The 229,802-nt window shown below is 49.7% G+C and carries 199 protein-coding genes and 3 tRNA genes; 99 read left to right on the forward strand and 103 right to left on the reverse strand.

Going from position 1 to position 229,802, the window contains the following annotated elements:
• Positions 1 to 79 precede the first annotated feature (79 nt).
• From ACXAG2_RS14025 to ACXAG2_RS14040, 4 genes are all read right to left on the reverse strand, one after another.
• Positions 80 to 394, reverse strand: a complete 315-nt coding sequence (locus ACXAG2_RS14025; RefSeq protein ID WP_474867917.1) for a hypothetical protein — start codon at positions 392 to 394, stop codon at positions 80 to 82.
• Between the two features lie 21 nt (positions 395 to 415).
• A complete protein-coding gene (locus tag ACXAG2_RS14030; protein ID WP_474867919.1) occupies positions 416 to 1,435 on the reverse strand; it encodes a hypothetical protein in 1,020 nt (339 codons plus the stop codon).
• A 116-nt stretch (positions 1,436 to 1,551) separates the two neighbouring features.
• On the reverse strand, positions 1,552 to 2,841 hold the full coding sequence (locus tag ACXAG2_RS14035) for a tyrosine-type recombinase/integrase (RefSeq protein ID WP_474867921.1): 1,290 nt from the start codon (positions 2,839 to 2,841) through the stop codon (positions 1,552 to 1,554).
• A gap of 213 nt (positions 2,842 to 3,054) precedes the next feature.
• Positions 3,055 to 3,315 (reverse strand): hypothetical protein, encoded by a 261-nt coding sequence (locus ACXAG2_RS14040; RefSeq protein ID WP_474867923.1) that lies wholly within the window; start codon positions 3,313 to 3,315, stop codon positions 3,055 to 3,057.
• On the opposite strand from ACXAG2_RS14040, the gene ACXAG2_RS14045 reads away from it, so the two are divergent.
• Positions 3,307 to 3,549 carry a DUF2798 domain-containing protein gene (locus ACXAG2_RS14045; protein ID WP_474867925.1) on the forward strand — a complete coding sequence of 81 codons (243 nt, stop codon included), beginning with the start codon at positions 3,307 to 3,309 and terminating at the stop codon, positions 3,547 to 3,549. The two genes, ACXAG2_RS14040 and ACXAG2_RS14045, sit on opposite strands and share 9 nt — an antisense overlap.
• Positions 3,550 to 3,553: 4 nt before the next feature.
• Here ACXAG2_RS14045 and ACXAG2_RS14050 read toward each other — a convergent pair whose 3' ends face one another.
• Positions 3,554 to 4,297: a sulfite exporter TauE/SafE family protein gene (locus ACXAG2_RS14050; RefSeq protein ID WP_474867926.1), complete on the reverse strand. Its 744-nt coding sequence runs from the start codon at positions 4,295 to 4,297 to the stop codon at positions 3,554 to 3,556.
• Between the two features lie 113 nt (positions 4,298 to 4,410).
• Between ACXAG2_RS14050 and ACXAG2_RS14055 the strand changes: the two genes are divergently transcribed.
• The 10 genes from ACXAG2_RS14055 to ACXAG2_RS14100 all read left to right on the forward strand — a co-directional run bounded on the left by ACXAG2_RS14055 (position 4,411) and on the right by ACXAG2_RS14100 (position 17,668).
• Positions 4,411 to 7,701, forward strand: coding sequence for a S41 family peptidase (locus ACXAG2_RS14055; RefSeq protein WP_474868226.1), 3,291 nt, complete (start codon positions 4,411 to 4,413; stop codon positions 7,699 to 7,701).
• A gap of 183 nt (positions 7,702 to 7,884) precedes the next feature.
• Positions 7,885 to 8,172 (forward strand): hypothetical protein, encoded by a 288-nt coding sequence (locus tag ACXAG2_RS14060; RefSeq protein ID WP_474867929.1) that lies wholly within the window; start codon positions 7,885 to 7,887, stop codon positions 8,170 to 8,172.
• 92 nt (positions 8,173 to 8,264) lie between these two features.
• Positions 8,265 to 8,561 (forward strand): hypothetical protein, encoded by a 297-nt coding sequence (locus tag ACXAG2_RS14065; RefSeq protein ID WP_474867931.1) that lies wholly within the window; start codon positions 8,265 to 8,267, stop codon positions 8,559 to 8,561.
• A 394-nt stretch (positions 8,562 to 8,955) separates the two neighbouring features.
• The gene (locus tag ACXAG2_RS14070) at positions 8,956 to 9,321 is read left to right on the forward strand and encodes a response regulator (protein WP_119502839.1); all 366 of its coding nucleotides are present in this window, start codon (positions 8,956 to 8,958) and stop codon (positions 9,319 to 9,321) included.
• A gap of 24 nt (positions 9,322 to 9,345) precedes the next feature.
• On the forward strand, positions 9,346 to 11,175 hold the full coding sequence (locus tag ACXAG2_RS14075) for a chemotaxis protein CheA (protein WP_474867933.1): 1,830 nt from the start codon (positions 9,346 to 9,348) through the stop codon (positions 11,173 to 11,175).
• A complete protein-coding gene (locus tag ACXAG2_RS14080; RefSeq protein WP_474867935.1) occupies positions 11,172 to 11,675 on the forward strand; it encodes a chemotaxis protein CheW in 504 nt (167 codons plus the stop codon). The genes ACXAG2_RS14075 and ACXAG2_RS14080 overlap by 4 nt, the downstream gene beginning before the upstream one ends.
• A gap of 3 nt (positions 11,676 to 11,678) precedes the next feature.
• Positions 11,679 to 13,970, forward strand: coding sequence for a methyl-accepting chemotaxis protein (locus ACXAG2_RS14085; protein ID WP_474867937.1), 2,292 nt, complete (start codon positions 11,679 to 11,681; stop codon positions 13,968 to 13,970).
• Complete coding sequence (locus tag ACXAG2_RS14090; RefSeq protein ID WP_474867939.1) at positions 13,971 to 14,801, forward strand: CheR family methyltransferase; 831 nt, start codon at positions 13,971 to 13,973, stop codon at positions 14,799 to 14,801.
• Between the two features lie 11 nt (positions 14,802 to 14,812).
• A complete protein-coding gene (gene cheD, locus ACXAG2_RS14095; RefSeq protein WP_474867941.1) occupies positions 14,813 to 15,421 on the forward strand; it encodes a chemoreceptor glutamine deamidase CheD in 609 nt (202 codons plus the stop codon).
• 132 nt (positions 15,422 to 15,553) lie between these two features.
• The gene (locus ACXAG2_RS14100) at positions 15,554 to 17,668 is read left to right on the forward strand and encodes a TonB-dependent siderophore receptor (protein ID WP_474867943.1); all 2,115 of its coding nucleotides are present in this window, start codon (positions 15,554 to 15,556) and stop codon (positions 17,666 to 17,668) included.
• A gap of 87 nt (positions 17,669 to 17,755) precedes the next feature.
• Here ACXAG2_RS14100 and ACXAG2_RS14105 read toward each other — a convergent pair whose 3' ends face one another.
• The 3 genes from ACXAG2_RS14105 to xylB all read right to left on the reverse strand — a co-directional run bounded on the left by ACXAG2_RS14105 (position 17,756) and on the right by xylB (position 21,861).
• Positions 17,756 to 18,916: a pyridoxal phosphate-dependent aminotransferase gene (locus tag ACXAG2_RS14105; protein WP_474868228.1), complete on the reverse strand. Its 1,161-nt coding sequence runs from the start codon at positions 18,914 to 18,916 to the stop codon at positions 17,756 to 17,758.
• Positions 18,917 to 18,979: 63 nt separating this feature from the next.
• A complete protein-coding gene (gene xylA, locus ACXAG2_RS14110) occupies positions 18,980 to 20,299 on the reverse strand; it encodes a xylose isomerase (protein WP_474867945.1) in 1,320 nt (439 codons plus the stop codon).
• Positions 20,300 to 20,370: 71 nt separating this feature from the next.
• The gene (gene xylB, locus ACXAG2_RS14115) at positions 20,371 to 21,861 is read right to left on the reverse strand and encodes a xylulokinase (RefSeq protein WP_474867946.1); all 1,491 of its coding nucleotides are present in this window, start codon (positions 21,859 to 21,861) and stop codon (positions 20,371 to 20,373) included.
• 169 nt (positions 21,862 to 22,030) lie between these two features.
• Between xylB and ACXAG2_RS14120 the strand changes: the two genes are divergently transcribed.
• The 3 genes from ACXAG2_RS14120 to ACXAG2_RS14130 all read left to right on the forward strand — a co-directional run bounded on the left by ACXAG2_RS14120 (position 22,031) and on the right by ACXAG2_RS14130 (position 26,074).
• On the forward strand, positions 22,031 to 23,251 hold the full coding sequence (locus tag ACXAG2_RS14120) for a XylR family transcriptional regulator (protein ID WP_474867948.1): 1,221 nt from the start codon (positions 22,031 to 22,033) through the stop codon (positions 23,249 to 23,251).
• Between the two features lie 55 nt (positions 23,252 to 23,306).
• Positions 23,307 to 24,725: a sugar porter family MFS transporter gene (locus ACXAG2_RS14125; protein ID WP_474867951.1), complete on the forward strand. Its 1,419-nt coding sequence runs from the start codon at positions 23,307 to 23,309 to the stop codon at positions 24,723 to 24,725.
• A 131-nt stretch (positions 24,726 to 24,856) separates the two neighbouring features.
• A complete protein-coding gene (locus ACXAG2_RS14130; protein ID WP_303572105.1) occupies positions 24,857 to 26,074 on the forward strand; it encodes an MFS transporter in 1,218 nt (405 codons plus the stop codon).
• Positions 26,075 to 26,109: 35 nt separating this feature from the next.
• Here the strand turns inward: ACXAG2_RS14130 and ACXAG2_RS14135 are convergent, their stop codons facing one another.
• A complete protein-coding gene (locus ACXAG2_RS14135) occupies positions 26,110 to 26,583 on the reverse strand; it encodes a cupin domain-containing protein (RefSeq protein ID WP_119502826.1) in 474 nt (157 codons plus the stop codon).
• Positions 26,584 to 26,728: 145 nt separating this feature from the next.
• On the opposite strand from ACXAG2_RS14135, the gene acnA reads away from it, so the two are divergent.
• Positions 26,729 to 29,524 (forward strand): aconitate hydratase AcnA, encoded by a 2,796-nt coding sequence (gene acnA, locus ACXAG2_RS14140; RefSeq protein ID WP_474867953.1) that lies wholly within the window; start codon positions 26,729 to 26,731, stop codon positions 29,522 to 29,524.
• Here the strand turns inward: acnA and ACXAG2_RS14145 are convergent.
• The 3 genes from ACXAG2_RS14145 to ACXAG2_RS14155 all read right to left on the reverse strand — a co-directional run bounded on the left by ACXAG2_RS14145 (position 29,521) and on the right by ACXAG2_RS14155 (position 31,924).
• Positions 29,521 to 29,844, reverse strand: a complete 324-nt coding sequence (locus tag ACXAG2_RS14145) for a DUF3392 family protein (RefSeq protein WP_119502824.1) — start codon at positions 29,842 to 29,844, stop codon at positions 29,521 to 29,523. The two genes, acnA and ACXAG2_RS14145, sit on opposite strands and share 4 nt — an antisense overlap.
• A gap of 108 nt (positions 29,845 to 29,952) precedes the next feature.
• Positions 29,953 to 30,846, reverse strand: a complete 894-nt coding sequence (locus ACXAG2_RS14150; protein ID WP_303572102.1) for a sugar phosphate isomerase/epimerase family protein — start codon at positions 30,844 to 30,846, stop codon at positions 29,953 to 29,955.
• Positions 30,847 to 30,919: 73 nt separating this feature from the next.
• Entirely contained in the window at positions 30,920 to 31,924 is a 1,005-nt protein-coding gene (locus tag ACXAG2_RS14155; RefSeq protein ID WP_474841594.1) for a LacI family DNA-binding transcriptional regulator, read from the reverse strand.
• A 295-nt stretch (positions 31,925 to 32,219) separates the two neighbouring features.
• Here ACXAG2_RS14155 and ACXAG2_RS14160 point away from each other — a divergent pair, with 295 nt between their 5' ends.
• The 10 genes from ACXAG2_RS14160 to rplI all read left to right on the forward strand — a co-directional run bounded on the left by ACXAG2_RS14160 (position 32,220) and on the right by rplI (position 41,066).
• Entirely contained in the window at positions 32,220 to 33,377 is a 1,158-nt protein-coding gene (locus ACXAG2_RS14160) for a Gfo/Idh/MocA family protein (protein ID WP_474848285.1), read from the forward strand.
• A 31-nt stretch (positions 33,378 to 33,408) separates the two neighbouring features.
• On the forward strand, positions 33,409 to 34,464 hold the full coding sequence (locus tag ACXAG2_RS14165; RefSeq protein ID WP_119502820.1) for a sugar phosphate isomerase/epimerase family protein: 1,056 nt from the start codon (positions 33,409 to 33,411) through the stop codon (positions 34,462 to 34,464).
• Between the two features lie 49 nt (positions 34,465 to 34,513).
• A complete protein-coding gene (locus ACXAG2_RS14170) occupies positions 34,514 to 35,731 on the forward strand; it encodes a nucleoside permease (protein WP_181013638.1) in 1,218 nt (405 codons plus the stop codon).
• Entirely contained in the window at positions 35,724 to 36,611 is an 888-nt protein-coding gene (locus tag ACXAG2_RS14175; protein ID WP_119502818.1) for a hydroxypyruvate isomerase family protein, read from the forward strand. Before ACXAG2_RS14170 ends, ACXAG2_RS14175 begins: the two co-directional genes overlap by 8 nt.
• Before the next feature lie 43 nt (positions 36,612 to 36,654).
• On the forward strand, positions 36,655 to 38,337 hold the full coding sequence (locus tag ACXAG2_RS14180) for a GMC oxidoreductase (protein ID WP_474867956.1): 1,683 nt from the start codon (positions 36,655 to 36,657) through the stop codon (positions 38,335 to 38,337).
• 2 nt (positions 38,338 to 38,339) lie between these two features.
• Entirely contained in the window at positions 38,340 to 38,957 is a 618-nt protein-coding gene (locus ACXAG2_RS14185) for a gluconate 2-dehydrogenase subunit 3 family protein (RefSeq protein WP_474867957.1), read from the forward strand.
• 55 nt (positions 38,958 to 39,012) lie between these two features.
• Complete coding sequence (locus tag ACXAG2_RS14190) at positions 39,013 to 39,783, forward strand: 3-keto-disaccharide hydrolase (RefSeq protein WP_119503512.1); 771 nt, start codon at positions 39,013 to 39,015, stop codon at positions 39,781 to 39,783.
• Positions 39,784 to 39,952: 169 nt separating this feature from the next.
• Positions 39,953 to 40,351 carry a 30S ribosomal protein S6 gene (gene rpsF, locus ACXAG2_RS14195; protein ID WP_119502814.1) on the forward strand — a complete coding sequence of 133 codons (399 nt, stop codon included), beginning with the start codon at positions 39,953 to 39,955 and terminating at the stop codon, positions 40,349 to 40,351.
• Positions 40,352 to 40,362: 11 nt separating this feature from the next.
• Positions 40,363 to 40,593, forward strand: coding sequence for a 30S ribosomal protein S18 (gene rpsR / locus ACXAG2_RS14200; RefSeq protein WP_070126454.1), 231 nt, complete (start codon positions 40,363 to 40,365; stop codon positions 40,591 to 40,593).
• A 20-nt stretch (positions 40,594 to 40,613) separates the two neighbouring features.
• On the forward strand, positions 40,614 to 41,066 hold the full coding sequence (gene rplI, locus ACXAG2_RS14205; RefSeq protein ID WP_119502813.1) for a 50S ribosomal protein L9: 453 nt from the start codon (positions 40,614 to 40,616) through the stop codon (positions 41,064 to 41,066).
• An 82-nt stretch (positions 41,067 to 41,148) separates the two neighbouring features.
• Here the strand turns inward: rplI and ACXAG2_RS14210 are convergent, their stop codons facing one another.
• The 3 genes from ACXAG2_RS14210 to ACXAG2_RS14220 form a co-directional block, all read right to left on the reverse strand.
• Positions 41,149 to 42,090, reverse strand: a complete 942-nt coding sequence (locus tag ACXAG2_RS14210) for a bifunctional helix-turn-helix transcriptional regulator/GNAT family N-acetyltransferase (RefSeq protein ID WP_474867959.1) — start codon at positions 42,088 to 42,090, stop codon at positions 41,149 to 41,151.
• Between the two features lie 95 nt (positions 42,091 to 42,185).
• On the reverse strand, positions 42,186 to 43,280 hold the full coding sequence (locus ACXAG2_RS14215; protein ID WP_474867961.1) for a glycosyltransferase family 4 protein: 1,095 nt from the start codon (positions 43,278 to 43,280) through the stop codon (positions 42,186 to 42,188).
• On the reverse strand, positions 43,259 to 44,293 hold the full coding sequence (locus ACXAG2_RS14220) for a glycosyltransferase family 9 protein (RefSeq protein WP_474867964.1): 1,035 nt from the start codon (positions 44,291 to 44,293) through the stop codon (positions 43,259 to 43,261). Before ACXAG2_RS14220 ends, ACXAG2_RS14215 begins: the two co-directional genes overlap by 22 nt.
• 81 nt (positions 44,294 to 44,374) lie before the next feature.
• On the opposite strand from ACXAG2_RS14220, the gene waaA reads away from it, so the two are divergent.
• Positions 44,375 to 45,682, forward strand: a complete 1,308-nt coding sequence (waaA, locus tag ACXAG2_RS14225) for a lipid IV(A) 3-deoxy-D-manno-octulosonic acid transferase (protein ID WP_474867966.1) — start codon at positions 44,375 to 44,377, stop codon at positions 45,680 to 45,682.
• 273 nt (positions 45,683 to 45,955) lie between these two features.
• Here waaA and ACXAG2_RS14230 read toward each other — a convergent pair whose 3' ends face one another.
• Positions 45,956 to 47,755, reverse strand: a complete 1,800-nt coding sequence (locus ACXAG2_RS14230) for a cation:proton antiporter (RefSeq protein WP_474867969.1) — start codon at positions 47,753 to 47,755, stop codon at positions 45,956 to 45,958.
• Positions 47,756 to 47,961: 206 nt separating this feature from the next.
• Here ACXAG2_RS14230 and ACXAG2_RS14235 point away from each other — a divergent pair, with 206 nt between their 5' ends.
• Entirely contained in the window at positions 47,962 to 48,801 is an 840-nt protein-coding gene (locus tag ACXAG2_RS14235; RefSeq protein ID WP_474867971.1) for an NHL repeat-containing protein, read from the forward strand.
• A 152-nt stretch (positions 48,802 to 48,953) separates the two neighbouring features.
• A complete protein-coding gene (locus ACXAG2_RS14240; RefSeq protein WP_474841571.1) occupies positions 48,954 to 49,535 on the forward strand; it encodes a hypothetical protein in 582 nt (193 codons plus the stop codon).
• Positions 49,536 to 49,603: 68 nt separating this feature from the next.
• Here ACXAG2_RS14240 and ACXAG2_RS14245 read toward each other — a convergent pair whose 3' ends face one another.
• The 4 genes from ACXAG2_RS14245 to ACXAG2_RS14260 form a co-directional block, all read right to left on the reverse strand.
• Positions 49,604 to 51,787, reverse strand: a complete 2,184-nt coding sequence (locus ACXAG2_RS14245) for a M3 family metallopeptidase (protein WP_474867974.1) — start codon at positions 51,785 to 51,787, stop codon at positions 49,604 to 49,606.
• Between the two features lie 107 nt (positions 51,788 to 51,894).
• Complete coding sequence (gene purU, locus ACXAG2_RS14250; RefSeq protein ID WP_119502805.1) at positions 51,895 to 52,749, reverse strand: formyltetrahydrofolate deformylase; 855 nt, start codon at positions 52,747 to 52,749, stop codon at positions 51,895 to 51,897.
• 91 nt (positions 52,750 to 52,840) lie between these two features.
• Entirely contained in the window at positions 52,841 to 53,443 is a 603-nt protein-coding gene (thpR, locus tag ACXAG2_RS14255; protein WP_474867976.1) for an RNA 2',3'-cyclic phosphodiesterase, read from the reverse strand.
• Between the two features lie 46 nt (positions 53,444 to 53,489).
• Positions 53,490 to 54,482, reverse strand: coding sequence for a GGDEF domain-containing protein (locus ACXAG2_RS14260; RefSeq protein ID WP_474868230.1), 993 nt, complete (start codon positions 54,480 to 54,482; stop codon positions 53,490 to 53,492).
• 404 nt (positions 54,483 to 54,886) lie between these two features.
• On the opposite strand from ACXAG2_RS14260, the gene hrpB reads away from it, so the two are divergent.
• Both hrpB and phbB read left to right on the forward strand, forming a co-directional pair.
• Positions 54,887 to 57,370, forward strand: coding sequence for an ATP-dependent helicase HrpB (gene hrpB, locus ACXAG2_RS14265; RefSeq protein ID WP_474867978.1), 2,484 nt, complete (start codon positions 54,887 to 54,889; stop codon positions 57,368 to 57,370).
• 322 nt (positions 57,371 to 57,692) lie between these two features.
• Entirely contained in the window at positions 57,693 to 58,415 is a 723-nt protein-coding gene (gene phbB / locus ACXAG2_RS14270) for an acetoacetyl-CoA reductase (RefSeq protein WP_349589921.1), read from the forward strand.
• A gap of 65 nt (positions 58,416 to 58,480) precedes the next feature.
• Here phbB and ACXAG2_RS14275 read toward each other — a convergent pair whose 3' ends face one another.
• From ACXAG2_RS14275 to phaR, 5 genes are all read right to left on the reverse strand, one after another.
• A complete protein-coding gene (locus tag ACXAG2_RS14275; protein WP_474867980.1) occupies positions 58,481 to 59,719 on the reverse strand; it encodes a lytic murein transglycosylase in 1,239 nt (412 codons plus the stop codon).
• Between the two features lie 139 nt (positions 59,720 to 59,858).
• A complete protein-coding gene (locus ACXAG2_RS14280) occupies positions 59,859 to 61,076 on the reverse strand; it encodes a polyhydroxyalkanoate depolymerase (protein ID WP_474867983.1) in 1,218 nt (405 codons plus the stop codon).
• A 107-nt stretch (positions 61,077 to 61,183) separates the two neighbouring features.
• Positions 61,184 to 61,531: a phasin family protein gene (locus ACXAG2_RS14285; RefSeq protein WP_119502799.1), complete on the reverse strand. Its 348-nt coding sequence runs from the start codon at positions 61,529 to 61,531 to the stop codon at positions 61,184 to 61,186.
• A 26-nt stretch (positions 61,532 to 61,557) separates the two neighbouring features.
• Complete coding sequence (locus ACXAG2_RS14290; protein ID WP_474841557.1) at positions 61,558 to 62,175, reverse strand: phasin family protein; 618 nt, start codon at positions 62,173 to 62,175, stop codon at positions 61,558 to 61,560.
• 235 nt (positions 62,176 to 62,410) lie between these two features.
• Complete coding sequence (phaR, locus tag ACXAG2_RS14295) at positions 62,411 to 62,827, reverse strand: polyhydroxyalkanoate synthesis repressor PhaR (RefSeq protein ID WP_119502797.1); 417 nt, start codon at positions 62,825 to 62,827, stop codon at positions 62,411 to 62,413.
• 275 nt (positions 62,828 to 63,102) lie between these two features.
• Between phaR and ACXAG2_RS14300 the strand changes: the two genes are divergently transcribed.
• On the forward strand, positions 63,103 to 63,501 hold the full coding sequence (locus ACXAG2_RS14300; RefSeq protein ID WP_474841554.1) for a DUF4168 domain-containing protein: 399 nt from the start codon (positions 63,103 to 63,105) through the stop codon (positions 63,499 to 63,501).
• A gap of 67 nt (positions 63,502 to 63,568) precedes the next feature.
• Here ACXAG2_RS14300 and ACXAG2_RS14305 read toward each other — a convergent pair whose 3' ends face one another.
• A complete protein-coding gene (locus ACXAG2_RS14305; protein ID WP_474867986.1) occupies positions 63,569 to 65,344 on the reverse strand; it encodes a PHA/PHB synthase family protein in 1,776 nt (591 codons plus the stop codon).
• A gap of 15 nt (positions 65,345 to 65,359) precedes the next feature.
• On the reverse strand, positions 65,360 to 65,599 hold the full coding sequence (locus ACXAG2_RS14310; RefSeq protein WP_474867988.1) for a DUF6489 family protein: 240 nt from the start codon (positions 65,597 to 65,599) through the stop codon (positions 65,360 to 65,362).
• 165 nt (positions 65,600 to 65,764) lie between these two features.
• Between ACXAG2_RS14310 and mrcB the strand changes: the two genes are divergently transcribed.
• On the forward strand, positions 65,765 to 68,095 hold the full coding sequence (mrcB, locus tag ACXAG2_RS14315; protein ID WP_474867991.1) for a penicillin-binding protein 1B: 2,331 nt from the start codon (positions 65,765 to 65,767) through the stop codon (positions 68,093 to 68,095).
• Between the two features lie 230 nt (positions 68,096 to 68,325).
• On the opposite strand, the gene ACXAG2_RS14320 is transcribed toward mrcB, so the two are convergent.
• The 3 genes from ACXAG2_RS14320 to ACXAG2_RS14330 all read right to left on the reverse strand — a co-directional run bounded on the left by ACXAG2_RS14320 (position 68,326) and on the right by ACXAG2_RS14330 (position 70,651).
• Complete coding sequence (locus ACXAG2_RS14320; RefSeq protein ID WP_474848262.1) at positions 68,326 to 68,625, reverse strand: hypothetical protein; 300 nt, start codon at positions 68,623 to 68,625, stop codon at positions 68,326 to 68,328.
• 319 nt (positions 68,626 to 68,944) lie between these two features.
• On the reverse strand, positions 68,945 to 69,862 hold the full coding sequence (locus ACXAG2_RS14325) for a DUF808 domain-containing protein (protein ID WP_349589908.1): 918 nt from the start codon (positions 69,860 to 69,862) through the stop codon (positions 68,945 to 68,947).
• Between the two features lie 63 nt (positions 69,863 to 69,925).
• Positions 69,926 to 70,651 carry a hypothetical protein gene (locus ACXAG2_RS14330; protein WP_474867994.1) on the reverse strand — a complete coding sequence of 242 codons (726 nt, stop codon included), beginning with the start codon at positions 70,649 to 70,651 and terminating at the stop codon, positions 69,926 to 69,928.
• Positions 70,652 to 70,984: 333 nt separating this feature from the next.
• Here ACXAG2_RS14330 and glnK point away from each other — a divergent pair, with 333 nt between their 5' ends.
• The 3 genes from glnK to ACXAG2_RS14345 all read left to right on the forward strand — a co-directional run bounded on the left by glnK (position 70,985) and on the right by ACXAG2_RS14345 (position 74,306).
• Entirely contained in the window at positions 70,985 to 71,323 is a 339-nt protein-coding gene (glnK, locus tag ACXAG2_RS14335; protein ID WP_119502789.1) for a P-II family nitrogen regulator, read from the forward strand.
• A 31-nt stretch (positions 71,324 to 71,354) separates the two neighbouring features.
• Positions 71,355 to 72,599: an ammonium transporter gene (locus ACXAG2_RS14340; protein WP_474867997.1), complete on the forward strand. Its 1,245-nt coding sequence runs from the start codon at positions 71,355 to 71,357 to the stop codon at positions 72,597 to 72,599.
• A gap of 204 nt (positions 72,600 to 72,803) precedes the next feature.
• Positions 72,804 to 74,306, forward strand: a complete 1,503-nt coding sequence (locus tag ACXAG2_RS14345; protein WP_349589900.1) for a catalase — start codon at positions 72,804 to 72,806, stop codon at positions 74,304 to 74,306.
• A gap of 113 nt (positions 74,307 to 74,419) precedes the next feature.
• On the opposite strand, the gene ACXAG2_RS14350 is transcribed toward ACXAG2_RS14345, so the two are convergent.
• Positions 74,420 to 75,343 carry a glycosyltransferase family 2 protein gene (locus ACXAG2_RS14350; protein WP_474868000.1) on the reverse strand — a complete coding sequence of 308 codons (924 nt, stop codon included), beginning with the start codon at positions 75,341 to 75,343 and terminating at the stop codon, positions 74,420 to 74,422.
• A 304-nt stretch (positions 75,344 to 75,647) separates the two neighbouring features.
• On the opposite strand from ACXAG2_RS14350, the gene ggt (ACXAG2_RS14355) reads away from it, so the two are divergent.
• Positions 75,648 to 77,312 carry a gamma-glutamyltransferase gene (gene ggt, locus ACXAG2_RS14355; RefSeq protein ID WP_474868233.1) on the forward strand — a complete coding sequence of 555 codons (1,665 nt, stop codon included), beginning with the start codon at positions 75,648 to 75,650 and terminating at the stop codon, positions 77,310 to 77,312.
• A 71-nt stretch (positions 77,313 to 77,383) separates the two neighbouring features.
• Positions 77,384 to 78,301 (forward strand): Dyp-type peroxidase, encoded by a 918-nt coding sequence (locus tag ACXAG2_RS14360; RefSeq protein WP_474868003.1) that lies wholly within the window; start codon positions 77,384 to 77,386, stop codon positions 78,299 to 78,301.
• A gap of 5 nt (positions 78,302 to 78,306) precedes the next feature.
• Here ACXAG2_RS14360 and ACXAG2_RS14365 read toward each other — a convergent pair whose 3' ends face one another.
• The 3 genes from ACXAG2_RS14365 to ACXAG2_RS14375 are packed head-to-tail and all read right to left on the reverse strand — an operon-like array spanning position 78,307 to position 81,716.
• Entirely contained in the window at positions 78,307 to 79,395 is a 1,089-nt protein-coding gene (locus ACXAG2_RS14365) for an adenylate/guanylate cyclase domain-containing protein (protein WP_474841539.1), read from the reverse strand.
• Positions 79,396 to 79,416: 21 nt separating this feature from the next.
• Entirely contained in the window at positions 79,417 to 80,697 is a 1,281-nt protein-coding gene (gene hemL / locus ACXAG2_RS14370) for a glutamate-1-semialdehyde 2,1-aminomutase (RefSeq protein ID WP_474841537.1), read from the reverse strand.
• A 5-nt stretch (positions 80,698 to 80,702) separates the two neighbouring features.
• Positions 80,703 to 81,716, reverse strand: coding sequence for an aspartate carbamoyltransferase (locus tag ACXAG2_RS14375; RefSeq protein WP_474841535.1), 1,014 nt, complete (start codon positions 81,714 to 81,716; stop codon positions 80,703 to 80,705).
• A gap of 265 nt (positions 81,717 to 81,981) precedes the next feature.
• Between ACXAG2_RS14375 and ACXAG2_RS14380 the strand changes: the two genes are divergently transcribed.
• A complete protein-coding gene (locus ACXAG2_RS14380; RefSeq protein WP_119502779.1) occupies positions 81,982 to 82,689 on the forward strand; it encodes a DUF2982 domain-containing protein in 708 nt (235 codons plus the stop codon).
• Positions 82,690 to 82,717: 28 nt separating this feature from the next.
• Here ACXAG2_RS14380 and ACXAG2_RS14385 read toward each other — a convergent pair whose 3' ends face one another.
• The 5 genes from ACXAG2_RS14385 to hutI all read right to left on the reverse strand — a co-directional run bounded on the left by ACXAG2_RS14385 (position 82,718) and on the right by hutI (position 91,211).
• Positions 82,718 to 85,825 carry a hybrid sensor histidine kinase/response regulator gene (locus ACXAG2_RS14385; protein ID WP_474868235.1) on the reverse strand — a complete coding sequence of 1,036 codons (3,108 nt, stop codon included), beginning with the start codon at positions 85,823 to 85,825 and terminating at the stop codon, positions 82,718 to 82,720.
• A 162-nt stretch (positions 85,826 to 85,987) separates the two neighbouring features.
• Entirely contained in the window at positions 85,988 to 87,643 is a 1,656-nt protein-coding gene (hutU, locus tag ACXAG2_RS14390) for a urocanate hydratase (RefSeq protein ID WP_474868004.1), read from the reverse strand.
• A gap of 9 nt (positions 87,644 to 87,652) precedes the next feature.
• The gene (hutG, locus tag ACXAG2_RS14395; RefSeq protein WP_474868006.1) at positions 87,653 to 88,453 is read right to left on the reverse strand and encodes an N-formylglutamate deformylase; all 801 of its coding nucleotides are present in this window, start codon (positions 88,451 to 88,453) and stop codon (positions 87,653 to 87,655) included.
• Positions 88,450 to 89,994: a histidine ammonia-lyase gene (hutH, locus tag ACXAG2_RS14400; RefSeq protein WP_474868008.1), complete on the reverse strand. Its 1,545-nt coding sequence runs from the start codon at positions 89,992 to 89,994 to the stop codon at positions 88,450 to 88,452. Before hutH ends, hutG begins: the two co-directional genes overlap by 4 nt.
• The gene (gene hutI, locus ACXAG2_RS14405; protein ID WP_474868010.1) at positions 89,991 to 91,211 is read right to left on the reverse strand and encodes an imidazolonepropionase; all 1,221 of its coding nucleotides are present in this window, start codon (positions 91,209 to 91,211) and stop codon (positions 89,991 to 89,993) included. Before hutI ends, hutH begins: the two co-directional genes overlap by 4 nt.
• 202 nt (positions 91,212 to 91,413) lie before the next feature.
• Here hutI and ACXAG2_RS14410 point away from each other — a divergent pair, with 202 nt between their 5' ends.
• Entirely contained in the window at positions 91,414 to 92,742 is a 1,329-nt protein-coding gene (locus ACXAG2_RS14410; RefSeq protein ID WP_474868013.1) for a Na+/H+ antiporter family protein, read from the forward strand.
• Positions 92,743 to 92,778: 36 nt separating this feature from the next.
• Here ACXAG2_RS14410 and hutC read toward each other — a convergent pair whose 3' ends face one another.
• The 11 genes from hutC to ACXAG2_RS14465 all read right to left on the reverse strand — a co-directional run bounded on the left by hutC (position 92,779) and on the right by ACXAG2_RS14465 (position 108,576).
• Entirely contained in the window at positions 92,779 to 93,516 is a 738-nt protein-coding gene (gene hutC / locus ACXAG2_RS14415; protein WP_474841522.1) for a histidine utilization repressor, read from the reverse strand.
• A complete protein-coding gene (locus ACXAG2_RS14420; protein WP_474868016.1) occupies positions 93,516 to 94,892 on the reverse strand; it encodes a formimidoylglutamate deiminase in 1,377 nt (458 codons plus the stop codon). Before ACXAG2_RS14420 ends, hutC begins: the two co-directional genes overlap by 1 nt.
• A 115-nt stretch (positions 94,893 to 95,007) precedes the next feature.
• Positions 95,008 to 97,629 (reverse strand): M14 family metallopeptidase, encoded by a 2,622-nt coding sequence (locus ACXAG2_RS14425; protein ID WP_474868019.1) that lies wholly within the window; start codon positions 97,627 to 97,629, stop codon positions 95,008 to 95,010.
• Positions 97,630 to 98,111: 482 nt separating this feature from the next.
• Positions 98,112 to 98,900, reverse strand: coding sequence for a DeoR/GlpR family DNA-binding transcription regulator (locus tag ACXAG2_RS14430; RefSeq protein ID WP_474868022.1), 789 nt, complete (start codon positions 98,898 to 98,900; stop codon positions 98,112 to 98,114).
• 50 nt (positions 98,901 to 98,950) lie between these two features.
• A complete protein-coding gene (locus tag ACXAG2_RS14435; protein WP_474868025.1) occupies positions 98,951 to 99,958 on the reverse strand; it encodes a sugar kinase in 1,008 nt (335 codons plus the stop codon).
• A gap of 10 nt (positions 99,959 to 99,968) precedes the next feature.
• Positions 99,969 to 100,742, reverse strand: a complete 774-nt coding sequence (locus tag ACXAG2_RS14440) for an IclR family transcriptional regulator (RefSeq protein WP_119502766.1) — start codon at positions 100,740 to 100,742, stop codon at positions 99,969 to 99,971.
• Positions 100,743 to 100,818: 76 nt separating this feature from the next.
• Entirely contained in the window at positions 100,819 to 101,580 is a 762-nt protein-coding gene (locus tag ACXAG2_RS14445; RefSeq protein ID WP_474868028.1) for a glucose 1-dehydrogenase, read from the reverse strand.
• Positions 101,581 to 101,591: 11 nt separating this feature from the next.
• On the reverse strand, positions 101,592 to 102,941 hold the full coding sequence (locus ACXAG2_RS14450) for an oligogalacturonate lyase family protein (protein WP_474868031.1): 1,350 nt from the start codon (positions 102,939 to 102,941) through the stop codon (positions 101,592 to 101,594).
• The gene (locus ACXAG2_RS14455; protein WP_474868033.1) at positions 102,922 to 104,469 is read right to left on the reverse strand and encodes an MFS transporter; all 1,548 of its coding nucleotides are present in this window, start codon (positions 104,467 to 104,469) and stop codon (positions 102,922 to 102,924) included. The genes ACXAG2_RS14450 and ACXAG2_RS14455 overlap by 20 nt, the downstream gene beginning before the upstream one ends.
• Before the next feature lie 26 nt (positions 104,470 to 104,495).
• Positions 104,496 to 105,602 (reverse strand): beta-galactosidase BglB, encoded by a 1,107-nt coding sequence (bglB, locus tag ACXAG2_RS14460; RefSeq protein ID WP_474868036.1) that lies wholly within the window; start codon positions 105,600 to 105,602, stop codon positions 104,496 to 104,498.
• Positions 105,603 to 105,870: 268 nt separating this feature from the next.
• Positions 105,871 to 108,576, reverse strand: a complete 2,706-nt coding sequence (locus ACXAG2_RS14465) for an exo-rhamnogalacturonan lyase family protein (protein WP_474868039.1) — start codon at positions 108,574 to 108,576, stop codon at positions 105,871 to 105,873.
• Positions 108,577 to 108,747: 171 nt separating this feature from the next.
• On the opposite strand from ACXAG2_RS14465, the gene ACXAG2_RS14470 reads away from it, so the two are divergent.
• A complete protein-coding gene (locus ACXAG2_RS14470) occupies positions 108,748 to 109,527 on the forward strand; it encodes a DUF1961 family protein (protein ID WP_474868042.1) in 780 nt (259 codons plus the stop codon).
• 130 nt (positions 109,528 to 109,657) lie between these two features.
• Here ACXAG2_RS14470 and ACXAG2_RS14475 read toward each other — a convergent pair whose 3' ends face one another.
• The gene (locus tag ACXAG2_RS14475; protein WP_474868044.1) at positions 109,658 to 110,713 is read right to left on the reverse strand and encodes an aromatic ring-hydroxylating oxygenase subunit alpha; all 1,056 of its coding nucleotides are present in this window, start codon (positions 110,711 to 110,713) and stop codon (positions 109,658 to 109,660) included.
• A 239-nt stretch (positions 110,714 to 110,952) separates the two neighbouring features.
• Between ACXAG2_RS14475 and ACXAG2_RS14480 the strand changes: the two genes are divergently transcribed.
• Positions 110,953 to 111,429, forward strand: coding sequence for an acyl-CoA thioesterase (locus ACXAG2_RS14480; RefSeq protein WP_474868047.1), 477 nt, complete (start codon positions 110,953 to 110,955; stop codon positions 111,427 to 111,429).
• Positions 111,430 to 111,436: 7 nt separating this feature from the next.
• On the opposite strand, the gene rhaM is transcribed toward ACXAG2_RS14480, so the two are convergent.
• From rhaM to ACXAG2_RS14510, 6 genes are all read right to left on the reverse strand, one after another.
• Positions 111,437 to 111,751 carry an L-rhamnose mutarotase gene (gene rhaM, locus ACXAG2_RS14485; protein WP_474868050.1) on the reverse strand — a complete coding sequence of 105 codons (315 nt, stop codon included), beginning with the start codon at positions 111,749 to 111,751 and terminating at the stop codon, positions 111,437 to 111,439.
• A 76-nt stretch (positions 111,752 to 111,827) separates the two neighbouring features.
• Positions 111,828 to 114,854 carry a TonB-dependent receptor gene (locus ACXAG2_RS14490; RefSeq protein WP_474868052.1) on the reverse strand — a complete coding sequence of 1,009 codons (3,027 nt, stop codon included), beginning with the start codon at positions 114,852 to 114,854 and terminating at the stop codon, positions 111,828 to 111,830.
• A 531-nt stretch (positions 114,855 to 115,385) separates the two neighbouring features.
• Positions 115,386 to 116,228, reverse strand: coding sequence for a sugar phosphate isomerase/epimerase family protein (locus ACXAG2_RS14495; protein ID WP_474868054.1), 843 nt, complete (start codon positions 116,226 to 116,228; stop codon positions 115,386 to 115,388).
• 2 nt (positions 116,229 to 116,230) lie between these two features.
• The gene (locus ACXAG2_RS14500; protein WP_474868057.1) at positions 116,231 to 117,790 is read right to left on the reverse strand and encodes a rhamnogalacturonan acetylesterase; all 1,560 of its coding nucleotides are present in this window, start codon (positions 117,788 to 117,790) and stop codon (positions 116,231 to 116,233) included.
• 1 nt (position 117,791) lies between these two features.
• The gene (locus ACXAG2_RS14505; protein WP_474868059.1) at positions 117,792 to 119,795 is read right to left on the reverse strand and encodes a GDSL-type esterase/lipase family protein; all 2,004 of its coding nucleotides are present in this window, start codon (positions 119,793 to 119,795) and stop codon (positions 117,792 to 117,794) included.
• A gap of 103 nt (positions 119,796 to 119,898) precedes the next feature.
• Positions 119,899 to 120,933 carry a family 43 glycosylhydrolase gene (locus tag ACXAG2_RS14510; protein ID WP_474868062.1) on the reverse strand — a complete coding sequence of 345 codons (1,035 nt, stop codon included), beginning with the start codon at positions 120,931 to 120,933 and terminating at the stop codon, positions 119,899 to 119,901.
• A 200-nt stretch (positions 120,934 to 121,133) separates the two neighbouring features.
• Here ACXAG2_RS14510 and parC point away from each other — a divergent pair, with 200 nt between their 5' ends.
• From parC to ACXAG2_RS14525, 3 genes are all read left to right on the forward strand, one after another.
• Positions 121,134 to 123,434, forward strand: a complete 2,301-nt coding sequence (gene parC, locus ACXAG2_RS14515; RefSeq protein ID WP_474868064.1) for a DNA topoisomerase IV subunit A — start codon at positions 121,134 to 121,136, stop codon at positions 123,432 to 123,434.
• A gap of 109 nt (positions 123,435 to 123,543) precedes the next feature.
• Positions 123,544 to 124,083, forward strand: a complete 540-nt coding sequence (locus tag ACXAG2_RS14520; protein ID WP_474868067.1) for a heme NO-binding domain-containing protein — start codon at positions 123,544 to 123,546, stop codon at positions 124,081 to 124,083.
• Positions 124,055 to 126,235 (forward strand): putative bifunctional diguanylate cyclase/phosphodiesterase, encoded by a 2,181-nt coding sequence (locus tag ACXAG2_RS14525; RefSeq protein ID WP_474868070.1) that lies wholly within the window; start codon positions 124,055 to 124,057, stop codon positions 126,233 to 126,235. The genes ACXAG2_RS14520 and ACXAG2_RS14525 overlap by 29 nt, the downstream gene beginning before the upstream one ends.
• A 97-nt stretch (positions 126,236 to 126,332) precedes the next feature.
• Here the strand turns inward: ACXAG2_RS14525 and ACXAG2_RS14530 are convergent, their stop codons facing one another.
• The 8 genes from ACXAG2_RS14530 to rpe all read right to left on the reverse strand — a co-directional run bounded on the left by ACXAG2_RS14530 (position 126,333) and on the right by rpe (position 134,902).
• A complete protein-coding gene (locus ACXAG2_RS14530; protein WP_474868073.1) occupies positions 126,333 to 127,139 on the reverse strand; it encodes a 2-oxoadipate dioxygenase/decarboxylase family protein in 807 nt (268 codons plus the stop codon).
• An 18-nt stretch (positions 127,140 to 127,157) separates the two neighbouring features.
• Positions 127,158 to 128,627 (reverse strand): succinylglutamate-semialdehyde dehydrogenase, encoded by a 1,470-nt coding sequence (gene astD, locus ACXAG2_RS14535; RefSeq protein ID WP_474868076.1) that lies wholly within the window; start codon positions 128,625 to 128,627, stop codon positions 127,158 to 127,160.
• A gap of 15 nt (positions 128,628 to 128,642) precedes the next feature.
• Entirely contained in the window at positions 128,643 to 129,680 is a 1,038-nt protein-coding gene (gene astA / locus ACXAG2_RS14540) for an arginine N-succinyltransferase (RefSeq protein WP_474841477.1), read from the reverse strand.
• Positions 129,681 to 129,706: 26 nt separating this feature from the next.
• A complete protein-coding gene (locus tag ACXAG2_RS14545; protein ID WP_119502751.1) occupies positions 129,707 to 130,912 on the reverse strand; it encodes an aspartate aminotransferase family protein in 1,206 nt (401 codons plus the stop codon).
• A gap of 361 nt (positions 130,913 to 131,273) precedes the next feature.
• A complete protein-coding gene (locus tag ACXAG2_RS14550) occupies positions 131,274 to 132,503 on the reverse strand; it encodes an HDOD domain-containing protein (protein WP_474868079.1) in 1,230 nt (409 codons plus the stop codon).
• Positions 132,504 to 132,576: 73 nt separating this feature from the next.
• A complete protein-coding gene (locus ACXAG2_RS14555; RefSeq protein ID WP_474868082.1) occupies positions 132,577 to 133,161 on the reverse strand; it encodes an anthranilate synthase component II in 585 nt (194 codons plus the stop codon).
• 26 nt (positions 133,162 to 133,187) lie between these two features.
• The gene (gene trpS / locus ACXAG2_RS14560) at positions 133,188 to 134,198 is read right to left on the reverse strand and encodes a tryptophan--tRNA ligase (RefSeq protein ID WP_474841469.1); all 1,011 of its coding nucleotides are present in this window, start codon (positions 134,196 to 134,198) and stop codon (positions 133,188 to 133,190) included.
• Between the two features lie 26 nt (positions 134,199 to 134,224).
• Positions 134,225 to 134,902 (reverse strand): ribulose-phosphate 3-epimerase, encoded by a 678-nt coding sequence (gene rpe, locus ACXAG2_RS14565; protein ID WP_474841467.1) that lies wholly within the window; start codon positions 134,900 to 134,902, stop codon positions 134,225 to 134,227.
• 403 nt (positions 134,903 to 135,305) lie between these two features.
• Here rpe and ACXAG2_RS14570 point away from each other — a divergent pair, with 403 nt between their 5' ends.
• The 3 genes from ACXAG2_RS14570 to ACXAG2_RS14580 all read left to right on the forward strand — a co-directional run bounded on the left by ACXAG2_RS14570 (position 135,306) and on the right by ACXAG2_RS14580 (position 136,766).
• On the forward strand, positions 135,306 to 136,028 hold the full coding sequence (locus tag ACXAG2_RS14570) for a TorF family putative porin (protein WP_119502746.1): 723 nt from the start codon (positions 135,306 to 135,308) through the stop codon (positions 136,026 to 136,028).
• Positions 136,029 to 136,275: 247 nt separating this feature from the next.
• Positions 136,276 to 136,560 carry a hypothetical protein gene (locus tag ACXAG2_RS14575; RefSeq protein WP_474841464.1) on the forward strand — a complete coding sequence of 95 codons (285 nt, stop codon included), beginning with the start codon at positions 136,276 to 136,278 and terminating at the stop codon, positions 136,558 to 136,560.
• Positions 136,557 to 136,766: a DUF2970 domain-containing protein gene (locus tag ACXAG2_RS14580; RefSeq protein WP_474868085.1), complete on the forward strand. Its 210-nt coding sequence runs from the start codon at positions 136,557 to 136,559 to the stop codon at positions 136,764 to 136,766. The genes ACXAG2_RS14575 and ACXAG2_RS14580 overlap by 4 nt, the downstream gene beginning before the upstream one ends.
• 3 nt (positions 136,767 to 136,769) lie before the next feature.
• Here the strand turns inward: ACXAG2_RS14580 and ACXAG2_RS14585 are convergent, their stop codons facing one another.
• The 10 genes from ACXAG2_RS14585 to pilM form a co-directional block, all read right to left on the reverse strand.
• Positions 136,770 to 137,672, reverse strand: coding sequence for a Dam family site-specific DNA-(adenine-N6)-methyltransferase (locus tag ACXAG2_RS14585; protein WP_349589796.1), 903 nt, complete (start codon positions 137,670 to 137,672; stop codon positions 136,770 to 136,772).
• 238 nt (positions 137,673 to 137,910) lie between these two features.
• Positions 137,911 to 138,357 (reverse strand): YaiI/YqxD family protein, encoded by a 447-nt coding sequence (locus ACXAG2_RS14590; RefSeq protein WP_202980730.1) that lies wholly within the window; start codon positions 138,355 to 138,357, stop codon positions 137,911 to 137,913.
• 5 nt (positions 138,358 to 138,362) lie between these two features.
• Complete coding sequence (locus ACXAG2_RS14595) at positions 138,363 to 140,246, reverse strand: hypothetical protein (protein ID WP_474868088.1); 1,884 nt, start codon at positions 140,244 to 140,246, stop codon at positions 138,363 to 138,365.
• A gap of 77 nt (positions 140,247 to 140,323) precedes the next feature.
• The gene (gene aroB / locus ACXAG2_RS14600; RefSeq protein ID WP_474868091.1) at positions 140,324 to 141,391 is read right to left on the reverse strand and encodes a 3-dehydroquinate synthase; all 1,068 of its coding nucleotides are present in this window, start codon (positions 141,389 to 141,391) and stop codon (positions 140,324 to 140,326) included.
• A 29-nt stretch (positions 141,392 to 141,420) separates the two neighbouring features.
• The gene (gene aroK / locus ACXAG2_RS14605; protein WP_119502739.1) at positions 141,421 to 141,936 is read right to left on the reverse strand and encodes a shikimate kinase AroK; all 516 of its coding nucleotides are present in this window, start codon (positions 141,934 to 141,936) and stop codon (positions 141,421 to 141,423) included.
• Between the two features lie 283 nt (positions 141,937 to 142,219).
• Positions 142,220 to 143,998: a type IV pilus secretin PilQ gene (locus ACXAG2_RS14610; RefSeq protein WP_474868093.1), complete on the reverse strand. Its 1,779-nt coding sequence runs from the start codon at positions 143,996 to 143,998 to the stop codon at positions 142,220 to 142,222.
• Positions 143,991 to 144,542: a pilus assembly protein PilP gene (locus ACXAG2_RS14615; RefSeq protein ID WP_474868095.1), complete on the reverse strand. Its 552-nt coding sequence runs from the start codon at positions 144,540 to 144,542 to the stop codon at positions 143,991 to 143,993. The genes ACXAG2_RS14610 and ACXAG2_RS14615 overlap by 8 nt, the downstream gene beginning before the upstream one ends.
• On the reverse strand, positions 144,539 to 145,150 hold the full coding sequence (locus tag ACXAG2_RS14620; RefSeq protein WP_119502737.1) for a type IV pilus inner membrane component PilO: 612 nt from the start codon (positions 145,148 to 145,150) through the stop codon (positions 144,539 to 144,541). The genes ACXAG2_RS14615 and ACXAG2_RS14620 overlap by 4 nt, the downstream gene beginning before the upstream one ends.
• Entirely contained in the window at positions 145,147 to 145,734 is a 588-nt protein-coding gene (locus ACXAG2_RS14625) for a PilN domain-containing protein (RefSeq protein WP_119502736.1), read from the reverse strand. Before ACXAG2_RS14625 ends, ACXAG2_RS14620 begins: the two co-directional genes overlap by 4 nt.
• The gene (gene pilM / locus ACXAG2_RS14630) at positions 145,722 to 146,789 is read right to left on the reverse strand and encodes a type IV pilus assembly protein PilM (RefSeq protein WP_119502735.1); all 1,068 of its coding nucleotides are present in this window, start codon (positions 146,787 to 146,789) and stop codon (positions 145,722 to 145,724) included. Before pilM ends, ACXAG2_RS14625 begins: the two co-directional genes overlap by 13 nt.
• Before the next feature lie 141 nt (positions 146,790 to 146,930).
• Here pilM and ACXAG2_RS14635 point away from each other — a divergent pair, with 141 nt between their 5' ends.
• From ACXAG2_RS14635 to ACXAG2_RS14660, 6 genes are all read left to right on the forward strand, one after another.
• Complete coding sequence (locus ACXAG2_RS14635; protein ID WP_474868098.1) at positions 146,931 to 149,618, forward strand: penicillin-binding protein 1A; 2,688 nt, start codon at positions 146,931 to 146,933, stop codon at positions 149,616 to 149,618.
• A 50-nt stretch (positions 149,619 to 149,668) separates the two neighbouring features.
• Entirely contained in the window at positions 149,669 to 151,360 is a 1,692-nt protein-coding gene (locus ACXAG2_RS14640) for an NAD-dependent malic enzyme (RefSeq protein ID WP_349589781.1), read from the forward strand.
• A gap of 601 nt (positions 151,361 to 151,961) precedes the next feature.
• The gene (locus tag ACXAG2_RS14645) at positions 151,962 to 152,966 is read left to right on the forward strand and encodes a DUF4382 domain-containing protein (RefSeq protein WP_474868100.1); all 1,005 of its coding nucleotides are present in this window, start codon (positions 151,962 to 151,964) and stop codon (positions 152,964 to 152,966) included.
• A gap of 189 nt (positions 152,967 to 153,155) precedes the next feature.
• Complete coding sequence (locus tag ACXAG2_RS14650) at positions 153,156 to 153,686, forward strand: YgjV family protein (protein WP_474868103.1); 531 nt, start codon at positions 153,156 to 153,158, stop codon at positions 153,684 to 153,686.
• The gene (locus tag ACXAG2_RS14655; protein WP_474868105.1) at positions 153,686 to 154,291 is read left to right on the forward strand and encodes an FMN-binding negative transcriptional regulator; all 606 of its coding nucleotides are present in this window, start codon (positions 153,686 to 153,688) and stop codon (positions 154,289 to 154,291) included. Before ACXAG2_RS14650 ends, ACXAG2_RS14655 begins: the two co-directional genes overlap by 1 nt.
• Positions 154,292 to 154,365: 74 nt before the next feature.
• Positions 154,366 to 155,265 carry a hypothetical protein gene (locus ACXAG2_RS14660; RefSeq protein ID WP_119502730.1) on the forward strand — a complete coding sequence of 300 codons (900 nt, stop codon included), beginning with the start codon at positions 154,366 to 154,368 and terminating at the stop codon, positions 155,263 to 155,265.
• Positions 155,266 to 155,322: 57 nt separating this feature from the next.
• On the opposite strand, the gene ACXAG2_RS14665 is transcribed toward ACXAG2_RS14660, so the two are convergent.
• From ACXAG2_RS14665 to argC, 7 genes are all read right to left on the reverse strand, one after another.
• Complete coding sequence (locus tag ACXAG2_RS14665) at positions 155,323 to 156,180, reverse strand: alpha/beta hydrolase (protein WP_474868108.1); 858 nt, start codon at positions 156,178 to 156,180, stop codon at positions 155,323 to 155,325.
• 292 nt (positions 156,181 to 156,472) lie between these two features.
• Positions 156,473 to 157,783, reverse strand: a complete 1,311-nt coding sequence (argA, locus tag ACXAG2_RS14670) for an amino-acid N-acetyltransferase (RefSeq protein WP_474841440.1) — start codon at positions 157,781 to 157,783, stop codon at positions 156,473 to 156,475.
• An 8-nt stretch (positions 157,784 to 157,791) separates the two neighbouring features.
• Complete coding sequence (argH, locus tag ACXAG2_RS14675; protein WP_474868110.1) at positions 157,792 to 159,174, reverse strand: argininosuccinate lyase; 1,383 nt, start codon at positions 159,172 to 159,174, stop codon at positions 157,792 to 157,794.
• Between the two features lie 12 nt (positions 159,175 to 159,186).
• Entirely contained in the window at positions 159,187 to 160,395 is a 1,209-nt protein-coding gene (locus tag ACXAG2_RS14680) for an argininosuccinate synthase (protein ID WP_474841436.1), read from the reverse strand.
• A gap of 13 nt (positions 160,396 to 160,408) precedes the next feature.
• Positions 160,409 to 161,320 (reverse strand): ornithine carbamoyltransferase, encoded by a 912-nt coding sequence (locus ACXAG2_RS14685; RefSeq protein WP_474841434.1) that lies wholly within the window; start codon positions 161,318 to 161,320, stop codon positions 160,409 to 160,411.
• A 20-nt stretch (positions 161,321 to 161,340) separates the two neighbouring features.
• The gene (gene argB, locus ACXAG2_RS14690; RefSeq protein WP_474868112.1) at positions 161,341 to 162,105 is read right to left on the reverse strand and encodes an acetylglutamate kinase; all 765 of its coding nucleotides are present in this window, start codon (positions 162,103 to 162,105) and stop codon (positions 161,341 to 161,343) included.
• Positions 162,105 to 163,121 (reverse strand): N-acetyl-gamma-glutamyl-phosphate reductase, encoded by a 1,017-nt coding sequence (gene argC / locus ACXAG2_RS14695; RefSeq protein WP_349589754.1) that lies wholly within the window; start codon positions 163,119 to 163,121, stop codon positions 162,105 to 162,107. The genes argB and argC overlap by 1 nt, the downstream gene beginning before the upstream one ends.
• A 512-nt stretch (positions 163,122 to 163,633) precedes the next feature.
• Between argC and ACXAG2_RS14700 the strand changes: the two genes are divergently transcribed.
• The 9 genes from ACXAG2_RS14700 (at position 163,634) to ACXAG2_RS14740 (ending at position 173,049) form a co-directional block, all read left to right on the forward strand.
• Entirely contained in the window at positions 163,634 to 164,044 is a 411-nt protein-coding gene (locus ACXAG2_RS14700) for a methylglyoxal synthase (RefSeq protein ID WP_303572012.1), read from the forward strand.
• Positions 164,045 to 164,354: 310 nt separating this feature from the next.
• Complete coding sequence (locus ACXAG2_RS14705; protein WP_119503501.1) at positions 164,355 to 165,062, forward strand: response regulator; 708 nt, start codon at positions 164,355 to 164,357, stop codon at positions 165,060 to 165,062.
• Entirely contained in the window at positions 165,059 to 166,465 is a 1,407-nt protein-coding gene (locus tag ACXAG2_RS14710; RefSeq protein WP_474868115.1) for an ATP-binding protein, read from the forward strand. Before ACXAG2_RS14705 ends, ACXAG2_RS14710 begins: the two co-directional genes overlap by 4 nt.
• On the forward strand, positions 166,432 to 167,394 hold the full coding sequence (locus tag ACXAG2_RS14715) for an alpha/beta fold hydrolase (RefSeq protein ID WP_474868117.1): 963 nt from the start codon (positions 166,432 to 166,434) through the stop codon (positions 167,392 to 167,394). The genes ACXAG2_RS14710 and ACXAG2_RS14715 overlap by 34 nt, the downstream gene beginning before the upstream one ends.
• Before the next feature lie 258 nt (positions 167,395 to 167,652).
• A complete protein-coding gene (locus tag ACXAG2_RS14720; RefSeq protein WP_474848172.1) occupies positions 167,653 to 167,856 on the forward strand; it encodes a hypothetical protein in 204 nt (67 codons plus the stop codon).
• A 111-nt stretch (positions 167,857 to 167,967) separates the two neighbouring features.
• On the forward strand, positions 167,968 to 168,432 hold the full coding sequence (trmL, locus tag ACXAG2_RS14725; protein WP_474848802.1) for a tRNA (uridine(34)/cytosine(34)/5-carboxymethylaminomethyluridine(34)-2'-O)-methyltransferase TrmL: 465 nt from the start codon (positions 167,968 to 167,970) through the stop codon (positions 168,430 to 168,432).
• Between the two features lie 131 nt (positions 168,433 to 168,563).
• On the forward strand, positions 168,564 to 169,751 hold the full coding sequence (locus tag ACXAG2_RS14730; RefSeq protein ID WP_474868120.1) for an efflux RND transporter periplasmic adaptor subunit: 1,188 nt from the start codon (positions 168,564 to 168,566) through the stop codon (positions 169,749 to 169,751).
• Positions 169,744 to 171,678, forward strand: coding sequence for a MacB family efflux pump subunit (locus tag ACXAG2_RS14735; RefSeq protein WP_474868123.1), 1,935 nt, complete (start codon positions 169,744 to 169,746; stop codon positions 171,676 to 171,678). The genes ACXAG2_RS14730 and ACXAG2_RS14735 overlap by 8 nt, the downstream gene beginning before the upstream one ends.
• A gap of 3 nt (positions 171,679 to 171,681) precedes the next feature.
• Complete coding sequence (locus ACXAG2_RS14740; RefSeq protein ID WP_474868126.1) at positions 171,682 to 173,049, forward strand: TolC family protein; 1,368 nt, start codon at positions 171,682 to 171,684, stop codon at positions 173,047 to 173,049.
• Positions 173,050 to 173,143: 94 nt separating this feature from the next.
• Here ACXAG2_RS14740 and ACXAG2_RS14745 read toward each other — a convergent pair whose 3' ends face one another.
• From ACXAG2_RS14745 to ACXAG2_RS14765, 5 genes are all read right to left on the reverse strand, one after another.
• The gene (locus ACXAG2_RS14745; RefSeq protein WP_474868129.1) at positions 173,144 to 173,575 is read right to left on the reverse strand and encodes a hypothetical protein; all 432 of its coding nucleotides are present in this window, start codon (positions 173,573 to 173,575) and stop codon (positions 173,144 to 173,146) included.
• Between the two features lie 140 nt (positions 173,576 to 173,715).
• Positions 173,716 to 174,717: an NAD(P)H-dependent glycerol-3-phosphate dehydrogenase gene (gene gpsA / locus ACXAG2_RS14750; protein WP_474868132.1), complete on the reverse strand. Its 1,002-nt coding sequence runs from the start codon at positions 174,715 to 174,717 to the stop codon at positions 173,716 to 173,718.
• 11 nt (positions 174,718 to 174,728) lie between these two features.
• On the reverse strand, positions 174,729 to 175,238 hold the full coding sequence (gene secB, locus ACXAG2_RS14755) for a protein-export chaperone SecB (protein ID WP_474868135.1): 510 nt from the start codon (positions 175,236 to 175,238) through the stop codon (positions 174,729 to 174,731).
• A gap of 39 nt (positions 175,239 to 175,277) precedes the next feature.
• Positions 175,278 to 175,535, reverse strand: a complete 258-nt coding sequence (gene grxC / locus ACXAG2_RS14760; RefSeq protein ID WP_474868138.1) for a glutaredoxin 3 — start codon at positions 175,533 to 175,535, stop codon at positions 175,278 to 175,280.
• A 24-nt stretch (positions 175,536 to 175,559) separates the two neighbouring features.
• Positions 175,560 to 175,985 carry a rhodanese-like domain-containing protein gene (locus ACXAG2_RS14765; RefSeq protein WP_474868141.1) on the reverse strand — a complete coding sequence of 142 codons (426 nt, stop codon included), beginning with the start codon at positions 175,983 to 175,985 and terminating at the stop codon, positions 175,560 to 175,562.
• Positions 175,986 to 176,250: 265 nt separating this feature from the next.
• On the opposite strand from ACXAG2_RS14765, the gene ACXAG2_RS14770 reads away from it, so the two are divergent.
• From ACXAG2_RS14770 to ACXAG2_RS14780, 3 genes are all read left to right on the forward strand, one after another.
• Positions 176,251 to 177,345, forward strand: coding sequence for a murein hydrolase activator EnvC family protein (locus ACXAG2_RS14770; protein ID WP_474868239.1), 1,095 nt, complete (start codon positions 176,251 to 176,253; stop codon positions 177,343 to 177,345).
• 239 nt (positions 177,346 to 177,584) lie between these two features.
• On the forward strand, positions 177,585 to 178,382 hold the full coding sequence (locus tag ACXAG2_RS14775; RefSeq protein WP_474868143.1) for a divergent polysaccharide deacetylase family protein: 798 nt from the start codon (positions 177,585 to 177,587) through the stop codon (positions 178,380 to 178,382).
• Between the two features lie 78 nt (positions 178,383 to 178,460).
• Positions 178,461 to 178,886, forward strand: a complete 426-nt coding sequence (locus tag ACXAG2_RS14780) for a MerC domain-containing protein (protein WP_119502713.1) — start codon at positions 178,461 to 178,463, stop codon at positions 178,884 to 178,886.
• Between the two features lie 5 nt (positions 178,887 to 178,891).
• Here ACXAG2_RS14780 and ACXAG2_RS14785 read toward each other — a convergent pair whose 3' ends face one another.
• The 4 genes from ACXAG2_RS14785 to rsgA all read right to left on the reverse strand — a co-directional run bounded on the left by ACXAG2_RS14785 (position 178,892) and on the right by rsgA (position 182,726).
• Complete coding sequence (locus tag ACXAG2_RS14785; RefSeq protein ID WP_474868145.1) at positions 178,892 to 179,599, reverse strand: glycerophosphodiester phosphodiesterase; 708 nt, start codon at positions 179,597 to 179,599, stop codon at positions 178,892 to 178,894.
• Positions 179,600 to 180,472 carry a DMT family transporter gene (locus ACXAG2_RS14790; protein WP_303572001.1) on the reverse strand — a complete coding sequence of 291 codons (873 nt, stop codon included), beginning with the start codon at positions 180,470 to 180,472 and terminating at the stop codon, positions 179,600 to 179,602.
• 2 nt (positions 180,473 to 180,474) lie between these two features.
• The gene (gene asd / locus ACXAG2_RS14795; protein ID WP_474868148.1) at positions 180,475 to 181,347 is read right to left on the reverse strand and encodes an archaetidylserine decarboxylase; all 873 of its coding nucleotides are present in this window, start codon (positions 181,345 to 181,347) and stop codon (positions 180,475 to 180,477) included.
• A gap of 344 nt (positions 181,348 to 181,691) precedes the next feature.
• A complete protein-coding gene (gene rsgA / locus ACXAG2_RS14800) occupies positions 181,692 to 182,726 on the reverse strand; it encodes a small ribosomal subunit biogenesis GTPase RsgA (RefSeq protein WP_474868150.1) in 1,035 nt (344 codons plus the stop codon).
• Positions 182,727 to 182,809: 83 nt separating this feature from the next.
• On the opposite strand from rsgA, the gene orn reads away from it, so the two are divergent.
• The 3 genes from orn to ACXAG2_RS14815 all read left to right on the forward strand — a co-directional run bounded on the left by orn (position 182,810) and on the right by ACXAG2_RS14815 (position 183,654).
• Positions 182,810 to 183,355 carry an oligoribonuclease gene (orn, locus tag ACXAG2_RS14805; protein WP_119502708.1) on the forward strand — a complete coding sequence of 182 codons (546 nt, stop codon included), beginning with the start codon at positions 182,810 to 182,812 and terminating at the stop codon, positions 183,353 to 183,355.
• A 118-nt stretch (positions 183,356 to 183,473) separates the two neighbouring features.
• A tRNA-Gly gene (locus ACXAG2_RS14810) sits at positions 183,474 to 183,549 on the forward strand.
• A 29-nt stretch (positions 183,550 to 183,578) separates the two neighbouring features.
• Positions 183,579 to 183,654: transfer RNA gene (locus ACXAG2_RS14815), tRNA-Gly, on the forward strand.
• A 9-nt stretch (positions 183,655 to 183,663) separates the two neighbouring features.
• Here ACXAG2_RS14815 and add read toward each other — a convergent pair.
• On the reverse strand, positions 183,664 to 184,683 hold the full coding sequence (gene add, locus ACXAG2_RS14820) for an adenosine deaminase (protein WP_474868153.1): 1,020 nt from the start codon (positions 184,681 to 184,683) through the stop codon (positions 183,664 to 183,666).
• A 336-nt stretch (positions 184,684 to 185,019) separates the two neighbouring features.
• On the opposite strand from add, the gene ACXAG2_RS14825 reads away from it, so the two are divergent.
• The 5 genes from ACXAG2_RS14825 (at position 185,020) to ilvN (ending at position 189,850) form a co-directional block, all read left to right on the forward strand.
• On the forward strand, positions 185,020 to 186,267 hold the full coding sequence (locus ACXAG2_RS14825; RefSeq protein ID WP_474868155.1) for a sulfotransferase family protein: 1,248 nt from the start codon (positions 185,020 to 185,022) through the stop codon (positions 186,265 to 186,267).
• A 102-nt stretch (positions 186,268 to 186,369) separates the two neighbouring features.
• The gene (locus ACXAG2_RS14830; RefSeq protein ID WP_474868158.1) at positions 186,370 to 186,861 is read left to right on the forward strand and encodes a DUF4442 domain-containing protein; all 492 of its coding nucleotides are present in this window, start codon (positions 186,370 to 186,372) and stop codon (positions 186,859 to 186,861) included.
• Between the two features lie 176 nt (positions 186,862 to 187,037).
• Complete coding sequence (locus ACXAG2_RS14835; protein ID WP_474868160.1) at positions 187,038 to 187,412, forward strand: MaoP family protein; 375 nt, start codon at positions 187,038 to 187,040, stop codon at positions 187,410 to 187,412.
• A 222-nt stretch (positions 187,413 to 187,634) separates the two neighbouring features.
• Positions 187,635 to 189,353 carry an acetolactate synthase 3 large subunit gene (locus ACXAG2_RS14840; protein WP_119502703.1) on the forward strand — a complete coding sequence of 573 codons (1,719 nt, stop codon included), beginning with the start codon at positions 187,635 to 187,637 and terminating at the stop codon, positions 189,351 to 189,353.
• The gene (ilvN, locus tag ACXAG2_RS14845; RefSeq protein ID WP_119502702.1) at positions 189,353 to 189,850 is read left to right on the forward strand and encodes an acetolactate synthase small subunit; all 498 of its coding nucleotides are present in this window, start codon (positions 189,353 to 189,355) and stop codon (positions 189,848 to 189,850) included. Before ACXAG2_RS14840 ends, ilvN begins: the two co-directional genes overlap by 1 nt.
• A gap of 56 nt (positions 189,851 to 189,906) precedes the next feature.
• Here ilvN and ACXAG2_RS14850 read toward each other — a convergent pair whose 3' ends face one another.
• A complete protein-coding gene (locus ACXAG2_RS14850) occupies positions 189,907 to 190,863 on the reverse strand; it encodes a hypothetical protein (protein ID WP_474868162.1) in 957 nt (318 codons plus the stop codon).
• Between the two features lie 195 nt (positions 190,864 to 191,058).
• On the opposite strand from ACXAG2_RS14850, the gene tatA reads away from it, so the two are divergent.
• The 7 genes from tatA to hemB are packed head-to-tail and all read left to right on the forward strand — an operon-like array spanning position 191,059 to position 196,611.
• Positions 191,059 to 191,298, forward strand: coding sequence for a Sec-independent protein translocase subunit TatA (tatA, locus tag ACXAG2_RS14855; RefSeq protein ID WP_119502700.1), 240 nt, complete (start codon positions 191,059 to 191,061; stop codon positions 191,296 to 191,298).
• Complete coding sequence (gene tatB, locus ACXAG2_RS14860) at positions 191,298 to 191,597, forward strand: Sec-independent protein translocase protein TatB (RefSeq protein WP_119502699.1); 300 nt, start codon at positions 191,298 to 191,300, stop codon at positions 191,595 to 191,597. The genes tatA and tatB overlap by 1 nt, the downstream gene beginning before the upstream one ends.
• Positions 191,598 to 192,356, forward strand: coding sequence for a twin-arginine translocase subunit TatC (gene tatC, locus ACXAG2_RS14865; RefSeq protein WP_474841388.1), 759 nt, complete (start codon positions 191,598 to 191,600; stop codon positions 192,354 to 192,356).
• A gap of 50 nt (positions 192,357 to 192,406) precedes the next feature.
• Positions 192,407 to 192,928, forward strand: coding sequence for a hypothetical protein (locus ACXAG2_RS14870; RefSeq protein ID WP_474868165.1), 522 nt, complete (start codon positions 192,407 to 192,409; stop codon positions 192,926 to 192,928).
• A gap of 1 nt (position 192,929) precedes the next feature.
• Positions 192,930 to 193,709, forward strand: coding sequence for a TatD family hydrolase (locus ACXAG2_RS14875; RefSeq protein ID WP_474868167.1), 780 nt, complete (start codon positions 192,930 to 192,932; stop codon positions 193,707 to 193,709).
• Between the two features lie 8 nt (positions 193,710 to 193,717).
• The gene (locus ACXAG2_RS14880) at positions 193,718 to 195,616 is read left to right on the forward strand and encodes a diguanylate cyclase (protein ID WP_474868170.1); all 1,899 of its coding nucleotides are present in this window, start codon (positions 193,718 to 193,720) and stop codon (positions 195,614 to 195,616) included.
• Positions 195,613 to 196,611 (forward strand): porphobilinogen synthase, encoded by a 999-nt coding sequence (gene hemB, locus ACXAG2_RS14885; RefSeq protein ID WP_474868172.1) that lies wholly within the window; start codon positions 195,613 to 195,615, stop codon positions 196,609 to 196,611. Before ACXAG2_RS14880 ends, hemB begins: the two co-directional genes overlap by 4 nt.
• A gap of 77 nt (positions 196,612 to 196,688) precedes the next feature.
• Here the strand turns inward: hemB and ACXAG2_RS14890 are convergent, their stop codons facing one another.
• Complete coding sequence (locus ACXAG2_RS14890) at positions 196,689 to 198,197, reverse strand: Ppx/GppA phosphatase family protein (RefSeq protein WP_474868175.1); 1,509 nt, start codon at positions 198,195 to 198,197, stop codon at positions 196,689 to 196,691.
• Positions 198,198 to 198,202: 5 nt separating this feature from the next.
• On the reverse strand, positions 198,203 to 199,486 hold the full coding sequence (rhlB, locus tag ACXAG2_RS14895) for an ATP-dependent RNA helicase RhlB (RefSeq protein WP_474868177.1): 1,284 nt from the start codon (positions 199,484 to 199,486) through the stop codon (positions 198,203 to 198,205).
• 100 nt (positions 199,487 to 199,586) lie between these two features.
• Here rhlB and trxA point away from each other — a divergent pair, with 100 nt between their 5' ends.
• From trxA to ACXAG2_RS14915, 4 genes are all read left to right on the forward strand, one after another.
• A complete protein-coding gene (trxA, locus tag ACXAG2_RS14900; RefSeq protein WP_119502691.1) occupies positions 199,587 to 199,913 on the forward strand; it encodes a thioredoxin TrxA in 327 nt (108 codons plus the stop codon).
• A gap of 422 nt (positions 199,914 to 200,335) precedes the next feature.
• A complete protein-coding gene (rho, locus tag ACXAG2_RS14905; protein WP_119502690.1) occupies positions 200,336 to 201,601 on the forward strand; it encodes a transcription termination factor Rho in 1,266 nt (421 codons plus the stop codon).
• Between the two features lie 166 nt (positions 201,602 to 201,767).
• Positions 201,768 to 203,063, forward strand: a complete 1,296-nt coding sequence (locus ACXAG2_RS14910; RefSeq protein WP_474868179.1) for an amidohydrolase — start codon at positions 201,768 to 201,770, stop codon at positions 203,061 to 203,063.
• Between the two features lie 38 nt (positions 203,064 to 203,101).
• Positions 203,102 to 205,903 (forward strand): ATP-binding protein, encoded by a 2,802-nt coding sequence (locus ACXAG2_RS14915; RefSeq protein ID WP_474868182.1) that lies wholly within the window; start codon positions 203,102 to 203,104, stop codon positions 205,901 to 205,903.
• Here the strand turns inward: ACXAG2_RS14915 and nhaA are convergent.
• Both nhaA and ACXAG2_RS14925 read right to left on the reverse strand, forming a co-directional pair.
• Positions 205,882 to 207,120, reverse strand: coding sequence for a Na+/H+ antiporter NhaA (nhaA, locus tag ACXAG2_RS14920; RefSeq protein ID WP_474868184.1), 1,239 nt, complete (start codon positions 207,118 to 207,120; stop codon positions 205,882 to 205,884). The genes ACXAG2_RS14915 and nhaA overlap by 22 nt on opposite strands.
• Before the next feature lie 4 nt (positions 207,121 to 207,124).
• Entirely contained in the window at positions 207,125 to 208,003 is an 879-nt protein-coding gene (locus tag ACXAG2_RS14925; RefSeq protein WP_474868187.1) for a LysR family transcriptional regulator, read from the reverse strand.
• Between the two features lie 209 nt (positions 208,004 to 208,212).
• Between ACXAG2_RS14925 and purE the strand changes: the two genes are divergently transcribed.
• From purE to ACXAG2_RS14955, 6 genes are all read left to right on the forward strand, one after another.
• The gene (purE, locus tag ACXAG2_RS14930; RefSeq protein ID WP_119502685.1) at positions 208,213 to 208,704 is read left to right on the forward strand and encodes a 5-(carboxyamino)imidazole ribonucleotide mutase; all 492 of its coding nucleotides are present in this window, start codon (positions 208,213 to 208,215) and stop codon (positions 208,702 to 208,704) included.
• Complete coding sequence (locus ACXAG2_RS14935) at positions 208,701 to 209,846, forward strand: 5-(carboxyamino)imidazole ribonucleotide synthase (protein ID WP_474868190.1); 1,146 nt, start codon at positions 208,701 to 208,703, stop codon at positions 209,844 to 209,846. The genes purE and ACXAG2_RS14935 overlap by 4 nt, the downstream gene beginning before the upstream one ends.
• 60 nt (positions 209,847 to 209,906) lie before the next feature.
• Positions 209,907 to 209,982, forward strand: a tRNA-Thr gene (locus ACXAG2_RS14940).
• Positions 209,983 to 210,103: 121 nt separating this feature from the next.
• On the forward strand, positions 210,104 to 210,583 hold the full coding sequence (locus tag ACXAG2_RS14945) for a copper chaperone PCu(A)C (RefSeq protein ID WP_474868193.1): 480 nt from the start codon (positions 210,104 to 210,106) through the stop codon (positions 210,581 to 210,583).
• Positions 210,584 to 210,708: 125 nt separating this feature from the next.
• Entirely contained in the window at positions 210,709 to 211,182 is a 474-nt protein-coding gene (locus ACXAG2_RS14950) for a Dps family protein (RefSeq protein WP_119502683.1), read from the forward strand.
• Positions 211,183 to 211,196: 14 nt separating this feature from the next.
• A complete protein-coding gene (locus tag ACXAG2_RS14955; protein ID WP_474868196.1) occupies positions 211,197 to 212,291 on the forward strand; it encodes a PQQ-dependent sugar dehydrogenase in 1,095 nt (364 codons plus the stop codon).
• Between the two features lie 77 nt (positions 212,292 to 212,368).
• Here ACXAG2_RS14955 and ACXAG2_RS14960 read toward each other — a convergent pair whose 3' ends face one another.
• The gene (locus ACXAG2_RS14960; RefSeq protein ID WP_119502681.1) at positions 212,369 to 214,294 is read right to left on the reverse strand and encodes an aminotransferase class V-fold PLP-dependent enzyme; all 1,926 of its coding nucleotides are present in this window, start codon (positions 214,292 to 214,294) and stop codon (positions 212,369 to 212,371) included.
• 129 nt (positions 214,295 to 214,423) lie between these two features.
• Between ACXAG2_RS14960 and ACXAG2_RS14965 the strand changes: the two genes are divergently transcribed.
• On the forward strand, positions 214,424 to 215,284 hold the full coding sequence (locus ACXAG2_RS14965; protein ID WP_474868198.1) for a tetratricopeptide repeat protein: 861 nt from the start codon (positions 214,424 to 214,426) through the stop codon (positions 215,282 to 215,284).
• Here ACXAG2_RS14965 and ACXAG2_RS14970 read toward each other — a convergent pair.
• Complete coding sequence (locus tag ACXAG2_RS14970; RefSeq protein ID WP_474868201.1) at positions 215,281 to 215,727, reverse strand: hypothetical protein; 447 nt, start codon at positions 215,725 to 215,727, stop codon at positions 215,281 to 215,283. The two genes, ACXAG2_RS14965 and ACXAG2_RS14970, sit on opposite strands and share 4 nt — an antisense overlap.
• Before the next feature lie 165 nt (positions 215,728 to 215,892).
• Here ACXAG2_RS14970 and ACXAG2_RS14975 point away from each other — a divergent pair, with 165 nt between their 5' ends.
• The 4 genes from ACXAG2_RS14975 (at position 215,893) to ACXAG2_RS14990 (ending at position 219,437) form a co-directional block, all read left to right on the forward strand.
• On the forward strand, positions 215,893 to 216,078 hold the full coding sequence (locus ACXAG2_RS14975) for a DUF2065 domain-containing protein (RefSeq protein ID WP_119502678.1): 186 nt from the start codon (positions 215,893 to 215,895) through the stop codon (positions 216,076 to 216,078).
• A gap of 129 nt (positions 216,079 to 216,207) precedes the next feature.
• Positions 216,208 to 217,506: an adenylosuccinate synthase gene (locus ACXAG2_RS14980; protein WP_119502677.1), complete on the forward strand. Its 1,299-nt coding sequence runs from the start codon at positions 216,208 to 216,210 to the stop codon at positions 217,504 to 217,506.
• 91 nt (positions 217,507 to 217,597) lie between these two features.
• Positions 217,598 to 219,010, forward strand: coding sequence for an aldehyde dehydrogenase family protein (locus tag ACXAG2_RS14985; RefSeq protein WP_474868204.1), 1,413 nt, complete (start codon positions 217,598 to 217,600; stop codon positions 219,008 to 219,010).
• Positions 219,011 to 219,020: 10 nt separating this feature from the next.
• Positions 219,021 to 219,437, forward strand: coding sequence for a VOC family protein (locus tag ACXAG2_RS14990; protein ID WP_474868207.1), 417 nt, complete (start codon positions 219,021 to 219,023; stop codon positions 219,435 to 219,437).
• A gap of 67 nt (positions 219,438 to 219,504) precedes the next feature.
• On the opposite strand, the gene ggt (ACXAG2_RS14995) is transcribed toward ACXAG2_RS14990, so the two are convergent.
• The 3 genes from ggt (ACXAG2_RS14995) to pbp4b form a co-directional block, all read right to left on the reverse strand.
• Positions 219,505 to 221,202: a gamma-glutamyltransferase gene (ggt, locus tag ACXAG2_RS14995; protein WP_474868209.1), complete on the reverse strand. Its 1,698-nt coding sequence runs from the start codon at positions 221,200 to 221,202 to the stop codon at positions 219,505 to 219,507.
• A 5-nt stretch (positions 221,203 to 221,207) separates the two neighbouring features.
• A complete protein-coding gene (locus ACXAG2_RS15000) occupies positions 221,208 to 222,584 on the reverse strand; it encodes a Na+/H+ antiporter NhaC family protein (RefSeq protein ID WP_474848143.1) in 1,377 nt (458 codons plus the stop codon).
• Between the two features lie 150 nt (positions 222,585 to 222,734).
• On the reverse strand, positions 222,735 to 225,188 hold the full coding sequence (pbp4b, locus tag ACXAG2_RS15005) for a penicillin binding protein PBP4B (protein ID WP_474868212.1): 2,454 nt from the start codon (positions 225,186 to 225,188) through the stop codon (positions 222,735 to 222,737).
• Between the two features lie 119 nt (positions 225,189 to 225,307).
• On the opposite strand from pbp4b, the gene ACXAG2_RS15010 reads away from it, so the two are divergent.
• Together ACXAG2_RS15010 and ACXAG2_RS15015 are read left to right on the forward strand one after the other, a co-directional pair.
• Entirely contained in the window at positions 225,308 to 226,444 is a 1,137-nt protein-coding gene (locus ACXAG2_RS15010) for an acyltransferase family protein (RefSeq protein ID WP_474868214.1), read from the forward strand.
• Between the two features lie 111 nt (positions 226,445 to 226,555).
• Positions 226,556 to 227,443: a dioxygenase family protein gene (locus ACXAG2_RS15015; RefSeq protein WP_474868217.1), complete on the forward strand. Its 888-nt coding sequence runs from the start codon at positions 226,556 to 226,558 to the stop codon at positions 227,441 to 227,443.
• A 42-nt stretch (positions 227,444 to 227,485) separates the two neighbouring features.
• Here ACXAG2_RS15015 and ACXAG2_RS15020 read toward each other — a convergent pair whose 3' ends face one another.
• Positions 227,486 to 228,454 carry an integron integrase gene (locus tag ACXAG2_RS15020; protein ID WP_474868220.1) on the reverse strand — a complete coding sequence of 323 codons (969 nt, stop codon included), beginning with the start codon at positions 228,452 to 228,454 and terminating at the stop codon, positions 227,486 to 227,488.
• Between the two features lie 307 nt (positions 228,455 to 228,761).
• Here ACXAG2_RS15020 and ACXAG2_RS15025 point away from each other — a divergent pair, with 307 nt between their 5' ends.
• Together ACXAG2_RS15025 and ACXAG2_RS15030 are read left to right on the forward strand one after the other, a co-directional pair.
• Entirely contained in the window at positions 228,762 to 228,974 is a 213-nt protein-coding gene (locus ACXAG2_RS15025; protein ID WP_474846669.1) for a Sec-independent protein translocase family protein, read from the forward strand.
• Between the two features lie 113 nt (positions 228,975 to 229,087).
• Positions 229,088 to 229,627: a hypothetical protein gene (locus ACXAG2_RS15030; protein WP_474868223.1), complete on the forward strand. Its 540-nt coding sequence runs from the start codon at positions 229,088 to 229,090 to the stop codon at positions 229,625 to 229,627.
• Positions 229,628 to 229,802 lie beyond the last annotated feature (175 nt).

Consider the following 229,802-nt stretch of genomic DNA (forward strand, 5'->3'; position numbering starts at 1 on the left):
GAGTACGGCGGTTTATGGAGACCACATCACCATTCCCCGGCAATGCCCACGGAATGGCAAAGGTGTAGCAGACATAGGATCAGTTATTTAGTACAGCCATGAGTACGACAGCCGATACCAGCACAATTTCAACAAGCTCGCTTAAGTAGCCTGCGTCTTGTTGAGCGTCAGTTAGTTTAGCCGCGATAATACTCTTATCGCCGAAAACTCTCCCAATAGCTCTTGGATAAATTATTGCAATCCATGCTCCAATAATTGCAAAGATGATTGACGAGATACTTAACAAGGCGCTAAGCACTTCTTTGTAGTTCTCATATTGGGGAGCAGGTAGTGAATCCTTAACTAGACAAGTCACTAAAAAAGCTATAGCTACAACCAAAATATACTTAATCATTTAAACAATTCCTTGGTAAAGCTAACTTAATATACTTAATAGTTGACCTCTATTAGCAGTAATTGCGTTAAGAAGGGCTCTCGGCTCAACTATTTGATTCTCGAATCTGTTCAAGTCTAGCTCAATACTCATACTAACGTTTATTCCATTCAACATAACAACTTTACCGTCGTTGTACACGAAGCCAGCATTTCGCAAAGATGTGTCTGAGTCACGTTCATTGTAGTTACGTATGATGCCGCGCAATTGAGCTTCAGTTGGCTGGAACTGAATTTCATGAGTAATAATCCTGCTATCGCTAAGATCTGGGGCGTTGTCTAGGAGTTGTGAAAAAACACGTTCTACTAAGTTTCTATCGTCAGGAACTTGATACGAAAGAGTCTCTCTCTTAATAAGTTTTCGGATTTTATGCATATTTGCTAATAGCTCAGCTTCTAATTCTTCTTGCTTCGATGCTTTTGATACAAATTTGCTGTAATAATTTGGAAGCTCTTCGCTAGCTTGACCATCAGGAGCGAAGCCAATAACTCTGCCATCAGTGTCGATTATTCGGTATGGCGATTTATTGGCGAGATAGCCATTCAGGTAATAGTCTAGGTTCGCTTTGCCTGAGATGGAATGCTCAAATCTGATTGAGGCAAGCACCTTTTTCTCTGGTACAAACCAGAAATAACTTGGTGCCCCTGGAATCGCAGGCATGCCTCCAAAATCAGTTGCTAACATCTCTGTAGTGGACCCAGGTGTATCCAAAGGGTTTATGCCATAAAGGACACCGTTATCATTTGGTGATTCATTCCATAAAACTAAGACACTATCGTTATTGCTAGAGTTCTTACTTGCAGAATAAAAATAAGTGTTTAGTAGATCGTTGTCAGGGTTAGATTCATATGTGGTGGTGTTAACAAATTCACGACCGTCTGTAGCCCAATCAGTCAACTTATCCAAAGCGTCGTTTATGCCACTAAAGTCAGGTGTATCTGCCGCCCGTTGATAAAAGCCACACCTTTTAATGTCAAAAAACCGAAGTTTCGCTTCTAACATCCGTGTTCCTATTTATACTTTAAAAAATATCAGTAAGTGTCTAATTTATTTGGTCAATTTACAACTACTAAGGCGTCGATTTCTTGTAGCAACTGCGATAGATGAGCCTGCTATAACTAAATACATCCGCGCCTTTTATACTCTTCAGCCCATTCCTTGAAGCGTTTTTCGTCGCGCTCTGCGGTCTTTGCGCGTCTATTTAATGTCTTTCGAGATAGTGCTTTAGGCTCTTCTTTATCAAAAGTAACGCCAGATAAAGCGTCGGCAAACATTTCAGGCTTTACGTGACTATAGTGCTGCTCGATCATTTCTGTACTGGTTCCACATTGGTTCGTAATTACGTCCATGCTGGTTCCGTTGAGAAGCTGCCACGTAATGTAGGTATGTCGAAGAGAGTATAGCGTTCGCGGTCCTCTGGGTGACTCTTTTAATCCCGAACTTTGGAGAGCTTTCTCAAATGCCTTACCTAATTGCCTTGTGGGCTCGCCATTTGCTAGCAAAAATAGCTTTTGATTGGGTGTGCGCAATGGAAAGCGTTCTCGTAGGTTCGTTAGGGCTCCTATCACATCACGTTTGCAAACTACTTTACGCGGTCCCGTATATTTTGTTGTTTTACCCTTGGAGACATTGATGAAAAACTGAGCCTTTGAACCTTGAGTTTTAATCTCAATATCTTTCCAAGTTAGGTGTTCCATCTCCGTGCCGGGCCTAATTCCGGTATTAACTGCTATTTCACAGTAATCGTATAGTAACTCACGAATTTGACGGGTCTTTTCACTATGAGCGTTTTGCTCACCTTCATATATTTCGTTGAGGATAACATCATACTCTTCTTCAGAAAAAGCCGCACGACGTGTGCCTGTTCCACCTTTCGAGGAAAGAACAGGTACTTGAGCGGCGATCATCCATTTTTGCTCAATAGCTTCTTTAAAAACGAGCTGAAGAGCAGCATTGTGAGTTAATAATGTAGAGGAGGCTGGAGACTTCTTCATTCGTCCCTTACGCCACTCATCAAACTTAGATATTTCTTCTTGGTCAATTGAGGTGATAAACGTTCGCGAAAAGTACGGGATGTGGTAGTTTTCTAACGCTCGAATATAGTCTTTATAGGTGCGTTTACCGCCCCCGTGTTCTAGTTGCTCTTCAAGCCTTTCGATGACGCGGTCAGCTACGTCTTTGAATCGCTTACTTTGGACTAGTGTGTTATTTTCGTGTCTAATTTGGTGGTCTAAGAAGATTCGATGTGCCATGGCGATAGCTTCGTCTTTATCTTTCTTCTTAGTTGATTTACAGAGCCATTTTTTGTGATTGGTTAGTATAAATCGCGCATACCAGCGCTCACTGTTATCTTGTTTAAAGATATACAGCTCGTCGTTTATGTCGTGTCTTTCAGTCTGTTTTGCCATAGCGCCAGTAAAACAGAAAAGAGCTATCTTTGCAAAGAATTTGCAAAGAAAATAAAAGTCATTTATTTTCAGTGACTTAAAAGTTAGATTTGCATTGAAAATCCGCGTGTCGGTGGTTCGATCCCGCCTCTGGGCACCATTCTTAGAAGCCTCGCGTAAGCGGGGCTTTTTTGATTCCGGAACCTGAAAATACCATCCGTTCCGGTGTCTTACCTAAAAAATGAAAAGTACGGCAATGATCGGAAAAATAACCGCTGTCACTGCCAGAGCCAAAATCCACTCCCGTCTTTCATCAGCTGCCATTTGCTTTTTATGATCTTCCCAGGTTTTCATTTCCGTCTCCGGTGGTGTTATTACTTTTAAATTAGCATACTTTTTAATCACAAAGTGATATCGCGACAGCCCCTGTGCTACAGTGTGCATCGCATCACGTATCTCTTCATTTTTTATTTCAAAGGTTCTTCTATGATTCATCCCCGTTATGCACCGGTGGTTTTTGCATTATTCATGGCTTTCTTTATGTCCGGCATTATGTCACTGGTAGTAACCACAATTAATATCGGTTTTACAGACGTGCTGATTGTTAGTTGGCTGAATTCCTGGCCGCTGACGTTTGCCATAGCTTTTCCTGTGATTATGGTGGTGTCGCCGGTGGTAAAGCGCATTGTTATACGCCTTGTGGCAACAGAGGCGACCGCGCAGAGGTGAAGGGTTAACCCGGCAGTAACGCCACTGCCGCGAGTAAGGTCATGATGATAACCAGCCAGCGGTAGTGAGCTTCACTGATACGTTTTACCAGCCAGATCCCGCAATATACCCCTGCAATGATGAGTGGCAGTGCGAGCAAATTCAATTTCAGGCTTTCCCGGCTGATTGTCTCCCACACAAAAACATGAAAAGGGACTTTAAACAGGTTTATGACAAGGAAAAACCAGGCAGCAGTACCAATAAATACATTTTTAGGTAACCGCATACTCAGCAGGTAAACAGCCATCACAGAGCCGGCCAGATTGCCTACCATAGTGGTAAATCCCCCCATGACACCGGTCAGCACAGCAAACGTTGTATTATCAGGCACGTCGGCCTTTCGCTTTTCCAACCAAAGCATTAACGCCACACTGGCGAAAATAATCACTGCCATGACCCGCATGAACATACCGTCGTCGATGTGGTCGCCCAGCCACGTGCCAAGCAATACTCCGGCAATCGCAGGAGGAAACAGTTTCATCAGAAACTGCCAGTTTGCGTGTCTGTGATAGTGATAGACTGCAAAAATATCAGCGGCAATCAGCATTGGCAGCATGATGCCTGAGGAACCTTTTCCGCCGAACAGTATGGCAAGTAAGGGAACTGAAAGCAGAGATGTACCATGGATGCCGGCCTTGGCCAGACCGACCATAAAGCCAATTGCCAGCACGATACCGATGTCTGAAAACGAAAGTTGTTCGATAAACAAAAAGAAGCTCCTCAGATTGACTTCTCTGACGAAGAATAAAAGCGTCAGCGTTGAGGCGGGGATGGAAAAATAAATTATAAAGCACTTACAACAGGGAACAAACCATGAAACGAATGAAGAGCAAACGACTCGCGTGCGGCATAGCAGTGCTGCTTGCCCTCTCCGTATCGCAGGCCATGGCGGCTCCGGGGTATTACCGTGAACCGGTTTTGCATAATGACCAGCTGATATTCAACGCTGAAGGCGATCTCTGGTCTGTAGATTTGAACAATAAGAATGGCGGTCAGTCCGGAGCGACACGGTTAACTACCCAACGGGCAGAAGAAACCCAGCCGGTTATTTCTCCTGATGGCACACAACTGGCGTTTGTTGCTAACTATGAAGGCACGACAGAAGTTTACATAAAACCTGTGAGTGGTGGTGTAGCAAAGCGTGCCACATTCGAAAATGCGGCAGTTAAACTACACCAGTGGACGACATCCGGCGCGCTCCTTTACAGCACGAACAGCCATACAGGACCAGCCAATAATTATGTTCTTAAACTGCTGGAGTCAGATTCTGGCAAGGTCACTACTTTACCTCTCGCTGATGCAGTAGAGGGGGTCATTGATGACAAAGGTGAGTGGCTCTACTTTGTTCGTTTTGGCTTACAGGTTTCCGGCGACAATGCAAACTATTACCAGGGTGGCGCGAAAGGTGAACTCTGGCGCTGGAAACTGCATTCCGGGCAGGAGGCTGAGCGGTTAACAGCAGACCATAACGGTTCTGTACGCACGCCAATGCTGGCAGGCAAGCGCATTTATTTTATCAGTAACCAGGATGGCCCGGACAGCCTCTGGTCGATGACCCCCGACGGTAAATCTCTGCGAAAAGAATCCGGAACAGCAGACTGGACGGTACGCGGCGCCAGTGCAGACAGCAACCGGATTGTGTACCAGCAGGGTGCGGATTTAGTGTTGAAAGACTTGTCATCAGGCAGCAGCGATATTGTGCCGGTTCAGCTCATTTCAGATTTTCCCTACCTGCGGGAGTACTGGGACAATGCGCCTCTTGAGTTCCTTACCAATACGACCTTCGCGCAATCCGGTGATGCCGTTGTGCTGACCGCCAGAGGCCGCATTGCTATTGCCAGAACAGATGGTTCAAGACTGGTTGAAGTGGATACGCCGGAAGATTCACGCAGCCGGAAAGCCCTGCTCAGTCATGACGGGAAGTGGGTTTATGCATTAAATGACGCCAGCGGTGAAACGGAGATCTGGCGTTTTGCAGCAGATGGTTCTGGTCAGGCTGAGCAACTCACAAAAAATGGTGATGCCTTTCGCTGGCAGTTATCCCTTTCACCTGACGGCAAGTGGCTTGCCTTCGACGATAATGAGGGAAAGGTTCAGGTTCTCAATACTTCCGATAGCACGGTGTCCACGGTACTGGACGACAGTGACGGATTGTTTGCCACCCCGGACCTGGTGTGGTCTGCAGACAGTAAACTGCTGGCTGTCAGCCGTAATATTTTAGGCAACGAGCGCAACAGTATTTATCTGTATGCCATGGCTGAAAAACGGGGGATGGAAGTGACATCGGATAAATACCAGTCTTACTCTCCGGCGTTCAGTGCAGACAGTCAGTGGCTTTATTTTCTGTCTGACCGGCATTTTGTTGCTTCACCGTCGAATCCCTGGGGCGACCGTGCCATGGGGACCGCCTTTGACAAACCGACACAAATTTTTGCTCTTGATCTTACCGGTAACGGTGATTTCAGTTTTGCCGCGCCAACCGAGCTGAACCGTAAAATTAAAGGCTCGGAAAAAGATGAAACGGGGTCAGAGCAGGAAGGTGAGCAGTCCGGTTCCGTTGTGACATGGGATGGCCTGACTTCGAGACTCTGGCAGGTACCAGTCAGTCCGGCTAACTATGGTCATCTGACTATGACTGACTCAACCTTATTTGTAACGGAACAAAGTGGCAGTGCAGCCGTGCTGAAAGGGATGGCAATTAAGCACGACGGTAAGCTGAAGGCGGTGACCTCCGGTGTGGCCGGTTACGCTTTATCCGCAGACGGAAAGTCCCTGTTTGTACACAAACAGGGTAAGGGCAATAAGCACATGTATATCGTGCCTGCCAGTACCAGTTTTCCGAAAGACTTGTCAGGTAAGCAACTCGATACAGCAGGCTGGCAAATGCGCATTACGCCGCAGCAGGAATGGGCGCAAATGTTCCATGATGCCTGGCTGATGCACAGGGAGTCACTGTTCGATCCGGCGATGCGGGGGCTCGACTGGAAACAGGTAGAAAAAAAATACGCTCCGCTGCTTGCACGTGTAACACACCGGAGTGAACTGAATGACGTTTTTGCCCAGATGATGGGAGAGCTCAATGCGTTACACAGTCAGGTGCGGGGCGGTGAAATGCCGGCTGATAAAAATGCGGCCAAGGCGGCCATGCTGGGCGGAATTATTGAAGACACCGCTGATGGTGTACTGCTTTCCCACATTTACCGTTACGACAGTGAAATTCCGGCAGAGGCTCCACCTCTGGCAAAGCCGGGTACCGATGCGAAAGAAGGCGACATAATCCTTGCGGTGAATGGCCATGAAACACAAACCCGTGCAGACGTAGTACGGGCGCTCATGAACACCGCCGGCAAGCAGGTGTTGCTGACACTGAAACGGGATGAGGAAGTAGTGAAAACCGTTGTTACCCCGACAGATGTGAATACAGATTTTGCACAGCGCTACCGTGACTGGGTACTGGCGAACAGCGAAAAAGTGAATCAGGAAGATGCTGATATTGGCTATCTGCACCTCTATGCAATGGGGGGTAATGACGTGGCGTCGTTTGCGCGGGAGTTCTATGCCCAATATAAAAAGGATGGCTTAATCATTGATGTCAGGCGTAATCGTGGTGGTAACGTAGACAGCATGATCCTGGAGAAGCTGCTCCGGCGGGTATGGATGTTCTGGCAGTATCCTACCGGTAGCGTGGGCACAAACATGCAGCAAACATTCCGTGGTCACTTTGTGGTACTGGCCGATCAGTTTACCTATTCAGATGGCGAAACTTTCACTGCCGGAGTAAAAGCAATGCGCCTGGCTCCGGTTATCGGCAAGCAGACCGCAGGTGCCGGTGTATGGCTTACCGGACGCAACCGCGTTGCCGATAATGGTATGGCGCGGGTGGCTGAGTTTCCTGTATTTGCTGCAGACGGACGCTGGATAACTGAAGGGCGGGGGATCAGTCCGGACAGGGAAGTCGATAACCTTCCTTATGCAACATTCAATGGAAAAGACGCTCAGCTGGACGCTGCAATCCGCTATTTAAAAGAGCAGATAAAACTGAATCCTGTAAACCCGCTGGAAGGGGAGACACTGCCGGATGTCCGCACACCGGCGCATGATATCCGGCCGTGACGGAGCCACGTCAAGTTTATATTTTAGTTTGTTTTTTTGCCAGTTAGTGTTGTTATATTTGTCGTACAAACATGGAGAGTGTCATGAAAATAAAGACTTTCGTAGCAACATTTCTGGCCTTATTGACAGGGAGTTTGTCTGTCAATGCTACCGGCCAGGAGCCGGCAATCCGGAAAAGGATATGTGCTGATAAACCCGTGGACGCTGGTGGAAGTTGTAGGACGGAATGTCAGCAAGGTCAACGTCAGCCCTGATTTCATTCAAAGTGAATATACAGACTCTCACAACTGGCATTTCGCACAATTTTACAAAGGGCAACCGAAAGCTGACGCTCTGTCCGCCGCCGGTGAAAATAGCTTCGTTATGTATGATGTTATCGAAGTGGAAGCGCCTGATTATCTGTATAAAGTCTATATGTCAGAAATAAACGGCAGGGAGCAGGTGTACAGTATGGAAATGCGTATTTTTTAACTTATCCCCTGCTTGATTGGTATAGTAGCTTTTGAGTTCTTTTTGCAGATCCATTATCGTGCTTAATCGCAAACGATGAAAAAGGTACGCTGATGACACACGATGAATTTATGGAGTATTGCCGGGAGCAACTTATTCTGAGTTTCCGCAATACCTTGTCAGGCAAGCCGGACAACGTGCAAAAGCACCGGACCGAAGGCCTTATTCAGGCAGCAAAACTGCTTGGTATTACCAGCCATTCTGATATTTCGCAACTCATCGAAGAAGAGCATCTGGCTGTTTTTGGTAAAACAGTCAGCGAGCGGACCGCCCGAAAAAAATCCCTCACTGAGCTGAAAGAGCAGTCTCCGGATATTTACTACGACATCCCTGCAATCGAACGCCTGTAAAACGCGCTGCGGCCTCTACTCAGGACGCAGTTGAATACACGGGCGTGACAACAGCTGGTCGTATACGCCTTCAATATTCAGTGGCATCTACTTACTTTTCAGTTATATAAATGTATAACCATGTATGTTTGTCGCTGATTTCATTGACAATTTCAGTATCTTCTTTCATGCGACTCATTCTTATTTCAATGTTAAGTGATTAATTTATAGTCAAAATTTAATGCTTACACTATCTTTGTCTCAAATGTCGTTAAAGTTCACTATTGTCGCTAAATAACCAAAAGTATAATTTCGCGAATTTGGATCTTGTTCATACTGTGTACTACGTTTATTGGCATCACCGATCACTTTCTGTCCGGTTTAATGCCAACACCGAATAGTGAGGAGTAATCAGGTGAGTACACGGGTTTTAGTTGTAGATGATTCCGTTTCGATCAGACAAATGGTGGAAATGACATTGCGTGCGGCTAACTTCGAAGTGACATTAGCCGAAGACGGTCAGCATGCACTGGATATGTGTTCCGGTTCCGCATTTGATGTTGTGCTTACAGACCAGAACATGCCACGCATGGACGGTCTGACACTGATTAAAGCGCTCAGAGGCAAACCGGCATTCCAGCGCGTTCCTATCGTCATGTTAACCACCGAAGCCGGTGATGACATGAAAGCAAAAGGGCGCGCAGCCGGTGCCACCGGCTGGATGGTTAAGCCCTTTGACCCCAATAAACTTGTGACAGTTATCAATAAGTTGGCCAGCTGATTCTATGCTTCACGGGAGCGTAAAATGTCCATTGATGTTGGGCAGTTTCATACTGTCTTTTTCGACGAAAGCGAGGAACATTTGCAGGAAATGGAACGCATCTTACTGGAAATTGATGTGTCTGCCCCTGATGATGAAGAACTGAACAGCATATTTCGCGCCGCCCACTCCATTAAAGGCGGCAGCGGTATTTTTGGTTTCGACGCACTTACCCGTCTGACCCATGTCATGGAAAACCTGCTCGACCAGGCCCGCAAACACCTCATGCCACTCACCACGGAATCCGTGGACTTACTGCTTTCCTCCACAGATGTGCTGAAGGAAACCCTCGAAGCTTATAAAGCGGGAACTGATACTCCCGACGACAATATTTCTGCCCGTATTGCTGAACTGGAAACCGTCCTTGGGAGCGGGAGTCAGGGAGAGAATAGCGGTCAGGACAGCCAGCCGGCGGCATCCTCTGAATCCGTTGATGATGGTGAGGGATTCGATTTCGGCTTTTTTGATGATGAAGAAGAATTCCCTGTTGTTGCAGAAAGCGCAGGTGAAATCCCTTCCGCGAATACGACAGATGTTACGGCGGATGCCAAAGCGGCCGGGCAATCTGAACCTGCTCCGGCGGCCGTCGCAGTGAAACCGAAAGTACCGGCGAAAGCCTCACCGGCCAAAGAGAACGCCTCTATCCGCGTAGATACTACCAAGATCGACGGGTTAGTGAATCTGGTGGGAGAGCTTGTGATCACCCAGTCAATGCTCTCGATGGTGGGCAGTGAAGTGGACGGACAGGCAAGCGACCGGTTGCAACATGCAATCACTGAGTTGCAACGCAATACAAGGGAAATTCAGGAATCGGTGATGTCCATGCGGATGTTGCCTGTAAATATGACCTTCAGCCGTTTCCCCCGGGTTGTCCGTGACTTGTCTAAAAAGTTAGGTAAGCAGGTCAATCTGGTGATGGAAGGTGAGCATACCGAAATTGACAAAAGTTTGATTGAAAAGCTGGTGGATCCGCTCACCCACCTGGTGCGCAACAGTATTGATCACGGTGTGGAATCCCCGGAGGTCCGTAAGGCTGCCGGTAAACCAGAGGCGGGTACGGTGACACTGAGTGCGGAGCAAAAAGGCGGCAATATCGTCATCGGTATTACAGACGACGGTGCGGGTCTTAACCGTGAGCGCATTCTGGACAAAGCACGACAAAATGGTCTGCCATTCAGTGACGACATACCAGACAGTGATGTGTGGAATCTGATTTTCGAACCCGGCTTTTCCACAGCTGCGGAAGTGACTGATGTCAGTGGCCGGGGAGTCGGTATGGACGTGGTCAGACGAAATATTGAGTCGATTGGCGGAAGAATTGAGATAGTTTCAAAAACTGGTGAAGGATCAGGGTTTTACATCCAGTTACCCCTCACTTTAGCCATTCTTGATGGCATGTGTGTGAAAGTTGGAAGTCGCATTTTTGTGATTCCTCTACTAAATATAATTGAGTCATTCCAACCAAAACATAACGAACTGAAAAATATCCGGAATGAAAAACTGCTGTGGATCAGAGAACAGTACTGGCCAATGGTGGCACTGCACCAAATGATGGATATCGATGATGCCGTCACGTCGGCTACTCAAGGCATTGTTGTACTGGTGGAAAGTAGCAAAAAACGCTACGGCATTCAGGTTGACTCCATTTTAGGTCAGCAGCAGGTGGTAATTAAGAGTCTGGAACGCCATTACCGGAAAATCCCCGGTCTGGCAGGAGCAACAATTATGGGAGATGGCACCGTTGCCATGATACTGGATGCAGACGCCGTGGCAGAACATTGTCAACTGCCCGCAGAAGAGGAGTTATGTGTATGAGCGAAGCCGCCGTACAACAGTCGGTGATGGCCGGAGATGATCGTGAATTTCTCAGTTTTGTTTTAGGTGAGGAGCACTACGCGCTGGACATCACCACCGTGAAGGAAATCAGAGGTTACGAGCAGGTAACAAAAATCGCCAATGCTCCGGACTTTATAAAAGGGGTCATGAACCTGCGGGGCGATATTGTGCCTGTGGTTGACCTGCGCATTAAGTTCAATGTGGGCGAAGCCACTTACAACGAATTTACCATAGTCATTATGTTGAATGTGGATGAGCGCATAGTGGGTATTGTGGTTGACGGAGTATCTGATGTTATCCGTTTAAGTGAAGAAGAAATGTTGCCACCTCCGGAGTTTGGCGTGGCGTTTGATAGTCGGTATTTACATGGCTTGGCGGATGTGGACGAAACCATGGTCATTCTTGTCAATATTGAAAGTTTAATTAACAGCAATGAACTTGGGCTGGTGGAAGTCGGCCAGGCGAGTGTAGGAGAGTAATCGATGGGTGTTTTTAAATGGTTAAGTGGTGAGGACAATGCCGTAGTAGGATCGCTGGAAAGCATCCAGGCCCTTGAAGCATCTTCTGCATGTCTGCTGATTCTGGATGGCCAGTGCAACATAGTGGTCGCAAACAAAGCGGCAAAGGCGCTGCTGGGGCAACTGGAAAGTAGTATTAAAGCCCAGAATAGCGGTTTTTCGGTCATGACCCTTATTGGCAGTAACATCAGTGCCCTGGGCTTACAGGCCAGCAGTCTTCAGCAGGCCGCGGCGCAATCGCCGGGCGGTGGCGAGGTGTTACTGGAACTGAAGGACCGGAATATTAAGGTTACGGTGGCCGGGCTGAAAAACGTGCGTGGCGAGACAACCGCCTACGGCGTCGAACTGATTGATAATCAGAACGCCATTTTAACCAATGCTATTACTGACGCATTGAATCGCGTTCAGGCAGTTATTCAGTTCTATCCGGATGGTACTATCATTACGGCTAATGAAAACTTTTGTGGCGCAGTGGGTTATGACCTGGAGGAAATTCAGGGTCAACACCACCGTATGTTCTGCAAAGGTGACTACACGTCAAGCCAGGAATACAAAGATTTCTGGCGCAACCTGGCCCGTGGTCAGGTGTTCTCAGGTGAGTTCTGCCGTATTCGTAAAGACGGCAGTGAAATTTGGATTAATGCATCTTACAACCCGGTATACGATGAAAACGGTAAAGTGATCCGGGTTGTTAAATTTGCCACAGACATCACTGACGAGAAAATTAAAAATGCTTATTACGGTGGTCAAATTAAAGCATTGAACCGTGCTCAGGCGGTTATCGAATTTAATCTGGACGGTACTATTATCAACGCCAATGAGAATTTCCTTGGCGCTATGGGTTATTCACTGGAAGAAATTCAGGGTAAACATCACAGCATGTTTGTGGATGCGGAATATAAGAAAAGTCCGGAGTACCGGTCTTTCTGGGAGCAACTGGGTAAAGGTATTTACTTCGCCGATGAGTTTAAACGCATCAATAAAGCCGGTGACGATGTGTGGATCCAGGCTTCCTACAATCCGATTTTCGACCAGAATGGTAAACCCTACCGCGTGGTTAAATACGCCGTAGATATTACTGCGCGGGTCAAGGCGGTTCAGGCTATCCGCGCCACTATGCAGCGTCTGGTGGTGGGCGATCTGGATACCGACCCGTTACGACTTGATGGTGACTTCGCTGAGCTGGGTAACTCAATTAACCAGTTCGTTCAGGATAATAAACGCATCATCGGTACTATCAGCGATGTTATGTCTTCAATGTCAGCCGGTGACTTAACACAGCGGGTAGATGACGACTTCCAGGGTGAATTCCAGGTGCTGGCCAACGCCATCAACTCATTTGCCGAAGAAATCTCAGGGACTATCCTCTCGATTAACGAAGCGGTAGACACCATTAATACGGCTTCGTCGGAAATTGCCACAGGTAACGCCGACTTATCCAGCCGTACTGAACAGCAGGCGTCCAGTCTGGAAGAAACGGCTTCCGCTATGGAAGAACTGACCGGCACCGTGCGTCTGAATGCCGAGAACGCAGAGCAGGCAAACATGCTGGCTTCACAGGCTTCAAAAGTTGCAAATGAAGGCGGGGACCTTATTCGTCAGGTGGTCGATACCATGGGCGATATTAATGCATCAGCTCAGGAAATCTCAGACATCATCGGCGTCATTGACGGTATTGCCTTCCAGACTAACATCCTTGCCCTGAATGCGGCTGTAGAGGCAGCCAGAGCCGGTGAGCAGGGCCGCGGTTTTGCGGTGGTAGCATCGGAAGTGCGTACGCTGGCACAACGTTCAGCGGAAGCTGCGAAGGAAATTAAAGAATTAATTTCTGACTCTGTGGGCAAAATCAACGGCGGTAACCAGCTGGTTAACAAATCCGGCGATACCATGGCTGAAGTGGTTAATGCGATTCAGCGCGTGAACGACATCATGTCTGAAATCTCTGCAGCGTCTTCTGAGCAGGCTACCAGCATCGAAGAAGTGGGCAAAGCCGTGAACAGCATGGACGAAATGACGCAACAAAACGCGGCACTGGTTGAAGAGGCTGCTGCTGCGGCTGACAGCTTGCAACAACAAGCCATTGGCCTGACAGAACGGGTTGCGATGTTCAAACTGGATGGCGGCAGTTTGCTTGCGCCACCGCCAGCTAAGAGAATGAACGGCTCTGCAAAGCCGGCCGCACGTATGACAGCCGTGAGTACGCCTAAAGCTCTGAAGCCAGGCTCGCCAAGCGAAAGTGAGTGGGAGACATTCTAAATGACCGCCGCAACCGCTGAGCAAGTCGACAGAGAATATGCTTATAGTCAGGACGACTTCGAACGGGTGCGCGCCACCGTGTTTAAGATTGCAGGCATTCGTCTGGCAGACTCTAAAGTTACCATGGTGTACAGCCGGTTATCCCGGCGCCTCAGGGCGCTGGGGCTGAAAACCTTTAGTGACTATTTAAAAGTGGTAGAGCGCAGTGACATTGAACAACAGGAATTTGTTAATGCGCTGACTACTAACCTTACGTCGTTTTTCCGTGAGCCTCATCATTTCACCGCACTGGAAAAGTACCTTCGTAATCATTCCCATGTGACCGCGATTTGGTGCGCGGCGAGCAGTACAGGAGAAGAACCTTACTCTATTGCTATGACGGTTGCTGAAACCTTTGGCTCATTCCGGCCGGGTATCAAAATCTACGCATCGGACATTGACAGCAAGGTGCTGGCAACCGCAAAAAATGGTGTATACAAAGCGTCGTCCATCGAGAAAATGTCACCGGAAAGACAAAAGCAGTTTTTCTACCGGGGCAAAGGCTCGAAATCCGGCATGGTGCGGGTGGTCGATGAAGTGCGGGAGATGGTGGAATTCAGGCAAATCAATCTGTTACATAAAGATTATGGCTTCAAAGAGAAAATGGACGTCATTTTTTGCCGTAACGTAATGATTTATTTTGATAAACCAACTCAATATCAGATCCTGAACAGGCTTGTCGGGCATCTCAAGCATGACAGCTTGTACATCGCCGGACACTCTGAGCATTTTGCTGATGCGTCGGATATTCTCAGACCGGTCGGTAAAACAATTTATGCGCCGGTCAGGTAGTTACACATAACGTGACCGCCCATGATTTTAGTCAGCCTCCCACCTATTACGACAGTCGTTTTGGCCGTGATGCGGTAAAAATTTTACCCGGCCAATACTATGTCACTGCGGCAGACAAACTCATTGTGACGGTACTCGGCTCCTGCGTGGCAGTATGCCTGTATGATCCCATCACTGAAGTTGGCGGCATGAACCATTTCATGCTGCCAAATAATAAGCAAATCGACAAAATGTCTTTTGAAGCAAACCGCTACGGTGTGCATGCCATGGAAGTGCTGTTAAATGATTGCCTTCATCTGGGCGGAGAAAAGAAACGTTTGGTTGCTAAGGTATTCGGCGGTGCCAGAGTGTTGCCCGGATATGTGCAAAATGATATCGGCGCAACCAATTCTGAATTTGCCATCGACTTCTTAAGAACCGAGAATATTCCCGTCCTGGCCAGCGATTTGATGGCTAATTACGCCCGCAAAATTTACTTCACGCCATCTACCGGTTCGGTGCTGATGAAGCGCATTTACGACATGAACAACAACACTATTCATGACCGTGAGGCGGAACTCGCCATGCGTGTTAACGAGGAAACAAAAGCGACCGGTTCCATTGATATGTTTGGGAATTAAGCGCTCTGCCAGCGCCCTTATATAGTCCGGGGCCTTTAATCTTCATAAAAGCTTCAACAAAACCGGTTTGCTCACTGGGATGATATGATATAACATCCTGCGCCATTTGGTTCCCCCCTTACAAAAGATTTTATGAAAAAGCAGTTTTTATATTCATTACTCGCACTATCCACCAGCGCAGCAGCACAAGAGAGTGTTATTGCCGCGCAGGAAAAGAAGGATGACGTGGAACACATTGAAGTGAAGCGACACTTCCAGCCTTACCGTGGCAATGTTCCGTTAATTCAAACGCCTCAGGCAGTTGATCGTATCAGTGCAGATCAGTTAGCCAATGAAGGCATTACCCGTTTCATTGATGCGCTGGATTTTTCTCCTGCTGTCGTCAGACAGAATAACTCCGGAGGCATGTTCGACAGTTTTGCCATTCGTGGTTTCTCAGGCGATGAAAACAACGCCACTGGCTACCTCATTAACGGCTTTAATGTTCGCGGTTACAGCGGGAACCGCGGCACAGTAAATATTCAGTCCGTTGAAGTGATGAAAGGCCCCGGTTCTGCCTTGTACGGACAGGGAGAACCCGGCGGTACCATCAATATCATTACTAAAAAGCCGCAATTTGAAGAACAGGGCTACGTTCAGGGCACACTGGGTAATTACAGTAAGAAACAGGTTGAATTCGATTACACGAATGGTCTGAATGATGACATGGCTTACCGGCTCAATGGTTCATATGAAGACTCTGACACTTACAGAGATACCGTTTTCTTTAAAAACCTGAATATCAACCCTTCGTTCATCTGGAACCTGTCTGATGTCACCAGTGTGAGTTATCAGATGGAAATTCTTGATCAGGAAAAACCGCTGGACCGTGGCGTCTATGTGCTGGACAACGATTTTGATGCGGTGAACCCGGAGGACTTTTACGGTGATATCCGGGACGGTGCACATAAAGTGAAAACCTTCGGTCATCAACTGGTGCTGAACCACGAACTGACTCATAGCTGGCACCTGCTTACAGGTATGGCGTACCGCGATTCATCCATGAAAGGACAATCTTCAGATACTGAGCTGTCGGCTGGTCGTCAGTTATTGCTGGCTGATTCGGATATTCTGTCGCGCCAGCGAAGAACCCGTAATTATGAAGCGCAGGATTTATCCTTACGTGCAGAACTAAGCGGTGAAGCAGAGGTTGCCGGTTTAACCAATAACCTGCTTATTGGTCTGGATTACTACAATTATCATATCGATACGGACTATAGTCGCTGGCGTACAGCCTGGGGCGCGGGTGACACCACTTACAGTATCGATCCGGCCAATCCTGATTACACCATAGCCCGTCCTGATGTCTCGCCTGTTACCCTTACTGCAGAAAAGCAACAGGGTCTGGGTTTTTATGCGCAGGATCTCATCGAGTTGAATGAAGCCACTAAACTGCTGCTGGGTTTCCGTGTAGACAATTTCGAGCAGGAAATTTATGACCATCTGGCAGGTGCCGGTCAGAGCCAGGATCAAACAGTGGTCACGCCCCGTCTCGGCCTGACTTACGCTGTAAACGAAAAGGTGAGCCTGTATACCAGCTATGCTGAAGGATTCAGACCCAACCCAGGGCTTGACTCCGACCGCAACGCGTTTGACCCGGAAGAAACTACCTCGTTTGAGGTGGGGGCTAAGTGGGAAAATCTGGCTGAGCGGTTCTCCGGTAGCATTGCCATCTTTGACGCTGAAAAAACCAATATGCTGACAGCAGAGCCCAACACCGGGTTGTCGGCGACATTAGGTACAGTGGAGAGTCAGGGCATTGAGTTTCAGTTGACCACAGACTTAACAGCCAATACCCGTCTGGATTTCTCGTATGCTTACACGGATGCGCAAACTGCCAATGAAGTGAACAACCTCGATTGGGGCGTGACCATTCCGAAAGGTTCCCGCCTGATCAATGTGGCGAAACATGCAGGTTTTATCTCGCTGAATCACTACACGCAACTGATGGAAAAAGAGGCCTTCTTCGGCGCTACGGTGCGTTACGTGGGCGACCGGTTGGGGGAAACCACTGACGCAGGATTTATACTGCCGTCTTATACGCTGGTGAACCTGTCGGCTTCGCTGGCATTAAATGAGAAGCTGAGTGTGAAGTTCGACGTCAACAACCTGTTTGATGAAGTGTACTTTGAAAACTCATACCACAAGCTTTGGGTAATGCCGGGCTCGCCGGTGAATTACACTGCCAGTGTGAAATATCAGTTTTAAATAAATATACTCACAAAGCCGGTTCCGCTGCCTTCAGGGGCCGCTGACCGGCTTTTCTATATTTAAGCCTCTACCAGTCCTGATAAATCACAGTGACGCCAGGAAATTACCGATGCGCTTTATACCTTCATCCAATGCAGTTTCTGAAGCCGCGAAGGACAAACGCACATAATCATTACCGGTAGCCTCGCCAAAATCATTGCCCGGTGTCAGGGCAACGTGCTGTTCTTCCAGTAACCGCTCACAGAAAGTCATGGCATTCAGACCGGTAGAGGTGACGTTGATATATACATAGAACGCGCCGTCCGGCTCCACATCCACGGATAATCCAGCCTGCTTTAAGCCATCAATAACCCGCTTACGCCGGTGCAGCAGAATATCTCTGCGTCCTTCGCAAACGTTCAGGGTTTCCGGGGTGAAACAGGCCAGCGCCGCATATTGCGCGGGGGTCGACGGACAAATGTATAAGTTTTGCGCCAGACGCTCCATCACCGGCACCATGTCATCCGGCACTACACACCAGCCTAAACGCCAGCCGGTCATACCGAAGTACTTTGAAAAGCTGTTGATCACAATGGCATCGGGGTCGACCGCCAGTACGGTCTGGGCGTGACCATGATGGCTGAGATTCAGGTAAATTTCGTCAACAATACGCCAGCCACCGCGGGATTTTACAAAATCGCATATTGCCGCCAGATCACTTTCAGGCACCGATGTGCCCGTGGGATTAGACGGTGATGCCAGCATCACACCTTTGGTATCGCTCTGCCAGTTTGCCTGCACGCTTTGTGGTGTCAGTTGAAAGCGCTGTTCAGCGCCGGCGGAAATGCTTTGCAACTGCCCGCCAAAGCTTCGGATAAACTGGCGGTTACACGGGTAGGCCGGGTCGGCCAGCATCACTTTGTCGCCGTGATTGACCAGTGCGGCACTCACCAGAAGCAGCGCGGCTGATGCTCCTGCAGTAACCACAACATTGTCTGGATTGACAGCAACACCGTGTCGCTGTCGATAGAAACCGGCAATGGCTTCCCGCAGGGCCGGTAAACCTAAGGCTGAAGTGTAGGGCAGTTCTGCCTTTTCCATGACGTCCTGCATGGCCTGCACAACCGGACCCGGAGCACCGAAATCCGGTTCGCCAATATTGAGTCTGACGACATGGTGCCCTTTTGCTTCAAGGGCACTGGCTTTCTCTGAAAAAGCCATGGCATAGAAGGGTGTAATGGCGTTGGCACGATCTGAAAACTTCAACAAAACAGGCTCCCCGTAAAAACGAGGAGCCATGATACCGCAAACCGGTCAGCGCCAGCCAGCTTACTTGTAGATCACCTGGTTTACGATGTTTTCCAGGCCTTCCTGTTTGCCGGATACCGGCTTAGGATCCAGTGCGTTATCGCTGGCGAACTTAGCTACGTCTTCCAGCGACATTTTACCGTTTAATACCTGTTGGCCGAAATCTTCTGACCAGCCGGCATAGCGTTTCTCAACGGCGTTACCCAGTGCTTCAGACTCCAGCAGGGCAGCGGCTTTTTTCAGGCCCAGCGCACAGGTATCCATGCCGCCGATGTGGCCCAGGAATAAGTCCTCCGGCTCGGTGCTCTGACGGCGTAATTTGGTGTCAAAGTTAAAGCCACCTGAGGTGTAGCCACCATTTTTCAGAATTTCGTAACAAATCAGTGTCATTTCTTCTACTGAATTAGGGAACTGGTCAGTATCCCAGCCTAATTGCGGGTCGCCGCGGTTGGCATCAATAGAACCGAAGATCCCCAGTGCAAACGCAGTGGCAATTTCGTGATGGAAAGAGTGGCCGGACAAGGTGGCGTGGTTAGCTTCAATGTTGACGGCAAACTCTTTCTCTAAACCAAATTCAGACAGGAAGCCGTGTACGGTTGCTGTGTCGTAATCGTACTGATGCTTCGTCGGCTCCTGTGGCTTAGGTTCAATCAGCAACAGGCCGTCAAAGCCGATTTTGTGCTTGTGCTCAACCACCATGTTCATGAAGCGCCCCAGTTGCTGACGTTCACGTTTTAAATCGGTGTTCAGCAGGGTTTCGTAACCTTCACGGCCGCCCCACAGCACGTAGTTTTCACCGCCAAGTTGCTTTGTTGCGTTCATGGCATGAAACACCTGAGTGGCTGCGCGGGCAAACACGGCCGGATCCGGATTGGTCGCTGCGCCTGACATGTAACGTGGATGGCTGAATACATTTGCCGTGCCCCACAGCAGTTTCATGCCGGTTTCTTCCTGCTTGTGCGCCAGCACTTCAGTCATGGTGGAAAAGTTGTGCACGTATTCTTTCAGAGACTGACCTTCCGGTGCCACATCAACATCGTGAAAGCAGTAATAAGGTGCGCCGAGCTTTTCCAGAAACGAAAAAGCCGCATCCGCCTTCGCTTTGGCTTGTGTCATGGCGTCACCCTGAGTCAGCCAGGGACGATTAAATGTGCCGGCACCGAATACATCAGCACCGTCCCAACAGAAGTTGTGCCAGTAGCAGGCTGCAAAGCGCAGGTGCGCTTCCATGGTTTTACCCATGATCACTTCTTCCGGGTTGTAGTGTTTAAAAGCCAGCGGATTGGTTGATTCCGGACCTTCGTATTTGATCTTTGGAATTGCGTCGAAATAGTTGCTCATATTCTTTTTCCTGTTCAGGCAGGGTTCTGGTGGTGCCAGTGTGAAAGACCCTGCGCAGTTCAACAATTATGTTAATTCGTGAAAGTTTTCTGTTTTTTCGGTGACGACCAGAAAGGTTCTATGGCGTAGTAAAGCTCACGGAACTGCTGACGTTTTGCTAAATAGGCTTCGTTAACTTTGGGGGCTGGTTTATATTCCGCTTCGGCTTCAGGCTGGAAACAAATGTCAGATAAGGATTTGTCAGGATTCACCGCCAGTTGCGCAAGCCTTGCAGCTCCGAGCGCAGGGCCAACATCGCCGCCTTTGCGGTAGGTCAGGGTCTGACCGCTGATATCGCTGAGTAACTGTCGCCAGAAAGGACTTTTCGCTCCGCCGCCTATCAGACTGATTGACGATACACTGACGCCACTTTGATGCACTGCGTCCATGCCGTCTGCCAGTGCCATGGAAACACCTTCAATGACAGCTCTGGCCATATGTGCGCGGGTAGTGCTGGCTGTGACCCCGAAAAAGGCTGCTTTCGCATAAGGATTATTATGCGGTGTCCGCTCACCGGTCAGGTAAGGCAAAAACAACGGCGTTGCTTCATCAGAATAAGAGACTGACTGCTCAACATCATCAAGCATCGCGCCTACATCCTCATAGCCACTCTGACCTGCGTACCATTGTAAACAGCTTGCAGCGCTCAGCATTACCGACATCATATGCCAGCGGGATGGGAGGGCGTGACAGAAGCTGTGTACAGCCTGCTCTGTGTTAATGCGAAAGGTATCGGTGACGGCAAAGTAAACCCCGGATGTGCCCAGTGACAGCATGGCCTGACCCGGAGCAACAATACCGCAGCCAATAGCGCCGGCAGCGTTATCGCCACCGCCGCCGGCAACAGGGACGGATTTCATGCCCCAGCGTTCGGCAAGGCTGTCCGTCAGCTCTCCGGTGATCGCGTTCCCCTCGAAAAGTGCCGGCATATGAGATTCATTCAGCCCTGTGGCAGCAAGCAATGTGCTGTCCCATTTACGGGATTCCGTATTCAGCCAGATAGTGCCGGCTGCATCTGACATTTCACTGGCAAACTCACCGGTAAGTTTGTAACGCAGGTAATCTTTGGGCAGCAGTACTTTGTGAATGCGTCCGTAGACGTCAGGTTCATGGTGCTTGACCCACAGGATTTTAGGCGCGGTAAAGCCTGCCATCACAATATTGCCGCTGCGCTGACGTGCGTCGCTCACAGCCGCTTCAATTTCATGACATTCATCGTCGCAGCGGCCGTCGTTCCACAAAATGGCAGGGCGCAATACGTCACCGTTTACATCCAGCAAGGTTGCGCCGTGCATTTGTCCGCTTAGTCCGATGGCCTTCACGTTGCTTAAATCCTGCGATGCTTTCAGCGCATCCAGACACTGACAGGTTGCTTCCCACCAGTCTGCCGGGTCCTGCTCTGACCATAAGGCCCTTGGCATCGACACATTCAGAGACGCATGAGTGGTTCTTACCACCGCGCCCTGTTCGTCTGTTAACACCACCTTTACCCCTGAGGTGCCTAGATCAATGCCTATATACATGTTGTTTCCACTTCTGATAATCCGCTATTTCTCTATGTTGATTATCAAAAGCGCTCAGAGCAATTATGAAATTTTGTAATCTTTTTGTTAATTGCAGTGCACTGGTTTAGGATGCGTAAAAACAATATTCATAAACCGCTTTACGGAATTTAATTAGTCAGGGCCAGCTATGTTTGAAAAATCGCACAGTATCACGCTGCTATTTAATGCCAGTAAGGTGTACGACCGCCAGATCATTGAAGGGATTGGCAGCTATTTACAAACTTCCGGGGCCGACTGGGATTTGTATCTTGAAGAAGACTTTATGACCCGTCTGGAGCATCTGGACGAGTGGATCGGCAACGGGATTATTGCGGATTTCGATAATCCGGCCATCGAAAAAGCGCTGACAAAAGCGAAAGTGCCGGTAGTGGCGGTAGGCGGTTCCTATCAAAATCAAGCTGACTATCCGCAAGTGCCCTACGTCGCCACAGACAATTTCGCGCTGGTTGAAGCCGCTTTTGAACATTTAAAGCAAAAGGGGATAGAGCGCTTTGCTTTCTACGGTGCGCCACTTAACCCGCAACACCGCTGGGCGCAGGAACGTGAGCGGGCTATGCTGGAACTGACACGGCGGGAAGGGTACGAGTGTTATGTTTACCGCGGACATGCTGTGCGCCCGGAAACCTGGCAATATTCTTTAAAACGGCTCACTGACTGGCTGAAAAGTCTACCCGCCCCGGCAGGTATTGTGGCAGTCACCGATGCCCGCGCCCGTCACCTTCTGCAAGCCTGTGATCATCTCGGATTACTCATTCCTGAACGTTTCTCGGTCATCGGTATCGATGATGATGAACTGGCCCGTTATTTAAGCCGTGTCAGCCTTACATCAGTGAAGCAGGGCTGTTTTGATATGGGGTTTCAGGCCGCCAGAATGTTGCACCGTCAGTTGCAGGGCATGCCTGTCAGCAAAGCGCCGGTACTGGTACCACCTGAGCGCGTAGCAGAGCGGCAGTCTACCGATTACAAAGCGATTAAAGATCCGCTGGTGATGCAGGCCATGCATTTCATACGACATAACGCCTGTCGCGGCATTAAAGTTGACCAGGTGCTGGACTACGTAGGTATATCCCGCTCAAACCTGGAGGGCCGCTTTAAAGAGGAGCGGGGACACAGCATTCATACTGAAATTCACAACGAAAAACTCAGCCGCGCCTGCAAAATGCTGAAGGAAACCGACGAAGCCGCTGTGGAAATTGCCGGCGTGTGCGGATACCCCTCTATTCAGTACATGTACGCCATTTTCCGTAAGCACTTTGATCAGACGCCAGTGGAGTACCGTCAGGCACACCGGCCGCAAAGTCTGGATGACTTGCCCGTGGAAGGTTTATCAAAGTTTGCCGCCATCTAGAGAGCAATGAAACTTAAATAACGCAGAATTATTAATACCGGAGAATCAGTACCCTATGGACACCGTGTTATCAGCAAGTACAGACAAGCCCTCTGAAAACAGGCGTTTTATCCTCTTCATCAGTGTTGTTGCCACTATAGGTGGTTTCTTATTCGGGTTCGACAGTGGCGTTATTAACGGTACTGTTGACGGTTTACAGGCCGCCTTTCAGTCAGAAAGTGTGGGGACCGGATTTAATGTTTCCAGTATGCTTTTAGGGTGTGCCGTCGGTGCTTTTTTTGCCGGGCGGCTGGCAGACAAGTATGGCAGAAGAGCATTGCTGCTGGTGGCAGCTGTGTTCTTTATCATCAGTGCCTGGGGCTCCGGCGTTTCTACCAGCGGTGGTGAGTTTGTTTTTTATCGTATCCTGGGTGGGCTTGCGGTAGGCGCTGCCTCTGTTATGGCTCCGGCTTATATTGCCGAAGTCTCGCCTGCCAGATACCGTGGCATGCTCACGTCGATCCAGCAAATCGCTATTATCAGCGGGTTATTTGCGGCTTTTCTCAGTAACTACATTCTTGCCGATTTCGCCTCGGGTTCTACGCAGGCTCTGTGGATGGATTATGCAGCCTGGCGCTGGATGTTCTGGATGGAGCTGATCCCGGCGTCGTTGTTCTTAGTGATGCTGTTATTTATACCTGAAAGTCCCCGTTTCCTTGTAGTTAAAGGAGATAAAGTCAAGGCGCAGCAGGTTCTGAGTAAGCTTTATGGCGATGCTGGAGCGGGCAAGCTGACTGACATTGAATCCACACTGGCAAATGATCATCGGCCGCGCCTGAGCGACCTGAAACAACCGGATACCGGAAAGGTCAGACCTATCGTGTGGATTGGTCTGGGACTTGCCACCTTGCAGCAACTGGTGGGTATTAACGTGGTGTTCTATTACGGCGCGGTGTTATGGCAAGCCGTCGGCTTCTCAGAAAGTGACGCCCTTCTGATCAACGTGATAAGCGGAGCCATCAGTATTGCTGCCTGTCTGGTTACCCTGACAATCATCGATAAAGTAGGCCGCAAACCGCTGTTGAAGTGGGGGGCTGCCGGTATGTCTGTCACGCTTATCGCGCTGGTTGTCGCGTTTGGCAACGCGGAGCAGGGGATGGATGGAAAATTGATAATGGGTGCCTGGGGACCAGTAGCACTGATTGCCGCCAATCTGTATGTGTTCTGCTTTAACTTTTCCTGGGGCCCGGTAATGTGGGTGATGCTGGGGGAAATGTTCCCCAATCAAATCCGTGGCTCCGGTCTGGCGGTGAGCGGATTGATCCAGTGGCTGACAAACTTCGCTATTACATGGACTTTCCCGATGATGCTGGCCGGTATTGGTCTGGCAGGCGCGTACGGCTTCTATGCATTGTGTGCAGTGCTGTCAGTGATTTTTGTCAGTAAGTACGTGTATGAAACCCGTGGTCGTGAACTGGAAGCTATGAAAGGCTGAGGCGGCGGGAAAAACCTTACATCCACTGAGTATTAATGGCATACGAAAAGCGGTAGTATGCCTTTTTACGTTTCAGCCTTTTACCGCAAGCAAATACCGGAATGTAAAGGGCTGCATCACAAGGATGCCTCATGTCACAGCCGGTCAGACTCCTCAGTTTTTCCATCGCTTTTGCCTGCATATTGTTATCGCTCAATTTTGGGTTGCGCTCTTCCATGGGCTTCTTCATGGAGCCTGTTTCTTCAGAGTTTGGCTACGGCCGTGAGGTGTTTGCTTTTGCGCTGGCGATGCAAAATTTATGGTGGGGACTCTTTCAGCCTGTTGCCGGGGCGATGGCAGACCGTTTCGGTACCGTAAAAACCGTTATTCTGGGCGCCTTCCTGTATGCCGGTGGTTTAGCGGTTACTGCCTTCAGTGACAGCGCCGGCAGCCTGAACGCGGGAGCCGGCTTGCTGATGGGGATGGGCATCGCCGCCTCCGGTCTGGGCGTGGTATTGCCTGCGATGGCAAGAATGGTGTCTCCGGAAAAACGCTCATTTGCCTTAGGTCTTGGCAGTGCAGCCGGCTCCGCCGGACAGTTGCTGGTAGTACCCGTTGCACAGCATTTTATTGCCGCTTATGGCTGGAGCAATGCGTTGTTACTGATGGCGGGAAGTGCGCTGATGATGAGCCTGATGGCCGGTTCATTAACCGGCAGCGGCGGGCAGCAGGCGGCGCAGGGCAACACACAGGTGCGTCAGACTGTGAAAGAGGCGCTGAAAGAGGCTTGTACCTACCCCCATTACTGGCTGATTGTGGTGGGGTTTTATGTGTGCGGTTTCCAGCTGGCATTCATTACCGTGCATATGCCTGCATTTCTTGCTGACAGGGGCTTTACCGCTGACATCGCGGTCATGAGCCTGGCGCTTATCGGGTTGTTTAACATCTTTGGCTGCCTGTTGTCCGGCTCATGGGCGGGTAAATATTCCAAGAAAAATCTGCTCACCCTCATTTACGCACTGCGGGCTGTTGCCATTGCCGGCTTCATGTATTTTCCCATGTCATCAACATCGGTCTACATATTCTCTATTGTGACTGGTTTGTTGTGGCTGGCCACGGTGCCGCCTACATCCGGGCTGGTGGCGCAGTTATTCGGTCTGCCGCACATGGGGCTGCTGTACGGGATTGTGTTTTTAAGCCACCAGTTGGGTTCATTCAGCGGAGTCTGGCTGGGTGGTTATCTGTACGATACCACCGGTTCTTACGATGTAGTCTGGTGGAGTGCCTGCGTGATTGCCGGTATCACAGCGCTGATCCACATTTTCATTGATGAGCGCCCGGTTTTAAGATTGCGAACGGCACAGGCATAGTGAAGACGGGCGTGATGTCACGCCTGTCTGTTGATTCAGATAAAACGTGACATATCCGGATGGGCGATCTCAATCCATTGTTTCAGTGACGGTTCCTCAATGAAGCTGAAGTCGGCGAAGTCAAAGCCCGGCGCTACGCTGCAGCCCACGAGAGTGTATTCTCCGGTGGTTTCAGCGGCCTGAAAGTTGCCGGCCGGAATGACAGCTGCATAGCCATGTTCCCTGCCACCAATCCGCTGTTCTCTCAGCTGTTGCTGATGAATGTGGTACAGACGCAATGGCGCTCCCTCGTAATGGTTCCAGACTTCATCATGTAAAACGCGGTGGAAGCGGCTTACCTGACCTTCAAGCAACAGAAAGTAGATATGCGTCATGGCGGGGCGGCCCAGACCGTGTGCAGGTGAATTAACCTGTTTATCAGACTTGAATATCTGCCTGTAAAATCCGCCTTCCGGGTGGGGTTCCAGTTGCAGTTGATCGATTAATTCGTGATGTCGCGTTTTGCCCATGTTTTTATAATTCTTCTTTTGTGTGTTTACCCTGTACAAATAGCATACCGCGCCCGTTAATCGAAAACATCATCTTTATTAACCAATTCTAAACAAATCCGATGTGGTAAACGGGTGAACTTTTTTTCACAACATCACCGTATGAATGAGAAATTCTCCGGCGCTTTTTTGTCTGTTCAGGCCATACAGAACCGCGCACTCATTCAATTTGAAAGGTGAAAACGTGAAATATCAGAAGTTTACGACCGTTAATGTTGGCGATAATGCATTCAAAGCAATCAGTTTCGATTCCATTGGGCAGCAATTCGACCTCGACCGTCTGCCTTTCTGCATAAAGATCCTGCTGGAAAACTTAATCCGCCACGAAGACAAGGAATTCGTAAGCAGCGAAGATATTGAGAAAGTGGCGAAGTGGGATATCAAAGATGACAGTCAGCATGAAATTTCCTTTGTACCGGCCAGGGTAATTCTGCAGGATTTTACCGGCGTCCCGGCCATTGTTGACCTCGCCGCCATGCGTGATGCGGTTAATAATTTAGGAGGGGATGCACAAACCATTAACCCTCTGAACCCTGTAGAGCTGGTTATCGACCACTCTGTTATGGTGGATTATTTTGCCTCAGAGGATGCTTTCGAGAAAAACACCGGTGTTGAAGTTCAGCGAAACCGTGAGCGCTATCAGTTTCTGAAATGGGGACAGTCTTCTTTCGACAACTTCAAAGTGGTGCCGCCGGGTCGGGGTATCGTGCACCAGGTGAACCTGGAATATCTCGCACGTTGTGCGTTTACCAAACAGGAAGGAGACGACACACTGGTGTATCCGGACACGCTGGTAGGCACAGACTCTCATACCACAATGATTAACGGTCTTGGCGTACTTGGCTGGGGCGTGGGTGGTATTGAAGCCGAAGCGGCCATGCTGGGACAACCCGTTACCATGCTGCGCCCGGACGTTGTAGGCTTCCGTTTAACCGGTAAGTTAAATCCCGGCGTAACTGCAACTGACATGGTTCTGACGATCACTGAAAAACTGCGAGAGCATGGTGTAGTAGGCAAGTTCGTTGAGTTCTACGGCCCGGGCATTAAATACCTTACCACTGCAGACCGCGCGACCATTGCGAACATGGCACCTGAATACGGTGCCACCTGCGGTATCTTCCCGGTAGACAGTGTGGCACTGGATTACCTGAAACTGACCGGTCGTCCTGACGAACAGATTGAACTGGTGGAAGCCTACGCAAAATCAGCCGGTCTGTGGCACGACGATCACACGAAAGATGCCATTTATCATGAAACGCTGGAATTGGACCTGGCTGATGTGGTGCCTTCTATTGCAGGACCCAAACGTCCGCAGGACCGTATTGCTCTTGATACTGCCGCGAGTGCCTTCACTGACTGGTATCAGTCTCAGATTGATATAAAAGTCGAAGGTGAAGAAGCTAAATTTGTTGCTGAAGGCGGCGACATGGCAGAGGTGGATGAAGAGCAGGATTCTTTCGTCGACTTCAATGGTGAGAAATTTAATCTGGAAGACGGTGCAATCGTTATTGCCGCCATTACCAGCTGTACGAATACGTCTAATCCGTCAGTGCTTATCGGTGCCGGTTTGCTGGCGAAGAAAGCCGTGGAGCTGGGTCTGACCCGTAAGCCCTGGGTGAAAACTTCACTGGCGCCGGGTTCACAGGTGGTCACACAGTATCTGGAAGATGCAGGACTGATGGAGCCCCTTGAGCAACTTGGCTTTAACCTGGTGGGATACGGCTGTACGACTTGTATCGGAAACTCCGGTCCGCTGCCTGAAGAAATTTCCCGTGCAATTAACGATGCGAAACTCACCGTTACCTCGGTATTGTCCGGTAACCGTAACTTTGAAGGTCGTATCCATCCGGATGTAGCGGCTAACTACCTGGCTTCACCACCGCTGGTGGTGGCGTACGCGCTGGCTGGCAACATGAAAGTGGATATTACCCGTGAGCCAATCGGTACAGATAAGAACGGAAAACCGGTTTATCTGAAAGATCTGTGGCCATCAGAACAGGAAATTCAGGCGAAAATTAACGACTATGTATCGGGCGATCTGTTTAAGCAGAAATACGCGGATGTATTTAAAGGCAATGACATCTGGAACGAACTGAATGTGTCTTCAAGCTCTGTGTATGACTGGCCGGATTCCTCTTACATCAAACATCCGCCGTTCTTCGCTGACATGGGCAGTGAGCCTGCGGCACTGAGTGCCATTGAAGGTGCGCGTTGTCTGGTGAAGGTGGGTGACTCCATCACTACCGACCATATTTCTCCTGCCGGCGCCATTGCCCCGGACAGCCCCGCGGGACAATATCTGCAGGAGCAGGATATTAAGCCGGAAGACTTTAATTCTCTGGGATCACGCCGTGGTAACCACGAGGTGATGATGCGGGGTACGTTTGCCAATGTGAGACTGAAAAATCAGTTAGCACCCGGCACCACCGGCAGCGCAACCACCCATTATCCCAGCGGTGATGCTATGTCTATCTTCCATGCGGCCATGCGCTACCGTGAAGACGGTGTGCCGGCTGTGGTTATCGGAGGCAAAGAGTATGGTACAGGCTCAAGCCGGGACTGGGCAGCCAAAGGGCCGTCATTATTAGGTGTCAAAGCCGTAATGGTAGAGAGTTATGAGCGTATTCACCGTTCTAACCTCATTGGTATGGGTATTCTGCCGTTGCAGTTTAAAGAGGGCGACAGCGCGTCATCACTGTCATTGCGTGGTGACGAAACCTACAGCATTGCACCGGTTGAACGTGGTCAGAAGGAAGTGCAGGTAACTGTCACGACTGACGATGGTGAGGCCCGTCAATTTATGATGGACGTACGGATTGATACCGCCAATGAGTTTACCTACTTCGAAAACGGCGGCATCCTGCACTATGTTATCCGCGAGTATCTGAAGAAAGGCGCTTAAATATAGCGCCGTCTTTCGGCAAGTACGCCCAGAATGATGAATGCACTGATAAAGCCCGCGCCCTGTAAATACCAGGGCAGGTATTTTATCAGGTAGAGCAGGAACGGCGCACCGTGAATAGTGAGCAGCCCGTATCCGAAAGCACACAGCAACACGAACAGTGTGGTGCGGATAAGAAAATGATACGGCGCCAGCATGCGTTTGATATGTTTATTGATGATATCGCCGTACACCACCAGAATGGTGGCCATCAGCATGATACTCAATTGGGTGTAATAGGGAGATAGCCACTGGCTTAACTGGCCAAATAGTTCTGTCATAAATTCACTGCAAAAATGCCCGCTTTGATAGCGGGCATTTTACGTTTTGCGGCAAAGAAAACCTACGTCTGAATTAAGGTTCAGCGTATGTGCATGACCACTCAGGTATTAGCCGGCCAGCAAGGTGGATACGGCTTTGTAACCCTGCTGAATGGTTTGCAGTTTATCCGGTGTCTGGTCGCGTTCAACGAAGCGGTGCTCTACGCCTGCCTGCTTCGATGCGGCAAAGATTTTGGCAAAGTTAATTGTACCGGTACCTACGTCAGCGAACTGGCCCTGCTTGTCCATGTCTTTGACGTGCCACAGCTTGAAGCGGCCGGGATGTTTGGCAAAATAGGCCAGCGGATCTTTATTGGCTTTGAACATCCAGAACAAATCCATTTCCATCGCCATTTTGTCGGCATCCACTTCATTCAGTAACACATCGTACGGCTCGACACCGTCAGTAACGTGGAATTCGAAATCATGATTGTGGTAGGCCAGTTTCAGTCCCTGACGGTTACAGGCATCGCCCCACTTATTGCATTCTTCTGCCAGCTTTTTGTACACATCGATGGTTGTACCGCGCTGTTCTTCAGTCAGATAGGGGATAACCACATATTTGTGGCCTACTTCGAGGGCGGTTTCGATAACTTTATTAATGCCTTCTTTGCGGAACATATCCAGAGGAATGTGTGCAGAAGGAGCTGAAAGGCCTTCACCATCAACAATTTTGCGGATTTCTTTCGGGCTGTGACCAAAATAACCGGCGAATTCCAGTTCTTTGTAGCCTACCGCTGAAACCAGTTTCAGCACGGCTGGCACACTGACGGCCATCATATCGCGCAGTGTATACAGCTGTAGTCCTACGCGGGTTTCCGCTTTAGCCTGACCAAATGCAAATCCCGGTGCCATCAGCAGGCCTGCTCCGGCTGCGCCCAGTTTTACGAATTGACGACGGTCCAGTGAAGACTGGCCGATCTTGCTGGCAATATGACTTGCCTTATTGTTTCTGCCTGACATGTTATTCTCCTTCGTCATTTGCACTTGCTCACGAAGTTACAGCGTACGCAGCAAGTAAATATCATCGTTCTGTTTAATCCGGAGCCTTTCCGGTGCTGCCCCGTAAAATGAGTTTGAACGGCATAATTACTTTAGGTGCCGTTGTCAGTTTGCCTTCCAGTACGTCCACTAACAAGTTTACAGCAGTGCGGCCGAAGGCTTCTGCCGGCTGTGCAATGGTGGTCAGAGGGGGATCGCAATAGGCGGCAAAGTCGATATTATCAAAGCCGGCAACCGAGATATCCTGAGGTACCCGCAAACCTGCGTTTTTAAAGCCCTGAAGTGCACCCAGAGCGGTTTCATCGTTCTCACAAAATACCGCAGTAGGGCGGTTATCCAGTGCCAGCATCCGGCCGGCAGCTTCATATCCAGCCTGCAACGTAAAATCGCCGGCGAAAAGCAAAGATTGATCGTAAGGAATATCGGCGGCCTGTAACGCGTCACGGTAACCGGCAAGCCGCTCCTGTGTGAGGGGACTGTCTGCAGGCCCCTTAAAAAGCGCAATACGTTTGTGACCAAGAGAGAGCAGATGCTCCGTCATGGCTCTGGCCGCGGCGCGGTTATCCAGTGTCACGGTCGGGCAAATATTCGAACTGAGCACCTCACAGGCATTCACCATGGGCAGCATGCTGTCGTTCTTGCCGGTATCTTCAGAAAACGGGTTGTGTGCGCGAAGCTGAATAAGTCCGTCAGCTTGTGATGTTTGTACCATCTTGGCGTAATTTGCCTCGATGTCTGCATTACCAAGCGTGTTGCCCAGTAACAGTGAATAGCCGGATTCGGCTGCAGCTTCCTGCATGCCACTGATCACCCGGGCAAAAAATACGTTTGCCACCGTCGGAACCAGTACTACCAGACTGTGCGTTTTACCGGAGCGGAATTTTACCGCCATCAGATTAGGCTTATATCCTACTTCACTTACTGCTGACATGACCTTAGCCCGTGTTTTCGGAGAAACACGTTCAGGCTGTTGCAAAGCACGCGACACAGTTGCCACGGAAACTCCGGCTAAATCAGCGACATCTCGGATATTTGGCATTACCTTTTTCTCAAACCACTTTTTTATTCTTTGCAGTGCGAAGTGAGGTATTCACTTCTGTGCATATGTAACGGATTACATTTTGTCGCGACAGGATTACCCAAATGTAAGCATAAATCCAGTTTTAAATGTGAAATATAAACAAAAAATATACAAAATTTCCGTGTATTCATTACATTTGGTCGTTCGAACTACGACGATGGTAGAAAATTCGTTGACATCAATTTATGTAATCCGTTACATTTTTACAGTAATTACATATTTGTAACAACGATGTGCACAATTGGGGGAATACATGGCGAAGTTGCAGCGGGTTCGCATGGGTATGGTCGGTGGTGGTGAAGGTGCTTTTATCGGCGCCGTACATCGTCACGCAGCAGGCCTGGACGGTCAGTACGATTTAGTTTGCGGGGCATTCAGCCGCGATACTGGGAATAATCAGCGTACCGGTGACAGTTTGGGTTTAAGCAGCGACCGCGTTTATGCGTCGTGGCAGGAAATGCTGGAAGCAGAAAATAAATTACCTGCTGACGAGCGTATGGAAGTGGTTGTGGTTGTTACGCCGAACCATCTTCACGTGCCGGTCACCATAGCCGCGCTCGAAGCTGGCTATCATGTATTCTGCGAAAAGCCTGCCGGTCTGAATCTGGCAGAAACCAAAGAGCTGGCGAAAGTCGTTAACAGTTCTGACCGTCTGTATGGACTGGCACACACCTACCTGGGGTATCCCATGGTGTGGCAGGCTAAAGCCATGGTTGAAGATGGCAAACTGGGCAACATCCGTAAAATTCTCGTTGAGTACCCGCAGGGCTGGTTAAGCGGCGAAGACGATCCTGATAACAAACAGGCTGCATGGCGCACAGATCCGGCATTGTCGGGCGGTGCAGGGTGTATGGGCGATATCGGTACCCATGCCTTTGGTCTGGCCGAATTTATCAGCGGCCACACGGTAACTGAACTGTGTGCAGACATGAACATCATTGTGCCGAACCGCCGTTTAGACGATGACGGGGCAGCATTCTTCCGCACTGCCGAAGGCGCTAAGGGCGTGCTAATCGCCAGCCAGGTGTGTGCCGGTGAAGAGAACGCGCTGAAAATTAAAGTGTACGGTGATAAAGGCGGACTGGAATGGCATCAGATGGAGCCTAACTCCGTTATTTTCCGCACACTGGATGCACCTTACTGCGTATACCGTGCCGGTTCCGGCCAGCCGGGTTTGTATCCTGAAGCGTCCGATCGCTGCCGTACTCCGTCAGGTCATCCTGAAGGCTATCTCGAAGCTTTTGCTAACCTCTACCGTTACTTTGCCATCGCTGTACGCGAAGGTCAGACAGGTAAAGCTGAAGGCGTGCCCGGTCTGAAGTCCGGTTTACGCGGAATGGCATTTATTGAAGCAATGGTTGCCTCCGGCGCCAGCGACGTGAAGTGGCATCCGATCCCGGATACCGAGTAACAGACCCGTTTACAGAATTTAGGAGATTACCATGGCAGCAATTAAAGGCCCTGCGATTTTTTTAGCGCAATTTGCAGGTGACAAAGCGCCGTTCGATACCCTGGAAGGGATGGCAAAGTGGGCCGCTTCACTGGGCTACAAGGGCATTCAGGTGCCAACTGACCCCAAATTATTTGATTTAGAAATTGCCGCAGAAAGTCAGGAATACTGCGACAAAGTAAAAGCCATGTGTGCTGAAGCCGGTGTTGAAATTACCGAGCTGTCTACACATTTGCAGGGACAACTGGTGGCTGTTCACCCTGCTTACGATGAGTTATTCGATAACTTCGCGCCTGAGCATTTACACGGTAAGCCGAAAGAGCGTACTGAATGGGCAATCAATCAGCTGATGCTGGCAGCAAAAGCCAGTAAACGTCTTGGCCTGAAAGCACACGTGACTTTCTCCGGTGCACTGATGTGGCATCTGGTCTACCCGTGGCCGCAACGTCCTGCCGGTCTTGTTGACGAAGGCTTCAAAGAACTGGGTAACCGCTGGAGACCTATTCTGGATGCATTCGAAGAAGCTGGTGTTGATTTGTGCTACGAAATCCACCCGGGTGAAGACTTACACGACGGTGCAACATTTGAGCGTTTCCTGCAGGAAGTTGACGATCACCCCCGCGCAAACATTCTGTTCGATCCCAGCCACTTCGTGCTGCAACAACTGGATTACCTGGACTTTATCGACCGTTACCACGACCGCATCAAAATGTTCCATGTAAAAGATGCTGAGTTCCTGCCAAATGGCAGAAGCGGCGTATACGGTGGTTACCAGGGTTGGGTAGACCGTCCGGGACGCTTCCGTTCACTGGGCGACGGCCAGGTAGATTTCAAGAGCATCTTTACTAAGCTTACCCAGTACGGTTTTGAAGGCTGGGCAGTGCTTGAGTGGGAATGCTGTCTGAAAGATTCTGCGCAGGGTGCAGCTGAAGGTGCACCATTTATCGCATCTCACATTATTGAGCCAACTAAAGTTGCGTTCGATGACTTTGCCGGTGCTGGCAGCAGCACAGAAAGAAACCGCCGGATCCTGGGTCTGGACAAATAATAATAATGCCCGGGGCCAAAAGGCCCCGAAGTAGTAAGAGGATATAAAAATGATAATGACCCGCCTGAGCATTATGATGTTTCTCCAGTTTTTTATCTGGGGTGGCTGGTTTGTGACCTTAGGTACCTTCATGGGGCAAACACTGGGCGCTTCCGGTAGTGAAATCGGTATGGCGTTTTCTACCCAGTCCTGGGGTGCGATTATTGCGCCTTTCATCGTTGGCTTAATCGCTGACCGTTTCTTTAATGCAGAACGTATTCTGGGTGTGCTTCACCTGATTGGCGCAGCACTGATGTACATGATGTACGTCTCGACTGACTTTGCATCATTTTATCCCTATGTACTGGGTTACATGATTGCTTATATGCCGACGCTGGCGCTGGTTAACTCGGTATCATTCGGCCAGATGACTGACCCGTCAAAACAATTCGGTAAAGTACGTGTTTGGGGAACCATAGGTTGGATTTTAGCCGGTCTGGTGATCAGCTATGTGTTCTCATGGGATTCTGCCAGCGGCATTTCTGAAGGCGCACTGCGTAACACCTTTGCGCTTTCTGCCATTGGCTCATTAATTCTGGGTATCTTCAGCTTCACGTTACCTGCAACACCACCTAAAGCGAAAGGTACAGCTTCGGCAAGTCTGGGTGAAATGCTGGGTCTGGATGCACTGACACTGCTTAAAAGCCGCAGCTTCCTGGTGTTCTTCCTGTCTTCGGTACTGATTTGTATTCCGCTGGCGTTCTACTATCAGAATGCGAACCCATTCCTGGCCGGCATCGGCGTGGAAAATCCGACGGGTAAAATGGCGCTGGGTCAGGTTTCAGAAGCATTGTTCATTCTGGCACTGCCGGTATTCCTGAACCGTTTCGGCATCAAGGCAACGTTATTGCTGGGTATGCTGGCGTGGGTACTGCGTTATGTGATGTTCGCTTACGGTGATGCTGACGGCGGTATGTTCTTATTATTAATCGGTATTGCACTGCACGGTATTTGTTACGATTTCTTCTTCGTATCCGGACAGATTTATACCGATGCTAAAGCCGGTGAAAAAATCAAAAGTGCGGCGCAGGGCCTCATCACATTAGCCACCTATGGTGTGGGTATGCTGATTGGTTTCTGGGTTGCAGGTAAGATCACCGACACTTACACATCAGAAGCCGGAGCGGACTGGAGCAGCATCTGGTTGTTCCCTGCAGGGTTCGCGGCTGTCGTACTGGTACTTTTCTTCATCCTGTTCAAAGACGAGAAGGTTTCCACCGATGCGTAATTCGCGTAGAGCGGTGCTTAAAGGGCTGGCGCTGTCAGGGGTTGGGCTGACAGCGACCAGTGCTTTATCTCTTCATGCGCATGCTGGCACAAGCCAGCATGCCGCCCTCAAAGGAAATATCAAACACGCAGTGGCGCGTTGGACATTTCCGGATCTTTCTTTAGAGGAGCTATGCCTTGCCATTAAAGATATGGGCTTTTCAGCAATCGACTTAGTGGGTCCTGATGAGTGGCATATCCTTAAGAAACATGGCGTGCATTGCTCTATGTGTAATGGTGCTGAACTGAACCTTGAAGACGGTTGGTGTGATGACCGTTTTCATGAAGCGCTCATCGAACGTTACATTCCGCATATAGAGAAAGTGGCGGCAGCCGGTTACACCAACCTCATTTGTTTTAGTGGTAACAAACGGGGTATGGACAACGAAACCGGACTGAAAAATGCCGTTAAAGGGCTATCACAAATTCTGCCTCATGCTGAAAAGCACGGGGTAGTGCTGCAAATGGAACTGTTTAACAGCAAGGTCAATCATCCTGATTACATGGCCGACAATTCAGCCTGGGGTATCGAGCTGTGTCGCCGGCTGGGATCAGCGCATTTTAAATTGCTGTACGACATCTACCATATGCAGATAAGCGAGGGTGACATCATTCGCACCATACGTGACAACCATCAGTATTTCGGGCATTACCACACAGCGGGTGTGCCGGGGCGTCACGAGATTGATGACTCTCAGGAACTGTATTATCCGGCCATTGCGAAAGCGATTAAGGATTTACCGTTTGACGGGTATCTGGCCCAGGAATTTATTCCAACTCCAGACAGTAAGGCAGGCAAACTGAAGTCGCTTAACCAGGCGATCCGCATTTGTGATGTCTGATCAGTAGAAACGCTTTTGCCGGACGTGTTTAAGGGGACAAAACATGGCAAGTAATAACTATGATGCGATCGTTGTCGGATCGGGGATCAGTGGCGGCTGGGCTGCCAAAGAACTGACCGAGAAAGGCCTTAAAGTACTCATGCTGGAACGTGGCCGAAATATTGAGCACGTTAAAGATTATATTAATGCGCATAAAGAAAGCTGGGACTATCCTCACCGGGGCCTGGCTACGCAGGACATGAAAGAAGTTTATCCTGCACTTTCCCGCGATTACCCGCTGAATGAAATGACGCTTGGCATGTGGGCTAATGAGCAGGAAGCGCCATACATTGAAAAAGAACGCTTTGACTGGTACCGCGCCTACCAAATGGGCGGACGTTCACTGTTATGGGGACGTCAGAGCTACCGTCTGAATCCGGAAGATTTCATGGCTAACGGCAAAGAAGGTATCGCCGTTGACTGGCCAATTCGTTATGAAGACCTGTCGCCATGGTATGACTACGTTGAAAAATATGCGGGTATCAGTGGTACCCGTGAAGGCCTGAGCGTACTGCCTGACGGTCACTTCATGCCTCCTATTCCGCTGAATGCGGTTGAGAAAGACGTTGCTGCCCGCGTTAAGAAAGCGTTTGGTGGTTCACGTCATTTCATCCACTCACGTTCTGCAAACATTACCCAGGGGATTAATGATATCCGTGTGGGTTGTCAGTTCCGTAACAAGTGCTGGTTAGGCTGTCCGTTTGGCGGCTATTTCTCAACGCAGTCTTCTACGCTGCCGGCAGCAATGGCAACCGGTAACCTGACAGTGCGTCCTTTCTCCATCGTAAAAGAAATCAAATACGACAAAGATAAGAAGCGTGCAACCGGTGTTGAAATCATTGATGCTGAAACTAACGAGACTTACGAGTTCAACAGTAAAATTGTATTCGTAAACGCCTCTGCCTTTAACTCTGCATGGCTGCTGATGAACTCAGCAACGGATGTGTGGGAAGGCGGTCTGGGCAGCAGCTCCGGCGAACTGGGTCACAACGTCATGGACCACCACTTCCGCGTAGGCGCAAGCGCCAGTGTTGAAGGGTACGAAGACAGCTATTACTTCGGCCGTCGTCCGGCTGGTTTCTATGTGCCCCGTTTCCGTAACTGGGACGGCGACAAGCGTGATTACGTACGTGGCTTCGGTTATCAGGGTTCTGCAAGTCGTGGTGGCTGGCGTAAAGACATCGCCGAACTTGGTCTGGGGTCTAACCTGAAAGATGCGATGTCTGAGCCGGGTGACTGGACTATTGGTATGACAGCGTTCGGTGAAATGCTGCCGCATCACGACAACCGTATCTTCCTTGATAAGAACAAGAAAGATAAATGGGGTCTGCCGGTACTGACCATGGACGTTAAAATTCGTGAGAACGAATACAAAATGCGTAAAGACATGCAACAGGATGCGGTTGAGATGTTTGAAGCGGCGGGCCTTAAGAACGTTCAAGGCTACGACGTGGACTACGCACCAGGTATGGGTATTCACGAAATGGGTACTGCACGTATGGGTCGCGATCCGAAGAGTTCAGTACTTAACAAGCACAACCAGGTTTGGGATGCACCAAACGTATTTGTGACCGATGGTGCAGCAATGACTTCAGCATCGTGTGTTAACCCGTCTCTGACCTACATGGCAATGACTGCCCGTGCCGCAGACTTTGCAGTAGACGAACTGAAAAAAGGAAACCTGTAGCCATGAACCGTCGTGATTTATTAAAATTCATCACTGCTGCCACAGGTGTTGCATTTGTCGGTGGCAAAGCGCTGGCTTACGAAAACCTGCCAGTGGTGCCGCTGTCTGACACCGGTTTCAGCAAGGAAGATGTTGCCTTCTTCAACGAATTAGGCGAAGTCATCATTCCCCGTACCGACACACCGGGAGCAAAAGACGCCGACGTAGGTAGCTGTATGGCCGTACTGGTAGCAGACTGCTATCACCCGACTATGCAGAAAACCTTCAAAGAAGGCCTGGTAACCCTGAAGAAACGCGCTGAAAAAGAATACGGCAAAGATTTCCTGCTGTTGTCTGCTGAGCAGAAAATGGAATTGTTGTCTGCCCTCGATGAAGAAGCCAAAGCTTACAATGCTAAAAAAGGCATTTATGGTGATGTGGCCATGAGCAATCCGAATGCAGGTGCGCCATGGGATGAAGAGCTGGTTGCTCCTCATTACTTCTCGCTGATCAAGCAACTGGTGCTGTTCTCGTTCTTCACGTCAGAAGTTGGCTCGACGAAAGTACTGCGTTACGTTGCCATTCCGACAAAATATGAAGATATCCCTTATAAGAAAGGTGACAGAGCCTGGGCTACCTGAGGTAGCCTTTTCACCAACACCATCATTTCAATATTAAGGGCACATAATGAAAAAGATGACAAAAACAACATTGCTTTCCGGCTTAGCACTGTCACTGGCGTCAACAGCGTCAATGGCGAAGGAACTGAGTCCGGAAGAGCAAGCTGCTAAATCCGAAGTGTGGGAACCTGTTCCTGCTATGGTTGAAACCGCGCCGGGTAAAGCACCTTCTGATGCGGTGGTACTGTTTGACGGTACTGACTTATCCGCTTTTGAATCACTGAAAGGTGGTGAAGCGAAGTGGACGGTAGAAGACGGCACGCTAACTGTAAAACCGGGAACCGGTGACATTGTCAGCAAGCAGTCTTTCTGCAGCGTGCAACTGCATGCCGAGTGGAAAACGCCTGAGGATGTTGAGGGGTTGGAAAGCCAGCAGCGCAACAACTCAGGTATTTTCCTGCAGCAGCGTTATGAAGTTCAGGTTCTGGACTCTTATAACAATAAAACTTACCCCAACGGTCAGGCAGGCAGTATCTACAAGCAGGCTATCCCGTTGGTTAACCCGGTGAATCCGCCGGGTGAGTGGCAGAGTTACGACATCATTTTTAATGCGCCTGAGTTTGATGGTGATGAACTGGTGAAACCGGGTTACCTGACCGTTTTAATTAACGGTGTGCTGGTACAAAACCACACTGAAATCTTAGGTAAGACCGAATGGATTGGCGGACCTTCTTATGAGGCGCATGGTTGTGCACCTATTCAGTTACAGGACCACAGTAACCCTGTGAGCTTCCGTAATATCTGGGTACGAGAAATCGGCCAGAATACTCTGACGGACTTCCGTTAAGCTTTACGGTGTTAACCTTTCAAAGCCGCGAATTATCGCGGCTTTTTTGCTTGTCTGGTGAACAATTGATCTATATAATGCGCGCCCTTACAGCCATCAAACCTATCTAGTTCCTTGTCTCTATACAGTTTGGCTGTACTGTCGAGGCTACAACCGTAAGGAGCGTGTAATGCGTCATTACGAAATCGTATTTATGGTTCACCCTGATCAGAGTGAACAAGTACCTGGTATGATCGAGCGTTATACCACTATCCTGAAGCAAGAAGGTGGTCAAATCCATCGTCTGGAAGACTGGGGCCGTCGTCAACTGGCTTACCCAATCGAAAAGCTTCACAAAGCACACTACGTTTTGATCAACGCTGAAGCAACTGCAGAAGCTGTTGACGAGCTGGAAAATGCTTTCCGCTTTAACGATGTGATCCTGCGTAACCTGGTTATGCGCACGAAGAACGCTGTGACTGAACCTTCTCCAATGATGAAGGAAGAACGTCGTGAGCGTCGTGACGATTCTGCTCCACGCGGTGAGCGCGCGGAAAAGAAAACTGAAACCACTGAAGACAACGCGTAAGGAGATCTATCATGGCTCGTTTTTTCAGACGTCGTAAGTTCTGCCGTTTTTCTGCAGAAGGTGTTGAGCAAATCGATTATAAAGATATTGCTACACTGAAAAACTACATCACTGAGAGCGGTAAAATCGTTCCTAGCCGTATCACTGGTACCAGTGCAAAGTATCAGCGTCAGCTGTCTACTGCTATTAAACGTGCGCGTTTCTTAGCACTGCTGCCGTACACAGATTCACACAACAAGTAATTGGCGAAGGAGTAACTTAGATGGAAATCATCTTATTAGACAAAATCGCTAACCTTGGTGGTCTGGGCGATACAGTTAACGTTAAAGCTGGTTTTGCGCGTAACTTCCTGTTCCCACAGGGTAAAGCAGTTCCTGCAACTAAAGCTAACGTTGAAAAGTTTGAAGCTCGCCGCGCAGAGCTGGAAGCGAAAATCGCTGACCAGTTGTCTGCTGCTGAAGCTCGTGCTGCTAAAGTTGCTGAACTGGGTGAAGTGACTATCGCTGCTCCTGCTGGTGACGAAGGCAAACTGTTCGGTTCAATCGGTACACGTGACATCGCTGAAGCAATCACTGCTGCCGGCGTTGAAGTATCTAAAGCAGAAGTTAAACTGCCTACCGGTACACTGCGTGAAACTGGCGAATACGACATCGACCTGCAGTTACACTCTGAAGTAATGACATCTGTTAAGGTTGTTATTGTTGCAGAAGCTTAATTGCCAGTTGATTAAGTAATACTGAAAACCGCTGCACTTGCAGCGGTTTTTTTATGCCCGTTAAAATGTTTCCCGTATCAACTTACAGCATTAGCTGCATTTGTATATCGCACCGCGCGTAGGGTGAAGGTGTGGGTTTATCCACTTCTTTGAACCCCAGTTTGCGGTAAAGGCTGATGGCCGGTGCCAGTTTCCTGTTACTTTCCAGGTAAAGCTTCTTCGCTCCGGCATCCCGGGCCTTTTGTATGGCAGCTTCCCCGAGGAGTGCTCCCAAACCTTTGCCCTGTTCGCTGTCTGCCACAGCCATTTTAGCCAGTTCATAGCAGTCATCATCCATGGCTATCAGTGCTACCGTTCCGCAAATATCACCAGCAGGATTTTGCACCAGCAAAACATGGCCCCCTTTTTTCTGAATATAATTTTCGGGGTCCCCCAGCGAGGCATGATCAGAGCTTTCCATGGTGAAATAGCGTTCTATCCAGTGCTTATTGAGCTGGTAAAACGCATCACGATGCTCAGGGGAATAGTCAATCACACGGAATCCCCGTGTTGCCTTTTGTTTTATCAGGCCCAGCAAAGACGTTTGTGACAGCAGGGTTTCTACGGCACCCAGCTGTTCAAGGAAGTTCGGCGCCACGTCGTTCAGTGCTGAATTAAGGGCATTGCCGATGTCGGCTATCTGCTTTTCAAGCACCGGTAGCATCGTCAGAGCTTTATCTGACAATGAAAGCAATTGCACCCGCTTATCCTGCTCAGAAGGACGGGTGACAAGTAATCCTGCGCTTTTCATCTGAGCGGTGGTTTTACTGACAAACGGGTGAGACTGGCCGGTAACTTCTGCAATGGTACTTACACTTAACGGCGATTCCTGCATCAGACTATACATGACAGGGAACCAGCTTGGTTCCATGGAAACGTTATACGCTCTATAGACTTCACTGGCCTGCGCAACCAGCTTTTCAGACAATCTTCTGAACCTGCTGCCCAGTGCAGCTGCACCTGCCAGTTGTAAAACATCACCCATTCCCTAAACCCCACAATATACGTAACTAGTTACGTATATTAGATCTCAACGGATAATGTGACAAGGGGAAATGATGTAATTTGCAAGAGAACTCTCTATACGAGACTTTTATAAAGGTCCGTGTAAGCATCCGCCATGGCGGCGATACTGAAATGCTGCTGCACATGATGAAACGCGTTTTCACCCAGAACCCGGGCTTCTGCCGGGTTATCCAGCAGACGAAGAATTTCCCGCGCCAGTGCGGGCGGGTCTCCCGGCTCAACCAGTAAGCCGGTTTTTTCGTTGTGAATAATTTCCGGAATGCCGCCAACAGGGCAGCTTATCATGGGGACTTTACAGGCCCCGGCCTGAAGAAGGATTATGCCAAGGCCTTCTGCATAAGCAGGGTGAACCATCACATCAATATTTGGCAAAATACGCGGAACATCTGATGTGAACCCGCACAGCCTGATATTTTTACCGGCTCCGGAGTCATCTGCCAGTTGCTGATACGCAGCCTGTTGTTTACCTTTACCGAACAGTAAGCAGGTCACATCCTGTCTGCGGGCAATTACAGCTTGCATGGCCATGATGAGATCTTTCTGACCTTTCCTCGGGATAAGCTGGGCAAAGTTTGCGATGACCTTATGGTTTGCAGGGATGTCATACTTTTCCCGAAACCACTCAGCGTCCCTGCTGTAGCGGAAGTCATTCAGATCGACTGCCGAGTGGATCACAGGCTGCAGGATCTGTTTGCAATGCCGTGACACCACATCATGTACACCTTGCGAGATACTGACGACAGCTTTGTAGTGCCGGTACTTCAATGCAGCCAGTGCAGACTCTTTATTATCTACTCTGCGGGTACATACAGCCGGAATGCCGAACAGTGCACTCACCAGGCCGCCCCACACATCAGCACCCCGGCGGCTGTGAATGTGCAGAATATCCGGTTTAGACCTTTTTATAAGCCGGTAAAGGCGGAAAGGGAACCTGAGATCCGCATCGCCGGAGTAAGGGACCGGATGCTTGATACAGCCGGGCGCCGGGATGTGAGAAATGGCACTGTCTGATGCGCACACCAGGTGGCTGGTAATGGTGTCTTCAGGCAATGCATTGATAAGATATTCAACCTGTTTGGCACCGCCATACAACTGTCTGCCAAGTTCCACATGCATCACCTTTATCGTCACAGCCACTTCTCCAGCCATGCGGTGACTTTTTGTGGCGTGATAGCCCGCATGCAGTCATAGGCTCCGTTGCAAACCGGCTTACGCTTACAGGGGGCGCAAGGTAAGTTTTCGTACAATACTGTGGCATCCGGATTATCTGTTTTCGTATACGGACAGGTGGAACCGAACAGGGCCAGAACAGGTCGCTGATGACAAATCGCCAGGTGAGTCAAACCGGTATCCACACCAACCACAACACGTGCATTTGCCAGTATGGCCCCGCTGGCAGCAAGAGACAGTTGTCCCGCCAAAGAGAATATATGTTCTTTGTCTGAAGCCAGTTCTGACGCTGTATCCGTATCGCCAGGCCCTCCGGCAATAATCACCGGAAGACTGTCATGATTGTTTAACCACGTTATGACATCTTTCCAGTGCTGTACCGGCCAGTGTTTCTGAGGACGGGTAGTGAAGGGACACAGAACGATATAGTCGTCACCGATACCGCTGGCAGCAAGGGCATCCTGCGCCTGGCGCACAGCCGGCGGGGAGGCGGGCAGTGTCATGGTGAAGTCATTTGCACCAAGATAGCGCCCCAGTGCTTTGTACTCCGAGCTGATGTCACAAGAGTCCGGTTTATTCAGTGATTCTGTCAGTAGTAAGTGACTGTGCTCTTTGCTTTTAAACCCTATGCGGCGGCCTGCGCCGGACAACCAGCAAAAAAAGGCGCTTTTAAGCAGTCCCTGAGCATCTATAGCGATATCGAAGTGATGTAATGACAGTTCTGTCTTAAATGCTCTTACAGCACGACAGAGGCTCAACCAGCGCTTTTTTTTTGCCAGTGCTGACCATTCTTTCTTCGGCCAGGGAATAACCTGGTCAACATCAGGATGAGCAGCAATAAAATTGGCATAGGGTGCTTCGGTAAGCCATACAATGCGTGAAGCATTTAGTGAGGATTTTATGTTGGATGGCAAACCCGAGGCCATTACAATGTCACCGATGGCGCTTAGTTTAACCAGAAGTACAGCAGGCTTGTGACTCTTGTCCGGCATAACAAACACAATAATTGAAAACTGATTTTTAGTTAAACAAAGCTTCACGACAGTTTAATGACGAAAGGACGCAGAGTACGTATGACTGCCCGCAAAAACCAATACCGGCCCGGCCTCAGTGAGACGTTGTTTCGCTGGTTTTATTCACTAGTTCTGGCGCTGATCGTTCCGTTCGCTTTTCTGAATCTCATCATTCGCGGGCAGAGAAGAAATAAAGAATATAACCATCGCCGGTTTGAGCGGTTTGGTTTTGTACGTCCGCCGGCCGCACCGGGAGGATACCTTTTTCACTGTGTGTCGGTAGGCGAGGTGGTTGCGGCGTCTGTGCTGATTAAGCAGTTAATGAAAGAAGAACCGGAAACACCGGTGACGATAACCACCACCACGCCCACCGGTTCGGCGCGGGTCAGATCCATATTCAAAGATACTGTTCACCACTTCTATTTACCGTACGATTTACACATGGCTATGGCGGGTATGCTGCGGCGGGTGAAGCCCAAAATGGTGCTGATCACTGAGGTGGAGCTGTGGCCTAATCTGATCCACAGCTGCTGGCGTCGTGACATTCCGGTTGTAGTGATTAACGCCCGCATGACAGATCGCTCCGCCAGACGATATAAGAAACTGAAAATACTGTTTGAGCCCATGCTTCACAAGCTTTCCCATGTATGTGCCCAGGGTTTGAGAGACTTTAAAAATTATCAGTTTCTCGGTATCAAACAAGAAAAGTTAACACTTACTAACAATATAAAGTTCGACCAGGCAATGTCTGCACCGGATGCCGGTGATTCATTTTACGGTCTTGAGAAAAATTCCCGCCGGGTACTGGTTGGTGGTAGTACTCATGAAGGTGAGGAAAGTGCCTTACTTGATGTTTATCAGAGCCTGAAGCCCGGATTTCCGGATTTATTACTCATTCTTGTACCCAGGCACCCGGAGCGGTTTGCCCGTGTAGCGGATCTGCTGGAACAAACAGGGTTGCACTACCACCGCACAGCTTCACCGGGCGGACAGATGAGCAGTGAGACTGATGTCATGCTGGTAGATGAAATGGGCAAGCTTAATACGGTGTACACATTCGGCACCATTGCCTTTGTCGGTGGCAGTCTCGCGGATAAAGGTGGTCACAACGCCCTGGAGCCGGCTGCACAGAAATTACCTGTAATCATGGGCCCCAACGTTTATAACAATCCGCTTATTTGCCAGTACCTGCAAGAATGTGGTGCGCTCAGCATAGTGGAAGATGCAACGCAACTCGCCGCCTGTTGTAAAACGTTGCTTGACTCTCCCGATGCTGCCCGTGTGGCGGGTGAGGCCGGATTTGCAGTGATCAGTGCAAACCGCGGCGCGACCGGGAAGACACTGGAAGTCATCCGTTCATCCCTTTGAGCCTTTTTGGTGCATGTGAATTGAAATGGTGCGTGCTGTTGGTGCGTCAACAGTGGGCAATGGTTGGTAAATGCCCTGTAAAAAGCATAAAGTACTGATAACTATGTCATTTCAAAAATTGGTCTGTCTATTGCTTTCATAAGCGCCGACGGTGTAGCTCAAGTAAAAAATAAACAACAACGCATCCAATAATAATAATAGAGGGGAGCGCTTGAATACACGTTATTTCCAGGGAGAGGCACCCTGCCCCAAGGGTAGGGTGCCGTTCTGGCCTCAAACCGGTTCACTCTCCGGTATAATCAAGCTGATTAATTTCCATCCTGCTTTCGGCGCAATATCTTTACCATTCAAAAATGCATGAGAACGTCCGTTCTCGTCCAGAGCAATAAGCGGAATAGCTCTGTCGCCGTATCTTGCGGAATAATCTTCGAAAGTAAATTCTTCGCTCAGCCGCGTGGTTTTCACGGATGCATCATGAGAGACAGCAGAAGCCAGGTATCCGTATGTGACTCCCTCAGCAAACAGTGTCAATTTCTGCGCATACTGGGTGCTAACCTGATGCGATGGCCGTGCACTTTGTTCGTTGTTGGTTAAGCCCCACACTTTATCTTTACCCATGGTGTACTCAAAATGATAAGCAATCATAGGGTTAAGTTGTTTGTAGGGGGACATGATCAGTACAGTACCGAATAAACCTAAATCCAGGCTTCGCGCTGCGTGATCCGACATGGGGTTCCCGAAATAGGCCGGAATATCCATCATTCTGGTTTCTTTAATGGCATCCCAGTTGGTATCGGCAATACAAACCGGTAAATCATGTGCTTTCAGTTCCTTTGCCAGCATCCGGCTGAACTTACTGCCGCCGAAAATTAAAAAGCCGTTTGGCGCAGGGGAACGAACCTTCAGAAGTTTGGCCACAGATTTAGATGACAGACTCTGCACAACGACGGTGGTAATAATGACCACAAAGACGATGGGAACAATAACCCCTGCGCCCTCATAGCCAATTTCCTCCAGCTTCAGAGAAAACAGTGCGGATACGGCTGCTGCGACAATCCCTCTGGGCGCTATCCAGCTGATCAGTGCCAGTTCACGCCAGTTTAGTCCGGTGCCCACAGAGGAAGCCAGTACGGAAAGGGGTCTGGCGATAAACATAATGGCCACCAGAACCACAATGACGCCGGAGCCGACCTCGAACACAGAGTCGAGATTCAACCGTGACGCAAGAATAATAAACAGGCCGGAAATCAGAAGAACACTTAAGGTTTCTTTAAACTCCAGGATGTCTTCCACGTCCACATTTTTCATATTTGCCAGTACCATACCGGCAATGGTCACCGCCAGCAGGCCTGACTCATGGGCTACATGATTAGAGATAGCAAAAACACCCAGTATCAGGGTGAGAACGGCGGTGTTTTGCAGATAGTGGGGGATCAGTTCTTTACGTAGCGACAGACCAAGCAGGTAGCCGGCGGCCAGACCAAGGGCGGTGCCCATACCTACCGTCTTACCAAACGCCATCAGGGTATGTACCAGCGCCGTGTCCTGAGAGGCCACAATGTACTCGTAAACCAGCACCGCCAGAAGCGCACCGATAGGGTCAATGACAATGCCTTCCCAGCGCAATATGTTAGCGATGTTACTTTTCGGTCTGACGGTTCTGATCATCGGCACAATGACCGTCGGGCCTGTTACGGTCACGATGGCACCGAACAGGGCTGCAAGCTGCCAGGATAAATCCAGGCTCAGATGGGCAGCGATGGTTGCAACCACCCAGGTGACCAGCACGCCAACGCTGCACAGGTTTCTCACCATATTGCCGTGACCCGCAATATCACTGAATTTCAGTGTCAGCGAACCTTCAAACAGGATGATGGCCACCGACAGGGACACTACAGGGAACAAAAGATCCCCGAACAGTGCGTCTGCGTCGAGCACGCCAAATACCGGGCCAACGATAATACCGGTTATCAGCAAAGGTAAAATGGCTGGCAGGCGTATTTTATAAGCCAGAAACTGACAGAATATAGACAGCAGGCCGACACTGACCAGGCTTAATAACGGGTCTGACACGTGGTGTTCCTTCTTAAAGTTGAAGCTATGCCGCTGATGCCCGGCATATTTATTATTTTCCGGCTTTTATACTGACCTCAGGTCAAAGCAGATTTATCGTTAGCCATTGCAAAAAATAATCGTCACAATGGTATAGTAGTCTGAACTTGTGCATATCACATTGTTTTATTTAGATTAACCTTATTTACAGCAGAAAGAGAATATCAGTGAACCGTATTGTTTTCATTTTAAGCCCGTTATTGTTACTGGCAGGTTGCAGTGTGTCAGCAGATCCACAACATGGTGTTGAGGTGCTGTCCACCTATACGCTGGATAACGCGCTGAAGGAAACATCGGGTCTGTTTTGCGACAGCAACAGTATTTACACCATCAATGACTCTGGCAATGAGCCGGAATTGTTCACCCTTAGTCAGGATGGGTCGCTGACCGCAAGGGTGACGCTGGATGCAAAAAACCGTGACTGGGAAGCCATTACCGGTGACGATGAATATTTCTATATTGGTGACATCGGAAATAATGCCGGTAAGCATAAATCACTCACCGTCTATAAAATTAACCGTACAGACCCCGCGCAGGAAGCAGTAAAGCGCCGTTTTACTTACGCAGGTAATACGCCGCAGGAAAATGCTCCCTACGCTCACGATTATGATGGTGAAGCCATGACAATGCGGGATGGAAAACTGATCCTGTTTTCAAAAAGCTGGGCTACGGAGCAGTCACACGTCTACGTCTTACAGGATATAGAAGCTAAGCAAGCACTTACTCCATTTGCGTCAGTAGACGGGCTTCCCGGCGTTGTCACCGGCGCAGACTGGAACAGTGATACACAGGAATTTGTTCTCGTCGGTTACCGTAGTAATGCCCTGGGCATGTTTAAACCTTTCATCGCCACTGTCAGTGGTGACTATCACCTGAAAACAGTCGACTTTCTCTCACAATTCGCGCAGGTCGAAGGTGTTTGCTACGGTCCTGACGGTAACGTGTGGATTTCACAGGAAAGCACGCCTTATACCTCTGCAAAACTCGCAAAGCTAAAATTTCATTAATGGCTATAAAATCAACACACTGATATTTTTTTGGGTATAGTTAGACTAATTGAGGATGGTTTTATATACCCAAAAAGCTGCCCGTTTGCTTATACTTTAATCACTCGCTGAGGTAAGCCCTTTGCAGAATGATAATAAAGCGGAGCAGAACCATGTTGAAACAGGTAACCACATTAGCACTTTGTGCCCTGCTGACACCTCAGGTATGTCTGGCCAGTTCTTCTATTGGTGACCAGGCTGAAGCCTGGCTGGAAGAAAAACTCGATTACTCCGGTGATATCTCCGTTTCCCTGTCGAAAAATAAAATCAGATTCAATGGTTGCCGCCAGAAAGATTACAAACTGAGTCTGGCAACCAGAATCAGCGATACAGTTAATCTTGAAGCGGTAGCGTCTTACGGTCGCGCTGTAATGGACTTTGGTGTGTTCAGTCAACGGGTGACGTCGAGAGCGTATGAACTGATTACCTGGTGGGAACAACCAGCTTACCGGGTTGGGGTAGCGTCCGGCGTGCGTCCTGCTCATGATATTGATTTACCGGTAAGCGGCTCTTTCGCTCTGCCTGACAGCAACACCGTATCAGTGTATCTGGAAACGGAAGGTGCTGAAGAAAATCACACCATGTCGTTTGCTGTTCGCAGAGAAACCTGGCACGGCGATACATCAGATATCACTTTGTCTCAGGACAAGAGTTACGACAATCAGGTGCAGTTGGGTTACCGCGTAAGCTTTTAATTCAGTGTTGAGAGGCTGATAAAAAAGGGGCGATTATCATAATCGCCCCTTTTTCGTTATTAAGTGGTTTACTCAGGTACCGGGAAACCACGTGCACGCATCAGTGCATCTGTTTGCGCATCGCGACCACGGAACAGACGGTAAGCTTCGGCCGGATCCATTGCATTGCGGACAGCAAAGAGATATTTCACCAGCTTTGCCGATAATTCTTTATCGTAAAAGCCGCCCGGGGCTTCTGCGAATGCTTCCGCTGCATCTGCAGAGAGAACGTCTGCCCACATGTAGCCATAGTACGCTGCTGCATAACCTTCACCGGAGAATACATGTCCGAACTGTGTGCTGCGGTGACGCATCACAATCTCTTCAGGCATATCCAGCGCCTTCAGTTGATCCCGTTCAAAGGCATCAGGCTCAATCTTCTCAGGATCGGTGGTGTGATACAGCAAATCCATGATTGCCGAAGCCATGTATTCGGTTGTCCCGAAACCGGAATTAAAGGTGGATGCATTCTTAATTTTTTCTACCAGTTCAGCGGGAATCGGCTCGCCGGTTTTGTAATGCACCAGGTAGTTATTGATGACTTCATCAGTGGTAAGCCAGCGCTCCAGCAATTGTGACTGGAACTCGGTATAGTCACGGACACCGGAGTGGGACGTGGGGTATTCCACATCTGAAGACAGGAAATGCAGGGCATGACCAAATTCGTGGAAATAGGTATTGGCGTCATCCCAGGAAATTAGCGTGGGTTCGCCCTCAGGGCCTTTAACGAAGTTAGAATTGTTAGAAGCCAGCACAGTGGTTTCACCGTCAAAGGTGGTGTAACTGCGATATGTGGTTGCCCATGCTCCCGAGCGTTTGCCCTGACGTGCGAACGGATCGAGATACCAGAGACCAATCAGTTTGCCGCTGTCCTTGTCTTTTACTTCCCATACCTTCACATCAGGGTGAAAAACCGGTACCGAACCTTCAGGAACCGGTGTGAAGTCAAAGTTAAACAGACGACCGGCGACATAGAACATCGCTTCACGGAGTTTATCCAGTTGCAGATATTGTTTTACTTCGTTTGAGTCCAGGTCGTATTTAGCTTTACGTACTTTTTCGGCATAAAAACGGTAATCCCAGGGCTTGATAGTAATGTCTGCGCCTTCTTCATCAGCGATAGCCTGCATGTCTGCCACTTCTTCGTCTACCCTGGCAATGGCTGCCGGCCAGACTTTCATCATCAGATCCATGGCATTCTCAGGTGTTTTTGCCATACGGTCTTCTAAACGCCACTGGGCGTAATTGTCATACCCCAACAATTCGACCCGTTCGTCACGTAACGTCAGGATTTGCTTGATGATGTCATTGTTATCATATTCATCGCCGTTATCACCACGGTTGTAGTAGGTGTTCCACACCTGCTCACGAAGCGCCCGATCTGTGCTGTAAGTGAGGAAAGGATCCATAGATGAGCGCGTGTTAGTAATTGCATACTTACCTTCCTGACCACGTTCTTTTGCAGCAGCGGCTGCACCTTTTACAAATGATTCCGGCAGGCCGCCCAGCTGCTCCGCGGTGATGTAAGTCACGTAGTTTTCTTCGTCGGCCAGCACATTCGTTGAGAACTGGTTGTACAGCGTAGCCAGCTCTTTGTTGATTTCGGCATAGCGTGCTTTTGCGTCACCATCCAGGGTAGCGCCGTTTCGGGCGAAGCTGTTGTAGGTGATCCACGTAATACGTTGTTCTTCGGGCGTAAGCGATTTCAGTTCTTCACTTTCGTAAACCGCTTTAATACGCTCAAACAGCGCTTCATTTTGGGTGATTTTTGTTGAGAATGCGGAAAGTTCCGGAGACATTTCTGCCCGCACATCCCGAAATTCAGGGCTGGATTTGTTCGAGCTGAAAATACCGTAGTAACGGAATACACGGTCCAGTGCACTGCCGGCACGTTCCATGGCGACAATCGTATTGTCGAACGTAGGCGGTTCAGGGTTATTTGCAATGGCGTCTATTTCCTCCAGGTTAAGTGCCATTCCTTTTCTCAGGGCTGGCTTAACATCTTCAACCTTCATTTTGTCGAACTGGGGAACGCCGCCGTAAGGCCCGGGGAAGGGTTGCAGTAACACATTGTCAAATTCCGGAGACTGTTGCTGCGTTTGTGCACTTGCATCCGGTGAGGTCGTTGCAGCCTGGTTGGCTGCCTGGTCAGAACATGCGCCGAGGGTAAGCGCAACAGCCAGCGCTGTCAGCGAGGCGGTAAATTTTTTCATTATAGAGTTCCATCGTCGTTATTATCAGCGGTTCAGTGTATAAGAATGCGGCGCTGAGGGCCATATAACGACGACGGGTTCCGGACAGGTACGGTGGACTGTGGTCTTTACGCGAAGACCACAGTTTTGTTGCGGTGAATAATGACCCGGTCTTCCAGGTGATAACGCACACCGTGGGCCAGCGCTGTCACTTCGCAATCTTTTCCTTTGCGGACCATGTCTGCGGCTGAATCGCTGTGACTGATACGCTTTACGCTCTGCTCAATGATAGGACCTTCATCGAGATCCTTCGTCACGTAGTGGCACGTGGCTCCAATCAGCTTAACACCGCGATCATAGGCCTGCTGATAAGGTCTTGCACCGGCAAAAGACGGCAGGAAGCTGTGATGAATATTAATCGCTTTTCCCTGCAACTTTGTGCACAACGTATCCGGCAGAATTTGCATGAATCGGGCAAGGACTGTGAGGTCAATTTTGTATTCGCTGATCAGCGTTTCTATCTGCGAGAACGCCTGTTCTTTACCCAGAGCTTTAAAATCCACCCAATGGAACGGTACTTTGTACCAGTCAGCAAACTGTTTCATCTGCGGGTGATTACCGATGATCACCGGAATGTCGCAGTGCAGTTCGCCGGTGTGCCAGCGGTGCAGCAAATCTACCAGACAGTGGGATTCAAGGCTGGCCAGCAGAGCAACACGCTGTTTTACGCGGGAGTCGGTTAGTTTCCAGTTCATCCGGAATTCATCTGCAACCGGTGTAAACGCTTTTACAAACCCGTCATAGTCCAGTTTGATTGAGTCAGCCCCGATTTCATGGCGCATAAAAAAGCGGCCGGTTTGCAGGTCGGTATGGTGATTAGCCTCGACGATAGTGGCTCCGTGACCGGCAAGAAACTGGGAAACTCTGGCGACAAGGCCAATCTGGTCCGGACAATCAATTACAAGACGAAAAGTTTGTTGCATGAGATGTAAAGGCTCTGACAAATAGGTTGTTGAATTCAGTGTGTTGTTTTACCCATGCAATTGGCATCTGTAAAGCCTCAATTGATATATCTCATACCAGACCCCGCCGCAATCGCTCGCGAACGGAGATATCAGGCTCCAGAGACCAGGAGTGCCGCACGGGGTAGCGGACACCTGATGACGTAGAGACAGACTCAAAAAAGTGAAAGTCACGGAATTGCAGTTTGATATCCGGAGGCAACAGAGGGGCAGGCTGGTCGCTGCCGGCCTTCCTGACAACAGTGACATGAGGTTTGTATTCACGGTTTTCCAGCGGTATTCCCGCTTCACGGGCGGCTTTACGTACACACTTAGCTAACTGCATCAATGGCGGGCACGGCTCATCAGGGCCCGCATATAAAATTTTAGGTCCGTCCCACACGCCGGTGGTGTTGAGGGTCACAGAAAAAGGTTCTGCAGCGACGTCGTCCAGTGCGTGCAACAGTGCTTCATGCTGTCTCTGGTTGATGTCGCCAAGAAATGCCAGCGTGAGGTGATAGTTCTCCGGTGGCACCGCAGCAGGCGGGGCTTTCTGACCGTGAGCGACAATGGCACCTGTTTTCCTGAGCGCTACAGCCGGAAGAGCCCGTTCCCGCCAGCCGGAAAGCGCGAGCTTCTCCTGCAAAGAAAGATCAAGACCGATAAATGAACGCATCGCAGTAACCCGTGTTTTTCTGTGAAGAGCGTACAGTAAACCAGGCTTACTGGGGATTCAAAGTAAACCGGGTTAATTTACTGCCATGCTTCAGCGGCATGCTCCGGTTCGGAAATGCTGACCGTATTCCGGCCTTCTGCTTTTGACTGGTAAAGTGCTTTGTCAGCACGGTCAAACAGCGCTTGCCAGCCTGAATCATCTTGATGATTAACGCACTGCCTATGCTGATTGTAATATTCATTGGCTTATCGTTCATCATCACCGGCCGGCTTGCCACAGACTGCCGCAATCGTTCACTCACCCGCTGCAATTGTTCTGCATTACAACGTGTCAGAATAATCAGAAATTCTTCGCCGCCGATCCTGAAACAGTTGTCTTCGTCTCTGACAATATCTTTTCCCCGCGATGTAATTTGCTGCAGAGCAACGTCACCGGCATGGTGACCCCATTTATCGTTAATCGCTTTAAAGTGATCAACGTCGAATATGATTATGCCGAAAGTATGTTCTGTCCGCTGCGCTGTTTCCAAGCATGAAAGTGCGCAGGGCTCAAGTGCTTTTCTGTTCAGCCAGCCGGTGAGAAAATCCGTGTCCGAGAGCCTTTTCAGCATTTGCTGATGTTCGCCGTTAATGACGTAATTTAATGTCACTGCCAGCATTGAAATAAAAGTAATAACGGCCAGCGAGCCTGCAATCTGAAATATGTCGTTACCGGTAAATGCCAGTGCGTCGTGAGAAGTGAGTAACGCCACAGTGCGTATTAACATCTGGAGGGCGAAAATGGTGATTGTGATTAGCAGTGGCCACAGGAATCTCCCCTTTTTACGCATGGCGGTGTGCCACAACATGGTAATGGATGCGCCACTGAGCATCACAACTACAGGAGTCAGGATAATAAATCTGGCATCAACCGGCCCTCTGAAATCCGGACTCAGATGGAGCAGAAGGGTGAAAAGCGCCACACCGGTTGCCAGATAAGGCGGTGTTTTACCGTATATGTACAGGGCAATACCTGAGGTGATAAAGGCATGGCCTGCCATGTATAACACATTCGCTATTCCCGGGTGGAGCAGGCCTTGTACGTCGAGTTTAATGCAGACAAAAGCAGTAAGGTTGGAGACGAGAAAGCAGGCGCCGGCACACATCCAGTGGAAGATATAGTTTGATGCCTTATGACTTTGCTAGGCCATGCCCATAGTAAAACATAACGTCATACTGGCAATAGCCGTACAAATAATGATGGTCTGTAATTCCATTTACTCACTTCATTTATCTGATACGTAATTTGAATGTATGAAAGCAAAACTGTATGCGGAAAATAAAAACAGTTCACTTACAGTCTAAAATTTATACGGAAGTGGCTGACATATCAATGACTTTATGTATTTCTTCCGGGGCACAGGTATATACTTGCCAGATTACCTTTTGAACCTGTTTTCTTGTTATGCAAAGTAAATTACCTGCAGAAGGCCTGATCCCCGATCTGATAACTGCTGTTGCCGCCGGCAATGTCATTGTTGGTGCACCGCCCGGGGCGGGCAAATCTACCGTACTGCCTTTGGCACTGCTGGAGCATGTTCCGGGGCGCATTGTCATGTTGCAACCACGGCGGGTTGTGGTACGCAATCTGGCTGCCTACCTTGCTTCATTGCTCGGAGAGGAAACCGGACAGACTGTGGGTTACCGCATCCGCGGTGAAAGTAAGGTCAGTAAGCAAACGCGTCTGGAGATTGTCACAGAAGGTGTGTTGTCTGCCCGTATCCAGAGGGACCCGGAATTAGCAGGTGTTGACTTAATCATCTTTGACGAATTTCACGAACGCAGTATTCACAGTGACTTTGGTCTTGCGCTGGCGCTGGAAGTACAGGAAGGGTTGCGGGAAGATTTATCTCTGGTGGTGATGTCTGCCACTCTCGATGTGGATGAATTACTGACGCTGATGCCCGAAGCCATGGTGCTGAAATCTGCCGGCAGGCAGTTTGAGGTAGAGGAAATCTATACCGGTCAGGTACAAAGCCATACTTTGCATGAGCAGGTTACCAGGCAAATTCAGTTCAGCCTTGCACAGGATGACGGCGATATTCTCGTTTTTTTACCGGGCGCCGGCGCGATTAACAAAGTTGCCACCTTGCTGGAGCAGCGACTGAATGCATCTGAATATGTGGTGCATCCTCTGTATGGCGCGTTGAGTAAACAACGGCAAACTGCCGCTATTTTACCGGATAGCCGGGGAATGAGAAAAATCATTCTTGCTACTAATATTGCCGAAACCAGCCTGACGATTGAAGGCATTAAAGTAGTCATAGATGCCGGTCTTGAAAACGTCGCTAATTACCATCCTCCCACCGGATTTACCCGCCTGAATACGCAGATGATTTCACAGGCATCGGCTATTCAGCGCAAGGGACGGGCAGGGCGCCTGGGGCCCGGGAAAGTGTATCGCATGTGGCCGAAAGAGCAGCATGACAGACTGGCAAAATACCCGCTGCCACAAATTTTGCGTGAAGATATCTCCCCGCTTACTCTGGATGCGCTGGCCTGGGGAACTGAATTGCATAATATGCGCATGTTGACGCCTCCTTCTCAGGCGCAATCTGCAGCAGCATTACACCGCCTGCAACAAGCCGGTGCCGTAGACCGCGATGGTACGTTAACAGCACATGGTCGCGGACTTAACAAATTATCGGTGCCCCCGGCTCTGGCAAATATGTTAGTGAAGGCAAAAGAAGCCGGAGCGCAGACGCGTTTGCCTGAACTGGAGGATGTTGCCTGTTATGTGGCGGCTGCCTGTGAAGAGCATTCAGCTTCTGAGCGGCAATTTCACGTATCAGCCTGGCTTGAACAACTGGCAGAACCCCAGTTATCCGGTTTGAAAGCCAGGGCCTCGCGGTTTGCATCTGCACTTGGCATCTCACTGAAAGCAAAGCCCCGGAAGTTAAATGGTGAAGCTGTTGCAGTGTGTCTCGCGCTGGCTTTTCCTGAGCGGGTTGCGAAACGTAAGCAGGGTAGTGATTATAAGCTGGCCAATGGCCGGGGTGCTGCTCTGCCTGAAGGCATGATTGAAAAGTCTGACTGGCTGGTGGTTAAGGAAGGGCAGGTTAACGGCTCTGACGTGATCATTCGTCAGGCCGAACCTGTTAATGAAACCTTATTAAGACAGTTATATTCGCAGGCTTTCAAACTTAAAGATACGGTGACGTACAACAGTCAGAAGAAGCAAATGGAAGCGCGCAAAACCGAAGGTTTCCATGAAATAGTGTTAAGCAGTGAACCGGCAACTAACGTGCCGGCCCGCATTCGCGGTGAGGCCTGGGTATCGTTGCTGGAAGGATTGCCGTTATCCGCGTGGCCTTTCAGTGAAAAAGACTGGCAATGGTGGTACCGGTATCAAATGGCCTGCGGGTGTGACTTACATCAACCGCAAGCTTTCGACAGCCCGCCGGTATGGAAAGACCCTGAGTCACCATTGTCGCTTCTGGACCGTAGTGATATTTCCGCACGATTATCTTCGTTTAAAAGTTGGGAGCAACTTGCCGGCCTGTCCTGGGCGACACTGCTACACCAGTCACTCCCCTGGAGCCAGCAACACGCCATGGACAATGCTTTGCCACTGAGCATCACCGTGCCTTCCGGTGAAAAAAGGAAACTGGTCTACCGGTCAAACGGCGAAGTCGTGCTTCCGGTCAGACTGCAGGAAATGTTTGGTTGTGCAGATACGTTCACTGTTGCAGACGGCGCAAAAGTCATTACGCTGGAGTTGCTGTCTCCTGCGGGAAGACCAGTACAAACGACATCGGATCTAGCCGGCTTCTGGCAGGGTAGTTATCTTGCTGTGCAGAAAGAAATGAAAGGACGATATCCGAAACACCGGTGGCCTGATAATCCGATGGAAGCTGAAGCCGGACGTTCAATGAAGCCGAGAAAATAAACGGGTGGTTGCTCCTGAACTATTGTACCCGTCTTACAACTTTAATCATGTTTGAACGGTGTATACAACTAATTTACGTGCTGCAATTATTATGCAAGTATTTGTTATTAAAAGAGATCCTCTGACCAGTTAATAGCTAAATACTTGTTCATTTTTTCAACTGCATGATAAGTAAGAAGTTTCTTATTCACTATAGTCATTCATCTGGACACGGGCATTGACCCCGCGCAAAAAGTCTTCAGGTTTCCGTTGTCAACATCTCATCAAGCATGCTTATATAGAATTGTTGTACAAATATGAGTCAACATTTGAGGGAGACGAAATGAGCAAAGTTGCACTGGTCACAGGTGGCACCCGGGGAATAGGTGAAGCAATTTGTGTAGCGTTGAAAGATGCGGGTTACACTGTTGTGGCAAATTATGGTGGTAACGATGAAGCGGCTAAGGCGTTTACTGAACGCACTGGCATACCTTCATTTAAGTTCGATGTCTCGAATTTTGAGAAAACGAAAGAAGCAATTGACCAAATCGCGACAGATTATGGTCCGGTGGATATTCTAATCAACAATGCCGGGATCACCCGGGACGGCACCATGCACAGAATGAATTTTGAGCAATGGGATGCCGTTATTCAAACTAACCTCGCTTCCTGTTTTAACACGTGTCGCTCAGTGATTGATTCAATGCGCGCCCGTGGTTTTGGTCGCATTGTTAATATTGGTTCGGTTAACGGTCAGGCTGGTCAGTATGGCCAGGTTAACTATGCGGCAGCTAAGTCCGGTATTCATGGTTTTACTAAAGCGCTGGCACTTGAGGGTGCAGGTAAAGGTGTAACCGTAAACGCTATTGCGCCGGGTTATGTTGATACTGACATGGTGCGTGCGGTACCGGAAGAAGTATTGAAGAAGATCATTGCAACAATTCCGGTGGGTCGTTTGGGGAAACCTGAAGACATCGCCCGCAGTGTTATGTTCTTAATAGGCGATGAAGCCGGATTTATTACCGGTTCTACATTGTCCATTAACGGCGGACAGCACATGTACTAAGCTGTACGGTTACAATGTTCACAGAGCACGCCCGTGCTCTGTGAACTGACCGTATCCGGATCCAGCTACTCGCTTTCTTTATTGCCGTCGCTCTCTTTGAGTACATCCGGCAACACACCAATCGCTTTCATCACATCCAGTCCCGGAAAACCATCAGCAATCAGGTTGCTGGCCAACTGATATTCGCGGAGCCCTGCACGGGTTGCCGGTCCGATAATACCGTCGGGTTTACCTACATTGTAACCGGAAGCATTCAGCGCTGTTTGCAGTTTCAAAATGTCATCCCTGGTATAAGCCGGTAATTCCGGTAACGCTTTATCAATACCGGCTTCACCGGCAATCTGGTCAGCCAGCTTACCTACGGCGATGGCGTAGAATTCAGAATTGTTCCAGCGCATAATAATTCGGAAGTTGTGATAGGCAATGAACGCCGGACCGTTATGACCGGCAGGTACAACGACATATCCTTTCTCATCACTGTTACCCAGCGCACTGCCGTCTGCTTTTTTGATCCCGCTTTCGTTCCACTCAGTAATACTGCGCCGGTTTTTATATCCCGTTTCGCGATAATCGAAATTATCCGGTAACTGAATTTCCCTTCCCCAACGGAATCCGGGTTGCCAGCCTAATTGGGACAAGAAGTTAGCCGCCGAAGCGAGGGCATCTTCTTCACTGTCCCACAGATTAATCTGGCCATCGCCGTCGCCGTCAATCGCATAGTTCATATACGCTGAGGGCATAAATTGTGTATGGCCCATGGCGCCTGCCCAGGAACCTACCATTTTGGTCTGATCTAAAGATTCTCTTTCAAGAAGCTTAACCGCAGTGACTAATTCTTTGGAAAAATAGCTGCTACGTCTTTCATCACAGGCAAGAGTCGCCAGTGAATTCAGTACATTCATCTTACCTTTGTAACCACCAAAATTGGTTTCCAGCCCCCAAAATGCCACCAGATAATGGGCGGGCACACCGTATTTATGGCTTAAGCTATTTAACAGTTCTTTATGTTTAGCGTACATTTCCCGGCCTTTGCCGATACGCCATGCCGTAACGCGTTTGCTGTAGTAGCCCGGAAAGGTTTGTACAAATTCAGGCTGGCTGCGGTCCAGCGAGATCACGCGGGGCTGATATTGAATGTTGGCGAACACGGCCTTTGCCGTTTCTTCTTTCACGCCCTGTTCTACGGCTTGCTGAGATAACTGTGTTTTACACTGTTCAAAATCTGTATTGGCATAAGCTGAAGAAGTCGCTGTCAGCAGTGACAGTATTGAAAAACCAAGCTTACGCGGCATCCATTTAGACATTGCATATTACCTTTGTTGATGAGGCGTTCATGCTACCTTATCTGAGCCCCCGGGAGCGAGGGAAACATGGGGAAAATACGGCGCGCTCCGCCGGTGAGATCAGGAGCGCTGCAGGAAAGAGTTATTTGTATGGGAGGGCTTATGCGTACTTGTGGATGAAATCAGTAATAACCGGGCGTACCGATTTGCGGAACTTAGATCCACTGAAAATACCGTAATGACCGGCTCCCTGTTGTACGTGATGTTTACGCATATTTTTCGGAATATTTTTACAAATATCCTGTGCCGCTTCTGTTTGTCCTAAGCCGCAAATATCATCATCAGCACCCTCTACGGTAAGCAGAGCAGTATTGTCGATAGTTTCAAAATCTACAGGATTACCCTGATAAGTAATCGCACCGCGGGCAATCTCGTTATTCTTGAATACCCGTTCAATGGTTTCAAGATAGAACTCGGCGGGCATGTCCAGTACTGCCAGATATTCATCGTAAAAGGCGCGGAAACGATCAGCATCTTCTTCTTCACCAAAGACCAGATTTTGGAAGAAACTCTGATACTTTTTCATGTGAGTTTGCTGGTTCATACTGATAAAACCGCCCAGCTGCATGAAACCGGGATACACCTGACGACCTTCGCCCGGATAACCATAAGGTACCGACATAATCGCCACATTACGGAACCAGTTCATCGGATGTTCCTGAGCGAACTCGTTCACCCGTGTAGGATTCTTGGAGCAGTCAATGGGGCCCGCCATGAGAGTGAGCGACTTGGGCACACAGGCATTTTTCTGTCCGGCCATCACTGCGGTGGCGATTAAAGCCTGAACAGTAGGCTGACATATCGCCATTAAGTGCGTGCCCGGCCCTAAGAACTCAAGAAACTCGATAAGATAACCCACATAGCAATCAAAACTGAACGGACCGTCTTCCAGCGGTACTTCTCTGGCATCAGCCCAGTCAGTCACATAAATCTCGTGATCCGGAAGCAGCGCTTCCACCGTGCCTTTCAACAAGGTAGCAAAATGGCCGGATAAAGGCGCAACAAGCAAGACCTTATGATCATCTTTCACACCGATCCGGTTGAAATGAATGAGATCACAAAACGGCTTGCTCATTACGATTTCTTCTTTCACCTTGTGGCGTTTATCGTCGATTTTGATTTCGTCGATATTAAACCCCAGCTTCTCGTAGCGTTGTGTCAGCCGCATGGCAGTTTCCAGCGAAGCGCGGGTTATGCGGCCGGGTAAGGTCTGTGCGAAAAGATTGGAAGGATGGTTCGCAATATCATTAAGCAGACTGAAACCCTCGTGCATAATGTATGCGCCGCGCGTCAAATAATCGTAAGCCTGATAATTCATTACGTCTCTCCTCAAATACTGGCTGGGGCTAAGACCTTTTGGGGGATGAAAAGGTTCACTTGATGTGGGGTAACCTGAGCGGCCTCTGAAGGCCGCTCAGGAGGGACTTATGCTTTAGCTGCGCTTTGGAATTTCGCAGTCATTTCGTCGCTTAAACCTTTGAACATCTCGCCAGCTTTCTGCTGTGCATCAGAAATTACTGCATATGAGCTTTTCGCTGCATCAGTAACAGTTTCCTGAATAGTTTCAACATATGCCTTGTTCATCTCAGCCAGACCAGACAGATCTTTCTGCTGAGAAGCTTTTTCAAAATAAGACATATTTTCAGATAACAGAGATGAATACAGGGCGTTCTGTTTTTCTGCCAGATCCTGCATTGTACTCATGTTCAATGTCGCAAGGTCAGTCATCGGCTTCATTGCGCTTTTCATTTGCTCGTTCATTTGCTCAAACATTACTAGTCTCCAGTTTCCGGGGTAAGTTAGCTAGTTGATTTAGTCGTTGTCGCAGTCTTCTTAGCAGTCGTGCGACGGGTACGTGTTGCTGGTTTCTTTGCTGCTGCGGCAGGTTTTGCCTCAGCAGTCGCTTCCTTTGCTTCTTCAGCAACGGCTTTTGTCTCTTCAGCGGCCTTCTCAACAGTTTCCTTTGTTGCTTCAGCCACTTTTTCTGCTGCCTCTACCGGCGCTTTCGCGGCTTCAGGCGCAGCTTTTTTCGGTGCGGCAGCTTTTGTGGTTTTCTTCACGGCTGCTGTCGCTTTTTCAACTGTTTCTTTGGTTTCTTCAGTAGCGGTGGCCAAACTGGCCGCCATCACTTCGGTCATTTCTTCACGCATAGCGTTAAGGGTGGAGTAGGTGTCTTTTGACGCGCTGGTCATGCGTTCACGCACTGACTCAGCCAGTTCAGAATTCGCTGTCATTACACCTTTAAACTCTGTTTGTTTCGTTACCGCTTCAATGTAACGAACACTGTCGCTCAACAAACCCGTGAATAACGTGGTTTGGTGTTGAGACAGACTTTCCAGCGTTTTTGTATTCACAGCAAACAGCGTATGTACCGGTTTAGTGGTACTTTTCAGCTGTTCTGAAAACTTGCCAAACATACTCTTCTCCCGACCAGTTGATAAAGTCCTTCTGCTGCGTTGCAGCAAGATTTGATTAGATATTAACCAGGGTATTTGCAGAGATCAACAAAAATGTTGCGGTGCAGCAAGAATGTTTAGACGAATATTTAATAAGCAAATAGCTTTTTATGCTGCTCTGCAGCATTGAAGAGGAAATGTGGCAGGTCTGTCCGTTCCGGGGCAGGAGAATTGCTCCCCTGCCAGTATGTGATACTTACTTCTGGTTCTTCTTCCAGGCATCCATATTTTGTTCGATGATTTTGTTAAACATACCGAAGGGCGTGTTATCCATCATATTTTTCATCATACCCTGCACCTGATCCTGTTGCTCTATAAAGGTAACAAGAGATTGTTCAAGGTACTGTCGCAGAAAGTCCTGCATGTCAGTGTCGTAATAACGGATTAGTTGTTTGAGTAACGAATTTGTCAACAGTGACTGATTTTCGTTGGCTTCGGATTCACTGATAATTTGCAGCAATAATGACTTGGTAATGTCATCTTCACTTTTGGAATCAATCACCTTAAATTCCTGACGTTCATTGATTAACGCCTTTATATAATCGAGGTTAACGTACTGACTCTGAGATGTGTCGTACAATCTGCGATTAGGATATTTTTTAATGATGATCATAATGTTACCTCCGGCGATGCTGAAATGAGAGTAACGCACAAAATGCCGCTGCGGCAACCTAAAAGGTGTGAAAATAAGCGACACTCTGACTACCTTTTTCACTGATAAGAAAATCTGATTTTTGTTAACTTTCTGAAATTATTGATTAAATCGTGATTGGCATAGTTATCGCTGTATCACTGTTGAGAGCCTGAATAGCCGGATTATCTTTCTTTTAATCACATTCATTTGAAGATAACGCATTTCAGGCAATTCAAATGAAACCGGAGATTATTATGACTAAACTTGTCAAATCACTTGTGATGAGCCTCGCTGTTGCTTGCACGTTAAATTTCGCTGCACAGGCAGCTCAGGAAACCAGAGAGGCTGCCCCGTCAAGTGCGCCGATGACACAGTCGAAGGATTTCGATGATGCAACTCTTGAGAAATTTACAGTCGCGATGAATGCGGTCAGTGATGTTGCAGATAAATATCAGTCTGAACTGAAAGGTGACGAAACACCTGAGAAGATGCAGCAAATTCAGCAGGCTGCACAAACTGAAATGGTAACAGAAATTGAAAAAACAGGTCTTGAGGTGCAAACCTACACGACCATTGCACAACTGGTACAAACGGATGAAAAACTAAGATCCCGCGTACTGGACATCGCTAAAACACAGAACAGCGAATCGTAATACTGAATCCTCATGTAGACAGAAGTAAAGCGGGGCGTTGAACGCCCCCTTTTTTTTGTCTGCCGGTTTATCCCAGCTGTTTTTTCACGTAACTGCCCGGGGCTGCTTCGATGGCCTGATATTTTTCACTTTCACCGGGCTGCGGGGCATTCACTTTTGTTTTCCGGTGACCCTGCAACCATGCATGCCAGTCTGGCCACCATGAGCCTTCCTGCTTCACAGCACCATCAAACCATTCGCTGGCACTTGCCGGTAAATTGTCGTTAATCCAGTGCGGATATTTCCCGGGATCTGGCGGGTTAATTACCCCTGCAAGGTGTCCCGACCCGGCGAGTACAAAGCGTGTATCGCCTGATACCAGCTGTGTACCTTTGTACGCGCCCTGCCACAGCACAATGTGGTCTGCCAGAGTAGTCAGGAAATACACCGGCACATCGATATTTCCAAGGTCGATGGGAATGCCGTCAATTTCTACTGCCCCCGGCACTTTCAGTTTATCTTCCCAGTACATGGTGCGGATATATTGCTTAAAGCAGGCCGCGGTGATGTTGGTGGCGTCGCTGTTCCAGAATAAAATATCAAACGCAGCAGGGTCTTTGCCCTTAAGGTAGTTATTAATAAAATACGACCAGAAAAGGTTATTTTCCCGCAGCAAACTAAAGCTCAGGCCCAGTATGCGGCCGTCGTAAATACCCTTAATATCTGCGTTCTGCTCCATCACAGGTAATGCATCTTCGGTAAGGTAATTACCAATTTCGCCGGGTTCACTGAAGTCCAGCAAGGTGGTCAGTAAAGTGAGTGACTCAATGCGGGTGTCTTTTTTCGCACGCAGATAGGCCGTTGCTGTACTCAGCAATGTGCCGCCTACACAAAAGCCCGCCATATTCACTTTCTTCTTACCGGTGATATCACAAACCACATCAAGGGCTTCCACCGGGCCTTTCTTCATATAATCGAAGAAATCCTGGTCCGCCAGTTTTGCATCCGGGTTAACCCATGAAATCATAAATACAGAAAAACCGGCATCAAGCAGGCCTTTTACCACGGACTTATGTTCGTCGAGGTCAAGAATGTAGTATTTGTTTATGAAAGGAGGCACAAACAGTATTGGCGTTGCAAAGGTTTTCTCATGCTTCGGTGTGTAATGAATTAACTGCATCAACTCGTTCTGATAAACGATCTGGCCTTCTGTGGTTGCCAGATTGACACCTGGCTCGAAGGCATCCATATCGGTCTGTGTGATTTTGAACGCTTCCAGAGGACTCTTTTCCAGATCCCGCATGAAATTCTCAATACCTTTCACCATGTTCTGGCCTTTGGTTTTCAGAATTTCTTCACATACTTCCGGATTAGACAGCAAGTAGTTAGTTGGTGATACCGAGTTGATATATTGGCGTGTGTAGAATTTTACCTGTTCTTCCGACTTAGGATCTTTGAAATGCATGGATGAAATCATGCCTTGCAGCATCTTAGAATTAATCAGGTAAGCCTGTTTCATGTAGCTGAAAATGGGATTGTCCTGCCAGTCTGTATGAGAAAAACGACGGTCGCCTTTCTCTTCCTGCATAACAGGATGGGCATTCTCTCCCAACATGGCCTTAGTGGCCTGCTGCCACAATTCAGTTTGTTGACGCATGAAATCCATTTGCGTCTGGATAAGCTTTGCCGAATCTACCTCTACCGTGTCGTTTGACAGCAGCGAACCTAACTTTTCCGGGTCGAACATAGCGGATGTCTCCTCACTGCTATTTTTCTTCGTCAGAATGTTATGAACCATGGCGTTAAACTGCTGTGCGTATTGATTCAATGTGTCCAGAATATGATCTTTGTCCTGCTCGTGCACAAAAAACCTCCGTGCTTATTTTTTGCTGGTTCCTGTGGTTGCCATGCTTTCCAGCACCTTTTGATAGAATGAGAATGCTTGCTGACTGCCGTCCAGGTAGGGCTTCAGCATGGACATCATGGCTTCCTGATTTCCGCTTTTGATTTGCTCGCTGAGTTGTGAGATGGTGGCCTCATGAAGTTTGCTCATATCCGGCCATCCCATGAGTTCTCTTGCTTCCTTGGGTGAAAGGTCGATATCGATGGAAATTTTCATGTTTCACTCCTTTCTGGCGCCTTCCGGGCCATCCGGATTGATTGTTCTGGCGTAATCATAAGATTACTGCAAGATGACAATGATTTGCACGGTTAGTTTCAGGCTGGAAATTCAGCCGCGAAAACCGCAAAATCCCCTTTGACGTTTTCTATATTGGCATGATAAGTGGCTAAAAAACAGACGAAAGTTAATAAACCAAAGAAAATTGGCAGCAAGCCCCGCCGTCGCTGGCCCGGGCTGTTGTTCAAGTTATGTATTGTCGGGTTCGTGGTGCTGGCAGGGTACATGGTGTATCTGGATGCCCAGATTAAGCACACCTTTACAGGCAATAAATGGGAAGTCCCGGCGCAAATATTTGCCCGGCCACTAATGTTATCTGAAGCGCTGGAAATCACGCCAAAAGAAGTGTTGGATGAACTGAAACTGCTTGGTTACCGGAAGGTCACGAGTCCCGATAGTAGCGGAGAATATCGTTATACCGGCAATAAGCTGGTGGTTCAGCGACGGGCTTTCAGTTTTCCTGACGGCGATGAGCCTTTACGCCAGATCACCATTACCTGGCAGGGCAGCCGCATCAGCAGTATCCGGGATGACAGTGCCGGTATTTCACTGCCGAAAATTCGCCTGGAGCCCTGGCTTGTCACGCGGATGGTAAGTGGCACCCGCGAAGACCGTATGCTGGTGAAGCTGAATGAAATTTCACCTTTATTGCCGAAAGCCCTGATCCTTGTAGAAGATAAAGATTTCTACAAGCACCACGGGGTCGCACCACTTTCTATTCTCCGCGCGCTGGTTGCCAACATTCAGGCCGGGAGAACCGTGCAGGGTGGCAGTACTTTAACGCAGCAGCTGGTGAAAAACCTGTACCTCACCAGAGAAAAAGCGCTGACGAGGAAAATAAAAGAAGCATTGATGGCACTCATCATCGATGCCCGTTACAGCAAAGATGAAATTTTACAGGCCTATCTGAACGAAGTTTTTCTGGGTCAGAACGGTGACATGGCTGTGCACGGGTTTGGCCTTGCCAGTTATTTCTATTTCGACCGGCCGGCCAATGAACTCAGCGTACCTGAAATCGCCACGCTGGTGGCCATGATAAAAGGGCCATCCTATTACAATCCGAGACGCTACGAGGAACGGGTTATTGAGCGGCGTAATCTGGTGTTGCGCATTTTATTTGAAGCCAACGAACTAGACCGTAAGCAATACGAATTTGCTGTTAACTCTCCTGTAGGTCTGGCGTCCGGCGCGAGCTTAGCCAGCGGGAAACATCCTGCTTTTATGGATAAGGTGCGCCGTGAACTGAACACCATTCTTGCCGATCCTTCCCTGCGTGACTCCGGGGTGAAGGTATTTACCACGCTGGATATATACGCCCAGCGCAGGGCTGAAAAAGCGGTTGAAAACACACTGAAAGGTTTGCAGTCAGATCGCAAAGCTGAGTTACAGGCAGCGATGATTGTGACGGATATCGCCAGTGGTGAAATTCGTGCCATTGTGGGCAGCAAAGATACCAGCTTCAAAGGGTTTAACCGTGCGTTGGATGCCAAACGTCAGGTGGGCTCACTCATTAAGCCGGCAGTATATCTCACTGCTCTGGAAGACCCGGTAATGTTTAATCTGGCCACTCCTTTACAGGACGAACCCATTACCCTTGAAAATGGCAACGGACAAACCTGGTCACCCCTGAACGCGGATAAGAAATTCCGTGGACAAGTACCTCTGATTGAAGGTCTGACAGAATCGTTAAATGTGCCTACAGTGAATCTCGGTATGCAAGTGGGGCTCGACAATGTGACAGAAACCATTCACCGGCTGGGAGTAGAGAGTGACTTCCGCGAAGTGCCGGCTATGACACTCGGGGCCATGTCGTTATCGCCGCTGGAAACTAACCAGATGTATCAGACCATTTCGAACAATGGCCGTTATATTCCGCTGCATACTGTGACATCGGTTGTTTCTTCGAATAACCGGCTGGTATGGCAGAATGCCGATTACTATTCACAGCGGGTAGATGAGGCCGCCACATACCTGCTGAACTACGCGTTGTATAAAGTGACCACGGAAGGTACAGCGAAACGTGTGGGCAGTAACTTCCCGAATATCAACATGGGCGGTAAAACCGGCACCACAGATGATTACCGCGACAGCTGGTTTACCGGCTTTGACCGGAATAATGTGGCAACTGTATGGGTAGGGAATGATGATAACCAGCCAGTGCTGTTAACCGGTGCCGGCGGGGCCTTACCTGTGTTTGTAAACTATCAGAAAAGTCAGTCGCCCAAGTCACTGTCACGACGTTTTCCGGAAGGGTTAGGTATTGCTCATTTCGACAGTCAGACGGGGGCACTGACCATTGCCGGCTGTCCTGACTCCATGAGTGTGCCGGCTATTCTTGATGTACTGCCGCCGCCGGCGCAGGATTGCTACGGTAAGCCTGTCGCGCCTCTGGGCAAAGAAAAGAAAAGCTGGTGGGAACGTTTGTTTGGAAACTAAGGCTTTTTCTTATCGAAAAAGCCCTGTAGTCAGAACTGGCAGCGACATACGGCTCAGTAAAAATCTGTCCCGCTACCAGATCTGACTCAGGGAAGGCCCTACGGGAGCTCGTTGGGATTAGTGAAAGCGGTCTGCAATGTGTTGCACACCGCTGAATAACACTGCGCTGGCGAGATACGCGACAACCGGTCCCAGCGCAAGCAACAACAACGCACCTGATGTCATCATCATTACTCTCCTTTGATGTCTTCAAAAGAAATAGCATCTTCCTGTTTAAGATCACGGATCTTGATGTCAGCAACCAGTGTTTCTTCAGCTACTTCAGGTTCGGCCTGATACGTGGTGTTGGCCACTAGCTGAGTCACTTCAGACAGGATTTCTGTGCGCACATTATCGATTTGTTGCTCAACCATCTCAGATAAATAGCCCTGAAGCTGGCTTTGCAATGATGTTTCAGCCATTGCCGGTATAGACAGAACAGAAGTAGCAACAAGTGCAAGTGCAGTGAATTGACGACGTAAAGTAAACATAATTTCTCCAAAGTTAAGGTTAATAAACTGCACTCTTACTGACTTCCCGGCAGTTAATTGTTAAGTCGCATTAACTTTAGCGATAGTTGTGCCAACACGAATAAAAATTTTAAGGTGTTGATTTTAAATGTTTTGTTTTGTCGGTGTGGAAAAGCTTAGATAAGTGTAAATAGTATAAATACTAAGAATTAGTAATTTTGAAAACTCTATTTGGCGAATTTGACCAGGTATGATGTACGGGGCTGACAGGTGAGTCAGCCCGCGATGATTTTGGTAATGGCCAGCGCAAAGCTTGCCGCCCCGACAGCATCAGAACAGCTTAATGCGCGTCTTTCTTTTTAGAAAACAGCGAAACAATACCCACAATTACCGAGCCGGCAATCAAACCAGCCACACCATCGGTGATAAGGGAAATGACAAAGCTGAGTTGCTCCACACTGTGATTAATGGATTCAGCGAGGTGGTGCATAAACGGAATATTGTGAGTAAGGATGCCGCCGCCAACGAGGAACATAGCAATGGTGCCGACAAAAGCGAGGGTTTTCATTAACAGAGGCGCAGCAACGAGCAGGGCACGGCCAGTGACACGCTGAAAACCGTTGTAGCCGCCGGTGAGTGACTTTCTGAGGAGATACAGACCGACATCGTCCATTTTCACAATGCCGGCAACCAGACCATACACACCGGCGGTGATCCCCACACTTAACGCGCACAACACACCTACCTGAGTAACAAAATCAGCCTGCTGTACGCTACCCAGTGCAATGACGATAATCTCTGCGGACAAAATAAAATCAGTCCGGATGGCGCCTTTAATCTTGTCTTTCTCAAGCGCCACAAGATCAATATTTTCCTGTGAGAGTTTTTCAATTCTGGCTTCACGCTCTGCTTCATCTTCTTTATGGAAAAGCCGGTGCAATACTTTTTCAGCCCCTTCGAAACACAGGTACAGACCACCAATGACCAGCATGACGGTGATCAGAACCGGAATAAAAGCAGAAATAAGCAGCGCTGCAGGTACCAGGAACACTTTGTTGAGCAGCGAGCCTTTTGCCACAGCCCAGACCACAGGCAGTTCTCTTTCGGCACGCACTCCCTGAACCTGGTTGGCATTTAATGCAAGATCATCACCCAGAACCCCGGCAGTTTTCTGCGCAGCCACTTTAGACATGGCGGAAATGTCATCCAGCAAAGTAGCGATATCATCAATCAGGGCGAGTAAGTTAGCGGCTGCCATAGGTTTTCCTCAATAAGAATCGGGGCATAGGTTATCTGTAGAAGCCCTTATACGCAATACAGACTAATTTTGATTCTCTTCTTCTTTGACCCCTTTATTTATCCGCGCATCAATGAATTTCTCAAACCCTTTGCCCCTGTCTGAACAGGTCGCCCGCCCACCGGTAAAACGTGAAATAAATGCCAGGGTTTGGGTGGTTTTACTACTGCAATCCACTTCAACGGCAGGGGGCGGGGCAAGAGGAGCTTCTTTTTCTGCGCCTTTGCGGGGATCGCTGATATCCGGTGACGTTTTTGCCCGCCTGAGTTCTTTGGCTACCTGCTCAGCATCCTGCTGTGTACTGGCAGCCTGTTGCCGGCTGAAAAAAGCATCCAGAGCACGGCGCGATGTTAATGACGGTCTGGTTGAAACCGTGCCTGAATCTGTTGGCGCAGCCGGCTGCGCAATAACAGAAGACACAGGCGGTTGAACCGGCTCTGACGTCTCAGGCTGCACAGGTTGTTGCGGCAACGGCACTTTTACTGCCGGCGGTGTTTTGATGTCAGGCGGGGCTGCCTGTTCCGGAGCTGGTTTGGACTCCGGTGCGGCCAGTTCAGGTTCAGGCTTGTCGGTAGCCGGTGCTTCCGGAATGGTTTCCGGTAGTGTGTCCGGTTCCCGGGCAGCCTGAGGTTGTGGCAGACGGATTAACGTCGCCGTGATGGGTTTACTGACCACGGGCTCCGGAATATCGCGCTTACTTTCCATCAGCGCCAGTGCGGCAAGCAATATAAGGTGAATAATAACAGACACGACAAAGACCCCGCTTTTCTTTCCTGAGCGGGGTGGATCAAAAGTTGGCCTTTGAGGGGCAAAGAAAGCGGTGTCCGTGGTTTCCATACGCGACAGAAGACCGCTGAAATAAGATGAAGTTCCCAGTCTTTACACAAGCACGATTTTGGCTGCCCAATTATGGTGCGCTATTTTGCCTTCGCACGATCATGGTGCGTAATTTTTAAGCTCTTCATTCGTTTTAATGCATAAATATCTGTTTTTTATAGATTAAAATTTGTGGCATAGGACTTGGTTTACTTCAGCAACCCCCGCTAAAAGCGAAAACAAACAACCATTATTTGGGAGCAACACATGAAACTAGTCACAGCTATCATCAAGCCATTCAAGCTGGATGATGTTCGTGAAGCCATTTCAGAGATCGGTATCGACGGTCTTACCGTTACCGAAGTGAAAGGGTTTGGACGTCAAAAAGGACACACTGAATTATATCGCGGCGCCGAATATCAGGTGGATTTCTTACCAAAAGTAAAACTGGAAGTTGCTGTTCAGGCAGACCAGGTTGATCGTCTGGTAGAAGCCATCGTTGGCGCAGCAAAAACGGGCAAGATCGGTGACGGTAAAGTATTCGTCTACGACCTTGAACATGCTGTTCGTATTCGTACCGGCGAAGCTGACGCAGACGCGCTGTAAAACAACACAATAAGAAATTGCGGAGAAAACAATGGAAATCACATTTGAACTCGGGTATGCATTAGATACCTTCTATTTCCTTATTTGCGGTGCGTTAGTCATGTGGATGGCTGCCGGCTTTGCCATGCTTGAGGCGGGTCTGGTTCGTGCTAAAAACACCACTGAAATTCTGACCAAGAACGTGGCGCTGTATGCCATTGCCTGTACTATGTATATGATCTGCGGTTACAGCATCATGTACGGCGGTGGTGACTTCACATTATTCCTTTCTGGTATTGTTGGTGACGGTGCAACAGGTGTTGCAGAAGAACCGGCTACCTACGCACCTTCAGCTGACTTCTTCTTCCAGGTAGTATTCGTTGCCACTGCAATGTCTATCGTATCCGGTGCGGTTGCTGAGCGTATGAAACTGTGGGCCTTCCTGGCATTCGCAGTTGTGATGACTGGTTTCATCTATCCAATGGAAGGTGCATGGACATGGGGCGGTGAGTCTGTATTCGGTATGTACGTGCTGGGCGACAACGGTTTCTCTGACTTTGCAGGTTCCGGTATTGTTCACATGGCAGGTGCTGCTGCAGCCTTAGCCGGTGTACTGGTACTTGGCGCACGTAAGGGTAAATACACTGCAGATGGCAAAGTAAATGCTATCCCGGGTGCTAACCTGCCTCTGGCGACTTTAGGTACATTCATTCTGTGGATGGGTTGGTTCGGCTTCAACGGTGGTTCTGTTCTTGCAACAGCTACTGTAGAAAGTGCTAACTCTGTTGCGGTTGTATTCATGAACACCAATGCCGCCGCTGCCGGCGGTGCAATTGCTGCTCTGCTGCTGGCCCGCGTAATGTTCGGTAAAGCTGACCTGACTATGGTTCTTAACGGTGCACTGGCTGGTCTGGTAGCTATTACTGCTGAACCTTCAACGCCAACGCCTCTGATGGCAACACTGTTCGGTGCCTTAGGTGGTCTGCTGGTTGTTCTGAGCATCGTGTTCCTGGACAAACTGAAAATCGATGATCCTGTAGGTGCTATCTCTGTTCACGGTGTAGTCGGTCTGTTAGGTCTGTTACTGGTGCCTGTAACTAACGATGGTTCTACTTTCGGTGGTCAGCTGTTAGGTGCTGCTACAATCTTTGTATGGGTATTCGTAACCAGTCTGATTGTTTGGGTAATCCTGAAAGCTGTAATGGGCATCCGGGTTTCTGAAGAAGAAGAATTTGAAGGTGTTGACGTTGCTGAATGTGGTCTGGAAGCATATCCTGACTTTACTTCAGGTCGTTAATCTTCAACACGGAGACTTGATTGGGCAACCTATAACAAAAGCATAATGCTCAACTCACCAAAATTTGAACCCCGCATCTGCGGGGTTTTTTCTGTTTAATAGAAATAAATAATTAACATCTATTAAAAAATAGATTGGTCGTTTTCCGGCTCTCTGTTGTACGCATAGTTACACCAACTATCGTGCTTTTCCCAGGAGACCGTTATGAGTAAAAAACCAACTCTCACCACCAGCGCGGGCGCGCCCGTCGAATCTAACGAAACCAGCAAAACAGCGGGCGCAAGAGGTCCGGTTCTGCTGACAGATTATCAACTTGTTGAAAAGCTGGCACACCAGAACAGGGAGCGTATTCCTGAGCGTACGGTGCATGCCAAAGGCTGGGGTTTGCAGGGTACATTTACAGTGACCCACGACATTACCCGGTACACCTGTGCCGACCTGTTCTCTGAGATTGGCAAAAAGACCGAAGTGCTGAGTCGCTGGTCTACCGTTGCCGGCGAATCAGGCGCTGCTGACACCGAGCGTGATGTACGCGGTTTCAGTCTTAAGTTTTATACCGAAGAAGGTAACTGGGATATGGTGGGTAACAATACCCCAATCTTCTTTATCCGCGATGCGTTTAAGTTTCCGGATTTTATCCGAACTCAGAAGCGCCATCCGAAAACGAATCTTCGCAGCCCGGAAGCGATGTTTGATTTCTGGGCCGGACAACCTGAGTCTGTGCATCAGGTCACCATTCTGATGTCTGACCGTGGTATTCCTAAGAACCCTATGTATATGAACGGCTACGGCTCACACACTTTCAGTATGTGGAATGCCAAAGGCGAGCGTTTCTGGGTGAAATTCCACTTTAAAACACAGCAGGGGCATGAGCATTACACCAATGATGAGGCTGAAGAGATCATAGGTAAAACCCGTGAGTCTTATCAGGAAGACTTAATCAATGCCATCGAAGACGGCAAATATCCTAAATGGACTCTGTACATTCAGGTGATGCCTGAAGAAGAGGCAGGGAAGCAGGCTTATAACCCTTTCGACCTCACCAAAGTGTGGCCTCATGGTGATTTCCCTCTGATTGAAGTGGGCGAACTGGAAATGCACACCGTGCCTGAAAACTACTTCCAGATGATTGAGAATGCAGCCTACAGCCCGTCAAACGTGGTGCCCGGTATCGGCTTCAGTCCTGATAAAATGCTGCAGGCCCGGGTGTTCTCCTATGCAGATGCTCACCGTTATCGTTTGGGAACACACTATGAAGCCTTACCGGCTAATGCGCCGAAGAAAGCGGAATTGAACCATTATCATAAAGACGGTGCGATGCGCTTCTTTACCAATGATTTTGGTAATCCTGACGCCTATTACGAGCCAAACCAGCACAACGGTCCGGTGGCTCAAATTAAGAACCCGGAACCACCGCTGCGCATCGATGGCGATGCTGACCGCTACTATCAGGAAGAATCGGACATTGATTACGTACAGCCACGAGCCCTTTACAACATGTTCTCTGACGAGCAGAAAGAAAGGTTGTACAAGAACTATGCTGCCGCGATGGGGCCATGTTCAGACGGCGTAAAAGAGCGCTGGTATGCTGTTCTTGAAAAAGTACATCCTGACTACGCTGCAGGTGTCCGAAAAGCGGTGGAAGCGTTGGATACAGACGTTAACGCGGTGCCCATCACCGAAGACACGCCTCTGGAAGATAAGTAACAGTTGCCCGGTCACGGGCAATTAAACTGAAAAACATAACACCCGGCAGATGCCGGGTGTTTTCGTTGTGAAGAACCAATCGCGGGGAACCGGACCCCGCGTAATTTCTTACATCAGGCCGTTTGCTTCAATGTACCTGCACGGGTTAACGTACCAGCCGGAGCTGATGTGCCTTCTGACGCCACACTATCCGGTTCTTTTACCAGGTAAGTCGCCAGCTCTTCATCTGTAACCAGGCGCACTACGCGCATACCGGACTCTTCGTAATCTGCGTTAATAAGCCCGAGTTCAGCGAAGCGGGCGAACAAATCACAGGACGGATACGCGCCCCATTTCTGTTTGAACACTTCAGCGTTCGATACGATATCGCATAAGTGATTTACCGGCGGGTTGTAGTGAGCGTGGAATTGCTTGAATACATGACGGCCGGTGTTAACCAGATAAAGGCCTGCCTGACTGCAACGAGCAGCAAAATCCAAATCGCCGATACCAAAACCGTGATAGTCGAGATCGAATCCGCCTACACGCTCATAATCCTTCCGGGTGATACCGAAGATATTAGTATCGAACTGCACAAACGGGACTTTTTCTGCGGCACTGGCCTGAGGAAGGGCAAGCTGCTGCACATAGCTTTCGTTGATATCTTCCGCTTTTTTATCCAACTGGCATACATTGGCGGTGACAACCTTTCCGATGGCGAGTGAACGGACTAAGTCTTCCAGTAGAGATTCAGGGCAGATGCAGTCCACATCCAGGTAAATAAATTTATCGGTTTTGCAGGTATCGAAACCACGGTTACGGGCTTTCGGGATCGGAAGCTCATCACTTGCTGCAAAACGGTGCACGATAGGGAAGTTTTCGCTACTTAATAGTGATTCGTCACTTGGCGGAGCCATCCACACAATCACCATTTCTTTAGGTAAAAGTGTAGAGCGTTCTATGCTGCTAATCAGGTTAGACAACTGCTGGGTACGTCGCTTAACAATAGTAACAATACTAAAATCAGTGCTCATGGCGTCGTCTCTCTGTCGGTTCATGTCCCTGCGGGACGGGTTAATTTCCAACCACAGATACGGCTCGTGGTGAGTCTGTTAGAAAAACAGTGAATAAATCCGCAAAATTACTGCAAACTTAGTTCCACCTTTAAACTAAAGTATAGTGAACGGGCTAACTTCTCGTTAATTCGTCATTTTTTGTTTTCTGGCATGCCCGGATGAATTGCAGGGCGGAGTGTGTTAAATATGAATTTACAGAAAGCCGGTAATTTTTACAGTGGTTAGACAGAGCGGGGAAATGCATTTGCGACTGATAAAAAAGAGTCTGAAGCCGGTTATCACCGGTATGGTATTACTGGGCGTGTCTGCCGTCGCCGGGGCATACGACCGGATCACCGGTGAAATGTTTGCAAGCCGTTCTGAGGTTATCGCACAGCACGGGATGGTAGCCACCAGCCAGCCTCTGGCGACCCAGGTGGGGCTGGATATTCTTAAGCAGGGTGGCAATGCTATCGACGCGGCGATTGCAGCGAATGCTATGCTTGGTCTGGTGGAGCCCACCGGAAGCGGTATCGGCGGTGATCTGTTTGCCATCGTGTGGAGTGCAGAAGAGAAGAAACTCTATGGTCTGAATGCGTCCGGCCGCTCACCCCGTACCCTGACCAAAGCCGTGTTTGCAGAAAAAGGGCTTAATAAAGTGCCCTCATTTGGTCCGTTGCCGGTATCGGTTCCCGGTGCCGTGGATGGCTGGTTTGAGCTGCACAGCAAGTTCGGTTCTCTACCTGTGACAGCCATTTTAACCCCGTCTATTGAATATGCCCGTAATGGCTTTCCGGTGTCTGAACTCATTGCGTATTACCTGCAAATGAATGCAGACCGGATTGGTCAATATGACGGATTTGCTGAAACCTTTATGCCCGGCGGTAAAGTACCGCAAAAAGGGGATGTGTTTAAGAACCCCGGACTGGCGGCCACCTACGAAAAAATTGCCACCGGCGGCAGAGATGCTTTTTATAAAGGCGATATCGCGCGGACAATCGCTGCCTACATGAAAGAGCAGGGCGGATACCTTACCTTAGATGATTTGGCCAGCCATACGTCGGAGTGGGTCGAACCGGTATCCGCGAATTACCGGGGGTACGATGTATGGGAATTACCCCCTAACGGACAGGGCATTGCTGCTCTGCAAATCCTGAATATTCTTGAGCGTTACGATATTGAAGGGATGGGGTTCGGCTCTGCAGACTACATTCACACTTTCGTTGAAGCGAAAAAGCTGGCATTTGAAGACCGCGCAAAATTCTATGCAGATATGGCATTTACTTCAGTGCCCGTAGACTGGCTGGTTTCTAAAGACTACGCCGCAGACCGGCAGCAACTTATCAATCAGGAAAAAGCGGCCAAACGCTATGATGCCGGTGTGTACGAAGGTGATACCGTGTACCTGACCGTCGCCGATAAAGACGGCAACATGGTGTCTCTGATCCAGAGTAACTACCGTGGTATGGGCTCAGGCATGACGCCACCGGAACTGGGCTTTGTGCTGCAGAATCGGGGGGAGCTGTTCACCATGCAGGAAGGACACGCGAATGAGTATGCGCCGGGCAAGCGTCCTTTCCACACGATTATTCCTGCCTTCGTTACCCGCAATGGTAAGCCGTGGTTAAGCTTTGGTGTAATGGGCGGTGCCACCCAGCCACAAATGCATGCACAAATCATCGTCGATCTGATTGATTTTGGCATGAACTTACAGGAAGCCGGTGACGCGCCCCGTATATTACATTCCGGTTCCAGCAGCCCTACCGGACATCTCATGCTGGATGGCGGTCAGGTACATCTTGAATCAGGCTTCAGTGAAACGGTTAAACGTGAACTGATGGAGAAAGGTCACACTCTGCAACCTGCCGTCGGGATCTTCGGCGGTTATCAGGCAATTATGCTGGATAGTCAGCGGGGCGTGTATTTCGGTGCCTCTGAAAGCCGAAAAGATGGACAAGCCGCGGGGTATTGAGCCACACTATTACTTACTGGCCCGGGAAAATGCCCATAAATCAATAATCAGCGGGCAAACGGAAGGATGTCATGAGTCAACCTCAAAAAGGGGTGTGCGCCGAACCGAATCTGCATGCGCAATATTTATTGCTGAATGTCGTGGATGACGATGCAGAAACGGTGAGGGGAAAGCTTGCCCGCGTGTTGGATATATTCGATTTTTACGAAAACGAGCACTATGAAGCCATGCTCACCGGCATGATTGCCATCGGTGCCGGTTTCTGGTCTGAATTGTATCCGGGCTTTATTCCCACTGAACTGGCTCCGTTTCCGGATATGCAGTGTGAAGATCGCACAGCCCCTTCCACGCCCTGCGACCTGTTTATTCAAATACGTGCTGACCGTGCTGATATTTGTCATGCGGTAGGTATGGAAGTGATGGAATTGCTCAGACTGCATGTTGAGCTGGTGGAACAGGTAAGAGGCTTTCGTTATCTCGATGGCCGTGACTTGAATGGTTTTATCTATGCGCCGGATAATCCGCGTGGAATGCAGCGACGCAAAACCGGTATTATCGATAACGACGAACTGGCTTTTAACGGCGGCAGTTACGTGCATGTGCAACGTTACCGTCACGATTTGCGACGCTGGGAAAGTCTTACTGCCCGTCAGCAGGAACAAATTATCGGTCTGACCCGGGAACACAACCTGGTGAGTCAGGAGCAAAACCCCATGTCTCATTGTGTCCGCGCGTCGGCGAAAGGGCCTGATGATGATTTACCCGGGTTAATTAAACAGGGAATGCCTTACGGAGACCTGACAACCCAGGGGCTCTTCTTTGTAAGCTGCTCAGCCAGTGCCCGGCCTTTCAAGTCTATGCTGCATAGTCAGGTTTTCGGTACCGGAGACGGTGATTATGACCGCTGGCTGGATTACACCAGTGCGGAAACCGGGGCATCTTTCTTTGCGCCGCCGGTTAACTTTATCCGCGAGCACGCAAAAAAATAACCAGGCTAGTGGTGCAGTTTCAATGCACCGTCCCAGTCTTCACTGAGCGTTAAATTGCGGTATTGCAGGCACACATCAATGTGATGCTGAGGCAGTTGATCCTGCGGATTGATATCTCTGGCTTTCATGAAGTGAGCAATGGCGTCGTCCCATTCCCTGCGCATACGGCAGGCCAGTCCGGCGGTGATTTGTGTTTGCACAGAGAGCCTGGCTTTCTGTTCTTCCTCACTCAGATGATCGAGCACTTCATACACTTCAATGGCACTTTGCCGGCCTTTCACTTTAACCCAGTCAAGTAAACGGGTTTTAACCGGATAGCCCGCGCCTACCGTTTCCAGGGTTTGTGCGCTGACAATAATGTCAGCATTGTATTTTTTAGTCAGTGACTCAAGTCTGTAAGCAATATTCACACTGTCGCCGAGTACCGTGGTGTCCATACGGTCATCTGAACCGATAGTACCAATGATCACCGGTCCGAAATGAATACCGATCCCGATATTAATGGGCAGATATTCACAGTTATCCCTGTGAGAGTTGTACATCACCAGTGCTTTTCGTAAATCGATAGCAGCCTGAAGGGCATCGCGGGCTTTATCTTTAGCGGTGCCGCCCGGGTGGTCGAACAGCGCCATAATGGCATCGCCAATAAATTTGTCGATAAATCCACGGTTCTGATGAATAGGATCATTCATGCGCAGGAAATAGGAATTCAGGAAGCCCATGAGTTCCTGCGGGCTGAGATGCTCTGACAAGCCGGTGAAGCCGCGGATATCACAAAACAGGATAGCCACTTCGTCTTCGTCTGCATGTCCCAGTTCCAGCGTGGCTCCGCTGCCATGTTTGGCAAAGTGTTCAACGAACTGACGGGGGACGAATTTCTGGAAGGTTTTACTCAGTTGCATCGCCTCATTGGCTTTTTCGACGTAACTGGCTTCACGGCCGTCAGGGGTATCAGAAACAGGCGTTTTCTTCGGATGTGTTCTGTCGAGTTCAGCCTTCAGTTCGCGGATTTGTGCAGACTGTCTGAACAGGAAATATGCGGCAACACCGCCCACAGCGATAAGACTATAAATGAGTAGCCAGCTTAACGTCATGGTGTCACCACATATCCAACACTACAGAGAGCCTAACACTTTATCAGCAATGCTGAGTGTTTTATCAATTACGTCTGCAGTGTGCATTTTTGACACAAACCCTGCTTCATAAGACGCCGGAGCCAGGTAAGCACCGTTGTCCAGCATGCCGTGATAGAACACACGGAATTGCTCCTGGTTGCAGTTGATGGCCTGCTGGTAGTTCGTCACGCGGTCAATGCCGGTAAAGAACAAGCCGAACATGCTGCCGGCAACGTTGGTGGTCATAGGGATGCCGTGTTTATCCGCCAGAGCCTGAAAACCGTCTGCCAGTGCCTGAGTTTGAGCGAAAATCCCTTCATACATGGCGTCATCATCAAGTTGAGCCAGTGCGGCAAGGCCGGCTGCCATGGCTACCGGATTACCTGATAAAGTCCCTGCCTGATAAACCGGGCCGGTAGGGGCGATATGTTCAATAATGTCGCGGCGGCCACCGAATGCACCCACCGGCATACCGCCACCAATCACTTTACCCAAACAGGTAAGGTCCGGCCTGATGTTGTATCTTGCCTGTGCACCGCCTTTGGCGACACGGAAGCCTGTCATCACTTCATCGAAAATCAATACACTGCCGTGGTCATCACAGATCTTACGTAAGCCTTCAAGGAATCCTTCTACAGGCGGAATACAGTTCATGTTGCCGGCAACCGGTTCAACGATGATGCAGGCGATGTCATCGCCGTGTTCACGGAAGACTTCTTCAACGCTTTCAAGGTTGTTGTATTCCACCGTCAGCGTATGCTGCGCCACATCCGCAGGTACACCCGGTGAACTTGGTACGCCCAGTGTCAGTGCGCCGGAACCGGCTTTTACAAGCAGTGAATCGGCATGACCGTGGTAACAGCCTTCAAATTTAACCAGCTTGTTGCGGCCGGTATAGCCACGGGCCAGCCGGATTGCCGACATGGTTGCTTCGGTCCCTGAATTTACCATGCGTACCATTTCCATTGACGGCACCATGCTGCTGACCATTTCGGCCATGATAATTTCTGATTCTGTAGGCGCACCAAAACTCAATCCGTTTTGTGCGGCATTGATAACAGCTTCACGGATTTTATCGTTGTTATGACCCAGTACCATGGGGCCCCAGGACTGCACGTAATCAATGTACTGATTGTCGTCAGCATCCCAGATGTAAGCGCCGTCTGCTTTAGTGATGAAACGGGGTGTGCCGCCTACCGCTTTAAAGGCACGGACCGGGGAGTTCACGCCACCGGGAATCGTTTTTTGCGCGCGGGCAAAGAGGACTTCAGATTTTGACATAATGCTTATTGGCTCTTGTTAGTGTACCAAACCACGTCGCGTTCATATTTCGCGACCAGATCTTCAACGCCCAGTGTCAGCGCGAAGAGTGCCATTCTTACCAGCACGCCGTTATCGGTCTGCCGGAAGATGGCCAGGTTCGGGTTGGTATTCAAATCGTTATCCAGCTCATTAGCTTCCATACGGGAATCCCGCGGAAGTGGATGCATGATCACCGTTTTTGACTGGAAATGCTTAGTGTAAATAGACTGGTTGAGGCGGAAGCGGCCACGGTATTTATTGGCTTCTTCCTGAGAAGGAAAGCGTTCTTCCTGAATGCGTGTCTGATAACAGATGTCCGCATCTACCGTGCCGTCGATATGCTCAGAGATAGTCAGTTTGTGACCGGCATCTTCAATGGCAGAGACAATGTAGTCCGGCATGGCCAGCTCTGCTGGTGCGATAAGTGTAAAGTGGATATCCTTATACAAACACAGCAGTTTCGACAAAGAATGTACGGTACGGCCATATCGCAAATCACCAATCATGGCGATGTGGAGTCCGTCGATGCCTTTACCATTGTATTCCAGCTCACGCTTTATGGTAAATAAGTCCAGTAATGCCTGCGTCGGGTGTTCGTTTGCGCCGTCGCCGCCGTTGATGACCGGTACACGGCTGCCGTCAGCAAATTCGCTTACTGAACCCGCGTGCGGATGACGCATGGCAATAATATCGGAATAGCCACTTAATACACGGGCTGTGTCGTAAAGCGATTCACCTTTCGCAAGCGCAGAGTTGCTCATGCCGGTGGTTTCCCGTACTTCCCCGCCAAGCAGGTTAAAGGCAGTCCCGAAACTTACCCGTGTACGTGTGCTGGGTTCGAAAAATAAGTTACCCAGGATGGCGCCGTCCAGCACCGTGGTGCGCTTCTGACGCTTTGCATAAGGCTCCATGGAATGGGCCACAGAAAAGACTTTCTCGATGGCATCACGATCGAATTGATTGACCGAAAGGATATGGTTGCCGGTAAACTGTGACATAGTGCTCTCAACAAACAAAATAAACCTGAACAGTTTATCAAAAAGCCGGCGATGTGTAGAGATAAGAACCTTAAATAGGTTTATGAGTTTTTCTGCGCAGGCCGGGGTAAAATCAAACTTTCTTCAGATAATCACCGGATGAATGTGACAAAGCGACCGCAGGCAAACAAACCATCCCGTTCATGGTGGCGGACTGACTGTCCGCAATGCCGGCGTCTGCGTATGATATTCATCTGGGCGGTTATCGTATTTGTGGTGTATTTTTATGTCTGGAACTGATTCTGACCCTATTTATGTCAGGGCAACGTCAAAGGGTAACGGCATCACTGCATTGGTGCTGGGTGTGGCCGGACTGATAATGTCGGCAATATGGATGAAATTTCTGCCGGACTGGCTGTTTCTGGCTGCTATTTTCCTGACCAGTGCGTCGATTGTATCGCTGCTCATCGGCTGGTTCAAAGTAAGAGAGCCTCAGTTCAGTATCGAAATTTCTCCGCAGGAAATCCGTTATCATCACCGGTTGGGCAACTGGCTGTTACAGTGGGATAACGTGCAGCGTATAGACTGCCCGCGGGTGCAGCAGGGTTTGGAACAGGTGGAGCTTGAAGCGGTAGGTTTCCGGATTAAAGACTACGGTGCGTTCTTAAATCATGTTTCCCCCCGGCTGGCCACCCATTTACTGATGGAGCAACGTCCGTTGCTGCTTCACAGAGATGAACAAAACTGTAAAACCGGTGCCTGTTTTGAGCAGGAAATGTTTGATGATAAACATTACACCACTGCAGACAATCAAACTTTTACCGGCGTTAAAGCCATGCTGGCGAACAGAATGTCTCAGCTTCGTCAGTCGCTGGGCTATGATGTGTTTATTGCCGCCTCTGATATTGATCGTGAACCTGCTGACTTTGCCCGCTTTATGCGCCAGTGCCAGCAAGCCCGTCAGGACAGACTGATGGATACTCAGGCAGGTTGATGCCTGCACATTCCCCTGAGTCTCCGGCTCAGGGGAAGGTGTAATTCATTTCTTCCAGGAAGCGTCTGGCTTCTGTCATTAATATTTCGCACTCATTCAGCAGGGCAGGCAGATGCTCAGCAATCAGGAAGTTTTGCTCAAGTTTCAGCGCGATTTCCAATTCTGAAGCCAGTTCCTGTAACTTCGGTACACCGGTGTAGCAGCAGGCTCCGTGAAGTTTGTGCACTTCCGCCTTCAGGCCGTCGAAGTCTTTTTCTTTCCACATCGATTTTAATGTGGAAATGGTGGGCGGCAGCAACACCACAAAATCCCCCAGTAACGAGCGTGCAGCTTCCGGGTTCTGGTGGGTGCGTTTAACCGCCAGTTGCCAGTCCAGAGTAGGTAAAGCCATGGCTGTCGGGGTGGCGTTCTGACACCAGCGCTTAATCAAATCGAGAAGGGCGCCCATTTCGATAGGCTTGGGCAGATAATCGTCCATACCTGATGCCAGCAACCTTTCCTGTTCCTCTTTGAAAGCATGGGCGGTGACTGAAATGATAGGGGTACCCATATTCAGAGCCGTTTTGCGGATCAGTCTTGATGCCTGCAAACCGTCCATACCCGGCATCTGAACATCCATCAGGATGAGATCATATTCCGTGCTCTGACAACGGTTAACGGCATCCTGGCCGCTCATGGACGTGGTCAGACTGACCGGTGAGTGATCCAGCCAGGTATGCAGCAGCTTAAGGTTCATTTCCATGTCATCAACAGCCAGAATACGTGCCTTGGGCAGGTTATTCATCTTATCCTGCATCGGATTACGGCGACGGGCTGTTTTCTGATGCAGCAGGCTTTCCAGTTTGGTGAGTGTGACAGGCATTCTTACCTGTTCATGGAAGTGCTGGGTCAGGCTGGGATACTGGTTGAACGGTTCCGGACCGGAGTACCACAGGATGCGTTTTTTCGCCGGAAACTCCACCAGTTCACTGAGGTACGTGTTCCGCTTCTCCAGATGGGAAACCGGTACAGTAGCAAACAGTAAATCAGGATGTATATCCAGCATGTTCAGAAAGGCTACGGAATCTGCTGATGTCACCCTGGCTCCCAGTGCGGTGAGCATGGAGGCAGTGGCTCTGCGGGTGTCCGGCACAGGGTCGAATACCACAACCCGTTTTCCAATCCATTCGGCGTTCGGTGTCAGACTGTATTTCTGACTAAGCTGATTCGCCCGCAGACGGATGTCAAAGACACTGCCAAGCCCGGGAACACTATTTAAATCCAATGTGCCGCGCATCAGTTTAATCAGCTCCCGGCAGATAACCAGGCCAAGCCCTGTGCCCTGATAGCTACGGTTCAACGCATCATCAATCTGGGAGAAAGCATTAAACAGCTTTTTCTTATCCTGGCGGCTGATACCAATACCGGTATCTTCAATCCGGAAGTGTAATTCATGGATGCCGTGGGGCAGGGACGTGCCTCTCACTGTGAGGGTGATGGTGCCGGAAGAGGTGAACTTCAGTGCGTTACTGAGGAGGTTGTTCAGTACCTGCTTAATTCTGAATACATCGCCGATGAGTTTTTCCGGTAACGGGCCGGTATCAAAAACAAATTCCAGCCGCTTGGAGTGGGCAGACTTAGACATCAGCGTCACCATGTCTTCCAGTAACTGGTTCGGTGAGAATGGCTGATTGTTAATTTGCAGCTTACCGGCCTCAATTTTAGAGAAATCGAGTACGTCATTGACGATACCCAGCAGGTTATCCGCCGCTGTGTTGATGATTCGAACCTGCTCCTGTTGTTCCACCGGCAGGGCAACATGGGTGAGCTCTTTACTGAATCCGAGAATGGCATTGAGTGGTGTACGGATTTCATGGCTCATATTGGCCAGGAACTGAGATTTTACGTTACTGGCTTTAATAGCGTCTTTGCGGGCAATGTCCAGACGGGCATTCTGCTCTTCAATGAGTTCCATATTATTGCGAAGCTCATTGGTTGCCTGGCTAACCTCAGAGGCCAGTTGGTTGCGACTCTTTTCCATGAGGGCGAAGGAGAACAACCCGGCTTCGATAAACACGCCGACCTGGAAGCAGTATGTGGTGTAGTCATTGGAAGGTAAAACATTCAGTAAGCTCAGAATGCCCACAATTGCGCCGCTGGCCAGCATGCCCCAGGCGAAGATGAAATAGAGGGCGGGTTTGAACTTATTAACGTAAGCCTCAAAGCCGGCATAGATGTAACTGCAAATCGCAATCATACCCACGCCATACACCAGGTTATTCTTCCAGATGTGAGACAGCAAATCGATGAGACAGCCTGCGCCGATAACGCCCTGCAAAACCAGCAGAGACATGATCACCGGATGGGCATTCGGGGCATGTTTTCTGGTTTCCAGAAAGGTAACCGTGAACAGCCCGGAGCTGATCCCGATGATGACGAAAATCATCTCTGTATGCGCAGCAAACCACGGGTCAAAGCCGTCGCGGAATATCAGGTGAAGATGGCCGCCCCAGACAAATTGCCATAGCAATACCGCCACAATGTAGCCCACGTAAGCGACCAGGCTTGGCTCTCTGGAACCGAAGAACAGCGCGAAGTTGTATATTGCCAGAATGATCAGGCCGCCGTAGAACAATCCCCACAGCAGACTGTCCAGTTGTACGCCGAAACTATGGCGGGTTTCCGGCTCCACAGATAACGGTACAATCAGGCTGGAAGAGGCACTTTCGACCCGCAGGTATAACTCCAGCGGGGCGTCCACCGGCAGCTCAGCCCGCATGGTGGGAACACGGAATATCTGCTCGGTTTGCAGCTTACCCTGATGACTTTGCTTTAAGACTTCATCGCCTCTGACGAGATAAAAATCGACTTTATCTAACTGGCTGAAATCGATATTGAATACCCAGTCACGGGTATTACTGGTGTTGTTGAATTTGGTAACCAGCCACAATGCGCGGGACTGAAAACCGAAATTAGGATTCGGGTCGGTGTAAAAACGGAAATCAGGACGACGCTTGATTGCTTCACTGATAGTCAGCTGCGTGTCTGTCTCGAAGTAAAATTCAAAATTGTCCGTCAGGCTGGTTTCAATATTTTCATTGATGAGCTGATGGGTAGTCTGAGCCTGAGCCGGCGCAGTGCACACCCCAAAAAACATCAAGATGCTGAACCAGGACCACAGTACTGCGCGCATTTTTGATAAGCTGGTTGGAAAAACGTGCGCCTATTAAACCACCAACAGGCGCGCTTGTACAAAAAACAGGGTGTAAATTGCTGCTATCTGTAAAATTATCCTTCCGCATTACGGAAGGCTTGACGGTTATTTAAGCATGGGCAGATTCAGGTCGTGTTTCTGCGCACATTTCTGTGCCAGTTCGTAACCTGCATCAGCATGACGCATCACGCCGGTGGCCGGGTCATTCCAGAGTACACGGCCAATGCGCTTGTCAGCTTCTTCAGTACCGTCACACACAATTACAACACCTGAATGCTGGCTGAAGCCCATGCCCACACCACCACCATGGTGCAGTGATACCCAGGTGGCACCGCCGGCGGTATTCAGCATAGCATTGAGCAGGGGCCAGTCGGAGACCGCATCCGAACCGTCCATCATGGCTTCGGTTTCACGGTTCGGGCTCGACACAGAACCGCTGTCCAGGTGGTCGCGGCCAATAACCACCGGCGCTTTCAGTTCACCGTTACGGTACATTTCGTTGAACGCCAGTCCGAGACGGTGACGGTCGCCCAGTCCCACCCAGCAAATGCGTGCCGGTAAACCCTGGAAGCTGATCCGTTCCTGCGCCATATCCAGCCAGTTGTGCAATGAAGCGTCATCAGGCAGCAGCTCTTTTACTTTGGCATCGGTTTTGTAAATATCTTCCGGGTCGCCTGAAAGGGCAACCCAGCGGAATGGTCCTACACCTTCACAAAAGCGCGGACGAATATAAGCGGGTACAAATCCCGGGAAGTTAAAGGCATTGGTTACACCTTCCTGCAAAGCCACCTGACGGATGTTATTACCGTAATCAAAGGTAGGGATACCCATATCATCAAAGGCCAGCATCGCTTTTACATGTTCCGCCATAGACACTTTCGCTGCTGCAGTCACTGCTGCCGTGTCGCTCACCTGTTTCTCACGCCATTCTTCCAGCGTCCATCCCGCAGGCAGGTAGCCGTTAACCGGGTCGTGGGCTGATGTCTGGTCGGTAACCATATCCGGCTTAATGCCACGCTTAACCATTTCCGGCAGTACTTCCGCTGCATTTCCTAACAGGCCTACCGATACCGGTTTACCGTTTTCTTTTGCCCGCTCAAGGATGGCCAGAGCTTCATCCAGTGTCTCTGCCTTTTCGTCCAGATAGCGGGTGCGCAGGCGCATATCAATGCGGGTAGCATCGCACTCAATAGCGAGCATAGAGGCACCGGCCATGGTGGCCGCTAAAGGCTGTGCACCGCCCATACCGCCCAGTCCGGCAGTCAGGATCCAGCGTCCTGCCAGATCGCCGTTGAAATGCTGGCGGCCGGCTTCGACGAAGGTTTCATAGGTGCCCTGAACAATGCCCTGAGAGCCGATGTAAATCCATGAGCCGGCAGTCATCTGGCCGTACATCATGAGGCCTTTTTTATCGAGCTCGTTAAACGTGTCCCAGTTCGCCCAGTGGGGAACAAGATTGGAATTGGCAATCAGTACACGCGGCGCATTTTCGTGGGTGGGGAACACTCCCACCGGCTTCCCTGATTGCACCAGCAGGGTTTCATCGTCATTCAGGTTTTTAAGCGTATCGACAATCTTGTCGAAACATTCCCAGTTTCTGGCTGCTTTACCTATACCGCCGTAAACCACCAGATCTTCGGGACGCTCTGCCACTTCCGGGTCCAGGTTGTTCATCAACATACGCAGGGGCGCTTCGGTCAGCCAGCTTTTAGCGTTCAGTTCACTGCCTCTCGGGGCACGGATTACTCGGGATGTTGTCATGATCTTTCCTCAGGATTTTGCCCGGTCAATCAGCCGGGAGAGTAACTGTTTTAATTCGTTTTGTAGCGGAGCAGCATAAGCCGCATCGTATTGCGGGCGGCCGGGCTCTGCCGGCTCGCGCAGGTAGCAGCGCTGGGCAATTTCCAGTTGCAGCGCATGAATACCTTGTCCCGGATTACCGTAGTGACGGGTGATCCAGCCGCCTTTGAAGCGACCATTGCTTACCGCAGAATGGGGACTGCTTTGCAGCGCAGAAAAAGCAATGGTGGCGTAGTCGCTGTGACAACTTTTATCTGTGTTTGTACCCAGATTCAGGCCCGGTAATTCACCTTCAAATAAACGGGGGCACAGCGAGCGGATGGAATGGGCATCAAACAGGACGACCTGCCCGTGCTGACGCTTAAGCCGGTTCAGCTGGTGGGACAGTGCGTTGTGATAGGGCATAAACCACGTGGCTTTACGGTATTCCGTCTCTTCTTCAGAAAGCGGTGCGGCATAAAACGGTACGCCGTCGAAACGTTCCTGCGGGCAAAGTTGTGTGGTGGTCTGGCCCGGATAAAGCGATACGCCGGACGGGTCCCGGTTTAAATCGATGACCGTGCGGGAAATATGGCTGCGCACCACGGTAATACCGAGTTCAGGCGCGAAACTGTACAGCTTGTCTACCCACCAGTCGGTATCAGCCAGTGCCGTTTCTTTATCGCATTGCAGCTGTTGTACTATTTCATCCGGTATGGTCAGCCCGGTATGAGGGATACTCAGCACAAGGGGCGCATTGCCCTCGCTGATTTCCAGCCAGTTACTACTCATGCTGACGCTCCGCCGGACTGCGCCGGGTTAAAAATCTCTGCGACCGGTCCTGTAAGGCCTGACCCTGATATAAGCGCAAAGGCGGCTGCCATGTCTTTTGCCATGTAGCGGTCATCCTGCAACATGGGGACTTCACTGCGCAGGGTTTGTCTGACGGTTTCCAGATGAGGACTGGTTTTCATGTCACTGTGCAAATCGATGCCTTGCACGGCAATCAACAATTCTATGGCCAGAATATGCTGCAGATTGGTGTTCATACCAGCCAGTCTGCGTGCACCGTGCGCGGCCATTGAAACGTGGTCTTCCTGATTTGCGCTGGTGGGAATGGAGTCCACACTGGCCGGGAATGCCTGTTGTTTGTTTTCAGATACCAGGGCAGCTGCCGTAACCTGCGGGATCATAAAGCCTGAATTCAGGCCCGGACGGGGCGTTAAAAATGCCGGCAGACCTGACAGCGCAGGGTCAACCAGCATGGCAATACGCCGCTCGCTCAGTGAACCGGTTTCGCACACGGCCATGGCAATCATATCGGCTGCAAAGGCAACCGGTTCGGCGTGAAAGTTTCCTCCTGACAGGGCTTCATCCGTATCACTGAAAATGAGGGGGTTATCTGACACACCATTGGCTTCAGTAAGCAGGGTGGTGGCGGCCTGATTCAGTAAGTCAAAAGCGGCACCCATGACCTGGGGCTGACAGCGAAGACAGTAAGGGTCCTGCACTTTCTCGCATTGCAGATGAGAGTCACGGATTGTACTGCCTTCCAGAAGCTCACGCAGCGCTGCAGCTACGGTGATTTGGCCCTGGTGACCACGCAAGGCGTGAATGCGTGGATCCATCGGGGCGGTTGAGCCTTTGGCCGCATCGGTAGACATGGCACCGGTAACAAGTGCGCTGGCGAAGCCATGTTGTGCGGCGAACAACCCAGCAAGGGCCTGAGCTGTAGAGTATTGGGTTCCGTTAAGGAGCGCCAGACCTTCCTTCGGTCCGAGGCTGAGCGGAGTGAGTGAAGCTTTAGCTATGGCGTCAGCGGCAGGCATTTGTTTGCCGTCGACCAGCACATCGCCCAGTCCGATGAGCGCCATAGTCATATGAGATAAAGGCGCAAGATCGCCGGATGCCCCGACTGAGCCTTTTTCCGGCACAACCGGTGTGATGCCCTTATTCAGGAAAGCTTCCAGCAGTTTAACCGTTTCCAGCTTCACACCGGATGCGCCATGTCCAAGGCTGGCCAGTTTGAGCGCTATCATCAAACGGATAACGTTAACCGGAGCCGGCTCACCCACACCGGCAGCATGAGAAATGACGATGTTGTGCTGTAGTTGTGCCAGCTGATTATCAGGAATACGCACATTCGCCAGTTTTCCGAAGCCGGTATTAATACCGTAAACCGGTTTGTTGCGGGCGATAATACGCTGAACGGCCTGCTCTGAAGCAATCACCCGGGGTAAAGCATCTTCGTGCAGAACAGCCGGTGCACCTTCGTAAATCGTACGCCAGTCTTTAAGTGATACCTGACCAGGTTGCATTATTATTGTTGTCATTTTTCCAGTCCTCTGAAGATTCGGCGACGTAAGGCATTAAGTCCGATTTGATAAATAAGGTGTGCCGGTGACGGTGCGTCCCAGCAGGCAAGGTCGCAGTACTTTCCGGCTTCCAGACTGCCGGTCTGAGATTGCTGACCCAACGCAGCGGCGGCATGAAGTGTCATACCACTGAATGCTTCCGCAACAGTAAGCCCGAAAAGGGTACAAGCCATGTTCATGATAAGAAGTGGAGACGTTACCGGCGACGTACCGGGATTGGCATCTGTAGCAACAGCCATCGGAACATTATGTTGTCTGAGTAATTCAACCGGTGGCTTCTGCGTTTCTCTCAAACAGTAAAAGGCGCCCGGCAGCAGCACAGCTACGGTGCCGGAAGCGGCCATGGCTTCCACGTCTTTCGCGGTGGCAAATTCAATGTGGTCGGCAGACAGTGCCTGATAGTTTGCTGCCAGCGACACGCTGCCATTATCTGACAGTTGTCCGGCATGAAGTTTTACCTTGATCCCGGCCTGTTTGGCAGTGTCGAAAATCCGGCTGGTTTGCTGTGGCGTAAAGGCAATGTGCTCACAAAATGCGTCTACTGCATCAATGTTGCCATCTGCCAGTGCAGCCGGGATCAGCTGTTCACATACATACGACACATAATCGTCAGCGCGGCCTTTAAATTCCGGCGGTACCACATGTGCGGCCAGCAGTGTGGGGGAGACTGACACTGCACGATGCTGCGCCAGTGACCGTGCAACCCGTAACTGCTTAAGTTCAGACTCAATATCCTGTCCGTAACCGGATTTTATCTCTACCGTCGTCACACCCTGTGCGAGCAGACTGTCGAGCCGGGGCAGGGTTTCATCCAGCAGGGTTTGTTCTGATGCGGCGCGGGTTGAGGTAAGCGTAGACATAATGCCGCCACCTTGTGCGGCGATGTCAGCGTAACTGGTCCCTTTCAGCCTGGCTTCAAATTCATTGGCACGGCTGCCTGCATACACCAGATGGGTATGACAGTCGATGAGACCGGGTGTTACCAGCAGGCCCTGTAAGTCAATAACCTGATCAGAATGATACTTCGCAGTGACGGCGGCAGCAGGACCGGCGGCCAGAATTTTGCCATCAGCCATCGCGACCGCACCGTCTTCTGTTATCGCCAGAGGGGCGGCGGGATCGGCCATGGTTACCAGCCTTGCATTCACCCAAATCTTTTCAGCTTGTTGCTTCATGCGCTTGTCTCTGTGGACGCTATTTCAATTTAATATAGCCAACAATTTTTAATATGTATAGTCATATAAATCCAAATATTTATCCATTTCATCGCAATATCTATGTTGCGTCTTGTATTTATTGCCAGCCCCCGATATAACAGAACAATAAAAATAAAATTGCCTGTCACCATTATCATAAGTATAGACATAAGAGGTAAGCATGAATTCAGTGTTGATTGCGGTGTGCATAATGCTGGCGCTAAGTCTGGCGCGGGTGCACGTAGTTATAGCGCTTATTATCGCGACGTTTGCAGGTGGCCTGCTCAGTGGCTTGGGTACCTTAGGCACGCTGAATAACTTCAACAGCGGACTGGGTGCAGGCGCGACGGTAGCACTGTCGTATGCTTTTCTGGGGGCCTTTGCGGTGGCAATTTCCCGCTCGGGTATTCCTGATCTGCTGTCCGGGCAGGTACTGAAAAAACTTGATAAGAAGCAGGGGGAAAATCCCGCGCTGGCACGGAATATCCGTTATGGCGTAATGGCTGCTTTGTTAGTGATGGCGGTATGCTCGCAAAACCTCATTCCTATTCATATTGCCTTTATTCCTTTGCTGGTACCGCCTCTGCTGCTGGTCACGCAAAAGCTGAAGCTGGACCGGCGCGCCATAGCCTGCGTGCTGACGTTTGGTTTGATCACTCCGTACATGTTTCTGCCGGTGGGGTTCGGTTCCATTTATCTGAATGACATTCTGCTGGTAAATCTGCAGGAAAGCGGCGCTGATGTGTCCGGTGTATCTGTCATCCGGGCCATGGCGATGCCTGCTCTTGGCATGCTGGCCGGTTTACTGGTTGCTGTGTTTATCAGCTACCGGAAGCCGCGGGAGTACAGTGATAAAAAGCTGAAGCGGGCTGAGCATACAGAGGTGAAATACAGCGGCCGTTCACTGGCGGTGTCAGGTGTTGCCGTGATTACTGCATTTGTGGTGCAACTGATGTTTGACTCTATGGTGCTTGGTGCACTGGTGGGCTTTGTGATCTTCAGTATCAGCGGGGTTATCCGCTGGAAGCAGGCCGATGATGTTTTTGTTGAAGGCATGAAGATGATGGCCAACGTGGGCTTTATCATGATCACAGCGTCCGGGTTCGCGGCAGTGATGCGTGCAACCGGAGATATTCAGTCTCTGGTTGATACCAGTGCGGCGTTGATTGACAACAGCAAGGCGTTAGGCGCGCTGATGATGTTAGTGGTGGGTCTGGTGATCACCCTTGGCGTGGGCTCTTCTTTTTCCACTGTCCCGATTATCGCCGCGATTTTTGTGCCGCTGGCCTTGCAACTGGGTTTTAGTCCGCTGGCCATTGTCACGCTGGTGGGCACGGCAGGTGCACTGGGCGATGCGGGCTCTCCGGCTTCAGATTCCACTTTGGGACCCACTGCCGGACTAAATGCAGACGGTCAGCACAACCATATCTGGGACACGGTTGTACCTACCTTCTTACACTACAATTTACCCTTGCTGGCAGGCGGTTGGGTTGCTGCCATGTTGCTATAGCAGGAAGCCGAAGCCTTTATAAAAGCGTGGCTGCGGTTAACCGAAAGCGGGTGAGAAACGGGCGAGAAGATTATAGGCATCGCCCGGAAATAACTGTCTTACGTAGGTGATCCCTTCGCCGCCACGCCAAGTCTGACGCTCCAGCAACAGGCATGCTGTACCTTCTTCAATACCCAGCGCTTCAGCCTGTTCTGCATTGGCTGAAATGGCAGAGATACGGTGCTGGGCTTTACTCCAGGCTACATGCTCAAGCAGCCAGTGACCCGGCGACACATCCTCAAACGTGATGCCTTCAGCCTCAGGGACGGCATTCAGGTTGATGAGACGCATTTCCAGTGCAAAGGGCCGGTTACTTGCCAGATGAAGACAGCGTAATTCCAGTAACGGATTGTCAGCACCCAGTTCCAGTTCTTCCGCTTTCCGTTTCTGCGCGGTGCGTTTTCGCCGTGATAACAGAGAGAAACCGTATGGTTGCCCACGGTTCGCAATTTCAGTTTGTATATCGGGAATATCCACAATGACAGACTGAATTTTCGGACGCGCCACAAAAGAGCCGGCGCGACGGCGGCGATGAATCAATCCTTCATCTACCAGAGAGGTAATGGCTTTGTTTACCGTCATACGGGAGCACCCGTAGTTCTCAACAAGCTCATGCTCAAAAGGGATTTTGTAACCCGGAGGCCAGGTGCCCGAGAGGATCTGCTGACGAATGTCGTTGCAGATTGTCTGGTGCAGCGTATCTTTGACCCCTTTTTCCTGCGGTTCTGGCGGCATTACTGAAATACTCTGTTAATGGTCTTAATGAAGGCGCGTTGCGCGTGTTCTCTGCCGGCATGGCGGCCTTCTTTTACTGTAAGCCGGCCATTTACCCACACACAGTCAATCAGGTCTTTATTGTGACAGAAAACCAGTTGCTCGATAATATTATCGTGAGACCTTAGCATATCGGGTAACCCGCTGATTTTCAAAGAAACCATATCGGCACAGGCGCCGGGTTGCAATCCGGGGGCCGTGCCCAGTGCCTGAGCGCCGCCGGCAACGCTTTGTTGCCACAAAGACTGACCACAGCGTTCGCCTGCATGACGCTGGCTTACATTCCGGTTTTGCAGTTGCAGGCGCTGACCATATTCGAGCAGGCGTAACTCTTCCGGTGCATCAATTTTCACGTTGGAGTCTGAACCCACACCAATGCGGCCGCCGGCTTCCAGAAACGGGGTAAGCGGAAACAGGCCGTCACCCAGATTGGCTTCGGTAACGGGGCACAACCCGGCGACAGCCTGTGAACGGGCAATACCGGAAATTTCGGCTTCATCCAGGTGAGTAGCATGCACCAGACACCAGCGCGCATTAACGGGCTGATTGTCCAGCAACCACTGAACGGGACGCGCGCCGTAATGGGCCAGACAACTGTTCACCTCTTTCATTTGCTCTGCAATGTGAATGTGAACCGGTCCGTTTCCCAGCGACGTTAAAAACTGCAGCTCTTCTCCGGTCACTGCCCGTAAACTGTGAGGGGCTACGCCGGTTACGGCACCGTCTGTAGTCAGCAGCCGGCGTTCAATATGCTCATAGAGTTTACCGAAGTCGTCGGTGCTGTGAATGAACCGTTGCTGTGCAGCTTCCGGTGCCTGACCGCCGAAACCACTGTGCGCATAGAAAACCGGAAGCATTGTGAGGTTGATGCCGGTATCGGTGGCAGCATCGATGATGGCATCACTCATGGCGGCAGGCTGGCCGTACGGTTTACCATCAGGCGCATGGTGAAGGTAATGAAATTCGCCAACACGGGTAAACCCGCTCTCCAGCATTTCAATGTATGCAAGGGTGGCAATTGCAGTAAGGTCGTCCGGTGTGAGTTTTTCCAGAAAGCGGTACATTACCTGCCGCCAGGTCCAGAACGAATCTGCGCCCGGTCCTTTCACTTCTGCAAGCCCTGCCATCCCTCTTTGAAAGGCGTGACTGTGCAGGTTTGGCATGCCGGGAAGCAGCGCATCAATCACAAGATCTGAAGGTTCAGGGCTTGCCGGTGTGATATGACTTATTTTCCCGCCGGCAATACTGATGCGCTGATCCTGATGCCAGCCGTCAGTGAGCAATACATGACGGGCAAAAAGGGTATAGTCAGAAAGCGATGCAGTATGTGATGTCATGGTAGCTACCATTCGGAAGATGATAGATTTATTGTATAGACATAATTCGGGAAAGGAAACAAAAATACCGGCTCAGTCGTCGACAGAGCCGGTTGCATAGTTATGCGTTGTGGCGTTACTTGTACAGGTTGTTGAAGATAAACTTGTACGTGCCGTGTGACTGGGCGCGCCATTGAGGCTGGAAGCCCAGCAGGTACACCTCGCCGTTACCGTAATTCACTTCCATAGCAGCCGCTTTGCCATTTATCGCTTCAGGGTGCAGCAACACACCGCTCAGCAATACATCACCTTCTTCAGGGTAGGAAGACAATATGGTGCCGTCAAAGCCGGGTAACGTATCAAAGGCAGGACCGTGTGAGAACATCACCACCGGGGCATCCGGCAGGCCCTGTGTGGCGGCACTGTCAGCTTCTTTGTTCAGTTCGGTTTGTACCAGTGCACCGGCACAGTAGAAAACGTCACTGCCCACACCGGCGAGGACATTTTTTACCGGCAGTCCCAGTAAGCTGATAGCGGCATCAGACGCCTGGTTGAAGGCAATGAGTTTACCGCCACGGGCAACAAAATCCCGTAATGCCTGTGCACCTTCTGAACCAATGCCTCCGGCATATTTTGCCGGTACAGGATCTTCTGTGGCACCACCGGTACGGTTATACCAGCTGTCGCTCTTGGGTGCACTGAAGCCTTCGGTGATCCAGCTTAAATCGATGTCCGGCAGTACCAGTACATCAATTTTCGACAGTAAATCTCCGGCTTTCATATCGTCGTTGTACAGGGTGACCGGGTTATAACCGTACTGCTCGAATATCCAGCGGGTCCAGCCTTCGTCCATAGACGGTTTCCACGGACGGTAGAGTCCAACTCTCGCTGTTTCTACTGCCTGCGCATTTTCAGGTGCGCGGGAAGTGCCTTGCAGAGTAACATCGTGGGCTGTGGCCAGCGCTTCAGCGCTGTCTTTGTCTATCCCTGAAATAAAGAATGCGGGTTGCTCGTCATGCATTCCGCGGCTTACCGAAGCACCTTTTGCAAGGGCTGCATTAATCAGGGCGAAGCTGGCATTCTGATTCTGAGGAGCAACAAAAACATTACCGCGGCCTTCAATACCGGAGGGCAGATCTACGGTTGTAACAGCTTTCAGTTTCTTCTTGTCGCGGTCAGACAGTTTGGATGTCAGCGCTACTGTATCCACACCCATTTGCAGGGGTAAAGTCCAGCCTGTGGCATCGTAGGGCAGATTTTCCGGAAGGCCGTCTTTATCAACAAAGGTAGCGGGATACGTTTGACGTTCAAACAACTCCTGTACCAGTCCGGCGAACGGCTGATCCATGGGGATAACCCAGCTGCCTGCAGCGACTTTGGTGTCGCCAAATGTAGCGGATTTGCTTACCTGATACACTTCAATCTGCTGGCGCAGCATGACTTCAACCAGTTCACCGGCCTCTGATAAATCGTGTTGCTGAGCCGGAATTATCCAGGCAAAAGGCCCTTCTTCTTTAAAACGGGCGACGGTATCGCGACCTGACTGATAGCGGTCATACAAGATTTGCTCGCGGTAGCGTGATGCAGTATCCAGCGTAGAAAGTGAGGCCACTTCCATATAGTGTACGGCATCATCCAGCGTCCATTTGCCGCCTTTCCACGGAGACGGATACATCACCTGAGGCTTCAGATCTTTGCGGTTATCCGGAAAGTCTTTGGCATCGTATTCCCAGGGCGTGGCGTAAAGGTGAAGAGCCGTTTCCGTGAAATAGGAAATAGTGTGGCGGAAGGCGTGGGTGTAATCCAGAAAGCCCGGGAACCAGTTATCAAACCGGGCCTGCGCGATAGCTCCCGGTAACTGCTGGTGCTCGAACTCGCCAATCATGTGCATGCCAATCAGGCTGGTCCAGTGTCGTACCAGCGGGTCGATATTTTCTGAAATAGGATCTGAAAACGGCGGTACCCAAATCCGGGCTGGGAAGGGCGCTTTCTGGTGCTGGGAATAGAAAATCGCCGGCGCATTCTCCTGAACCTGAGCGGTGACAGAGCGGCTTTCTGTCATATTCAGCATATAGCCGTCACGGTTGTTGTCGTGGCCGACGTACTCCTGATAAAGCCACGGCATGGGGCTGGTTTCGTGCTCTGTTCCGGTGTTCTGACGATACCAGTCAACCACCATATCTTGTCCGTCCGGGTTCAGTGTCGGCCATAAAACCAGAATCACATCGTCAAGGATGCGGCTGATTTTCGGGTCGTACGAGGTCACCATGGTATGAGCCAGTTTGATAGGAAGCTGATGGTCAGCCACTTCAGAGGCGTGCATGCCGCCATCAATATGAACGATAATTTTTGAGGTGGCAGCCAGTTTCCGGGCTTCCTCATCCGTCAGATCCCTGGAATCAGCCAGCCTGCGGGAAATGGCTTTATACTCTTCCCACTTCGCCAGGTTGTCCGGTGTGGAGATGATGGCGTATTCGAAGGTTTTACCTTGCGTGGTTTTACCCGCCGTGAACATCTGCATTTTATCCGTGCTGTCTGCCAGCGCATGAAAATACTTCAGTGAATCTTCGTAATTCGCCAGATAAAAATCATCACCCGGCGCGTGCCCCAGTACATCAACCGGAGCCGGTATGGCATCGTTTTGTGCCAGTACCGGCGCAGACGTGCCAAGCAGGCCACTGATCATCAAGCCCAAAGCCAGCTTTCTAAAGGATTTAACGGGCTTTGCTGTAAAAAACGCTCCGTTGGAAATAGTCATATTTGTTCCTTTTTTAATGTTGTTATCCGGCAACCGCACTGTAGTGCCATTGCCTGAGTGTCCGTCAGAAGAAGTCTTTACGTACGGTTATACCAACTGTTCCGGGTTGAGCGCTACTGGCAAACACATTGGGATATGATGAACTGCCGCTGATATACATGTGTGGCTTTAATTATCGCATCCTTATGCAGGTAGTATTTTAATAGGTCTATACATTTAAGGGTTGTGGGTGCTATAAGTCTGCCTTTGATACTTTTATATAGTGTGAGTATCCTATTTATCACGTTGAATTTCGTATTTGTGAGGATAGCTTGACTAATATTTCAGTTAAAGTGCAGCGGGGTTTTCAGTTTTTATAGATATATACAAGATAATTTCTGGTGAATAAATATGCTATTTAGCTGAATGTTGAACGTGGAGAGTGCAACTTGCACTAATGTTGGGCGGAGGGGCTTACGGCGGGAAAACACTGAGGCGCGGTACTAACCACACGCCTCAACAATCATGACATCCACGCCATGCTGCCTGATACGTTGCACGGCTTCAGGGTTGGCCTGGCTGTCGGTGATCACAATGTCTACTTCCTCCAGGCCACAGAAAAGCAGGTTGCCTTTCACACCGATTTTGGTGCTGTCAGCCAGTACCACCAGCTTGTCAGCCCGTTTGCGAAGTTTCTGTTCTGCTAGAATTAGCAGCGGGTCGGTTTCCATGATGCCAAATTCGCTGACCCCGGGTGATCCCATGAACATCATGCTGCCCCGGTATTTTTGCGTCGTATCGTTTTCAAACGAGCTGAGAATAATGCTCTGGTGGCGGTAAACCTGTCCGCCGGGCAGGGCAACCTGATTCTGGCTGCTTTCCAGCAGTTCGTGGGCAAGAATGAATGAGTTAGTCAGGATGTTCAGTTTTCTGTCGGCCAGGAACTCGGCCATCATAAACGTCGATGTACCGCCATTTATAATGATGGCGTCACCGTCCTGAACGAGCTGGGTGGCCGCTTTGGCAATCATCCGCTTAGTGTTCGCATTACGGCTTCTGTCCTGTGCAAAAATGCTGGCAGACAGCCCGGGTTTGCTGTCCCGTACCGCATTCTCTTTTACCTGCGCACCGCCACGAATTTTGCGAATTTTATCCAGTGCCGCCAGCTTGACTAAATCCCGGCGGATGGTGGCTTCTGACGATTTTAACTGTGAGCAGAGATCTTTCACGCTGAGAAATTCGGTTTCATCCAGAGCGCTGATGATCAGTTGATGCCGTTGTTTTTCAAGCATGTGCGGTCTTCTTATTTTTCCGTAAATAACAAGGGGCAACGAACCCCGGTTTATCCTGCCGTTTCCGGACGGGCAGTAGTTTCTGTGTCGCGGAGCCGGTTTAAAGCCTCTGTGAAAGCGGGTTCCGGCACAATGGCTCCCGGAAACCGGATAATGGTGGACGCCACATCAGCCCCCTGCTGCGCGGCCTGACGGACGCTTTTTCCGTCGAGGCGGGCTGCCAGATAGCCGCCGGTAAATCCGTCACCCGCCGAGGTGGTATCGACAACATGGGCTACCGGTGTCACGGGAATGGTGACCATGGTTTCATTACACAGCACGCGTATCTGGTCGGTTCCGTTCTTCGCAACAACTTCCTTTACGCCCCAGCCAGCCACAATATCCATCACATCAAAACAGTCTTTGTGGCCGAAAAGCAGTTTGTGTTCATCCATGCCGGGAAAGGCGATATCAGCAATATGGTAAGCCCGTCGGGTCCATACTGCGGCTTCATCAACAGATGCCCACAGCTGCGGCCGGTAGTTAGGATCAAACGCTACTCTGATACCGTTTTCTCTTGCCTGATGCAGCCAGTCGAACAATAAAGCCCGTTGGGTTTCATCCAGTACCGCCAGTGTAATTCCGCTCAGGTAAATTAAATCTGCCTGTGGTAAAGGTGTTGGTTCTGAGCCGGTGAGGGTTTGCTGCCACAGCGTTACCCATTCCCTTGCTGCCGCGTCATTGCGCCAGTACTGAAAGCTTCTTTCTCCGCTGGCGTCGGTATGAATGGCATAGAGTCCCGGCCCCTTTTCGGGGTGGGTAAGTATGAAGCCGGTGTTGATGCGTTCCTCATTCATGGCCTGTTTCATTGCTACACTAAAGGGATCCTGCCCCACAGCGGTGAGCATGCTCACCTCGCAGTCGGGCAGGCAGCGCTTGAGATATACCGCCGTATTGTAAACATCGCCGGCAAAACTCTGCCTGAATAATCCGGGTTCCGCGCGGGATAATTCCACCATCACTTCGCCGGCAAGCAGGCAGCGTGGTATGGTTGTATTAAAAAGCGAATCTGCTGTCACAGGCACCGACCTAATTACTTACCCGTTCAAGCTGATAGGCATCTTTATAGATGCCTCTGGCTGCTTCTTTAACCATTTCAGCTACTTTAGGCACGGCTGTTTTAGGGAATACAGCGGCCGGTGCGGTGATACCCACCGATGCCACCACGGTGCCGAGGCTATTGCGCACAGGTACTGCAACACAACGTACGTCCTTGTTATATTCTCTTTCGTCAACGGCATAGCCTAATGCCCGGACCCGGTTAAGCTCTTTGCGCAAATCGGCGATGTTAGTGATGGTAAACGGCGTATGCTGTTCCATAGGATGTTCGGCCAGCAACAGTTCCAGATTGTCGTAATACAAAAACGCCAGAAACACCTTTCCTGTTGAAGAACAGTGCATTTGGGCTTCTACGCCAGGGCGTTTGGATACCATTAACGGATTCGGGCTGTCGAACACTTCGACGATCAGCGCTTTACCGTGATTCGGTACAGCCAGATGCGCAGTATGACCGGTGCGCAGGGCCAGACGCTGAATATGGGGAATGGCCATTTGCTGCATGCGATCTGAGTGAATGATTTGCAGACCTAACTGCATCAGGTTGGCACCACAGAAGTAAATTTTGCCGCGTTTTTCCAGCATCTCTTCAGCAACCAGCGTACGCAGTAAACGGAAAACCGTGGTTCTTGGCAGATCCAGTGCAGCTTCCAGTTCCTGCATGGTCATGCCGCGATCTCTGCTGGCCAGCAAGCGGAAAACTTCGCAGGCATGCACCACACTGGGTATCAAATATCGTTCTGTCATAACTGTGTCCTTTTTTGCTATGTAGCTAACCTTTATTCGCTGCCGGAAGGGAACTGCCAATCCCGCCCGGTACGGGTTACCGGGCTAAGAATCCGCCATCGACGGCCAGAATGTGTCCGTTGATGTAATTGCTTGCTGCGCTGGCAAGAAAAACGGCTGCCCCCTGTAAGTCCTGCGCCTCGCCCCAGCGGTTAGCAGGAATACGCTTGAGAATTTCAGTGCTGCGGTTTTCATCATCCTGCAGGGCCTGAGTATTGTCGGTACGGATGTAGCCCGGTGCGATGGCATTAACCTGCACATTATGCGCGCCCCATTCATTGGCCAGCGCTTTGGTTAAACCGGCAATGGCGTGCTTGCTGGCGGTATAGGCAGGAACCGTTATGCCTCCGCTGTAGCTCAGCATCGATGCAATATTGATAATTTTCCCCGACTGGCGCTCTACCATGGTTTTGCCGATGGCTTGCGACAAAATAAATGCAGAATCAATATTCACCCGCATCACTTCCTGCCACTTCTCCCGCGGAAAATCAGTTGCCGGTGCCCGGAAAATCGTTCCGCCGTTATTGAGCAGAATATCCACGCCCCCATACACAGATAACGCTTCTTCAGCGAGGGCTTGTGTTGCATCAGCGTCACTTAAATTGGCTGACAATGCGGTGGCTTCGCCACCGTTATCGCGGATTTGGGCAACAGTATCGTCACACCCGCCGGCGCGGCTGCTGGCACAGATCACTCTGGCGCCTGCACTGGCAAGCCCGGTGGCGAGGGCCTGACCTATTCCACGGCTCGCGCCTGTCACCAGGGCTGTTTTGTTCGTTAGATCAAATGAAACAGACATAACCGGTTTCCTTAAGGTTGTTGTGCTCTGGCCACTTCTACGGCGTAAACGTGCACCGGGCCATGCATATTGGAACGGAAGACCACCCACTTGTTATCAGGGGTAAAGGTAACGTTAGGTTCAAGGCGGTAGTCGTGGTCAGCCATATTGACCAGACGCTCTGCCTGCAAGGTTGCCGGTTTAATCAATGACGCTGCATCAGGGGCACTGATCCCGGCCACATCGTTTATTGGTTCATCCCTGAACAGATAAATCCATTTACCGTCTTTGGCTCTGGCAACCATTTCTCCATCGCCACCGTCACCGGCAAACAGCTTGCCGTCGGGGGAAATGTTGAAATGCACTGACCAGTAATCGCGGGGCATGTGCCGCCAGATACGCTCTCCTGAGGAAAGATCGACACTGGCTAACCAGAACACTTCCCCGCGGGGCGTTTGTAAGTCGTAGAAAATACGGCTGCCGCTGTGGTCAAAGAACTCATGACCGGCAATTTCCATGTTCATGCTGCGGGTGTGCATTTTTTGAATATGGCTGCCATCCACATTCATCGTCCAGATGCGATCCACTTTATGCCAGGGGCCTTCATGGCAGAACATGATTTTGTCCGGGTCAGCGGGGGAGAACTGAATGTGATTCAGCCAGTCAGTGGCTTTATGTATGGTTCGTTGTTCGCCGGTTTGGGTATCCACCACAAACATTTCCATGGGAATACGTGCTTCCAGCCGCCCGTTAATGCGCACTTCTTTGGCTTCTGCAAAGGTCAGCGGTTTGCCATCTTTACCGGTCGCTTCATAGCGTGCTTCGAAACGGGCGTGGCGGGGACCGGATTCAATGCTGTATTCGCGCTCTGCAAATGCACCAATGAGCAGGCTTTCATCCTTATTGATGGAATGAATTTTTCCCCGCGGTACGGTGGCAACATGCCGTACCTGGCCATTGTCTATATTGATAGCCAGAACTTCTGTGGGCTGTTGCAGCTCATTTTTTGCAACGACTTCACCACTTCCTGCGCCTTCTATACGGGTCACATATACATCACGGCTGGCAGGGCCCATGAACAATATGCCCGCGTCAGGGTCTTCAAACAGTCGCTTAACAGTCCCGTCTTTCAGATTAACAACGGCGATTCCTTTGGGGTTATCCACCGAAATAACCATGCTGTTGCCATCTGCGCTGTAGGCATTTTGATGAAAGTACAGCGAGCGGGACCCGGGTTCTTCTGACAGACGTATTACCCGGTGGCCGGTGTCTTTATCAATCCATGATTTAGGAATGTCTTCAGCATTGACTGCCGGAGACAAAGCCCCGGCCATCAGGGCAACCGCTGCGGTGAGCAATGTTTTACACATTGGCATTTTCATGACGACTCCCCGCTGATGAACTGTTGTCTTGTGCAATACCAACCGTGTTATTACCCCACAAGTCGCGGTAAGCGAAGCCTGATAAGTCTTCGACTATGGCTTTGTTTTCTTCGCTTGTCGGTGTGGTTGCTCCGCGCTTTAAGTGCTCAATTTCGTTCATCAGCACTTCATGGGTTTCTTTGGATAACTTAAATTTAGTCGAGACCCAAAAGCCGAAAATGAGTACCAACACCGGACCAATGGCGAGCATCAGGACGATGGTGGAAATGGCCTGGTTGCTTTGGGTTTCTGCACCGGAAATAAAGCCGCCGGCTTCCAGAATAATACCCACTGACATCACTGCAACGGCTTGGGTTGCTTTACGGATAAAGGTCATCACGCCGGCAAAACTGCCCTCACGGCGTCGGGCGGTCACAATCTGGTCCACATCAGCCATGTAATTGTATGTGTTCCAGGGAATGTAGTTCAGTGCTCCCCGGCCTAGTCCGGCAACAATGACGCCCAGCATTAGCCACATGAAGTTGAAGTTATCGGTGGTGATATACATGGCAACCAGAGACACAATGGCAATGATGTAAAGCAAAATGGCAACCCGGTAACTGGGGGCGGGACCAAATTTCATCACCATGGGGATTGCGACTGCGACGGCAAAGAGCTGTGCAACATAGGTTACGGCCATCATTTCTGATGCAATGACCACAGAGCCGCCTATAGCGAAAACTACGAAATACGTGAACACGGCATTAAATACGTCCTGACTGATGTAACCACCCAGATACATCCCCAGGTGGAGCCTGAAGGCACGGATTTTCATAGTGGAGGTAAGGTTGGTGTACAGCGCTTTAAGCGTGCCGGAAACCGTCCAGCCTTTGCCTTTGGTCAGCTCCTGCTCCCCGACTTCTTTGACGTCCCGTTCCCAGGTGAAAAGCCATACGGTGAACACAACCACCATAAACAGCACGGAGAAAATGACACCCATGATTAAGAAGGTGGAGGCTGACTCTTTGCCGCCCACTGCACTGACTATCCAGCTTGGCAGAATGCCGGCCAGGATGGCTGACACCTGACCCGTCAGAATGCGGGCACCGGCCAGTTTAGCTTTTTTCTTATAGTCGTCAGTCATTTCTGCTGCAAGGGTTTCATAAGGAATGATGACCGCCGCGTAGACCAGCTCGAAAAAGACATACGTCACGAGGTAGTACAGATAATGCTGACCACTCACCCACATCAATGCAAAGCTGGGTAACAGAGGAATAGAGAAGATAAGAAATACCCGACGTCGTCCGAAACGACGTCCCAGTTTAGTATTGCCTAATCCATCAGAAATATGACCAATAAGCGGGCTTGCCACTGCATCGAGTATACGGGCGATGGCGAAAATACTGGCGGCCTGAACGGCTGACAAGCCGCAGAATGTGGTATAGAAAAATAATATCCAGCCACTGATCACGGCCATGGAGCCGGCCCCGAGAATATCATTGAGGCCGTATGCTACGTAGTTTACCGGTTTGAGCTCGCGTCGTGCCATGGTGCGCTCCTCCTTGATTAAATCAATCAGATGTATGCGTTCATGTACTCAACGAGTGCCAGAATCGCCATGGACTGGCCGTAAGGCATCGACGTCAGCGGAATATCCTTGTAGCCCTGCAAGGTGTCAAACACCGGCGTACCAAAAGAGACCTGCTGTAACTCGCCGGTTTCATCGATGTTTTCAAGCACAGCTTTAATGGCTTTTTCTGCACAAGGACGGTATTCATCGCTGATGTAGCCTTTGCGTACCGCTTTTAAGATGCCGTATGCGAAACCGGCTGCGGCAGACGCTTCAAGGTAAGAAGTAGGATCATCCAGCAGTGTGTGCCACAAACCGCTTTCATGCTGCGTTTCAACCAGCGCTTTGACCTGAGCCTCGAGGGTTTCAATCAAAAACAATCGCAGTGCGTCGGTTTCAGGGAGATCCAACAGCTCTATAAACTCAGGAATGGCAATGGTGACCCAGCAATTACCACGGGCCCACAGTGCGTCAGCGAAGTTGTGACGGCCGTCGAATGTCCAGCCGTGGAACCATAGTCCGGTTTTACGATCAGCCAGGTATTTGGTGTGTACCATAAACTGGCGCTTAGCTTCTTCAACATAGTGAGGTCGGTCGAGTAGCAAGCCGATTTTTGCCAGCGGCATAACACTCATCATCAGCGTGTCATCCCACATTTGCTGGTAGTTTACCGAGTTGAAAACAATATGCTGAATACCGTTTTCTTCAGTACGTGGAATACCATCCATGATCCATTCGGCCCACACATCCAGATACGGCAGGTAGCTTCGGTTGCCAGTACGTTCATGCATGTACGCCAGTGTCAGAAACGGCGACATGGTGTTAACGTTTTTCGTGGGAGTACCTTCTGCAAAGCGGTTAGCAAACCAGTCTTCTATAATTTCACGGGCCTTATCGTCGCCGGTGATATCCCAATATTTAAGCAAGCCATATAAACCAATGCCGTGGGTCCATTCCCAGTCATTCCAGCCTTTGGTGTCTATCACTCTGCCGTCTTCCAGCTTTAGCAAGAATTCTCCGGTTTCATCGGTGATGTTCACCAGATTATCGATGAGTTTGTCTATGTTCTGCCGGACGGTGGAATACGCGATGTCGTTAACTAATGCAGGCATGATAAGTCCTTCTTTAAAACCAAACGGGTAACGGCGTTACCGAAATAATCAATTTCAATCACGTTACCTCGATTTACATTGGCTTAACATCGAAATGTTAAAATATGTGACATTAATTTCACATTTGAAACAGAGGGTTCAGCGAAGTGAAATCAAAAAAGGAAGGACGTTGAAAAAAGGGCGGCAAAACTGCCGCCCGAAGGGTAGGTTTGACTGACACAAACCTTTTCCACACACTGTTGCGCTTTACCGGTGAAAGCGCGTCATTCTATGAAAGTGCTGACTTCACCAGCGCCAGATTCTGAATAGCGGCCAGGCCCCACTGGGCGGCATCATTTGTCGATACCCAGGCGGCTTCATCAACGGGGTTTAGCACATCAGGACCCGTTACCCGGGTTGTGCCAATGGATTTCTCTCCTCCCCATTCCTGCCTGAATTCTTTCCAGGCGCGTCTGGCCAGTTCAGGATCATTTTCCTGCGCAGCCACATAGGCGGTTAACCGCGAGTGAGCCACGGTAAGACTGTTGCCGCGCATCACTTTCCCCAGCGCTGCCTCCTGCTCTTCATCCGGCGCGCTGTAAAGCCGGCCGTATTTAAGCCAGGCTTCCCGGTAAGCCGGAATATCGATGAGCTGATTTAGTTCTGTGGACATTTCGATGAGGCCGAACACTGAACTTAAATGAGACAGGGTTGGGTCAGCTTCAGGGTAAGGTACTAACGCCTGTTTCTCAGGATCATACCCAAATGCACCGGCGAAAAAGCCCTGAGGGTGATTGCCGATGATTGTCATGGCATCCGCAAGACGTGCTCTGTACTTATCGTCGCCAGTACGCTCCCAGGCAGTCAGCCAGTTTGCAGCGGCAGAGCCCCAGTCTGTACCGGCTCCCATTTTCGCCAGGCCGGGGATCGGATTGGTTCTTTCTACCTTCCGGGTAGGGTTGAGCACGGCCAGCGCTTTATCCGCATCCGTCACTTCGCTGAGCACATCACCTGTGCGGTCATCGCCGGTAATAAAATAATGAAAACGGCGATAAGACGCTGTGCTTATCCGCATTTGCTTGGCACTGCATCCCCAGTGCTGCACATTGTGACGGGTGCCTAATCCTTTAAAGCGGCCTGTGTGATAAATGTCCACATCACGGTTATGGCGGGTCATTCTTTCAGCCAGATGGAAGGTGGTGGGATCGCCGGTGCGCAGGAAGGAGTACCAGAGCCACAGGTCCGGCGAGAGCTCTGAGTTATCCCAGGCATATCCGCCTATGTCATAGCGCCACACGTGCCGGTCGCTGTCGTAGGTATGCATAATGTCGCCGTAGTTCCAGAATCCGTACCAGTGACGTTGCTCCACTTGCCCGGCATAATATTCCACTTGCCAGGCCAGGCGATCTTCAATTTTCTTCATGGCAGGGGTTGATGAGTCCGGTAGGCTCCAGGAGCCGCCGAATACGTTGGCTGCCAGGTAGTCCTGCGGTGCGGCAATCAGTCTGGCCGGTTCGCGAATTGCCGCTGCCATATCAATAGTTTGCTGGCGGGATGGCGTACTGCCGGTTACGGCCAGAGTAAACTCTGTGGTGCGCGCAATACCATGAGCATCGCCGAATCCGGGCTCATAGTCTTCGTAAATAATATTCAGTGCATCGAGTTGTTTGTCGTAGGTATCCTGACCCATGCCGTCATGGTAAAAACGTAAATCCATCGCGGGGGCTTCAGGAGAGTAGAACCAGATTGTGGCAGAGGATTCATCCTGACCGGTGCCCCGCAAATCAATTTGCACTGGGTGTAATTGCCAGAAATCCCGCATGCCAAACAGGATCCCGCCGGACACGCCTCCCAGGTAGCCGACGCCGCTGGCACGATGCCCCTGATCTGAACCAATCCAGCCATGACCGGCTTTGGTACGTTTGCGGATTTCGAAACCGTTGGCCGTTGTCTGGGTGAGGGTGACATCGTTCCATACGGGAATGTAATGCAAACGGCTGGTTACCCGTTCATCCCACTCTGACTCAGGTGGCAGAGCTATACCTTCAATTTGCGCTTTCCGGACCGCTTCACCCGGGTCACGGCGCAGCCCGGTGATGCCTCTTACTGCCTCGCCCCATAAACCGTTGTCTGCGCCCACTAAGCGAACGTGGCGGTTGTAAAGCTCGTCTCTTTGCACCACGTTAAACCTGAGACCTAAACCACTGATAAAGTCGGATTCTGCATCTCCGTCGAAGACAAATGAATGGGTGAGTTGTACGGTTTCACCGCCTGCATAAGCGTACATGCGTAACGTGAAAGGTAGCCAGTCACGTTGTGATGCAGTGCGGTTTATGCCGGTTACTTTAATTACCGCCCGCACCGGACCGTTTTGTTCCACAACGACCTGTTGAATTTGAGATTCAAAATGCTCATTGGTGGCGTCGTTATCAGGCGACGCTTTTCGCATTCCCACCAGTTTGGCGTCTTTCCCCGTTACTTTGCCATCGCGGGAGAGCGTGCTGATTAACGACGAACCTTTTTTGGGAACAGAAAACTGTATGACACCGGTGTTTACATTGATGTGCTGATTCGATTCATCAACGGATACCGCCTTAGCTGGCGTGACGGGTTTACTTTTCACTATTTTACACGCATCACCGCATCGGGCGTCTGCCGGAATAGCATGCGCAGTCCACTTAACCGAGCCATCGGGCCAGTAAGCCGTGGGCCAGGACTGCAGCGGGATCTGCGTGCCTGATTCATGAACCAGCGACAATGGCGTTTCAGCTTGTAATTCGCCGCGGGGCCAGGGATAGCCAAATGTGGTGCCCGGTTGATAAGCAGGTTGCTCACCCTCCAGCCAGCTCAGTGCACCGGGCAGTCGTGTTACCGGCTTTATTGCCTGTTGCCCTGCTGCCTGCCCCGCTACCGTTGAAGCACAACCTGTTGCTGACAATGCAAACGGTACGGACGCCGCCATACTGCTGTTAACGATGAATTGCCGTCTGTCCATGAGATTCCTTTAATACCAAATCTGAAACTAAAAATATTAACCGCTTGTTAATCTTTGTTTAACTTCTATCATACGAGAACGAAAATAACACTATTTGACCGGTTGTGATTGCCTGTGAATCGTCAAAGAGTTTCACATTTGAAAAATAGTGTTGTGGCACAAGGAGGGAGTATGGTTTCAGTCAGAACGTATTTTGCTGCAGGCGCTTTATTTTTACTGGTCTGTGGCTGTAGTGGTAGTGCATCACCGGGGATGACTGCCAGTGCGCAGGTGGTGGAAGAAAAATGGACAAAAGGCGACATTATTTATCAAAACCCGTTATCCCGGGAGGCGGATATGGCGGGCTGGCGCATGGAAGGCCCGGGCCAGACAACCTTTCAAAACGGTTGGATGCAAATGTGGTCGCCCGACGAAGCGGGCCATCATGTATTCTGGATGCCTGAGGCGTTGCCTGACAGTTTCATTGCAGAGTGGAATGCGCAGGCGCTGAAAACCGATGCGGGACTGGTTATCGTGTTTTTTGCCGCAAAAGGTATACATGGTGAAGATATTTTTGATGCAAGCCTTACTCCGAGGGATGGCACATTCACCCAATATACCAACGGGGATATTCGCAGTTACCATATTTCTTATTACGCGAACGCTGCGCACAATCCGGCAAGGGGACACGCTAACCTGCGCAAAAACAACACATTCTCGTTACTGCAACAAGGTGAGCCCGGCATAGCGGCAACAGATACCCGCATCAATCATATTCGCTTAGTGAAGCACGAGAATCATATTCAGCTTTCAATCAACGGGCGCACCGTTATCGATTACACCGACGATATGCCCGTGGTGGACGGCATCGACACCGGCCCGCCGTTACAGGACGGAAAGTTAGGCTTCCGGCAAATGCAGTGGACAAAGTTTCAGTACCGCGATTTGAAAATTTGGGCGCTGGAGGAATAGGATGGAAAAATTCGTCATCAGGCTCTTTATGACAAAGTAGGTTATCTGTGTAAGATAGAAGGCCAGGCAGAAATGCCGGTCAGCAACGTTACATTCAGTAATGGTAGCAGGAAAACTACTGCCACCATGTCTATTCAGCCGGCGTCAAAAACTCATAAAAACCGGCAACACCGGCTTCTAGAAAACTGTCTACCGGGCCGAATTCTTCTTCACCTGAAAGGTAAAGCGCTTCACGACCTTTTTCCAGCAGTGTGCAGGCTACTTCATCTTCTTCAGCGGTTTCCATGTAGGCGTTTTTCTCTGCCGTGAAGTATTCTGGCGATTTTGCGTGGAATGCTTTCGGATAATAAAACTCTACATGGTTGGTACAGTGCCGCGGACCGTCCGGATACACGGTGCTGACAACCAGTACCTCGGGATACCACTCAATCATGATGTTGGGATAGATAAAGCACCAGATCGCACCGTACCGGGGGAGGTTGCCGGCGAAGCGCTCAGCCAGCGCATCCTGGAAATGGCGGTAGTGAGGTGTTGTCGCTTTCAGTAAATCCTGTCCCAGTCCCACTTTCTGAACTGAGAAATCATTGCCAAATTCCCATTCCAGGTCATCGGCTTTCACGTACTGTTTTAAACCCGGGTGCATAGAGAATACGTGGTAATTTTCCAGGTAAATCTCGATGAATGTCTTCCAGTTAAAGTTATATCTGGCCGTTTCCAGATCAGCGAAAAAATAGTCATCGAAGTTAATGCAACTGCTAAGACCCAGTGCTTCTAAGTCCATGTCCGGCGCGCGGTCGCGGAAGAGTAAGCCGTGCCAGTTTACCAGTGACTCTTTTTTCAGTACTCCGGTTTGCTTTTCGCCAAATTGCGGTGTGCCACGCAGCGTGCCCAGGTTGTCATATCCCCAGCAATGTAACTTACAGATGATGTTTCGTGTGCGCCCTGCGCCTTCAAGCAGTTTTGCCTGTCTGTGCAGACAAACATTCGACACGATGTCGTAACCATCACCCTGATTAAAAAGCACATAGCGATCATGCAGGTGAGGCAGGGTAAAGTAGCTGAACTTTTCGGGTACCATAAGCGTGTGGCCTGCATAACGCAGCCCTTTTTCGAAGGCAAACTTAACCTCAGCATCGCATGATGCAGCGTCGAAATAGCTCTTCACCGGCGGATATTGAAATGCCATTGAGTTCTCCGGCAATGACAAAAAAGTAAGCTGCAAGACTGGCTGGCAGAGTAGGATCCGGCTTACCCGAATTTGGCGCATTTTTACTCTGTAAATGAGTTCGCGTAAAGAATAATTTTAAATAAAAGGATGCATGGCTAACCGTGATCTCAACAATTAGTCGACTTCAGGCTTTTAAATCTGACTTGTCTGTTTTTTGAACTATATTTAATGGTGACAGAATGAAATGAGGGTTTGCTATGTCGTCTTCCCAAATGACATTTCAATTTTTGGCCGAGCCTACTGATGTAAACTTCGGTGGTAAGGTGCACGGCGGTATGATCATGAAGTGGATTGATCAGGCTGCTTACGCATGTGCTGCACAGTGGAGCGGGCAATATTGCGTGACGGTTTCAGCGAATGGTATCCGCTTTATACGCCCTGTCCATGTAGGGCAGGTGGTATCTATTCAGGCAAATATCGTTCATACGGGCCATTCAAGCATGCACATGTATGTGACGGTATCCGCCTGTAATCCTCACGATGGCAAGTTTGCTATTGCAAACCGGTGTTTTATAACGTTCATGGCGGTGGATGACGAAGGACAACCTTCCGGCGTGCCGCAGTATATCCCGGAATCTGAAGAAGCATTTCAACTGGAGCTTGTTGCCATGCACGCAAAAGATTTTGCCAAAGAGTTAGATCAGGACTTTCAAAGCTCAACGGGCCATCATTAGCTTCCTGTTATCTGAGATAAAAAACCGGCTTCAGTGGCACGCTGACGGGGCTGTTATCGGGATTGTGGTCCATGATGTCACCCATATATGCCCACCATTTTTGCATTATTGGCTGCTCTGGCAGGATGTCCATTTTGTGATTTTCCGGGCGCTTAAGTGTGGCAAAGAGTTGCAGCGTTTGCGGATGCAGGAAAATGGAATAGTCTTCTATTCCGGCTTCTTTCAATAGCGTCACCAACTCCGGCCATATTTCATCATGGCGTTTTTCATATTCCGCTTCAAAACCGGGGCGTAATTGCATTACAAATGCGATGGTTTCCACAGGTTGCTCCTGGTGAGTAAACAAAGAAAGGCTTCCTGTCAGGAAGCCTTATGTAACAAAGTTAACTATGTCGGTATCAGAACTGGTAAGTCACACCTACAGCGTACTCACGTCCGGACCACTGCAGATCTGATAAACGGTGCGGGCCTGCAGTGTCAGTTTTCACTTCACCGGTTAAGTTACGACCGTCAGCGTATAAGCGCAGGTTTTCTGTGACGTTGTATACAATTTTTGCGTCCAGATACCCGGAATCATCAACGAAGACGGGGTTCCCGGAACGGTCTGCCGGCGATGCCAGGTATTCGTCGCGATAGTTGTATGCAAGGCGAACACTCCACATATCCGTTTCATAGAACGCAGTCAGGTTATAGCTGTTTTCAGATTGTGACGGGAAGGGCAGTTCCTCACCGTTTAACTGGTTGAACAAACCAACATCATCAGCAGACATGCGGGTGTAGTTCACACTACCGCCGAAGCCGTCGAAGGGCGCCGGCAACCAGGTGAATACAGTGGAAGCCTGAAGCTCGATACCCTTGGTGGTTACACCTGAGCCATTGATTTTCTGGCGCACATCAAACAGACGGCCGTCGCCGAAGAAGTCCACGTCAAAACGGGTTTCTGCATCAATGATCCAACTGGTGATATCTTTGATGAAGTAAGCACCGGAGATGACTGAGTTCTCATCGGGATACCAGTTCAGTGAAATATCAAACTGATTCGCACGATACGGATTCAGAGCGGGGTTACCGGCAGTACAGTAATCGTGAATATCATCTTCGACAGAGCGTCGTGTTTTATAAATGGTACAGTCAGCGTTCACGTTCAGGTCGGTGGTTTTTGGCCGTGACATGACTTTTGCTGCACCCATGTAAAGCACCAGCTCATTAGGAATGATACCGAGGTTCACGTTAATGCTTGGCAGCGTGTCGCTGTATTCACCGTCAACAGTTTTACGGCCCTCGAAATCCTCCGGATGATCCGGATCTTCCACACCTGCTAAGTCTTCGCCGGTGATTGGGTCAGTGAGAACATCACCATTCTCATCAACCTGGTCAACAATAATCCGTTCCCAAACGTTACCGTTTGCAGCCGTTTTCGTTTTAACGTAACGCACACCGGCATTACCCCAAAGACGCATCTCACCTACGTAAGTCTCGAAGTTACCCTGCAGATAGATGGCCTGGGTTTCTACCGATACGTCGTAGTTGCCCGAACGCACATCGAGATCTTCACGGGTTGTGTTGTCGTCCGAAATGGCCTGAATTGCATCGATGAAAGGCTGGGTATCAACGGCCTGATAAGAGCCTACGGTACTTACCGGTAAATCATAGCCGTCAAACAACTCATCTGACTGGAAAGTATTGCCGCTGATCAGCGCAATCTGGTCATCAACGGTCCACTCAACACCATTATATACCTGACCCACATCACGAATGATGTTGTACTGATAATCGGCGTTGATCTGCTCCTGTTTCGTGTACTGCACACCGGAGCGCACCATAGTGATGAAATCTGAATCCGGCACATAAGTGAAATCCAGTTTTGCCATGGTTTCGTCTGATTCATCGGTATGCGGTGCATATTTATAGCGTGAGCGTGAGCGGTAGCTGCCCGGGTCGTTTACATCAAAACGGTCGGAGGTATCGGTAGGGTCATCGGCATTATAAAAATACCCGTCGTTGAAATCCCATTCCGGCATGCCTTCATCATTCAGCGTAACAGCAATGCCTGCAAGACCTTCGGCAGTAATGTGTGTATCCCGGGAATCAATGTCCTGCTTAGAGTCTGATTTGGAGAGCAAGCCTTCTACGCTCCACACATCGGCATCATATTCGAAACCTGTTTCGAAGATAGACGTTGTCTGATCCCAGGCGAAATTCAGCGTACGGTTGGTTACACCGGCGGCAATGGTCTCAAAATAGGTCACATTGTGCTGGTCATCAACCACTACAGATGCCGGATCGACACGGGCGGCGGAACCTGATTCCAGGTGCAGGTTCAGGTCAGTTGCGGTCTTATCACGGTCGTTATAGGTGTAACCCACATGTGTCTGGAAACGATCATTGAAACGGTACTGTACCATCAGGTTGGCGCTGATCCGGTCTTCCTCACGACCCCAGATACCGTAGCGGGGAATACGGGGAGAGAAGTCATACCATTGTTGCTCACACATGTCCTGATCACTGGATGTGGCACAGTCTGCTTTGTCAGTAATATCTGCAAAATCCTGATTCACGAACGTCTTTTCTGCGGTGTTGTCGTAATCATCGAACAGCATCCACTCGGTATTCCGGATAGCATGGATCATGGTGTTCTTTTTCTCACTGGTTACGTTCGCCAGTACACCGAAATCTTCATTAAATTTGTATACGCCAACGAAGTTAAAGCGGTTATTGGGCTCCCCGGTAAGGTCGTTGTACTGGCCTTCGGCGTTCACAGACAGGAAGTTCTCAGTAAACTCGTTAGGTTTACGGGTGTTAACCTGCACGGTACCACCGATACCCCCTTCAGTTAGCCGGGCTTCTGAACCTTTAATTACATCCAGTGAGCGGATGAGTTCTGACGCCATGGCGCGGAAGTCGACACCACGGTCGCCGCCGAAGCCCTGGGCTGATACATTATTCACTTCTACACGGAGCAAACCGGGTTCAACACCGCGGATACTGATTGACGCACCTTCACCAAAATCACGGTCAAGTTGAACGCCGGGAATACGTTGCAGGGCTTCACCCACGTTTTTGTCGGGGAACTGGCCGACATCTTCAGCTACAAGGGAGTCCATAATGGTGCCTGCCATCTTCTTACGATCGATAGCGCCACGCTGACTGAAACGGATACCTTTGACTTCAATAACTTCTGTTTCGTCATCTGCATTTTCTGCTTCTGCAGTTTCAGCGTTATTGGCATTAGCAGTAGCGGACACCTTAATGGCGTCTTCCTGCTGCGTAGCGGTATTCTGCTGTGCAAATGCCGGCACTGCTGCCAGTGAAAGGGACGCACAGGATCCTGCAATCAGTATGTTTGAAATAAGTGTGGCAAGTGGCTTGCGGGCAAGGGTAGGGTTTTGCCCGGTGTTTCTTCTGTTGTCCTTGAAGTTTTTCATTTTAACCTCGATTTGCTGTTATCGGCCAAGTTCGATGTAAGTCTTCCGTACATGTTTTTAATATTTTGTTTACATCGAAAATGATGGTAATCCCGGCCCAAAAAGTCGTCAACACAGCCCAATCATTTCCAATCAAGCGTTTTCATCCACAATCAGCCGTCAAGGGATAAATAAGCTTTTAACTATAAAGTTCCATAATTGAAATGAGAGCTGTCGGTGTGTGTTTAAGGTTATGATTAATAATGTTTTTTAAGATAATAAAATAAGCAGTTTTGATGTCGTTTACCGGTGTGTCAGGTCAGTCATCGTGCTTTTCGGGGTCAAAATTACCGGTCAATAGTGGCCAAAACTATTTTCGGAAAAGTACAAAAAATTCAATATATGAAACTAACAGGTTTTTAAATCTGTTTTGACGGCTGGTTTATAATTGTTTCGCGGGAATTGCCGGTGTAAAAATAGCAGGATAAATTGCGTGTTTGCCCGGAGGGTTGGGTACAGAGGATTGAGCAAACACGCTTGAAAAGGGTTGAACTACAATTGATTATCCAGAAAGGAAAGTACCTTGTCGATGTTGCCGGCAGATGTATTTTCTAGGATGATCTGAATATCCGGTTTAAATCTGGCCAGCCAGGCAAAAAGATAGCGGTGATTCATCTCACCTGTGCCGGAAGGTAAATCCCCGAATTTTTTGTGGTCTTTAGTGATGAAGTCTTTACAGTGCACTGCGACGATTTGCTGTCCAAGCTTTGCAAACATCTCATCCATGGCAGCCTCCTGAGAGACAGGCATGTTTACCGGATAGAAATTTACCGGGTCATAGATCACTTTTACATTGGAGGAGCCCACCGCCTCCAGCAACTGACACAAACGTTCCGGTGTATTAATAATGTGGTGATGGGCCACACCTTCAATACCGACGATTACCCCGAAGTTCTCTGCGGTCAGGGCAAGCCTTTTCACTGAGGTAACCAGTTCATTGAACGCTTTCTCTGAATGATTATCAGGATGCCAGAGGCAATCTGCATTAATACTGCCGGTTTCCGTTCCCACGATTTTGCAACCGAAGTCACTGGCAAACTGCAAATGCTCTTCAAACCATTGCAACGACACTTCACGGACTTGCTTATCCGGATGCACGGGGTTGATGTAGCAACCCAGCACGGCAATATCGATATTGTGTGCAGCGAAGGCGTTTTTCACTTTGCTGGCAAAGCCCGGCGTGATGCGCCCGGCGTCCGGTCCCATAAAAGGAAAGGACTTGGGCAAAGCCAGTTGCACGCAGGACACATCATACTGGCCAATGCGGTTGCAGACTTCCTCAATACTGCCCTGACCAAAATCATGGGCGCGTACGCCGATATTTAATGCATTCATGTTTACATACCCAGCATAGGTTTTAAACGCTCAGCGACTATTGCTGCAGTGACTTCTGCGCCTACTTTGCTGGTGTGGGTATGAGCATCACCAAAATAGCTGTCGATTAACTCATGGGATTTACCGTCGTAAGCGCTTGCAACCAACTCGTGTAAATCGATAAAAGCCGTGTTGCCAGTGCGGGCCACCGCCTCTGCCCATTGGGGATAACTGTCACGGGCGCGGGCAGTACGAAAGCCGTTGTCTTCCCATTTTTTACGGGGAACAGGAGAGCAAATTACCGGGGTGACGCCCTGCGCTTTGGCCTCTCCAATCATCTTACGTAAATACCAGCCATAGGTGTGAACAACTTCAGGTTCGCCGGTAAGCATGTTCTCAATACGTTTTTGCTCCATGCCTGTGCCCTTAATGGTACCGCGGGCTCTGGAGTCATCGTTAAGCGCGCTGGCATCATTATGGCCAAATTGTAACAGCACAATATCGCCGGGCTTCATCATATTCAGTGCCCGTTGCCAGTGTCCGCCGGTGACGAAAGTCCGGCTGCTCAGGCCTCCTACGGCGCGGTTAACAAAGTTCACATTGGCATCAGGTAACGCGGCGGCAATAAAATCACCCCAACCCCATTGACCGCCGGCACCATCCCCACGACCGTTTCTGACGGTGGAATCGCCCACCATGAACACACTGCGCAGTCCCTGATTTTGCACCACGGGTAAATTAACGAAGGTCCAGTTGTTCGCAGTAACCGCATTACCGGCTTCTGAATACAGTGCCGGTGAAAGAGAAGGGCGCATACCTTTTAGGGCAGCGACAACGACTTCAGCGTGAAGCTTTGCCCCCTGCGTATGAAAGTGAGTATGATCCTTTGGATAAAGCGCAGCGGTGTCTTCCTTGCCCAGTGCTTCTAACTGATCAGCCGCAGCGTTGGTCACGTCAATAAAAGGTGTGTGCAATTCCATGGCCAGACTGTGCATCCAGCCACCATATTCACCGGAGCCCCGTTCAATACGATCGCCATGCCAGATATTTCTGGCCGTCAGCGACAGTAAAACCGGGGAGGCTTTTTTCTGTCGGACATCTGCTACCATCTGACGTATATAGTGGCCGAAAGAAAATACCCGCTCGTCTTTGTCAGTCAGCAAATTGTGTATGTCGCGGTATTCTTCAGTCAGAGACTTTAATGTCCCTCTGGCTCTGGAGTCGTCATTAACGGGGCTGGCATCATTGTGACCGAACTGGATAAGCACGATATCCCCCGGCTTCACATCGTTAAGTAATTTGTCCCACCAACCTTCAGCAATAAAGGTTCGCGTGCTGCGACCACCTTTGGCACGGTTATCAACGGTGACTTTCTTGTCGTCGAAGTATTGTTGAAAAACCGCTCCCCAGCCCTGGTGATCAGCATTGTTATAAGTGGCCGCAGTGGAATCGCCGGCGATAAAAATGGTGGCTGGTGTCAGATGCTTTTCGTCATCTGCCAGTGCGGTAAGGGAAAACACCACACAAACACTGGTAACGAAGAACGCGAAAAAGGGGCGTAAGAAGCGTGGTAGATAAGGCATATTATTTCTCTGCTTTGTCATGTTGCGATACACGTAGGTAACTGGCCAGGTCTGATTGCTGACGGCTGATTTCATCCACTATAAATTGAGCGAATATCCCTGCGCCGTGTTCGTTTGAATGAGTCTGATCGTCATCCACAAAATAGGTTTGTGCTTCAGCCTGTCCCAACCGGGTGGCCCAGTCGTGGGAAAGCGACATTAAATCAATGTAGGGGACATTTGCGGAGGTGGTGATCTCCGGCAGCACGTCCCGCAAAACCAGATCGCCGTATATGTGCTGTTGCGTGAGAGAAATATTGTGATTGCGGATCATGGGGGAAATCACAACAGGATGTGCTCCTTTACCCTGAATGGTTTCAAGTAACCCGGTCAATCGTGACACGTAAACGGACTTTGGGGTTTTCTTATCATTGTGTCCGAGCTGGATCAGTACCCAGTCATCAGGCTGGATCTGTCCCGCCATTTTCTGCCAGAGCACGCCATCAGGCACAGCGAATGCTTCGGTGCCTTCTCCGCTGTCTGCATAGTTAATGACAGTCATTGACGGCGCAAACCATGCTGGCAGCAACTGTCCCCAACCGGTATAGCGATCTTCGCTGGCCTTTGACCATTGCGGTGTTTGATCGCACACCGTTGAATCACCGATGATAAACAAAGAGCGACTGTTCCTCATTGGTGTAACTTCAATACTGCTGATGGTATTAAGGGGCTGCACAAAGGTAAGGTTCAGTCCGTCCGTTGACGGCTCGCTGACATCCTGAATGGGCTGGCCTTCCGGTTCGCGCACATTAACCGCGAAGTAAGCGGTGGAAGGACCGGGGTTAGCAGCCATATCGCTGGCGACCGCCGGAGTGAACATTTTTCTGCGGCTCTCCGCGTAGATATCTGATGACAGGCTGCCGGAAATTGCGACCCGGTAATTGCCCGTGCCGCCACCTAGTTTGCACGTTAACGGTACACCACTGCACACTGATTTCAGTGAATCTGCTGACCAGTGCGTTGTGTCATCACCCCGGGCGTTAAGCAGTGTCTGCAGCTCTTCTTCGGTAATGGGAATAGCACTGCCATGACGGGTGCCGGCAGGCAAATTAAGCTGAGGCGTTCTGTCTTCAAAGTGAATGAAGTCTCTGGTGAACATAGCACCAAACCGGTGTGTCATATAGGCATCGTAATACACCAGGAAGCCGTCTTTTACCTTCAGCGTCGTCGGGCCTTCTACCCACAAACTATCCGGAGAAAAAGACGATTCAGTGAACCTCCATGGCCCGTTGATGTTATCACTGAAAGCCGTATGTAAGCGTTTGGCGGCAGGATAGCGGGTCTCGTCTTTTACCAGCATCACGTATCCTGAATCCAGCGCCGTAATGTTGGCATCAATGACATTAAAGTCTGGCTGATAGAAGAGGGTGGTCGGGGCAAATCCGGCGAAATCCTTCGTGCGTGTTGCATAGATGCGATGATCCCAGCCTTTATCTGCCTGAGCCTCTGTTTGAGGATATTTTCCGGCCAGGGTTGATGCCCAGAAGATGACAAACTCCTGCTCAGTTTCGTCATAATAAATTTCCGGCGCCCAGGCATTTTTAGCGGCAGGATAGGACGACATCACTGGGACAAACTGCTGGTCGCTCCAGGTGACCAAATCATCACTGTGAGCTATACCAATACCTTTGTCTTCCCAGCCGGTGGTCCACACCATGTGAAAAGATTCCGGTCCTCTTATTAACGTGGGATCCCGCATCAGCTTCGTGCCGGCGTCCGGTGTTAAAACGGCATAATCGTTATTCAACGCAGTCCAATTCAGACCGTCTCTGCTGTATGCCAGATGCAAGCCGTCTTCACCATTACCTCTGAACGACGCAAACAGGTAAGCGGTATAGTCAGGTTTGGATTGGGGGGGAGGGGATTTGGCACAACCTGCCAGGAAAAAAGCTGTGAAGGTAATGATGCTTGCTAAAACAGCGGTGCGGCCGGCAAGCCTCGCGGCAAATGGATTGGTTAGTTTCACTGTGATTCATCCTGAAAAGTACAGTCAAATTCAATCACAAGGATTCACAATGCGTAAACAGGTATGTAGAAATAATTTCACATTTGAACCGGCGGGTTCAAAATTATTTTGCCGGTAAGGAGATAAGCGCTGGTGCGTTTCTGTCAGTAGTCAGCCAGTTACCTTCAAACTGCAACTCAGTGACCTGAATGACACTGCGTCTGGACTCTGCATTGTCTTTCCCTGCATTCTCTCCCACTCTGCCGCCATGGGTGAAATAGAAAAGCCAGGCGCGATCATTCTCAACCACTACGTCGGGATGGCCGCCGTTAATACCGTCGTCTTTTCCTGTTCCGGGGTCCGCCAGTAAATAGCCGGTTTGTTGTTCCCAGCGGGTTAAATCATTCGAGCGGTAAACCGCCAGCCCTCGCCATGCGTCAACAATCAGCCACCAGTAACCTTGCCACTTAAAAGCAACCGGACCTTCCCCGCGACTGGCCAGTTGAGCTTTGCCTTTGTCCTGCCAGTGATACAAATCGTCGCTGTCAGCATAGTACACAGACTTCCCGTCAGGCTCATTGTTGTAAAACATGCGCCAGCCACCATCCGGCAGGGCGATGACATCGGCATCAATGACTTTCTCATTGGCCAGCTTCAATGTTGACTCATAATGCCATGACAGCATGTCAGTACTGGTGAAATGCGCGATGGTGCGGGGATGAGCCCAGTCTGTAAATACGCCGGGCACAATGGTGAGATACATGTGCCAGGTTTCTTCATGAAAAAACACATCTGGTGCCCAGTAGGTAATACTGTTATCACCGGAGTGGGGATAGTTGATGACAGCATTGCGCTTATAGCGCCATGTCACACCACCATCCGTTGATTCTGCGATACTGATGGGCGTTCCATGAACCCATTCAACACCTTCGGGGTCTGGCATATTGGCACGCCGGTTTGTGTAGAACATGAACCAGCTGGAAGTTTGAGGATTCCACATAACTGTAGGATCAGCGGCGCCGTCATAAACGGGGTCACGGTAAAGTGGTTTCGGGGCTGCCTTACCTTGCAAAGACTGTATTTCAGATACGCTTCTGACACCGGCACAAGCTGTCATCAAAGAAACAGCAAGGCATAGAATAATTGCTTCAGGCTTCATCCCTGTCCACGTTAATAAGTCGTCACTGAGTGAAGCGAGTGTAGAGCGGGCGGTGTTCCGCAGGCAAGGCTGAACAGGCGGCTTCAACGTTTTGTTCCAATAATGAAATTACCGCCCGGTTTGTCAGCTTATTGCGTATCGGCGGGGATTGGCTCACAATGGCTAAAAAGCAGTGAACCACATCATAACGAAAATAACGCATGAGCGACGAAATCATTATCAACCGGGATGGGGTTGAGCAACTTCCTCTACGCCGGTTTACCGAAGATGCCTATTTAAATTACTCCATGTACGTAATCATGGACCGGGCATTACCTCATATCGCAGATGGCTTAAAGCCCGTTCAACGCCGCATTATATATGCGATGTCTGATCTTGGTTTAAGTGCAACGGCAAAATATAAGAAGTCGGCCAGAACCGTGGGTGACGTATTAGGTAAATTCCACCCTCACGGTGATTCTGCCTGTTACGAAGCCATGGTATTGATGGCCCAGCCGTTTTCATACCGCTATCCACTGGTAGACGGACAAGGAAACTGGGGGGCACCGGACGACCCCAAATCCTTTGCTGCCATGCGTTATACCGAAGCCCGTTTATCCCGTTTCAGTGAAGTGTTGCTGAACGAGCTGGGGCAGGGCACCGTAGACTGGATGCCTAACTTCGACGGTACGCTGAAAGAACCTAAAGTTTTACCTGCACGTTTGCCGCATATTTTGCTAAACGGCGTGACAGGGATTGCGGTAGGGATGGCCACGGACATTCCTCCTCACAACGTGCGTGAAGTCGCCAATGCCTGTGCCATGCTGCTGGATGACAGCAAAGCCGAATTAAATGACGTACTGGAGCATGTTCAGGGACCGGATTTCCCAACCGATGCAGAAATCATTACCCCGCGGGCAGACATCCGGAGAATTTACGAAACCGGACGCGGTTCAATAAAAATGCGTGCTGTGTACACTGAAGAAAGTGGCGACATTGTTATTACGGCGCTGCCTCACCAGGCCTCCGGCGGCAAAGTGTTAGAGCAAATTGCTGCGCAGATGCAGGCGAAAAAGCTGCCTATGGTAAGTGATTTACGTGACGAATCTGACCACGAAAATCCAACCCGCCTCGTTATCACGCCGCGTTCTAACCGTGTGGACAGTGAACAGCTCATGCTGCATTTGTTCGCGACTACAGATTTAGAGAAAAGTTACCGCGTAAACCTGAATATGATTGGTCTTGACGGCCGTCCTCAGGTGAAAGATTTGCGCACTATTCTGGCGGAATGGCTGGTTTACCGTAAAGACACCGTAACCCGCCGTCTTCAGTACCGCCTGGATAAAGTGCTGGCGCGTTTGCATATTTTAGAAGGTTTAATGATTGCCTTCTTAAATATCGATGAAGTGATTGAGATCATCCGCACCTTTGATGAGCCGAAAGCAGAGCTTATGCGCCGGTTCTCACTGTCTGATAAGCAGGCAGAAGCCATTCTGGAACTGAAATTACGTCACCTTGCGAAGTTAGAAGAGATGAAAATTAAAGGTGAGCAGGATGAGCTGGAAGAGGAGCGCAAGAAACTGGAAACCTTACTGGGCTCTGATCGCCGCTTAAAGACGCTGATTAAGAAAGAAATTCTGGCTGATGCTGAGAAGTACGGTGATGATCGCCGTTCGCCGCTGGTAGAGCGTGGCGAAGCCAAAGCCCTGTCTGAAAAAGAGCTTATCCCGTCCGAAGCGGTAACAGTAGTTCTGTCGGAAAAAGGCTGGGCACGATGCGCCAAAGGTCATGACGTAGACGCAGAAGGGCTAAGCTACAAAGCCGGTGACGGATTTCTGGCGAGCGCGAAAGGCCGGAGCAATCAGCCGGCAGTGTTTTTAGATACCTCGGGCCGCGCATTCTCCTGTGACGCCCATGGTCTGCCTTCTGCCCGCAGCCAGGGTGAACCGCTGACCGGGCGCTTCAGCGTAGTGGGAGGCGAACAGTTTACTGATGTACTCATGGGTGATGATGAGCAGCGATATCTCATTGCATCCGATGCCGGTTACGGGTTCGTCGGCAAATTTGCGGATATGATCAGTAAAAATAAAGCCGGTAAGGCTTTCTTAAGTTTACCCACCGCAGCCAAAGTGATTACGCCGCAACGGGTAAATGATATTCAATCCGACTGGTGCTTAGCCATTTCAAATGAAGGGCGTATGTTGCTGTTCCCGTTACGGGATTTACCCAGCCTTGCGAAAGGAAAAGGTAATAAAATCATTAATATCCCATCAGCGAAAGCACAAACCCGTGAAGAGTTTGTGTGCTGTTTAACCGTTGTACCTGACGGCGCATCGGTGAAAGTGGTTGCTGGTAAACGCAGCATGACGCTGTCACCGGCTGACCTTGAGCATTACCAGGGTGAGCGGGGACGCCGGGGCAACAAACTTCCCCGTGGTCTGCAGCGGGTAGACGACCTCATTGTTGAACTCCCCAAAGCTGCTGCGCCTGAAACAGACAGCGAAGGCAACGACGACGCCTAAGTCTCTGACTGCAATCAGCTTACCTGCTGCGGTTTAGACCAATTATTGACTTGTGGCCCGGTATTACCGGGCTACACTTAATAAGATTGGATAAAACAGGAATGTCCGTATGCTGGGGATTGTGTTCACAACGCTGGTTGAAATGCTGGAAGAAAAGGTCTCACCGGAATTTGCTGATGAGGTGATTATCGCGGCGAACCTTGAAAATGATGGTGCCTACACATCAGTAGGTTACTACCCCTTCTCTGAAATGCAGAAACTGGTTGGTGTGCTGGTAGAAAAAACCGGTAAGCCTGCAGAAGAACTGCTGCATGATTTCGGCTACTATTTGTTTGGCCGCCTTGCAACCTCCCATGGCCAGGTGATGGCAGGGCGCAGCGGCATTCTTGATGCCCTCAGTGTGCTGGACAACGATATTCATGTTCAGGTACGCAAGCTCTATCCTGATGCTGATTTACCGACTTTCAAAGTGTTGTCAAAAACGGATAACGCCATGCTGTTAGAATATTACTCAACCAGGGAATTGCATTCTCTGGCAGAAGGTCTGATGGACGGTGCAGCCGATTACTTCGGGCAAACTATCCGGCGCACAAAAGCAAAATCAGATAAGCCCCATACCTATGAATTCAATATCACCGTTGAAAGCTGATGTGGACATGGACAAAAACAGCAAGGCGATTGCAGCGCTGGAGCGCCGTTTAGCCAGGGAAAAGCGTGCCCGTGAACAGGCGGAAGCCCTGTTGACTGAACGTAGCGTAGCTTTGTATGACGCTCTGCAGCAGAGTCAGGCAACGGAAACCCGGTTGCGTCTTGCCATGTGGGCTGCCCAGGAGTCTTACTGGGAATGGCGGGCGATCGACGACAGGATTACTGTCCGTTCATTTTCACTCCGTTCCGCCAAAGAGTCGTTGCGGGAAAGTAGTCCGATTGATTTGCTGCGAAACATACATGAAGAAGACATTTCCAACCTGGAGTTTCAGTGGGCTATCGTGCTGCACGGCGGCGAAGACCGGCTTGAGGTGTCCTTCCGTTACCGGTTCCGCGAAATGTTTCTCTGGATGCGTTTACGGGGCAGAGTGCTGGAACGGGACGAATTTGGTTCTGCAGTGCGGATTGTGGGCACCACCCGCGACATCACTTACGAACGTGAAGCAGAGCAGACCTTTCATCTGATGGCATCCGCCTTCGCAAGCTCCCGCGAAGCAATGCTGGTGTTGTCAGACGACTATTCCATCACTGAGTGTAACGAGGCATTCGTTTCTCTTATCAAAGTGCAGGATAAAAACATGACCCTCGGCTGGTCGTTAAAGGATTTGATTGTTGATGCAGACAAACATTTGTCAAAGCACGGACATCAGCAAATACGGTTTGAAACGGTACTGGTAACACTTGATGAGCGGGAATTGCCGGTAGATATATCGCTGGCACGGTTTGAAAGCCAGTATCAAAAAAAGCCTTATCTGATTGCCACTGTCCGTGACATTTCCGAGCGTAAATTTAATGAAACCCGCTTACGTCAGATGGCTATGCATGATGATCTGACCGGTTTGAGCAACCGCAACGGGCTGAATGAAGCTTTGGAAAACGCACTGGAATCCGGTCAGAACTTCAAGCTCTTGTTTATCGACCTGGACGGGTTTAAACAAATCAATGACGGTGCCGGTCATGAAACCGGTGACCGCTGTTTACAGGAAGTGGCCCGCGTCCTTTCCCGCATACATTACAACAGTAAAACTGTCACCCGCTGGGGGGGCGATGAGTTTGTGGTGGTATTGCCGGATTGTGATGAAGATCGTGCCAGCGCCATAGGTGAATCTGTCATTAAGGGGATAGAAAACCTTAAAATCGAGGCGCAGAGTACGGAGTTGCATCTGTCCGCGAGTATCGGCATTGCCAGCCATCCGTTTGATGGCGGCAGCGTTGAACGCTTAATCCAGAATGCCGACGCAGCCATGTATCAGGCGAAGATTGGCGGTAAAGGGCGGGTGAGCGTTTACCAGCAGGGGTTATGGGAGAGTATGAAGGCGCAGGTCAGCATGCTGTCTGATTTACGTAAAACCATCGAGCAGGACAGCCTGGATTTCTACATTCAGGGTAAATACGATGTACAGGGCGTGCTGAAGTCCGGCGAGGTATTGTGCAGGTGGCAGTCTGCTATGCACGGTAACGTCTCTCCGGGCATTTTCATTCCGCTGGCTGAGGCGAATCATCTGGATTTACAAATAGGCTTGCAGGCTTTGTCCCGCGCCTGTGACTACCTCACCGTTATGGCACAGCAGCATCAGGTTGTGCCTCTCGCCGTTAACATTAGTGCAAACCAGTTATTAGATCCTCACTTTCCCGCTCAGGCGAAAGCCATTTGTGCGGAAAAAAAAGTGTCGGAGTCATTAATTGAAATAGAACTGACCGAGTCTATTTTTATGCAGGATGAGCAGCGGGCAATTAGTGCACTTCAGGCGTTAAGGGATGCCGGTTTCGACTTGGCGCTGGATGATTTCGGCAGCGGATTCTCTGCGTTAAGTTACCTCAGAATGTTTGAATTCAGTACGGTAAAGCTGGATCGCAGCCTGTTAAAAGACATCCATCATGACGCGAAAGCACTGGCGTTGTTTCAGGGCATTATTGTTATGTTGCAACGGTTAGAAATTCATACTGTAGTGGAAGGGGTGGAGTTGACTGAATACCTGCCGTTACTTCGTGAAGCCCGGGTGGATTTATTGCAGGGCTTTTATTTTGATAAGCCATCCCAGTTCAGTGAATTCCTTGCAAGATTACCGGAACAGAGTACGGTAACAGGCTGACCATTGCAAAAATAGCTGGCGTAAATAAAAAAGGCTGCTTCACCTGTGGTGAAGGAGCCTTTTGCCAATGAAAGTACGGCAGATTTCTGCTGTGTAATTACTTAGCGTTTGTGCTTTCGAAAATTTTGTCAGCCGATGCAGCAACAAAGCCCTGGTACAGTTTGCCGTCAGGCAGTTCGTAGCGCTGTGCGAACTCGTAGAAGCAGGAAGGGATCTGAACCGTTTCTTCGTTCATTTCAACACCGGCTTTGTCGGCCATAGTCGATGACTGGGCTAGAAATACGTTTTCGCCACCTTTGATTTCGCCACCTGAGGTGTTAAGAACAAAACCTGCTTCCTTAAGCAGCGTGTTCACGTCAACCAGAGACTGTGTCTGACTGAGATGGTTAACACTCACGGTGAAGTGGTTAGCCTGAAAGCCCCATGCCGCCATCCAGGCTGCATATTCAGATTCATTCAGCAGCGTATCGTAGTCTTCTTTAGACAGTGACCATTGAGGCCCTGAATAAAGAAACGTTTCGCTGGTGGTGATGCTTTCATCCATTTGCTCTACCAGCTTATGGATGATCGCCTGAGAGGCTTCTGACAGCTCTTCTACACGGAGTTCACTGATAAACACTTTAGGTTTAGTCAGGTCGGCGTGTTCGAAATGCTTCGCGGTCAGCTTTTTGGCTTCAAAGTCGTAATCGCCTTTCGCCTCGTAGCCCAGCGCCAGAAAATGCGCAGCGAGCTTATCCAGCCGGCATTTGTCGAGATTGAAAGTACGGAACGCCACATGATCGTTCACGATACTGTTACTGTTTTCCTCACCCACCAGCAGCGCATGAATTTTATGGGCTGAAGGTGTGATAGCCACATATTTGTCCCACAGGCGGTCAAATAAGGTATCTACATTTGTATGCATGTTAACTGCGTCCTTTTGCTACAGCGTTAAACCCGGGCTTAATGTACCCGGCAGGGTAACTTTTTCCAGCTCAACAGATGCCACAGGGTATGCGCAATAGTCGGCTGCGTAGTACGCGCTGGCGCGGTGGTTGCCACTTTCGCCTACTCCACCAAAGGGGGCTGCACTGCTGGCTCCGGTGATCGGGCGGTTCCAGTTAACAATACCGGCACGGATACGCTGGAAGAAATAACGGTAATCTTCTTCGCTGTCGCCCAGGAAACCTGCAGATAAACCGTAACGGGTATTGTTTGCTTCTTGGATAGCTGCATCAAAATCGGTATAGCGGATGACTTTCAGTAACGGTCCGAAATGTTCTTCGTCCGGCAAGGCATCAAGCATGTCTGTCACGTCAATAATGCCCGGTGTCGCAAAGCCCTTGTTTGCTTCCGGCTGAGTCAGTTCCACAATCACTTTGCCGCCAAGAGAGACCAGTTCCGCTTGAGCATCGACCATCATTCTGGCCGCTTTGGCAGAAATCATCGCACCCATGAACGGCTGCTCCTGTGCGTCGTAGTCGCCAACTTTAATGTTTTTGGTGACTTCTACCAGGCGGTTCAGGATGGCATCTCCTGCTGCACCTGATGGCAGGAATAAACGGCGGGAGCAGGTACAACGCTGCCCAGAGGTCACAAAGGCTGATTGCACGATGTCGTGAACGGCGGCATCGGTGTCGGCCACGTCTTTCACGATCAGCGGGTTATTTCCACCCATTTCCAGAGCCAGAATTTTGCCCGGATGCCCTGCAAACTGCTCGTGAAGAATTTTACCGGTACGGGAACTACCGGTGAAGAACAGACCGTCAATACCAGCATGCGTGGCAAGCGCTTTACCGGTTTCAACTTCACCTTGTACCAGGTTCAGTACACCTGCTGGTAAACCGGCTTTTTCCCACAGCTTCACCATGAATTCAGCCACAGCCGGGGTTAAATCGCTGGGTTTAAACACAATGGTGTTGCCCGCCATCAGCGCAGGTACAATGTGGCCATTTGGTAAGTGGCCCGGGAAATTATACGGACCAAATACAGCTACCACGCCATGGGGCTTATGGCGGATGAACGCCTGGCCTGTGGGCATAGGGTTTTCAACAGTACCGGTACGTTCATGATAGGCCTTTTCGGAAATACCTATTTTACCTGTCATGGCGCCCACTTCTGTTGCCGTTTCCCATTCAGGTTTACCTGTTTCACGGGCAATGATTTTAGCCAGTTCAGGCTTGCTGTCTGCCAGCAGTTCACCGTATTTTTTGATGACTGTCAGGCGCTCGTCAAAGCTTTGAAATGACCAGTCTGTTAACGCATTACGTGCGGCAGCGATGGCCTCGTCAACCTGTGCTGCGGTGGCAGCTTGTCCTTCCCAGATAACCTGGTCTTTTGCCGGATCAACCGACTGAATAGTGTGTCCTTGTCCAGCGACCCACTCACCATTGATAAAGTGTGTAGTTTGCATGAATCAATCCTGTCGTTAGTCCCGAAAGCTGACTGGCGCAAAACGTACCATGTCGCCTTCGTTTATATTTAGTGCCGTTGCAGCCTGGCGGGAAATGGCAGCAACATTGTTTTCTTCGCTGACCGCCAAATCAGTGGCAACGGCGCGAAAATCCGCTACAGAGGTATTAATGATGTAACAGGTCTGTCCGCCTTGTGCTGCCGTCTGGTCGTCAATGACCACCGGTAGCTTGCGGCTTGCCTGTGCTGTGCGGATATGGCTCAGATTCGCTTCTACAGTCGGGCCGGCGTCGAAAATATCTACGTAGCCACGGCAGCTGAAGCCTTCTTCCTGAAGCAGAAGCAGGGCAGGGCGGGTTTTATCATGAACCTGACCAATCACTGCTTGCGCTTCTTTACTCAATAAATTGACGTAAATGGGGTATTTGGGCATCAATTCCGCGATAAAGCGTTTATTGCCAATACCGGTAAGGTAGTCCGCAGTGGGGAAGTCCAGCGAAAAGAAATGCTCTTCCAGCCAGGCCCAGAACGGTGATTTACCTTCTTCGTCACTCACACCGCGCATTTCGGCAATGATGGTTTCTGAGAACCGTTCACGGTGCTCCATCATAAACAAAAATCGCACTTTAGACAGGAAGCGGCCGTTAATACCGCCCCTTGCCTGTTCACGCAGAAACAGCGTGCAGATTTCGGTGACGCCGGTGTAGTCGTTACACACAGAGAGAATATCCACAGTATTGTGAATATTCAGCTCACGGGAGGCATGTACAACTTTGCCCATGTGATAATGGTAGAACGCATCATCCAGACCTACAGCGGCCTCAATACCTGTGGTGCCTACCACAGTGCCGGTGGTGGTATCTTCCATAACAAAAAGATAAGACTGATTGCCGGGTTGAACCACCTGTTCGGAAAAAGCGCTTTCTGCACGACTGATTTTTTTGCGCAGCAGCGTTTCATTTACCGGTAATGACGTAAAGCCAATACCGGACTCCACTGCGATGTTGTTCAGTGCGTCGTAGTCACCAGTGTTAATAGGGCGAATAATATACATAACCGCGTTTCCGGAGCCGTTGTTTATCAGGCGTTAACTACGCTGGCTACAGCGCGCTCAAAGCGTGCCATACCATCGCGGATTTCTTCTTCTGAAATGATCAGAGAAGGAGCGAAGCGCACTACATTGGCACCGGCCACAAGGCACATCAGTTTTTCGTTTGCCGAAGCAACCAGGAAGTCACGGGCGCGGCCTTCGTAATCTTTGTTCAGGGCAGCGCCCAGTAACAGACCTTGTCCACGGATTTCTTCGAACACATTGTACTTAGCGTTGATTTCACCCAGCAGTTCACGGAACAGGTTTTCTTTTTCGATTACGCCGTTTAACACTTCCGGCGTATTCACTACGTCAAGAGCGGCTTCGGCTACTGCACATGCCAGCGGGTTACCGCCGTAAGTACTGCCGTGAGTACCGGCTTTCAGGTGAGCGGCAATTTCAGCGGTAGTCAGCATGGCACCAATCGGGAAGCCGCCGCCTAACGATTTCGCTGTGGTCAGAATATCCGGCGTCACACCCAGACCCATGTACGCGTACAGTTTGCCGGTACGGCCAACACCCGATTGCACTTCATCAAAGATCAGCAGTGCATTGTGCTTATCACACAGTTCACGCACGCCTTTTACGAAGTCAGGATCAGGAGAGATAATGCCGCCTTCACCTTGCAGAGGCTCCATCATAACCGCACAGGTTTTATCTGAAATAAGCTTTTCAAATGCTGCAAGATCGTTGTAGTCACAGTGAACAACAGCGCCGGGCTTAGGGCCAAAGCCATCAGAATACGCGGCTTGTCCGCCTACTGTTACAGTAAAGAAAGTACGACCGTGGAATCCTTTGTTAAAGGCGATGATTTCGTTTTTCTCTTCACCGAATTTTTCCAGTGCATAGCGACGTGCCAGTTTCAGTGCCGCTTCATTAGATTCAGCACCTGAGTTAGCAAAGTAAACGCGCTCGGCAAATGTGGCTTCAGTCAGCTTCTTTGCCAGACGCAGTGCAGGTTCGTTAGTGAAAACGTTACTTAAGTGCCACAACTTGCTGCCCTGTTCGGTTAATGCTTTAACCAGTGCAGGGTGGCTGTGACCCAGTACGTTTACGGCAATACCACCTGCGAAATCGATGTATTCAGCACCATCCTGATCCCAAACGCGGGAACCTTCACCACGTACCGGTACCATATTGGCCGGATTGTAGTTAGGGACCATGACCTCATCAAAGGTTGCGCGAGTTACGTTCATTATAGTTACCTCTTTTATCGGGCATCCGCTGTGCAAATGTGAAATTGTGCAGATGATGTTGGATGCGAAAAGTACGAATTAGCTATACAGTATGCCAGTTAATCGCCACTTTGTAACCTTGGGAATCCCGCTGCAGGCCTTGTTTTTAGAGGGTTTTAGCTTGTTTTGCATAAAAAGTGCATAAGCATTCAGCTTATTTGTCTAAGCTTATGCAATTTGTTAATAAGTTGAGTCAGGGCAAGTGGCGGCGGGGCGAAGGACGTACCGTGATTTTTAGCGGTATGAATGATTATCCAGTCAAAATTTTTGATTAAATTTTGTGGAAGTGCACGAAAAACGGCGATTTCGTGCACAAAAGACGTTAATCCAGAGGCGGATTCTCAATCAGAGGAAGCTGAAAAATGTCAGTGGATTTCAAAATGTCACGTTCGCTTCTGACAAAGCCCGTTTTATGCAGTGCCAGCGGGATTTCGTCTTTGTTCAGAAATTTACTCTGGTGCAACATACGTACAGCGGCATAAGCTTTGGCTTTCTTGTAAAGCTCTGTGAGATCGTGAGGGTGTTGATCATTCTCTGTGATTTCAATAAACGGCAGCGCAAGGCGCAGACGTTTAAATTGCAGTATCTCTAACAGCCTTGCTGTCAGCGGCTCAGAAAATTCCTGCTGCATAGCAATAAGGTAATTTGCCGATGGCTGTACTTTCGCCATCGCTCCGTGCTGTTCAGTGTCCTTTGCAATTTCAGCTTCTCTTAACAATGCAATCTGCGCCTGCTCAAAAGCTTTAAAATACAACCGCGACACCGCACACCGTCCCAGCTGGGACAGAATCCCTGCGGTGAAGGCTTCATGGGGCGGTAAATCATAATCATCAGCCAGTGCGCGCATAGTCAGACCCGTTGACTGAGCGAATTGCATGATACGATTTTTAATGTCCGGATACGGATCGGTAATTTTCGGCAGAGCCCGGCGCAGAATCATGGCCGGCAGCAATAAACGGAGGTTTTCAATACCGATAAAGCTCAGCGCCGTGCGTAAGGTTTCCACCGGAATCACTTTTCCCTTAGAGTCCTTACGACGAAACTTAGGTGCATTTACCACGGTCATGAGGTCATCGTAGAGCCATGGTAGTGCCGCAGCATGAGGTTCAATGCGGGAAATAGATGTGGCCCTGACTGACAGAATATCCAGCAGCGGTGCAACTTCATGACTCAGGTTAAGTACAGAGGTAAGGACCACCTCTGTATTGTCTATTTCATCTTTCAGCAACTCAAAAACGTACTGATGAAGTTCGGCGTTAACACGGTCTAACAGACTGGCTTCTGACTGTGCCAGAAGCTGTTTGTTTTTAATGGCGACTTTTTCAACATGCAGCAAACGGCGACGGGCATCGCCCTGTTCCGACTGGGCAAACGCCACTTCCCCCGGACTGCGGCGGCCCATCATCTGAGACACCCGCGCAGGCGCAATCAGCAGGTTATCAAACCTCTCATTGATTGGGGGTAAGTTGTCAGGGGTATGCTCCACTACCGGGCGGCTCCTGCGTACGTCATTTTTATTCGGGGTGCTGTCGGGTACAGAAAACGAAAGCATATCGGGCTACCGGAAAAATCATAGTAACCTGTTATCGGCCGGAGTATGATTTTTTTTGAATACTTTCTGAATATTATGCATCTGCCAGCGTAATAAACCGCTGCAAAATAGCGTGGCCATGCTCTGTCAGCAGTGACTCCGGGTGAAATTGGACACCCCACAGAGGCAGCGTTCTGTGGGCAATCGCCATAATTTCCCGCTGACCACTTTCGTTAATACACCAGGCTTCCACTGACAAACTGTCCGGCAAGGTTTCAGGTTCAAGTACCAGTGAGTGATACCGGGTGACAGTGTATCCGTCGGGTAAGTCGCTGAACATTCCCGTATTATTGTGAAAAAGGGCAGAGTTTTTACCGTGTCTGACCTTATCTGCCCGCGTGACTTTACCGCCGAATACCTGACCAATAGACTGGTGCCCCAGGCAAACTCCCAGCATAGGAATTTTACCGGCAAAGTGGTCAATGGCGCTGAGGGTAATACCGGCTTCATCCGGCGTGCAGGGACCCGGTGACAACACCAGGTATTGCGGTGCCAGCGCGGCGATTTGCTCAAGGGAGATTTCGTCGTTACGCACCACTTTTACCTGCTGGCCCAGCTCAGTGAAGTAGCGGGCCAGGTTATGGGTAAAGGAATCGAAGTTATCAATTAATAACAACACAAACTGACTCCGTATATTGTGCCGGCTTAGCGTGGACGGGGAATGAAGCCCAGTGTGTCGTAAACCTTATCCAGTGTGTTAGCTGCACGGGCTGAGGCTTTTTCTGCCCCTTTTTTCATGACTTCATCAAGATAAGCACGATCTTCCCGTAACGCTTTGAAGCGCGTTTGTACTGGCTCAAGCAGTGCAACGACAGCAGAAGCCACATCGCCTTTAAGGTGACCATACATTTTATCTTCGTATTCAGGAACCAGTTCATCAATGGAACGGCCTGTAGACAGAGACAATAATGTCAGCAGGTTAGATACACCCGGCTTTTCTTCAGTGTCGAAATAAATGCGTGCCTGTTCATCAGAATCAGTTACCGCACTTTTGATTTTCTTTGTGAGCTTCTTTGGATCTTCGAGCAAGCCGATGAAGTTTTTCGGATTGTCGTCAGATTTAGACATCTTCTTGCCGGGATCCTGCAGGCTCATAATGCGTGCGCCGAATTCAGGGATGAACGGATCCGGGATAGCAAACATATCGCCGTAGATGTTGTTCATACGTGTGGCAACATCACGGGCCAGTTCCAGGTGTTGCTTCTGGTCGTCACCTACCGGTACCTGATTTGCCTGGTATAACAGAATATCTGCGGCCATCAGTGCCGGGTAGGTGAAAAGGCCGGCATTGATATTGGTTACATTCTTCGCAGACTTGTCTTTAAACTGAGTCATGCGGTTCAGCTCACCCATTTGGGTATAGCAGTTCAGGATCCAGGCCAACTGGGCATGTTCGGGTACATGGGACTGCACGAACAAGGTGCTCTTTTCGGGGTCAATGCCGCAGGCCAGGTATAAGGCCAGACCGTCAAGGCAGGCTTCCCGTAACGCCGCGGGCTCCTGACGCACCGTAATGGCATGTAAATCTACCAGCATATACAGGCAATCGTGATCATCCTGCATGGCAACCCACTGTTTGAGGGCTCCCATGTAATTACCGATAGTAAGTTGTCCTGAGGGCTGACAGCCACTTAATACAATGGGTTTGTTACTCATTTCCTGATTACCTGTACCTGCTGAATTCAGACGTTGTTTGCGGCGGCTAATTCCCGTCGCATGTCGTCAATTACATTTTTATAGTCGGGGGCATTAAATATTGCCGAGCCGGCAACGAACATATCTGCGCCAGCTTCTGCGATGGCACGAATGTTATCGGTTTTTACCCCTCCGTCAATTTCAATACGGATATTTTTACCACTTTCTTCTACCCGCTGTTTAACTGCACGGAGTTTATCAAGTGTTGAAGGGATAAATGACTGTCCTCCGAAACCCGGGTTCACCGACATGATCAATATGTGATGCAGTTTGTCGATGACATGGTCAAGGTAATGAAGCGGGGTGGCCGGATTAAAAACCAGTCCGGGCTGGCAGCCGTTATCAATGATCAATTGCAGCGAACGGTCGACGTGCTGACTCGCCTCAGGATGAAAACTGATATAGCTGGCGCCGGCTTTGGCAAATTGTTCGATAAGGTCGTCCACCGGTGACACCATCAGATGCACGTCGATGGGAGCGGTAATGCCATATTTCCGCAATGCTTCGCAAATCATCGGACCAAATGAAAGGTTGGGGACATAGTGGTTGTCCATCACATCAAAGTGAACCACATCAGCACCTGCTGCCAGCACTGCCTCCACATCTTCCCCCAATCTGGCGAAATCAGCAGACAATATAGAAGGGGCGATTAAAAACTCTTTCATAGCTTCATACCTTATATGTTCTTAAGAACGCACCGGATGATAGCGCGGCAGGCCGCGTTTGTCTTGTCTGCGGCCAGCATAAGCAGGGCCGGATACCGCAAATAAGTGCGAATTATAGTGTCGCAATGACATTTCTCACTAAATGTCATGAAATAGGATGAATGACTGCACCAAAATAGTGATGTTGTTCAAATTCAGTGCGAACCATAATGGTGCTGTTTGGTTTTATTTAATGTCACTTTTAAATTCTGTGAATAAAAATTCATTGTTATCAGTTGGTTATTCATAAATTTATGATTTTAATCAGATGGGCATTAGTTTTGCCTTATACGAGAAAGCTGAATAAAAACAATAAGACAGAAATCGTTCAATACGTACATAAATAAAATCCAACGGAGAACACATGAAAACTTCCATTCAAAAAACGTTGCTGGCTGTTGCCGTATCATCTGCAGCTTTACTGACTTCTGCGCCTTCTTTTGCAGAATTGAGTGCGAACGTAAGTGTCACAAATAACTATATCTGGCGTGGTCTGACTCAGACTACTAACGAACCTGCTGTTCAGGGTGGTATCGATTACGCTGACGAAAGCGGTTTCTATGCCGGTACATGGGTATCTAACGTTCAGTATGCGTCAGATGATGTCTACTCATACGAGCACGATTTATACTTCGGTTTCTCAGGTGAGTCTGGTGACTTCACTTATGATGTCGGTTACCTGTACTACAACTACGATGAAGAAGCTGAATTCGATTTCGGGGAAATCTACGGTACTGTAGGTTACGGCGGTTTCAGTGCTACCCTTTACTTACTGGCTAACACTGAAGCTGATGAAGGCGAAGGCCAGGACTTCGGTTTTGCTCAGGCTTCTTACGTGTCTTTGGACTACGGCATGCCGGTAGCTTCCGGTGCAGAGCTGGGTCTGCACGTTGGTTATCACCAGGGTGACTTTGCAGAAGCTTTCAACGGTGTTGAAGGTTATGCGGACTGGGCAGTATCTATCGCGAAAGACGGTTTTACTTTCGCTATTACCGGTACAGATTTAGATGATGAATATCCGGGAGACGCTCTGGATAACGATTCAATCAAGTATGTTATTTCTTACGGTGTAGATTTCGAACTGTAAGTTCAACAGACCTCTTTTTTAACGTTGAGAGTAAAAGCCCGGAGCAACTGTCTCCGGGTTTTTTATTTGTAATTCAGGCATTCATTTACTTTGCTTCCCGCTGTTTTCAGAAGATGAAAAAAATGCCACTTTTCCTGTGCTAACTTCAGCTTGTTAGAATTCTTATTGTCGCTATAATAAGGTTACTTTTTAGCCGGCGAAGACAATCATGGAAAAGATAAGTTTCTTTCGTAAATCACGCTTCTGCATGAAAAAACCAGCAGGCGCTCTCGTTGCGATAGTGGTCATGCTGTCTGCTGCATTTTGCGACCCGGCCACCGTGACAAAAGCTGTATGCGACTTTCAGGATGAAGCGCAAACGGTATCTCAGGCAGCAGCCTTGCCCCGTGAGTGTTCAGCGCTGATGATGACTGAAGTCAGCTGGCTGGAATGGGCGTCCGGTAAGTCTACATCGTATCAGTTTCATTTCTTCGACCTGTTAGAACTGCTCTATGGCAATTCAGACAGAGATTTCCAACCCGCAGGCAAATGATGCTTATCAGCGGTAAACCTAAATCTCCCGGCTTTTTTGCCATGATTTTGAGCGTACTCGCCAGTGCATTTGGTGTGCAAAGCCAGCAAAATTATGAGCGGGATTTTAATCAGGGTAAGCTGGCCGGATACATTGTAACCGGTGTGATATTCGTTGCGTTACTGGTGTTGGGTTTGGCGAGTCTGGTAAACGCCATCATTAACTGAGTATTACTTTAAGCCTGTGTGCTTCAGCACCGGTTTTACCGGCTTCTTTCTGCGTTTGCGGGGTTTAGGGGGCGGTAAATCTGTCGCCGGAGCAAAATACGCCAGCAACTCAGCCGCCGGTTTGCGGTTTTCACCCTTCTGACTGATAGAGCGCTTTACCGACAATTCCGAAATTTCAGCACCGGCATACAGCTTCCTGGTCAGCGGAAGATCATGATTGGATATCAATACCGGTATACCCCGTTTCTTTGAGGCACGAATGGCCAGCTCTGCCAGCTTATGCTGTGAATCAAGGCCAAAACTTTTGGATGCATAACTGGTGAAAGCCGCTGTTTTGCTCAGGGGAGCATAAGGAGGATCACAATAAATTACATTGCCCCGTCTGGCACGACTGAACACCTTCTCAAACGGTAAGCAGGTGAACACTGCCTTTTGGGAGCGCTCGGCAAATACCATCATTTCTTCTTCAGGGAAGTAAGGCTTTTTGTAACGACCGAAAGGAACGTTAAATTTGCCGGCAAGGCTGTAGCGGCAAAGGCCATTGTAGCCATGACGGTTCAGGTACAGAAACAGGATAGCGCGGTAATATTCATCTGCTGTGTGATTAAACTCTTCCCGCAGCGCGTAGTAAGTGGCTTCAACGTTATGTTTGTCTGAAAAAAAGCGGGACGCATCATGTACAACGGCATCCGGTTGGGCTTTCAGAAAGTTGTACAGATTAATGAGATCGGGGTTAATGTCGTTAAGCAAATAACGCTTGAAGTCGGTATTTAAAAATACAGAGCCAGCACCAACAAAAGGCTCAATCAACCGATTGCCCGAAGGAAGTTTGGCATTGATGTTTTCTACCAGGCTGTACTTACCGCCAGCCCACTTCAGGAAGGCCCGGTTCTTCTTCTGCATCATGCTTTTTGAATGTTACCCACGCGCACATCACGTTTTTAACGTGTTATAGGATGTTATTTGCTATTTGTCCCGGGCGAGCCGGATATTCAGTGACTATCAAAGCCATAATCGATTGTATCTGTCATCGGTGATCCCCACAACCTGCAATCGAATAACCGGTGCATTTAACGGCGAATTAAAGCGGGAACGATCAGATTTGCAGCAAAGTTGCAGGTGATAACGACAAATACGTTGAAGGTTAGCGGGCAGATGCTAAAAAGCGGTCGAGCACATTAGCAAAGGCCTGCCTTTCCCGCTGAGACAATGGCGGTGGACCGGAGGTTTGCACGCCACTTGCCCGCATGGTGTCCATAAAATCACGGATATTCAGCCTTGAGCGGATATTTTCGCGGGTAAGCTCTTCACCCCTTGGTGTGACGACACAAGCCTGTTTACTGATGACTTCGTCTGCCAGGGGGATGTCTGAGGTAACGACCAGGTCGCCCGCTGATACCCGCTGTACGATTTCGTTATCGGCAATATCGAATCCTTTCTCCACCTGCAGGCGTGTAAGCCACGGGGAAGGCGGAACCCTGATCCCATGGTTTGCCACGAAGGTCACCATGGTTTTAGTGCGCGGCCCGGCTTTGAACAGGATTTCTTTAATGGCAACCGGGCAGGCATCGGCGTCTACCCAGATGCTCACAGCCATTATTGGCTTACCTTTTCAATTTCTTCCAGAACATTGCGGCCCCGCTTGATGAAGATTTTTTCACGGCCCTGGAAGGGCGGGATGGTGGCCACAGCATTGTTAGCTTCTGAAAAAGCGTCGAATTTGTCATTGTATAAAATAACAAACCAGTCACCGCCGTAACGCTGAGTGCGGTAAATCCAGATGAAGCTTTCCATGTTGTTGTCTTTGATGAACTCTTTCATCAGGGTCTCATCTTTCAGGCCGGCTAGCTGAACGATGTAATCATCTGCCTGAATACTGTTAAACAGTTGTGCATTGTCATAGTTGCCACTGCCACTGAATACCGGTTCTGCTCTGGCCGGTGTTTCAGGTACAGACGGCGCCGGACTGGTACGGGATTCGGTGACCCTAGCCGCACGGGGGCTTACAGAAGGTGTGGCAGGAGGTGTCACTCTGGCGACCTCACGGACAGGCTGTGACGTTTCAGTTGCAGGTACTTGCGTACGGGTAGCAATGCGGGCTGGTTCTTCAGCCGGGGGCGGTGATACCTGAGCCGGTTCTTCCGGAATATCACGGATTTGTCCTTTAGGACGGCTCTCCAGCACCATAGGTTTGCGACCCACTTTGGCTTCGGTGATCAGCGGCTTCTCCGGTTCAGAACGTCTTTGAGGTTCTGGCTGAGTTGGCTGCACCTTGCGCCCAGATACGAATTCATCAAAACCTGCTGATGCCATAGGCTCACGGGGAATGCTTGTTCTGACTGGTGTCACTTCCTGCACTTGTGCCGGCGCTTCTTCAATCTCTTCACTGGTATCAGTAATAGATGCGATTAATTCGTCTGCGGATGCGTTTTCAGCGGTTGTATCGGAGAAATCGTTTTCGGTACTGAATGATGAGGCTTCAGATCCAGTATCAGTCTCCGGTTCTGCAGGGGTATCCTGCGATACCGGTACTTCCACTTTCTCAGCCGTCACATCTTCGATAAAGCTGAGTAAGTCTTCCGGCTGGGCATTGTCTTCAGCAGTTGGTTGATACTGGTCTTTTTCATCGATAGCGGCAACAGCCTTGTCCCAGGAGACGACGGGTTTATCTTCCTGCACGGCTTTTTGTGCAGGATCTTTCAGTTCATCAAACGCTGAGCCCGGTTCAACGGAGGATACTGGCGGGAACTGGTCATCAATAGGGCCAAACAGGGCCTTGATATCATCGCCATACTGCATGTAAATCAGGCCACCGAAAACGGCAACAAATATCACTGCGACAAGTGAAATGAAGAGAGGGGAAGCCAGTACACTGGTACTTCTTGTTTGCAGATGTTCCTCCTGACCATTGCGTTTAGCCAGGTGCTCGTGAAAAGCCTTACGTCGGTTCTCAATCATAGTATCTAACTCTGAGCCAGGTTGTTGAGTCGCCACTGACTGACTGCTTATAAGCAGAGGCGTATCGGTGTTTTTTGCCGGTAGCCATTTCCGGGCTCTCTCCGCCCAGGTTGACTCACCGAACAGTAATACATTCAAATGTTGCTTATTGCCTGCAAAACGGCTTTGCAGTACCAGATCCCACAGCTCCTGAAGCAGTTCGTCCGGTACATGCTCCGCCTGGGTAATGGTTATGAGAATGGGACCAACATGCTCGTTAAGCCCTGCAAGCAACTCATTCAGCGGCCGTATATAGCTGCCAACCAGTGTACCCAGTAATTGTCTGCAAAGTTGACGACGATAATCTGACAGCTCCATAGTAGGATCGGCTGTCACGTAGGCGATTTCTGTCTCGTCGTGTTGCTGGAACACAAAAGATTCCAGCGTCTTTTTTTGCTGAGCAGCGGAATCCCCGCTTACAAAAATTAGTTGTGAAGAATAGTTGACCAGATATTCCAGTCTTTCATGCAATTCAGATTGCACCTGATTACCCTCAGCTGATTACTGGTGTTACGCACTTACCATTGAATGTCTGGCGATACTGATGCGCAGGTTGCCGGTCAGCGAAGAAGTTGCGTTAAAATTTCGTCGCTGACGTCTTTAGTCACAACCGCATGTCCGATACCTTGCGGAATAACAAAACGGATATTACCCGCTTCGACTTTTTTATCCCGGCGCATATGCTTCATGTAGGCATCTTTGTTCATGCTGTCGGGACCCGCTACCGGAAGGTCGAACGCTGCCATCAGGGCAATAACCCGACGACTTTCTGACGCATCCATCCAATTCAGTGCTTCTGCAGCCTGACACGCAATTACTGTACCAGCTGCTACGGCTTCACCGTGCAACCAATTTCCATATCCCTGTTCTGCTTCGATAGCATGACCAAATGTGTGACCGAGGTTAAGTATGGCACGTAATCCGCCTTCCCGCTCATCCTTGGCTACCACGTCTGCTTTTATCTCACAGCAACGGTAGATGGCGTCTGCCAGTGTTTTAGTTTCCAGTGTTTTAAGCTTATCGGCATGATCTTCCAACCACTTGAAGAAATTTTTGTCATAAATTATGCCGTACTTAATGACTTCAGCCATGCCGGCCGCAAATTCTCTGGCCGGAAGGGTTGATTGGGTATCAGTATCGATGGCGACAAAAACCGGCTGGTAGAACGCGCCAATCATGTTTTTCCCAAGTCGATGATTAACCGCGGTTTTACCGCCAACGGATGAATCAACCTGAGAGAGCAGGGTGGTGGGAACCTGTATAAACGGAACGCCACGCTGGTAAGACGCGGCAGCAAATCCGCATAAATCACCGATTACCCCACCGCCCAACGCAATAAGGGTGGTATCTCTGGCAGCATTCATCTCCAGCAGACGTGTCATGATAACGCCGAATTGTTCCAGAGATTTATGTTGCTCACCATCGGGGATAATGATGGTTTCAATATGCACATCGCCACAGGCTGCTTTTGCTTTTTCAAGATAAAGCGGTGCCACTACATCATTAGTAATAATGACAGCCAGCGGGCCTTTGATATAAGGAGAGAGAACAGCAGGCTTTGAGAGTAAGCCCGCTTCTATGTGAATCGGGTAGCTACGATCTCCGAGTTCTACAGTTAACATCGACATCACGCAGCGCCCCTATTCCTGAATGTTACTTATAATCCGATTTTGCTGATGATTTGGTTAGCTACCGCACGGGCAGACTGATCATCAGTATCAACAATGTAATCCGCCACTTCTTCGTAAAGCGGGTTACGTTCCTCAGCAAGGTTACGCAGGATTTGCTCCGGTTCACCCTTTTGCAGCAGAGGACGACGCTTGTCACGTTGAGTACGGGCGACTTGCTTGTCGATAGTAGTTTGCAGGTATACAACGATACCCCGGGCAGATAAACGGTTACGCACAGCTTTATTGGTTACTGAACCGCCACCTGTCGCCAACACGATACCTTGCTTGTCCGTAAGATCGTTTATGACGTTTTCTTCGCGCTTGCGGAAACCTTCTTCACCTTCCAGGTCAAAAATCCATGTAATATCAGCACCGGTACGGCGCTCAATTTCCTGGTCGGAATCAAAAAAATCTAGGTGAAGTTCGTCTGCAAGGTGTCTGCCGATGGTGCTTTTGCCAGCACCCATGGGGCCAATTAAAAAGATATTACGTTTTTCAGCCATATTTGCTTATATCACAACTTTTATTCTGTTAGGGGTAGTGGTCTTGCCTTCGGGACTACCCATTCACTTGCGCCCGTTCACTTCAACAACAGGCACAACGCTTAAAACCTCGCTTTATTTTCGAGAGCGGGATTATCTCAGTTTCACGGGCAGCGATGCAAGTTTTGTTGTACTTTTAATCGATAGACTTTGAAATCAGCACGTTAGCGCTATAAATAACAACGACAGACCGGTTAACTGGTCTGCCGTTCGGGGTTATTTTGACGTTACGTTGTGAAAAGTCTTACAAAGATTCTGCTACGATCTTCGGTGTGACGAAAATGAGCAGCTCCCGTTTCTGATACACAGAGGCGTTTCTTTTAAATAAATTTCCAACTACCGGTAAATCGCCGAATAACGGCACTTTGGATACATCTGAGGTACTGGTTTGCTGGAAAATACCACCCAGCACCACAGTTTCGCCATTATCTACCAGCACTTGTGTCTGGATTTCCTGCGTATCAATGGCAACCGCCGGGCCGGTAGATGTATCAACCGTTTCACCACGGGTATCCTGAGTAACTACCAAATCAAGAATGATCCGGTTATCAGGGGTAATGTGTGGTGTCACTTTCAGGCTCAGTACCGCTTTCTTAAACTCTACTGACGTAGCGCCGCTGGACGTCGCCTGTACATAAGGAATTTCTGTACCCTGCTCAATATAAGCTTCATGCTGGTTGGCGACTGTAATACGGGGACTGGCAATGATTTCACCTTTATTCTCCGACTCCAGTGCTGACAGCTCCAAATCCAGGATGTTACCGTCTATTAAATCGGCAATCTGAAAACCAATGCGGGCGACACCTGTGGTGGTTACCGGCAGGTTCACATTCAGCCGGTCAGAAATGTCCGGTACGCTGCCAGAGGACGCAGAATCCGCACCTTCCAGTGAACCTGAAATCGCACCGTTGCTTTGGGTATCTGTGATACCCCAGCGTACGCCGAGTTCTTCATCAACATTGTCACGTACCGTGACCATACGGGATTCTATGAGTACCTGCTTGACCGGAATATCCAGCGCATCAATAACAGCGCGGGCTTCATCGATAGACTCCTGAGTATCTTTCAGCAACAGCGTGTTGGTACGTTCATCTACTGTGACTGAACCACGGTCTGACAAAATGCCGCCATCCTGCGATTTCAGGATTTGCGCAATGGCATCCGCTTTTGCGTAATTCACCGTGATATTCGATGTAGTCAGCGGTGCCAGATCTGACACCTGCTTTTTCGATTGTAACTGGGCAGTTTCCCGCGCGGTCAACTCTTCTGCAGGAGCAACCAGCAGAATATTGCCTTCCATGCGCTTATCCAGCCCTTTGATTTTAAGAATCATCGCCAGTGCCTGATCCCAGGGCACCCCTTCAAGGCGAATAGTTACGTTGCCAGTAACCGTGTCTGTGGTTACCAGGTTGAAGCCATTGGTTTGAGCAATGATTTGCAGCACCTGGCGAACCGGTACGTCCTGGAAGTCCAGTGAAATAGGCTTGCCTGAGTATTCCGGATCTTTATCAAGTTCAGCCAGTTCTTCTTTACTCATCGGCTGTAGTTCAATACGCAGAGTATTGCCCTGCTTGCGGTGGCGGGCCAGCACGGTGCCTTTGTAATTGATAATAAGGCTGGCACTTTCTTCGTTCTGGAAAGTCTCAATAGACTGCACCTCTGTGCCGAACTGAACCACATCGAGTTCAACCAGCTGGTCATCTCCGAGTTCAGTTTTGGGCAGAGTGATGGTGAGTTTTCCCTGTGCCTCAATGAGTTGCGGAGAAAAGTTGTCGTTATCAAATTCGATAACGGTGACAGCCATATTGTCGGCTTCACGGGAAAAATCGATATTGGTCAGGGTTGAGTTGAAGATCTTATCGACTTCAGCGTAAGGATCCAGCAGTACGGTTTCCTGTTCCTGGGCAATAGCCGGCGCAGCCAGGACATTAAAAATCACCAGCGCAGCCACAGAGCCACCCACCCAAAGCCATCTGCGGCTCCGGTTGTGCAGCTTTTTATTGAAAAGGTATCGCTCAGACATTGTTATTATCTCCTGCCGCTGCATTCATCGACAGCGTGGTTTGTTCCCGTTGCCAGCATCCCGCTCCGTCGGGTAGCAATTGTTCAATAATAATGGATTCGGTGCCAATTGACTTAATTTTTCCGTAAAACAAACCGACATGACTTCCTTCCCGGGCTTTTAACAGGCTGCCCTCGTTGGTCTTGAACAATACCCAGCGTACACCCTGCGTTCTAAATGTGCCAGATAACGTCAGAGAATCAAGACCATACTTCTCAAGTTCTTCTTTTCTGCGGTCAAAATCAGGCTGTAAACAATTGTTGTTTGTGGCGACGGCCACTGGAGAGGTGCGATCCACCGGACGGGCGAAGGGGCTTCTGAAAGAAGAGGCTTCATATTCAAAAGCAGGTTGGGATTTGAACTCAGGGTACGGGTCAACCTGTACCTGCGTTGTAGCTTTCACCTGCTGAATGTACGACACCAGGTCGTCCACCCGTGCGCCACAGGCGGAAAGTACAGAAGCCACTACTGCCAGGAGAACAAAACGTGACGATTTTAACATCATGGCTGTTTTGCTCCCTGTTGAGAATTCATGGAAGTACGGTAGGTTTTCGCTTGCATCTGCAGATTCAGACGGTCCGCTTCGTGCACAATTTCAAAATCGTGAAGAGTAACGATCCTTGGTAAATCAGCTATTTCAGACACAAATTCACCAAAATTGTGATAGCCGCCTGATACCTCAATTTCGATAGGTAATTCAGTATAGAATTCCTTCGGCACTTCCTGTTGCCAGTTCAGTAACTTAAAAGTCAGGCCTGACGTAGTACCTACGTAGGTAATGTCGTCCAGTAGTCCCGGCGTTTCGTTACTGGTGGGCAGTGAACGTAGCATGGTAGAGAAATCGGCTTCAATTTGCTTTAACTGTTCCATGTAAGCATTGAGGTTCACCGCGATACGGTATTTGGCCTGGAACTGCATTTTCAGTTCCTGTTCTTCAATTTCTGCCTGTTCAAGCACCGGGAGCTTAGGTTTTACAATGAACCAGTAGCTCAATGCACCAACCACGATAATCACGAACAGCATAACCACCAGTTTTACTTCTTTCGACCAGATGGCGACTTGTTCGAAGTCCAGTTCGTTGAGTTCTTTCAGCTTACTAAAATCAAAACTCATTTTTTATTACCTCCCGCAGAAGGTTGTTCAATGCGTGGTGCAACTTCCGGGCTGATATTAAATTTAAGTGTGAAGTCGCTTACTGCGTCACTGGCCGATGTGTCTGCTTTAATAGATGACAATTCACCGCCTGAAAATACCGGAGAGTTATCAAGCCGGCGCATAAAATCTGACAGGCGGTTATTGGAATCACTCAGCCCCTGTATTTCAATACTGTTCCCCAGTCTTCTCATGGAAGTAAAAGACACACCGGCTGGCAGGATTCTGGCCAGCTCATCAAACACCGAGGGAGCAACGTTCCGGCTGACCTGAAGCTGTTCAATCAGTGCCATGCGCTGTTCAATCGCTTTTTTCGCTTCTTTAATTTTCTGGATTTCCGCGATTTGCTTATTCAGAACAGCAATTTCTTGTTTGAGGTAATTATTGCGGGAATTCTGATTACGGATTTGGGCATCAATGACCTGACCCACAGCCCAGAAAATTGCACCGACAAAAATGGCGATGCCAAGAATAAGGATCAGATACTGTTGTTTTTGTTGCTGGCGTTGCTTTTCCCGCCACGGAAGCAGGTTTACATGTGCCATTCGCTAAAGCTCCGGCTGGCCAGACCCGCGGCAAGGGCAAGCTGGGGTGCCAGCGCCGCCAGTTTTTCCTGATCGAGTTTGGGATTAACGGTCATACCTTCAAAAGGATTAAATACTTCTATTTCCATACCCAGGTCCTGTCTCAATGACTCGACAAGTTCCGGTATGGTGGCACCGCCGCCGGCGAAGACAATTTTCTCCGGGCGATCACCGTGTAATGTAGACACGTACATCTGAATGGCCCGCTGGATCTGTTGCTGCAGATTGGCAGCAAAAATAGGCAGGGTGTCCTGTTGCCAGTTACCCGGCAGCGTGCCCAGCAGGATTTGTTTTTCTACCTCGTCGGGCTCCATCATATTGATGGCCGCGAGATCCTGAATCAGCATATTCATGCCAAAAGCATGTTCTTTGGTGTAAATCACTTCACCGTTTTGCCATACACAAATTTGCAGCAGTGAAGCACCCAGGTTGATACAGCAAATTTTCTCGTCCTCATTTTCCAGAGGATGGAAGTAAAACAGCGCATTACCCAGCGCATAACCTTCCATATCAACCACTTTAGGCTCGAAGGGAACTTCTCTTACCAGAGTGATACGGCTGTCGACCAGGTCTTTGTGGGCAGCAGAGAGGAGCACGTTGTCTTTGCCGGGGTAGGTTTTACTGGGGCCGAGTACTTCGAAGTCCAGATACACTTCCTCGAGAGGATAGGGGATCAGGCTGTCTGCTTCGATTTCAATCTGACCTTCCAGTTCGAAATCAGACTGTTCCGGGTCCATGTGTACCACTTTACTGATCACAGACGAGCCCGCTACGGCAATATTGACCGCTTTAACCTTCGTTTTCAGTACTTTCTTAATTTTCTTCAGCGTAATACTGATGGCGTCGAAATCTTTGATTTCACGTTCGGAAAACGCACGTTTCGAGATGGGCTCGCATGCGAACGCCTGCAGCACAAAGCCTTTGGCATTGCGTTCAATCAACACTGCTTTTATTTGACGAGTGCCTATGTCAAGGCCCACAATAGGTGGCAGCTTTTTCTTAAACAGCGATTTCATTTGCTGGCGTCCGGAATTTCAGAATTAATACTCTAAGGTAGAATGTAACGCAAAATATTTAAACTGTATGGTTATGATACAGGTACATAGGTATAAATTTCTGACACTAACCGGCGTAACACTCTTGGTAATGAAAATTTCGTGAAGTACATAAAATCCCTTTTTCTGATTACAATTATTGGCGGCACGCTAGGCGTAGCGGCACTTGCCGGTATTTATTTTTATATCAAACCAGACCTGCCAAGTGTTACTGTCCTGAAGGATGTACGCTTACAAACACCCATGAGAATTTATACCTATGATGGAAAATTAATTTCTCAATATGGAGTTAAACGGCGGATCCCGGTAAAACTTGAGGACGTACCTGAAAAATTGATTCAGGCGGTAATTGCTACCGAAGACAGCCGTTTTTATGAGCATTATGGTATCGATCCTATTGGTGTGGCCCGGGCGGCTTTCAATTTAATTATCACCGGTGAAAAGCAGCAGGGCGCCAGTACGCTCACCATGCAGCTCGCCCGCGGATTCTTCCTGACCCGCGATAAAACCTTCATCCGTAAGATCAAAGAAATTTTCATTGCGATTCACATGGAGCAGGTGCTGAGTAAGCAGGAAATCCTCGAGCTATACCTTAACAAGGTTGAACTTGGTCACCGTGCATTTGGCTTCGGTGCCGCTGCACAGGTGTATTACGGAAAGAATTTAAAAGAACTGAACCTTGCTCAGCTCGCTACGATTGCCGGTTTACCGCAGGCGCCATCGGTGCTGAATCCTGTAAGCCGGCCGGAACGTTCGGTTGAGCGCCGGCGTATTGTGTTATTACGTATGCTGGATGAGGGCTTTATCACGAAGGCTGAGTTTAATGAAGCCGCCGGTGCGCCGGTAACAGCACGTAAACACGGCGCTGAAATAGATCTCGACGCCCCGTACCTTGCTGATTTGATCTACAACGAGATGGTTGAAATCTACGGGAAGGAAGAAGCTGAAACCGGGGGATATCAGGTATACGCCACTGCGCCGTCTGATATTCAACAAGCGGCACAGGATGCAGTTGTACTTAACTTACACGACTATGATGAACGTCATGGTTACAGAGGCCCGGTGACCTGGTTGTGGAACCAGCCTGCGAAAGATGAGGATGATGAGCCGGAAGAAAATTCTCTGGCCCTGACCGATCAAAACAAACAATGGACGCCGGATGAAGTGCGAACTGCGCTGGATGCGGTGCCGCATTTCCATCCGCTGGTGCCTGCGGTGGTCACGCAGGTCTTTGATCCTGCCACGCCGGAAGAAGAGCCGTCGATAACAGTGACTGACCTGAATGGCGTGGAGCGTGTGATTAAATGGGAAGGTCTCGACTGGGCCCGTCCTTACATTACCGATTCCCGTCAGGGAGATGAACCTGAAACCGCATCGGATATTGTTTCTCCCGGTGCTGTGATTTATATCCGCATGCAGGACGAGCAGTGGCGGCTGGCACAAATTCCGGCGGTCAGCGGTGCTCTCATTGCACTCAATCCTCATAACGGTGCGGCTGAGGCTGTGGTTGGCGGCTACAGCTTCTATCAGAGCCAGTTTAACCGTGCTACCCAGGCCAAGCGTCAGGTAGGTTCAAATATTAAACCCTTTATCTATTCCGCTGCGCTGGAAAATGGCTATACCCTGGCATCCGTCATTAATGATGCGCCGATTAATCAGTGGGATGCCACCACCGGCGTGGCCTGGCGTCCGCAGAACTCACCTCCGGAATACGACGGACCAATCCGTATGCGTGTGGCACTGGGTAAATCGAAGAACGTGGTCTCAGTGCGTTTGCTACGGGGTGTGGGATTACAAAAAGCCAGAGAGCATCTGGCAAAATTTGGCTTCGATAAAGACGAAGTGCCTAACGATGAAACCGTGTCACTGGGTTCCGGCGCGCACACGCCGCTGGAAGTCGTAAGGGCCATGTCTGTTATCGCCAACGGCGGTTACCTGATTACTCCATACTTTATAGACCGTGTGCTCAATGAGCAGGGAGAGCAATTGTGGCAAGCTTCTCCGGCGTGGGCGTGCAACCCGTGCTCTGAAAGCGGTGAGCAAATAGCGGGCGCGGCTGCTCAGGACTACAGTGAAGACAATGTAGAGGCTATGCTGGAAGCCCAGCTGAATGCTGAGGGCGGTCTGGGCAAAGGCTTGCCGGTCACAACTGACGATTCAGCAGAAAAGCGCTCAGCACCAAGAGTGATCAGTGCACAAAATGCCTTCCTGGTAGCTGATATGATGCGAACCGGTGTACGTGCCAATGGCAGCTGGAGCAAGAAAACCTACTGGATGGGCACTGGCTGGCGGGCGAGAAATATTCTACAGCGGGATGACCTGTCGGGCAAAACAGGTACAACCAATGATGCGCGGGATACGTGGTTCAGCGGATTTCATCGGGACATTATCGCAACAGCCTGGGTAGGATTTGACGATATGAACCGTAATCTTGGCCGCTCTACCCGTAATCAGAATCTGATCAACCGTAATCCTGAGAAGTTTAACTGGCTGGGTAATGCCATGATTGGTGGTGAAGATGGCGCGAAAGCGGCGCAACCTGCCTGGATCCGGTTTATGCAGAAAATACTCGATGGTGTGCCGGAAGAACCGATGGCCATTCCGGAAGGAGTGGTACGAGTTCGTATCGACAGGGGCACAGGAAAGTTGACCAGACGAACAGACCATACGACACTATTTGAATACTTTGCGCAAGGCACCGAACCGAAGGTGTTCGTGCTTGACGATGAAATCGTCGATCCTGCACAAGGTGACGAAAACGCAGCGCCCGAGCCAGAGGAAATCTTTTAGGCGAGAAGGTTTTGGCCGGGCTACATTCCCAACAATAAATCGGATAAACAATGTCAGACGAGTCAAACCGATATTTATATATACCCCACGCTGGACCCTCACTGTTAGAAACGCCCTTGTTGAACAAGGGCAGTGCTTTTACGGCCCGTGAACGGGCCTCTTTCAACCTGACCGGATTACTTCCGCCAAGGTATGAGTCAATCGAAGAACAGGTTGAACGTGCGTTCATGCAATACAGTTCTTTTGATGATGCTCTGAATAAGCACATCTATCTGCGGGCCATTCAGGATAATAACGAAACCCTGTTCTATCGCCTTATCCAGTCACATATTGAAGAAATGATGCCCATCATCTACACCCCTACAGTAGGTGATGCCTGTGAGCAGTTTTCTGACATCTATCGCAGTTCCCGCGGACTTTTTGTTTCCTGGGAAGAACGTCATCAACTGGATGATATCGTCAGGAACGCAACAAAACGTAAAGTAAAAGTGATTGTTGTGACTGACGGTGAGCGGATCCTGGGTCTCGGTGACCAGGGGATCGGCGGCATGGGTATTCCAATCGGTAAACTGTCGCTGTATACCGCTTGTGGTGGTATCAGCCCGGCATACACGTTACCTGTCATGCTTGACGTGGGTACCAACAACGAAAAACTGTTAAACGACCCGATGTACATGGGCGCGCGCCATCCGCGTATCGGTCAGGAAGAATATGACGAATTTGTCGACATGTTCATTAAAGCGGTTAAACGCCGCTGGCCGGAAGTAATGATTCAGTTCGAAGATTTTGCTCAGCCAAATGCGATGCCTTTATTGCAACGCTACCGCAACGAAATCTGCTGTTTCAATGATGACATTCAGGGCACCGCAGCGGTGACTCTGGGTACCATTCTGGCAGCCTGCCGGACCACTCAGCGTAAATTGTCTGAGATGAAAGTGGTCTTTGTCGGTGCCGGCTCAGCAGGTTGCGGTATTGCAGAAATGCTGATCCAGCAAATGGTGTCGGAAGGACTGACTGATGCGCAGGCGCGCAAGCAGGTCTTTATGATTGACCGTTTTGGCTTGCTGACCGAAGGTATGGAAGGCTTACGTGACTTCCAGGCGAAGCTGCAGCACAGTCAGGAAGACATTGCAGGCTGGACGTTCTCCGGTAAATTCCCGTCGTTGCTGGATGTGATGCATTGTGCTCAGCCTGATGTGTTGATAGGTGTGTCCGGTCAGCCGGGTCTGTTCACTGAGCAGGTTATCCGGGCAATGAAGAGTCATTGCGAACTGCCCATTATCTTCCCGTTGAGTAATCCATCACGTCAGGTTGAAGCCCGGCCTGAGCAGGTTATTGAGTGGACAGACGGTGAAGTTGTCATTGCTACCGGCAGCCCGTTCAAACCTGTTGAGTACAACGGTAAGGTGTATCCTGTTGCCCAGTGTAACAACAGTTATATCTTCCCGGGGATTGGCCTGGGCGTTATTGCGGGTAAGGCAAAGCTGATCAGTGATGAAATGTTGATGGCAGCCAGTAATGCGCTAGCGTCAGCATCACCTATGGCTAATACCGGTGAAGGCTGCTTACTGCCGCCACTTACTGAAATTGCGACTCTGAGCAAAGACATCGCCTTTGCCGTGGCGAAAGTGGCTATGGAGCAGGATCTGGCACTGGAAATGACAGACGAGGCCCTGAAAGCGAGTATTGAGAAAAACTTCTGGCAGGCTGAATACCGCCCCTATAAGCGGGTAAGTATTTAAGTACAATAAAGCCGTGGTCGCTAATACCGGTATAAAGCATACCGGCATTATTCAGCGCCGGCCCGCATTGACTGCGAATAAAAAAAGACCGTGCAACGCAAGTTGTACGGTCTTTTATTTACGCAGGATTAATCTGCTTTTGGGCATTCAACAAATTAGTGATTTCACCGGGGGCAATTGGAACAAGAAAAGTGCTCAAAAATCAATCACCGTATGGGATAAGCAACAATACCTGACAGAATGAACAGGAATTTATCTTCGTGCACGTATCGCTAACTTATTGATCTGTAGTTTTGCGTGAACGGCTTAACCCACACGTTGAAGAAAAACTGTACGCTCTGCGGGTAAAAAGTAAACGAACGCATACGTAAACTAAAAAACCGCCTGCACTGGCCTTAAAGTGTCGGTACTTCGCTACGTTTTCACTTCAAAAATGACTAAGTCACCCACTGTGTTGTTAGTTAATTTTCTGTTTTGTATGCTCTTTTTTTCTTTGGCACACTGCTTGATATGACCATGGCACAGGAACAAATTCTGGTTAACGCCTATATAGAATTTAAGTGATATTGAAACAGCAATACATATAAAACGGAGAATAATAATGAAAACAGGAGCTGGTGCAGTAATGAAGCGCTATACAAGGAAAATTAGTCGTGCTCTGAAGCAGGCAGGCCCTGCGGCTCTTATTATTTCTTCTGTTTCGTTACTGACTGCCTGTGGTGGTGGCAGTGGTAGTGAAATGACTCAGGCCGAAGATACAGAAACGTTTTTCTCTAATTTCACATTGAATATCTCAGATGCGCCGGTGGATAACGCCAGTGAAGTGGTCGTATTTTTCAGCACCGTTGAGTTACGCGGGAATGGTGATGCCATCACTATCGATGTCACAGACAGTAACGGCGATCCCCGCGAGATAGATTTGCTAACCCTTCAGGGAAATGCATTTGCATCGTTGATAGAAGATTTTGATTTGCCCGCCGGTGAATACACGCAAATTCGAATTCCTGTGTCTGAAGCGTCTTACGTGGTCATGGATGATGGCACCTGGCCTTTGTCCGTACCTTCCGGTGAAGTGAAGTTAGACGGTTTTACTGCGCTGGCCGGAGAGGAGCAGACATTTACCGTCGAATTTGATTTACGTAAAAGCCTGGTGGATCCGCAAGGTCAGGATGAGGTGTTCCTGAAACCCCGGGGAATACGGCTGGTCGATAACAGCGAAGCCGGCGGCATTGAAGGCCGTGTCGGGGAGTCATTGCTGACTCAGGCAGCTTGTTCTGTGAAGTCTGACTTTACTTACGGTAATGCTGTTTATGTATTTGAAGGCACGGGTCTGGATGTGGCCTCCTTAGGGGAAGACGCAGACACCAGTGCCACAGATACTGAGTTTCGCCCGGTCGCGATAGCAACGGTCAATACCGATGCCAGTTCTGACCAGTCATCCTACGGGCTGGGTTATCTGGAAGCTGGTGATTACACGCTGGCACTGACCTGTCTGGGTCATCTGGACGAGCCTGAAACCGACGATGATAACGAATTTTCTTTTTTAACTGTCAAAGAAGTCACGGTTGCTGCTAACGAAGTAACAATAGCCAACTTTGACAATTGAGCCTGTTTGCGGGCAATGGACTGTCCGCTCTTTTATTCTAATCTGTTGTGAAAGCATCTCAGAGTTATCTGAGATTTCACACCAGAGGTTTACATTTGAACCGGCCAGCCAGGCGACTCCGGACAATCATTGCGCGGTGTCTGCTTAGTTGATACTTTAACGGTATCAACGCGTTTACCCTCATCATACATGAACCTCCCTGAGATAGACTTTGCCCAGGCAGTGGGGCTGCTAAGCTTTGTGCTTGGCATACTGTGCTTTTACCAGAAAGACGACCGGCATCTGAAATTGATGATGGTGGTGATGAACCTTAATCATGCCTTCCACTTTTTCCTTCTGAATGCCATTACTGCAGCCGTAAGCGCGCAGCTGGCCGTTTTGCGAACCGGGCTATCGCTGAAAACCAGTTCGCCGGTGGTGGCTTTCTGGTTTATCGCTTTTACGATGGTGTGGGGGATCTGGCTGGCAGATAGCTGGAAAGACTTGTTCCCCATTCTCGGCAGTTGTGTAGGCACCTATGCGGTTTTTTGTCTCACCGGCATTTCTATGCGCATTGGCTTCATAATTGGTGCATTGTGCTGGCTGACTAATAATATACTGGTGGGGTCTATTGGCACCACGCTGCTGGAACTTACCCTGATTGCGGTGAATTTAAATACCATCCGCCGGCTCTGGCTGCATAAAAAACTTAATGAAGATATCCATGAGGCCGGAACCTGATGTTTATTCCTAAAAATATGCGTATGCCTGCGGGCGGACAAACATGGTCGTTCATTAAAGCGCACAGCTTCGGTGTGATGATTACATCTGATCTCACCGCCACACATTTACCTTTTGTGGTTCGTGAACAGGAAGGGCAACTGCTGGGTCATATGGCGAAGGCGAATCCTCAGTGGCGGGACACAGATGGTCAGCGGGTGCTGGTGATTTTTTCCGGCCCTCACAGCTATATTTCTCCCCGCTGGTATGCCAGTAAGCCAAACGTCCCCACATGGAATTATGCTGCTGTACATGCTTACGGGACGCTGGAACTTGTTGAGGATGAGGCAAACCTTGCCGCCATGATGACACTGGTGGAAACCTACGATCCGGGACTCACCGGGGATAAAAGTATTATGTCTGACGACTATGTGAATAAGTTATCCGGTGCAACCACCGGATTTCGTATTCAGGTGGACACGCTGGAAGGTAAAGAGAAACTGAATCAGCACAAGTCACAGGCTGATCAGCAAGGCGTTTATCAGGCTTTGCAGCAATCACAAGATACAGACGCACTGGCGCTGGCGAACTACATGAAATCACGGCATTTGGGGACCGGGGAATAATTTCCGGCCCCTGACTTTAATCTGCTATTATCCATTTCCATCTTTAGCGTGACAAAATTCCCCCATAATCCATCATGGTAAAAATCCTGTTTGCTTTTATTGGCCTTGCTGCGTCCGTGGCTGGCATTATTACGCTCACTGCTGTGCACGATCTTTACAGTAAAAAGCGCGTTAATCTTGATCCCCACCTGCGGGAGATTTCCGGTATCGAGTTCGATAAAAAAGACCGGTTATGGGCGATTAATGATGGTGGCGATGACCCGGTGCTCTATCAACTGGATGACGACGGTAGTATTGTTCGCAAAATACATGTGACCAACGCGAAAAATATCGACTGGGAAGATATGACTCAGGATGCCTTCGGGCATTTTTTCTTAGGGGATTTCGGCAATAACGATCAGTCCAGAAAATGGCTGACGGTATACAAAATAGAAAATCCAATCGATATTAAAACCGATACGACGGAAGCTGAAATCATCAAATTTACTTATCCGGAAATGGACGGTTCTCCAATCCCGCCGGAACACCGTAATTTTGATTTGGAAGCATTCGTGGAATTTGACCACAATCTGTATCTGTTTACCAAAAACCGTACTATTCCTTTTGACGGTCTGACCAACCTGTACCGTATCGGTGACTATGCCGCGAATTTTGAAGCTGAATTACTGGGCTCATTTCAAACCTGCACCACACTGGAAAAACTCTGTTGGATCACGTCGGCTGCCTTAAACCCTGAAAGGGATATGCTGGTTCTGCTGGACTCCACCAGCTTATGGTTGTTTGAGAACTTTGAAGGAGATAATTTCTTTTCCGGCGATGTCTCACGGATTGATTTAGGTATCGTGACTCAAAAGGAAGCGGTGGCGTTTTATAACAGCAATACCATTGTACTAACCGATGAGGAGTTCAATGGCATTGGTGGGAATGCCTATGTCATCAAGCTGGATGAAGCTGAGATTAAGCGCATCCGCTGATGCCGCTGTCCCTGAGACAGAACAGCGGCTGATAATATATCTGTCAGTGAGAAGTGTTTATCTGGCGAACTGTCTGAATACGTAGGGTAATGACGCTCCCAGCGTTTCTCCGTGAGAGAGGCCCTGAAGCGTAGTCATTTCAGCATCAACACCGGCTGCTTTTAAACGTTCAACCATTCTGGCGGTTTCACCGGCAGGAACCGATTCTCTGGCTTTGTACACGGCAGCCAGTGTTGCGGCATCCCGATCTCCCCGCGGGCGGCGTTTTGCCTCACCGCCAGAACCCGTGAGTACTAACAGGCTTTTGTCTTTAATGTCAGCGGGGCTTTCTTTTAGCAGGTCATGCTCCTCAGATAAAATATAGCCTTCTCCCCACCACAGTGACGGATCGACAGGGGCATAGAACGCGAAGCTGTCTGGCCGGGTAAACAGGGCGTGCAAAACGAAGATACCACCATAGGAATGACCCCATAATCCCGTCTTCTCAGGGTTAACCGGGGTATTGTCTGAGATGGCAGGAATGACCTTACCGGTGATAAAAGACAAGTATCCGTCTGCGCCACCATACTCTCTGCCGGGACGTTGCTCTTTAGCGCTCAATGCAGATTCATTGAGGGCCGGAGTGTAGTCATAGGCGCGGGCATCGCCGTCAATGCGCAGATCGTTGTCATGAGCGAGGAATGCCAGTACCGGCGGTGCAGCGCTTTGCGACAGCTCAGTAAGCAAGTCTGCAGACACGTCCATCAGTGCAGCATTACCATCGAGCATGATGAGTAAAGGAAAGCCCTCTTCCGGCGCCGGTGCTTCCGGTATCGCCAGGTTCACCCGGTACGCCTTCTGCGTATCGTGTTTTGCGTCGTGTCTGGTGAATTGTAAACGGGTGAAGCGGTAGCCCGGGGCGCCGGTATCAGCCACGGTTTTACCGGTTGTTATAGTAAGATCCGGTTGAGCGTTTACGGGTGAGACGTGACTAAGAGAAAAACTGAAAAGTGAAAAAATCAAAACTCTGATAAACATATTGATAGCCTGAATAACGAAAAACGTGAGTGCGACTGCAAATTGATGCCTGATAACGAGTCAGGTAAATGCAACGACCGATTTTACCACTAATGAGAATGATTATCTTTTGCTATTTGATGTGCTCAGGGGATGAGGACAGTGTCTTAAAAAACAACCTGCCGGATGGCAGGTTGTGATACAAAGTAAATTACAGCCCGAGGGTGAAAATCTTCGAGTTACGCTGGAAGTTATACAGTTCTTTTTTCGCCTGCGGCAGTTCGCCGAGATCTGAAGGACGGAAACCGTGTTCCAGAAACCAGTGTGCTGTCAGCGTAGTCAGAACAAACAAGGTGTGAATGCCTGAATCCAGTGCACGACGTTTCACTTCTTCCAGAATGCGCTCTGCCCGGTTTTTGCCACGGTAGTCCGGGTGTGTTGCCACACAAGCCAGCTCCGCTTTGCCTTCTTCCGGATAGAGATACAGCGCCGCACAGGCGATGATCATGCCGTCACGCACAATAATAATGAACTGATTGATTTCATTCTCAAGGCGTTCACGGGAGCGTTTCACCAGCGCGCCACTTTCTTCCAGCGGCTTGATGAGGTTAATGATACCGCCCACATCTTCGATGGTGGCACCACGTAACTGCTCGTAATGGTGCTCCATCACCAGCGAACCGGCACCGTCACGGGTGAACAATTCCTGCAACAATGCACCGTCAGTTTCATAGCTGATACAGTGAGCACGGGGGATGCCGGCTGCCACACTGGTGGTCAGTGCACTTAACACCGTTTGCTCAGTCTGAATTTGCTCTTCAAAAATGAGCTCTTCCAGTTGCGGACGTTCAATGGTGCGCAGTAATTTGCCGTCGTTATGACGAATACCGTCGTCTTTGGAGAAAACGATAATTTTATCTGCTTTTAGTGCAATCGCAGCCTGCGTCGCCACATCTTCATGGGATAAGTTGAACACTTCTCCGGTGGTGGAATACCCCATCGGAGAAAGCAGAACAATCGAGCCGTCATTCAGATGATCGTTGATACCTGTGGTATCAATCCGGCGCACCAGGCCGGTGTTTTCATAATCGATGCCGCTGCGTACACCCATAGGTTTAGCGACGACCAGATTACCTGTACACACGCGAATTTGTGCGCCGTGCATAGGTGAGTTGGGCAGTCCCATGGTCAGCAGTGCTTCTACGTGGCTACGCACTGAACCGGCGGCATCTTTGACGCATTCCAGGGTTTGCTTGTCGGTAATGCGGACACCGTCGAGAAAACGACCTTCGATGCCCCGCATGCTAACCCGTTCGTCAATTTGCGGACGGGCACCGTGCACCAGCACCAGACGTACACCTAAGCTGGCGAGCAGGGCGATATCGTGAATAATGTTGGCAAAGTTACTCTGTTCGATGGCCTCACCACCGAACATCAGCACAAAGGTTTTTCCTCTGTGCGCGTTGATGTACGGCAGCGAGCTGCGAAAGAGTTTTATGCCATCATGATGAGCTAACACCATTTTTCGTGTTACCCCAGCTTATCCAGATTTTCCAGCTCCTGATACAGTGCTTTGGTCACTGTTTCCTGGCTGGTGCCGCCCAGAATATTGCGTTGGTTAACGCCGTATTCCAGTTGCAGTACCGGATACACATCGTCTTCGATTTTATCGCAGATGGCCTGTAAATCAGCCAGCGGTAAATCTTCGATGGCACAGCCTTTGTCGATGGCTGCCAGCACCACTTTACCTGCAATATCATGGCCGGTACGGAACGGAATGCCCTTACCTACCAGATAATCGGCCAGTTCGGTGGCGTTAGCATAGCCCTGCTGGGCGGCTTCACGGCAACGCTCTTCATTCAGCGACAGTGAGTCGAGCACTTCAACAGCAATACACAGACAAATATGCCATTGGTTTACGGTATCAATGGCACCTTCTTTGTCTTCCTGCATGTCTTTGTTGTATGCCAGTGGCAAACCTTTCATGGTAACCAGCAGGCCTTGCAGGCTGCCGAAAACACGTCCGCATTTACCACGCATCAGTTCCAGTGCATCAGGGTTTTTCTTCTGCGGCATCAGTGACGAGCCGGAAGTTACCGCATCACCCAGTTGCAGGAAGCCCGCTTCACCTGAATTATAGAAAATCAGATCTTCAGCCATACGGGAAATATGCATCATACTGGTGGACGCACAGAACAGCAGTTCCAGCACGAAGTCACGGTCTGATACTGCATCCAGGCTGTTCAGGCACGGTGAATCAAAGCCCAGTTCTTCCGCCAGTTCATGACGGTCAACCGGATAGGTGGTACCTGCAAGCGCACCAGAGCCCAGCGGGCACTGATTCATACGCTTTTTCAGATCTTTCATCCGTGTCAGGTCACGCTTGAACATTTCCACATAGGCTAAACACCAGTGTGCAAAATGAATGGGCTGGGCACGTTGTAAGTGGGTGTACCCCGGAATAATGGCCTGCTGGTGGCGGCTGGCGGTATTCAGCAGTGAGCGGATCAGCGTTTTTAAGTCAGCTTTCAACGAGTCAACGTGTTCACGGACCCACAAACGAAAATCTGTCGCGACCTGATCGTTACGGCTGCGACCTGTGTGCAGTTTACGACCAATGTCACCCAGCTTATCGATAAGTGCCGCTTCCACGAAACTGTGAATGTCTTCTTCCGGACTGGCGTCGAAATCCAACTCGCCTTTCTCCGCCAGTACTTTCAGTTCAGACAGGGCAGACTCTAACTGCGCCTGTTCATCTTCAGTCAGTACACCTGCTTTCTTAAGACCGCGTGACCAGATAATGGAGCCCTGGATATCCTGTGCTGCCATCACTCTGTCGAACGGCAGGGAATCATTCACCTGCCGGAACATGTTGCTACTGCCTGCCGCAAAACGGCCGCCCCACAATGCCATGATATTCTCCTGTTACTGCTGCTTTTTCAGTGCTTCGATACGGCTGGACAGGCTGAACAGGCGGATAAAGCCTTCAGCATGACTCTGGTCATATACATCATCAGCACCGAAGGTTGCGAAATCTTCAGAATACAGGCTGTTTGGTGAGCGACGTTGCGTCACGGTTGCCTGACCTTTGTAAAGCTTCACAACGATGTCACCGGTTACGCGCTTAGCGAAAGACGCAGCGCCGGCCAGAAGGGCATCATTCAGCGGAGTGAACCAGCGGCCGTCGTACATCACGTGGGAGTATTCCAGACCAATCTGTTCACGGTATTTAAGCGAGGCTTTATCCAGTACCATGGTTTCCAGCGCCTTGTACGCTGCTACCATTACTGTGCCTCCCGGCGTTTCATAACAACCGCGTGACTTCATACCTACCAGACGGTTCTCTACGATGTCGATGCGGCCAACGCCATGTGCAGCAGCAATGGTGTTCAGCTTAACCAGTGCCTGGTATGGCGACAGGGCTTCATCATTCACTTTCGTCAGACGACCTTCTTCGAAAGACAGCGTGACACGTTCCGCCTGGTCAGGTGCATCTTCCGGATCAACAGTCATTGTCCAGATTTGTTTGGTAGGTTCCTGCCATGGATCTTCCAGCTCACCACCTTCGTGGGAGATGTGCCATGCGTTTGCATCACGGCTATAGATTTTGGTCGCAGAAGCAGTCGTTTTGATATTACGTTCTGCCAGGTACGCCAGCAGATCTTCACGGGAAACCATGTCCCACTCACGCCATGGCGCGATAACGTGCAGATCAGGTGCCAGAGAAGCGAAAGTACCTTCAAAGCGAACCTGGTCGTTACCTTTACCGGTACAACCGTGACACAGCGCATCTGCGCCAACTTTACGGGCAATTTCTACCTGTGCTTTTGCAATCACAGGGCGGGCCATAGAAGTACCCAGCAGATATTCACCTTCGTAAATAGCACCGGTAGTGATAGTCGGATAAATGTATTCGCTGACGAACTCTTCCTTCAGATCAACGATATGACATTCACTGGCACCGGAAGCGATAGCTTTTTCTTTCAGGCCAACCAGTTCTTCATCACCCTGACCGACATCAGCGGCAAATGCCACCACTTCACAGTCATAGTTTTCTTTCAGCCATGGAATGATGGCTGAGGTATCTAACCCGCCGGAATAGGCGAGTACGACTTTATTCACGTTCTTTTTCATTAAACCTGTCCTCTCAGGAACCTAGTAGTTTGGTCAGTATTGCGTTTTGGGCATGCATTCTGTTTTCTGCTTCCTGCATCAGCAGTGATTTGTCACTGTCGATAAGCGAACCGGTGATTTCCAGGTCGCGGTGAGCAGGCTGACAATGCATGACATATTGTGCGCCGGTTTTTTCCATCAGGGCTTCGTTGACCTGATAAGGCATAAATTTATCTTTAATGGCTTCAAGGGGCGTATCATCGCCCATTGATAACCAGGTATCAGCATAAAGCACATCAGCGCCGACAGCGGCATCAATATCGTTGCTTTGTACTATTTTAACGCCGGTTTTAGCGGCAATGTCTTGTGCTTGCGCAACAATTTCCGGATCGGCTTCGTGTCCTGGCGGTGTAACCACAACCTGGTTGCAGCCCAGCAGTGCGCCAACAATCAGTAATGAATGGGTTACGTTGTTGCCGTCACCGATATAAGCCATAGTCAGGCCTTCGGTTTTTCCGAACGCTTCGTACATGGTGAGGTAATCAGCCAGACCCTGACACGGGTGATACTTATCGCAAAGCGCATTGATCACCGGTACTTTTGCCGCTTTCGCGTAGTCTTCCAGCGTGCTGTGTGAGAACACACGGGCAACAATAGCGTCTGCCCAGCACGCCAAATTGGCAGCGGTATCTACGTTATCTTCACGGCCGGCCAGTTTGCCGCCCTGTACGTCCAGGTAAACCATATGGCCACCTAGTTTATTAATGCCGATATCGAAACTTACGCGGGTACGCAGAGAAGGCTTTTCAAACAGTGCTGCAACAGATTTACCTGCCAGCACCTGGCTGTACTTCGCCGGGTTTTGTTTGATGGTTACGGCTAAATCTAACAGCGCCTTCGTGTCTTCGGGTGTCCAGTTAGCAAAGGACAATAAATCCTGTTTCATGGTCAATATCCTCAATACGGCTATGGCGCGATGCGCGTACCGGTATTCTTATTTAAAATGTCACTGATGCTGGCATCCCAGCTGGCGATGGTGACCGGACGTCCCAGGGACGAAGCTGCCAGCAGAGCCGCATCTGTTTTTACTTTCATGCCGTCTGTGATTACACCACCGGCAACCAGGCTGTCTATTTGTTGTTGGTTTAATGAGCTTAACAGCGCTTTATCTGCATCAAGCACGCCTTTGACGTTAGACAATAGCAGTAACTCGCCGTCAAGCAACTGGGCGATTACGGTGGCTGCCTGGTCGGCATTAATGTTCAGCAAACGGCCCTGCGCACTGGCACCGATGGAGCTGACTACCGGTAACAGATCTTTGCCGGTTAATGCTTTAAGCAGTTCCGGGCTGTTTGCCGAAGGCACGCCAACGGCACCGTATTTCTCATCCAGCGGCTCGCAGCTTACCATGTTGCCATCTAATAAGGACAAGCCAACAGGTGTTAATCCGCTACGGATTGCCAGTGCACACAGTGCTTTGTTCGCACTGCCGGCCAGAGTGCCGCAGATGTACGGCATATGTTCGTCCGGTGTTACCCGCAGACCATCAATTTTCTGGCTGGGCAGATTCAGTGCGGCCATCAGTGTTTCAACCAGCGGACCGCCACCATGTACGATGACCACAGGACGGGTCTTCATGACTTCACCGACAGAAGTCAGTAATGACAACGCCGCATTTTCATCTTCAAGCAGCGCACCGCCCACTTTAATAACAATAGGAGACAATTTCATTATGCAATCAGTCCCTGAGCGTCGGGCAGGCCACTGACCAGGTTTGCACATTGCATTGCCTGCGAGGCTGCACCTTTCATTGTATTATCGATGGCGCTGGTAATAACGGCGTAGCCTGACTGAGCATCCAGTTTCCAGTGCAAATCAACAAACGGCGTATTCACTACATCATCAATTTTCGGGAAGGTATCGCGAATGCGGACAACAGGTTTGCCTTCATAAGCGGTGTGATAGGCAGATGACAGTTGCTCAGCGCTGGCGCCCGGCTTCAATTTCACAGTAATCGTGGCCAGAATGCCCCGCTTAAAGTTACCCAGGTGCGGGGTGAAAATCACTCCGGTGCCAAGCCATGCCTCGATTTCCGGGGTGTGTCTGTGACCCAGCACGCCGTAAGCCTGCAGGCTTACTTCGCAGAAGCTGTTATTCAATGCGGCTTTACGACCAGCACCGCTGACGCCTGACACCGCGTTTATAACCGGGCGCACGGCACTGTCTAACAAACCATTTTCCAGCAGAGGTTTTAACGCTGTCAGTGAAGCTGTGGGGTAACAACCCGGTACGGCAACGATTTTCGCTGCCGCAATATCCTTGGCATACCATTCAGCAAGGCCATACACCGCTTTATCCAGACATGCTTCTGAGGTGTGTTTGAAACCGTAGAACTGTTCAAATACTTCAGTGTTCTTAATGCGGAATGCGCCGGATAAATCCAGCACTTTGGCTTTGCCTTTACTCAGTGCAGCCATCCAGTCGTGACTGGCTTCGTGAGGCGTGGCCAGGAAAACCAGATCCATGGTATCTGCGAGTGTGTCTAACGTGCTGTCATTCATCGGCGTAAGCATGTACTGGCTCAGGTGTGCATACTGACCGTGGATCGCAGCAATGGATTTATTGCCGTCGGCACTGTTTTCAGAAACATAGGTGCCCAGCAAATCCATAGCAGGGTGACGATGAACTAAATCAACGAGTTGTGCGCCAGTGTAACCACTGGCTCCGATAACTGATACTTTTAACATAATAGGTTTAATTAATTCTGTAGAGGGATAAAAAATCACTTTCTACCTTTGTACGCGAATGAAAGGGATACTGTTTTCATTCGCCCGCGTACAAAGGTAAAAAGTGCGCTACCGCAAAAGCAAATTCACACCGGATCGTCGGTGTACATAATGCAATGTGTAGCCAGCCAGGGGAGAGCTAAACTGTTTTACCTTGTCAACCTGCTGGTCGGGCCTGCTGGTTGGTTGAATCATGAGATTGTCCTGTCATTTTCTCTGTCTTCACGATAAAACGTTGCCATGGCTGACTTAGAGCGCCTATCGAATGCTGCAGAGATTACTAAACCGTCGCCTATGATACTCATTGCGAATAAATATGCAATAAATATGTATAAATATTTCTCTGTGCCGGGCGCGGTGAATTTTGTAATATAAATGGTATGTATGAAGATTATTTGACAGTCCGGCGGCACACCGTTTTGTCACGATACGCACATATTTACTGCCTGTGGTAAGAAAGAAAGGACACAAAAATGAACAAAAAAACCGTTGCACTGGTTGCCCATGACCATAAAAAAGCAGAACTCCTTGCGTGGGTGAATAAACATTTAGACAGTATGCAAAAATGCGAACTGGTGGCAACGGGTACCACCGGTGGTCTGATTGCAGACGATACCGGACTGAGTATCAAACGTTTTAAGAGTGGTCCGCTCGGGGGCGACCAGCAAATTGGAGCGCTCATTGCCGAAGGAAAACTGGATGCATTGATTTTCTTCTGGGATCCACTTAATCCTGCCCCTCACGATCCTGATGTAAAAGCGCTGCTGCGCCTGTGTTCGGTATGGAATGTGCCGGTGGCGTGTTCTTCGGCGACTGCTGACCTTATTATCACATCGCCGTTATTTTTCGCTGAAGATTACTTGCCGCTGAAACCGCAGTATTAAGAGAAAAAGCCGGACCGGTTTACGCCGGTCCGGCGGTTGGCATTGAAGTGTGTGCCAACGTCGGTGGACTCGTGCTTATTGTTAAGTCAGTGTAGGCGGGATTTCTGCAAAGTTGTTTAGTGGTACTGTAAAGCTTCTGTAAAGTTGGTGACATCGCGTCTTTACGGTGGTCGGAGTCAGGTAAACTTACTATCAGCAGGACAGGAGCCATGCCATGACACAGACCGTTTTCTCCATGTCAGTATTACGTTCAATGTCATCAACGCACACCCAACGTTTTTTTAAGCCGCAGAATTTTGGAGGCAATGAGATGGTCGCCACAGCGACAAAGCAGTCTATTTTGATCATTGATGATGACCGTGAACTGACGGACATGCTGAAAACTTATCTTGAGGCAACCGGTTACAGTGTAACCGTGGCCAATGACGGATACAGTGGTCTGGCGGCGGCAACTTCCGGTGAGTCTGTTGACCTGATCCTGCTGGACGTCATGATGCCTCAACTGGATGGCTTTGAAGTGCTTAAAAAATTGCGTATTAGCCATTTAACCCCGGTACTGATGCTAACCGCCCGGGGCGATGATTATGATCGCATCCTCGGACTTGAGCTCGGGGCTGATGATTATTTACCCAAGCCATTTAATCACCGTGAACTGGTGGCGCGGGTGAAGGCCATTTTCCGCCGTCTGGAAATGTCTACCCAGTCCAGGCAGCAACAGGATTTGTCTGTAAACCATATATCACTGAGCATGAGCCGGCAGACAGTGGCAAGTCATAATGTGGCGCTGACACTCACTAACACCGAATTTGCTATACTGCATTTACTCATGATCAATGCCGGTCAGCTGGTCACGAAAGATGACATCAGCCAGAAAGTACTGGGTAAGAAGTTACAGGCATTTGACCGCAGTATTGATATGCATGTCAGTAATCTGCGAAAGAAGATTGCTGAAACCACGAATGATGAAAAGATAAAAACCATTCGCGGGTCGGGATATTTACTAAGACTGGCTTCATGAATTCACTTGCACGTTTCAATCCGGCCCGGCGTTTAGTCGGGCGTTTGTTTTTATGGTTCTGGGTAACCTTTATTTTTACCGCAGTTGTGACTTTTTATGCGGTGAGCTTTTTCAATGAACACGCAGAAGTCCGTGCACCGGATGCGCGTGAGCTAGAAGCCCTGAACCGTGCTGTTGCTGCTATTAATCGTGTAATTCAGGAAGACGGCGCTAAACCCGCCCGCCGCATTCTGGAAGAAGCTGACCGGATAAGCCGGCACAGACTTATCGCTGTAGGCATTGATGACGGCGCGATGGTGCAGGGAGGAGGGCCACCAGTCAGGCGCAGTGAAGAGGATGATCTGACCAGGCTGGCTAAGCAGGTTTCACCGTTGTCGCTGGTGCGGGGGAGTTTTGAGACGATCGGGCCTGCCAGAGTCGCTATTAACGGTAAAGATTTTGCCATTTATGTTTCTCTGATGAACGGGCCTCCTGACAGTCAGCAACCACTCATATATTTTCTTTGTATCGCGTTGGTGATAACCATTGTCTTGTCCTATCTTTTCGCCCGATCTCTGGTGCGTCCGATCACTATTTTGCAGGAAACCAGTCGTGAACTGGCGGGTGGTAACTGGAAAGCCAGGGTGAAGGAAGCCGATGGCCGCCGTGACGAATTAGGGAGTTTATCCCGCGATTTTAACGCCATGGCATCACAGCTCGAACAAATGTGGTTAGGGCAGCAGCGGCTACTGGCGGATATCTCTCACGAATTACGTTCTCCTCTCGCCCGTTTGCAAATGGCCGTAGGTCTGGCGCATCAACAGAACGTAGATCCGGCCGCACTTGCCCGGATAGAGCGGGAAGCTGAACGAATGGACTCGATGATCGGGCAGTTGCTCACGCTGACACGGGCAGAGTCCGGCAAACCTGAAATCTCTCCGGTGATGATCAACGTGCTGTTTGACCGTACCTTTGCCGACGCCAGATTTGAAGCGTCTAACCAGAACATCAGGTTTGAGGTTGCAGCATTGCCACAGCAAACCGTTAACGTGAACAGTATGCTTTTATGCAGCGCCGTTGAAAACGTAGTGAGAAATGCCATTCGCTACGCGGAGTCTTCCGTATCGGTAACCGTTTCTGTGAAAGAGTCGCAGTGGTTTGTTGTAGTTAAGGATGACGGCCCGGGGCTATCTGAAGAGGAATGCAGCTCTGTATTTGCACCGTTCTACCGTGCGAGTCTCGCCAGAGATCGTGAGTCCGGCGGGGTTGGTTTGGGACTTGCCATTGCAAAAGCCGCAGTGGAAATGCATCATGGCGACATTAAAGCAACCCGAAATGCGTCCGGTGGACTGGCTGTCACCATTTCTCTGCCACTGGACGGGCGTGATACATGGTCCGGACAATCTCCACAGAACACTCATTAATTCATAATAGCGATGCCATTCCTGCGTTCTGGCAGCAGCATGTCACCTCAGGTGTACTGACTGCCAGAGACGGCGTGAAGCTGGCTTATGCGCTTTGTATCCCTGCACAGCCTGCCGCTACCATTGTTATCAGCAGCGGCCGTATTGAAGCGTACCTGAAGTATCAGGAAGTGCTGTTTGACCTGTACAATCAGGGCTTTGCTGTTTTCATTATGGATCACCGGGGGCAGGGGCTGTCGGACAGAATGACCGCTAATCCGCATCAGGGCTTCGTCCGGGATTTTGCAGATTATGTCAGTGACCTTCACCTCTTCATTACAGAGGTGGTATCGGCCAGACAACCTGACGGAGAGCGTTACCTGCTTGCCCACAGCATGGGGTGTGCGATTGGGGCACTCACGACTCTGGCCCATCCGTCATTGTTTCAGAAACTTGTTTTTTGTTCTCCCATGTTTGGTATACGTCCCGCGTTACCGGGCTGGATTGCCAATTCCTTGCTCAATATGGTGGAGCGCCGGTATCAGAAAGCCGGGCAGCAGGAAGGCTATTTTATCGGGCAAAAAGATTACTCGCCGGTTACCTTCGATGCCAATCATCTCACACACAGCGAACTGCGATACCGTTTGTTCCGTGATACTTACGCAAACACGCCAGAGGTCCAGCTTGGCGGTGTAACCGTTCACTGGCTGAGAGCGGCCATGAAAGCCATGGATTTTATTGAGAATAATGCCGGTGATATTAAGCAACCTGTGTTAATTCTCAGTGCCGGCGACGATACAGTGGTGGATAACCGCAGGCAGCGAAGGGTGGCCGGACTCATGCCGGAAGCTGTTCTGCATTCCTGTGAGGGGGCGTATCACGAAATTCTCATTGAAGCAGACCGGATCCGCGAACCTGCCATGAACAGGATCCTCGATTTTCTCGCCTGATTTACAAAAGTGTCTCTATTTTACACACACTGACGGGGGACAGAGTCGCCGGCAATGTATTCTGCTGACCGGTCGAGCCTCTGTAACTGACTGACCTGACTTTGTTTTTCATTAAATTTTAATGACACTGAAAATTGCGGTATGGCTAATGCAATACTTTCGTATAAGACACGGGAAGACTCGTCAGAGTGAACCGTAACAAAATAAAACTTAACGACAGAAAAGTTGCCCTATAAAGCAATGCGAGGCCAGAAAATCATGCAAAATTATGCTTCATTAAGAACAATGCGTTTACAAGCGCCCAAAAATACAGATTTATCTTCTGTTTACGGGCATGCAATCAGTACTTTCAGCCCTTTGTCAGATAAAGTGGTTGAGTTTGTCGGAAACTCCGTAGCGCAACGTCGTGCACGCCGCTGGGCTGCTCAGGCGCAAACTAACAGGGTGCTTAACGCACTGTAACGGTCCATTGCACCAAAACTGCCCACAGCAACCGCCCTTCCTCCGCTGTGGGCTTGTCTCATGTCCTGTCACACCGTATCCTTGCTCCACAGCAAAATTCGTGATGTGACCATGTTTGATATCGTTTTATACCAGCCAGAAATTCCGCCCAATACCGGCAACATTATCCGTTTGTGTGCTAACACAGGCTTTTCCCTGCACTTGATAGAGCCTCTGGGCTTCGACTGGGACGATAAGCGTGTCAGACGTGCTGGTCTCGACTACCATGAATTTGCCGACGTAAAGCGCCACGCCAGTCTGGACGCTTATCTCAAAAGCGAACAACCGGCGCGCATTATCGCCTGTACCACTAAAGGCAAAGCCTTTCACAGTGATGTGAAATATCAGAAAGGTGACGCGTTAATCTTCGGCCCTGAAACCCGTGGTCTGCCCGACGAGTTTATTCAGTCCCTGCCTCCGGAGCAACGCGTACGCATCCCCATGTTGCCAGACAGCCGCAGCATGAATCTGTCTAATGCCGTGTCAGTTTTCGTTTACGAAAGTTGGCGGCAAACGGGTTATGAAGGCGCAAGATAAAACTAATCTGATTGTCACGCCCCGTCCAGCCTTGTCTGTGGACCACTGTGAAGTAATGTTAAGTTGTGTAAAGCCCGTAGTGTAAAGATGCGGGCTTTTGTATTTTAGGTATTTTCACTTAAGGAAAGACTGTGTTATCACCAGGATCCCACCGATGGGTAAAATGGCTGCTGTTACTGGTTGTCATTGCTGTACCCGCCTACACTGCATGGAACATGTTCGCAGCACCCGCCCGTGACACCAGCGCATTTTCATTTTCGCAGGTTGGCCGGGGTACCATCGAAAAGAACATCATTGCAACGGGCCAGCTTGAACCCAAACGTTACGTTGTCGTTGGCGCGCAGGTGTCCGGTCAGGTTGAAAAAATCCATGTGGAAGAAGGTGATGTGGTGGAAGCCGGCGATTTGCTGGTGGAAATTGATGCCACAGTCTTTGAAACACAGGTGCAGAACGCAGAATTTGCGCTGGATGTGAAGAACGCGAACCTAGCCCAGTTGAAGGCTGAGCGGGAGCTGGCGTTGCTGCGCGAGAAACGGAACAACAATCTGTTTGATCAGGATGCAGTGAGCGCTGATACCGCTATCAGCAGCCGGATCGACGTCAAAGTACTGGATTCAAAAATTAAAGCCAGTATTGCGCAAATTAAAGCTGACGAAGCATCTCTGGCCGGTGATAAAGCGACACTGGGCTTTGCCAAAATTTATGCGCCTATCAGCGGTACGGTAGCCTCTATTGCTGTTCGCGAAGGACAAACATTAAATGCGAACCAGAACGCTCCGGAACTGCTGCAGATCTCTGACCTTACTACCATGACATTACGGGCTGAAGTCTCTGAAGCTGATGTGGAAAGTATTAAGCGTGGTATGCCGGTGTACTTCTCTACTATAGGTAATACCCGTAAGAAATATCACTCTGTAGTACGTCAGGTTTTACCGACTCCCACAATTATTAACGATGTGGTGCTGTATCAGGTGCTGGTGGATGTGGAAAACACCGAAGGTACGTTAATGGACTCTATGACCACCCAGGTTTTCTTTGTTGAAGAGAAGGAAGAAGATACCTTGGTAGTCCCGCTGGCAGCGGTAAAAGGGCCGCCCCGTAATAAATTCGTCATGGTCCGTGAGCAGGGCGAACTGGTAAGAAAGCCGGTAAAGACCGGGGTCAGCACCCGCACTGAAATTCAGATTTTATCTGGTCTGAATGAAGGCGACGAAATTGTTACCGGCCAGGCATCTGCGGCTGCAGGCACTAAAGATAACAACGACCGTGGTTTCGGCGGTCCCATGGGTGGTCCGCCTATGAGGGGGCCACGTGGCTGACGTACCTTTAATTGAACTGGCGAATGTAACCCGCAGTTATCAAACTGAAGGTACAGAAGTCAGGGCGCTGGACGGTGTCTCACTGCGGATCCAAAAAGGTGAGTTTGTTGCCATCATGGGGCAGTCCGGGTCCGGAAAATCGACCCTGATGAATATCCTCGGCTGTCTGGACACGCCAACTTCAGGCAGTTATACCATACACGGCCACGATGTGAATAAGTTGTCACAGGAACAGTTGTCAGCGCTGCGCCTGAAAACCTTCGGCTTCGTCTTTCAGCGTTATCAGTTACTCGCCAGCCTCACTGCAACGGAAAACGTCGCGTTACCGGCAATATACAGTAACACCGATAAAAGCGTCCGTGAGGAGCGGGCATCAGCATTACTGACCAAGCTCGGGCTGGGTGACCGGCAGGATCACCGCCCCGGTGAATTATCCGGTGGTCAGCAACAACGGGTATCTGTTGCCCGCGCACTGATAAACGGTGCAGAGGTTATTCTGGCTGATGAGCCAACCGGTGCACTGGACTCTGCCAGCGGAGAGCAACTGCTTAATCTGCTGACAGAACTGCACGGGGAAGGGGTTACCATTATTCTTATTACTCACGATCCGGCTGTGGCAGAACATGCTCAGCGTCAGGTGCATCTGCTGGACGGAAAAATCGTGTCTGATTCGGGGGAAGTGGCTCAGCCGGTGACGACATCTGCTGCACAGACATCGTCGATAAAACCGTTTAAGAGTATTTCGGGCGTTGCGGCACTGGGCATGGCTTTTTCATCACTGCGGCTTAACTGGTTCCGTACCTTACTTACCCTTCTGGGGATTATCATTGGAGTTGCAGCGGTAGTCACCATGATGGCTATCGGGGAAGGAGGGAAACAGGACGTACTGAAGCGTATTGAAGCTATTGGTACCAACCTGATTTCAGTGCGGCCGGGCGGTAAAAATATGCGCAATTCCGGTGATGTAGCGACGCTGACTCTGGCAGATGCTGACGCATTACGTGATATTCCCGGCGTGACCTACGTTGCGCCGGAACGTTCTTCCCGCAATACCATGCGCTATGGCGAGAATGACTTCTCCGGCCGGATTAAAGGCTCCACGCCGGATTACCTTCACGTGAAAGACTGGGAAATGGCGCAGGGCGTATTTTTCACAACTGAAGACGTAAACAACTATGCACCGGTTGTAGTGATAGGTGATACGGTTGCTGAAACCTTATTTACCGATAAGATGCAGGTAGTTGGTAAGTACATACTTATGTCAAACAGCCTGTATCAGGTGATTGGTGTATTAAAATCTAAGGGCGCAACTGCCGGTGGCAGTGATCAGGATGACGAAGTACTGATCCCCATTACGACCGGACGGTTAAAGGTGTTTGGCCGTGAATACCTGAGCGGCATTACAATTAAAGCTGCCAGTTCAGAAGTCGCATCAGATGTGAAGGATGCAGTCCTTGCTGTGCTTACCGAACGTCATGGTACAGAAGATGTGATGGTGTTTACCACTGACTCTCTGGTTGAGGCGGTTACCGAGACACAAAATACACTTACCTGGCTTTTAGCGTCTGTTGCAGCCATATCGTTATTTGTTGGCGGTATTGGTGTGATGAATATCATGCTGGTAAATGTGTCTGAACGTAAACGGGAAATTGGTCTGCGAATGGCCACCGGTGCCAAGCCGGCTGATATTCTTAAACAGTTCAATATTGAAGCCTGGGTGGTGTGTATTCTCGGCGGCTGTGTGGGCATTCTGCTCGGGTATCTGGTGATCCTGATCGTGTCCCAGTTTTCCATTTCAGTGGCTTATACACTGCTACCGCCTGTACTGGCATTTATTACATCGCTGCTGGTGGGCGTACTGTTCGGTTATGCTCCTGCACTCAAGGCGTCCCGCCTTAGCCCCATTGATGCGTTATCAGAGGATTGAGTTTTGAAGAAATCAGGATGTTTGCTGATAGCAGCATTAATGACAGGTTGTGCTTATACGCCGTCAGACCTGGACGGACAAAAGTCAAAAACACAGCCGGATGTTTTTGATATCTATACACAGGACGGCGCCGGCGTAGACATTGCGGAAAACTGGTGGAGTGTGTTTAATTCTGAGGGATTAAATGCACTCATGGTTCGCCTGGCAGACAGTAACCTGACACTGGAAGAAGCTGCACTGCGGCTGCAACGGGCTGAGCTGATTTTACGTCAGAGTCAGGCCGACAATATTCCGGATATTACTGCCAGTGCAAGCGGCCGCAGTGGAAAAACCTTTGAAACCGGCACAGAGTCAAACAGTACATCCGGCAGTTTGGGTGTCAGTTACACTTTTGATGTATGGGGCAGTCGTGAAGCCACTCAGCTTGGCAATAAGCTGAGTATCGACAGTCAGCAGTTTTCCCGCCGCAGCGCAGCATTGCAAGTGCAGGGTTTGCTGACCAGTGAGTACTTTACCCTATTGTCGCTTGAGCAACGCCTTGTCATCGCGAAACAAAACTACGAAGCGGCTGATCAATTGTATAAGCTGGTGGACATTCGCTTTCAGGAAGGTGACGCGTCGGGTATTGAGGTGAGTCAGCAACAGAACACCATGATCAGTGCCCGTGGCGAACTGCTGCGGCTGAATTATCAGGCTACATTGAGCCGCCGCGCCATTGCGGTTCTGTTGGGGGATGAAACCTTAACCGCCATCAGTGGGGAAGAAAAGCTGCTGTCGTTTGTTCTGCCGGATATTGAATTGTATCAGCCGGCTGCGGTGTTAAAGCAACGCCCTGACGTGCAGATTGCGGATGTTGCTTTGAAGCAGGCTGATATCGAAGTGTATCTGGCAGGTATTCAGGGGCTGCCGGGATTAAGTCTGAGCGGGAGCTTATCTGTCAGTGATTTGCTCGATCTGGCTTCCGGCTGGAGTGTGAGTGCCGCACTAAACAGCGCCGCTACACTGTTCGACGGTGGCCGTATCGATGCCGGTAAGAAGATTGCCGATGTGGATCTTGCTCTGGCATGGAATAACTACCGCGCCACCACGTTAACCGCGTCTCAGTCGCTGCTGGATTCGCTGGACAACTATGCATACCTGAAAGCGGCTTATGAACTGGATGTCGCTTCAATGGAAAACAACGCACGGTTATACCGGTTAGCTGAAATTCGCTACAAAGCCGGTGATATCGATTTTCTGAATTTGCTGAGTGCGCAACGAAGCTGGTTCTCGGCACAATTGTCGGTTATTACCAGTTATCAGCAGACCTTGTCGGCTGCCGCGACGATTTATCAGGAAGCGGGCGGGAAACCTGAACTGGTTAGCTACTAGCAGTATTTCGATGAGGAGCCGCTGGATTTGCATCCGGCAGGCGAATTATTTTGATAAAACTTAGCGGAACCTGGCGGTTCCGCTTTGAGCCCGCTTATAAACTGGTTAATTCCGGGTCGTACACTACGTTGATGACTTTCAATTGACCGGAATAGCGGTTCCTTGAAAATACCACACGACCTTCATTCTCATATAGCCAGTCTGAGCGATGCGTGTCTGTACCGTAGTAGAAAGGTATCCAGGCTTTTCCTGTCTGATAAGCGTTGGCATCATCAGGCTCGCCAGCTAACTTTCGAACCCGCACATCACTCATTCCAAGTTCCAGCTTGGAAAGTGGCGAGCTCTCAGGAATTGCAGCCATTCTTGCAAGCATTTCTTGCTCAGCTTTCGCCTTTTCCTCTGCACTAACTTCTTCTTTGCTTGTATTGTCACTGGAATCCCCGGTTGAAACACAACCACCCAGGGTAATAGCAACTGTAAGTAATGCAACATAGGAAGCGTTAACGGCTTTTTTAGGAAACTTCACTGTATATTTACTCCATAATTTAAAAAATGTGCGCAGAAATAGGTAAAAGATTTTATCATATTTAATGACAAGCTACATTTTTAATACAACAGTGAAGAAGTATCAAGATAATCTCAAACTAAGTTTAAAATACCTGAGCGCTACTCGCTTTTTAAATCTCTTGCTAATAAGGCCAGAGCGGCTTCTTTAGGTGGCTTACCGTGATAAAGCACAGCATATATTTGCTCACAAATAGGCATTTCCACGCCATATTGCTTCGCCAGTGCATGTACTTCTTCTGTATTGCGGTAACCCTCGACAACCTGGCCGATGTCACGCATGGCAGTGTCTACGTCTTTCCCTTGTCCCAATGCCAGACCAAAACGGCGGTTTCTGGACTGATTGTCAGTACAGGTTAATACCAGATCACCCAGCCCGGCCATTCCCATAAATGTTTCCGGTTGAGCACCCACTTTAACACCAAGACGGGTCAGTTCAGCCAGTCCCCGGGTAATTAACGCCGTTCGGGCGTTAGCACCAAAACCCAGACCGTCAGCCAGACCTGCGCCAATGGCAATGACGTTTTTTACTGCACCGCCAAGTTGCACGCCGATGAAGTCAGGATTTTTATAAACCCGGAATGAACGGCTGCAATGGAGTTTGCGGGCAAAGTCATCAACCAGAGTCTCACAAGTGGACGACAGCGAAATGGCCGTAGGCAACCCGGCTGCCATTTCTTTCGCGAACGTCGGACCTGAGAGAACTGCCAGTGGATATGTATCACCCAGCACATCCAGAGCAACGTCGCGCAGCAGTCTGCCGGTACCTGGTTCCAATCCTTTGGTTGCCCAGATCAGGCGGTGATCTGCTTGTAGCATAGGCTTGATGGTATTAAGTAAATCTTTAAAGGCGTGGCTGGGCACGACAATAAGAATATCGCGGCTGGCAGCAACAGCTGCGGCAAGGTCGGCTTCCACAGTCAAAGCATCGGGGAACCTGGCACCGGGCAAATAACGGGCATTTTCCCTCTCGTTTGCCAGAGCCTGCATATGGACTTTATCCCGGCCCCATAACAACGTAGGGTTGTTATTTCTGGCCAGACAAAAAGCAAGGGCGGTGCCATAAGACCCCGCCCCTAATACGGTTACTGAACCGGTATTCATAAAAAGGTGACTTAAGCGTCTAGCTTCTGGCCACCTTCCTGCGCTTGCTGTGCACGTTTCTGCATGTAAGCGGCGAAGATAGCATCAAAATTAACCGGAGCCAGGTTAAGAACCGGGAATGTGCCGCGGTTAACCAGGTTTGAAATAACTTCACGGGCATAAGGGAATAACAGGTTAGGGCAGTAAGAGCCTAGTAAAGGCGCTTTTGCCTGATCAGGCATTTCCGGAGCGATAGCAAAAATACCTGCCTGCTCTACTTCACATAAAAACGCGGTTTCTTCACCAACGGTCGCAGTAACAGTAACGGATAAAACAACTTCAAATGCATTTTCAGCCATTTTATTTGTAGACGTATCGATATCTAATTTGATTTCCGGCTTCCATTCTTTCTGGAAGATAGCCGGCGCATTCGGAGATTCAAAAGAAATGTCTTTTGTGTAGATGCGTTGAATATTGAATTGAGGACCCTGGGCTTGCTGGCCTGCCTCTGCGCCATTGGTGTTCTGATTTTCTTCAGCCATGATAATTCCTGAATTAGTAAATACGTTCTTAACTTAAAATTATTGCGCTAACAGCGCATCGAGTTTTTGTTGTGATTCAAGAGCAAATAAATCATCACATCCACCCACATGGGTATCGTTGATAAATATCTGCGGTACTGTCCAACCGCCGTTAGCTCTTTCTATCATCACATCGCGGAGTTCAGGGTTCACATCAATTGCGATTTCCTCGAATACTACGCCTTTTTGCGCTAATAATGCTTTAGCACGATGACAGTAAGGGCAATGCCCCTTGGTATAAATTTCTACTTTACTCACAATCTGCTCCTGTGTTCCGGTCCGTTATTTGGCAACCGGAAGTCCGGCAGAGTTCCACGCGTTCATGCCGCCTTTCAGCACTTTCACGTTTGCGAAGCCGGCTTTGTTCATGGCCGCTGCAATACCGCGTGCGCTGTTACCCATTGCACATACAACAATAATGGGTTTGTCTTTTACGTTTTCAAGCTTTTTGAAATCTTTTGCTCTGACTTCCTCGGGTTTCAGCTGGCGGGCACCGAGAATGTGACCGGTTTTAAACTCGTTAGGCGCGCGGGTATCAAAAACAACGGCGTCTTCTTTATTTACCAGCATGGTCATTTCGTGAGTATTTACTTCCTTAACTGATGAAGTGAATCCTGTGATATAGCTGAAAATCAGCATAGCAACTAAGGCGACCCACGCACCGGCTAACAGCATATTATTGCCGGCAAACTCTACGAGCTGTTCCATTCCTAAAACCCTTACTTAATATGGAAGACTAAAAATCGACTGCAAAGTATATAGAAAAACAGCACAGAAACCAGCCTGACAGCACATCATTGAATTAGTCGATTGCAGATGAATCCTCTATCCCGTTGATATAGTATGGACTTTGAATCAGGGTCAGGTGCTGTCAGAGGCAAAACAACGGGTGAGTGTGCAAAATTTCAATCAGGCCGGTCCGTCCGGAAAGTCCGTTCGCGGGCCTCTTCTCAGTGTCCTTTGCTGGCTCTGCCTGTTCACCGTGCTGCTACCTCAGGCTTATGCTCAGGAACAACAACAGGCAAAACTTGCTGAGTTACAAGCTGAACTTAAAGCCAGGCAAGCGACACTGGCTGCCAATAAAGCGAATGCCGGTGAATTGCAGGCAGCGCTGAAGCAATCTGAACTTGAAATCGCCTCCACGGCCAAATCTCTCAATGATACCTCTACACAACTGGCTGATAACCGTGAACAGCAAAAGAAGCTGGAAGCTGAACAGGAAGCGCTGAGAAAGGCCATTCTACAGCAACAAACCATGCTGGCGAATCAGTTACGCAGTGCTTTCATGGCAGGTAATTATGATTATGCAAAGATGCTGTTTTACCAGGACGAAGCCAGTACCTTTGAACGCGTGCTGACTTATTATCAGTATCTGAGCAAAGCCCGCTCAAAGGAGATCACCACTTTCCGCTCGAATGTGGAACAGCTGGTTCAGGTTAATGAGGCGCTTTCGGAGAAAGCCAGAGCACTGAACAGCCTGCTGGCGGATCAGAAGTCTCAGCAGGCAGTGTTGCTGGCCCGTCAGGCAGATCGTTCTGAAACACTGAAAAAACTTAATCAGAAAATCGAGAGTGATGCTGCCAGAGTAGATGAGCTCAAGCAAAACGAAGAAGCGCTTGTGCGGGCCATTGATGAGGCGCGCCGTCGTGCGGAATCGGCGAAATCAGAACTGGCGGGCTTATCCGGCTACAAAGGGAAGTTGTTGAAACCGGCTTCAGGACGAGTACGCAAGCTGTTCGGAACCCGTCGTCAGGGGCAGGTGCGCTGGAAAGGCATCATCATTGAAGGTGCAGAAGGTACACCGGTGAGAGCCGTGTCTCATGGCCGCGTCCTTTATTCTGACTGGTTACGTGGTTTCGGGCTGGTAACCATTGTTGATCACGGGCAGGGCTATATGAGTGTGTATGGTCACAATCAGGCATTGCTGAAGCAAGCCGGAGATACGGTGGTCGACGGTGAAACGATTGCTTTAGTCGGACAAAGTGGCGGACAGAACTATCCTAATCTATACTTTGAAATCCGGCATAAGGGCAAGGCCCTTAATCCCTCGAGCTGGCTGGATCTCTGATATTCCGGCGAACTGAGCGGCCACCTCAAAAATTGTTCAAAAAATGTCAAAAAAAGCGCATTTGAAATTTCATATTTCGAAGATCACTGTTATGCTCAATGTGTATGGAATGCAATACTAAATAAATAACCCGTATGGACGCAGGGTAACAAAGGTCATAAGAACCTTATAATTACACTATTAAAATAATAGGCGTGCGCTTGCTAAAAATTTGTTTACTCAAAAGAACTGACCGTCAGTTGCTTGATTGGTTTGCGTTGTTTTGGGGTGTGTTGTTTGCACTCTACTGTCTACCCGTCGCGGCTGCAAGTGTCCAACCAAAAGTCGTCGTTATTATCGACGATATCGGACATCGTTTCTCTGACCGCAGGGCGCTTGACCTGCCAAGAGAAGTGACGTTCTCGATTCTTCCTGATGCTCCCATGACTACTGAAATGTCCGAACTGGCTCATGCCCAGGGGCGGGATATAATGTTACACATGCCGATGGAATCCTTTGATGGCCAGGAAATGGGGCCTGACGGATTGCGTGTAGGTATGTTTGAGACTCAGATGGAACTTCAATTTGCCCGTGCAATGGAAAGTGTGCCTTATGCGATTGGCGTGAACAATCACATGGGAAGCAGGCTGACCAGCATGTTCAATCCGATGCGCTCTTTTATGGATTTACTGAAGCAACGAAATTTATTCTTCGTTGACAGCCGTACATCCGTGAAAACTGTCGCGGAGGAAGCCGCATTGCACGCCGGGATCCCGGTAGCACGAAGGCATGTTTTTCTCGACCATGTCATCGACGAAGCGGCCATTGAAAAAGAGTTCGATCGTATGTTGCTGCTTGCCCGTGAAACGGGGACCGCTGTTGCCATTGCTCATCCGCACAGGCTGACCATGAAAATCCTGCAAAAGCGTTTGCCTGAGCTGGAAGAAATGGGAATCAGACTGTCGACGGTCAGCGATTTATTCGAGCCTGAACCGGCGATGATGGCACAGCAAAAGTCAGAGGACACGATGAGGCCACAGATGGTCGCGCCGAATTAATCCTTTTTTTGGGATTGTAATTTTGAATTTCGCCAAGACTGTTATATTATAACGTCCCTTTTGCTGGCGAGGCGAGAAATGTCCCGAATTCAGGATGCTGACAATCCGACTAAATTAGACAGGCTGGGTATATGGATATCCAGCTTGTGTGCGTTGCATTGTCTTGCTTTGCCTTTGTTGCTGCCGCTGATCCCGCTTATCGGCTCAACATTCTTCGCGCAACTTTGGTTTGAGCGCACTATTCTTACTATTTCCATGCTGATAGGTGCTGTGGCACTGATTAACGGCGCGGTGCGTTATCACGGGCAATATTATCCGCTGGTTCTGTTATTTTCAGGCGGGGTTATTTACTGGTTCAAAGATATATTCGGGCACGACTACGAACCCTTCACCATTGCCACCGGCGCGCTGCTTATTGTTGCCGGCCACTGGATAAACATGCGTTTGTGCCGCCAGTGCCGCTGTTGCCGCAATACGGTATTATCCCAGCATCTCGCAAAGTAACACCGTTAACACATCAGTCGCGTAGCATTCAGCGTTTCACATGCTACGTCTGGCACATTGCTGAAAATCCCGTCCACGCCCCATTGCTGAAGTAACAGCATATCCTCAGGGTTATCCACAGTGTAAACGAACACCTTATAGCCTTCAGCTTTTGCCCGGCTAACATAACTTTCTTCAACAATATCCAGTGCAATGTGTAATGACCAGGGTTTCAGTGAGTCTGCGAACTGCAATAAACCGGTATGGATACTGGCGGTAAGTGCACCGGTTTTAAGATCAGGTCTGGCGCGGCTGATCTCTGCAAGCCATTGATGATTGAAAGACGATATCACCATGGAGTCCGTACTGGCGCCGCTTTCTTCACAGGCGCGGTCAAAAGCGCTGAGCCAGCGGGCGGTGTCTGTCAGCCCTTTGATTTCAACATTGCATAATGCATCTTCAGGCAGGGTAGCCAGGGTTTCTGCAAGAAACGGAATACGCTCACCCTGACCGGCATCCAGTGAGCGCAGATAGTCAGTTGTTTGATCGGCAACCCGCCCCCGGCCATTCGTGGTTCTGTGTAGCCAGCGGTCATGAAATACCACGATGTCATCGCCGATCTGATAAGTATCGAACTCAACACCGTGTGCTCCCATGGCGAATCCGAGCCTGAAGGCCTGCAACGTGTTCTCCGGTGCCGCCTTACTTGCTCCGCGATGAGCGAGTACTATCATTTACTTGTCCTGTTTATGGAGCTTTTGTGCGTTCATGGTTTCGTAGATGGAGGCTGATGTCACCAGTATGCCACCTATTAACGCTTTCCAGCCCGGAGACTCATGTAAAATTAGCATAGCCAGGATTACGCCGTACAGTGGCTGCATGCAGGCAATCAGAGAAAAAGTTTTTGCCCGCAAGTGGATGAGCGCGGTTGCTATAAGCGCGTGGGGTACTGCGGTAAACATGGAGCCGAGAACGGCCAGCAGCAACCATGTATCAAAGGTGGCATCACTGAGGTGTTCACTGGCAAAAGGCAGAAGGCAGGCTATCACCACCAGAATTTGCCAGGCCATGGCCTTCGCACCTGAATAGTGAGAAAAGTGCTGGCGGTGAAGCAGGTTTCTCAGGGCATAAAGCACGGCAGAAAAAATACCGGTCAGGACACCCAATGTCACCTCGTTTTCCAGCGATATTTCCGGCACCAGCAGTGCCACGCCCACAAAAACAATTAACGCACTGAAAAAATCCTGCCAGACAAGCCGGATTTTCTCGAAGAAGGGTTCAATTAGAACGGTTATGACCGGGAAGGTAAACAGGGCAATCATGCCCACGGCAACACCGGCGTATTGCATCGCCGCGAAGTAAGTTACCCAGTGCACGGCCATCAGACCACCCAGCAACAGGGCAATACCGTAATCACGTTTGTTGTTCAGTCTGAAGGTTTCACCGGCCAGACGCATGAATACAGCAAGGCACAGACAGGCAAATACCGAGCGCCCGAAAGTAATATCCGTTGCGCTCAAGGGAATAATATTTGAAAAAAGGCCAGTGCCGCCCAGTAAGATAACGGTGATATGAAGCGTTATCAGGCTTCGTTTAACAGGATCCACAATCAGGCAGTTTTATTTGCCTTCGCAAGAGCAAACACTTCCCCGAGGCGGGTAGTCATGCCTGCTTCCATATCCTCAAATTCAATCTGGTCTTTTTCAAAGCAAACCACAATGGTAGAGCCAAGTTTAAAGCGGCCCATTTCATCGCCTTTTTCCAGCTTAACGGCTGCTTCATCATCGCTTTCGTATTGCCAGTGCTGCACGTTTTTACCAGCAGGCGGTGTCACTGTGCCGGACCAGACGGTTTCGATACTGGCTACAATGGTTGCACCAACCAGTACCATAGCCATTTTTCCAACCGGAGTGTCGAAAAATGCGATTACCCGTTCATTGCGGGCAAATAATCCCGGCATATTTTCAGCAGTCAGCGGGTTAACGGAGAACAGCTCACCGGGTACATACACCATGTCTGTCAGTGTGCCTTCAACGGGCATATGAATGCGGTGATAGTCTTTCGGCGACAGATAAATGGTCGCGAACTTACCGTTTTTGAAAGGCTTTGCCAGTTCAGGTTTGCCACCCAGCAATGTGGTAAGGCTGTAATTGTGGCCTTTCGCCTGAAAAATACTGTCCTGATGAATATCACCAAACTGGCTGACAGCACCGTCAACTGCCTGGATCAGCACATCATCACCTTCGGCGATTTGACGAACTTCAGGTTTCAACTGACGGGTGAAGAATTCATTGAAGGTTTTGTAGTGCTCCGGATGGGGATACAGCGCTTCGCTCATATCCACATTGTATTTCTTGATGAAAAATTTGATAAACGCTGTGGTCACGCCGCCGGCTTCAGCAGCCGCAAACTTACCAACCAGGCGGGATAAAAGATGCTTGGGCAAAATATATTGAAGGTTAACCTTGAACCAGTCCAGCACGGGCACTCCGAAAAATAATAGTTATCTAGTTTCTGTCGCGGATGATTGTACAACAAGTTGTAAACAAACGGATGCACTTTCCCGTTATGGGCCATCAGTGTTTGATATAAGCGGTGGGACCAGCGCCCGTTTCTGAAGGGACGGAGAGGGGAAGGAAACTGTAAGCCCGCGGCACGGGGACGGTGTTGCCGGAGTGAACCGTCTGCCGCAGGGATGCGGCAGCCGAGCCCACATGGATGTGTTTACGGCGAGTTCACGCAGGCAATTCCGTCTCCGTGGCAGAAAGGGCTTACGGTTCTGCTATCCACATCCGGCTCTTCAGCGCTGTGCATGTATCAGCTTTTTTAAAACGGATTGGTATAGCTCGGGCGTTGTTCGTCCATGGTAGCCAGAATGCGGTGGTAGCTGTCGAAGCGGGCGCTGCTGATTTTGCCTTCTTCTACTGCTTCACGGATGAGGCAGCCGGGATCGTTCATATGCTTGCAGTCGCGGAATTTACAACCGCCCAGATAATCACGAAACTCTATGAAGCCGCGGGTGATTTGCTCTACCGGCATATGCCATAAGCTGAATTCCCTTACGCCCGGGGAATCGATAAGATCGCCACCTTCAGGGAAATGAAGTAATTTTGCTGCGGTGGTGGTGTGCTGACCAAGACCTGAGTTATCTGATATTTCACCGACCAGTTCATCGGCATCCGGCAGCACCTGATTGATGATACTGGATTTGCCCACACCGGACTGGCCTACAAAAACACTGACTTTGTCATTCAGACAGGTTTTCAGTTCGTCCAGGCCGTCACCGCGCTTGCAACTGGTATAAATTAATCTGTAACCCAGAGATTCATACACCGCAAGTTGCTGTTTTACCGTGTCGAATTCTTCGTCGCTCAGTAACTCGGTTTTGTTGAGGATAAGAACGGGGGCAATGCCGGTATCTTCGCAGGCAACCAGATAGCGGTCGATGATATTCAGAGATAAATCGGGCTTTACCGCACTGACAACAATGATCTGGTCGATATTCGCGGCGATGGGTTTCACGCCGTCGTAATAATCCGGCCGGGTAAGCACGGAACGGCGGTCGCGGACGATTTCAATCACGCCACTGACACCGGACTCGTTTTCATTACCGGTGTCGAACAGGACATCATCACCGCAAACCACCGATTCGATAGTCCGGCGGATGTGACAGCGGTACACCGTACCCTGCTGATCTTCAACGTCTGCGTGCTTACCGAAACGACCGACAACCCGGCCGGGGATCAGGTTGGCAGCATCAATCTGTTTTTCAGGATCAGATACTTTATCTTTCAGCCGGCGCGCCCGGTTTGCTGCAACCTGGCGCTTCTGGCGGTGTGTCAGTTTTGGTTTTTTTGCCACGATTTCCTGCAAAGTTAACGTATACTTGACCAATGATACCGTTTGTCAGGCCCGTGTGCCATGTTAAAGACGAGGAAACTAGAATGACAAAACACGATGGCAATTTAGTCTGGATTGATATGGAAATGACAGGGCTGGACCCTGAAACCTGTAAGGTGCTGGAAATTGCCACTATCGTCACTGACCCGCAGCTCAATGTACTGGCAGAAGGGCCGGTGATCGCTGTACACCAGCCGGATGCGATTTTAGATGGTATGGATGAGTGGTGCACCCGTGTGCACGGTAACAGCGGGCTCACTGCCAGATGCCGCGAGAGTCAAATTGATGAAGCCGAAGCGGCGAAACAAACTATCGCATTTTTGAGTGATTACGTAGATGCCGGCAAATCGCCTCTGTGTGGCAATACTATCGGACAGGATCGCCGTTTTATGGTGAAGTATATGCCGGAACTGGAAGCGTATTTTCACTACCGCAGTATAGATGTAAGCACGATTAAGGAACTGGTTAAGCGCTGGCAGCCGGAAATTCTCGACGGTTTCACGAAGAAAGGTGTGCATCTGGCACTGGACGATATCCGTGAGTCTATAGCGGAATTGCAGTATTACCGGGAAAAAGTGTTTACGATTTGAGCGAACGAACCGGTATTTCGAAAAAAATTCAAATTAAGTGTTGCGCATCGCCGGGATTTTTGTAAAATGCGCTCCACTTTTGCGAAGGGCTACTTTCGCAAAACGACTGAACCGGTATGCGGGAATAGCTCAGTTGGTAGAGCACGACCTTGCCAAGGTCGGGGTCGCGAGTTCGAATCTCGTTTCCCGCTCCAATTTTTCAGTCATCACCAAGTCTTTTGTTGCGGGAATAGCTCAGTTGGTAGAGCACGACCTTGCCAAGGTCGGGGTCGCGAGTTCGAATCTCGTTTCCCGCTCCAATTCTTAATCTATATTTTTTGATTTTCCGACACATAATCTTGCAGATCTGCAAGGTATGCCTGTTTCTGTGCATCCGGTAACCAGCTCGCTTTGAAACTGTTTTCTGCCAGTGTCACCAGCTCTTTAACGGTAAAGTCACCTTCTTCCTGAAGGGCAATAAAATTCTCATTCAAATAAGCACGAAAGTAAGACGGATCGTCGGAATTGATGCACGGCATCAGTCCGTATTGCAGCATCTTTTTGATTTCAGCAGAGGTCAGTGACTGTACTACAAAGCGGTTGGACACCGGACATACGGTCAGTCCCAGCTTTTTCTCTCTGGCCAGGTTACATAATTCCTCAGATTCCAGAATGTTGACGCCATGGTCTATGCGGTCAACGCCAATCTCTTCTATCACCTGCCGGATGTGCTCCAGAGTATTATCCTGGTTTACATCGCAGTGCATGGTGAGTTTCAGTCCCATACTACGGGCTTTTTCAAACACGGCGCTGAATTTAGCCGGCGGGTTATTTTTTTCGTCAGAATCCAGCCCCACGCCAATGATTTTATCCAGGTGGGGTTGCGCCATCATCAGGTGCTCCATAGCGGATTCAGCAGACATGTCCCGCAGGAAACATAAAATAAGATTGCTTTGCACACCCAGCTCAGCAGCGGCATCACTGCGGGCGCGGTGAATACCGTTTATCACAGTATCAAAACTCACACCACGGCTGGTATGTGCCTGCGGGTCGAAAAACAGCTCAACATATACAATATTTTGCGTGGCTGCTTTGCGGAGATAGTGCATGGTGAGCTGATAAAAGTCAGATTCATCTTTCAGCACGCTCATCCCTGCATAATAGATATCCAGAAAGGAAGGCAGGTCATGGAAGTTATAAGCTGCAATCATTTCCTGCGGTGTTTTAGCCTGCAACGACACATTATTTTTCTGCGCCAGAGCGAAACTTAACTCCGGCTCCAGTGTGCCTTCAATATGTACGTGAAGCTCTGCCTTGGGCAACTTTTCTAAAAAGGGTCTTAATTCCATAAATACCACCACCTGATAATGAGTAGGAAAAAACTGTTCTGTTTTATAGTCAGCAAAAACTGAGCCTGACCGGGTCAGAGTTAGCAGGAAGTCACAATTTAAATGTGTCCGGGATTTCGGGGACTACCGTGAAAGCAGTAAACACGCTGCCGGACTCAGCTTGCCGCTGCCACTCAACGTAAAAAAGGCAGGTAAACAAATTAAACATTCAGGGATTTATTCACGTTAACATTTTATTAATGAATTTTTATTCAATGTTTGACGCTCGATACTGGTGCAATATCCGCTGAAGTTGCACGAAAGTGCTGCTCGTTATGCCTTAAATGGCGTGCCGGTGTGGCATTAAGCCGTGCGGGCGATCATCAAACTGCGCTTAACTATTTTGAAAAAGCGCTTCAACTGGCACCGGATAATCCTGCTTTTTATTACAATACCGGTGTATCTGCCAAGTTCGCCGGTGATTTTGGCCGGGCTATGGAAGCATTTGAAACGGCAATCCGCCTTGCGCCCGCATACAGTCAGGCACATTTCGCCTTGTCTGACTTGGAAACCAGTCCGGATAATCCGGACAGGATAGCCGCGCTGGAAGCACTGGATGCCAGGCTGGCTGAGCGTCAACCCCCTGATATTGATGGCAGATTGCATGTGGCCCACGCACTGGCGAAAGAATGGGAAGCGAAAAAGGAATACGGCGAGGCGTTTACGCTTCTTAAACGGGCGAAATCAGAAAAACTGGCTACACTGCCGCGTCATGACAGCGACTTTTCAGCGGTATTCGATATGCTGGAGCGCATTGACCTTGAAGCGCCGGTAAACGCGCAACCGGTAACAGGCCGGCACACCCCGTTATTCGTCACCGGCATGCCCCGTTCGGGCACTACGCTGGCAGAGCGTATTTTGTCGAACCATACCCGTGTGGCTTCAGGCGGTGAGTTACAGGATTTCGGTGTCAGCGTGAAAGAAATTGTACGCACGCCCTCACAAGTGGTGCTTGATGCTGAAACGCTGACAAAAGGGATGCAGGCAGACAGCCCGGCCATGGGGAAGCGTTACCTTGAACGTACCGCTCATCTTACCGGCGGCAAACCGTATCTGGTTGATAAACTGCCATTCAATTTCTTTTATATACCGCTTATCCGCAAAGCACTGCCGCAAGCACGCATTGTGTGCATGCTTCGTCATCCCATGGATACCTGTACCGGTAACTTTCGTCAGTTGTTTTCAATAAACAGCCCTTATTACAGCTATGCCTATGACATTGATACGATTGGGCGGGTGTATACCCGGTTTTACCATCTTATGCAGCGGTGGGCAAAACAGGCATCTGACCAGATATACCTGCAATCCTATGAAGCGCTGGTCACAGACCCTGCGGGAGAAATTAAAACGCTGCTCGGGTTTTGCGGTTTGCCCTGGGAGGAAAAGTGTTTGCACGTGGAGCAAAACGATAAACCGGTATCTACGGCCAGTAAAGTGCAGGTAAGAGAAGCCATCAATGCAAAGTCTGTAGGAAACTGGCGCAGATACGAAGCGCATCTTACAGACCTCGCCGTTCAGTTTGAGAAAAGCGGTGTGCCTTACTGAATATCTGAGTGCTGGTGCATATCACATAAGCTGGTCGGATGACTTGATTTTCATCTGACCAGCGGCTACTCTAACTGGTCTAACCAGAATAAGAGGAGCAAGATGGCAAAACCGAATCCACTGAGACTGTTTTCTTTAAAAGCAAATAAATACCCTTCCTTTATCAGCCGCCGGTTGATGACGGCGATGTTCCGCCATACGGTTAAACTCGCGGGCACGGCTAAACTGGATATTCTTGCTTCAGATCTCACATCGGTCACGTTTCAGATTAAAAACCGTAAGCGGGTTCAGAATCACATTGGCAGTGTGCATGCTGCAGCGATGGGCTTACTGGCGGAATCTGCCACCGGGTTTATCGTCGGGGTAAATCTGCCGGGAGACAAACTTCCGCTGATTAAATATATGAACCTGAAGTACGTAAAGCGGGCTGAGGGCGATATGAAAGCAGAAGCGATACTGACTGCGGAACAAATTGCTCTCATGCAGACAGAAGAAAAAGGTGAGGTGCTTGTTCAGGTCAAAGTCACTGATGCAAACCACATTGAACCGGTGATTTGTGAAATGTGCTGGGCCTGGGTGCCAAAGAAAAAATGACAGTAATATTAAGATCTGTGTAAAAAGCGGCTGGTGCCGCTTTTTTGTTTGACATCCAACGTCATTAAAACTATTTGTTGTGTTGCGAAAAGCACAAGTTTTGTTAGTGGCTTTGATGCCTGATTGGCATGGCCTGAAACCGTTCTCAAATAGCATTGCAGCAAACAGGTTTTAGTATGACGAATAATACTCGTGATAGTCTGATAAAGCGCCCGTTTATGGATAAAAAGCATTATCCCTACGGATTTGCACGTTCCGGCGATTTTTCGATAAAAGAAGCGAAAATTCTCGCAGAAAATGGTAGTGTAATTGCAGCACTGGTAGATGGAAAGCTGACACCTGAAACGGATCAGGATATGCGCTTCATTGCTGTTGCTCATGGTGAGACCGAACCGGCTTCACCAGAAGAAAAAGTGTGGCTAAAGTACCAGAAGCGTATTAACCGACCTAAAGCCGCCTCAATCTATGGCTCAAAAAAAGTTGCACTGACAGAATCTGACGACGACGGTGGCACTGCGGACGATACCGATATCGTGTTAGATGACGATTAACTTGTAAATCAGTTGTAACCGCCATCCTATATTTGGCTGTAAAATAAGCTAAATGGGGGTATTCATCCTATTTATTCTATATATTGGGATACATATCTCACTTTTAGCCATTTTTTTGTTTTATCTTTCTAATGCCTTCGTTATAGTCCGCGCTACGGTATATTCCGCATATATTTTTAATAAGGTTACGAGACACAAATCCATAATACAGGAGATTTGACTGTGAAAATGATGTCAGGCGCTGCCATGGTGGTTGAAGCGCTAAAAGATGTGGGAGTCACACATGTGTTCGGTTACCCCGGTGGTGCCGTTTTAGACATTTACGATGCGCTGTTTGCGCAGGATGATGTCAAACATGTCCTCGTACGTCACGAACAGGCGGCCGCCCATATGGCGGATGGTTATGCACGTTCAACTGGCAAAACCGGCACAGTCCTCGTCACCTCTGGCCCGGGCGCAACCAATACCATTACCGGTATTGCTACTGCGTACATGGACTCTATTCCTATGGTGGTATTGTCCGGTCAGGTAATGTCATCACTCATTGGTGAAGATGCATTCCAGGAAACGGATATGGTGGGTTGTTCCCGCCCCATCGTTAAGCACAGCTTTCTGGTAAAACGGGCTGTTGATATTCCTGAAGCCATTGCCAAAGCCTTTTATATTGCCAACTCCGGCCGTCCGGGGCCGGTGGTGGTTGATTTGCCAAAAGATATTGTAAACGTCCAGGATTCCCATCCCTACGTATTCCCTGAGTCAGTGGCTATGCGCTCGTATAACCCCACTGAAAAGGGCCATATGAAGCAAATCAAAAAAGCCGTTGCTTCTATGCTTAAAGCAGAACGTCCGGTGATGTACGTGGGTGGTGGTGCTGTTGCCTGTGAGGCATCCGGTAAAGTTATTGAGCTGGCTGAGAAGCTGAATGCACCGGTAACCTGCACGCTGATGGGGCTTGGCGCTATGCCGGGTACCCATGAACAGTTCGTCGGTATGCTGGGTATGCACGGTACGCTGGAAGCCAACAAAACCATGCACAATTCAGACTGCATTATTGCACTGGGTGCCCGTTTTGATGACCGTGTTACCAACAACGTTTCAAAGTTCTGTCCTCATGCTGAAATCATTCATGTGGATATTGACCCTGCATCGATTTCAAAAACCATTAATGCGCACATTCCGGTTGTTGGCAGTGTGGATAAAGTACTTGATCAGATCCTTGAGCAACTGGCTGATGTGGATTTCTCCGGCCAGAAAGAAAAGCTCAGCGACTGGTGGCAACAAATCACCCAGTGGCGCGGCCGTGAGTGTCTTAAGTACGAACAGGGCGATACGGTAATTAAGCCACAGCGTGTTATCGAAGCTTTGTACAAGCACACCAACGGTGATGCGTATGTCAGTTCTGACGTGGGTCAGCACCAGATGTTTGCTGCTTTATATTATCCTTATAAAAAGCCCCGTCAGTGGATCAATTCCGGTGGTCTGGGCACCATGGGCTTTGGTTTACCGGCAGCCATGGGCGTACAGTTCGCACACCCTGAAGCGACCTCTGTGGTTGTAACCGGTGACGGCAGTATTCAGATGAATATTCAGGAACTGTCTACCTGTTTGCAGTACAACTTACCGGTGAAGATTATCTCTCTGAACAACCGTGCGCTGGGCATGGTACGTCAGTGGCAGGATATGATTTATAAAGGTCGTCACTCACATTCTTACATGGACTCAATGCCTGACTTTGTGAAGCTGGCAGAGGCCTATGGCCATGTAGGTATCAAAGTGGATCGTCTCGATGAGCTCGACGCCGCGATGGAAAAATGTTTCAGCTATACCGACAGACTGGTATTCATGGACATTGCTGTAGACCAGAACGAACACGTTTATCCAATGCAAGTGAAATTCGGTGCAATGGATGACATGCGCCTGAGCAAAACGGAGCGAACCTGATGAGAAGAATTATTTCAGTATTAATGGAAAACGCGCCGGGCGCACTGTCACGTATCGTGGGCGTATTTTCACAACGTGGATATAACGTTGATTCACTGTGTGTTGCCGCAACAGACGATCCCAGTTTGTCTCGCCTGACCATTACCACTCACGGTGATGATAAAGTGATTGAGCAAATCACCAAACAGGTGAACAAACTCATCGACGTGCTTAAAGTGGTCGATTTAACCGACGGCACCCACGTAGAACGTGAACTGATGTTGATTAAAGTGGCTACACGGACTGAAGAGATCCGCGCTGAAGTGAAGCGCACCAGTGATATCTTCCGTGGCAGTATTGTTGATGTAAACGGCAGCAATTACACCATTGAAATCACAGGTACATCAGACAAGCTGGATGCTTTCGCGTCTGCAATGGGTGAATGTGCAGAAATTATCGAATCATCCCGCACCGGCGTATGCGGATTAGCCCGCGGTGAACGTGCGCTGAGACCATAAATCAGCGGTAGTAAAAAGAACGACAAAACCGGTATCGCCCTGTGATACCGGTTTTTTTATGCCCCTTTGCCGTAATACACTTCCACCCGTAAAGCCAGCCCGTACGAAGGTTTAAAATCTTCTTCTTTCAGCCATAAAACAAACGGTTCTATTTCGTAAAACAGCCAGTCACGTGTGGGATTCATGCGGTAGCGGAAGCTGGTGTACACCTCTCTGAGCTCGTTTGACGGTTTTGTCAGTCCTTCTGTAAACAGGGTATAGATAGCGGCGGAATGTGAAGTCAGCGGTTGCAGATATTGCAGTTCGTGCCGCCACAACCAGTCTTCGCGTTCATCGCGGTAGTAATAACGGTTGTTGAAGCGGAATACATGGTCGTCGTGGCTGAGATATTGAAATGTTGCTCCTATTTCAGCACCCAGTCCGTCGCGGTTGTAATAATAAGTTTCAGCGTCGTAAAACAGGGCGATTGTATCGGAGAGCGGGGCCATATCCTGAAAACGGGCTTTCGCATAAATTTGCCCCCGCCTGCCGGTACCGATACGGTACGACATTCTGGCATTATCACTGGCACGGTAACGCAGGGCGATGGTTGTGTTATCACGGTTCCGGGCTACCGGGTCTCTTGCCGCTTTAATGGTATTTTGATTGTCGTTATCTTCGTTATCGCTGAGCACCAGGTCTACACGGTCTTCCAGCGCCGGTAGTTTTACCCGAATCCGGAAACGTAAATCCATTTCACTGAGGTCCCGCGTTCTGGGTTCCCAGCCCAGACTCACCCGGCCTTCGGCCCTGGCATCACGGTAAGCGTCACTGCCTTCCAGAGCAAAAAAGCTGTCGAGTTGCCGTGCGGTGTAGTCCATGGAGCGGGTAAGCTCCTGTTGCCAGTTATCGAACCAGAGTTTTTCATCTGTACCGGCTTCTGCCAGCTGGCTTTGTTCAACCGGAAGACGCTCAACGTCTCCGTCTGACAACCGGGGCAGTGCAACACACAGTAACAACACGATACATGACATAAATTAATTCAGGGTTTCAGACCCGGGCTTCCTATCCAGTTTTTAGCATGAAGTGAAATCAGACATTCGTCAAAAGTTTAAATAAGTATAAAAACGTAAAGATGAAACGGTTCACCTCACAATTGTAAATTATGTCGTGAAAGGTTCTTATAGCGGTGGCATACTGTGGGTCTTGATGTAAAGGAGATTTTTTTGATGGGTGGAATTAGTATCTGGCAATTGCTGATTGTTTTAGTGATTGTTGTTCTTCTGTTTGGCACCAAGCGACTCAAGAGCATTGGCTCCGATCTGGGTGGTGCAGTAAAAGGTTTTAAGAAAGCAGTAACTGATGAAGAGTCAGATGCTGATTTCTCACAGGAAAAGCGCGTTGAAAACAAAAACGAGGCGCAATCTGTAGAAGCAGAGTCCAAGGCAGACGTTAAAGAAAAATCCTGATGTTTGACATTGGCTTCTGGGAATTATTGGTGATTGGAGTGCTGGCACTGCTTGTGCTGGGGCCGGAACGTTTACCCGGCGCAATGCGCTCCACCATCAAAACAGTGCGCAGCGTGCGTAATATGGCAACAGGCTTCAAGCAGGAAGTGGAACACCAGTTACGTGTGCATGAATTGCATGAAAATCTGAAAAAGGCTGAGCAACAGGGCCTCAAAGATATTGCGCCGGAACTTAAAGAAAGCGTCGATGAACTCAAAGATGCCGCGAAGTCCGTGCAGGAACCTTATAAAAAGAAGTAAATGTCTGACGCTAACTCTCTTATCTCGCACCTGATTGAGCTGCGAAACCGTGTCTTGCACGCACTGGCAAGTGTGCTGCTGGTGTTTTTGTGTCTGGCGTATTTCGCTCAGGATCTTTACCGTCTTCTGGCTGAGCCTTTGCTGAGCACGATGCCGGAAAACACATCCATGATTGCAACGGATGTTGCATCACCGTTTTTTGCACCGTTTAAACTTACGCTGGTGCTGTCATTTTTCATTGCTATTCCCTATGTGCTTTATCAGGTCTGGGCCTTTGTCGCGCCGGGCTTATACAAGAATGAGAAAAAGCTGGTCGCGCCGCTGTTATTCTCAAGCACACTGCTATTTTATGCGGGGATGGCTTTTGCCTATTTCGTGGTTTTCCCTATCGCCTTTGCGTTCTTTAACAGTGTGGCGCCTGAAGGGGTAACCGTCAGTACAGATATTTCCAGCTATCTGAACTTCGTACTTAAATTGTTTTTTGCATTCGGGGTGTCATTTGAGATCCCGATTGCCATCATATTGTTATGCTGGACAGGCGTGACCGATGCGGCAACGCTGCGTGCTAAACGTCCTTACGTGGTGGTCGGTGCCTTCATACTGGGCATGCTGCTGACACCTCCGGATGTTATTTCCCAGACATTACTGGCAATTCCAATGTGGTTCTTATTTGAAGTGGGCGTCATCGTCGGTGGATTTTACGCAGGTAAAAAAGAAGATGATGAGGACGAGCAATCGTCCGACTCTGAGTCAGTTTAGCTCAGACAGATCGGGACAGACGATCTGAAGATGACAAGTAAGGAATAATAATGAAATCAAAAATAAAACTGGCCGGTGTGGCCCTCATTGGCGCTTTATCATTTACGGCGCAGGCTGAAACCGTTACTGAAGCCATGCAGGTTTGCAAGAACGAAAAAAACGATCTGAAACGTCTTATTTGTTATGACGCCGTTGCCGGTTCAATGAACATCTATGCCGGAGCAGGCAAGTCTGTTGATGACATTGCCAGCGAGCAACCCAAGCGTCAGCCGGTTGCCACTGCCAGCAAGCCACAAATTACGGAAGATGACTTTGGTCTGGAAGCACAGCGTCTGGCGGCAGCGAATCTGCCTGAAAATATGTCCGGTACCATTACGGATGTGTCGACCAGCCCGCGGGGTGACTACATAATCACGCTGGATAGCGGTATGGTCTGGCGTCAGACTTCCGATGATGTGAACTACAAATTCCGCAAAGGCGATACCGTATTGGTGGAGCGTGGTGCACTGGGTGCTTTCTATCTGAAGAAGTCCGGCGCCAGTGGCAGAATTGGCGTACGCCGGATCAAGTAAGTTGAAATGGTTCGATGCCGGCGTCAACCTCCTTGACCGCCGGTTTAATCCCGACGACATTATCGCCCGCGCTGTGGAAGCGGGGGTAGATGAACTTTGTATCATCACTACTGAGCCCGCTGAGTGGGATGATGCAAAAGCGCTTTATCAACGTTACCCTGAACACCTTTGTTATACCGTAGGTTGTCACCCGCATAACGCTAAGGTTATGACAGAGGGTGACTTTATCGGTCTGGAGCAGCGCCTTGATTGTCCGGGGGTTGTTGCTGTCGGTGAGTGCGGACTCGACTTTAACCGCGACTTTTCCCCCCGTGATGTTCAGGCATCGGTCTTTCGCCGGCAACTGGCGATTGCCGTTAAACATAATAAGCCTGTCTATCTTCATGAGCGTGATGCTTTTGCACTGCAACTAGATTGTCTGGACAGTGTTGAAGGGCAACTGGCCGGTGGCATCGCCCATTGCTTTACCGGAAACCTTGACGCCATGCAGGCCTATCTCGACCGGGGTCTTTATATTGGTATCACCGGCTGGGTCTGTGATGAAAAACGTGGCGGAGATTTAAGACAAGCGGTGAAGCAGTTACCCCTTAGCCGGTTAATTCTCGAAACCGACGCGCCTTATTTATTTCCGAAAAATCATCGTCCGAAGTCAAAAAATAATGAACCTGCTTTTATCTCATCAATTGGTAGGTATTTGGCTGATTTGACAGAAATAAGTTATGAAGAGTTGGCACAAAACAGTTATGCTAATACTTGCAGGGTATTCAAAGTTGCAAGGTAGAATAATAAATGCAATTGAACACGGGGATGGTCCGCCGGTACGATGAGTGGCTGATCGCAATAACGCTGGCCGTTGTTGCCTTGTTTCTTTATGTTGTGCAACCCTACATCCGCGCCGACGACCAACAGCAGCGCATTTCTGAAATTCGTTATACTTCCTCAGCAGCATCTGCTTTTTCCATTCAAAGTTATTCCGAAATAGCCGCCGTAGACTGGACGCCTGTGAGTAACCCGGTAAATCTGGGCATGCAGGACGGTGTATACTGGTTTAATTTCTCTGTCAGGCGTGATGCACTTTTATCTGAAGAAGCGTTACTCGAAGTGGCTTATCCGCTGCTGGACAACATAGAAGTCTCTTTTTTTACGCCCGAACAGCACGCCCCGGTGGCAACTCTCCACGGCGGCGATGCGTTGTCGTTTACAGAGTGGGATATACGTCACCCCTCCATGTTATTTACCATCCCGGCGGGCTATGCACAGCTGGATGTGGTGCTGAAAGTGAAAACTTCAGGGGCAGTAAGATTGCCTGTGCGTGTGTGGAATAAAACAGAATTCATCGAATATACCTCCAGCCTGAGTCATCTGATGGGGGCATTCTTTGGTTTCCTGCTGGCCATCGGGGTAAGCAACTTTTTCTTCTTTCTGACCACCCGTAGTGCCACATTTTTACTTTACACCGCTTACGTCATTTCGCTGTCGCTGACGCTGGCGACTCTGAACGGTCAGGCCTTTGCGTATTTGTGGCCGCAGTGGGGCTGGTTTGAACAACGGGCCGTCGCTATTTGTGCCAATGCCGCCATTATGTTTGCCATGCTGTTTTCCCGCTCCTTACTGGAAGTCTCTTCCCATAGCCGGAAAATTGATAAAGCACTGAAAGCGGTGGCAGCCCTGTTCGGGTTAAATATCATTGTCAGCCTGTTTCTGCCCTATGCATGGCTTATCAAAGTGTTTCTGGTAATGCTGGGGCTGGTGGTAATTTTTACCCCGGCCATCGGTATCCGGCTTGCCATGCGGGGGCACACCATTGCCAGGTACTATTCTTTTGCCTGGAGTATTTTGCTGGTCAGCGGTTTATCTGCCAGCCTGGATAATCTGGGAGTATTCAGCACCAGTATACCGTCCAATTATTTGCTGATGCTCGGAGCGTCAGTAGAAACGTTACTGTTGACGTTTATTATCGCCATTGGATACAGCCAGCAAAAAGAAACCGCCTTTGAATCGTCCCGTAAAGCCCTTGAGCAGGAAAAACTATCTGCACAGGCGCGGGAGGATTTGGTGGAAATTCAACGCCAGTATGCCGATGAAATGGAATACAAGGTGCAGGAACGTACCCTGGAACTGGAAATTGCACTGCGCGAATTATCACAGGCCAACGAAGAACTGGAGCGCCTTAACAGCATCGACTCACTGACAGGGAGCCGTAACCGCAGGCACTTTGATAAACGCTTACTGGCAGAGAGCCGGCGCAGTCGTCGTGAACAAACTGAGCTTAGCCTCGCAATGATTGACATCGACCACTTCAAGTCGGTTAATGACGAGTACGGACATGCAGCGGGTGATGCCTGTATTTGTCACATTGCCCGTTTACTGCAATCACAGTTACGCCGTTCGTCAGACGATGTATGCCGCTATGGCGGTGAAGAGTTTGGCATTATTTTGCCTAACACCGACATTGAGGGTGCCCGACAGGTCGTGGAATCCATGCGCAGAATGATTGAGCAGACGCCGGTTGAAATTGACGGGCAGGTTATTCAGCTGACGATGAGCGCCGGTGTTGCATGTGCCGTTATTCAGCGTGAAGCACACGAACTCGATTTACTGAAGTACGCAGACAGTCTGTTGTACCGCGCTAAGCAAAACGGGCGGAATCAGGTTGTCGCGGAAATCTTTTCTGGAGAATCATCATGACATTTTCACCTTTCCCGGCAAAAAGAATGCGCCGCCTCAGAAGTCAGGACGCATTGCGGGATATGGTCGCAGAGCACGTGCTCACGGTAAAAGATCTGATTTACCCTGTATTTGTTCTGCCGGGCAAAAAACAGCGGGAAGCTGTGCCTTCCATGCCGGGCGTTGAACGTTTATCTGTGGATTTACTGGTGGAAGAAGCCGGTAAGTGGGTCGAACTTGGGATCCCCGCTCTGGCGCCTTTTCCGGTTACGCCTATGGAGCTGAAAACTGACTGTGCGAAAGAAGCGTGGAATCCGCAGGGACTGGCACAGCAGGCACTGCGTGCGTTAAAAGACGCTTATCCGCAACTGATGCTGATGTCTGATGTGGCACTGGATCCGTTTACTTCCCACGGACAGGACGGCATCATCGACAAAGACGGGTATGTGGTAAATGATATTACCGTGGATGCGCTGATAAAGCAGGCCTTGTCTCATGCTGAAGCCGGCGCTGACATTGTGGCTCCGTCGGACATGATGGATGGCAGAATTGGTGCCATCCGCAATGCCCTTGAAGCTGACGGTCACCACAACACCTGTATCATGGCTTATGCTGCCAAGTATGCGTCAGCCTATTATGGCCCTTTCAGGGACGCTGTGGGCTCTGCTGCGAACATCAAAGGCGGGAACAAGAAAACCTATCAGATGGACCCTGCAAACAGCGATGAAGCCATTCACGAAATTGCCATGGATCTGCAGGAAGGGGCAGACATGGTCATGGTGAAACCCGGCATGCCGTATCTGGATATTGTCCGTCGTTGTAAAGAAGAGCTGAAGGTGCCGACTTTTGCCTATCAGGTAAGTGGCGAATATGCTATGCACAAAGCGGCGTTTGCTAATGGCTGGTTGAAGGAAGATGAAGTTATTCTGGAATCGCTGCTTGCATTTAAGCGGGGCGGTGCAGATGGCATTCTGACTTACTTTGCGCCGCAGGCTGCGCAGTTACTGAAGGGCTGAATGTCTACCGTCCGCTGACACATCTGAGACTGCCGGCCTGATACAGGGCCGGTTTTACTTCGCCCGGTAAATACCGGTCACAGGCAGTGCAGCTTCCAACCAGCCCGGTGTTGTAACCAGGTTTCGTTGGCCAGCTCAGCATTAATTAGCGGGTGGGCTGCCAGCCAGCCCTGCGGCAGGATCAGTGTCCAGTCATCACCGTCCACTTTCAGTTCTACCTCCGGAATGTGCTTGTTCTGACGACGCAGACACAACACAACGGCAATTCTTAACACCCGTAACAGACCTTCCAGCATGGGCCTTACTTCTTCATGATAATGAGAAAAAGTGTCTGACTTGATTGCGAGGCGGTGACATTTTACCAGGTCCCGTATCGCCACACGCTGTAATTTGGTGTAACCGGGCAAATCGATATACGTCAGCAGGTAGGCACCATGCTCATTATGCTTTTTAAACTCAACATGCAGGCCGATTTCATGCAGGGTTGCTGCAGCCCCCAGCACGGCTTCAGTATCAAGGTGGCACAAACTGGTTTGCGCACATAACTGGTGACACAGGCGCAGTGCCAGTCCCCGTACTGACTCAGCATGGTGGCGGTCGATGTGAAACCGCTTCATAGTATGATTCAGGGTCTGGCTGCGGCGGTCATTTTCCTGCAGGTTGTCCAGCATGCCATAAATCAGTCCTTCCCGCAGTGCGCCGCCGGAAATATTCATATCACGGATTTTCAGGCGCTCGAACAGGGTGATCAGAATCGCCAGGCCACTGGGGAAAATCGGCTTGCGGGACTCTTCCAGTCCTTTGATGTTCAGGTTGTCGATATGACCACAGATACATTCATCACGCAGTTTATACAGGTAATCAAGGCGGATAGCATCACTGATCCCCTGTGCGACCAGGATTTCTGTGATGGCTTGTGGTGTACCTGATGCGCCCAGACAGTTATGCCAGTCAAAGCACAGGAAGGTATCAGCCACGCTGTCCAGAAGGGCGTTGGCTTTCTGTTGTGCTTTATCGAAGTTGGCCCGGGTGATTTGGCCTTTAGGGAAGTGCCGTTCCATGAACGTGACGCATCCCATATCCAGACTGACCAGGTGGATAGGGTGCATATCATTGCCGATGATAATTTCGGTGCTCGCGCCGCCGATATCAATTACCAGGGAATTGCCCTGATTCGCGGAAGTATACGCAACCCCGAGATAAATCTGCCGCGCCTCTTCTTCACCGCTGATGACTTCCAGCTTGTGGCCCAGAATGGATTCTGCTTTGTGGATGAAATCCGCTGCATTTACTGCCAGACGCAGTGTTGCAGTAGCGACCACTTTTACATTGGAACGGGGGATGTCCTGCAGGCGTTCGGCGAATGTCTGTAAACACTGCCAGCCACGCTCCATGCTGACTTCATCCAGTTCCATATCGTCATTTAAACCGGCAGCCAGCCTGACTTTCTGTTTCACTTTACCGATGATTTGCACACTGCCGTTCACGACGTGCACCACCACCATGTGGAAACTGTTGGAACCCAGATCCACGGCGGCGTAATACTCGCCGTGAACAACCGCATCATGTTGAAGTTCTGGCTGCATAGATTTTACTGATTTGACGGTTTCTTATTGTTGCTGTTACGGCGACTGTTGCCACGACGGGACGAATTCCGGTTAGTCGGAGTACGCCGGCGACGGGGTTTCGGTGCAGTCACATCATCCAGTAATGCAGTTCTGTCAAATTCGGTAACAGGAATGGCATGCTGAATATATTCTTCAATCGCCGGCAGGTTCTGTGCGTACTTTTCACAGGCGAAGCTGATAGCGGCACCGCTGGCTCCGGCACGGCCCGTACGACCAATACGGTGAACGTAATCTTCCGCATCGTCCGGCAGGTCGTAATTAAATACGTGGGTCACTTTATCAATGTGCAGACCACGGGCGGCAACGTCAGTGGCAACCAGGATATCAAGATTGTTCTTGGTGAAGTCTTCAAGGATCGACAGACGCTTTTTCTGCGGTACATCGCCGCTTAAAAGGCCTACGCGGTGACCATCAGCTGCCAGCCAGTCGTTAACCCGCTCACAACCGCTCTTGGTGTTTGCGAAAACAATGGCTTTATCCGGCCATTCTTCTTCCAGCAGAGTAAGCAGAAGAAGCATTTTATCTTCATCTGACGGGTAGAACAGTTCTTCAGACACCCGGGTGGCTGTTTTGCGTTCCGGTTCAACCTGCACGTGAGTAGGGTTGTTCATATGCTCATAGGCCAGTTCCTGTACGCGGTAGCTCAGCGTTGCTGAGAACAGCATGCTCAGGCGTTCAGTGGCAGCAGGCATTCTGCGGAACAGGAAACGGATATCTTTAATAAAGCCTAAATCGAACATGCGATCCGCTTCATCGAGTACGGCAGCCTGAATATTATCCAGCGAGAACACACCTTGTTTGTAGTAATCAAGAATGCGTCCTGTCGTACCGATAATAATATCTACCCCTTCTTCTAGCGATTCGCGTTGACTTTGGTATCCTTCGCCCCCATAAATGAGACCAAGTGACAGTCCGGTGTGCTCGCTGAGCGGCTTGGCATCATTATAAATTTGAACCGCAAGTTCACGGGTAGGTGCCATGATGATGGCGCGCGGTCCGGATTGACTACTGGCGTCATTTTGCGCTTTTTCCAACAGATGGTGGAAAGTTGCGACAAGAAATGCCATTGTCTTGCCCGTACCGGTTTGTGCCTGACCGGCGATATCCAGTCCCTCTAGCAGGGGCGGCAACGCAAGTGCCTGGATTGGAGTACAATGAGTGAAGTTTGCAGACTTCAATGCCTCAACAACTTTGGTATTGATGGGCAAGTCGGAAAAATGTGTTTCAGTTAAATGTGTTGTTTGCATAGCTTATAGCTTATCTGTGCTTGCATTAAAAAACGGTTTCTTATAACACTAATGGTAAAGCTGAGACAAATCAGCAGCAGACCAAATATTGGAGAAAAGAATGAGCGACAAAATTATCAAGTTAACTGACGACAAATTTGAAGCAGATGTTATCAATGCTGCTGGTCCTGTGCTGGTTGACTTCTGGGCCGAGTGGTGTGGCCCTTGTAAAATGATCGCACCAATTCTCGAAGAAGTTGCGACCGAGTTTGATGGCAAATTAACAGTTGGTAAGTTGAATGTCGATGAAAATAATGAAACGCCACCAAAATATGGCATTCGTGGCATCCCAACTTTACTGCTGTTCAAAAACGGTAATGTTGCCGCTACAAAAGTTGGCGCATTGTCAAAAACTCAACTGACAGAGTTCCTGAACGAAAACCTTTAATCGTTAACGGAACATCCGAATCAGAAAAACCTGCCGGTCTGCCGGCAGGTTTTTTATACTCTGTTCTTCTGCAATTTGATCCATCTCAACAACCGGTAATGGACATAACAGCATATTACCGCTATCACTTATATAAGCTGACAATGTAAACCTTCACATCAGTGAACGTGCGACAACTTTGTCTGTCAGATGCTGCTGTATGTGCCGGTTAGTGCAAAGTAAATATCGGGCATTAAAGTTTTTTTAACAATTGCGGCAAAAAAAGTGGACGCTCCTCAATTAAGGTGCTAACGTTCGGATATATGCTCAAACCGAGCAGCGTTCTGCTTAAGTCCGACCCGGACAAACATCTATTCCAACTATTTTTTTAATTTAGGGGCTAACGTCCCGTAAGCGAAGTCCAAGCACAAAGACCCACCAGTATGAATTTAACCGAACTGAAGAATAAACCAATTAGCGAGTTGGTTGCCCTGGCCGAACAGATGGGCCTGGAGAACATGGCTCGTGCCAGAAAACAAGACATCATCTTTTCAATCCTGAAAAATCACGCCAAAGGCGGTGAAGACATTTTCGGTGATGGTGTACTCGAAATTTTGCAGGACGGCTTTGGCTTCCTGCGCTCAGCAGATTCTTCTTATCTTGCCGGGCCCGACGATATCTATGTATCACCCAGCCAGATTCGACGTTTCAATCTTCGCACCGGTGATACGATTTCAGGAAAAATCAGACCACCCAAAGATAGTGAACGCTACTTTGCCCTCCTGAAAATCCGCGAAGTTAACTTCGACAAGCCAGAAAACTCCCGTAATAAAATCCTCTTCGAAAACTTAACTCCTCTGCATGCAGCCGACCGTTTGCGTATGGAAAGGGGTAATGGTTCGTCTGAAGATATTACAGCCCGTGTTCTGGACCTGGCGTCGCCAATTGGCAGAGGTCAGCGTGGTCTCATCGTTGCACCGCCTAAAGCCGGTAAAACCCTGTTACTGCAAAACATCGCACAGTCTATTGCTGCAAACCACCCTGAGTGTGAACTGATGGTTCTGCTGATTGACGAGCGTCCGGAAGAAGTAACCGAGATGCACCGTCTGGTTCGTGGTGAAGTGGTTGCATCAACCTTCGATGAACCGGCCAGCCGTCACGTACAGGTTGCGGAAATGGTTATCGAGAAAGCCAAACGCCTTGTTGAGCACAAAAAAGACGTGGTTATCCTGCTGGATTCCATTACCCGTCTGGCCCGTGCATACAACACCGTTATTCCTTCATCCGGTAAAGTTCTGACCGGTGGTGTGGATGCTAACGCTCTGCATAAACCTAAGCGTTTCTTCGGTGCGGCACGTAACGTTGAGGAAGGCGGCAGCCTGACCATCATCGCTACAGCGCTGATTGATACCGGTTCTAAGATGGATGAAGTTATCTACGAAGAGTTTAAAGGTACAGGTAACATGGAACTGCATCTGAACCGTAAGATTGCAGAGAAACGTGTATTCCCTGCTATCGACTTCAACCGCTCAGGTACCCGTCGCGAAGAGCTGCTGACCAGCCAGGACGAACTGCAGAAAATGTGGATCCTGCGTAAGATTGTTCACGAAATGTCTGAAGTCGACGCCATGGAATTCCTCATCAACAAGCTGTCGATGACAAAAACCAATGATGAGTTCTTTGATGCGATGAAGCGTCAGAAGAGCTAAATCCTTCCGGATACGAAAAACGGCGCCTGCATGGCGCCGTTTTTGATTCCGCATTGTTTGTTGTTTATCCCGCCTCAGCCGCATACCGGCGGGAGTGTTGTAAAACTGATTTTAAATTGGTGCAGATTCAGATAGGGTAAATATTCTTATAATAAGGAATATTAACATGCACACACGACTCCTCTCCGCCGCAGTCATGCTGGCGTTTTCTTCATTTTCACAAGCACAAACTGATGTGGCTGCGATGGCAGATAAAATCGAGCCTGAAGTGATCAAATGGCGCCACCATCTGCACGAAAATCCTGAGTTATCAAACCGCGAATTTGAAACGGCAAAATACGTTGCAAAGTACCTGAAATCTCTTGGACTAGAGGTTGAAACCGGTGTCGCCAAAACCGGTGTGGTGGCTGTGCTTGACAGTGGCAAGTCGGGACCCGTGGTTGCGCTGAGGGCTGATATGGACGGCCTGCCGGTGCCGGAAGAGAACGAACTGCCATGGCGTTCAAAAGCCAAAGGCGAGTATAACGGTAAAGAAGTACCGGTAATGCACGCCTGCGGTCACGACACCCATATGGCCATGCTGATGGGCGCTGCAAAAATTCTGACAGAAATGAAAGATGAGCTGCGGGGTAAAGTGAAATTCATTTTTCAGCCCGCTGAAGAAGGTGCGCCTCCGGGCGAACTGGGTGGTGCTGAAGTGATGGTGAAAGAGGGCGTGTTGAAGAGTCCTGACGTGGACGTGATCTTTGGTCTGCATATCAGCTCGAATCTGGACATCGACAAAGTCAGCTACAAGCCGGGCGGTGCCATGGCAGCGGTTGACCCGTTCAAAATCGTGATCCACGGTAAGCAGGCCCACGGTGCGTACCCGTGGAAAAGTGTGGATCCCATCGTAACAGCGGCGCAAATGGTTATGTCACTGCAAACCATCGTGTCCCGTGAGATCAAGCTGATTGATGATGCTGCTGTAGTGACTGTGGGTGCCATTCATGGTGGTAACCGCTCGAATATTATTCCCCGTGAAGTGGAGCTGGTCGGTACTATCCGTACGTTAGACAAAGCTGCCCGTGAACATGTTTATGAAGCGATGGAGCGTAAGGTTAAAGGTATCGCTGACAGCATGGGCGCTGAAGCTGAACTGACTCTGCCACTGGATTACAGTTATCCCATTACTTATAACGATCCTGAACTGACGATGGACATGTTGCCTACGCTGCAGCGTACTGCCGGAAAAGACGGCGCGGTACTGGCCAAAGCAGTAACCGGCGCAGAAGACTTCTCGTTCTATCAGGAACAGATCCCCGGTCTTTTCCTCTGGGTTGGCGGTAAGCCTCTTGATGTGCCGGAAGCGGATTCTCCTGCTCACCACACTCCGGATTTCTACGTCGATGACAAGGGCATGAAGCTGGGTGTTAAATTGCTGACCAATTTAACACTGGATTACATGGCAAAGGCTGATTAAACTTTTCAGTTTCCCTTAATGCGTAGAGTTCATGCGGTATGCGCACATCAGAAACTGTAAAGTGGTTATTGCTGGTACTGTTCAGTGCCGGCCTTAACCTGATACCTCCGCCTTTTATCAGTGGCGGCTTAACAGCATTCGGTTTGCCTGTTGCCGTGTTCATGGCTTTACGTATGCCAGCAGCGCTGTCCGTTCCGGGTATTGCTCTGGCTATGGCACCGGTGTGGTTTATTCATGGTGTCACACTGCCTGTTCTTCTCTGCACCGGACTGCCTCTTGTTTTAGCACTCTGCAGAAGGCGGCAATCGCCCTGCGAGCCAATGAAAACCGGCATAGGTATTTACAGTTCACTGGCGGTACTGATCCTCGCTTTTCAGCAGTGGAGTGAGCAAAACGGCCTTAATACCGCGGCGTTTACTACCGTTTCAGTGACCTGGTTTTGCCTGTTATCTTCGGTGTTATCAGCGCACCTTGCCTACCTTTTTACCCGGCTGGCCTGGCTCCCCAGCACATTCAAAAAAGACATTAATTTTAAATATCTGCTGGCATATTGCTTCAGCGCGTTGTTCTTTCTGGCGGTGCTGTGCGTCAGCTATTCGTTTATCCATCAATATCAGCAGCGTCAGAAAAGTCAGATAGAGCTTTATATGGCTCAGCGGCTTCATGTGCTGTCCGGGCAGGTAAAAGATTTTCTCGACACCCATCAGCGGGCAATTAATTTTGCTGCCGGAACGCTCTCTGCCATGCCAGGTGCAACACAACCCGACGCAGTGCAAACCGATCGTTTACTGAGCGGGCTGGCTGAATCCAGTCCTGCCTTTCTTACCTTCCTGACGGCAGACGCGCAGGGTGAAATTACCCATGCATGGCCTGAAACGCTGCTGGCGAAAGCTGCTGATGCGGGCATGCTTGATGTGTCCGGCCGTGAGTATTTCTCACAGGTCGTCGCCAGCGAGACACCGTATTTGTCAGATGCGTTTCGCGGACGGGGGTTCGGACAGGACCCGATTATCGCCATGTCGGCACCGGTAAGCGGAGCAGACGGTGAAATTACCGGTATTCTGGAAGGGTCGCTATCGCTGTCATCTTTCAGTCGTTTCGAGAGCAGTAACATTAACGGCTTTATGTTGCTGGTGGAAGACAGTGAAAGAAAGCTGGTGTACGGCTCAGAGGTGCTCAGTGCCCAGCCGTTATTGCCTTCGCCTCTGGGCAATTGCAGCACCGGATGCGATGCACTGACTAAGGTTAATAACGAAACGTGGTTTGTGAGAAGTGTGCAGATTGAGGGCAGCGGCTGGCACGTACGTATTCTTTACAGCTGGCAGCGCTTTTTGCAACTCACCAACTCATCGCTGATTACTGTGCTTGAACTGCTGGCGGTATTTGCCGTTACCGGTTTACTGGCCGGCTTCACCCTGGCTTCTGTTGTTAACCGCCCCCTTAAAAAACTTATCGGCCAGTTTGAAGCCTTTGATCCTAACAACCGGGACCGGGGAATCGTCCTTTCTGAGAGTTTGCCGGTAACAGAATTGCGAAGTCTGGAGTCAGCGTTTGATTCCATGCAGCGGCGGCTGTTCGATGCCTTTGACGATTTAGAACACTCACGGGAATCTCAGCGCAAACTCAACCTTGAACTGGCAGAACTGAACCGGACACTGGCTTCACGGGTAAAGGAAAAGACCCTGCATCTGGAAGCTGCTGTGAAACAGGCGGAAGCTGCGAATGTGGCGAAATCTCGGTTTCTTGCCAACATGTCACATGAAATCCGTACACCAATGAACGGTATTATCGGCTCCTGCGATAATCTGCTGGAAGAAGACCTGCCGCGGGGCGCAGCAAGGCGCATCGGCATGATTGCCCAGTCTGCCTCCAATTTGTTGATGATCCTCGACAGCATTCTCGACTGGTCGAAAATTGAGGCCGGCAAAATGCAAACCGAGTCGGTGAATTTTTCATTGCAAAAAGTGCTGGAAGCTTCATTTCATCTTCATCAGGATGCAGCCATTAATAATGGTGTGACTTCGTCAATGACCTACCTTACGCCACTTCCCGAAATGTTATGTGGTGATATGGGGAAACTGAGTCAGGTGCTGAATAACCTGCTGAGCAACGCAGTGAAATTTACTACAGAAGGGGAGATCACCGTTCTGGCCGGCTTTGACAACGGGCGACTGACACTCACCGTTAAGGATACCGGCACCGGGATTGCACCTGAAAAACTGGAACATATCTTCGAGCAGTTTGCTCAGGCAGATGCGTCTACAACCCGTCTATATGGTGGTACGGGTCTTGGCTTACCCATCACCAGAAAGCTGGTTGAACTGATGGACGGAACCATAGAGGTGGCTTCAGAACCCGGTGAAGGCACCAGTTTTACCGTTACCATTCCCTTTGACATCGCTGAAGCGGAGCCTGAGGCAGAGAGTGAGCCGGATGCGTTTATTCCGGATAATCTGAAAGTGCTGGTGGTGGAAGATAACGATATTAACGCCCATATCGTAGTGGATATGCTGAAAAATAAAGGGATCCGGTGCGTACGTGTGGCCAACGGTAAACAGGCCGTGGCGGCGGTGCGTCAGATGCAGTTTCACATTGTGTTGATGGATTGCCAGATGCCGGAAATGGACGGGTTCGAAGCAACCTGTGCTATCCGCGGGCTTGAGTCAGAGAAAGCGGCCATTCCCGTGATTGCGCTGACAGCCAATGCTTTCGTGGATGATCAGCGGGCTTGTCTGGCTGCCGGTATGAATGCTTATCTGAGTAAGCCGGTTAAGCGCCGGCAATTACTCAGCATGCTGGCGCAAACCTGGAAGACGTACTACGGCTCAACCGGCGGCTGAACATCTTTGGCTGATTTCTGATTCGGGTTACCAATAAAGCGCAGGGCCAGGTAGCCAAGCAGGCCGGATACCAGTGAACCCGCCAGTATGCCCAGACGTTCATCAAAGGCCTTTTCTGAGCCGCCGAATGCCAGCGAACCGATAAACAGACTCATGGTAAAGCCGACACCACACAACAGGGCACAGCCGTATATATGTCTGAATGACAAATCTTCCGGCAGATTGGCAAACTTCATTTTCACCGACAGCCATGAAAATAAAAACACGCCAAGCTGCTTACCGATAACCAGACCAAAAAATACCCCCAGGGTTACCGGATGTGTCAGTGCGTCTGCTTCCATCTCGCTAAAGTTAATACCGGCGTTCGCAAAGGCGAAAAGGGGCAGGATGACAAAACTGACACTGCTGTTCAGGCTGTGCTCCAGATGAATGACCGGCGAATATTCCGGGTCCTTTTTATCGCGCATCGGAATAAATGCAGCCAGAACAACACCGGCAAGGGTGGCATGCACGCCGGATTTAAGCATGGCAGCCCACAGTACCAGCCCGATTAATACATAAGGGGGAATGTCGGTAACGTTGCGGCGGTTCATCCAGAAGAGTACGGGTAAACATACAGCCGCTACAATTAATGCAGATAAAGAAATATTATCTGTGTAGAAAAGGGCGATGATGACAATGGCGCCGATGTCATCAATGATGGCCAGCGTGACCAGGAATATTTTTAAACTGGCGGGTACTCTGCTGCCGAGCAGTGCCATGATCCCCAGTGCAAAGGCGATGTCTGTGGCGGCCGGAATGGCCCATCCTTCCATGGCATTTTCAGCACCAAAAGTCAGCGCAAGGTATATGGCAACCGGTATAATCATGCCGCCTACAGCACCGGCAGCCGGCAGTACAATATTTTTAGGATCAGACAGGCCGCCTTCACATACAGCCCGCTTCAGTTCCAGCCCGACATGGAAAAAGAATACTGCCATCAGACCATCGTTAATCCACAGCAGCAGGGCTTTGTCGATTTCGAAGCTGCCGGCGGCCACCGTCACCTTCATATCAAGAAAATCTTTGTACGCGCCGTTTAGCGGCGTGTTGGCAATGATCAGGGCGAGAAGGGTGGCTCCCATCAGAATGATGCCTGCTGACGCATCCCTTTTCAGAAATGACTGTACGTCAGAAACGATTTCTTCAAGGACATTCTCTACGCCCGTTTTTGCCATGTGATTACTCCACGTTTAATAAAGCCTTCTGAAATGCCTGAGCTGCCAGGCTTATCTGACGGTGTTTTACGGTTACAGCCTGCCAGTGGTTTACTAACGGGAAATCATTGATTTTGAGGATCCTCACACTGTCCGGCGGCGTGTGCGCCAGAGTGTGTTCGGACAGAATCGCCAGACCCAGCCCCGATGTGACCGCAAGACGAATCGCTTCGTTACTTTCAATAATCATGGAATTCCGGAACACCAACCCTTTGTTGTCAGTGTAATCCTGGATTGCCCGACGCGTACCGCTGCCGTATTCCCGTAGTAAGAATTTATGATTGATGAGGTCTTTTAGATCACAGTTATCCGGGCCGTTATAATCAGGCGGCGCGATAACAACCAGCTTGTTTTGTAAAAATGGCGTACAGATCAGATTGTCGTCCTGGGGCGGCTGACTGAAAATGTACACGTCATCCCGGTTGTGGCGCATGCGCTCGATAATATCCGCGCGGTTGCCCACCGTGAAACGCACTTCAATATTAGGGTGTTGCCGGCAGAACGGGCTTAAAATGGGCGGAATCACATATTTAGCTGTCGTTACGACTGCCAGCTTCAGGGTACCGATTTCCACCCCTTTTAACGCATGGATCTGGCTTTCCAGTCTGGACTGAGACCCCAGCACTTCCTGTGCACACTGATAAACGGCTTCTCCGGCTTCTGTCATTTTCAACTGGCCGTATGTCTGTTCGAATAACGGCATGCCTACAATGCCGGACAACTTTTTGAGTTGTAACGATACGGTGGGCTGAGAAAGAGAAAGCGCCGAGGATGCCGCAGTGATAGAACCGTGATCGACAATGCTCTGGAAGACCTCCAGAAGACGAAATGTCAAAGATTGCATAAAGACTCCCTGGTTCATGCAAATATAAATAATTCACTATTGATAGTAATAAAATATAACGAAGGATCTATTTATTACAGTCTTATCATCGCAGGTAATGTGGGTATTATCAGATTTTATGCTAAAATCGCGTGCTTTCTGATCCGCCTGATTAATTTCACATCAAACAGCGGGTCTTACCAACGTCTCAAACCATGGGGAGTCACACGATGGCTAAAGTTGCTATTGTCATGGGGTCTACGTCTGATTGGCCGACAATGCAAAACGCGGCGAAGATGCTTAAATCGTTCGGAGTGGAATTTGAAGCAAAGGTGGTCTCTGCCCACCGTACACCTAATCTGCTGGTGGAATTTGCCGAAACTGCACATGACGAAGGTTTCAGCTGTATTATTGCCGGCGCCGGCGGAGCCGCGCATTTGCCCGGCATGATTGCTGCCCATACCCATCTGCCTGTTTTTGGCTGCCCCGTGAAATCAAAAGCGCTGAACGGTATTGATTCTTTGCTTTCCATCGTACAAATGCCTAAAGGTGTGGCTGTAGGCACACTGGCCATTGGTGATGCCGGTGCCGCTAACGCCGGTTTGCTTGCTGCTCAGGTTGTGGCGTTGCAGGACGAAGCGGTACGGGACGCTGTCATTGCATTCAGAAAAACACAAACAGATACAGTACTGAGCAACGGTAATCTGGAGCTTGATGAATGAGAGTATTGGTGTACGGCGCAGGTCAACTTGCGCAAATGATGTATCTTGCGGGCTGTCCGCTGGGTATTGAAGTGCAGGCTGTTGAAGTCAGTAATGACACGGTTGTACACCCTGTCAGCAAGCGTCCGCTGGATATCAGTCTGGCGCAGGCCATAGAGTCTTCAGATGCCCTGACAGTTGAATTTGAGCATGTACCGGAAAGGCTGCTCGAACAGGCCAGCAAAACAGAAAAACTCTATCCGTCCATGAATGCCATCCTGGTCGGTGCAGATCGTGTCAGAGAAAAGCGTTTGCTTGATGCGCTGAATGTACCCAATGCAGCCCATCAGGTAGTCACGTATATCGACGAGCTGGAAGATTGCGTATCGGCACTGGGCGATAAGCTGATCATCAAAGCCAGCCGTGACGGTTACGACGGTTATGGCCAGTGGCGTTTAATGAGCGAAGAGGAACTTCCCGAAATCAAACAGGCGCTGAGCAATCTTGATCTTAAAAAAGTGCCACTGGTGGTTGAAGCCATGGTGAACTTTGATCGCGAATTGTCGCTGGTTGGCGTGCGGGATAAAGAAGGGGACATCAAGGTGTACCCTCTGGCTGAGAACCTGCACCACCAGGGGCAGCTGCATGTGTCTGTGGCACCGGCTCCGTTCGTCTCTGAAGCGTTGCAGAAAAAAGCCGGAGAGATTTTCCGCGTGCTGGCTGAAGGCATGAATTATGTGGGCGTGCTGGCGGTGGAAATGTTCCAGTGCAAAGATGAACTGCTGGTCAATGAGCTGGCGCCGCGGGTACATAACTCCGGCCACTGGTCGATGAGCGGCAGCGACACCAGTCAGTTTGAAAATCATCTGCGCGCAGTCACCGGTTTACCGTTAGGGGATACAGAAGCCCGCGGCCCCAGCGCCATGGTTAACATTATTGGTTGCAGCAGCTTTTCCCGTGATCTGTTGAAGATAGCCGGCTGTCATTTGCACTGGTACGGTAAAACCGTCCGTGAAAAGCGCAAAATGGGCCATATTAACGTGACGGCAGCATCCTATACTGAACTGGGAAGTAAGCTTGAAGAGCTTGGCCAGTATGTACCGTCTGAGTATTTTCCTAAACTGGGAAAAGAAGCGCGTAAACTTAAGCAGATAGAGTCTTGACAGAAAAAATTCTGTCGCTAGAATACGCATCCGCTGTTCGCAGCAAGCTTTAGAGAGTGTGCCGACTTAGCTCAGTTGGTAGAGCAACTGACTTGTAATCAGTAGGTCGCCAGTTCGATTCCGGCAGTCGGCACCATTCTCTCTGCATCCGCTGAAAATTCTTCGTTTTCTTGCAGTAAATCAAACTGCATACTTCCTAAATCAGGTTATCTCTCCTAAGATGGTGTTAAACCAACGTCTTTCACCGGAGCGAAAACGTGTCTGTGCTTTTCAGACTGTCAGTCTGTTTACTGGCATTGTTGTTAACTTCTGCAGCGTCTGCGGCATCACAGTTTGAACTGACAAACACGCAGGCAAGAGCAACCTTTCCGATGGCTGAAACAGCCGCTGTCTACACCACAATCACGAATCACTCAGAGCAGCCGGTTACCCTTGTCCGCGCCAGTGTCAGTGAAGATCTCGCCGCACAGGTGCAAATACATTCAACTGTCATGCAGGACGGGATGATGAAAATGCGTCAGTTGCAAGACGGGGTCACCGTCGCACCCGGAGAGTCTGTGGCTATGCAATCCGGCGGTACGCACTTTATGCTGACCGGATTAGTCTCAGGACTGGAAGCCGGTTCCGCTTTTCCCATGACCTTATATTTCAGCGACGGGTCTGAACAGAAGGTGACAGTGCCGGTCGTCAATGCATCGGAAACAATGCATCACCATCATCATGGTAATGATCACTGACCGTGAATAACGCATAGAAACAATTGAACTGACTAATCTATAAAATAGATTTTATTTATTTTTATCGATTGTTAATATTGAATCATAACGATTCAAAAACAGTTTATTCCACTAAGGAGTGTACGATGAGCAAGATTGATATTGGTATTTCAGAAAACGATCGTTTTGAGATTGCCGAAGGACTGAAAAGATTGCTGGCAGACTCTTATACCTTGTACCTGCAAACGCATAATTTCCACTGGAACGTCACCGGACCACAATTCCGCGAACTGCATCTGATGTTCGAGGAGCATTACACCGAGCTGGCAACTGCTGTGGATGATATTGCCGAGCGCATCAGAACTTTGGGTGTTGCTGCGCCGGGTACCTATAAGTCATTCGTTGAGCTATCTTCTATTGAAGAAGTTGAGGGTGTGCCGGAAGCGTCTGAGATGGTACGCTTGTTAACACACGGTCATGAGGCCGTTGTGAAAACATCCCGCAGTGTGCTGAAGCTGGCACAGGATGCCGATGACGAATCTTCAGCTGCCCTCGTTTCAGACCGCATGCGTGTACATGAGAAAACCGCATGGATGTTACGGGCGATGCTGCCTCAATAAGGTATAAAAATAACATGACGACATCATGGACTAAATCGCTGTGCCTGGCCGCTGTGCTGGGCACAGCTTTTTCTGCTCAGGCGACAGAACTGAATGTAGAAGAACTGACTACCGGCCTCTCTCACCCCTGGGGAATGGCTTTTTTGTCTGACGGTAAAATGGTGATCACCGAACGGGCAGGGAACATCCGTATTTTTGACAAGACTGCCGGCCTGAGTGCCCCGCTGAAGAATGTACCGGAAGTGGCTGCTGTGAATCAGGGCGGATTACTGGGTATCACCGCCGATCCTGACTTTGCAGACAACCAGACCATTTACTTTTGTTACAGCAAACTGGGTGAAGGTGGCAGTAGCAGCAGTGTCAGCAAAGCTAAAATCGCCGGAGACAGCCTGACTGATGTCGAAACCATCTTTTCAGCCTCACCGCTGGTGGATAACGGTTTTCACTTCGGCTGCCGGGTGGCGTTTGATAATGAGGGACATTTGTTCGTTACTCTGGGCGACCGTTACAAGTACATGAAAGAGGCGCAGAACACTGACAATCATTTAGGTACGGTTGTGCGGATCTGGCCTGACGGTTCTGTACCGGAAGATAATCCGTTCATCAAAGGTGACGCGCCGCAGGTGTACAGTTACGGTCACCGCAATGTGCAGGGCCTGACAGTTCATCCGCAAACCGGTGAGGTCTGGGCAATGGAGCACGGTCCGAAAGGCGGTGATGAAGTGAATTTGCTCGGCAAAGGTAACAACTACGGCTGGCCGCTGATCACTTACGGTATTGATTACAGTGGTGACATTATTTCTGACAAAACAGAAATGGAAGGCATGGAGCAGCCCGTTGTTTACTGGGATCCGTCTATCGCGCCGTCCGGCATGGTGTTCTACAACGGTGACAAATTCCCTGAGTGGAAAGGTGATTTGCTGGTGGGGTCACTCAAGTTTACGCACCTTCGCCACATTGACATGGAAGGGGGAAAACCCGGCGAGCAGACAGAATATCTCCGTGACAGAAACGAACGTATCCGTGATGTGATTGAAGGGCCTGATGGCTATTTATATTTGCTGACCGACACGCCGGAAGGCAAGTTGCTAAAGGTATCTCCGGAGTAAACTGGCTGACTGCTGTTGCCGGCTCTACTCTATAAAGCGAAAAGCTCACCTGACGGTGAGCTTTTTTGTCTGCAGCGCTATTCGCCCTGCACGTATAATTCACCGTCGTATAAGCCCTGGATGGTGAGCTTCTGATTGGCCAGTGAACGCAGATAATCAATATGTTCCTGCTCGATTAATTGTCCAGGCACGATCAATGGAATGCCCGGGGGATAGGGCGTTACCAGTCCCGCTGCAATACGGCCGGCACTTTCCTGCCAGGGAACCGATTCACGTTTGCTGAAAAACGCCGTTGAAGGCAAGGTCACAAGATTAATCGGCGGGATCTTCGCCGGCATCACCGCACGGCTCTTACTGCGGTTCAGGCTGACACTGCCTTCATCCAGTTTCTTCAGCGCATTGTACAGGCGCACAATCTTCGAGCGCATGCCGCCAAGGGTAAGCAGAACCAGAATCGTACTGTGAGTGAACTTCTCGATTTCCAGACCCACTTCATCCATCAGGAAGCGGTGAATTTCATGGTTCGAATAAGACAAGGCTGAAACGTCGATAAGAATTTTCAGCGGATCATGGCCCATATTGTCTTCTTCAAAATGGTCAAAGGCCTGTGCAAAATCTTTTGATTCCAGAATACGGATGCGGCTGAACCGCGATACCTGCTCTTTAAGTTCCGCCACATTGCTGAGCAACTCATTCAGTATTTTATAACCTTCCATCTCCAGTTGCTGACGGCATACATCCAGCGATGCAATCAACTGATACTTGGGTGAGGTGCTGGTATGTATGCTGTAAATCTCTTTGAAGAAGTCGATATCGAAATCCGGGTCATTCACGTGAATGAACGACGCCTGAGAGAATGCTGATACCACTTTATGCGCCGAGTGCGTCACGTAGTCTGCACCGGCGTGAATGGCTGAATAGGGTCTGAAATGCGGGTGGAATAAGGAATACGCAAACCAGGCTTCGTCGATGAATACTTTGATACCGTACTGGTGGCCCAGGTCCACAACCTGTTTCAGGTCGGTCAGCAGTCCGTCGTAGGTACAACCCGTCAGCACAATGAGTTTTGCATCCTGGTTGGCTTCAATCACTTCTTTCAGTTGTGACAGTTTCGGCGGTGAGAAAATGCCGTAATCAGGGTTAAAAACGCTGTCCAGATACACCGGCATTGCGCGTGCCTGCACAATGCCGTAGTGCACGGATTTGTGGCAGTTACGGTCGGCGATCACTTTATCGCCTTCACGCAGCAGGGTTTGCAGAATAATTTTGTTGGACGTCGATGAGCCGTTAGTCACAAAATACGACTGGCGGACTTCAAAGGTATTTGCCAGTGCAGACTGGGCACGGCCAATGGCATGGGTACCGTCAGATAAAGAACCCAGCGAGTCAACGCTTACCGACAGGTCGCTGACAAACACATTGCGGCCGAAGAAACGGTAAAAATCACTGATATAAGGCGAGTTACGGAAGCTGGCACCGCCACTGTGACCCGGCGTATGCCAGGAGTCGTTGGCTTCCAGTACATACTCTTTGTAGGCAGTCCAGAATGGCGTTTCATTGCGGTCGTCAAAGTCGTTAATGATGTAGCCGAGGATCGATTCCGGATCGGAGATAATATCGTTGCGGTAGAAAAACGACTCCATGCCGCTGGCCTGGTTAACAATATCCAGTCCCTTAATAGCATCACCCAGCACATAAACCGGTAATTCCGGGCGGATGGCTTTGATGGCCTTGATGACCACCGCATTGTTGTCTACTTTCCCTTTGCCTTCGCCACCGATTTCAAACTGCCTGACTTCGGTATCCCAACTGAATACCACGGCCTGAATTTCTCCGTCGTTGTGAACGGAGTCCAGGGCTGTGGCGACAGAGCTGGCTTCAACAACAGTGATCTCAATGTCTGGCCTGTCGAACAGCTCGGTGGTGGAACGGATGCTGGTGGAAAGCTGCTCCAGCAGCTCTGCTGAGTCTTCAATGATCAGAATTTTCAATTGGGGGAGCATAGTAAGAATAAATCGTTCCTTAAAAAGTCGTGGCAGTCAGTGTAACGCTGAACTGTATGGTTGTCAGTCTTGCTTTTGCAGCTAACGCACCCATATCATTGAGCAAATATTCAGAACAGGCAAATACGCATGGATAATTTAGTTGCGAACAATACCGTTGATATCACTCCGGAGAATTTTCAGCAGGTCATTCTGATGGATTCACGGGAAAAAGTGGTACTTGTGGATTTTTGGGCAGAATGGAGCGAGGAGTCGAAAAGTGTTTCTCCCATACTGGCAAAGATCGCGTCTGAATACGGTGATAATTTAATTCTTGCCCGCGTCGATTGTGACCAGCAGCAGGAAGTCGCGGCGCAGTTCGGTATTCGCAGTCTGCCCACGGTTATGGTAGTGAAAGACGGCCAGCCGGTGGACGGCTTTGCCGGCGTTCAGGGTGAAGACCAGATCCGCGAGTTCCTGAGTAAGTACCTGCCAAACCCAGAAGATGAATTACTGGCGAAAGCCGGTGAGGCCATTTATGAAGGTGATTATGCAACGGCATTCCCGTTTGCCAAACAAGCCTTTGAAATGAACGAAGGGAATATTAACGCCCGTTATATGTACATCGATTGCCTGGTGGAAACCGGTTCGGTAGATGCTGCAAAGGCGCTGCTGGCAACGATTACTCTGGTCGATCAGGATAGTCGCTATCAAACGCTGACCGGTAAAGTTGAACTGGCAGAACAGGCCGCTGAGTCTCCGGAAATTCAGCAGTTAACCGCACAGGTAGAAGCTGAGCCCGACAATCTGCAATTGAAAGTGGAATTAGCGGTGCAGTTACAGCAGGCCCATAAATCTGCCGAAGCATTGGCATTGTTATTGACTGTGCTAAAGACAGATTTGAATTTCGGTGAAGCGAAAAAGTTGATGCTGGATATGATTAATGCATTGCCGGATGGTGACAGCCTGAAATCTGAGTACCGCCGGAAGGTTTACAGCCTGCTCTATTAATCGTTGTCTGACTGCGGGGGTTGCTGCGGGTAGGGTGTAAAACCGCCTTCAGCAAGCCAGCACAACGCTTCGAAGTAGCTGGAAAAGTAAGCCCGTTCGTAATTTGTTCCGCGAATGTCTTCCCGCAGGTGTGGATGGGTTCGTTCAATTTGAGCCCGCTTCACCATGCCCGCATCAAGCACATAGGCAGATCGCGTCAGACCCATGGTGATGTTCTTCTTTATTCCCCTTGCCAGCACATTCTGACATTCAGGTGTAGACAATACCCAGCGGCGACCGTCCATTATGGCTCCCCAGGGTTCATTGTTAAACCCTTGCGCCATCCGGTGAATATCCTCTGTCATGGCCTCTGCTGTGGCTTTATTCCAGGCACCCGTTGCAAACACTTCAAGCAGGTTACCTGAAACGTCGAGTGCATAGTGTCCCTGAAGAGGAAATCTCATTGGTTATCCTTTAATGCATAACTACAGTATTGATATAGCAGATATTTTGAGGTTTTGTGACAAAATATAACTGGTCAAATGTGTTAACGTTGTCTCCGGTCAAAAGATCAGGCGTCATCAGGGTTGTGCATCAGCAACCAAAACAAACTTAATGAGGAGAAATGCATGGACTGGTTATGGCCGGCACTGGCTATTGTTTGCATTGTTGAAGGGCTTGGACCGTTAATCATGCCTGACCGTTGGCGATTATACCTGCTTTCTGTGAGCCAGCAATCGAGCAATAGTCTAAGACAAGTCGGAGGAGTGCTGGTGGTGATTGGCGTTGTCAGCCTGGTGTATCTATCCCGTTGAACAATTGTTAATTTATAAAAAAATAATATGGCTCAGACCATGTCTGTCTTATTTTTGCGCATAAAACAGATGATCAAAGGTCGCAATCTTTGGTAGAATCCCCGCCTAATTTTTTTACACACTAGATTCATGGCAAAGAACGTTGTGGTACTCGGCACTCAATGGGGTGACGAGGGTAAAGGTAAGGTCGTAGACCTGTTAACAGATCGCGCAAAATACGTGGTTCGCTATCAGGGCGGTCACAATGCCGGTCACACACTGGTAATCGACGGTGAGAAAACCGTCCTCCACTTAATCCCGTCCGGTATTCTGCGTGACAACGTTACCTGCATCATTGGTAACGGCGTGGTGTTAAGCCCGGAAGCACTGATGAAAGAAATCACCATGTTGGAAGAACGTGGTGTGCCTGTGCGGGAACGTTTAAAAATTAGTGAAGCCTGCCCGCTTATCCTGCCTTATCACATTGCACTGGACGTGGCCCGCGAAAAGGCCCGAGGCAGCAAAGCAATCGGTACAACCGGTCGTGGCATCGGTCCGGCTTACGAAGATAAAGTGTCACGTCGTGGTCTGCGCGTTGGCGATCTGTTCAACCCTGAAGATTTCGCGGCAAAACTGAAAGAAGTACTGGACGTACATAATTTCACGTTGACGCAATACTACAAAGAGCCGGCAGTGGATTTCGATGAAACCCTCAAGCAGGCGCTGGCTGTGGCAGATATCCTGAAAGCCATGGTTGTTGACGTAACCGACGAACTGGACAAAGCCCACAAAGCGGGTTTGCCAATTATGTTTGAAGGTGCGCAAGGTACACTGCTGGATATTGACCACGGTACATACCCTTACGTTACGTCATCTAATACCACAGTAGGCGGCGTTGCTACCGGTGCCGGTTTTGGCCCGCTGAACCTGGATTATGTATTAGGTATTGTTAAAGCGTACACAACCCGTGTTGGTTCCGGTCCTTTCCCTACAGAACTGGCTTGCGATGTCGGTGAGCATCTGGGCGTAAAAGGTCATGAGTTCGGTGCGACCACTGGCCGTAAGCGTCGTACCGGCTGGTTCGATGCCGTTGCGATGAAACGCGCTGTGCAAATTAACTCTATCACCGGTTTCTGCTTAACCAAGCTGGACGTACTGGATGGTCTGGAAACTCTGCAAATCTGTGTAGGTTATAAAGACGCAGACGGTAACGTGAAAGACGTTCCGCCTATGGCTGCTGATGGCTACGACCTGGTTACTCCGGTTTACGAAGAAATGCCGGGCTGGAAAGAGACAACTTTCGGCGTCACTGATTTCGATAAGTTACCTCAGGAAGCGCGCAATTATATCGCACGCCTTGAAGCCATTACCGGCGTGCCTGTTGATATCGTATCCACGGGACCTGACCGTAACGAAACTATCGTTTTACGTCATCCTTACGACGCGTAAGCGAAAAGATAAATACCTGAAAAGCCTGCTTCCGAGCAGGCTTTTTTGTCGGTAAAGTAAACCACTGAATGCTCAACAGCGGAGTGAATCTATGCAAGTTGTAACTGATACCGGTATTACGCCCTCTCAGGACACCGGGCATTATGCTGCAACGTTCGCAGCGCTGCGAAGCAACTTTTTCGCCAATAAAACCCGTGATATCAGCTGGCGAAAGCAGCAGTTGCTGGCCCTTAAGACCATGCTTGTTACCCATGAGCAAGACATTCACCGCGCCCTGAATCAGGATTTAGGCAAATGTGAAACAGAAGCCCGTACATCGGAAACCGGCTTTTTACTCTCCGACCTCAAGCACACTCTCAAACATATCGACAGCTGGGCAGATTTACGTCACGTATCTACGCCCCTGGCGGCCCAGCCGGCCCGCAGTTATCTGCAACCGGAGCCGTTGGGTGTTGTGCTGATCATCGGGGCGTGGAATTATCCTGTGCAATTGCTTTTAGCGCCGCTGATTGCGGCATTGGCAGCGGGTAATTGTGCCATTATTAAACCGTCAGAACTTGCCCCTGCATCATCAGCATTAATGGCCAGCTTGCTGCCTCAGTATCTGGAAGAAGATGCCGTGGCGGTTGTTGAAGGGGGTAAAGAGGAGACACAGGCTTTATTAACCCTGCCTTTCGACCACATCTTTTACACCGGTGGCGAAGCGGTAGGCAAAATTGTAATGTCTGCAGCAGCGAAACATCTTACGCCGGTTACGCTGGAGCTTGGCGGGAAGAGCCCCTGTATCGTTGACGCCAGTTGCAGGCTGGACGTCACCGCCAGACGGATAGTGTGGGGTAAATGGATGAACTGCGGGCAGACCTGCATCGCCCCGGACTATATCCTGATTGAGAAAGGGTTTGTTGAAGCGTTTCTTACAGCCCTTGAACGGGAAATCACTAAGCAGTACGGGCCTGAACCTTTGCAAAGCAAAGATTACGGGCATATCGTCAATACCCGTCATTACGAAAGACTGTGTCAGCTCATTGCGGATCTGCAATGCCGTATTGGTGGCGAACGGGACGACGGGAAACGCAAGCTGGCCCCGGCTGTGGTGTTAAATCCTCCGGCAGACAGCACGCTGATGCAGGAAGAAATCTTCGGCCCGGTGTTGCCGGTCATCGAACTGGAGAACATAGAAGACAGCATTGGCTTTATCCGCGGGCGGGCAAAACCCCTGGCGCTGTATCTGTTCAGTGAAGATCACGGCCTTCGTGACAAAGTACTTACGCAAACCAGTGCAGGCAGCGTGTGTGTGAACGACACGATGATGTTTATGACCAATGCAAACTTGCCTTTTGGCGGGGTCGGCGGCAGTGGTATGGGGCGCTATCACGGACAATATGGCTTTGATACGTTCAGTCATCTTAAATCAGTGATGGTAAGAGCCTCGAAGTTTGACGTAGCGGTACGCTACGCCCCGTATTCCCGATTAAAATTATGGCTGTTGAAAAAATTATTATAAAGGAGAGCACATGCCTCAACCGTTTCATCTTGCAATTCCGGTTGACGATTTAGTCGCTGCTGCAGCGTTTTACGGAGACTTACTGGGCTGTGAACGCGGGCGCAGCGATACCCGCTGGATTGACTGGAACTTCTATGGTCATCAACTGGTAACCCATTGTGTTGATGCCATGCCCTCTGCGCCACAGCACAATGAAGTAGACAGTCACGCGGTGCCGGTGCCCCATTTCGGTGTGGTGCTGGATATGGCAGACTGGCACAAACTGGCTGAACGGTTAAAAGCGGCAGATATGTCGTTTGTCATAGAGCCTTACGTGCGCTTTAAAGGGGAGCCCGGCGAACAGGCGACCATGTTTTTTCATGATCCTGCAGGCAATGCGCTGGAGTTCAAGGCGTTTAAATCGCTTTCTCAGTTGTTCGCTGTGTAACAGGCATAAAAAAGCGCAGCGTTGTGCTGCGCTTCATTAACCGGGCCGCTGAGCCCGTGTAAGCTGACTACAATTCCACTTCTTCAACAATTGCCTTACCGCGTCCTCTGGCTTCAGAGGCTGCATCCAGGCCTGTTTCAGTACGCTTGATCAGGTGGACATCGCCAAAGTTACTTTCCTTCATGGTGTAGCCCATTGCTTCAAGCGCCTTTACAACGTCTGCCGGCATGCTTGCATGATACGCAATGGTGTCCTTTGGCCAGAGCTGATGATGGAAGCGGGGGCTGTTTGCTGACTCATCTGCTGTCATATCGAAAAACAGCGCGTTCAGTATGGACTGTGCCACTGAAGAAATAATCGTGGTACCGCCCGGTGAGCCGGTGACCAGTTTTACTTTATCGCCTTTCAGCACAATGGTGGGTGTCATGGAAGACAACATGCGCTTACCCGGCTGGATTTCGTTAGCGGTACCGCCGATGGCACCGAAGAAGTTAGGCACGCCGGCCTTAGCACTGAAATCGTCCATTTCGTCGTTCAGCAGGAAGCCGGCACCTTCTACCACCACGCCACTGCCAAAGGACAGGTTAATGGTAGTGGTATTCGCTACCGCATTGCCCCATTTGTCCATAACCGAGAAATGGGTGGTGTCGGGACTTTCATATAAGCCGGGTTTCACGTCTTCTGTCACTGAAATGGCTTCAGGATCCACTTCTCCGGCACGGGCAGTAATGTAGGCCGGTTCTAATAACGCTTTTACAGGCACGTCGACAAAGTCGGGGTCGCCCATGTATTCGGCGCGGTCAGCAAACACACGTTTACCGATTTCAGACATCAGATGAATATACTCTTTACTGTTTTGTGCAGGCAGAGACTGATTTTTCAGTACTTCATTGAGCATACTGATCCACTGGGCAACAGCCACACCGCCAGAACTGGGAGGTGGTGCAGTGATAAGTTTGTAATCCTGCCAGGGATAAACAATCGGTGCCCGCCATTTGGCTTCGTAACCCTGTAAATCCTCTTCTGTGACCAGACCACCATTTTCTGCCATGAAAGCGGCGATAATGCGGGCGGTTTCGCCCTCATAAAAGCCTTTTTCACCTTCGTCACGAATGCGGGTCAGCGCTGCGGCTAACTCAGGTTGCTTAAACAGCACATCTGCAGTGCGGGCTTCACCGAAATAGTCGCCAAAGTTGCTGGTGATCCCTTCTTTTTCCTGTCTGGCCATGTAGCGGGTGATATGGTCTGCCAGTTTCGCCGGCACATTAAACCCTTTTTCTGCCAGGTCTACAGCAGGCTGCACCAGACGGTTCCAGGGTAATTTACCGTAGCGCTGATGTGCTGCCCACATGCCGGCAACTGAACCGGGTACACCGGAGGCTTTTGCACCAAACAGCGACTCCAGGGTTTTCACGTCACCGTTTTCATCAAGGTACATATCACGGTGGGCTGCCGCCGGTGCCATTTCACGGTAATCCATAAAGGCGGCTTCATCGTCGAAAAAGATGGTCATGAAACCACCGCCACCGATGTTACCCGCTTCAGGGAATGTCACTGCCAGGACGAATTGCGCCGTGATGGCCGCATCAACCGCGTTACCGCCTTCGTTTAATACTGCCATGGCAGCATCGGCGGCAAAGGTATCAGGCATAGACACCGCCTGCTGGCCGGTTTCAACTTCCGGGGCCGGTACAGATACCGTGGGTTTTTCACCGGAGCATCCTGCCGCCACAAACAAAAATAGCGAGAGTAAAAGTATTCGCATAATGGCTATCCAATCATAATGATGCTGGCAATGACATAGGCAACGAGTGTCAGTCCGCCAGCGGTAAGTGCATAGGGAAGCTGGGTACGGATGTGCGTTAACAGGTCGCACCCGGCCGCGATAGACGATACCGCTGAGGTATCGGAAATAGGGGAGCAATGATCACCAAATACGCCGCCGCCCAGAATTGCGGCAATGACCAGAGAGGGTGGCAGTCCTAATGACTGGATCAACGGAACGCCGATGGGGATCAAAATCGCAAACGTGCCCCAACTGGTACCGGTGGTAAACGACATGACCGCGCCGGCCAGAAACAGCATGGGAACAATTAATACCAGAGGCAGGTACTCACCCACAATACCGGCAACAAAAACGCCGGTGCCGAGCACTTTTAAGCTGGCACCCAGTGTCATGGAAAGTAATACAATCGACACCAGCGGGAGCAGTTCGCCCATCCCTTTAAAGCCAATTTCTACGGCTTCGTGGTGAGTGAAACGTTTATGCAGAATTAACAGGAAGTACGCGACAACGGTAGCAAGAATAGTAGCGTACAACACAGATTTGCTGCCACTGCCGTTAGCCAGCACACCATCACCGGTCCACAACATAAAGCCGACCATGCTTACTACCATAAGCACCAGCGGTACCACCATAAAGCGTACTTTGGTTGCCGGTTCTGACTCAATGACAGTACCGGTATGGGTCATGGCAGCATCTTCTTTTGCCATCGGACCGTGTACTTTGTCTTTCACTATGGTGTACACCACAATCGCCAGAGTGATAAGGGCGTAGAAATTCAGCGGTACTGTGCCCCACAAGATACTGGCGGAAGACTGCTCCAGCTCGTAACCGTCCAGCAGGCCAAGGACGAATGCGCCCCATCCGTTCAGTAAGATAAGAATACAAACCGGCGCGCTGGTACTGTCGATGATGTAGGCCAGGCGTGCCCGGCTCATTTTGAATTTATCAAATAAACCCCGGGCGAATATGCCAGCGGTGAGTACACTTAAATTAGACTCGATAAATACTGCAACACCGGTGAGCATCGTCAGACTGCCAACTTGCCGCTTACTTCTGGCAATGCCTTTGCCTGTGAGCCAGTTTACGGTAGCCGTGACACCGCCTGAGTCGCGGATATAGGCTAACAGCGCACCCACCAGAATAGAGAAAATAAGGATCCGGGTATTGCCCGGACTGGCGGCAACGTCGATGGTTCTTTCGATAGCATTCACCGGCGCAAGCAATACGCCGTCACCGGTCACACTCAATAAAATCAACGCTTCAGATGAGAGAACGGCCAGTAACAAGGCCATAATGACTTCTTTTTTCCAGAACACCACAAAAATGGCGACGAGAGGCGGGATAATTGAAACCCAATCCATGAAAAATGTTCCTGCTTTTATTCTAATGATTGATCGCAAATCAGGCGCTGATATTCAGTGCGCTTTGTTCCGCGGGGCAGTGTGACGCTTTATAAAAAAGCGTGGCGATAGCCTAACTGAGAACTTACCGGTTCTGCCAGTACTTTTACCTCAGTGATTGAGTATTGCTTCGTAAACCCGGGTTATCACACTGCCATATTTTGCGGTTTCAAATTCGCTGCCGGCAAACTGCAGGTTGCCGGTGCTGTGTTTCTCAACCGGTGTATGTCTGGTGTTGGTAAACAGCACAATACCGAGATCCTGCGCCGGGTCGATAACCGTGGCTGTGCCGGTCCAGCCGGTATGACCAAAAGCTTGTGAACTGGCATAGGGACCGAAGTGCCAGCGATTACTGCCGTTGCTGCCCCTGCGCCAGCCAAGTCCGAAACCGGGATTCAACGGGGAAGGGGCGGTAAACAGTGAAATAGTGTCCTGGTTGGTGAGTGCAACCTGTCCGTAGCCACCGCCATTTAATAAGGTTTGCATCAGCACGGCAAAATCATCCACCGTGGAGAATAGTCCTGCATGCCCCGATACACCGCCCATGCTGTACCATGCCTTTTCGTCATGCACTTCTCCCCGCAGCGTGTGCGTGCGGATGCCGGGGAAATCGATATTGTGACTGCGTGTATTACCATTTATTTCTGTAGCGGCAATCTGACTGGGGGCAAACCCTTTTTTCAGCGGATTAAACACCGTGTGATTAAGCTGAAGCGGGCCGTAAATGAACTGCTCACAATACCGGTCGAGAGACATGCCTGTTACCCGCTCAACCAGCAGTCCCAGCAGCATAAAGTTGGTGTCACTGTACGTAGCCTGCGCGCCTTTGCTTATCTGAAAAGGTACCGCAGTGGTTAATAAGGTTGATGTATGTGATTTATCCCGTGAGCGGAAAGACTCACCGTAGCGTTCGCCGGGGGCAAAAAAACGCACCTCAGGGCCGTAGCCGGACTGATGACTCAGTAAATCTCTGACAGTGCGGGCTTCACGGCCACCGCCAACGTATTCCGGCAGGTACTGATACACCGGCGCATCAATATTCAGTTTTCCCTCAGACACCAGTTTCATCAGTGCCAGATTAGTAGCAAACATTTTCGTGTTAGAGGCCACATCAAACAGCGTGTCCGGTGTCACCGGCTCCGGCTTTGTGAGGCGGGTGCCTGTTTCATCGTAAAGCAGCGCATTGCCATAGGCTGTACGTTTAATCACAGCGCCGTCTTTGATAACCAGTAATACGGCTCCGGGAAAGCCATCCTCAATGTCCTGCTGAATTAACGCATCGACTGGTCTGAAGGCTTGTTGCCATTTTTGTGTTTCATCAGTCAACGCAGGCCAGGGAATGGTGACGTGCAAAGCGTCACTTTCTGAATCACTTTGCACCTCAAGGGTGTTTGTACCGTTGTGTGTACGCTTTTTCAGAGAATAACTGTAGGTATGACCGGCCTCCAGGGGAGAGGCAATGTTCAGCGTTTCGCCATTTACCTTCACCGCGGCGTTGATGGTTGTGGCTGGCGTCAGTAAGATTTCGCCCCGTCCTTTGTACGCTTTAAACGCGACCTTGTCGTTCACCTCTTCCCGGCTGGAACGCTCTTGTTGGGGGAAATCACTGTCAATTTGCCCTGACTGAGGACGCTTCTCTTCAACAGGTGCGGCTTTCAGTGCCGTTTCACGGGCGTAGCGGGTATTCAGCGCCTTGACCTTTTGCGGAAAATACTTATCCAGCAAAGCGAACAATGCGGCTGCTGTGCGGCTGTTAATCGCGCCGGTTACGCTATCCTGCACAAAGTGCATCTGGAACGCCGACAACGCATTGATGGTTTGCTCATCCAGTGTGCCGGTTTCCACCACGCCGTATCCGTAAGTGCGCAGCGCAGCCTGCGTTAAAGAAACAGAGGGCAGGGCGCGGTTAAAGCGTTGCCAGTATGTTGTTAATGTACCGGTGTCATACCAGGCGCCTATCCCTTCCAGATACAGCTGATACCATGGAAAACGCGGGCCCGGGTCATTTTTTCTGTTAAATGCGATATCTGCATGGCCAACAACAGCGGTGGGATAAATGTCAGGGTTGCGGGCGAGTATGTCTTTTGCCAGCGCAATGAGCACCTGAATTTGTTCCGGGTGATAATCAGGAAATACACAAAGACGGTTGCTGCCATGTTCTGACCGGCTGGCCGCTGTCTCATTATCCCGCTGACATTCAGGTACATTCACAATCTCAATGCCGATGGATGTATCATTCAAATGGTTACGCGTTTGCCACTCACCTTTGCCGGCATGCCAGGCGCGTTTCGATTCAGGCACAAGCTGCAGCACAGATGCCTCATCACCCGGAAACGTGGGGTCAGACGGATCAGTGACCAGGTAATGCGCACTCAGCCCGCCTTCATCCACCAGAGCATGCACACTTTTCTGGTAATCTATCGCGGTAAAGTGCATAACAAGCACTTTCACCCGTTCACCGGTATTTTTCGATGGCATACTGGTGTAACCGCCGGCGCAGCCAATCAGTGTGGCAACCGCGCAGGTAGCGACCAGAAAGCGAAAGTGTCGGGATAAGAGTGACATGTTATTACCGGTTAATGCTGCATGAAATAACCAAATTATCACAATTATTTCCTAAGTAAATAATAAAATATTCCAATGGCGGGTGTGTATCATTTAATGTCGAACTTAAAGAATAGCCAATGAAGAGATTGATTTCCCTGGACGTACTGCGGGGGCTTACCATTGTGTTAATGGTTCTGGTGAATAATCCCGGAAGCTGGCAAACCGTTTACTGGCCTTTATTGCATGCACAATGGCATGGACTGACACCGACAGATCTGGTGTTTCCTTTCTTTATTTTCGTCATGGGCGTGGCAATCCCTTTTTCTTCTTATCGTCAGCAAGGCGGTTCAGCCGGAGTAATGCTGGCAAGAATACTGAAACGCAGTGTATTGCTGTTCTTATGTGGCTTGTTCCTCGCGCTGTTTTACTACAACCCTTACAATCCGGATTTCGACTGGGTCCGGGACCGGCTGGAAAATATCCGGGTGATGGGGGTTCTGCAACGGCTGGCACTGGTTTACTTTTTTACTGCAATACTGGCGATGTGCCTGCGAATTAGCGGACTGCTGTTTGCCGCGGTGTTGCTGGTGGCGGCGTACTGGGCGGCGATGACGTTTATTCCCTATGCAGATACAGCCGGCAACGTATATCAGGGGCAATGGGCATACGGCAACAGTCTCGCAGCATGGATAGATGCCGGCGTGTTGGGAAAGCATCATGTTTACTATTCAACAGCAATACCATTTCCCTTCGATCCGGAAGGTTTGCTAAGCACCATGCCTGCAATATCCACCTGTCTCTGCGGCGTAATGTGTGGCCTGTTCTTACAACGGGAAGCGGAAATGCCTGCACTTAAAATGGCCGGTGCCGGCATCATTCTCATTCTGGCCGGGGGCGTCATGGCGCTGTGGGTGCCGGTGAATAAAGCGCTCTGGTCACCGGGCTTTACGGCATTAACGGCAGGCTGCGCAATGGGGTGTTTAGCGTTGTTGCACTGGATTACAGACTTGCGCGGTTATCAACGCTGGGCGCAGCCCTTTATTATCGCAGGTGCAAACAGTTTTGTATTTTTCATGTTATCCGGTATTGCTGCGCGGCTGCTTTTCATGATTCCGGCGGGCTCCGGCTCCCTGAAAGCTGCGCTTTACCAGTCTGTATTCCTGCCTTACTTTTCACCTTTTAATGCTTCTTTGCTGTTTGCAGTAAGCTTTCTCTGTGTGATGTTTTTGCCGGTATGGTGGATGTACCGGAAGAACTGGTTTATCCGGCTATGAAGCAGAATCGTTTTGTTATGTAAATGGTAAGTAAAGCTTGTGACGTTTACGGGCCATTGACGTCGAAGATGCATATTATATTTCATGCATTTTATTCAGGCAGGCAAAAACATGACCAAACCAATCCTCTTTGACGGACGACGCAAAACCCTTAAATCTCTGGCTTCACTGGCAGTAGCGACACCGGTGATCATGCTCACCGGTTGCGGTGGCAGCGGCGGTAGCAGCTCGACTTCAACCAGTACGTCAACAGGCAGTACATCAACCGGTTCTTCCTCCGGCAGCAGCGGCACAGGCACAACGACTGTGGCTGATAACGGCAGCTGGCTGAGTGGCGGTACAGATTCAATGACAGCGGATTTCCCCGCTGACAGCATTTTTGAAAACAGCAGTACCTGCTCTGTTGAACTGACCGGACAACAAACGGAAGGTCCATGCTATTTCGACTCTGACTATCTTGATGATATCTCAGAAGGTCAAACCGGTTTGCCCATGCAGTTATGCCTGCAACTCATAGACGAACAATGTAATCCGCTGTCAGGCTATGAAATAGAAGTGTGGCACTGCGATGTGGAAGGCATTTATTCCGGCGATACGACAGGAAGCAGTGACACCAACGGGTTCAATTCTTCTTTTTGTACAGGGAACGACAGTGAAGCGCTGCAATCGCGCTGGTTCCGGGGCATTGCAGTAACAGACAGCAGTGGCCGTGTGAACTTTAAGACCTGCTTCCCGGGCTGGTATGCCAGCCGTGCCATTCACATTCACTTCAGAGTGAAGAATAATAACAACGACGAGCTGATTTCCCAGTTTGGCTTTGATGATGATTTCTGCACAGATATCTGTACCAGCCATTCTGACTATATCAATCACGGTGCGCCAGATACATACCTGACCAACGATACGGTATTCGGCAGTGATTACAACGAGTATGTGTTCAACCTCGAACAAAATGACGACGGCTCCCTGCTGGCCTACAAGCGCATCATCATCTCCTGACCGGACGGCAGGTTTTGCACTGCCGGAAGTGCTCACTTCATTCTATAAAGTAAGGCGTGACAGGGGACTGATCACGCCATTTCCTCCTTGTTGCAGCACATGCGTATAGATTTGTGTTGTTCGCACATCGGAATGCCCCAGTTGATGCTGGACAGTTCTGATATCAGCCCCGGCCGCTAACAGGTGCGTGGCAAATGAATGCCTTAATGTGTGCGGCGTAACGTGTTTCTTTATGCCCGCCTCCTGACTTGCCCGTTTTACATTGCGCTGCAACTGCTTTTCATCAATATGGTGACGTCGTAACAGTTTAGTTTCGGGGTCAACAGAAAGACGCCGGGAAGGGAATAAATACTGCCACTCCAGCGTTTTATTTCTCGAATGATATTTTTTACGCAGACCCTGCGGGATCCAGGCTCCGGAAAACTCCGGTACAGTCAGATCCCGTGACAGTAGTTGCCCGACTTGCCCGATTTGTGACGTCAGTAACGGAATGAGAGATTCTGAAAGTGTGACGATGCGATGTTTTCCTCCTTTACCGAACCATACCCTCAAACATTTATAATCGAAGTCGACATCGCCGGTGCGTAATCTAACGCATTCCATAAGCCGCAGACCGCTACCATAAAGCAGAGCAACTGCCAGATAATGTTGTGCGCTTACACGCCCGAGCAAGGCCTGGATTTCTGATTGCGTCAGTACGACCGGTAGTTTACGCTCCCGTTTACTGTTCAAAAAGCTCATGTCTTCCGGCAACGGTATATCAAGATATTTGTTATAAAGAAAGAGTAGTGCGTTCAGGGCGATTGCCTGAGTGCTTTTCGCACACTGTTTTTGAATAGCTAAATAAGTCAGATAGCTCTCAACATGCTGAGCGTCCATCTCCTGAGGCCGGGCGTAGCTGTGGTACCGGATAAAGTCAGTAATCCACGTTAAATACGTTTCTATGGTTCTTTTGGCGTAGCCTCTCGACAACATAAATTCATACACTTCCCGTAGAAACTTTGATTTCATAATGCTTATCAAAATAAAAACAGCTTAAGAATATGTGAGAGTCATGAAAACTGGCTGGAGGGATGGTTTTACACCATTTCACATCTCACTTCACAAACGGTGCATTTTGCTCCCGCGAAAATGCACCAAAAGCGCACAACCTTTTAAAGGTGGGGCTTCTGAGATATTCTGGAGAAATGAAAACAGACAATTACACCAATGTGGGGTGGTTGATCACACCGTGTTGGTGTCTATTTAGTAGTTAGGTTCTCAATGGTTGCATATTGAGTTAACCTGACTTTTTATCATCGACACAAGGACTGTTTAAATGGGTGGAATAAGCATATGGCAATTATTAATTCTTTTTGTTTTTCTTGGATCATTTCTCATTCCATTATTACTTACCGGGTTTTCAAAGCGAGCTAAAGGCGCAGGTAAAGTTGGATGGCTTATTTTGGTATTTTTTACATCCTGGATAGGTTACGCAGTATTTCTTATTGTAACTCAATTAGTTAAACCAACAGGTCAGCAACAAACCTAACAATCAAATTAAGGCACTCGCTTCGCTCGCTGGGACGTAAACATGGCGGCTGGGTCGCTTCGCTCCGATTTTAGCCGCCATGTTTACGCCCCTTATTTGGGTGTTAGGTTTCTATGAAATTACTCACATTTTTCATATTGGTCATTTTTATTTCTGGATGCACTAGCCGATTATCTGAAGATCAAATAGCTGAAGAGCAATACTGGGAATATGTTAAAGAATTAACCAATGCTATGAAAACCCCTACGCCTAGTGCTATTAGAGATGGCTCTGTGTGGAATTTCGTGTATTTAAATTCAGAAAAAGAAATCATTCGCACCCTAACTGTCAGACTGACGAACGAGCCAGTAAAAACTTGTTCAGCTGAATATGCTTTGAAAATGGAAATTTTGTCAGAGGCACCTAAACGAAAACCAACTTTCACTGAATCAAGTAACATTGCGGCTTATTCCGTCCTCGGAAGCTGGTTTCATTTTGCTTTAGAAGCACCTGTTTGCGATGGTGCTATGGATGTCTATGGTAAAGTTGATGAGTCTGGTTTTATTGGTGAGGAGGTTATTGCTGATTGGTTTTGCCCTGAAATAGAAAAATGCCCTAAACCAGTTCATAACCTCGTAGTTGGATCACCGGTAAAACCTAACAAACTGCTGTAGTCGCTCGCAGGCTCGCTGGGACACAAACACGGCGGCTGTGTCACTTCGTTCCGATTATAGCCGCCGTGTTTGCGCCCCTAAGCAGGGTGTTGGTATGACTCCCTTTGTCAACCCCGAACGAGCGCTTCCCTGACACTCTTGCAGTCCATAATCAGTTGTATTTCTCATTAAAATT

Source organism: Alteromonas sp. ABH4_456, assembly GCF_056160645.1.

What these genes read in the sequence shown, in the direction of transcription:
- ACXAG2_RS14025 (WP_474867917.1), bottom strand. Translation starts at nt 394, where the DNA reads ATGATTAAGTATATTTTGGTTGTAGCTATAGCTTTTTTAGTGACTTGT.
- ACXAG2_RS14030 (WP_474867919.1), bottom strand. Translation starts at nt 1,435, where the DNA reads ATGTTAGAAGCGAAACTTCGGTTTTTTGACATTAAAAGGTGTGGCTTT.
- ACXAG2_RS14035 (WP_474867921.1), bottom strand. Translation starts at nt 2,841, where the DNA reads ATGGCAAAACAGACTGAAAGACACGACATAAACGACGAGCTGTATATC.
- ACXAG2_RS14045 (WP_474867925.1), top strand. Translation starts at nt 3,307, where the DNA reads ATGATTCATCCCCGTTATGCACCGGTGGTTTTTGCATTATTCATGGCT.
- ACXAG2_RS14040 (WP_474867923.1), bottom strand. Translation starts at nt 3,315, where the DNA reads ATGAATCATAGAAGAACCTTTGAAATAAAAAATGAAGAGATACGTGAT.
- ACXAG2_RS14055 (WP_474868226.1), top strand. Translation starts at nt 4,411, where the DNA reads ATGAAGAGCAAACGACTCGCGTGCGGCATAGCAGTGCTGCTTGCCCTC.
- ACXAG2_RS14065 (WP_474867931.1), top strand. Translation starts at nt 8,265, where the DNA reads ATGACACACGATGAATTTATGGAGTATTGCCGGGAGCAACTTATTCTG.
- ACXAG2_RS14075 (WP_474867933.1), top strand. Translation starts at nt 9,346, where the DNA reads ATGTCCATTGATGTTGGGCAGTTTCATACTGTCTTTTTCGACGAAAGC.
- ACXAG2_RS14080 (WP_474867935.1), top strand. Translation starts at nt 11,172, where the DNA reads ATGAGCGAAGCCGCCGTACAACAGTCGGTGATGGCCGGAGATGATCGT.
- ACXAG2_RS14085 (WP_474867937.1), top strand. Translation starts at nt 11,679, where the DNA reads ATGGGTGTTTTTAAATGGTTAAGTGGTGAGGACAATGCCGTAGTAGGA.
- ACXAG2_RS14090 (WP_474867939.1), top strand. Translation starts at nt 13,971, where the DNA reads ATGACCGCCGCAACCGCTGAGCAAGTCGACAGAGAATATGCTTATAGT.
- ACXAG2_RS14100 (WP_474867943.1), top strand. Translation starts at nt 15,554, where the DNA reads ATGAAAAAGCAGTTTTTATATTCATTACTCGCACTATCCACCAGCGCA.
- xylA (WP_474867945.1), bottom strand. Translation starts at nt 20,299, where the DNA reads ATGAGCAACTATTTCGACGCAATTCCAAAGATCAAATACGAAGGTCCG.
- xylB (WP_474867946.1), bottom strand. Translation starts at nt 21,861, where the DNA reads ATGTATATAGGCATTGATCTAGGCACCTCAGGGGTAAAGGTGGTGTTA.
- ACXAG2_RS14120 (WP_474867948.1), top strand. Translation starts at nt 22,031, where the DNA reads ATGTTTGAAAAATCGCACAGTATCACGCTGCTATTTAATGCCAGTAAG.
- ACXAG2_RS14125 (WP_474867951.1), top strand. Translation starts at nt 23,307, where the DNA reads ATGGACACCGTGTTATCAGCAAGTACAGACAAGCCCTCTGAAAACAGG.
- ACXAG2_RS14130 (WP_303572105.1), top strand. Translation starts at nt 24,857, where the DNA reads ATGTCACAGCCGGTCAGACTCCTCAGTTTTTCCATCGCTTTTGCCTGC.
- ACXAG2_RS14135 (WP_119502826.1), bottom strand. Translation starts at nt 26,583, where the DNA reads ATGGGCAAAACGCGACATCACGAATTAATCGATCAACTGCAACTGGAA.
- acnA (WP_474867953.1), top strand. Translation starts at nt 26,729, where the DNA reads ATGAGAAATTCTCCGGCGCTTTTTTGTCTGTTCAGGCCATACAGAACC.
- ACXAG2_RS14145 (WP_119502824.1), bottom strand. Translation starts at nt 29,844, where the DNA reads ATGACAGAACTATTTGGCCAGTTAAGCCAGTGGCTATCTCCCTATTAC.
- ACXAG2_RS14150 (WP_303572102.1), bottom strand. Translation starts at nt 30,846, where the DNA reads ATGTCAGGCAGAAACAATAAGGCAAGTCATATTGCCAGCAAGATCGGC.
- ACXAG2_RS14155 (WP_474841594.1), bottom strand. Translation starts at nt 31,924, where the DNA reads ATGCCAAATATCCGAGATGTCGCTGATTTAGCCGGAGTTTCCGTGGCA.
- ACXAG2_RS14160 (WP_474848285.1), top strand. Translation starts at nt 32,220, where the DNA reads ATGGCGAAGTTGCAGCGGGTTCGCATGGGTATGGTCGGTGGTGGTGAA.
- ACXAG2_RS14165 (WP_119502820.1), top strand. Translation starts at nt 33,409, where the DNA reads ATGGCAGCAATTAAAGGCCCTGCGATTTTTTTAGCGCAATTTGCAGGT.
- ACXAG2_RS14170 (WP_181013638.1), top strand. Translation starts at nt 34,514, where the DNA reads ATGATAATGACCCGCCTGAGCATTATGATGTTTCTCCAGTTTTTTATC.
- ACXAG2_RS14175 (WP_119502818.1), top strand. Translation starts at nt 35,724, where the DNA reads ATGCGTAATTCGCGTAGAGCGGTGCTTAAAGGGCTGGCGCTGTCAGGG.
- ACXAG2_RS14180 (WP_474867956.1), top strand. Translation starts at nt 36,655, where the DNA reads ATGGCAAGTAATAACTATGATGCGATCGTTGTCGGATCGGGGATCAGT.
- ACXAG2_RS14185 (WP_474867957.1), top strand. Translation starts at nt 38,340, where the DNA reads ATGAACCGTCGTGATTTATTAAAATTCATCACTGCTGCCACAGGTGTT.
- ACXAG2_RS14190 (WP_119503512.1), top strand. Translation starts at nt 39,013, where the DNA reads ATGACAAAAACAACATTGCTTTCCGGCTTAGCACTGTCACTGGCGTCA.
- rpsF (WP_119502814.1), top strand. Translation starts at nt 39,953, where the DNA reads ATGCGTCATTACGAAATCGTATTTATGGTTCACCCTGATCAGAGTGAA.
- rpsR (WP_070126454.1), top strand. Translation starts at nt 40,363, where the DNA reads ATGGCTCGTTTTTTCAGACGTCGTAAGTTCTGCCGTTTTTCTGCAGAA.
- rplI (WP_119502813.1), top strand. Translation starts at nt 40,614, where the DNA reads ATGGAAATCATCTTATTAGACAAAATCGCTAACCTTGGTGGTCTGGGC.
- ACXAG2_RS14210 (WP_474867959.1), bottom strand. Translation starts at nt 42,090, where the DNA reads ATGGGTGATGTTTTACAACTGGCAGGTGCAGCTGCACTGGGCAGCAGG.
- ACXAG2_RS14215 (WP_474867961.1), bottom strand. Translation starts at nt 43,280, where the DNA reads ATGGCTGGAGAAGTGGCTGTGACGATAAAGGTGATGCATGTGGAACTT.
- ACXAG2_RS14220 (WP_474867964.1), bottom strand. Translation starts at nt 44,293, where the DNA reads ATGCCGGACAAGAGTCACAAGCCTGCTGTACTTCTGGTTAAACTAAGC.
- waaA (WP_474867966.1), top strand. Translation starts at nt 44,375, where the DNA reads ATGACTGCCCGCAAAAACCAATACCGGCCCGGCCTCAGTGAGACGTTG.
- ACXAG2_RS14240 (WP_474841571.1), top strand. Translation starts at nt 48,954, where the DNA reads ATGTTGAAACAGGTAACCACATTAGCACTTTGTGCCCTGCTGACACCT.
- ACXAG2_RS14245 (WP_474867974.1), bottom strand. Translation starts at nt 51,787, where the DNA reads ATGAAAAAATTTACCGCCTCGCTGACAGCGCTGGCTGTTGCGCTTACC.
- purU (WP_119502805.1), bottom strand. Translation starts at nt 52,749, where the DNA reads ATGCAACAAACTTTTCGTCTTGTAATTGATTGTCCGGACCAGATTGGC.
- thpR (WP_474867976.1), bottom strand. Translation starts at nt 53,443, where the DNA reads ATGCGTTCATTTATCGGTCTTGATCTTTCTTTGCAGGAGAAGCTCGCG.
- ACXAG2_RS14260 (WP_474868230.1), bottom strand. Translation starts at nt 54,482, where the DNA reads ATGGCAGGCCATGCCTTTATCACCTCAGGTATTGCCCTGTACATATAC.
- hrpB (WP_474867978.1), top strand. Translation starts at nt 54,887, where the DNA reads ATGCAAAGTAAATTACCTGCAGAAGGCCTGATCCCCGATCTGATAACT.
- phbB (WP_349589921.1), top strand. Translation starts at nt 57,693, where the DNA reads ATGAGCAAAGTTGCACTGGTCACAGGTGGCACCCGGGGAATAGGTGAA.
- ACXAG2_RS14275 (WP_474867980.1), bottom strand. Translation starts at nt 59,719, where the DNA reads ATGTCTAAATGGATGCCGCGTAAGCTTGGTTTTTCAATACTGTCACTG.
- ACXAG2_RS14280 (WP_474867983.1), bottom strand. Translation starts at nt 61,076, where the DNA reads ATGAATTATCAGGCTTACGATTATTTGACGCGCGGCGCATACATTATG.
- ACXAG2_RS14285 (WP_119502799.1), bottom strand. Translation starts at nt 61,531, where the DNA reads ATGTTTGAGCAAATGAACGAGCAAATGAAAAGCGCAATGAAGCCGATG.
- ACXAG2_RS14290 (WP_474841557.1), bottom strand. Translation starts at nt 62,175, where the DNA reads ATGTTTGGCAAGTTTTCAGAACAGCTGAAAAGTACCACTAAACCGGTA.
- phaR (WP_119502797.1), bottom strand. Translation starts at nt 62,827, where the DNA reads ATGATCATCATTAAAAAATATCCTAATCGCAGATTGTACGACACATCT.
- ACXAG2_RS14300 (WP_474841554.1), top strand. Translation starts at nt 63,103, where the DNA reads ATGACTAAACTTGTCAAATCACTTGTGATGAGCCTCGCTGTTGCTTGC.
- ACXAG2_RS14310 (WP_474867988.1), bottom strand. Translation starts at nt 65,599, where the DNA reads ATGAAAATTTCCATCGATATCGACCTTTCACCCAAGGAAGCAAGAGAA.
- ACXAG2_RS14320 (WP_474848262.1), bottom strand. Translation starts at nt 68,625, where the DNA reads ATGTTTACTTTACGTCGTCAATTCACTGCACTTGCACTTGTTGCTACT.
- ACXAG2_RS14325 (WP_349589908.1), bottom strand. Translation starts at nt 69,862, where the DNA reads ATGGCAGCCGCTAACTTACTCGCCCTGATTGATGATATCGCTACTTTG.
- glnK (WP_119502789.1), top strand. Translation starts at nt 70,985, where the DNA reads ATGAAACTAGTCACAGCTATCATCAAGCCATTCAAGCTGGATGATGTT.
- ACXAG2_RS14340 (WP_474867997.1), top strand. Translation starts at nt 71,355, where the DNA reads ATGGAAATCACATTTGAACTCGGGTATGCATTAGATACCTTCTATTTC.
- ACXAG2_RS14345 (WP_349589900.1), top strand. Translation starts at nt 72,804, where the DNA reads ATGAGTAAAAAACCAACTCTCACCACCAGCGCGGGCGCGCCCGTCGAA.
- ACXAG2_RS14350 (WP_474868000.1), bottom strand. Translation starts at nt 75,343, where the DNA reads ATGAACCGACAGAGAGACGACGCCATGAGCACTGATTTTAGTATTGTT.
- ggt (WP_474868233.1), top strand. Translation starts at nt 75,648, where the DNA reads ATGGTATTACTGGGCGTGTCTGCCGTCGCCGGGGCATACGACCGGATC.
- ACXAG2_RS14360 (WP_474868003.1), top strand. Translation starts at nt 77,384, where the DNA reads ATGAGTCAACCTCAAAAAGGGGTGTGCGCCGAACCGAATCTGCATGCG.
- ACXAG2_RS14365 (WP_474841539.1), bottom strand. Translation starts at nt 79,395, where the DNA reads ATGACGTTAAGCTGGCTACTCATTTATAGTCTTATCGCTGTGGGCGGT.
- hemL (WP_474841537.1), bottom strand. Translation starts at nt 80,697, where the DNA reads ATGTCAAAATCTGAAGTCCTCTTTGCCCGCGCGCAAAAAACGATTCCC.
- ACXAG2_RS14375 (WP_474841535.1), bottom strand. Translation starts at nt 81,716, where the DNA reads ATGTCACAGTTTACCGGCAACCATATCCTTTCGGTCAATCAATTCGAT.
- ACXAG2_RS14380 (WP_119502779.1), top strand. Translation starts at nt 81,982, where the DNA reads ATGTCTGGAACTGATTCTGACCCTATTTATGTCAGGGCAACGTCAAAG.
- ACXAG2_RS14385 (WP_474868235.1), bottom strand. Translation starts at nt 85,825, where the DNA reads ATGTTTTTTGGGGTGTGCACTGCGCCGGCTCAGGCTCAGACTACCCAT.
- hutU (WP_474868004.1), bottom strand. Translation starts at nt 87,643, where the DNA reads ATGACAACATCCCGAGTAATCCGTGCCCCGAGAGGCAGTGAACTGAAC.
- hutG (WP_474868006.1), bottom strand. Translation starts at nt 88,453, where the DNA reads ATGAGTAGTAACTGGCTGGAAATCAGCGAGGGCAATGCGCCCCTTGTG.
- hutH (WP_474868008.1), bottom strand. Translation starts at nt 89,994, where the DNA reads ATGACAACAATAATAATGCAACCTGGTCAGGTATCACTTAAAGACTGG.
- hutI (WP_474868010.1), bottom strand. Translation starts at nt 91,211, where the DNA reads ATGAAGCAACAAGCTGAAAAGATTTGGGTGAATGCAAGGCTGGTAACC.
- ACXAG2_RS14410 (WP_474868013.1), top strand. Translation starts at nt 91,414, where the DNA reads ATGAATTCAGTGTTGATTGCGGTGTGCATAATGCTGGCGCTAAGTCTG.
- hutC (WP_474841522.1), bottom strand. Translation starts at nt 93,516, where the DNA reads ATGCCGCCAGAACCGCAGGAAAAAGGGGTCAAAGATACGCTGCACCAG.
- ACXAG2_RS14420 (WP_474868016.1), bottom strand. Translation starts at nt 94,892, where the DNA reads ATGACATCACATACTGCATCGCTTTCTGACTATACCCTTTTTGCCCGT.
- ACXAG2_RS14425 (WP_474868019.1), bottom strand. Translation starts at nt 97,629, where the DNA reads ATGACTATTTCCAACGGAGCGTTTTTTACAGCAAAGCCCGTTAAATCC.
- ACXAG2_RS14430 (WP_474868022.1), bottom strand. Translation starts at nt 98,900, where the DNA reads ATGCTTGAAAAACAACGGCATCAACTGATCATCAGCGCTCTGGATGAA.
- ACXAG2_RS14440 (WP_119502766.1), bottom strand. Translation starts at nt 100,742, where the DNA reads ATGACAGAACGATATTTGATACCCAGTGTGGTGCATGCCTGCGAAGTT.
- ACXAG2_RS14445 (WP_474868028.1), bottom strand. Translation starts at nt 101,580, where the DNA reads ATGTCTGTTTCATTTGATCTAACGAACAAAACAGCCCTGGTGACAGGC.
- ACXAG2_RS14450 (WP_474868031.1), bottom strand. Translation starts at nt 102,941, where the DNA reads ATGAAAATGCCAATGTGTAAAACATTGCTCACCGCAGCGGTTGCCCTG.
- ACXAG2_RS14455 (WP_474868033.1), bottom strand. Translation starts at nt 104,469, where the DNA reads ATGGCACGACGCGAGCTCAAACCGGTAAACTACGTAGCATACGGCCTC.
- bglB (WP_474868036.1), bottom strand. Translation starts at nt 105,602, where the DNA reads ATGCCTGCATTAGTTAACGACATCGCGTATTCCACCGTCCGGCAGAAC.
- ACXAG2_RS14465 (WP_474868039.1), bottom strand. Translation starts at nt 108,576, where the DNA reads ATGGACAGACGGCAATTCATCGTTAACAGCAGTATGGCGGCGTCCGTA.
- ACXAG2_RS14470 (WP_474868042.1), top strand. Translation starts at nt 108,748, where the DNA reads ATGGTTTCAGTCAGAACGTATTTTGCTGCAGGCGCTTTATTTTTACTG.
- ACXAG2_RS14475 (WP_474868044.1), bottom strand. Translation starts at nt 110,713, where the DNA reads ATGGCATTTCAATATCCGCCGGTGAAGAGCTATTTCGACGCTGCATCA.
- ACXAG2_RS14480 (WP_474868047.1), top strand. Translation starts at nt 110,953, where the DNA reads ATGTCGTCTTCCCAAATGACATTTCAATTTTTGGCCGAGCCTACTGAT.
- ACXAG2_RS14490 (WP_474868052.1), bottom strand. Translation starts at nt 114,854, where the DNA reads ATGAAAAACTTCAAGGACAACAGAAGAAACACCGGGCAAAACCCTACC.
- ACXAG2_RS14495 (WP_474868054.1), bottom strand. Translation starts at nt 116,228, where the DNA reads ATGAATGCATTAAATATCGGCGTACGCGCCCATGATTTTGGTCAGGGC.
- ACXAG2_RS14500 (WP_474868057.1), bottom strand. Translation starts at nt 117,790, where the DNA reads ATGCCTTATCTACCACGCTTCTTACGCCCCTTTTTCGCGTTCTTCGTT.
- ACXAG2_RS14510 (WP_474868062.1), bottom strand. Translation starts at nt 120,933, where the DNA reads ATGAAGCCTGAAGCAATTATTCTATGCCTTGCTGTTTCTTTGATGACA.
- parC (WP_474868064.1), top strand. Translation starts at nt 121,134, where the DNA reads ATGAGCGACGAAATCATTATCAACCGGGATGGGGTTGAGCAACTTCCT.
- ACXAG2_RS14520 (WP_474868067.1), top strand. Translation starts at nt 123,544, where the DNA reads ATGCTGGGGATTGTGTTCACAACGCTGGTTGAAATGCTGGAAGAAAAG.
- ACXAG2_RS14525 (WP_474868070.1), top strand. Translation starts at nt 124,055, where the DNA reads ATGAATTCAATATCACCGTTGAAAGCTGATGTGGACATGGACAAAAAC.
- ACXAG2_RS14530 (WP_474868073.1), bottom strand. Translation starts at nt 127,139, where the DNA reads ATGCATACAAATGTAGATACCTTATTTGACCGCCTGTGGGACAAATAT.
- astD (WP_474868076.1), bottom strand. Translation starts at nt 128,627, where the DNA reads ATGCAAACTACACACTTTATCAATGGTGAGTGGGTCGCTGGACAAGGA.
- astA (WP_474841477.1), bottom strand. Translation starts at nt 129,680, where the DNA reads ATGTATATTATTCGCCCTATTAACACTGGTGACTACGACGCACTGAAC.
- ACXAG2_RS14545 (WP_119502751.1), bottom strand. Translation starts at nt 130,912, where the DNA reads ATGAACGTAACTCGCGCAACCTTTGATGAGGTCATGGTCCCTAACTAC.
- ACXAG2_RS14550 (WP_474868079.1), bottom strand. Translation starts at nt 132,503, where the DNA reads ATGCTTTCGTTTTCTGTACCCGACAGCACCCCGAATAAAAATGACGTA.
- trpS (WP_474841469.1), bottom strand. Translation starts at nt 134,198, where the DNA reads ATGAGTAACAAACCCATTGTATTAAGTGGCTGTCAGCCCTCAGGACAA.
- rpe (WP_474841467.1), bottom strand. Translation starts at nt 134,902, where the DNA reads ATGAAAGAGTTTTTAATCGCCCCTTCTATATTGTCTGCTGATTTCGCC.
- ACXAG2_RS14570 (WP_119502746.1), top strand. Translation starts at nt 135,306, where the DNA reads ATGAAAACTTCCATTCAAAAAACGTTGCTGGCTGTTGCCGTATCATCT.
- ACXAG2_RS14575 (WP_474841464.1), top strand. Translation starts at nt 136,276, where the DNA reads ATGAAAAAACCAGCAGGCGCTCTCGTTGCGATAGTGGTCATGCTGTCT.
- ACXAG2_RS14580 (WP_474868085.1), top strand. Translation starts at nt 136,557, where the DNA reads ATGATGCTTATCAGCGGTAAACCTAAATCTCCCGGCTTTTTTGCCATG.
- ACXAG2_RS14585 (WP_349589796.1), bottom strand. Translation starts at nt 137,672, where the DNA reads ATGATGCAGAAGAAGAACCGGGCCTTCCTGAAGTGGGCTGGCGGTAAG.
- aroB (WP_474868091.1), bottom strand. Translation starts at nt 141,391, where the DNA reads ATGTCGATGTTAACTGTAGAACTCGGAGATCGTAGCTACCCGATTCAC.
- aroK (WP_119502739.1), bottom strand. Translation starts at nt 141,936, where the DNA reads ATGGCTGAAAAACGTAATATCTTTTTAATTGGCCCCATGGGTGCTGGC.
- ACXAG2_RS14610 (WP_474868093.1), bottom strand. Translation starts at nt 143,998, where the DNA reads ATGTCTGAGCGATACCTTTTCAATAAAAAGCTGCACAACCGGAGCCGC.
- ACXAG2_RS14615 (WP_474868095.1), bottom strand. Translation starts at nt 144,542, where the DNA reads ATGATGTTAAAATCGTCACGTTTTGTTCTCCTGGCAGTAGTGGCTTCT.
- ACXAG2_RS14620 (WP_119502737.1), bottom strand. Translation starts at nt 145,150, where the DNA reads ATGAGTTTTGATTTTAGTAAGCTGAAAGAACTCAACGAACTGGACTTC.
- ACXAG2_RS14625 (WP_119502736.1), bottom strand. Translation starts at nt 145,734, where the DNA reads ATGGCACATGTAAACCTGCTTCCGTGGCGGGAAAAGCAACGCCAGCAA.
- pilM (WP_119502735.1), bottom strand. Translation starts at nt 146,789, where the DNA reads ATGAAATCGCTGTTTAAGAAAAAGCTGCCACCTATTGTGGGCCTTGAC.
- ACXAG2_RS14640 (WP_349589781.1), top strand. Translation starts at nt 149,669, where the DNA reads ATGTCAGACGAGTCAAACCGATATTTATATATACCCCACGCTGGACCC.
- ACXAG2_RS14645 (WP_474868100.1), top strand. Translation starts at nt 151,962, where the DNA reads ATGAAAACAGGAGCTGGTGCAGTAATGAAGCGCTATACAAGGAAAATT.
- ACXAG2_RS14650 (WP_474868103.1), top strand. Translation starts at nt 153,156, where the DNA reads ATGAACCTCCCTGAGATAGACTTTGCCCAGGCAGTGGGGCTGCTAAGC.
- ACXAG2_RS14655 (WP_474868105.1), top strand. Translation starts at nt 153,686, where the DNA reads ATGTTTATTCCTAAAAATATGCGTATGCCTGCGGGCGGACAAACATGG.
- ACXAG2_RS14660 (WP_119502730.1), top strand. Translation starts at nt 154,366, where the DNA reads ATGGTAAAAATCCTGTTTGCTTTTATTGGCCTTGCTGCGTCCGTGGCT.
- argA (WP_474841440.1), bottom strand. Translation starts at nt 157,783, where the DNA reads ATGGTGTTAGCTCATCATGATGGCATAAAACTCTTTCGCAGCTCGCTG.
- argH (WP_474868110.1), bottom strand. Translation starts at nt 159,174, where the DNA reads ATGGCATTGTGGGGCGGCCGTTTTGCGGCAGGCAGTAGCAACATGTTC.
- ACXAG2_RS14680 (WP_474841436.1), bottom strand. Translation starts at nt 160,395, where the DNA reads ATGAAAAAGAACGTGAATAAAGTCGTACTCGCCTATTCCGGCGGGTTA.
- ACXAG2_RS14685 (WP_474841434.1), bottom strand. Translation starts at nt 161,320, where the DNA reads ATGAAACAGGATTTATTGTCCTTTGCTAACTGGACACCCGAAGACACG.
- argB (WP_474868112.1), bottom strand. Translation starts at nt 162,105, where the DNA reads ATGAAATTGTCTCCTATTGTTATTAAAGTGGGCGGTGCGCTGCTTGAA.
- argC (WP_349589754.1), bottom strand. Translation starts at nt 163,121, where the DNA reads ATGTTAAAAGTATCAGTTATCGGAGCCAGTGGTTACACTGGCGCACAA.
- ACXAG2_RS14700 (WP_303572012.1), top strand. Translation starts at nt 163,634, where the DNA reads ATGAACAAAAAAACCGTTGCACTGGTTGCCCATGACCATAAAAAAGCA.
- ACXAG2_RS14705 (WP_119503501.1), top strand. Translation starts at nt 164,355, where the DNA reads ATGGTCGCCACAGCGACAAAGCAGTCTATTTTGATCATTGATGATGAC.
- ACXAG2_RS14710 (WP_474868115.1), top strand. Translation starts at nt 165,059, where the DNA reads ATGAATTCACTTGCACGTTTCAATCCGGCCCGGCGTTTAGTCGGGCGT.
- ACXAG2_RS14715 (WP_474868117.1), top strand. Translation starts at nt 166,432, where the DNA reads ATGGTCCGGACAATCTCCACAGAACACTCATTAATTCATAATAGCGAT.
- ACXAG2_RS14720 (WP_474848172.1), top strand. Translation starts at nt 167,653, where the DNA reads ATGCAAAATTATGCTTCATTAAGAACAATGCGTTTACAAGCGCCCAAA.
- trmL (WP_474848802.1), top strand. Translation starts at nt 167,968, where the DNA reads ATGTTTGATATCGTTTTATACCAGCCAGAAATTCCGCCCAATACCGGC.
- gpsA (WP_474868132.1), bottom strand. Translation starts at nt 174,717, where the DNA reads ATGAATACCGGTTCAGTAACCGTATTAGGGGCGGGGTCTTATGGCACC.
- secB (WP_474868135.1), bottom strand. Translation starts at nt 175,238, where the DNA reads ATGGCTGAAGAAAATCAGAACACCAATGGCGCAGAGGCAGGCCAGCAA.
- ACXAG2_RS14765 (WP_474868141.1), bottom strand. Translation starts at nt 175,985, where the DNA reads ATGGAACAGCTCGTAGAGTTTGCCGGCAATAATATGCTGTTAGCCGGT.
- ACXAG2_RS14780 (WP_119502713.1), top strand. Translation starts at nt 178,461, where the DNA reads ATGTCCCGAATTCAGGATGCTGACAATCCGACTAAATTAGACAGGCTG.
- ACXAG2_RS14785 (WP_474868145.1), bottom strand. Translation starts at nt 179,599, where the DNA reads ATGATAGTACTCGCTCATCGCGGAGCAAGTAAGGCGGCACCGGAGAAC.
- orn (WP_119502708.1), top strand. Translation starts at nt 182,810, where the DNA reads ATGACAAAACACGATGGCAATTTAGTCTGGATTGATATGGAAATGACA.
- add (WP_474868153.1), bottom strand. Translation starts at nt 184,683, where the DNA reads ATGGAATTAAGACCCTTTTTAGAAAAGTTGCCCAAGGCAGAGCTTCAC.
- ACXAG2_RS14830 (WP_474868158.1), top strand. Translation starts at nt 186,370, where the DNA reads ATGGCAAAACCGAATCCACTGAGACTGTTTTCTTTAAAAGCAAATAAA.
- ACXAG2_RS14835 (WP_474868160.1), top strand. Translation starts at nt 187,038, where the DNA reads ATGACGAATAATACTCGTGATAGTCTGATAAAGCGCCCGTTTATGGAT.
- ilvN (WP_119502702.1), top strand. Translation starts at nt 189,353, where the DNA reads ATGAGAAGAATTATTTCAGTATTAATGGAAAACGCGCCGGGCGCACTG.
- ACXAG2_RS14850 (WP_474868162.1), bottom strand. Translation starts at nt 190,863, where the DNA reads ATGTCATGTATCGTGTTGTTACTGTGTGTTGCACTGCCCCGGTTGTCA.
- tatA (WP_119502700.1), top strand. Translation starts at nt 191,059, where the DNA reads ATGGGTGGAATTAGTATCTGGCAATTGCTGATTGTTTTAGTGATTGTT.
- tatB (WP_119502699.1), top strand. Translation starts at nt 191,298, where the DNA reads ATGTTTGACATTGGCTTCTGGGAATTATTGGTGATTGGAGTGCTGGCA.
- tatC (WP_474841388.1), top strand. Translation starts at nt 191,598, where the DNA reads ATGTCTGACGCTAACTCTCTTATCTCGCACCTGATTGAGCTGCGAAAC.
- ACXAG2_RS14870 (WP_474868165.1), top strand. Translation starts at nt 192,407, where the DNA reads ATGAAATCAAAAATAAAACTGGCCGGTGTGGCCCTCATTGGCGCTTTA.
- ACXAG2_RS14880 (WP_474868170.1), top strand. Translation starts at nt 193,718, where the DNA reads ATGCAATTGAACACGGGGATGGTCCGCCGGTACGATGAGTGGCTGATC.
- hemB (WP_474868172.1), top strand. Translation starts at nt 195,613, where the DNA reads ATGACATTTTCACCTTTCCCGGCAAAAAGAATGCGCCGCCTCAGAAGT.
- ACXAG2_RS14890 (WP_474868175.1), bottom strand. Translation starts at nt 198,197, where the DNA reads ATGCAGCCAGAACTTCAACATGATGCGGTTGTTCACGGCGAGTATTAC.
- rhlB (WP_474868177.1), bottom strand. Translation starts at nt 199,486, where the DNA reads ATGCAAACAACACATTTAACTGAAACACATTTTTCCGACTTGCCCATC.
- trxA (WP_119502691.1), top strand. Translation starts at nt 199,587, where the DNA reads ATGAGCGACAAAATTATCAAGTTAACTGACGACAAATTTGAAGCAGAT.
- rho (WP_119502690.1), top strand. Translation starts at nt 200,336, where the DNA reads ATGAATTTAACCGAACTGAAGAATAAACCAATTAGCGAGTTGGTTGCC.
- ACXAG2_RS14910 (WP_474868179.1), top strand. Translation starts at nt 201,768, where the DNA reads ATGCACACACGACTCCTCTCCGCCGCAGTCATGCTGGCGTTTTCTTCA.
- ACXAG2_RS14915 (WP_474868182.1), top strand. Translation starts at nt 203,102, where the DNA reads ATGCGCACATCAGAAACTGTAAAGTGGTTATTGCTGGTACTGTTCAGT.
- nhaA (WP_474868184.1), bottom strand. Translation starts at nt 207,120, where the DNA reads ATGGCAAAAACGGGCGTAGAGAATGTCCTTGAAGAAATCGTTTCTGAC.
- ACXAG2_RS14925 (WP_474868187.1), bottom strand. Translation starts at nt 208,003, where the DNA reads ATGCAATCTTTGACATTTCGTCTTCTGGAGGTCTTCCAGAGCATTGTC.
- purE (WP_119502685.1), top strand. Translation starts at nt 208,213, where the DNA reads ATGGCTAAAGTTGCTATTGTCATGGGGTCTACGTCTGATTGGCCGACA.
- ACXAG2_RS14935 (WP_474868190.1), top strand. Translation starts at nt 208,701, where the DNA reads ATGAGAGTATTGGTGTACGGCGCAGGTCAACTTGCGCAAATGATGTAT.
- ACXAG2_RS14950 (WP_119502683.1), top strand. Translation starts at nt 210,709, where the DNA reads ATGAGCAAGATTGATATTGGTATTTCAGAAAACGATCGTTTTGAGATT.
- ACXAG2_RS14955 (WP_474868196.1), top strand. Translation starts at nt 211,197, where the DNA reads ATGACGACATCATGGACTAAATCGCTGTGCCTGGCCGCTGTGCTGGGC.
- ACXAG2_RS14960 (WP_119502681.1), bottom strand. Translation starts at nt 214,294, where the DNA reads ATGCTCCCCCAATTGAAAATTCTGATCATTGAAGACTCAGCAGAGCTG.
- ACXAG2_RS14965 (WP_474868198.1), top strand. Translation starts at nt 214,424, where the DNA reads ATGGATAATTTAGTTGCGAACAATACCGTTGATATCACTCCGGAGAAT.
- ACXAG2_RS14970 (WP_474868201.1), bottom strand. Translation starts at nt 215,727, where the DNA reads ATGAGATTTCCTCTTCAGGGACACTATGCACTCGACGTTTCAGGTAAC.
- ACXAG2_RS14975 (WP_119502678.1), top strand. Translation starts at nt 215,893, where the DNA reads ATGGACTGGTTATGGCCGGCACTGGCTATTGTTTGCATTGTTGAAGGG.
- ACXAG2_RS14980 (WP_119502677.1), top strand. Translation starts at nt 216,208, where the DNA reads ATGGCAAAGAACGTTGTGGTACTCGGCACTCAATGGGGTGACGAGGGT.
- ACXAG2_RS14985 (WP_474868204.1), top strand. Translation starts at nt 217,598, where the DNA reads ATGCAAGTTGTAACTGATACCGGTATTACGCCCTCTCAGGACACCGGG.
- ACXAG2_RS14990 (WP_474868207.1), top strand. Translation starts at nt 219,021, where the DNA reads ATGCCTCAACCGTTTCATCTTGCAATTCCGGTTGACGATTTAGTCGCT.
- ggt (WP_474868209.1), bottom strand. Translation starts at nt 221,202, where the DNA reads ATGCGAATACTTTTACTCTCGCTATTTTTGTTTGTGGCGGCAGGATGC.
- ACXAG2_RS15000 (WP_474848143.1), bottom strand. Translation starts at nt 222,584, where the DNA reads ATGGATTGGGTTTCAATTATCCCGCCTCTCGTCGCCATTTTTGTGGTG.
- pbp4b (WP_474868212.1), bottom strand. Translation starts at nt 225,188, where the DNA reads ATGTCACTCTTATCCCGACACTTTCGCTTTCTGGTCGCTACCTGCGCG.
- ACXAG2_RS15010 (WP_474868214.1), top strand. Translation starts at nt 225,308, where the DNA reads ATGAAGAGATTGATTTCCCTGGACGTACTGCGGGGGCTTACCATTGTG.
- ACXAG2_RS15015 (WP_474868217.1), top strand. Translation starts at nt 226,556, where the DNA reads ATGACCAAACCAATCCTCTTTGACGGACGACGCAAAACCCTTAAATCT.
- ACXAG2_RS15020 (WP_474868220.1), bottom strand. Translation starts at nt 228,454, where the DNA reads ATGAAATCAAAGTTTCTACGGGAAGTGTATGAATTTATGTTGTCGAGA.
- ACXAG2_RS15025 (WP_474846669.1), top strand. Translation starts at nt 228,762, where the DNA reads ATGGGTGGAATAAGCATATGGCAATTATTAATTCTTTTTGTTTTTCTT.
- ACXAG2_RS15030 (WP_474868223.1), top strand. Translation starts at nt 229,088, where the DNA reads ATGAAATTACTCACATTTTTCATATTGGTCATTTTTATTTCTGGATGC.